Source organism: Gardnerella sp. DNF00571G (genome assembly GCF_049262695.1).
In the GTDB taxonomy this organism is placed as follows: Bacteria; Actinomycetota; Actinomycetes; order Actinomycetales; family Bifidobacteriaceae; genus Bifidobacterium; species Bifidobacterium piotii.
In genome coordinates this window covers 692,058-922,743 of record NZ_CP058396.1, presented here as the reverse complement: position 1 = coordinate 922,743, position 230,686 = coordinate 692,058, and the positions used below count along the sequence as shown (strand labels likewise).

Here is a 230,686-nt window from a genome sequence, read left to right as displayed (position 1 = left end):
TAACTCTTCTTCGCATAATGTTTTAGTTGAAGACGAAGATGGCGGAGTGAGTGAAGGCGCAGTATTTGTAGATGATGTACCAGTTCATAAGGCTCGCGGACGCGTTGGTTTAGTTTTACAAGACCCAGAATCTCAAGCGATTTTTCAACGTTTAGGAGATAACGTTGCGTTTGGTCCAGAAAACATGAATGTTCCGCGTAAAGAGATTTGGAATATTGTTGACGAAAGTCTTAAAGAAGTTGGATTAGATGGATTGCAACTTCATCGTTCTACAGCGCATCTAAGTGGTGGTCAAATGCAGCGACTGGCTCTTGCTGGCGCGCTGGCAATGAAGCCTAGTGTTCTTCTTTTAGACGAGCCTACAGCAAATCTTGATCCAGATGGCGTTGAGCAAATTGTTTCAGCAGTTGGAAAAGTGCTCGACGATACTCACGCAACAATGGTTCTTGTGGAACATCATGCTCAACCGTGGATTGATCTAATTGACCGAGTAATTGTTTTGGGTCTTGAAAATAGCGGTAATAGCGGTAATAGCAAGAATGGCGAAGATAGCGAAGATAGCAAAAACTTTGTTCACGATGACGATATTGCAAGAGACGAAAGTGCTAAAACAGTAATCGTAGCCGACGGAACTCCAGACGAGGTGTTTAATCGCAAGGATCTTGACTTTGAAAATCTTGGAATATGGCTCCCAGATAAGTATAAGGATTCAAAAAATCGCAATATAGGTAGGATTCATGTTGAAGGAGAGCCTGATTGCGATCCTTCTGTAGGAGATGGGAAAGTAGTTTTATCTACAAAAAACCTTGCGATTAGTCATACGGATACTCCAATAGCTAAAAACATTAATCTTGAATTTAATTCTGGCCAAATAACGGCTTTGGTTGGCGCAAATGGTGCTGGAAAATCAACTTTGTCTTTAACTTTGGCAGGACTAATTCCGTCAATAGAAGGCGAAGTTGTAGCAAGCGAGGATCTTTGTAAAGATTTAGACTCAAGTGATCCTATAAAGTGGAAGTCAACTGAACTCGCTAAAAGAATATCGTACGTTTTTCAAAATCCAGAACACCAATTTGCTTGCGGAACTGTTTTAGAAGAGGTTATGTTAGGCCCTATTAGAACAGGCATGAGCGAGGAGGATGCTCGAACAAAAGCTCAAGAATTGCTAGAGCGATTCCGATTAGGCAGATATGCCAACGCCAATCCGTACACGCTTTCTGGAGGAGAAAAGCGCAGGCTTACAGTTGCTGCATCTTTGGCTGCAGCTCCAAGGGTTTTGATTTTAGACGAGCCAACTTTTGGCCAAGATCGAAAAACGTGGATGCAAATTATAAAGCTGATTGCAAGTCTTAGGGCAGACGGCGTTAGCGTTATTGTTGTTACTCACGATAAAGAGCTAGTAGACGCTCTTGGCGCGCGTTTGGTTGAACTTTTGCCAGTTAACAATGCTAAGAATAGTGATTCTGAAGATTTATCAGATTTACAAGAATCGCAAGCAAAAGAAGCTTTAGAATCATCGCAAAGCTTGTCTTCTACAACTAATTCAACGAATATTTCTCGAATAAAAGTTAGCGCTGTAAATAAGCGTGATGAGAAAGAAAGAGTTGCAAGTTGCTCGCCATTTTTGGCTTCTCTAAATCCTGTTTACCGCATGCTTGGAGCTTTTATGCTTTCCATTCCTTTGCTGTTTACTCTTGATTGGCTTTCTTCGACTATTGCACTTGTTTTAGAGTTTATAATTTTATGGATTATTGGAATGAATCCTTGGCGCGTTGTTAAGCTTTCTTGGCCTGTTTGGGTTGGTGCGCCTGGATCTGCTCTAGCAGTGTGGTTGTATGGTAAATCTGGCGGTCAAACATTGTTTGATTGGGGAATTATTCACGTAAGCGAGCACTCAACAACTCTTGCGATTGCAACGTTTATTCGTATTTTAGCGATTGGTGTTCCTGCAATTGTTACTGTTATTGGTATTGATGCTACAGATTTAGCAGATGCTTTTAGTCAAGTTATGCATTTGCCAGATAAGTTTGTTTATGGCGGATTAGCAGGAATGAGGCTTTTTAGCGTTTTACAAGACGATTGGGCAGCTCTTACTGCTTCTAGAAGATCTCGCGGTCTTGGAGACGATAGTAAGATTCGCGCATTTATGCCTCAAGCTTTTGCGCTTCTTGTTCTTTCGATTCGTAGGTCTAGTACTTTGGCAACAGCAATGCAAGCGCGCGGTTTTGGTGGAGAAAATCCAAGATCTCATGCGCGCATAAGTTACGTAAATAAGCGCGATTATGTGTTTATGGTTGTGTGCTTAATTATTCCTGCAATTGCATTAATCGCAGCTGTTTACTACGGTACGTTTGCGCTTCTTGGCGGAAATTAATTTTTGTGTGTCGTTAATGCAAGACACATACTGAAAACGTTGGAATAAAGCCATTTTGGGATATTTTGTGGGCTTAATGGGATTCGAACCCACGACCTTCTGCTCCGGAGGCAGACGCTCTATCCACTGAGCTACAAGCCCGCAACTTGTGAAAGTATACACGTTGCTAGGGATTGAGATTGTTTTATATAAGATTAGACATGCGTTTTATGCGCTTACGGCGTTTTGCCTGGAATTGCGCCGATTTAAGTGTGGATATTTTTACGTGTTTTGTGTGATTTTTTGCTAATTTTATCTTTTTGTTTGCATTTGTACTTTTATAGTGTTAGCATCGAACACAACACAAACGCATATCGTAAATTTTACGGTGTTAGGTTTGTGATTGACCACATAGGCATTTAGCTTTGCAGCTAAAGTATTTAAGGAGGCGGCTATCATGCGTAACATGAATGCTCAAGCTCGCGATACTTTTGATGCTGCTCGTATGTGGTGGTGGCAGACTTCTCTTTGGCGTAGTTTACTCTAAAGTTTTAGAAGCTGCTTGTTTAGGCTTATAAAAGACCTCTAGGGTAAACCTAGGGGTCTTTTTTATATCCTAAAACGCAAAATCTATTTGGTTTTAATCCAAATTGAAAATAATCTAAACAATCTAAACAATCTAAAACCAATAACAATCTACAAACTAACAACAATCTAAACCAAAATTGTTTAAAAACAAACAACGTAAAAATTTACGTAAAGGAGAAAATCATGAATCAGGAGTCCACTAACGTAGAAGCTACTAACACAGAGCAAACATCTGCACAGTCCGAAATTAATCAAGCAGCTACTTTGCTAAAAGGCGTAAATGTTAAAAAGCACGCTTTAGATATTACGTCTTTAGTCTTGGTTGCTGTTCTTTTTGCAGCAGGATGCATTCTTGACTTTACAGTTGCAAAGTCGCTTTCGATTGGAAACATTCAGCCAGAGTTTGTTATTGCATCGTTCTGCTTGTCTATTTTGCTTGTTCGACCAAATGTTATTCAAGGTGCGATTATTGGCGCTTTGGCTGCTACTTTGATTCAATTTAACACTTCGATTCCTGGTCTTGAATACGCTTGCGATATTCCAGCAGCAATTATTATGACGTTAGCGCTTATGGGATATCTAAAAGCTTTCCCTAAGGATGCTGCTAGAAAGTTCAGCGTGTTCCCGTTTATATCTACGTTTGTTGCAACTGTTATTTCTGGAATGATTTTTGCAACAATCGCATCCTTATTTATTCTTCACTCTCCAAACACGATTCTTGTTATGCTTCCAATTATTTTGGGAACTGCTGTGTTTAATGCTGTTGTTGTGGAAGTTCTTTACACTCCAATTCGACTCGTTTTGCACAAGTAAGCACAAATAAATCGTCATTAAAAAGAGAAATAAATTAACTTGAATCAACGTAAACAAATATAAACAAACGTAAATGAATGTAAGTAAACGTAAATAAATATAAAAAGTCGATAATTAAAACTTGATTATCGCAACATAAAGGAGAAGATTATGAATCAGGGAATTAACGAACATGCAGGTAGCATGATCAATGCTGTAAGTGTTAAAAAGCACGCTTTAGATGTTACGTCTTTAGTGTTGGTTGCTGTTCTTTTTGCAGCAGGATGTATTCTTGACTTTACAGTTGCGAAAGCACTTTCAATTGGAAACATTAAACCAAACTTCTTAATTGCATCGTTCTGTCTTGCGATTTTGCTGGTTCGTCCAAATGTTATTCAGGGTGCGATTATTGGTGCTTTGGCTGCAACTTTAATGCAATTTAACGCATCTATTCCTGGTCTTAATTATGTTTGCGATATTCCAGCAGCAATTGTTATGACTTTGATGATTATGGCTTATGTTCACGTTTTCCCTAAGGATGCTGCTAGAAAGTTCAGTATTTTCCCACTTATAGCAACTTTTATAACTACAGTTGTTTCTGGTTTAATATTTGCATCTACTGCATCTTTCTTTGTTCTTCATTCTCCTAAGACGATTCTTGTTATGCTTCCAATAATTTTTGGAACTGCTGTGTTTAATGCTGTTGTTGTTGAAGTTCTTTACACTCCAATTCGACTCGTTTTGCACAAGTAGCACAGTTTGTGTTTGCAATATGTACTACGCAATATGTGTTAGGAATGTTTGGTAAATTATATAATCGTTAGATAATAATCAATAATTAGTAATCAATTTATTGGTTTTAAGAGTTAGGAATTATTGTGCCTTTGCTTGAGTTAAAAGATGTGTCTTTTAAGTATGTGAATCGGAATAAAGATGATTCTTTAGACTCTTCAAAGGCACAAGATTCCACTTTTGCACTAAAAGATGTGAGTCTTAGCATAGAGTCTGGCGAATTCGTTGGTATTATTGGCCCTTCTGGGTCTGGAAAAACAACTCTTGCTTCGCTTTTTTCTGGCGCGATTCCGCATCATTATTCTGGCGAACTCTTAGGAAGTGTTAAGATTGCTGGTCAAGACACTAAAAATCTTGCTTTAACTAACATTGCTTGCTTAATTGGATCTGTTATTCAAGACATTGATGCGCAAATGGTTGCTGCAAACGTAGAAGATGAGATTCTTTTTGGCCTAGAAAACTTTGGTGTTGCGCATAGCGAAATACCAAGTCGAATAGATGAAGCTTTGCAAATTGTTGGCATTAGTGACTTGCGTAACCGCGATTTAGACACTCTTTCTGGAGGTCAAAAGCAGAAAGTTGCGATTGCTGCTATTCTTGCGCTAAAGCCTAAAGTTATGGTGTTAGATGAGCCTACGTGCGCTTTAGACCCTGTTTCTTCTAAAATGATTTTTTCGATTCTTAAAGATTTGAATAAGAATTTTGGAATAACGGTTGTTGTAATTGAGCAAAAAGTGGCGCTTTTAAGCGAGTATTGCAAGCGCTTAGTTGTGCTTTCTAATGGCACTTTGTCGCTTGATTTGCCTGTTAGCCAAGCGTTGAAAAACATGGATTTGCTTTATTCTATTGGAATAAATTATCCGCGCACTACGCATTTGGTTAATGATTTACAGAGCAAGAATGTTTGCTCTAAAAGCGATTTGCCTGTGTCTGTAGAAGATACAGTAAACACTATTGTTAATACGATTAATACTGGAAAATCTTTGACTTCTAATAGTAATTCTCATGGTGATTCTCATGGTGAATTTGATAATAGCGAATGCGATTCAAACACATCGGCGGTTGCTTGCGATTTTTCCCACGAATCGCAAGTATCCGCGCAATATTCTGCACAATCTTCCGCGCAAAATCAATCAAAAAATACTTCTCCATGTCTTTCGCTTAAAAACGTTAGTTTTTCGTACCCAAGTGGCGTTAGTGCGCTAAAAAATGTGTCTTTTGAAGCTTATGCTGGAGAACTTGTAACTCTTGTTGGAAGAAATGGCGCTGGAAAAACAACCGTTACTAAGCTCATCAATGGTTTGCTTAAGGCGAGCGGCGGCAATATTTTTATTGATGGCAAAGACACTAGCAATATGAAGATTAGTCAGATTGCGCATTATGTTTCTACGCTTTTCCAAAATCCAGATCGTCAGCTTTGCAAAGATACTGTTTTAGAAGAAGTAGCGTTTAGTTGCATTCTTTTAGGTGAATCTGTTAAAGATGCTAATGATCATGCAATGCAAGTGATTGAAAAGCTAAATCTAGACCCTAAAGCAAGCCCGTTTATGCTTTCTAGAGGACAGCGTCAAATGGTGGCATTGGCTGCAACTGTTGTAACTAAACCTAAGATTCTTGTTTTAGACGAGCCAACGTGTGGCTTAGACTACATGGAATGCTTGCGTATTATGCAAGTTGTAGAAGACCTTAGAGACCACGGTTGCTGTGTGATAATGGTTTGCCACGATATGGAAGTGGTTCTTGACTTTGCAACGCGCTTAATCGTAGTAAACGATGGAAAAATTCTAGAAGACGGAAGCATAAGTCGCGTTTTTGAAAACAATGCGATTTGCAAAGAAGCTGCATTATGCGCTCCACTTTTGTGTGCTGTATCTCAAGGCTTAGTCGAAAATGGTTTTGACGATTGTAAAGGCTTGTATAAAAGGGATATGTTGGTTAATGCTCTTAAAAAGAGTTGCAATTTGTAAAGCAAGGTGTAATTATGCAAACTAAAATCTTAACGTATAACGAAGGCTCAACTTTGCTTCACAAAGCAAATCCTATTGCAAAACTCATATTAGCTATAAGCGTTGTTGTATCGGCTTTTATAGCTCAACAATTTAGCATTCTTGTATTTATTGCAGTTCTTATTCTTGCTGGCATGGCTATGGCTGGGATTCTTAAAGCGCTGTTTCCTCTTGTGCGCGCAATGCTTATTCTTGGCGTTGTAATGTTCTTTTTGCAAACAGTTATTGCTCAAGGTGGAAACTACATGTTCTTATGGTTTAGCACAAAGGGAATTTCTGTTGCATTGCGAGCATCTTTAAGACTTTTTTGCTTTGCATTGCCTCTTGTAAGCGTGCTTAGCATTACAAAACTAAACGATTTAGCTAACGCTGTTGTTCAATACTTACACATTCCATATTGCTATGCTTTTACAATCACTACAGCTGTGCGATTTGTTCCTATTTTTGCGTACGAGATGTCTCAAATTACAGAAGCTCAAATGGCAAGAGGAGTGGAGTTCGATACTAAGAATCCTTTTAAAAAGATTAAGCTTATGATGCCTTTGATTGTGCCTCTTTTAGTTTTGTCTGTTCGTAAAGCAGATAGTTGTGCGCTAGCTGCAGAAGAGCGCGGATTCTATTTGCGCACACGTAAGTCTTCTTTTAGAAAATATCCTTTTGGCTGGCGTGGATTTGTTCTTCTTATTATTTCTGCATTAATGATTGCTTTGCCAATTCTTGTGTCTATGTTTGCTCCACAAATAATCTAAAATAGTCTAAACTAATCTAGAATCATTTAACAAATCTAGAATTTAGGCGATTTTAATGACTAATATTAAGTTTTGGCTTAAAGGTGCAAGACTTTATACTCTTCCAATCGGAATCGTGCCAGTTGTTATGGCAATTTCGATTTTTGCAAGGTATTTATTTAGCGGTCAAATACTTGTAAAGACTTACAATGTTGAAAATTTTGCTTTGCAAGCGTTTTTGTGTTTGTGTGTTGCTGTTTTTATGCAAATTTCAGTAAACTATGCAAACGATTATTGTGATGGTTTGCGCGGATTAGATAATCAAAGGTTTAAGCGAGATGTAAGCGCAGAAAACAAAGCGTTGTGCGATGTGTCTTGGAGGCTTGCAGACGCTGGTATTAAGCCAAAATCAGTGTTGTATGCTGCTTGCATATCTGCTCTAATATCGTGCGTTTTTGGACTAGTTATTACGATTAGAAGCGGAATTTGGATGTTTATTCCTCTTGGATTAATTTGCGTTATAGCAGCTTGGTTTTATGCAGGAGGATCACACCCATACGGATATAGGGGTTGGGGAGAATTTAGTGCGTTTTTGTTCTTTGGGCCAGTAGCGTTTTTAGGAACATTGTGTGCTCTTTTTTATGCAAGTGGTTTTTCTAAAGACTCAATAACTGCATCAAGCATTGAGCAAATTGTTTTTTGCGTATTATTATCTTTTATTCCAGGCGGATTTTCTGCTTGCCTTATGATGATTAATAATTTAAGAGATATAGAAAGCGATACGCAACATAAAAAGATTACTGCAATGGCTTTGCTTGGCAAACGCAAGGGTAGTGTTGTATTTACTTGTGTTGCTGTTTTAGTGGCGATTTTACAATCATCTTATGTGTTGTTATATTTGTTTGATTCTCGATTTATAGGCGTATTTTTAAGTATTAATAATCCACATAAAACTGTTTTCGCATTAAGCAATATCTTATTTAATAAAGGTGTGTTTATTGTTTCTTGCATTCTGTTACTATTGGTTACTTGCATGTTTATTAAAAAAGCGTGCTCGCTAATATACGCAGTTATTAATGGGAATTATGCTAGTGCTTTTCCGTTGTGCGTACAGTTGGCAATGCTCGGTGCTTTGACTTTTGTATTGTCGTTATTTGCATGTGCTTTACCGCATTAAAAAGCGGTTTAGAGCGTATTTTTATACACGCATGCGAGTAAAATCATTGGCAACGCGCACAGTGTGCTTTTAGTGTTTGTGCATAAAACTTGCATGATGCTAGCCTAAAAAATAAACGCAAAGATGGCGAGTATGAGTATTAAGTGTGCGAATGTATGTGTTAGTTAATGCATAGCGCTGTTGCCTTGTGTTTTTGTAAGGAAATGAGGTTAGAATGTCGGCTGAAAACAGCGATGAAGAGATGGGGAAGGCGTCTGTTGTGCTTACGGATGATGAATTGCGTAATGCGTATGAATCGTCGAATGGCGTAGAAAGCAATAATAAAAATAGCGAGCAAAAAGAAAACGGCGTTAAAACTGTTGTTGTTGCAGAAGATGAAGCAGTAAACCGTATGGATCTTGTAGCAATGCTGGAAGATAACGGATATAAGGTTGTTGGTCAAGCTGCTAATGGGCAAGAGGCTATTGATCTTACTCGTGAAAATCGTCCAGACGTTGTTTGCATGGATGTTAAAATGCCTGGCGTGGATGGAATTCAAGCAGCTGCTACTATTTGCGATGAAAATATTGCGCCTGTTGTTATGCTAACAGCTTTTTCGCAAACAGATCTTGTTAAGCGCGCTACTGGCGCTGGAGCAATGGCGTATGTTACAAAGCCTTACGAAGAGTCAAAGCTTTTGCCAGCTCTAGAAGTTGCAATGGGTCGATTTAGCGAGATTAACGATTTGCTTGATAGTGTTGAGCGCACAGAAAACAAGCTTCAAGATGCTCAAGATCAGCTTCGCAAAGCAGAAGAAAAGCTTAAGAAAGCAGAAGATACTCTCGAAGAGCGTAAGCTTGTAGATAGAGCAAAAGGCTTGCTTATGGATAAAGCTGGCTTCTCGGAGCAGGGTGCTTTCCGTTGGATTCAAAAAACTTCTATGGATCAGCGTATTCCAAAGAAGCGTCTTGCGTTGGCTATTATTGCTAAGTATGGCGAAGAAAAGCCATCTGACGAAGCGTAGTAAAGTCAAAATAATTTTGGTAATCGCGGTTTCTTGCGCGAGCTATGCATAAATAATTTCAAAAGTTTATTTTACAAAAACGCAGGTGGGTGTTAAGTGAATACCAGCATCGTTGCAAACGAGGATTCTTTGAATAATGAGGATTATAAGGGAACGTTGTTGGTGGTAGATGGCCACTCACTTGCGTTTCGTGCTTTTTACGCAATATCGGCAGATAATTTTTCCACAAAATCTGGTTTTGCAACTAATGCAATATGGGGTTTTGCTACTATGCTTTCGCAAGTCATAGAAAAAGAGAAACCAGATAAGCTTGCGGTTGCTTTCGACGTTAAAGGTGGAACTTTTAGAAACAAGCTTTTGCCGCAATATAAGGGTACTCGTGAAGCTGCTCCAGAAGAACTTATAGCTCAGCTACCCGTTATTCAAAAAATGCTTAGTGCGTTAGGTGTTAAGTACATTACAAAGCAGGGCTACGAAGGCGACGATATTATTGCTACTTTGGCAACTATGGGCGCTAATGCTGGGTATAAGACTCTTGTGCTCTCTGGAGATCGCGATGCTTTTCAACTAATTAATAACACTATTAACGTGCTGTACCCAGGCAGGCATTTTAAGGATCTAAAGCAAATGGATCCTAATGCGATTGTTGAAAAATACAATGTTACGCCTAGTCAGTATTCAGATTTAGCAGCATTGCGTGGAGAAACGTCTGATAATATTCCAGGAGTTCCAGGAGTTGGAGATGGTTATGCTGCTAAGTGGATTAATCAATTTGGCAGCCTAGAAGGCATTATTGAAAACGCAAGTAAAATCACAGGTAAAAAAGGCGAGTCTTTACGAGAAAGCATTGATCAGATTCGATTAAACAAAAAAGTTAATACTCTTGTTAAAGATTTAGACCTTGGAGTTAGCGTTAGCGATCTTGATTTTGGCAATGTAAACGCTGCGTCCGTAGGAGAGTTGTTTGAAAATCTTGAATTTGGTACGCGTACTAGAAGAAAGATTCTAAAAGAATTTACTCGCGGAACCAAAGAGCTTTTAGATGAGAATATTAAAACAATGATTTCTGCTGGAAGTGCGCATGCAGAAAATGGCGGTTCTACGGAATCAAATGATTCAGATGATATAGAAGACGTTAAAACTCTGTTAGATAAAATAAACGTGCATAATATTAATTCCGAGTCTGATGTAGATAATTGGATTAGTATTGCAAAATCTTGTGTTGCGGATTCTTGCGACTTTTCCGACTCGTATATAAATAGCGCAAATCTTATAAGAAACGACTTAGAATGCTCAAAAACAATAAAAGAGAATAAAGAATTAGTAGTGTTTGCTGTAGAAGAAAAAAACAACACTAGCCAGTTTGGTATTTTTGCAAAAGCATTAATAATCCTAGCTGGTAACGATGCTGCAATTGTGTATGCGAATGTTCTTAAATCCAATAGCGCAATAGCTTATAAACTAAGAGATTTTATAAAAAAGCATGAGTCTTCAGTAGTTTTGCACGATTATAAAAAGCATATTGCTCTTTTAACGTCTCTAAAAATTGTAGAAGATAATTACTCTTTTAGCCCGCTAGTCGATACTCGCTTAGCATCTTACTTAATTGAGCCAGATTTTAAGAACGAAAATCTTTGCGATATGGCTGAGCATGTTTTGAATATTCATATAGACTCTTCGCGATTAAACGCTGAGCCAACGCAAGGCAAACTTGATTTTGATATTGATAGCAGCCAAGATTCTAAAGATCAAGATTCTAAAGATCAAGATTCGCAAAGTCAAGATAACAAAGAATTAGAAAAAAGCATGCTAGAAACAGCTCTGGTTATACGTTTGCTTTCTAAACAATATGCGAAAGAGTTAGATGAGCGCAAGCAAACTGGCTTAATGGTAGACGTTGAAATGCCTGTTTCTAGAGTTTTAAGGAAGATGGAAGATACGGGCGCTGCTGTAGATATGCTACGACTTACGTCTATGAGAGATAATTTTGCAAGTGAAGCTAATTTTGCTCAAAAAATGGCGCTAGACGTTGCAGCTAAGCCAATAAATTTGCAAAGTCCTAAGCAAATTCAGAAATTACTTTTTGAAGACATGGGTCTAAAGCCTACTCGTAGAACAAAAAGTGGCTCGTATACTACTAATGCCGAAGCTTTACAAGAGTTGTATTCAAAAATTGATCCAGATGAGAAGCCAAGTCAATTTTTAGGCGCTTTGCTTAAGTATCGTGAAACTAATAAATTAAAGCAAATCGTTCAAAGCCTTATTGATGCTGCAAGATATAAAGATGGTAGGATTCACACAACTTTTGAGCAAACGATTGCTGCTACTGGTCGATTAAGTTCTTCGGATCCAAACTTGCAAAACATTCCTAATAGAAATGCTGCAGGAAGAGAGATTAGAGCGGCATTTGTTCCAGGAAGTGGCTATGAGCAGCTTATGAGTTGTGATTATTCGCAAGTGGAACTTAGAATTATGGCTCATGCTTCTGCAGATAAAACGCTTATTGATGCTTTCCAGTCTGGAGTTGATTTTCATAAGTTTGTAGCGAGCTTAGTTTATAGGATTCCAGTAGAGCAAGTTAGCGCAGATCAGCGTAGTCATGTTAAAGCAATGAGCTACGGGTTAGCGTACGGACTCAGTACGTACGGTCTTGCAAAGCAACTAGGCATTAGTCCTGCGGCTGCCGAGATGCTTAAAGAAAAGTATTTCAATACTTTTGGTGCAGTACACGACTATTTGGAGTCTTTAGTAGATAAAGCTAGAAAGCTTGGATACACTCAAACAATGTTTGGTAGAAGAAGATATTTCCCAAAGTTAAATTCTACGAACAGGGCATCTAGAGAAGCTGCAGAACGAGCTGCTCTAAACGCTCCTATTCAAGGAAGCGCCGCAGACATTATGAAGCTTGCAATGATTAGAGTAGATGATGATTTGCGAAAAGCTAATGTTAAGAGTCGCGTGATTTTGCAAATCCACGATGAACTTGTTCTTGAGATTGCTCATGGTGAGTCGGATGTTGTAGAAAACATTGTTAAAAATGCTATGGAACATACTGTTGAGCTTTCTGTTCCGCTTAGTGTTTCTACTGGAGTTGGTGCTGATTGGCAGCTTGCTGCGCATTGATGTGTTTGCGAGAATTATTGTAAAGACCACTGTAGGCTTATTGTAAAGGATAGGAATAATGGCAACTTTAGGTGAGATTGTTAATGTTTTAGAAGACTTATATCCTTTAAGTTTTGCTGAGTCTTGGGATAATCCAGGATTAATCGTTGGGAATCCTTCGCATAAAGTTAATAAAATTATTTGCTTATCGGATCCAACTTTAGAAGCTGTTGAAGAATCGTGCAAAATGGGAGCGGATTTGATTGTTTCGCACCATCCTTTGTTTTTTAAGTCGGTTCACGAAGTTTCTGGTTTTTCTGTTCGCGGGAAAATAGTTCAAACGCTTATTGAAAATCGTTGTGGATTATGGGTTGGTCACACTAATGCGGACGCGTCTTTTAGGGGAGTAGCAGATGCTGCGTCTATTGCTTTTGGTCTTAAGGATTTGCATCCTCTTGTTCCTGCAAGCAATAATGATACTTCTCTTGGGCTTGGCAGAGTTGGAGTGCTTGAGCAAAAAATAACGCTTAAAGAGTTTGCTACGCGCGTTTTTAACGCTTTACCTGCTACTAAGCTAGGCGTTCAAGTGTGCGGAGATATTGATGCAATGGTTAGTAAAATAGCTGTTCTTCCAGGTTCGGGTGATTCCTTATTCGATGAAGTTCGCGCTTGTGGAGCAGACGTGTATGTAACAAGTGATTTAAGACATCATCCTGCAACGGACGCGTATGAGCAAGCTATTTATGAATCGCAACTAACGCACTCTAATATTATTAAGCCTATGCTTATAAACACTCCTCATAGCGCTATTGAATCTTTGTGGTTTAAGTATGCTGTTAAAGATATTCACGATTCTATATATAAGAATTTTGGTGAGTCATTAGACGTTTCTTGGATTGGTAGAGCTTTTGACCCTTGGAATTACGTGATTAACTAGCGTGATTAGCTACGAGATTAGCTACGAGATTAGTTAGTGCGATTAGCTACGCGATTAGTGTTTGCTAATACGAAACAAAAAAGTCTTGCTGATTTCTCAACAAGACTTTATTTTGTGTCCGGAGCGGGACTTGAACCCGCACGCCTGTACAAATAGGCACTAGCACCTCAAGCTAGCGCGTCTACCATTCCGCCACCCGGACGGGTGTTTTAGACAACAGATAGAACTATAACATTTTTTTCAACTCTTTGCTTCGGCGTGTTGCAAATTAATTGATTTTTGTAATAATTTCTTTAATTTCGCTAGCATTTTGCGCGTTAATTGGATGATTTGGGTCAAAATCCACTACTGTAACTGGAATATTTTGCACTTTTCCGCTTAAATCCACTATAGAATGTTGCGGATTTTGGCCATTTTTATGTTGTGGATAATCCAATCTTGTAAAAGATCCTCTAGATTCATGCCTTGCTAACGATGCTTGCAAAACTGCTTTTGCAAATGTAATCAAGTTTTTCAATTCCAAAATAGCTGTTAGTTCTTGATTAAAAACAAGATTTTTAGAATGCAAAATAAGCATATTGGCTTTTGGAATAATAAGCGTATCGATTTTTTGCAAAGCTTCTTTAATGCTCTTTTCGCTGCATCTTACTGCAATAGCTGTTTCCATAATCTCTTCTAGAGCATCTAAAAGCATGTATGGATTTTGCTCATCTTTTGAATCATTCTCGCTTTGCATAAGAGCGCGTATTTTTTGGATTCGCCTTTTAGCTAATTCGTCTATTTTTTGGATTTTGTTTTGCAAATTATTTTGATTTTGAGTCTCTTCTTGATTTTGCAAGTCTTTTGCAATAGATTTTCCTGCGATTTTTCCAAATAAGCAAGCGTCAAGAAGCGAGTTTCCGCCAAGGCGATTAGCGCCATGTACTCCCGAGCAAGCGCATTCTCCAGCAGCGTATAATCCCTTTATGCTTTGTTTTTTCCCTCTATCTAATTTATAGACTTGGCTGTTAAGAGTGATTGGTATTCCACCCATTGTGTAGTGTGCAGTAGGCTTAATAGGCACAAGATCTTTTGAAGGATCTAAGTGCGCATATTTTTCAATCGTCTCAACAACTTGCGGAATAGTCTCCAACATATGCTCTTTTTCTATATGAGTCATGTCTAGCCAAACGCAATCTTTTTTATCAACGTTGCTAGTTGTGTCTTCCACTCCTCGCGCTGCATCAACTTCTGCTATAATCGCCCTGCTTACAACGTCTCTTGGAGCTAAATCCGCGTGCGTATTGTCGTAGTTCTTCATAAATGCTTCGTTTTTGCAATTCCTAAGCACTCCGCCTTCTCCTCGCGCAGCTTCCGAAAGCAATATTCCAGTGTGCGCTAATCCAGTTGGGTGGAATTGTATAAACTCTATGTCTTCTAATTGCAATCCAGCATTTAGCGCTAAAGCCATTCCGTCTCCAGTTAAATCCCAAGAGTTGGAAGTTGTTGCAAATAGTCTTCCAGCGCCTCCAGTTGCAATAAGAACATTGTTTGCGCTTATTTTTTCTACGCTTCCCGTTTTTTCGTTTAGCGCTATAACTCCTTCTACGCTGTTTGTTTCGCTATTTATTGCAATGTCTGTAACGTAAATTTCTTCGCTAATTTCAATGTTTTCTTCTAAGCATTTTTGCCACAAGCTGTATAGAATTTGGTGGCCGATTCTATCTGCAGCGTACGCAGCTCGCCTAACTGGCTGTTTTCCAAAGTTTGCAGTATGGCCTCCAAAGAATCTTTGATTAATGTGACCGTCTTTTGTTCTAGAAAAAGCAACTCCAAAGTGCTCAAGTTCAATAACTGTGTCTCTAGCTTCTTTTGCCAGCATTTTTGCTGCGTCTTGATCGCTTAGCCAGTCGCCTCCGTGAACAGTGTCGTAATAGTGCCATTGCCAGCAATCTTTTTCTACGTTTCCTAATGATGCTGCAATTCCGCCTTCGGCAGAGCCTGTATGAGATCTTAACGCTTGAAGTTTGCAAATCACTAATATTTTAGGCTGTTTTCCGTGCGTTTTTAGCGTTTGGTACTCTTTAGACTTTACTAAGCCTAATGCGGCTGAAAGTCCTGCAGCTCCAGCTCCAATAATTAAAACGTTGTAAAACGAGTTATTTATTTTTATTTGCTCGCTTTTTTCTTGACTTTTTGCGTTTGATTCGCTTTGCTCAAAGTTTGATTGCATAACACTTATTTTCTCATATTTTTCGCATTTTATTTAAGACTTTAGGACTTTTTATTTAAGACTTTAAGACTTTTATTTAAGACTTAAGTCTTTTTTCGATTTATGCTAAAAACGCCATTTTGACTTTTGATTAATCCATCTAGCTCAAGAATCGCAAGCTCTCCTGATATTTGCGATATTGAAAAATCGCCATTTGTTTCTGATTTTGCAATAACTTCGTGAATATTGTCTATATTTGCACATACTTTGTTGTGCTTGCATTTGTGAATCGCTTTTAATATAAGCTTTTGTAAATCATTGCAAGTGTCTGGAATACTTTCGTTATTACTTAGTGAATGTGGCAAATAATGATGTGAATTAGGGTAGATGTCTTCTATATCTCTGTGTGAGCATATCATCATAGCTTTTCCGTCATGAATAAGCATGTTGCATCCAGCATTATTTGGCAAAGTTACATCTCCAGGAACTGCGTATAATTCTCGGTTTAGTTCCAATGCCCAATTTGCTGTGTTTAATGCTCCCGACCTTAATCTAGCTTGAGAAACTATGACTTTGCTTGCAAGTGCTGCAATAAGGCGGTTTCTTAACAAGAATCTGCGTGCTTCTGGAATAGTTTCTGGGCAAAGTTCGCTTATGCATGCGCCTCCGCTTGCAAGTATTGCGTTAAAAAGTTGAGCATTGCTGCTTGGTCCCATATTGTTTAGTCCTCCAGCAAAAACGACTATTGTTTTGCCTACAGGGCTTGCGTTTATTGCATGGCAATCCAATGCATCTAGTGTTCCCCAATGTGCTGCAGCGTCAATTCCGTAAGCTCCGCCAGAAACAATTGTGTGCCCTTTTTTAGCGCACGATTTTGCGAAAGTAAAGCTAAGCTCGTACCCGTAGTCATTGCATCCTCTAGATCCAACGATTGCAAGTGGTTGTTTGCATTGAATAAGAGCGTTTGGGTCTCCAATTCCCCATAAGCAAAGTGGGGGAGCAACTTTGCATTTTGTTGCTAAATCTTGTAATTGTTTAGGCCAATACTTGCTTTTTGGAGATATAATCCATTGCGATCCGCTTGAGCTAAACCATTTTTTGAGTTTGTTTGCATCCCAAAAAGGTAGTTTTTTCATTCGTAGGCACCATTTTTTAACAGATTTATGCAATACAGCAAAATTATTTACTTCGTTTTTATTGTTTGCACTTTTACCGCCCCAAATTTTAAGACCTTCCAAAAAGCATTTTTCTAAAACTTTGATTTGTGGGTGATTTTTTATAATGTTTGTAAGCACATTGTCTAAATCGTTTGTGCTTGAATCGGTATTGCATTCTTGCTGTTTATTTTCGCTCGAATCTTTTTGATGACTATTTGTTGGAAAATCAAGCTCTAATTGTTTATTGCTTATTTTGCTTGTGTTTTTAGTGATTGATTCGCAAATAGAATATAGTGCATCTACAATGCTTGTAGCATTAACAGTTCCTATAGTAAGCGTGTACATTATTGCGTCTGCTCCATCTACGCAAAACGTTAGTATTGCTCGCGCTAAAGTATCGTCATTTATTGCATAAATATCACTTGTTTGCGTGTTTGTTATATTTGCTGAATTGGCTATATTTACAGCATTTGCATTATTTGCATTATCTGTACTAATCATATTCTTGTCCTTAAGCTAATTGCTTGAGCCATATCGGTTAAATCTGGGCAAGTGCGACCACAAAGATCTGCCAAAGTCCAAGCAAGTCTAAGTGCTCTATCTGCGCCGCGTAAACTCAACTTGTGGTTTTCAAGAGACTTATTTATAAGCTCAATCGCTTTTTGAGATGTGTATTTTCTAAGCCACGTTCCAGAAGCTTGAGCGTTGCAACTCCAACCAAGTTTCTTAAAACGATCTTGTGCAACAAGTCTTGCGTTCTTTACATTTTCACGCATCATTGCGCTAGTCAAAATCTTTTCCGACATTTGACTTGCGCCGTTTTCTAACATGGCTTTTCTGGTTATGATTTTTTCTACTGGTGGAACATCCATTTGAATATCAATCCTGTCTAAAATTGGTCCAGAAAGTCTAGAAAAATAGCGTATGCGTTCCTTCTCTTTGCAAGTGCATCGCTCTCCGTTTCCGTACGCATATCCGCATGGGCACGGGTTTGCTGCTATAACGAGTTGGAATTTAGCAGGATATAGCGTTGTTCCTTTAGATCTAGAAACAGCAATATGCCCAGATTCCAATGGTTCTCTAAGTGTTTGCAAAACTCGTGGCGAAAATTCTGGAGCTTCGTCCATAAATAAAACTCCACAATGCGCGCGAGTTATGATTCCAGGCTTGGCTAAACCTGCGCCGCCTCCTATAAGAGATGCTGCAGAAGAAGTGTGATGAGGTGCTTCAAAAGGCGGAACGTCCGTTATTCCGTAGTAGGGAAGTGTTCCGCAAAGCGACCTAATAGATGCCACTTCTAGCTGCTCTCGCTCGTTAAGAGGGCACATTATGCTTGGCATTCTAGAAGCTAGCATTGTTTTTCCAGACCCAGGAGGGCCTATCATCATAACATGGTGTCCTCCAGCTGCCGCCACTTGCAAAGCCCACTTTGTGTGCTCTTGGCCTAATACTTCCGACATATCACCAATTTCGTTTAATGGTTTATCGTTATTTACAGGCTCAACGCTATCTGCCATATTTTTGCTCGGGAATTTAATTGCGTTGCTATTAGCATTGTGCAAATCGCCAGCTTTTTCTCTTTCTTCTACTCTAATGTGGTCGTACTTGTTAATCGCATTTAGTGCGCGTTCTCTGTTCTTTTCGGCAATCGGCCTAGCTTCGTCTTCTAATTTTCCATTTAGCTCGTCTACTAAATCCAAAATATGCTTAATCCCAATTGCTTCGATCCCATTTACTAGCTTTGCTTCTTCAAGATTTCCGTATGGAATAATCATTTTTGTAATATTTTTTTGCTTAGCGTATAGTGCGATTGGCAGCATTCCTTGAATTGGTAAAACGGATCCGTCTAAATTAAGCTCGCCTAAAATAATAGTGTTTTCTAGCTCATTAAGTGGAATAATTCCTCTGGCGCTTAGTATGCTTGCTGCGATTGCAAGGTCGTAAGATGCTCCACTTTTTGGCATAGAAGCAGGAGAAAGATTTACTGTTAGCCTTGTGTCTGGCCATTCGCATCGCAAAGACATATATGCCGATTTAACTCGTTCTCTTGCTTCGCTTAAAGAAGTATCGGGAAGTCCAATAATTGAGAATCCAGGCAGGCCGCTAGATATAAATGCTTGCAATTGTATTGTAAAGGCTTTTAACCCAAGTAGTCCTACAGATAATGCGTTTCCAATAATCATTAGAATGCTCCTAAAATGTGGTGTATTTGAATGTTTTTGTTTTTGGAAATAAGTATTGATACAACGTCGAATCGTATTCTTCTATGCTTAAACATTTTGTGATTTTTTAGCCAATTAAATGCAGCTTTATGCGTTTTTATGCGTTTTTCTTCTGTTACTGCTTCTAAAGGGGTACCAAATCTTGTGCTTCGTCGTGTTTTTACTTCAATAAATACGATTATTCCTTCTGTGTTCATCATTACAACATCAAGCTCTCCAAAACGACTATGCCAATTTCTATCTAGCAAAATCCAATTTTTAAGCATTAGTTTTAGTGACGTGTATTCTTCGCCAAGGCTGCCTATTGTTTTATTTGGTATTGAAAAGTCGCATAGTTGTTCTTCGACTTTTGCTACGCGGCTTAGCAGCTCTTCTTGTTGTATATTTTCTTGTTGTATATCTAATATCATGTCTTCTTCGTTTATCATGATGCAATTTCATCAAGCTCAAAATCTTTTTTCTAGCTTTTTAGAGCAATGTGGTTAAAGGCTATACTTCGGCGTGTTGCCTTTAATCTAGGGAAAAATCATACTGTTTAATAAAGGATTTTTTTATTTTCTAAAAAAGCTTGCATTATGCAAAAGTTTAATCTTTTTTAAGAATCGCCTTATGTATTGATGAAAACTATATAAATATATGCAATACTTGAATTATGCAAATTAGACCAGGTTCTATGTATCCGCTTGGAGCTACCTACGATGGCGCGGGCGTAAACTTCGCATTGTTTTCCGAAGTAGCAAAGCATGTTGAGTTGTGCTTGTTTGACGAGCAAGACAACGAAACGCGCATCGATATGACTGAGCAGAATTCTTACGTTTGGCATACTTACATATCTGGAATACAGCCAGGCCAAAGATACGGCTATAGAGTTCACGGTCCGTATGATCCAAATCATGGATTGTGGTGTAATCCAAACAAGCTGCTTTTAGACCCTTATGCAAAGGCAATAGAAGGAAATATTGACGGCGACGAGAGCCTGTTTTCTTATTGGTTTGCAAATCCTGATGATTTAGCAGCAATGAACACTTTGGATTCTGCAGATCACACTATGAAAGCTGCTGTTATAAACCCATATTTTGATTGGGGAAACGACCAGCACCCAATGATTCCGTATCACGATAGCGTGATTTACGAAGCTCATGTTAGAGGAATGACGAATCTAAATCGTAATGTTCCTCCCGAAATCCGCGGAACGTATGCTGGATTAGCTCATCCAAGCGTAATATCTTACTTAAAAAAGCTTGGAATTACTGCCATTGAGCTTATGCCTATTCATCAATTTGTAAACGATTCTTTCTTACAAAATAAAGGCTTGAGCAACTATTGGGGATATAACACTATTGGCTTCTTTGCTCCTCAAAACTCGTATTCAAGCTCTGGTCAGCGCGGCGAGCAAGTAAACGAGTTTAAGGCAATGGTTAAGGCATATCATGCTGCAGGAATGGAAGTTATTCTAGACGTTGTTTACAATCACACTGCAGAAGGAAACGATAGAGGTCCAACATTAAGCTTTAGGGGAATCGACAATCGTGCTTACTATCGCCTAGTAGACAACGATCAGCGTCATTATTTTGACACTACTGGCACAGGAAACTCGCTTCTTATGCGATCTCCTAAAGCCTTGCGACTAATCACAGATAGCTTGCGATATTGGGTAACCGAAATGCATGTTGATGGATTTAGATTCGACTTGGCTGCAACGCTAGCTCGTCAATTCCAAGAAGTAGATAAGCTTTCTGCATTCTTCGACATTATTGAGCAAGACCCTATTATCTCTAGCGTAAAACTTATTGCAGAGCCTTGGGATATTGGCGTTGGCGGATACCAAGTTGGCGGATTCCCTCCAAGCTGGTCTGAGTGGAATGGCCGATACCGCGATTGCGTGCGTGATTTTTGGCGCTCGCAGCCTTCGACTTTGCCAGAGTTTGCAAGCCGACTTATGGGAAGCTCCGATTTATATGAGCAAAATGGTCGTAAGCCTGTAGCTTCCGTAAACTTTATTACTGCTCACGATGGTTTTACTATGAACGATTTGGTGAGCTACAACGAAAAGCATAATGAAGCAAATAAGGAAGGCAATAACGACGGTGCTAACGACAATCGTTCGTGGAATTGCGGGGTAGAAGGCCCTACAAATATTCACGATGTTAACGAGCTTCGTTGGCGCCAAATGCGAAATCTTTTCTCAACTTTGCTAATGAGCCAGGGCATTCCTATGATTTGCGCTGGAGACGAGATTATGCGTACTCAAAATGGAAACAACAACGCATATTGCCAAGATAATGCTATTTCTTGGATTAATTGGGATTTTGATTCCACTCAAAAAGATATGTTTGACTTTGTTTCTAAGCTTATTCATTTAAGACTAGATCACCCTGTTTTGCATAGGCGTAGGTTCTTTATTGGTCGTATGCCTTCGGATGATGCTTCAGAGATTCCGCAAGTAGAGTGGTTTGATCACACAGGTTCCGTAATGGATATGGAAGCTTGGAGTAATACTCACGCGCTTTCGGTGATGATTTATTTGAACGGTTCAGATATTCCAGAAACCGATTGGTATGGAAGTAGAATGGTTGATAATGACTTTATTCTTATTTTCAACGCGCATTACGAGCCTATAACTTTCACTTTGCCAGATAAGCGTTATGGCGAAAAGTGGACTCTTGTTGTAGACACTCATAATCCAAAAGGTCCGCAATTGCATTACGAATCTGGTTTTAATATTGTTGCTCAATCAAGAAGCTTCCTTCTTCTTATGAGTGAAAAGCAAGAATAATATTAAGAATATAAAGAATAATATAAGCAAATTAATTAATTGTGACCTACGATTTTGCTGATTTTAGCTGGTTGTAGGTCACATTTTTAATATCTTGATTTAATACTTTGATTTAAGACATTATTTAATGCATTATTTAAGATTTGACTTAAGACCTTAAACGGTCGCTTTGCATAGCTGCGACTTGTCTTGAAAACACTATTATCCACCCTAAAAATAGTAAACAAGACAAAGCTTCTACATTTGTTAAAGTGTTATTGCCATGAACCCATTGGTTTCCAACCCAAGCAGTAAGAATAACAGCTAAATCCGAAGCAACGTAGAATGTTTTAGAAAGTCTAGGAGCAAGCCATGGAAGGCATATAAGCATTGTGCAAATAAGGCCAGTAACGCCTCTAGCACATAAATCGTGTATAACTGGGTGAGGAGTGTAGCGGAACGTTCCGATTCCAATAAATGCTATTCCTCCAAGAATTAGCAAAGCTGCCATAATAGTTGTTCGAGTTTTAAAATGCTTTGTAGCGTTAGTGCCCTTATTTTGCAAGATTTCGTGCTGTGTTGCAACAAACTCGGTTATAGCAAAGTAGCTTGTAATAATAATGCATATTCCAGCTAGAATCAGCGTTGCGTTAAACATGCTTGCTGCAAACGTTGTTCTGTCTCCTAGCTGAGAGAAGTTATTGTTATACCAATACGGGTCATCGGAAGTTAATCCAGCTGTTGCAGCTCCAGAAATCACAAATAGTGGAAGAAGTGAAGCAACGGTTTTTGCTTCTAAAAGTTCTGCTTGTACAAGAGTTGCATATCCAACAATTCCACTTAATGCGCAACAAAGAACAGGAAGATAAGTGTTTACGGCACTTCTTCCAATAATGCTGTTGATTATAGAGAGAAGAGCAAAAGACATAAGTAGCATTGTTGCGCCATAAATCGTAGAAAGAGCGATTATTTCAAAAGCGTGTTTTGCAATTTGTAACCAATTCTTTTTAAGTATTCCTTTGTGTGTTCTTAAATATCCGACTACAAAAGTGCACATGCTGCAAGCTGCTACAACTCCAGACGCCATTGTAAACAAGCGTTGTGTAACTTGCCATATTGCTGGCATTGTGTTTATGTATATAGACATTACAATCATGCCAAATAATGCGCACGCTAGAAAAGCGATTAATCCAGCTGCCTCCGCACGTTGAAAACGCCCCATGCTAACCTCTAAAATCCGTTTCCTATTTTTCAATGCTTGTTCTATTCTATCGCGCGTGTTGCAAATTTGCGTTTGTCTGCAATGTGCGCTATTGTATTTGATTGTGCTTGGAGCTGGTAATCAGCTAGAAAGCATCGGGGTGTAGCGCAGTTTGGTAGCGCGCCTGCTTTGGGAGCAGGATGTCGCAGGTTCGAATCCTGTCACCCCGACTTTTTTATATCTGCTTGTTTTTTGAACATCTACTATACAAAAAAGCACTCTATGTGTATTCTTGTATAGGTGAGTTTTTGGTGCATTATTTGTGTTAGATTCTTACACTGTGATTATAAATATTTGACTCGGGAGCCGTTTTGGCTGAGAGGAAGCGAAAGCTTCGACCGATTGAACGTGTGCTAAGTAATATTAGCAACGGATGTCGCTCTTTTCCCGTGCCCAAATCTTTCAATATTGAAGAAAGGCACTTATTATGACTAATGTTTCAATGGAACATTCTAATCGCTGGCGTATTCTTGATATCGTCATAGCTGCTATTATCGCTGTTGCATCTGGCGTATTATTCTGGGCTTGGGATATTGTGTGCGCAGCTCCTACTAATCTTTTTGCAAGCTTATTGCCTGGTGCTGAAGGCTTATCTAATGGTTTTTGGCTTTTTGCTGGACCTTTAGCTGCAATAATCGTGCGTAAGCCTGGTGCTGCATTGTTTGCCGAAACGCTTGCTGCTTTTGTGGAACTTATGTTAGGAAATCAATGGGGTGTTGGCGGATCGTTAATCGTCGGTATTATTCAAGGCGTTGGCGCTGAACTTGCATTCATTTTCTTTATGTACAAAACATGGAATCTGCTTTCCACTGCAATATCTGGATCGTTAGCAGGCGTAGCTTGCTTTATCTACAATTGGGTTAGTGGCGGTCAAGGCTGGAGCGCTCAATATATTGTTGCAAATCTCATTACTTCTATTATTTCTGGTCTTATTGTTGCAGGCGTTGTAGTGTGGTTTGTTCAAAAGGCATTAGCTGCAACGGGTGTGCTTGATCGTTTTGAGTCAGGGCGTCCTCAAGCATTAGTGTGAGTTATATCTAAGTACTAATTGCAACTTGTAAACTATCGTGTTTAATGCGCAAAATGCAAAAACACGGTAGTTTACTCGTATGATGCTTATATTTCGTATTTGTTTTACTTTATATTTTTTGAAATTGTGTTATGCAATTTTTATATTTTAGATTTTGCTATGCAATGAAAATTTTGCTATGCAATGAAAGTTTGTTTGTATGCAATTTGTGAATAAGACTGAATGGACTCCAGCGAGCGTAGTTGCTAAAGACTGGGGTTGGAGACACGCTACTCGCAAAGATTTTGTGTTGAGGAATGTAAATATTGATATTAAGCCTGGTGAACATGTTTTGCTTTTAGGTGCTTCTGGCGCTGGAAAAAGCACGTTTATGGCTGGTTTAGCAGGTGTTTTAGGTGATGAAACAGAAGGCATGGAAGAAGGTAGCCTTCTAATCGGTGGCGTTCATGCTAGAGATGCTCGCGGAAAAGTTGGACTTGTTATGCAAGATCCTGATTCTCAAATCATTCTTGAAAGAGTAGGCGACGACGTAGCTTTTGGAAGTGAGAATCTTGGAGTTAATAGCGAAGAGACTTGGAATCGCGTAAAGCTTTCGCTAAAAGCTGTTGGATTAGACAATATTACTCAAGGAAGTCAGGGTCTTAGACGCTCAACACAATCTTTATCGGGAGGCCAAAGGCAACGTCTTGCTTTAGCAGGAGTGCTTGCAATGCATCCTGGGTTACTGCTTTTAGATGAGCCTACAGCCAATCTAGATCCTGAAGGTGTTCAGCAAGTTCATGATGCTGTAGCGAATATTCTTAAAAAAACAGGTTCTACAATGATTGTAGTTGAACATCATATTGATGTGTGGCTGGATTTGATTGATAGAGTTATTGTTATTGGAAAAGATGAAAATAATAATGATTCAAATGTAGGATGCGTTATTGCAGACGGTAAGCCTGAGGATGTTTTTGAAAAGTATGGCGATATGCTTGCAAAAGGTGGTGCTTGGGTTCCAGGAAGAACAGTTAAATCTTTTGCTCCTAAACATTGCGATGGCGAGATCAAAGACGAAATAAAAGACGAAATCAAAGATACGGAAGAATCTGTTGCGCTCTATACAAATGATTGCTCTTTTGGAAGAACTCTGCCACTAGCGGAACATGTTAATGTAGCTTTTCGTTTTGGCGAAGTAACGGCTTTAATGGGACCTAATGGTGCTGGTAAAACCACATTAGCGTTAACGCTTGCAGGCTTATTAAAACCAATTGCTGGCAGTGTGTGCATGATGGAAAAGTATGTGCCGAAACGACGTAAAAATAATCTTTTTACTTGGAAAAGTCAAGAATTACTAGGGCGAGTTGGCATGGTGTTTCAGGAGCCAGAGCATCAATTTATAACATCGTCTGTAAGAGACGAAGTTGCTTTAGGCCCTAAAAAGCAAGGAAAAAGCGAAAAGGAATCTTACGATATTGCCGATAGCATGCTTGAACGTATGGATTTGAAGCGTTTTGCTCTTGCTAATCCTTATACATTATCTGGAGGAGAAAAACGTAGACTTTCTGTAGCTACGCTTTTAGCTGCTGCTCCACGCGTTGTTATTATGGATGAGCCTACTTTTGGACAAGATTTTAAAACTTGGACAGCAATGGTGAAACTTATTGCGCAAATACGCGATAGTGGCTCAGCGGTGATTGTTGTTACTCACGATGATGAGCTTGTAAAGTCTTTAGATGCCAGAGTAATAAGAGTTGAGTCACGAAAAAATCGCAGTGTCCGCTCATAACTATAGTGAAGGGAATGAGTAGAAGTGAATAAAACTAGTAGTGTAGAAGAATCGTCTAGAATCCAAGTTAAAGACTTTGAAAATTTATTGAAAGTTTCGCATATTGATGTAACTGCATCTTCTAAACGTTTAGAAAGTGAACGACTAGTTTCGCCTTCTTGGTTTATTCGTAGGCTCAATCCAATAAGCCGTTTTATTGGAGCGCTGCTACTTTGCTTGCCTATGTTTGTTACATTAGATATTGTTTCAGCTTCTATTGCATTCGGTTTAGATATACTGTTATTTGCAATTGCTGGAGTAACTCCTTGGTATGTTTTACGCCATACTTGGCCAGTTTGGATTGCTGCTTCGGGTAGTTTTATATCGGTTCTTTTATATGGTCAAAGTTCTGGAGATGATATATTTAAGTTTGGCTGGATGCATATAAGCCAAGGATCATTGTATTTGGCAATTTGTACGTTTGTTCGTGTTGCATCTGTAGCAGTTCCAGGCGTTATATTAGCCATTGGATTAGATCCAACTGATTTAGCAGACGGCTTAGTGCAGATTTTGCATTTTTCTCCACGATTTGTGTACGGAGCATTAGCTGGATTGAGAATGTTTAGTCTATTGCAAAATGATTGGCGCGCTTTTGGTTTAGCTCGAAGGTCTCGTGGTATATCGGATGGTAAAGCGTTGCAGCGTATGCTTTCGCAATCTTTTGGTTTGCTCGTGTTATCTATTCGCAGAGGCACTAAACTTGCTACAGCTATGGAAGCTAGGGCTTTTGGAAGTAGTATTAAACGTGTTCCAGCACGAAAATCGAAGTTAACAGCATACGATTGGATATTTTATGCAATTTGCATTGCTGTTCCTACTATTGCTTTATATGCTTCAATACAAACAGGATATTGGCATAATGCGTTTATTCGTATGTAAAGCATTGTGTAAATCATTTTGAAAATTACAATGCGTACATATTTATAGATAGTATTCATAATATGAGCGGAATAATGAATCCTTATAATCATGATGATGTTTGGCAAGCTCCATCATGCAATACTCCTTTGAATGCAACAGTGAATATTCCTGGAAGCAAATCATTGTCTAATCGATATTTGATTTTGGCAGCTCTTGGAAGTAAGCCAGTTGTTCTAAAGGGATTGCTGAGATCAAGAGATACGGAACTTATGATTAACGCGCTAAGCGTATTTGGAGTTAAATGCGATTTGCTAAGCTGCGATGGCACTACAGTTTGTGTTATTCCGCCCAAAAATGGCGTTTTTAGCGTAGATGATTGTGCGGTTGTTAATTGTGGTTTAGCTGGAACGGTTATGCGTTTTGTAACGGCTTTAGCGCTGTTTGCAAATAATTGTGTGAAATTTGATGGAGATGAGCAAGCGTATGCTCGTCCAATGAAGCCTGTTCTAGATGGATTGGAGCAGTTGGGCGCAAAAATCGTATATCACGGAAAAGTTGGATTCTTACCATTTAGTGTTATTCCGCCTAAAAATCTTGAATCGTATGGTGTAAATAGTGCGCAGAATTCTTGCAATAATCGCGTTATTCGCATTGACTCTTCGTCATCGTCTCAATTTATATCTGCGCTGCTGCTAATTGCATCTCGCGTTCCAGGAGGATTACAAATAGAGCATATTGGAAGCAAATTGCCTAGTATGCCTCATATTCAAATGACAATGGAAGATGTGCGCAAAGCTGGCGGAGTAGTAGATATGCCAGAAAGCGGAGTATGGCGTGTTAAAGAGCATGATTTGACTTTGCCGGATGAAGTTGTTGTAGAGCCAGATCTTTCTAACGCAGCGCCTTTTATTGGAGCAGCGTTGATTGCTGGCGGATGCGTTAAAATCCCTAATTGGCCGCTTAAAACTACTCAGCCTGGGGGATTGTTGCCTGGGATTCTTGAGCAAATGGGTGCAAAAATTGTTTTTGAGCATTCTAGTGCAGATTCTTCAACATTGTGCGTAACTGGAAGCGGCAAAATTCATGCCATTAAGTCGCTTGATTTGGCTGCTGCTGGCGAGGTTGCTCCAAGTATTGCTGCGATTCTTGCGTTTGCAGACGGTGTAAGCGAGTTGCACGGTATTGCGCATTTAAGAGGTCACGAAACGAATCGCTTGAGTGCAATAGTTACGGAACTAAATCGCGTTGGAATAGGCGCAGAAGAGCTAGAAGATGGAATTCGTATTATTCCTAGCAAAAATATGCATGGGGAAGTGATGGAGACTTATGCGGATCACAGAATGGCAACTTTTGCATCAATGTTAGGTCTTCGTATATCTAATATAAGCGTAAAAAATATTGCCACTACGCGCAAAACAATCCCTGATTTTCCTGGTATGTGGAATAAGATGCTCGAATAGTGAGCCTAAATAGTGAGCCTAAATAACAAATAATCCCGAGTTTTTTTTTAACCCGGGATTATTTATGTGTTACGTTTTTACGTTACGTTGTTTTACACTACGATTCAGCGCTCAAACTTGTTGCCGTAAGAATCGACTCCAGCTTCTGCGATTTGTGCAGACTTTCGAGCGATTGCCAACTCTTCGTTAGTTGGGATTACAGCAATAATCACAGAGCTATCTGGAGTGGAAATGATGCGTGGCTCCTTAGAACGAACCAAGTTCTTCTCTTTATCGAGCTTAACGCCGAATGGAGCAAGCTTTTCGCACACAAGAGCGCGAACAATCTCGTCGTTTTCGCCAACGCCAGCAGTGAATGTGATTACGTCTACGCCGCCCATTTGAGCTGTGTAGTTGCCAATGTAGCCAACAATGCGGTGAACGTACACGCCAAGAGCAAGCTTAGCATCTTCGTCGCCTTCTGCGATGAGCTTATGAATATCGCGCAAATCGCCGTGGCCAGTCATGCCCATCATGCCAGAACGCTTGTTAAAGAGCGTATCAAGCTCGTCTACGTTCATGTGAGCATTGCGAATAAGGTGGAACACTACAGCTGGGTCAATATCTCCAGTGCGGCCGCCCATCATCAAACCTTCGAGAGGTGTTAAGCCCATAGAAGTTTCAATTGGCTTGCCAGAAACCTGAGCAGAAGCAGAAGCACCGTTACCAATGTGCAAAACAATCTGCTTCAAACCTTCTGCAGGCTTTCCAACAACGCTTGGAACTACAGAGCCAATGTATTCGTGGGAAGTGCCGTGAGCGCCATAGCGACGAATGTGGTACTGGTTTGCAATATCTTTGTTCAATGCGTAAGTCGCAGCAACCTGTGGCAAATCGTGGAAGAACGAAGAGTCAAACACCATAATCTGTGGAACATCTGGCAAAAGTTCAGTCATGACTTCAGCGCCAACAGCTTCTGGTCCGTTGTGAAGTGGAGCCAAAACAGCCAAATCCTTCACCTTATTAATGGTCTTTTTGTTCACTAATGCAGGCTTAGGGAATGTTAAGCCACCCTGAACAACGCGGTGTCCAACAGCTACGATTCCAGACTTGGAAAGATTTGGACCATATTCCTCGAAGAAGCCGAGTACGCGCTTTAAGCCTTGCTCGTGATCGTGCACTGGCTCGTCAAACTCATGCTTTTCGCCATTGAATACGTGCTTGTAGTGTCCGTCAACTGGTTCGCCAATTTTTTCTACAATACCAGATGCAATGCCTTCGCCGCTTTCCAAATCGACGAGCTGGTACTTAATAGAACTAGAACCAGAATTGATAACAAGAACGGTTTTTGCCATGAGGGCATCCTCCATAAAGTGTTGATAAGGCTAGTAAATTGCCACGTTTAAGTGTACATGCAAGTTCCTACAATGAATGCCAATAAATGCTTTTGTATTTACTTATTATTATATTTGCAAATCATTGTAAGAACTTGCGATTATTAAATTATTTCTTGCGATTAATGCTTGCGATTATTAGAATTGCGCTTCCAAAGCCGTAAGAGCAATAGTGTTAATAATATCTTGAACCAATGCGCCTCTAGACAAGTCGTTAACAGGCTTGTTTAAGCCTTGCAGGATTGGTCCAACAGCCAAAGCGCCGCTGGAGCGCTGAACGGCCTTGTATCCAATGTTTCCAGCGCATAAGTCTGGGAACACAAACACATTTACGTGGCCTGCAACATCATTGCCTTTAGCTTTGGACGCAGCAACAGTTTCGGACCACGCAGCGTCAAACTGAATAGATCCAACAACCTTTAAGTCTGGGTCGCTTTCTTTTACAATCTTTGTTGCTTCTTCTACCAGATCAACGTCTGGGCCTTTTCCAGATCCAAGAGTGGAGTAAGATAGCATGCCAACTTTAGGATCTAAGCCAAAAGCTTTAGCGGTTTGTGCGGATTGAAGAGCAATATCTGCAAGCTGTTGCGCGTCTGGATTAAGGTTGATTGCGCAATCTGCAAATACTGCCACATGATCCTTAAAGCACATAATGAATGCGCCAGAAACAAGCTTAGATCCAGGCTTAGTTTTAATAACTTGAAGAGCAGGGCGAACGGTATTTGCCGTTGAGTTAACAGAGCCAGAAACAAGTCCGTCTGCTAATCCAAGTACCACTAGCATTGTGCCAAAATAGCTTGCGTCTTTAAGCTGTTCTCTAGCTTGATCTTCTGTCATGCCTTTCTTTGCGCGCAATTCGCAAAGCTTGCTAATCATTTTGCTAAGAATCTCTTCGTCGCTCATAGATTGGAAGCTTGCTTTGCTAAGAGACTTTAATCCAAGCTCTTGTGCTCTTGCAAGAATAGATTCGCGTTCTCCAACAATAACGAGGTTTACAATGTCTCGCTCTAGCAAATAATCAGCTGCTTTTAGAATGCGGTCTTCTTCGCCTTCTGGGAGCACTATTGTTTTCTTATTTGCTTTAGCTTTTCCAAGCAGGCTGTATTGGAAGGCGTATGGGGTAGTAGGAGCGGCAAATGGCTGTTGCAAAGCGCTAATGATTTCTTCGTTTTCAACGTAATCGCTGAATTTATTAAACTCTGATTCGCTTATAGAAGGCAAAGTCCAAAGTGGAGTGCCATTATTGCTTTGAGCATAGTCTTCTTTTAATTCTTTTGCTAAGTCTTCTTTGCAATCAGTTACAAAAATGCCAAATACTTTTGTGTATTCTTTGCTAACGCTTGCGGATTGTGCTTCGATTGTTTGCAAGATTTGCTTACTATCTCTGCCTTCTGCGCAAACGCTTAAGAACACTGGGGAAGCTAAGTCTGCTGCAACAGATGCATCAAATCTAAATAAGTCTGGGTCAAATACAGAAGTAGAATCGCTTGCTACAATAACGCATCCTTGAGCGTTTGTTGCGCTAATCAGCTCGTTGTAACTAGCTACAATGTCTCCTCTTAGTGTGTCTTTGTTTTTACGAACTGCGCATGGGCATGCTGCGATTACTTGTTCCAGCGTTGGTTTTGTGTTGCTTGCGGCTATCAATTCGCTTGTAAATGCGTCATCATGTTTTGCGGATGGCCTAAAAACAGTTGTTGAATAATGATTAGAAAGAGCTTTTGTAACTCCTAGTGCTACAACATTGCGACTTTGCGCGCAATCTGCGCTAATAATAGTTACGTTAACTAACGACACGACTTTTCTCCTTTGATGCGTCTGTGTTTATTCTATTTTGCTTTGCATTTTTATTTTGCTTTGCATTTTCGTTTTTACTATTCTCCGTATTTCAACGTTGAAAATTGCATATCGAACGAAGAATCCTTAGCTATTTTAAGGCTATTTGCAAAACAACAAGCGGAAATTTTGATTTTTTATGTGTTTTATTATTAATTTTTTTGTGCGACTAATTTTTTTAGGGAGCCAACCTTTCGATTGACTCCCTAAAAATCAGCTAAGCAATTTTAGCGTTGATAGCTTAAAACTACTCGTTATCGCCGGCGGTTGCGGCGGTTGCGGTAACAGCGCCTGGCTTGTCGGTCTTAACGCCTGGCCATACCCAATCGGTGTAGTCTGGGTGATCAAGACCCTTGTCGACTGCATACTGGAAGGCTTCGAGGCGGAAGTCCTCGAGCTTCTTGATTTCGTCGGCATACTTAGCGGCATCAACCATGCGCAACGCTTCAGCGGTAAGCTCGTAACGATCCATGTCGTTCACGCGAACCATATCGTATGGCGTGGTGGTGGAGCCCTGCTCCTTGTAGCCATGAACGTTGAAGTTGTCGTGGTTTGGACGATCGTAAATCAAGCCGCGAACGTCATGTGCATAGGAGTGGTAAGCGAAGAGGACTGGCTTATCGGCAGTGAAGAGATCAGTGAACTCTTCGTCAGTCAAAGCTTCGTTGTTTTCCTTAGCGGACTGCAACTTGAGCAAGTCAACAACGTTAACAACCTTGAACTTAACGCCAAGCTTGTTCAACTTGTCGGCAGCAGCCATCAATTCCTGCTGTGGAACATCGCCAACACCAGCAAGAACAACCTGAACTTCGTCATTGTTCTTAGCGTTGGAAGCCCACTTCCACTCAGCAGCACCCTTCTCGAGCTCTTCACGAGCTTCGTCGAGAGTCAACCAAGTAGCAGCTGGCTGCTTGCCAGCGAAGATGGCGTTAATCATGTTGGTGGACTTGTAAGCCTTTTCAGCAACAGCAAGCAACATGTTGGAATCTACTGGGAAGTAAATGCCGATTACGTGATCGTTGTTGAAGGTCTTGTTCAAGAGCACGGAGGTTACGCCTGGATCCTGGTGCGAGAAGCCGTTGTGATCCTGACGCCATACGTGAGAGGATACAAGCAAGTTCACAGAGGAGATTGGCTTACGCCATGGGATCTCGCGAACGGTAGCCTCAAGCCACTTTGCGTGCTGGTTCAACATGGAGTCGATAACGTGTACGAAGGACTCGTAAGAGCTCCAAATGCCGTGACGACCAGTGAGCAAGTAGCCCTCGAGGAAGCCTTCCATCTGGTGCTCGGAAAGCTGCTCGGTAACCTGGCCAGTAACAGCCATGTGCTCGTCGACTAAGCCAGAAAGGTAGCCTGCGTCCCACTGCTTGTTGGTTACTTCGTAAGCAGCCTGCAAACGGTTGGAAGCGGTCTCATCTGGGCCGAAGATACGGAAGGAATCTGGGTTGTTCTTGATGATGTCGCGAGTGTAAACACCAAGACGACGGGTAGCTTCGAGCTGACCCCAGCCGTGACCGAATTCCTTAACTTCCTTGACTTCGTAATCTTCAAGATTTGGAAGCTTAAGATCTTCGCGAATACGACCACCGTTGGCGTTTGGATTTTCGCCAATACGGAGTTCACCCTTTGGCATGAAGGAAAGAACGTCTTCCTTAACAGCACCCTTTTCGTCGAAGAGCTCTTCAGGCTTGTAGGACTTCATCCAGTTTTTCAAAACCTCGAAGTGAGCTTCGGTATCGCGAGCGGAAGCCAGTGGAACCTGGTGTGCACGCCAAGAACCTTCGGTCTTCTTGCCGTCGATGAACTTCGGGCAAGTCCAACCCTTTGGAGTGCGGAAGATAATCATTGGGTAGTAAGGGCGAGTTACGTCGTTAGTTTGAGCCTCGGCCTTAATATCGCAAATCTCATCGAAGATGGTTTCAAACATATCGGCAAAACGACGGTGAATGGAAAGATGATCCTCATCATCGAAGCCAGCAACGAACTCGTATGGCTCGTAGCCCATGCCGTGGAAGAACTCGTGAAGCTCTTCGTCGGAAATACGGGAAAGAATGGTTGGGTTAGCAATCTTGTAGCCGTTCAAATGCAAGATTGGAAGCACAATACCATCGGTACGTGGGTTCACGAGCTTGTTGGACTGCCAACCAGTAGCCAAAGGACCAGTTTCAGCTTCGCCATCGCCAACGATTGCTGGAACGAACAAGCTCGGGTTGTTCATAACAGCGCCGTAAGCGTGGGAGAGAGCGTAACCAAGCTCGCCACCTTCGTGGATTGAGCCTGGGGTCTCTGGAGCAAAGTGAGAAGGAATGCCGCCTGGGTAAGAGAACTGGCGGAAGAACTTCTGCAAACCAGCTTCGTCCTTGGTGATCTTTGGATAGTACTCAGTGTAGGTACCGTCAAGATAAGACTGAGCAGTACCAGCTGGGCCGCCGTGGCCTGGACCCATGATAATCACTGTGTTCTGCTGGTGATCAGCAATAAAGCGGTTGATGTGTCCAATAAGGAAGTTAAGGCCTGGAGTTGTACCCCAGTGGCCGACTAGACGATGCTTAACATCTTCGCGAGTGAATGGCTCCTTCATTAGAGGATTGCTGCGAAGATAAATCTGACCGATAGCGAGGTAATTAGCAACGCGCCAATACTTGTCTACGCCTTCGATGGCCGCCTCGGAAACTGGAGCGTTAAGCTTCTTCCAAGGGGTGCCAATAACAGGACTCGTCATGTGTACTCCTGTACTCAAGCACTTTTCAGTGCGATTTTAATCATTACCATTTGGTTATAGAGGCCAAAAAACAAATGTATTCGCCTCTTTTTCCATCTTTTTCAGTATAGTAACAGCTTTTGACTTTTGTGCGTTTGATTAGTTACTACGTGCGAATTTGTTGAAAAAATGTGTTAAAGTGTTAACAAAAATCACCTTAAAAGTATCAATTATGTTATGTTTGATGTTCACTTTCTTGTTATGTAAAGGTTGTTTATTTTTACAATTTTTATAATTTGTTAAGTTACGGCGTTTCGCACAACGCAACGTCTAAAAGCGCCATTAGTATAAATTGAATCACCTATAAATGTGTTTCTTATATATAAGGAGAATCATGGCAAACGGTCCGGTACTTGTAGTTGACTTCGGTGCCCAATATGCCCAGCTAATCGCTAGAAGAGTGAGGGAAGCAAACGTTTATTCGGAGCTTGTTCCACACTCCATGCCAGTAGAGGAGATGCTGGCAAAAGATCCAAAAGCCATAATTCTTTCTGGCGGCCCTGCCTCCGTTTATGAGCCAGGAGCGCCAAAAATTGACACAAAGATTTTTGAAGCGGGCGTTCCAGTGCTTGGAATTTGCTACGGATTCCAAGTTATGGCTCACGAGCTTGGTGGCGTTGTAGACAAAGCAGCATTGGGTGAGTACGGAAAAACGCATGCAACTATTGACGATGCAGAAGGATTACTCGCCAATTCTCCAGCAGATCAAAATACTTGGATGAGTCACGGAGTGGCAGTTAAGAGCGCGCCAGAAGGATTCGAGGTGCTTGCTCACACTCAAGGTGCTCCAGTTGCAGCTATGCAAGACAAAAGTCGCAAGCTTTACGGAGTGCAATGGCATCCAGAAGTCAAGCATACGCCTTTAGGTCAAAAGCTTATTTCCACATTTTTGCACGAGTGCGCAGGATTGGAAAATGATTGGAATCCTTCTAATATTATTGAAGATCAGGTTGCAAAGATTCGTGCAGAAGTTGGCAATGCGCAAGTTATTTGCGGACTTTCTGGAGGAGTCGATTCCGCTGTTGCTGCAGCTCTTGTGCATAAAGCAATCGGAGATCAGCTTACTTGCGTTTTTGTAGACCATGGTCTTCTTCGTAAAGGCGAAGTTGAGCAAGTTAAGCATGATTTTGTTGAGGCAACTGGAATCAAGCTTATTGCAGTAGATGCAGAAGATGACTTTTTAGATGCGCTTAAAGGCGTTAGTGAGCCAGAGCGCAAGCGCAAGATTATTGGCGAAAAGTTTATTCGCACATTTGAAAAAGCACAGCGTCAAGTTATTGAAGAAGCTGGAAAATCTGGAGCAGAAGTTAAGTTCCTTGTACAAGGCACGCTTTACCCAGATGTTGTTGAGTCTGGCGGCGGAGACGGTGCTGCAAACATTAAGTCGCATCACAATGTTGGCGGCTTACCAAAGGACTTAAAGTTTAAGCTTATTGAGCCTTTGCGCACTTTGTTTAAGGATGAAGTTCGCGCAATTGGTACGGAGCTTGGGCTTCCAGACGCTATTGTGTGGCGCCAGCCGTTCCCAGGGCCAGGATTGGGAATTCGCATTGTTGGCGAGATTACTCGCGAGCGTTTAGCTGTGCTTAGAGAAGCAGATGCAATTGCGCGCGAAGAGCTTTCGGCAGCTGGATTAGATCGCGATATTTGGCAATGCCCAGTTGTGCTTTTGGCAGATGTTCACTCTGTTGGAGTTCAAGGAGACGAGCGCACATACGGTTCTCCAATCGTGCTTCGACCAGTAAGTTCGGAAGACGCTATGACTGCTGATTGGTCGCGAGTTCCTTACGATGTATTGGCAAAGATTTCTACTCGAATCACAAACGAATGTCGCCAGATTAATCGCGTTGTGTTAGACGTTACATCTAAGCCGCCTGCAACAATCGAGTGGGAATAGTAACAAAAAACTAAAAAACCTTGTAAATTCAACAGTTACAGAAGATGAAAAACTGTAACTGTGATTAAAATGTGAACATTTGTAAAAAAGAATAAATTGAATAATAGTTCCAAGTGGTTTAAAAAATAGCTCTCGTAATAATGACGGGAGCTATTTCTTATAGTTTATTTTCAATTAAATCTTTGCAAAGAATTCTTACAGGAATGCTAATTCTATTTAATTCTTCTTGATTATGGTTTACTAGTAGAAAAGTTGAAGGGATTTTTTCGCCATGGAAATATTTACACCTTAAATAATAAGCGTATTTTAGAATAACCAATCTTATTATATCAATTTCATTTTCGGTTTTTTGGGCAATGTGTTGACTATAGAAAGATTCAACATCCGTATATTTACCAATAGTATTTAAATCTTTTGTTTTGCATTTCATTTTTTCTTTTAAAACCTCGGCAACTCTATAATCAGTAAATTCCTTAAAGAACTCTTCCAGTTTGTTTTGCTTTTTGATGTTTCCTTTTGGGAAATTATTGCATATCATTGCAGTTAAACGGCAAGCGCTCATATAAGGGGCATCCATATTAGGAATAAAAGAAGATATGTTTGGATAATCAATGTAATTCTCTTCTAAATCTAATCTTAGTTTTTTTAACATCTCAAAGTCATTAGACTCTTCGAATACTTCTCTGATTAATGTGTTAAAACATTTCCATGAAAAGTCAAATTGAAGGTCTTTTTTGCTGAAAGATAAAGTTAAGTTCATTAGAGCATTCATTGCAGTATCGGATGTTTTTTTATCACGAAAGAGTTTTTCGGAATTTATATAAATAAGGCGTTCATAATTAAATTCTTGTATTATTTCTGTTTTTTTGTAACCTTTTTGTTCAACCTTATCTATGTATATTTTTATAGATTCGACTTGAAATTTATCTTTTTCAAAATATGTGTAAAGTAAAGCTTTAATAATATTATAATAATAGGTACTGTTTACACTTTCTAATAAATTATCAATTTTAATTTGTTTAGATCTTGTACCAGTGATAATAATTTTATTCATATTAAAGGAAATATTATCTGTAAAATCTTTTCCATTTCTGCTGTAATAGATTATTTCTTTATTTTCTTCATTTTCGAATAGATTTTCACTTATGTTTATTTCGATTTTAAATAATCCCATGTTTACTTCCTCAATTGTTTAGATTTCTTAGGAAACGACAGTTTCCAATCTTCAAATTCTTCGTCCGTTATTTCATCGTTGTAATGTTTCTTCCTCATTTCATTCCATTCTATTAGAAAATTATTGAAGTCTACATCATTTGATAAGAGCCCTGTCATTTCTCCATCGTCTGCTAAGGGTCTAAACTTCATGTCTTTTGCATAATCAAAAATTATATGCATTATTTCAAAAATAGAATTAGGTTCATGATCGATCAATGCTGATATATCGCAATCAAGTACTTCAGATATTTTTTGTAACTGTTCTTTACTTGGGGATCTATTTCCAAGCTCGTAATTTCTTATAGCCGCATCTGTCAAACCAGACTTAATGGCAAGTTCTTTTTGAGTTAAGTTTCTCATAAGTCTTAACTTTTTTAATTTTTTTCCAGAAATCAAACTAATTCTTCCTTATTTCACAATAACCATAGCTATTTTATCACAAAATGAACAAAACCTCAACAAAACTGTTCTGTTATAAATGTATGCAAGTATCTGAATATATTAGAAAAAATATATATAGAAAAAATTTGACGAACAAATATGAACTGTTATTAATGCATACATACCGTTCGATATAGAACGGAAATTGTAAGACATATAAATTAATGCTCGCCTTTTTGAAGATGTAGAACCTTACAAACTATAAAAAGTGGACATGGACATTATGAAAGGTATTTTTATGAATGCAAAAGATGTACAAGAATTTCTTGGATTTTATGGAATGGAAAGCAACAAAGTTAGATACGCATAATTTATTATGCTCCGCAGAATTTACAAGCAGATATCTTGAAACGAATGAAAAAGTGTTTTCAGAGTTGATGGAAAATGAAGTCGTGGATGAATGGATTTTAGAACCGTCTGTTAAGAGCAAAAAGGTTAGAATTGATGTCATTGTTAGAGTTAGTAAGAAATTTTATAAGAGAAAAGTAAATATAGATTTTGTTGAAGAGAAGATATGGAAATACCATTTTAGGAATTTTGAAAAAGTCCGTTACCGCTACTTTGCTACCAATTTAGGTAGTGAGGTAGTGGGTAGCGTGATTTTATTATCTATTAAATTTTTTGTACAACTATTAGCTGTAATAAGGAGTACACATCACTTTGTTAGGGATAAAAATTATGAGTTATATTTGAATAACACAGAGTATGTGGATGGTGTGAATGATGATAGCTGGATATTGCTTGAAGAAGTGTTTTAGAATCTATTCATAATAAATAAAAATGAAGGAGGAATTATTGTGGAAGAGGAAAATAATATTTCATATTTCAGAGGAAAAAGCGAAACAAAAGTAGATATTGATTTTATAAAAAATGAATTGGCACAATTTTTACAACTGGATAATTTGAACTTTTTGTTAGGGGCAGGTTGCTCTAGTCACATCGAAAACGATAAGGAATTAGGAATACCAGGAATGGCTAATTTATATAAAGGTTTTTTTGAAGAAAATGAAGAATTTGAAATTGCTGGAAGTGATGTAGAATCAATTTTTGATGGAAATTTAGAAAAAATGCTGGAAACAATGGGGGCGATTTCTGTTGCTGAAAGAGTAAAAGAGATTGATGATGATATAGAAGGAAAGATTTGCACAGTGCAGAAATATATTAGAAGTAAGATTATTAGTGGATTGCACGGAAAGGAAGTTTTGAGTTTTTATCGTAACTTTTATATAAAAACCGTTACACAAGGAAGAAAGAATCCAATAAATATTTTTACAACTAATTATGATTTATATAATGAACAAGCTTTGGATTCTTTATCCTTCCCATATAACAATGGATTTGTTGGTACTTACAAAAGGTCATTTAATCCAGCGAGTTATAAGTATGCGTATGTGGAGGATATGAATTTATCCAAGAATATATGGGAAAGAGTACCTAATTTCTATAATTTATATAAAATACATGGTTCGATTTCTTGGGTTAAAAATGAAAATAATATAAATGAGATGGATTATGAGCATATAGGTGAAGATGATACGGTTATGATTTATCCAACTCCATTAAAGGACAGAACTACTTTAATGACTCCATATTCTGACTTGTTTAGGGCTATGGAAACTGCCCTACTTAAAAAGAATAGTGTTCTTATAACCTTGGGGTATAGTTTTGCAGACGATCATATTAATAGGTTGATTTTGAACTCTTTAGCCATTCCTACGTTTAAACTTGTTATCTTTGGACAGAGCGAAGCGATTTCTAGATTAACTGAAATGGATGATTCACGCATTATAGTTATTAATTCACAAGATAAGATTCATTATTTCAAAAATTTTGTGGAAAAGGCTATGCCAGATATTAAATCAGATGTCAAAGAGCAAATAGAGCTACCTGTTGTTGCTGAATTAATAAAAGCTTTTGAGGGTGTTAAGAATGAGTAGTCGTGAAATAGGGAAGATTACTTCAGTAGGCGTTCATGGAGTAATAGCTGATGTGAATTCTGATTTAGGGAACTATATAAATACAATTGATGGAATTCTTTTCGTTGGAGAAGTTGGATCATATGTATCAATTTATGAAATTGGAAGAACTGTTATAGCTGAAATAATTGGAGTAGATGAGAAGACTCAGCTAATTAATTCAAAAGAACTGGTAAAACCAAATAGTAAAAGACAGATTTACTTAAATTTGATTGGAGAAATTGTAGATGATAAATTTCATTTTGGAGTATCAAAAATGCCATTGATTTTCTCCGCTGTATACATGGTTTCACAAAAAGAATTAATCACTATGCTTGAAGTTGGAAAAGAAGAAATTAAGATCTCGGAAGATCTTGACAAAACACGAGCAGTTTTGCTTAAAATAGGCAAATCAGTAATATTCCCAGATTATGATGTTAAGATAAATATTGACAAGTTCTTCGGATTCCATTTTGCTGTATTTGGAAATACGGGAGCGGGAAAGTCGAATACTGTTGCTAGAATTCTACAAAATGTTTTTGTTAAAGATAATTATTCTGCTAAGGGTGCAAAATTTGTAATAATTGATTCTAATGGTGAGTATAATCAGGCTTTTTCAAAGTTAAATGAAATTAATCCACAAATTAAACACTCTCTTATGGTTGCAGATGGAGATAGTGAAATAAGGTTTGAAATACCTGTTTGGGCATTATCTGCAGATGATTGGGCAACACTATTACATGCTTCTGAGAAAACACAAATACCTGTATTAAAAAGAGCAATAGATATTGCAAGAGTCTTTCATAGTTCTGATTCAAGTAACAATGAATTGAGAAATCATATACTTGCATCCACTTTGCTGGGTATTATTCAGAGTTCAGATTCTTCACCTTCTAAGTCGGATAAACTAAAAGCTATAGTTACAAATTTTGGTACAAGTGAGATCAATATGGATTCACCTTTATCAAATTCTAAAACATTAAGACAATCTATGAATATAAGCTATGGATCAATGTCAGATGAAGAAGTTGTTATTTCATTTTTGAATGGGTATCTAAATCAAGAATTAATAGTGGAAAATATCTCACGTTCAATGGTTCCGTATAGCTTAGATGATTTCTGCCAAGCTGTGGAGTTTGCTACCCTTTATGAAGGGAGTATTAGTTCGCAAAGAATACAAGAATACACAGCGACATTAACGACTAGATTGCATACTATTCAAGAAGGAATACAAGGACGCATTCTTTCAAGAACAACGTATGATACTATTGATGATTATGTAAATATGTTGCTGGGAGAAAACCAAATAGTAGATCTTGATATTAGTGCATTAGATGATGCTTCTGCAGAGGTTGTAACAAAAGTTTTGGCTAAACTTCTACTAGATTATTTAAAGAGAATAGAAATAAAAGCTGAAACACCGATTAATTTTATAATTGAAGAGGCACATAGATTTATAAAAAACGAAGCAAATTATGGAGCTGTTGGATATAATATTTTTGAGAGAATTGCAAAAGAAGGTCGTAAGTTTGGGATGCTTTTGGGAATATCATCTCAAAGACCAAGTGAATTATCTAAAACAGTAGTATCACAGTGTAGTAATTTCATTGTTCATCGTGTACAAAATCCTGATGATTTGCAATATATATCCAGAATGGTTCCATATATAAATCAAAATATGATAGAAAGGCTTACATATCTTCAAACAGGAAATGCGTTGGTTTTTGGTAGTGCAATTAATTTGCCAACACTAACTAAATTTGCTCAAGCCAACCCTACGACAGATAGTGATAATGCAAAGATATCAGAAAAATGGTATATTGAATAATATCATTCTTCACAACAAAAATTTATAATATCTGTAATTAAAATCTGTTGAAAATCGGATACTATAGGAGTTTGGTAAATTGGATTCAATCTGATAGTGTTGGAACTGGAACTGGTATGGGTAAAATAATCCGAAAACAAGATAAAATGGAACGAATTTCCCAATATATAATAAACGAAAAGCCTTTATTTTGAATACTTTTGAATATAGTGAACAGTATAAAAAGAAGAATGGGAATAGATGAGTCTAATATAGTCCTAATATAGTCCTATATATAAGGAGTGAAGTAAGAACAAAGCAAAGCCGCAATTCTTGCAGAAAGGAACAACGATGATCCACGGCATAGAAGTATTTACGAGCTTCAATAAAAAAGCGCTTGTAAAGTTAAAGTTTGTGTTGGCAAGAGTTGCGGCTATAACATCTTGTGCTGCTACTATTTTGGCGGTAGCAGTAGTCGCAAGCAGCCCAGCGATTGCATATGCTGGCGCAAAATCATCTCAAAAAACTGCACAAAAAGGCGTAATCGTAACAGCATTCCAGCAAAATTGGAAAAGCATAGCCAAGGAATGCAAAAAAACGTACGGCCCAGAGGGCGTAAAATACGTGCAAGTTTCACCTCCGCAAGATCATATTAAGGGCGATCAATGGTGGACAAGTTATCAACCTGTAAGCTATAAGTTGAATTCAAAACTTGGCACAGAAGACGAGTTTAAAAAGATGATTACAACGTGCAAAGCTTCGGGTGTTGGAATTATTGCAGATGCAGTAATAAACCACACAACTGGTTTTGCAAACAAAGACACACTTGGTGTTGGTGGAAGCAAGTATGATGCTGCAAATCAGTCGTTCCAAGATGCTGGATATACAAAAGATGATTTTCACAAGTCAACAGAAGATATAAACACGTATAGAAAAGCAGAAATCGTTTGGACGCATCGACTTGTTGGACTGCTTGATTTAGACACTTCTAATCCTCATGTGCAAAAAACTTTGGGAGAGTACTTTGCGTATATGCTAAAGCTTGGAGTGGCTGGGTTTAGAGTTGATGCAGCAAAACACATGTCTCCGCAAGATGTAAAGGGCATAAAAGATGCGGCTGCAGAGGCTGCTGGAACAACGCCAGATAAGATTTGGTGGATGCAAGAAACAATAGGGTTCCCAGAGCAAGACCCTAGAATTCAGCCAGACCAATATTTACAAACTGGCGAAGTGAACGAATTTGAGTACTCTTATAGGCTTAGAAACTATTTTTATGGGTCTATTGAGAATCTTAAACATATTACAGATAAGTTGATTCCAAGCAAAAAAGCTGCGATTTTCGTTACAAATTGGGATACTGAGCGAGACAATGCGAGCAGAGTTTTAACGTATAAAGATGGCAAAAAATATGAGCTTGCAAACGCGTTTATGCTGGCATACCCGTATGGAACTCCAAATGTGTTTTCGGGTTATGAGTTTACAAAACGAGACGAGGGGGCGCCTGGAGCTACGCAAACTTCGATTCCTGATGTGAGTTGTGCGAAGGATTCTAAGTGGCAATGTACGCAAAGGCTAACTTCGATTCGCGGAATGATTGGATTCTACAACGCTGTTAGAGGCACTAAGGTTACTAATTGGCAAGATGACGACGATAATAACGTTGCATTTAGCCGAGGAAACAAGGGTTTTCTTGCGATTAACAACACGGAAAAGCCTCAAAAAGTGAGCTATAAGACTGACTTGCCAGATGGTGAATATTGCAATGTTTATGAGTCTAAAGATTGCACTAAAACTGTGAGCGTTAGTGGCGGAAAAGTAGAGACCACTGTTGATGCGGAATCTGCTGTTGCTCTTCATGTTAATGCTGTAAAAAGCCTTGGAAACGCTAGAGTTAGAAACGTTACAATATTTATTTGCGTGTGTGTTGCGTCAATTTGTACGTTTGTTGTTAGTAGAAGATTTGTTGAAAAATCGAAGAAGCTTGCTAAAGGCAATAGTGGTGATGCTAAAACAGATGAAACTAAAGGTAAGTGATTTATTGGATTAGTCTTTTGATTAGTCTTTGGATTAGTCTTTGGATTGGTCTGAAATAAATTGATAGCCTAAAACAGGTTGACTCTGTTAAAACGTTTATTTATAATGATTATTCTGGCTTTATGCCAGTATTTAATTGATAGTTTGATAAATCAAAAGGGGTCGATCGGTTTCGACGGTGATCTGTTCGCCGCGGGGAAGCGTGCCGAGAATGCGAAAGTCCACTCGTAAACGTCCTTTCGCAAAAGAATAAGTGCTAAATCTAATCGCACTGAGTTCGCTCTTGCTGCCTGAGCTTCGCGCCAGGATTAACCAGTGAGCAGCTGCTCCGTTTACCCACTCACGTCTTCGGGGTGGTGCTAAACGTCATTAGAAGACTTGCTTGAATTGCCGAGCTGCAGGGTAGTTCAAGGACTTTTACTGTAGATATGCTCGCCATGAATTGTCTGCAATAACATGGGGGCAGAAAAACTGCCGAATGGCCAGCAGACTACGCACGTAGAAGACCGAGGGTACGGTTTCCGGACCGGGGTTCAATTCCCCGCGACTCCACCAACGCAATAACGCCACTGCTCACACAGTGGCGTTTTTTGTTGTTGTTCTATTGTTTAACATATCATGAATTGCTGTAAAGTCGCGCAAAATGCGTTAACTAGCTTCGTTTTTTGCGGACTTTTTGCTGGCTGAAGATTTTATGCTGGATGCAGATTTTTTGCTGGTTTCGTCTTTGCTGCTGGTCTTGGATTTTTCACCAGTTTTGGATTTTTTGCTGGCTTCACTCTTTGCGCTAGTCGCAGGATTCCTGCTAGTTGTAGTGTTCGTGCTGTGCGTAGTGTTTCCGCTAGTCGTAGCCTTTGCGTTGTTTGCAGTGTTTCCACTGTTTGTAGTCGTGTTACTAGTTTTACTACTACTTTTACTAGTCGTGTTTTGAGTCGTGTTACTACTAGTGTTGTTTTTAGTCGTGTTTGTACTCGTGTTTTGGGTTGTGTTTTGTTGTTTTACTGCTTCTAGGTTATGTTGAAAGTTTTGGCGTTTAATCTCGTTTTGCTCGTATTCGCATAATTGTTTTCCTATGCTTCTAGCTATCATGCGTGCTCGAGTTTTAATATTATTATCCGACATGTTTTTGAACTCGTTTAGCGTTCTGATTTTACGCATGACCATGTTTTCAGCGTCTATGAGTTCTTTACAATGATTATTAACAGCGTGCGCTTGATTTTGTGCTTCTAGTTTTTCTTTTTCTGCTTGCTTGCATTTTTTAAGATGCGCGTCTCTTAGACGGCGTATAGCATTTTCAACGCTTCTACTTCTTGTGTTTGCGCGCCCTTCGGCAATTACAGGGTTTTTCGCGTAATAGTCGTGGATGATCTTGTGTGATAGTTCAGTATCGCATGCGTTGTTAGTGTTAACGCCTCTTCTAGCGTCAACCCATGGTAGTTCACTGCGTGCTCTGGCTGCTAAGTCTTGTGTAGTGTAATCTTTTAATGCGTCGCAAACAGCGTATACTACGCGTAGTTGGGAGCAGTTAAACGACTTGTATAGTTCAATTGGGCTGAAGATAATATTGTTTTCGCTTACTTCGTCTTGTGTTAGGTAGCATATGTTAAATAGTTCTAGGCATACTGGCCCGTTTTTCCATGCTTGGAATGAGTTAGGGAATAATTGTAGGCTTGTTGTAGATAAGTATTGTGCTTGACAGTAGTATGTGAGTAGTTCTAGTCTTTCGTGGCTCATTTTTCCGTAATTATGTAGTATTGCGTATGCTACGCGTTTGATTGTAGACATTTGAGTATTCCTTTCATCGTTGAAAAGACATGACTATTGGTGGGGTAATGGTTTTTAGTTTGCGAAAACGTTACCATACGAGTCGCGTATGGTACAAACTGGCGGCGTGTCGCGTCGTTCGCGCGCTTAGACCGCGCTAACGATTCCCGAGTTAATTAACTACGCTTTTTGTACTGCGACACGCGCGAAAATCCTTTCCTTAAAAAAACCTGGGAAAATTCTTCAAAAACCTTGAAATGCGTATTTTTACGGTTTAAGTGTTGTTTATCCACAAATTTTACGGCAATGTGGCCTTTATTGTGGATTAGTTTGTGTATAGCATCATTTTTTTCGGTTTAGCATGTGTTGCTGGGGCTTGACTTTTTCAAACGGGGGGGGGGTATGTTAATAGCAACATCACACGGTGGATAACCGTTGGTGGAAATGCGTGAACGCGTGTTTGATTATTTTTCCCCGCCGCTTGTGGATTGGCTGCATGCGAGTGGGGGAGAAGAAGAAAGGAAATAAAATGATGAATAAGAAGGCTATCGCCGCTTTCGCTGCTGGCGCAACTTTGCTTGCTGGCTTTGCAATGGCAACCCCAGCTTTTGCTGCTGAGACTCCAAACAATGACGCAAACAAGGTCTTGACTAAGAAAGAAGCTAAGAAGGTTGCTGCGGAAAAGCAGCAGGCTTATCTCAAGCTTGTTCAGAATCCAGTTGCTGAAGCTGGTAAGGATGCAGAAGCACCAGCTACCTCTGATATCGCTGCAGATGCTTTGAAGAAATGCTACACCGAGGATGCAAAGACTCATAAGTTTACTGCTGTTGAATCAGAAATTAATAAGCTTACTGTGACTGTTGCTGGAAAAGTGAATGCGTATATTAACGGTCACAACGCTTATCTTGCTGCTGATGCTGCTCACAAGAAGTATGTAGCTGACGTTGCTGATGCTCTTAAGGCTTGGACTGATGCAGAAGCTGCTGTTAAGACCGCTGCGGCTGATCCTGTAGAGGAGTCTGACGAACAGCAGAAGGATAATGCTATTGCTCGTGTTCGTACCGCTGCAGCTGATCTTCAGACTAAGATTGAGAAGAAGCAGAAGACTTATGCTGAGTATCTCAAGAAGAAGTCTGCTTACAATGCAGCTAAGGAAAAGGTTTCTGCCTGCAAGGAAGCTGTTAAGGCTGCTGAGGATGCTTTGAATGACTTTATGATGAGCGGTGAAACTGATTCTAAGCGTGAAGACCATCTTAATGATGTTCTTGATCGCGCTAAGGCCAAGCTTACTGCTGCTGAAACCAAGCAGACTAAGGCTGAGGGAGAGTATAAGGAAGCTAAGCAGAAGGCTACGGATGCAAAGTCTCTTTGGAAGGATGCTGTAAAAGAGTATCACGCTGCTTACGATCATGCTGTGTCTCTTGATGTAGATCCAACCAAGCTTCCAGTTGTTTCTACTGCTGCAGATCCATTGGATAATGACTTCCTTGATCTTCCAAGCACCTCCAATGGTGTTGCTCCAGCTGGTAAGAATGGTGCTCAGGCTGGTGCTAACGGCGCTGCCGCTGGTAAGGCTGGCGCTGCTAATGGCTCTGCCGCTGCTGGCGCTAAGACTGAGGTTGAGAACAAGAATGGCAAGGACAAGCGCGGTAACGCCCACGCTACTACTGGTGTTGGCGTAACTTTGACCGCTTTGGCTGCCACTATGCTTGCTGGCATGGGTGCTGCTGTTCGCAAGGCTCGTCACTAAGCATTGCGCGCGCCCTTATGCTAAGTGTGTGAGTGCGCGCTTATGCTCTTTTAGAGTTTGCACTTAACGACTGGTGTGGTGTTTTGTAGGGAAATGTCTCACTGGCTTTGCTCTTGATTCTTGCACTTTTGTTTTAATTCTGGTTTGCTATTATTTTCTTTTCTTCCCAGAGTTAGGGCGTTGGTTGCGGGGTTTTGAGTGTTGAGTGTGTTGCTTTCGGTTTTGTTTGCTACTAGGGGCATTCAAAACCGAAAGCTTTTTTGTTTTTCACTTTTTGTTTTTTACTTTTGGTCTATAACCCTCACTTTTTGTCTAAACTGTTTTTTGGTCTATAGCTAACCACTGTTTTTTGTAGCGTTTTTGTTATTTTGTATTATTATTTGTTGATTTTTCTTGAACAAGAGTATAGTGTTACTAAATTTGTAAAATAAGCTATTGGATTTGTGTAGTTTGTAGTGAATTATTTAAGTTTGATAGTGATTTGCGAGTAGTTATGCATTTGCAGAAGCTTGCATTATGATTTGCGATTTTACAAGAGCTTTAAGGGAGAGTTGGTTGCTGTGAAGTCAATATTTAGTAAGAATAATATTTTTATTCGTATGAGATCTATTAGTCCAGCACTGCGATGGGCTTTAGTCGGCTTCTGTTTTTCTATGCTCGGCAATCAAGCGTATGAAGGCTCGGTTTTGCCTTCTATTATTATTGTGGGCTTGCCGGCTTGGGTGATTGGTTTTCGTAAGACTTTTATGACGGTTGCCGATTTTCTTTCGCCATGCTCTGGTTGGATTGTTGATAAGCTTGGCGGTTTTCGCGCTCTTGCTATGACTGAAGGCGTAGAAGGCGTGCTTAGTTTACTACCGCTTCTTATGCTTGGCTCTCCTGCGTGGAAGTGGTCGCTGGTGGCTCTTTCTTGCGCATTGCTGATTACTGGTCAAGTGATTGATATTGCTAGCGAAGTTTTCGAGGTTGATGCTGCAGGCGGAGATGACAGCATGATTGTAAACTACAGCGGCATTGTGAGCATTTTGGCGAGTATTACAGGAACGTTGCTTGGCTCTCCGCTTGGATCTTGGATTGCAAGCTGGTCGATTCCTGCGGTTTTGATTTTCTCGTCCGTCACTTCTTTTGCGGCTTGTGGTACGCGATTTATTATGAAACAAGACATTGCGCAAGCATCTTGCGATGTAGAGGGAGAGTTGCAAGAAGTAGAGGAAGTGCAGCAAGATGTAGAGAATGAATCGCAAGAATCGCAAGTATCGCAAGAAAATGACGTTGCCAACAAATCCACAGCTAAGCAATCTGCGAATCCGTTACTAAAGGGTAAAATCATGCTTCTTGCTGGATCTCTTTTGGTTGCTTTTATTCCTGCATGCTCTGTTTCTTATATTCTTCTAGGTCTTGGTAAGCAATATGGCTCTCAATCTTTAACAATATTGTATATTTTTACTGGTGTAGGAAGCGTGCTTGCATCCGTTTTGTATGCGCACTCGTCTCAAAAACTCGGTTTAAGAAAAGTTGCAATTTTAGGCATTATTGTGAGCTTAGCTGCTTATTGCTTTATGTTTATTAATCTTTTGCCAATAATGTGCTTTGCGTTCTTACTTGAAGCGATTGGCGGAATGCTACTAGTAGAGCCGATTATTGTTGCGCGTCAGATTCTGTTTAAGGGAAGTACTCTCGCTAAGTTTTCTGGTTGGGCGCGCCTTGCGTTTGCGATTGGTGCTACTGCTGGTTCTTGGATTGGATTTGCATTCTCGTCTACGTTCCAATGGCAGCTTTTGCCTATACTTGCGCTGATTTTCACAGCAGGATTGCTTGTTGTTTTGCCTCAATTACCAAATACTAGTTATGCAGATTAGGCGATTAATGACGATTAATGACGATTAATAAGGATTAATAAGGATTAATAAGGATTAATAAGGATTAATAAGGATTAATAAGGATTAATAAGGATTAATAAGGATTAATAAGGATTAATAAGGACTAATAAGGATTAATAAGGACTAATAAGGATTAATAAGGACTAATAAGGACTATTTTTAAGCAAAAGGCATTGTTAAATCGCTAAAACCTAACGATTTGCATATATATGCATGCATGTGTATAATATGTAAAAATAGAAAATCTTGCGAGTATGAATACAAATAAAAGAGTATAAAATATTCTGCACAAACTAAATTACAGGAGACTCTCATGCACAAGATTATTCAAAAGTGGAATAGCATTGACCTTATTCTGCGTATTGTTATTGGTCTTTTTCTAGGCGCTGCACTTGGTCTTTTTGTGCCATCTCACGTTTACGTGCTAGATCTTATGGGAAAGCTGTTTGTAAGCGCACTTAAATCTGTTGCTCCGATTTTGGTATTCTGCCTGGTGATTGGCGCGCTTGCAAAAGCAAAAAGTGTTGGAAACATGAAGCTTGTAATCGTGTTGTATGCACTTTCTACGTTTATTGCAAGCCTTATAGCTGTATGCGCAGCTATGATTTTCCCTGTTGACTTCACTTTTGCGCATGTTGAAGCAGCATCTTCTCCATCTCCTCAAGGAATCGGCGAAGTTCTTAATTCTCTTGTGCTAAATATTGTTGTAAACCCTGTAGATGCTCTTGCAAAGGGAAACTTTATTGGTATTTTATTCTGGGCAATCGCATTTGGCGTAGCACTTCGCTTGGCTGAGCCTTCCACTAAAGCATTCTTTGACAACGTTTCGTCTGCTATTGGAAAAATTGTTCACTGGATTATTAACGCAGCACCTTTTGGCATTATGGGTCTTGTTTATACAACAGTGGCAAGCAATGGTCTTCGTATTTTTAGTGAATACGGTTCCGTTATTGCCTTGTTAGTATGCACTATGGCTGTTGTTGCTTTGATTGTAAATCCTATTTTTGTTTTTGTGCTTACTGGCAAGAATCCGTATCCTCTTGTATTGAGAACATTGCGCGATTCGGGAGTTACAGCGTTCTTTATGCGTTCTTCTGCTGCAAATATTCCTGTAAACATGAATTTGTGCGAAAAACTCGGTTTTAATAAAGACAATTACTCGGTTTCTATACCACTTGGATCAACCATTAATATGAGTGGTGCTGCTATAACGATTTCGATTATGGCTTTGTGCGCTGCTCACACGCTTGGGATTTACGTTGATATTCCAACAGCTGTGATTTTGTCTGCGCTTTCTGCAGTTAGCGCTGCAGGTGCATCTGGTGTAGCTGGTGGTTCGCTTTTGCTTATACCTCTTGCTTGCTCGTCGTTTGGTATTTCAAACGATATTGCTATGCAAGTAGTTGCTATTGGCCTTATTATTGGCGTTATTCAAGATTCGTGCGAAACTGCGCTTAACTCTTCCACAGATGTTCTCTTTACGGCAGTTGGCGAATATCGCATGTGGCAGCGTGCAGGTCTTAAGTTTAAGATGGGCAAGGATCACGAGCCAGTGCAACTTAAAAAGTAGCTGTTGTAGCGGTTGCATCTGTTGTAGCTTTTGTTAAGTATTATTACTAGTGCGCGTTCTTCCGTTTTTACGTTTTAGATCGCGCACTTTTGCTATGTTTTGCGAGGCGTTATTGTAAATGAATCTAGCAGATGTTCAAATAAAAGAGTACGAAAAATATAATAGCAAAGATATTTTAAGATTATATGATTCTGTTGGTTGGTCTTCGTATACAGATGATTTAGTTGCTTTAGAAAATGGCTTTAACAATTCGCTCAAGGTTTTAGCTGCGTATAAAAATGATGAGCTAGTTGGAATTGCTAGAGCTGTTGGCGATGGATACACGGTTGTTCTTATTCAAGATATTCTTGTTTTGCCAGAGTATCAACGCCAGGGGATAGGCTCTGCTTTGTTAAATGCGATTGTGGATTTTTACCCTAATGTTCGTCAAATTCAATTAACCACGGATTGTACTGAAAAAACTATTGCTTTTTATAAGTCTGCTGGTTTTATTGAGTTAGCAGAAATTGAGTGCTGCGGTTTTATAAAAGACAGAGCATGATAGCGTATTAGGCTTTAGGAAAGTGGTAGGTTGTGTTTGCAGGAATGCTGCGGTTTATCCACGCGTTTGCTGCGATTATGCTTCCGTTGCCGATTGTGGTTTCTCCGCCTAAGATTGTTGCGTTTGCGTAAATTACAACATTATTTCCAATATTTGGATGCCGCTTTCCGCCTTTTACAGGATTTCCATTCTCGTCTAGAGCAAAACTTTTTGCACCCAGCGTTACGCCTTGGTAAAGCTTAACATGCTCGCCGATTACAGTTGTTTCGCCAATTACAATGCCAGTTCCGTGATCAATGCAAAAATATGCGCCAATTTTTGCTCCTGGATGAATGTCGATTCCAGTTTTTCTGTGTGCATATTCGCTCATAAGTCTAGGAATTAGCGGTATGTTAAGTTCGTAGAGTGCGTGAGCTGTGCGGTGAATAAGCATTGCATAAAAACCAGGGTATGCGAGCGTTACTTCTACTTTGCTTGTGCAAGCAGGATCGCCTTCATACATGGCTTGAATATCTGTTAAAAGTAACTTTTTAATTGTAGGAAGAGTATTTATAAATTGATTGCAAGTTTCTCGAATTTTAATTGTGTTGCTTGTGTAGCATTGAAGTTCGTGAAATATAATGCGTTCTATAGTGTCTAATGCGTTTGAAGTAACGGTATTCAAACTAGCGTTATTGTTCAAACTAGCGTTGAGTTGCGTAGTCTCGTTGCTTTCATTGCGCACATGCAACTCAGGCAAAAGTAGAGCCTGAGTCGCATGTATGAGTGCAATAATATTGCGGTAATTAGGTATGAATGTAGCTTGCCTTATGTCTGAATCGTTAATTGAGTTTAGTTGATTTATAAGGTCAAGGCTATCACTCATACATTTCTCCCGTTATTTTGCTATTTTCTTTATTTTCTATTTTCTTTATTCTACAGTTTTGATCATTATCTAATAATGTTATTTATTATCCATATATTATTTAATCAAAACTTGCGTATTTACAGTAGTGCTCCTAAATGTAGTCAGTCTTCAAATAATGCGGTAGACAAGTATCGATCTCCTGAATCTGGCAGTATTGCAACGATGGTTTTACCCCTGTTTTCTTCTCTTTTTGCTTCTTGGATTGCTGCCCAGATTGCAGCTCCAGAAGAAATACCAACGAGAACGCCTTCTTTTTTGCTTATAAGCTTGCCGCTTTCGATTGCGTCTTCATTTGTTACGTGAACAATGCGATTATAAATGTTTTGGTTAAGCACATCTGGCACGAATCCTGCGCCGATTCCTTGAATCTTGTGCGCTCCTGGCTTGCCGCCTGCGAGCACAGGGGAGTCGGCTGGTTCTACTGCGATTACTTCAAGCTGCGGATTTTGCTCCTTTAAATATGTGCCAGTACCCGTGATTGTGCCGCCTGTTCCAACGCCAGCAATGAGCATATCCACGTTTCCATCAGTGTCTTGCCAAATTTCTGGACCTGTTGTTTTGTAGTGCGCGTGCACATTTGCTTGATTGGTAAACTGCCCCGGAGTCCACGCGTTTGGCGTGTTTTCAACGATTTCCTTTGCTTTGGCGATTGCGCCTTTCATTCCATCTTTAGCTGGTGTGAGCACGAGCTCGGCGCCGTATGCTTTCATAAGTTTTCGGCGTTCAATAGACATGCTTTCTGGCATTACAATAATGCTTTTGTATCCTTTTGTCTGCGCAATCATTGAAAGACCAATGCCAGTATTTCCAGAGGTTGGCTCAACAATTACTGAGCCTGGTTTAATTGTTCCTGCAGCTTCTGCTTCTTCAATCATCTGCTTTGCAATTCGGTCTTTTACGGAGCCTGCTGGGTTAAAGTATTCGAGTTTTACAAGAATTTTTGCTGCTAGATTGTACTCTTTTTCAATGTGTGTAAGCTCCATAAGTGGAGTGTTTCCTACGAGTTCTTGCACGGACTTGTAAATATTAGACATAATATTTCCCCTTACTTGTTTGTTTTGTTTAATTTGATTTGTTTCTGTTTTGTTTTTAATTTTTAAAAATAATTTTTATTAATAAAGTGACTATTGTTTTATTAGTTGTTTCTAAAGATGCCATTATTCGTTTTAACATTAACACGTATTAAATTGTTATTTTTTAACGTTATATTCGATTTTTGGCATAAAAAAAGAAACAGCGCGCTGTTTCTTGAATCGTAATTTGCTGTGTTTTAACGTAGATGCTTTTAACACAGGCTAGATGTTATGCATACTTAGTGCTTGCAAACATCATTTCGATTAAGAAATGCGCAACAGCATACGCTACAACAACAATTTGTCATCATATTTGTATGATACATGTGCACTCCTTTGCTTCTCGAAATGGTGATAAGTGAAGACTATAGCGAATGGATTTGTGTTTGTCAAATTTAATTCGTGTCTGCTGATATTAATATTTATTAACAAATGCTAATTTTAAGAAACTACGCGATTTGTGCATTTGCTTTCTTTGCTGCTTCATTTGATAGTCGGTAGTTTTATTGTTCGTAATACTCGTTCACAAATTCTTCAACAGATAGGAACGTATTTTCATAACCCAACTTTTCACAGAGCTTAACAACATCTGGCTTATCTAGTTGTGCGCTAGAAAGTATGTTATTTTGCATAAATGCGTCTCGCGTAGTGCCGTCAAAAAGAACCTTGCCATTGGAAAGCACAACAACTCGATTAAATACTCTAGCCACAAAATTCATATCGTGAAGAACAGCTATAACAGTTTTTCCTTGCAAAACAAGGTGTTTAATAATTGATTCAATACGATTTTTGCCGCAATCGTCTTGAGCAATCGTAGGCTCATCTAAAATAACAACTTGCGTATCCATTGCTAGAATCGATGCAATAGAAACCATTTTCCTTTCACAAAGACTTAAATCGTAAGGATTTAAGTCGCTTTTATCTAAAAGTCCTACAAGTTTTAGACTTTCTTTTGCTTGGATCAATGCTTGACTCTTATCAATTCCAATTTTTAAAAGTCCAAACATTACTTCGCGTATAACAGTTGATTCAAAAATCTGGTCATCTGGATTTTGGAATACAAATCCAATATCTTTAGCAAGAGAGGGAACAGTACATTCTGCAATATCTTTACCATTTAATAAAACGCTTCCAGATTTCGGCGTAAGAAGTCCTCTAAGAATCTTAAGTAAAGTTGTTTTTCCAGTGCCATTTTGACCAACAATAGCGCATGCTCCAGGAGCAAAAGACAAATTTAGATTATTGAATATTTGTGATGTTGGAGTATGAGAAAAAGACACATTTTGTATTTCAATAGTAGGAGTCATTGTAATCGATTCCCTTCGTGTGAGCGCAAAATTCGTGACGTTTGCTCAAGAGTTATTGGATACAAGCCATTATTGTTTTTTAACGAAAGTTTTTTGCAAATTTGAGTATAAACAGGAGGATTTACGCCATATTCTTCCAAGTCTTCGCGAGAAAAGATTTTTTGCGGAGTATCAAAATCAATGAGTTTTCCTTCGCTTAAAAGCATTACGCGGTCGCTATATTGCGCGATTTTTTCCATTTTGTGCTCAACCATAATAATAGTTTGACCCTGATTTTTTAAGGATTCTACTGCTTTAAAAACCTCTTCAGAACCTTTAGGATCAAGCTGCGAAGTTGGCTCGTCTAAAATTATTACTTCTGGTTGCATAACTAAAATAGCGGCAATAGACATGCGTTGCATTTGACCGCCAGATAAATCGTATGGAGAGCAATCTTTAAGATGCGCAATGTTGAGCATCTCCATGATTTTATCTACGCGATTTTGCATCTCGTTTTGCTCAATGCCAAGATTTTCAAGCCCAAACGCAATCTCCTCATACACAGTAAGCTTCGAGCCAGTAATTTGATTAAAAGGATTTTGAAAAACTAAGCCAACTTTTTTACAAAGACTGTCTATTGGCGTAGTTTTTGCGTTAAGACCGTCTACTTCGACTTTTCCGCCGTACGCTCCGTGGTAAAGATTTGGAACAAGACCTAAAATGGCTTGAGATAATGTTGATTTTCCAGCTCCATTAGCACCTATTATTCCAATAAATTCGCCTTTATGAATATCGCAAGAAATGTCATTAAGTGCAAGAGTTTTACTATACGGGTAGCGATATTTTAAGTGCTCTATATGAATAGCTGCCATGCTACATATCCTAAATTATTAAGTAACGCATAAATAATAGATGCGATTATTACGATTAAACAAGCGCATAAAAATAGCGTATTGTATTTACTTGGCTTAAATGGTTTTATGAATGTTTTTTGATTATTGCACGAAAATCCGCGAACTTCTAAAGCTATAGTTCTTTCTTTAGAACTCATAAACGAAGACATTATGATCGGGGATATTAAAGGCAAAAAAGCTTTGAAACGCGTTATTAGGGAACCTTTTGTTTGTAATCCTCTGCTTCTTTGTGCGTCAACAATAGTCGAAGTTTGCTGTGTTATTTGAGGAATGATTTGAAATAGCGAGACAAAAACATAGCCCATTTTAGGTGGTAAGCCAGCTTGTATCATCTCTTGCATCATATTAGAAGGTTTAGTTGTAAGAGTTAAAACACAAAATGCAAACGAAATGTTTAATATATTTAGCACAATCTTCATTGCTACTTCAAAACCTTCTTTGCGAGCAATCAAAGGTCCTAGTTTGAATAAAATCGTGTAGTTTCCCGATCTAAAGAAAGTTTGAACTATAAAAATAGTTACAATAATAAAACCGGTAACTTGTATTACGATTTTTATTTTTGCTAGGACCCTTGATGTTGCAAGTAATATTAGGCTCAAAATAATAAAGATAGCAAAAGAAGTATAGCCTCCAAGCAAACTCGGTGTGCTTGTAGCACATATTACGTATGCAAGCTTGGTTTTTGCAGATAATCCGTTTAGAAACGAATTCTTATCTTCAAATAGGCTGATGCTTTTCATGCTATCTCGTCTTATTGTGCTTATAAAAACTTGTAGAACTTAACGTTTATGCGATTTATTTGCTTGCGATAAACGTTTATTTATCAAGATCTTCGTCATCGGATTGATAAATAGCTATTAAACTCTTAGGAAGAACTTTATAAATTCCAGCTGCAAGGAACAAAACAACAATCTTGTCTGGTATATCTACAACAAGCTCATCTACGAATGATGCAAAGAAGCCTTTGGATCCCATTGCTGCAAAAACAGCGTCGCCCCAAACGTTTCCAGTGGTTCCGCCCCAATAAATCATGTTTAGAGGTGTAGAGATGATTATTGCGATTGCTGCAACAATAAGACTTGTTATAAAAATGTGTAGGCCTTTGTCCATATATTTTAATCGTGCAGCGATTCCAACGCTTACGCCAATTGCTGCAGCTGTAATGCTATAGACTGTAGAAATCGGATCAATTGTTAAGCCGTAAACAATATTAGTTAAAAATCCAGCAATTCCGCCTACAACTGGTCCTGCTAAGCAAGCTGAAATGCAAGTGCCTAGTGTGCCAAGCCAAAGTGGTAGTTTTAGCATGCTTGCAAATAGTTTTGCAACATAATTTATGCCGATTGCGGCTGGTATCAGTACGAGTGAAGCGGTAGTTAATTTAACGCTCCAAATAGTTTTTAGTTTCTTTACCATTTTTGAACTTCCTATCAGTTAAGGAATAAATTCAAGTTCATTATACGCTTTGAGAAATGTTATTAAAGTAGTTGAAAATTAATGTGTTATAAATTGTTATATTGTTTATTTTGTGTTATTTTGTTCTTTGTTATTTGTTTTGTATTAAGTCTTTATTGAAAATAATAACAGCTATATCACTTTTATATCAAAATCAAAGTTGTTATTATTTCGTTATTTGACTATTTCACTATTCCAAATTTTGCTATCACAAATTTAACTATTCCAAATAATGATTATTTATGATAAAAAAATATAAGAGCCTTTTATGACTTTTATAAAGATGTTGTTATAAAAATATTGGCGATTATAAGAGGGAGATGACGATGAATGTAAAACATAGTAGCGTGTTTACAAATCCCGAAGTTTTAGAAAGACTTAATAAATTAGAAAAATCTCCCCAAATGCAAGGGAAACTAAATGAGTTAAAAGAAGGCATAAAAAATAACGCTTTTGACCCAATGCGTTTAATCCCATTAATACCAGTAGTGCTGATTATTGGTGCTGTTGGCAATTATCTTCCTTCGTTTGACTACTCTACTTATAAATATCCTTTACTCATAATAGTTGCCTTTGTTGTTTGCTTTGCTGGCAAGTTTTTTGTAACAAATAAGGTTGATGTAAGCTCGCTATATGCGAATAATGTTTTAACGCCGATTCTAAATGCGATTCTGCCTGGAACGGTATTAGAAAATTCTGAAGGAATTGACAACAGTATTTTTAATAATCTTCTGCCAATATCGAGTAGGTATTATTCAAATAAACACATAATTTTTGGCGATGAATCTAAAACTGAATTTTCAAACATGCAAGCAATACACTTTTCTAGAACTGAAAGTGGAAAAACTGTTAAAAAAACGGATTTTATTGGGCAAGTCTTATTAATAAACGCAAAAACCAATATAAATGGTCACATTAGAATCGTTCCCGTTACTGGAAAGAACTTTATGGGGCAAAAACTAAGTGGATACTATGGCAAAAAAACAAAAGAGGAGAGTGAAGTTCAAACAGAATCCATTGAGTTTAATAACTCGTATTCAATCTTTTCTACAGACGATTTTTATACAAAGCTTGTATTAGATCCAAGTTTTATAGAAGCATTGAATAATTTGCAAAAAAGAATGAGAGTTTGCATATATCTAGATAGCGAGCATATTATTGCATCTTTTGATTCTGGTCGGTATATATTAGGAAATCCTGGAAAATCTGGAATAGAAAACCTATCTTTAACAAGAGAATATGCAAGATTTAGAGATGTTTTGGCTGAATATTACGAAATAATCAGCGTAATTAGAGAAAAATTGCAAAATTAGAAGCTATAAAATTAAAAAAGTAGAAATTACAATACTTGTGAATTGCAAAATTAGAGATAATTAAGACTAGAAAAGGCTAAAAATAAAGGAGACATTATGGATTATGAAACTATTTTAATAGTTATTGCAGCAGTGCTTGTAGTGGCTATTGGCTGGTTTATTGGTAAGTTAAATAGACTAAGAAAATATAGAGTGATTATAGAAGAGTCGCAAAAAAACGTTGACATTGCGCTCGCTAAAAGGTACGACACTATTTGCCAAATGCTTAAAGTTGCGCAATCGTTTGCAAAGTACGAAAAAACAACATTAGTTGATTTAGTGAGTTTAAGAGAGGGATTAAACTCTGCTGATTCTAGCGAAGCAATAAAAAATCAGAATCATGCAATAGGGAAGATTTTTGCTTTGGCAGAAGCTTACCCAGAATTAAAGTCTTCAGAACAATTTTTGAACTTGCAAGAAGAAGTAAATGACGAAAACGAGCAGCTGGCTGCAGCAAAAAGAATAGTAAATAGTAACATTAGTACTCTTAATCAAAATATTGTTACTTTCCCAGTTTCGCTTATTGCAAAATTAAGCGGAATAAAGCAGATGGATTTTCTTGATGAAGATGATCTAAGCAATAAGAAGAATATCGATAGCATACTGGGCTAGACACTATATTGAGCTAGATAGCATTTTTAGATAGATAGTATATACATATATGAAGTAGCCAATCGCCCGCGAATTTGCAGCGATTGGCTATTTTTTATAATCTTTGCGTACTAATGCGTGTATTTGTATATAGGATTGAGTGCTTGTAGGATGGAGCTGATTGTATGAAGGAGCTGATTATATGGCAGAATATGATTTACCGATTTTAGAGTATGATTCCGATAAAAGCGCAGTTTTAATGCCAAATCACGATGATATTGCTGTTCAGCTTCCATCTAAAGCGGTTTTTGCTTTCTTAGGAGATGAAATTGATCAGTATGCTTTAAGTAGGAAAGCTACGATTGTAGCAAATTTTGAATCTGCAACTAAAGTATATCCAATATATGTTTTGGAAGATAAAGTAGAGAAAAAAGTAAGAGAAAATACAAACAGCGAAGTAGAAGAAGAAACGCAAAAAATCTGCTTAGTGCAGGCTCCAGTTGGTGCTCCTGCCGCTGTTCAGATCTTAGACTGGCTGATTTCTTACGGTGTTAGCGAAGTTGTTAGTGCTGGTTCTTGCGGATCGCTAGTTGATTATGCGGAAAACGTTTTTCTGGTTCCGTATAAAGCTTTAAGGGATGAGGGGACTTCTTATCATTATTTGCCTCCAAGTCGTTATGTTGATGTTTCAGAGCGCTCGAGACGTGCTATTTTACAAACTTTGCAAGCGCACAATTTGCCTTATCATGAAGTTAAAACGTGGACTACTGATGGGTTTTTCCGTGAGACTAAGACGAAAGTTGCTAGTCGTAAGCAGGAGGGATGCGCGGTTGTTGAGATGGAGTGTTCTGCTTTAGCGGCTTGTGCACAAATGCGTGGGATTGTTTGGGGTGAGATTCTTTACACTGCAGATACTTTGCACGATGTTGAAAATTACGATGAGCGCAATTGGGGTGGAGACTCTAAAGCGTATGCTCTTGAGCTTTGTATTGAAGCAGCGTTGCGCATTTGACACGTTTACACTGATATTACATACGGAATCAGCATTTTAATTTGATTTTTTTTTTTAACTCTATGCTTATTATTTCTAGCAAGCATTACGTATAAATGCGTTTAAGTATTACGTTAATGGTTAATAATCGTGATAAGTATGATAGTGTAGCTTTCAATGCTTTGTAGCGAGTGAATAAGCAAATCGCTTATGAAAATGCTGCTTACGAAAATGATATTATAGAAGAGATAGTAGAAATAGTAGAAATAGAAGAGATATATAAAGGAAGTGAGAGGTAGCGAGAATGAGTAAAACTGACAATGCGGCAAATCAGCAATCATCGGCAAATAAGAAATCATCCGCACTGCATCCCGACGTAAAAAATTACGTAAAACTATTTTTCAAAGAAAACAAACTTGTAGCTTTTCTTTCGATGATAGTTTTTATTGCCTTGTCTATGATTTACACTGCTATTTCTTGGATTTTGCAAATTATTTTCGACTATATGTCTGGCAAAGGAGACTTCTCTCTAACTACTATTTTGCTGCTTGTCGCTTCCTTTATGCTGGTAATCTCACTGATTTTTGCGTTGAAGCGCAGCGCGTATCCTCGCTTTCTTGAAAAAGCAATGAATCAGTATAAAGAGTCTGTTATTAAGAAGCTTTTAAAAAAGAGTTATAGTGATTTTTCGCTTGCAAATTCCGGCACGTATCTTTCTGTACTTACTAATGATTGCGAGCGTATTCAAGAAAAGTATTTGAAGAAGATTTTTGATTTTGTTCAAGACGTTCTTATGCTTGTAAGCTCGCTAGCTCTTATGATTTACTACAGTCCGCTGCTCACTGTTATTGCTCTTGTTATTTCTGTGCTTCCAATGGCGTGCTCGATTCTTACAGCTAACGGAATTGCCACTCGAGAGGAGCAGGTTTCTAAATCGAATGAGTCTTATACAGCTTTGACGAAGGATGTTTTGAACGGCGTTTCGGTTATTAAGAGTTTTAAGGCGGAGCAGGAGGTTATTGATCGCTACAAAAATCAGTCGATGGAGCTTGAGCATACTAAGAATCTTCGCGAGAAAACAATGACTACTGTTTCTGCTCTTGGCACAATTTCCAGCCTTGGAACTCAGCTTGGAGTGATGCTTGTTGGCGCTTGGATGGTTAACGCTCATGTTGGTGTTATTACTGCTGGAATGGTTTTAGCTTTTACTAATTTGATGAATGGCGTACTTCAGCCTATTTCTAGTCTTCCACAAATGCTTGGCGAGATGAAGGGCGCTAAGAAGCTTATTAGCAAGATGGCTGATTATATGAGTAACGCTAAGGAAGATTCTGGCGAGATTATTGACGATTCTATTAAAAACGTTGTTTTGCGAGATGTTTCGTACGCTTATGATGCGGATCATAAAGTTTTGAAAAACGTAAATCTAACTTTGCAAGCTGGAAAATCTTACGCAATAGTAGGGCCTTCTGGCGCTGGTAAAAGTAGTTTGATTAATCTGCTTATGGGCTATTACAAGGATTATAAGGGTAGCGTGAAGCTGAATAATCACGAACTTAGCAATGTGAGCAAGAGTTCGCTTTACGATAAGACGACTCTTATGCAGCAGTCTGTGTTTATGTTTGATGCTTCGATTTTAGATAATATTACGCTGTTTAAGCCGTTCCCGAACGCAGAGGTAGATCGCGTGATTCACTTGGCTGGTTTGGATGATTTGATTGCTGCTAAAGGCAAGGATTATCAGTGCGGCGAGAATGGTAGTCATCTTTCTGGAGGAGAAAAGCAGCGTATTGCTATTGCGCGAAGCTTGCTTAAAAAGTCCGAGATTCTGCTGGTTGATGAGGCAACGAGTGCGCTAGATAACGAGACGAGCGCGAACGTAACGCAGTCTATTTTGGATTTGCAAGGAATTCTTCGACTTGTTATAACTCACCGCTTGGATGCTAATTCGCTTAAACAATATGATGAGATTCTTGTGATGAAAAGTGGCGAGCTTATTGAGCGCGGAAGCTTTGAGGGCCTTATGAATCAGAAAGCTTATTTCTACTCGCTTTATACTGTGTCTATGTGAGGATGTTGTCTGGCTTGTTGAAATGTGCTGAGCAATTTTAAGCTCGGTAAAAATATTAACGCAGTACGCTTTCTGCAATAGTAGCCAATCGCCCGCGAATTTGCATTGATTGGCTACTTTGCGGGTGGCTGTATGTTAGGTTCGCCTACTTGGCGCGGTGAAGAAAATTGCCGCAAATGGCAAAAATCTTCACCAGCGTTTATTAGATGTGTATTGTTGGTGACTTTCAGTTAAATGCTAAATAAACTGCGATATTACAATGCCTGCAGCCATAAGTGGAATGTTAAAAATAAGGAATGTTGGAACACAAGTATCCCAAATGTGGCTGTGTTGACCATCTGCATTTAAGCCAGAAGTAGGACCAAGCGTTGTATCGGAAGCAGGGGAGCCTGCGTCGCCAAGAGCTGCAGCGGAAGACATAAGAAGAATTGTTGCAGGAGTGCTAAAACCAATGCTTTGGCAAAGCGGCACGAACAAAACTGCAAGAATAGGAACCGTGCCAAACGATGTGCCGATGCCCATAGTAACAAGCAAGCCAATAATCGTAATAACGAATGCAGCGATTAGCTTGTTTTGACCCATACAAGCAACGCCAAGGTGTACAAGCTCATTAACTCCGCCTGTAGCTTGAATCACGTTAGCGTAGCCGCCAGCAATGAGCATAATAAATGCAATAAGACCCATAAGCTTAACGCCGCCCATAAGCTGCTTGTCGATGTCTTTCCACTTTATTGCGCCAAAAATAATCATGGTTGCAAGACCTGCAAGAGAAGAAAGTGAAAGATCCTTACTAATAACTTGCACTACTACAACAACAATAATCGCAAGAATGGTTACGTAGTGTGCTTTAGTAAGCGGGCCAACAACAGCGTCCGCAGCGCGAGTATCTGCTTCGGTTGTTTTATATTCGCGAGGCTTGCGGTATAGAACAAAAACTGCAAATAGTAAGGCTGCAAGCATTGCGGCACCCAAATACCAGTTCACTGCGCTAACGTCTGAAACGCTAACTTTCATGCCGTTTTTAGAGAGATTAGTTGCTATAACTGTTTGGAAAATTAAACCAAAGCCAAATGGAATAGCAATGTACGGCACTTCTAGTCCGAACGCAGTACAGCATGCGGCAGCGCGGCGATCTAGCTTAAGCTTGTTCATAATGGAAAGAATTGGCGGAATAAGAATAGGAATGTAAGCAATGTGAACAGGCACAATATTTTGAGACATGCACGCAATAATTGTTAGAACTGCAAGAAGAATAAATTTGTTTGTGCCAATAAGTTTGCTGATTTTTTTAGAAATGATTTGAGCTAGACCAGTTGCTGTAATGGCTTCTGCAAATGTTCCAAGAAGAATGTATGCGAGCGCAGTTTGCGCGTTTGTGGAAAAACCATCGCAAAGCAGCGCCATAATAGTGTGGCTTCCATCTCCAAAAAGAGGGAGATGGCCAGCAATGCCACCTGCAACGCATGCAACAATCATTGCGAGTAAAACATTGAGTTTTGCAAGACTTAACGCGCATAACACTACAACCGATACAATTACTGGGTTGCATAGAATGTTTAAAATTTGCATACTGTTTCACCTCTTTTTAAAGTTATCTTCATTTTGATGTTTGTAATAATATGTTTTTTAATTTTGATAATTTTAAATTTTAATAATTAAAGACAATATCATAAAGACGTACGTAGTATTTTTATTGGCAGAATAAAAATATTAAGTATGCTTGAAATTTACATGATTAAATCAAAAATGTGAGATTTTGTTATATATAGCGTGTTTTTAGAGCTAAAATATAGACAAATGAACAAAATGTTCAAAAATAAGTTAGTATTTGTTCACCTTGAAGAGTACCATGAAGGTGTTCGCAAAGAATTAACAAAATAATTAATTCCTTGTTTTACACAATTTTGTTGCAATAACGCAATATAAGTGGCTGCAAAATCGAGTTTAAGCAGCATCAAATTGAAGATTGAGTCGAAAATCAACAAAATAAAAAATAAAAAATCAATAAAAATTAAAACAAAATTAAAAATTGAAAAATATTAGTTAAATACAAAGGAGGAATGCATAGCAATTTCGATAGCAACATTAAAAATGTATACCATTTAAAAATGTATGACATCGCTACTTTGCAGCAAACAAATTATGCAAGAGGAACAAACGCTTATAGAAGCGAAAGAATTAGGATTAAAAAGATTTACAAGAACTCCATTCTGGGATGTGTCATTAAAAGTTGAGCCTCATCAAATCGTTGCAATCTCGGGAGAACATGGCTCTGGAAAGTCTGCTCTACTACTAGCATTGTCTGGCTATATGAAGTTTACGAATGGAACGTTAAAAATCGCAAACTTGAATCTTCCAGCAGACACAAAAGAATCACGTCAATACGTTGGACTGGGATTGTTCAATGGAATCAACGAATTCTATAACACTCAAACAATAGAAGAAGCGCTTATGAGCGAGCTAAAACTCGCGAGTGCATCGCCGCTTTTCCGCGAACAATACAAAAATGATGTTAAAAATCGCGAAGCACTACATCAATACGCTTACAACGTTCTAGCATATTGGAAAGTGTTATCTCCTAGAGAAACTGCTATTGGTGATTTAACACCATGCGAGCGCATGAGATTAGGAATTGCACTTGCGTTATTAAAAAAGCCGTGGATTCTTTTTGTAGATGGCGTAGAGACTGAGCTTACAAGTGAGCAAAGTGAATGCTTGCTTGCAGACATTCGCGCATACGTTAGCAAACACTTTTGCGCGTGCTGCGTGGGAGTTTTGCAAAGCGAGTTAGAAAAGCAAGCGGATCAAGTTTTAAGACTAAGTCGCGCAAGTTACAGCGAAGATTATGAGCTTAACAAAAATGGAGATGGTAAGAATGCGCGTTAATACTATTGTTCTTGCGTTTCGTGAATTAAATAATGCTATAAAAGGAAAAGCTCGAAAGCTTGTTATTGGAACAGTAGCCTTAATACCACTTTTATATGGGTCGCTGTATTTATGGGCGTTTACAAATCCTTATAAGACTTTGGATACTGTGCCTGTGGCTGTTGTTGTGGAAGATAGTGGTGCGATTATAAATGGCAAAATGCGCAATATTGGCCACGAAATCAAGAATCGCTTGAAGAGTCAAAAAGATGGAAGTGAAGGATTCCAGTGGAACTTTGTAGATAGCGCTAAAGCAAACAAAGGTCTTAAAAATGGCGATTATTTTATGGTAGCAACTATTCCATCGTCTTTTAGCAAGTGCATTGCTTCTGCTGAATATGATAGTCCAACTAAAGCAAAGCTACACGTAAAATACGATCAAGCTAGTAACATGCTTGCTTCTCAAATAGGAAAAACAGCGTTTCACACTTTAAGGAGCGAAATTAGTGAGGCGATTGTTCAAGAATATTGGGAGAATATGTTTAAAAAAGTAAACTCTGCTTCTGATTCTTTTAATGATGCTGTGAGCGGTTCTGGCGATTTAAGCGCGGGAATACAATCGCTTAATGGTGGTGTAGATAAGCTTGCTGATGGATCAAGCAAGCTTACTCAATCTTTGCAAAAACTACAAAACGGATTGGGAGAGCTTCAAAAAGGAGCGCAATCGCTTAAAAATGCAAATGCGCAAAGCAAAGATGGAGCGCAAACATTAGCGCAAAAAACTAATGATTTGGCAAATGGCGCAAATCAGCTAAATAGTGGAGCGCAAACGTTATATAACGCTACAGACGAACTATATAATGGTGCGCAAAAGCTTTCGGATTCTAGTGCTCAACTTGAAGAGCATGTTAAAGCAGGAAACGAGGCTACAAAAAATCAGCTTGCTCAATTGCTTGTTGAAGCGCAAAATCCGCTTGTAACTAAAGAGATTGTGTTAGAAAAATTGCAAGGTCTTGCAGGAGGATTAAGCGAAAATTCTAAGCTTTTAGAGACGAATCTTTCGGCATTGAGTCAAGGTGCTGGAGCGCTTTCTTCTGGAAGTTTAAAGATAAAAGCTGGAGTTGACGCCGTTTCTAAAGGAATATCGAGCGTTCGAGGTGGCTCGTCGCAGCTTTCTGCTGGAGCAAATAAGCTGGCGGAAGGTCTTAGCGTTATTAGCAACGGCAGTGAAAAGCTCAATAATGGTATTAATTCTGCTGCACTTGGGTCTGCAAAAATAGTTGATGGATCAAGTCAATTGAATTCTGGAGTTCAAAAGCTTTCTGAAAACACTCCAAAGCTTGCTGAAGGAGCTAAAAAGTTGCATGAAGGCCTTAAAAGCGCACAAAGCTCTAGCAAAATCAACAATATTAAGCAAAAAAGTAAGATGATGAGTGCTCCAGTTGCGCTTAAAGAGCATAATTATTCGCATGTTGAAAACTACGGAACTGGCTTTGCGCCTTACTTTATTTCGATAGGCCTTTGGGTTGGCGCGCTTATGGCAACTTTTGTTTTAAGGGTTATGGATAGGCGAGCAATACTTAATGGCATGAATCCGCTTAAAAGTGCGCTTATTAGCTTGACTCCGTTTGTGATTATGGGCGTAGTGCAGGCGATTATTCTTATGGGCGTTGTTCACGGAGCGTTGAAGTTGCAAATCGACAATGTTGCTGCATTCTACGCATTGGGGATTATAGCGTCAATAGTCTTTATGGCCATAATGCAAATGATTATGGCAGTGTTTAAGATTCCAGGAAGAATAGTTGCGATTGTTCTGCTTATGCTGCAAATCACTAGCTCTGCAGGAACTTTCCCAGTGCAAATGACGCCATCGTTCTTTAGGGCGGTTCACCCATACTTGCCTATGACGTACTCCATTCTTGGGCTTCGTCAAGCAATGGCTGGAAGAAACAGCGGAGCAATAGCCTCCAGCATTGGAATTCTTGTAATCTTTGGCATTATTGCAATTGCAATAACAAGCATTGTTGCGCGCATGAAGCGCACAGTTACTATGTTTGATTTGCATCCTGTAATTACATTGGAGGCATAAGAATACGACGAGGAGTATGGAGTAATTACTGTGATTGCTGAAGTTGCTGAAGTTACCATAATATAAAAATTGCAACCGAGTGCTGCTCAAATTTGTACCCAAGTTAAGTATGACTACTTATGATATTGTTCATACTAGCGTAGTTGTTCAGCTAGGTGTACGAGCAGTGCTCGGTTGTGCATAACTATACGACTATATGTGAACCGTATATGACGTAACTGGTATGGCTAACACAACTATGCGCAATTATATTAAGCTACCTAAGGTCTTATATGAGTTACAGAGGGAAAGGACGTGTCAATGACTGCACGATTTACCGACGAATTAAAAAATGAGAATATCGAAACATGGGATGCTGCTATTCATCATCGTTTTGTTAACGAGTTAGTTGATGGCACTATTCCTGATGCTGTATTAGCTGGATATTTAATTCAAGACTACCGATTTTTAGATAGTTTCTTGGCTCTGCTTGGTGCTGCAGTTACGACAGCAGACACACTTGATTCTCGTCTCGTGTTTTCGAAATATATTGGTGAGGTAGCGGGAGATGAGAATACGTATTTTATGGATGCGTTTAACGAATTTAATACTCCTGAATCTTTCCGCAATAAAATTCCAGACACTGAAGCAACTCGCGAATTTAAAAAGATGTTTTTAGACGCGGCTCACAGTGGACATTATGCTGCCGTGCTAGCCGTGTTAAACGTTACGGAATGGATATATCTTACGTGGGCATCAGACGCTGAAGGTAAGCGTCCTGAACGAAAGGTTCATTACCAGTGGATCGACCTGCATGATTATGAAGGATTCCACAAGTTTGTAGGGTTCTTGCGTGATGAGTTGGATCGTATTGGTCCTAAGGATGCTGATATTGCTCGAGAATATTTTGCGCGTGCAGTAAAGCTGGAGCGCATGTTCTTCGATAATTCGTATGAGACTCCTGCTGAAATCTAACGAACAGCATTCTAACGAATGGACGGAAATCTAACGGATGGAAATCTAACGAAGTAAGCAAGCTGTGAGAATAAAAATATACCCTACAAGATTTGTAGGGTATATTTTTGAGAAGATGAGAAATTTTCGTTAATAATTGAAAATCTCACTGTTAACTATATATTAGAAAGTAGATGCGTAGACTTCGGCGATAGCATCTTCGCTCATATTCATGTATGAGTTCTTTAAAAGTCGTTGCTGCTCTTTAACAACGCTTGAAGCCCAGTCGCGAATCATGTCTTTGGTCATTCCATACTCGTGAAGCTTGTGCTTAGGGAGAATCGTGTTAAGAACTTCGTCAAGCTTGTTTAATACGTCTGCTTTTTGGCATTCAAGAATATTTGCCATAAAGTCAAAAAGTTTAGAAAGCTCAGTATTTTCAGCGCTAGTACTGTTTTCAGAGTTGTGCTTAGAGTAGTAGCGCAAAACGCTGGTAAGAAGAGCAGCATTTGTCTCGCCGTGAGCCACATGGAAAGTGCCGCCAAGCGGATAAGCCATAGCGTGCACGCAACCACAGCCAGCGTTACCAAAAGCAATTCCAGCGTAAAGGCTTGCAGAAACCAAGTCGCTTACAACTTGGCTTTTTGCGCTGCTACCTTCTTTAACAACTCGCATGTAGCTTTGCAAAATAAGCCCGCAAGCCTTGTAACTAAACATTTTTGTAAGCTCTGTTGCAATAGGGGAGAGCGCAGACTCAATAGAATGAGTAAGAGCGTCAATAGAGCTGGTTGCAAAAACGTAATCAGGCAGGCTCTTTAACAATTCTGGAATAAGAACCGCGTCTGTAGCGTAGCAAGCATCGTTTGCCAAGCCCTTTTTAGTGTTGCGTTTTGTAAGAGAGAACACGGCAACGTTGGTAACTTCGGATCCAGTGCCGCAAGTAGTTGGAACAAGAATAAGATCCGCGCCTTTTTGTGCAGGAATCTTGCCGTCAATCAAGTCTTCGAGTGGGCTTGTTTGCTTCAAAGCACAAACTTTAGAAATATCCAAAACAGTGCCGCCGCCAATGCCAATCACGCGCTTTGGAGTAGTGTGAATATCTCGAACAATCGCATCAACCATTTCGTTGCTTGGCTCGCCCTTGCCGTAGTTTTCTTGGAAAATCACATTGCAATCAAGGTTTAAGCTGCCAAAATAAGGCTCCCAAATGTATTGGTTTGTAATAATCAAATCGTCTTTGCCAAGCTTAAATTCTTGCGCAAAATCGCGCGTATTTTCAAATTTGTGAATAGTTGGCTTAATAGATAGCTGCTTCATCCTAGACTCCTTTGTTTTAATTTGTACGTCTTACGCTAATATGCGCGTTTTGGTTCGCAATTTGTGCGCGGATGATTAAAAAACCAAGCAACCGCTCCATTATAGAACAAATTGCTTGGTTTAATAAACGCGATTTAAGCTAATTAGCAGAAACTTAATTAGCAGAGATTAATCAGAAACTAATCGGCGTAGATTAATCAGAAGCTAATCATCCCTTCAACAAAGCCGTGTAAGCTGCCATTGTAATGTAATTGTATGGCTGGTTGAAGTGAGGCATAAAGAAGATATCGCACAAAGCAAGCTCTTTGATCGTAACCTTCTTCTGAATAGCCAGCGAGAACAGGTGGATTGCGGCAGACATATCGTAGTTAGAAGCCAACTGGCAGCCAACAATCACCTTAGAATCCTTCTTGTAAACAATGCGAATCTTAACTTTTGGATTCTCAACTTCCATAAACGCAGGCTTTTGAGTATCCTCAAAATCAACGTAATCAACGTCCATGCCCTCTTTTTGAGCAGCCGTTAAGCTTAAACCAGTGCAAACAAGCTTGTAGTCGTAAATCATCATTGCGCTAGAGCCTTGCACGCCCTCAGTTTCTACAGGAGTTCCGCAAACGTTGTGGCCTGCAATCAAGCCGCTTCTAACGGCATTAGTAGCGAGTGCAATGTAGTTTACGCTGCTTCGAGCGTTGTCGTAGATTGTAGCGCAATCGCCAATAGCGTACACGTCTGGGTCGGAAGTTTGCTGCTTCTTGTCAACTAGGAAAGCGCCATTTTCGTATTGCTTCAAATGATCTTTTCCAAGAGCAACATTTGGGTGGAATCCAATGGCACAAATCACCATGTCGGCATCGTAAGTGCCTTTGCTGGTTTTAACAGCCTTAACTTCAGTATCTCCAACAATCTCTTCAACAGCTTGACCAAGCTCAAAGTGAATGCCCTTATCTTCCATAATTCTCTTCAAATTATCGGAAAACTCTGGGTCAAAGTAGCCGTTAAGAATATGGTCTTCCATATCTATAAGAGTCACGTTTTTGTTCAAACGCTTAAAAGCTTCCGCAAGTTCCACACCAATGTAGCCGCCGCCAAGAACCACAACGTTATTAAAATCGCGCTCTTGAAGTTTAGCAATAACAGTTTGCGCGTTTTGGAAAAGCTTTACCATTTGCACGTTTTCCAAGTCAATGCCCTTAATGCGTGGCTTGTTTGGAAGGCTGCCAGTAGCTAGAACGAGTTTATCGTAAGAATCGTGAATAACCGATCCGTCTTTAAGCTCGACTGTTACTTCTTTCTTTGCGTAATCAATGTCGAGAACTTTGCTTTCAAGATTTACTTTAGCGCCTTTTTTAACGAAATCTTCTGGCTTCTGGTAGAACAGACCATCGCTGCTTTGAATCTGTTTGCCAATCCACAAAGCCATACCGCAGCCAAGGAAGGAAATGTTGCTATTCTGATCGTAGATTGTAAGATCGTTTCCTGGGTAGCTCAAAATGGTGTTAGCGCAGGCAGTGCCAGCATGATTTGCGCCAATTTGAATAATCTTGGTCATCGGTAATCTCTTTTCGTCATTGATTTTTGATTTATATTTATATGGTTTATTTATATTGTTTTATATGCGCGCTGTTAACAACATTGTTCGTTAAGCACGCGCCAGTAGACAATCATATTACACTACGACGAGTCTTGCTAATCGTGAGTCTAGGTGTGTTGTTTTGCGATTATTGTATAAGTTGTAATTACCATTTAAACTTTGCTATAAAAGTGAAATAAGTAATAGAATCATGAATGTTCTATACAAGTACATTCGTGTATATAGTTTTCGCAATGTATTTTGATAAAGTTTGATAAAGTTTGATAAAGCTTGATAAGTGAGAGTTGTATGAGGGGGTATTGTAATGCGTATTTTGATTACTGGTTTTACGCCGTTTGATAATGAGTCTATAAATCCTTCGTGGGAGATTGCGCAATCAGTGCATGCGCCTGAGGGTGTGGAACTTGTTCGTTTGCAGATTCCTACGGAATTTAACAAGGGTGCGCAAAAAGTTATTGAGAAAATAGAGGAAGTTCATCCTAATGCTGTGCTTTCGCTAGGGCAATTTGGCGGTTCTGCTTGTTTTAACGTTGAGTATGTTGGCATTAACTGTAGAGCTGCGCGCATACCAGATAATAGTGGATATAAGCCTTGGTATGAGTCTGTTGTGCAGGATGGTGATGTGGCTTATAAAGCGACTTTGCCAGTTGTGAACATAGTTGACGCTTTAAATAAAGCGAAATTGCCTGCGGCTGTGTCTTTTTCTGCGGGCGCGTACGTATGCAATGACGTGCTTTACAGTGTTTGTAATTATTGTCAGACTAAAAAATTGCCAATTAAGAGCGGTTTCATTCACGTTCCGTATTTGCCTGAGCAGGTTCTCAATAAGCCGAGCACGAGTTCTATGAGTTTAGCTGATATGCTTCGAGGCATTGAAGTTGCATTGCGAGTGATTGCAGATGATTGCGAGTGATTGTTAATAAATAGTATGGGTATTTATTTTCTATACTCGCTCAAGCACGCGCTCAATAGCGTTATTTTGCGAAAGAAGATAAACGCAATACTGGTTCATGCTTATGCCTTCGGATTGAGATTGCTCAGCCAACTGTCTGTGTAATTCCTTGGGAATACGCAGTTTGAATTGCCCAGAATAATCATTTAGCTCATGGTAAGACGGCTCTTTTATGTTCACTTTGTTTTCAAGTGCAGCCTCCAGCCAAGCTTTTTTAGCATCCTGCGCATTTGCTGCTGCTGCCTGCTCGGATTCCCCAGAACTCATGCATCCTGGTAAATCAGGGTAGTAAGACACAAATCCGACTTCATCTGGATCTTTTACAATCTCAAGTTTGTATGGCAGTGACATGTAGTAGCTAAGCGTTTTATTTGTAAGTGTTTTTACCATATTTGATTTTCCTCTTTTATTTCTTCGTCTTCTGCTTCTACTACAGATCTATAGCGCGCTGAGCACGAGCCTACTTACCAGGATCTTGCTGGCCTTCGTTAGACCTGTTTGGATTTGGCTGAGAAACAGTCGGCTTTTCGGTAATAGGCTTCTTTTGATCAGCTTCTTGCTTTGCTAAATCTTTACGCATATCGGTCGTAGTTTTGCTAGCATTGTCAATGTCTTCGCAAATCTTCATAACCCATTTTCTTAAATCGGTTGCATACGTTGGCATAAGCTCATTAACCCACATTACAGACGTGTAGCTTCTGCCAGCAGTCCCAGTCAAAATGCTAATATCTTCGCCTTTACGTTGACTATTGCTTATAAGTACGTCGAATTTTCGCTCTTCAATAAGCTTTTGGAATTCATCTATATTAGCTTTGTCTACTTCTTCGCCTTGCGCTACTTGCTGAGCGTATGCCTTAGGCGCAGAATCGCTAATGCCCATATCGGACATAAGCCAGAAAAGAACAGGATTTATTGAAGCGTACTTAAACTTTTTGTGACTTTTAGCGAAGTTTGCAAGATATTCATCAAGCTTATTTTCTTGCGATTTAACTGCGTCAAGTCTTTTAGCAAAAACCTTCTTTTTTGAAGGAAGGACTTTAGAAAAAGCGTTGCAAATGCTAGAAGCCATCTCGTTTCTAGCATCTTTTGAGAACCAAAGATAAGGGTTATCGCCATTTAGTACTCCGACTGTAGAGGCTGCGTTTACAATCTCGCTGCTTTTAGACGTATGCTTTGCAACCCAACTATCGTATCCAGCGCCATTTGACACAACAACTTGCGCAGAATACAGCTTTTGCAAATCTTTACTAGACGGCTTAAATGTAGACATATCGGTATCTGGATTGCTGATTATAGATTGCACTTCAACATCATTTCCGCCGATTTCTCTAGCTAAACTTGCCCAAGATTCAAGAGTGGAAACAACCTTAATTTGCTTAACTTCCTTTTTGGGTTGCGTTGGAGCTTTAGAAGATTGCGAGCTTGCACCGCACCCAGCTATGCCAATCAACATTGATGGAACAATTATGCACGCTAAAACAGCTTTGCATATCTTCTTTGCGCGACTTAAATGAAAAATATTTTCGCACATCTTTGCGCCCCTTCCGTCAGTGTTATTCACATTAGCACTTGTTAAAGCTCGTTCTAGTTTTCTGCAAGGCTTGTCTGTTGCAAGGCTTATTCTTCAAAGGCTCGCAGTAGCTTGCTTATGCAATATAAATACCATTCTATTATAATATTCAGTTATTAGCAGTTGTGTCGCGATGCTTTGTGTCGCGCACTTCGATACCTCACGGTAGCCTATCCATACGAATATCCTACGCGTACGAATTGTGTTAGATGATTTGTAAGTTGAACATAAGAATTAACATACGAGTTGGGGAGTGAATCATGGTTGTTGTGTTAGATGGAAAAGCGCTAGCTGCAAGTATTAAAAGCGACTTAAAAAATAGAGTAGAAAAGCTTAAAGAAAAAGGCATTAATCCAGGGCTTGGAACGCTTTTAGTTGGAAGTGATCCTGGCTCGCTGAAGTATGTTGCTGGAAAACACAAGGATTGCGAAGAAGTGGGGATTCGCTCAATTCGCTGCGATTTGCCAGAAGACGCTAGCGAAGACGAAATTCTTAAAGCCGTAAATCAGCTTAATAATGACCCTTCTTGCACAGGTTTTATTGTGCAATTGCCTTTGCCAAAGGGAGTTGATTCCCAAAAGATTATTGAGGCAGTAGACCCTGCAAAAGATTGCGACGGAATGCATCCATACAATTTGGGCGAGCTGGTTATGCATATTTCTGGAGATATTGTTACGCCTTTGCCATGCACGCCGCGAGGAATTTTGGCGCTTTTAGACGCTTATAACATTGATCTTGAAGGCAAAAATGTGTGCGTGCTTGGACGAGGAATCACGGTTGGTCGAACAATCGGGCTGCTTCTTACTCGCAGGGGAGTAGATGCAACTGTAACATTGTGCCACACGCGCACGCGCGATTTGCATGATATTATGATGCGATCCGACGTTATTATTGCGGCAATGGGCAGCGCTGGATTTGTAAAGCCTTGCGATGTTAAGCCTGGAGCCGTGTTGGTTGATGTTGGTGTATCGCGCGTTTTTGATGAAGAAGTGGGAAGGTATCGCGTAAAAGGCGATGTTGATGTTGCTTGTAGAGAAGTCGCGGGAGCGTATTCGCCAAATCCTGGTGGAGTGGGACCAATGACTCGCGCAATGCTATTGGCTAATGTTGTTGATATGGCTGAGCGAGCAGCGAGTGGCAAGTAAGTGGCAAGTAGTAAATATCAAATACTGCGACACGCCCGAAGTAAAACGGCGATTTTGGCTATGCCTATATATAACATTGACAGAGTGCGTGCATGTGCGCGTGCATAAATCATAATTTAATATCGAGTAATATCCACCCCAAGAAGAAACCACTAATAAGTAATGGCAGAGAATAATAACGAAGTCGCCAAGGTTGCGATTAATGATATTGGCACCGAAGAAGACTTCATCAAGGCAGTCGATTCAACCATCAAGAATTTTGACGATGGTGATTTAGTTGAAGGTACAGTCGTAAAGATTGATCACGACGAAGTATTGTTGGACATCGGCTACAAAACTGAAGGTGTAATCCCTTCCCGTGAACTTTCCATCAAGAAAGACGTTGATCCAGATGATGTTGTTGAAGTTGGCGACACCATCGAAGCCCTTGTTGTAACTAAGGAAGACAAGGAAGGACGTCTTATTCTCTCCAAGAAGCGTGCACAGTATGAGCGCGCTTGGGGTGACATTGAGAAGATCAAGGATGCAGACGGCATTGTTGAAGGTACCGTTATTGAGGCTGTTAAGGGCGGCTTGATTGTAGACATCGGTTTGCGCGGCTTCTTGCCAGCTTCCCTCGTTGAAATGCGTCGCGTTCGCGATCTTTCCCCATACATTGGCCAGAAGATTAAGGCTAAGATTCTTGAGCTCGATAAGAACCGCAACAATGTTGTGCTTTCTCGTCGTCAGTTCCTCGAGGAAACCCAGTCCGAAGTTCGCGAGACCTTCCTCTCGCAGCTTAAGAAGGGTCAGATTCGCGAAGGCGTTGTGTCTTCTATCGTAAACTTCGGCGCGTTTGTTGACCTCGGCGGTGTTGACGGTCTCATTCACGTTTCCGAGCTTTCCTGGAAGCACATCGATCACCCATCTGAGGTTGTTAAGGTTGGCGATAAGGTTACCGTTGAGGTTCTCGACGTTGATCTCGACCGCGAACGCATCTCCCTCTCCCTTAAGGCAACTCAGGAAGATCCATGGCAGCGCTTCGCTCGCACCCATGTTCCTGGACAGGTTGTTAAGGGCAAGGTCACCAAGATTGTTCAGTTTGGTGTGTTCATCTCCGTTGAAGACGGCATCGAAGGCTTGGTTCACATTTCCGAGCTTGCTAACCGTCATGTAGAGAACCCAGAAACTGTTGTTAAGGGTGGCGAAGAAGTATTCGTTAAGGTTATTGACGTAGATCTCGATCGTCGCAGGATCTCGCTCTCCTTGAAGCAGGCTAACGAGGCTGTTGATCCAAATTCTGAAGATTTCGATCCAGCTCTCTACGGCATGCCAGCTGAGTATGACGAAGAAGGAAACTACAAGTACCCAGAAGGCTTCGATCCAAACACTAACGAGTGGATTGCTGGTTACGAGCAGCAGCGCGAAGAGTGGGAAGCACAGTATGCAGCAGCTCACGAATTGTGGGAGCAGCACAAGGTGTTCGCCGCTAAGGAACTCGCAGCTGCAGCAGAATCCGCAGCCGCTGATGGTCAGAGTGAAGAAGCTGAAGAAAAGAAGCCAGCTAAGGAAGAGAAGAAGGAAGAAGTTGCTTCCAATTATTCTTCTGAGGCAGCTAACGAAGGTGCTTTAGCTGATTCCGATCAGCTCGCAGCTTTGCGCGAACAGCTTTTGAGCGAAAAGAAGTAGTTTCTACTTTCTACTAGACGCTTATTAACAATTGCCCTGGTGAGTAATCATCGGGGCAATTTTGTAATTAAATATAGGTACAATTAATTCTCTTTTAAGAATCATGATTATATGATGCTTTTAAACATTAATCATAATTATTAAAAGGATTGGTGAAGATTATGAGCACGTTTGACAACAATCAGCAAAATGCTCAGTTTCCTTCGTACGATGGGAATATTGAGGAGAACACTAAAGCAACTTTAGTAAGCTCGCGCAATAAAATTGTTGCAGGTTTGCTAGCGATTTTCTTAGGCACATTAGGTATTCACAATTTTTATCTTGGTTTTAAAGGGAAAGCGATTGCACAGCTGCTTATTTCTGTTCTTTCTTTTGGTTTCCTGTTGATTATTACGGGAATATGGGCATTGGTTGAGGGTATTTTGATTCTTTGCTCAAAGCCTGGAAGTAAGTGGCATCAAGATGCTGATGGTGCTGAGTTAAAAGACTAAAAATAAATATTTAGTATTAAGATTTATAAGTAATTTTACAAATAAAAGATGCGTTTTAGAATTCAATTTCCAAAACGCATCTTTTAAAAAATAATAAATTATAGTGATTGAGTAAATATAAGCGGAAGTATTTAGAAGAATAATTTTATGAAGAACATTGAAATTAAAAAATTAGATTATTTAGAAGCCAAAGATAATATGAATATAATTTTAGATTTATATCTAAAAGCATTCCCTAAAGAACTAGATCGTATAGATAATGTTCGTGAACGCATATTAGATAGTTTGAAAGATAACAATAGTGCGCTTTTACTTGTTGCTACAATGAATAATCGTATTATCGGTGTTTTATATGGCATAGAATTATTACAAGATAATTGGTATGCGAATCAAATTAAACCATTTTTATCCGAAAATTATGATTGGTTTAATCAAAGCTTAGAGTTAAATGAGTTGTTTGTAGATCCTGAGTTTCAACATTTAGGCGTGGGTAGCGCTCTTATGAAGAAAGTCGAAAATCTTAAATTGTATAAAACAATAATTTTATCTACAGAAAAAGATAATAATGTTGTTGCTTTAGATTTTTATAATAAGCTTGGATACAGTTTATTAACCGATAATTGGAAATCTTATTACGGGTCTATTTACTGCGTGCTATATAAGAAGTTTTAGTTGGGTCAATTAAAACTTACGCTATTGTGAGAAATGTATCGTTTATAATCAAAATATGACAATGATGCGGATTGCTGTAACGGGCGGAATCGCGGCTGGAAAATCTACTGTAGTAAATCATTTGCGTTCGCTTGGCGCGTTTGTTATAGATTACGACGTTTTAGCGCGTAAAGTGGTGGAGCCAGGAAGCGTAGTCTTGCGGAAAATCGTAAGCATTTTTGGGGAAGATGCTGTTAAGAATGATGGCTCTTTAAATCGCGAGTTTATTGCAAAGCATGTTTTTGGTAACTCCGACGAGAGTTGTGAAAATCGTAAGAAGATTGAGTCTCTTATTCATCCTGCTATTTATGATTTAGCGAAGACTTTAGAAAGCGAATATAGAAACGAATATAAAAGCGAATATAAAAACGAGTGTGATAGGAAAATTTCTAAAGAAGATTGCAATGTGTTAGGCAGTATGAGCTCGATTATTGTGCACGATATTCCGCTGCTTGCGCAAGTAATTGACAGCATTCCATTTAGTTTTGACTATATTATTACAGTTGAAGCGCCTAAAGATGTTCGCATTGCGCGAATGATAAGTGAGCGCAAAATGAGCCAGAATCAGGCGCAGCAGCGCATAAATAATCAAGTTGAAGAGATTGAGCGCAAAAAAATCGCGGATTTTGTAGTTGATTCCACAAAGCCTATGGAAGTTATGCTTAAAAGCGTTGATTCAAAAATTAAAACGTGGATGAGTGAGGAGCATTAGATACCGCGCGGAAGAGTCGCAAGCAACCGCGCGATTGTTGGGTTTTAGTAAAATAAATAAAATGCTCTTGGAGAAAAATAATGTCGAATAAAATTCAGCGCACAAACAAGCCTTTTGTAGTAAAAGCGCCATACAAGCCTTCGGGCGACCAGCCGCAAGCAATCGAAGAGTTAGCAAATCGCATTGAAAACGGCGAAAACGACGTTGTTTTAATGGGCGCAACTGGCACTGGTAAAACTGCTACAACCGCTTGGCTGATTGAGCGTTTGCAGCGGCCTACACTTATTATTGAGCCGAATAAAACTTTGGCAGCTCAGCTTTGCGCGGAGTTTCGCGAGCTTATGCCAGATAATGCTGTGAGCTATTTTGTGTCTTACTACGATTACTATCAGCCGGAAGCGTACATTCCGCAAACAGACACGTATATTGAAAAAGACTCGAATATTAACGACGATGTTGAGCGTCTTCGTCACGCAGCTACAGCGAATTTGCTTACGCGCAGGGATTGCGTTGTTGTAGCTACTGTTTCTTGCATTTATGGACTTGGTACCCCAGAGGAGTATGCCGAGCGAATGCTTATGTTAAGCGTTGGCCAGCAGCTTGAGCGAGACGATTTATTACGTCAATTTGTTAGCATGCAATACAAGCGCAATGACATTGCGTTTACGCGCGGAACTTTTAGAGTGCGCGGAGATACGGTTGAGATTATTCCAGTTTACGAAGAATTAGCTGTGCGAATTGAGTTCTTTGGCGACGAAATCGACAGAATTACAATGTTGCATCCGCTTACTGGGGAAGTGATTCGCCAAGAGAGTAGCGTTCATATTTTCCCAGCGTCTCATTATATTGCAGGCCCTGAGCGCATGGAACGCGCGTTAGAGGCGATTGAAAAAGAGCGTGACGAACGCGTTGCGCAGCTTAAAAAGCAGAACAAATTGCTGGAAGCTCAGCGTTTGGAAATGCGAACTACGTACGATTTAGAGATGCTTCGACAAGTTGGAGTGTGCCCAGGAGTGGAGAATTATTCGAGGCATTTTGACGGGCGCGCGGCTGGCACGCCTCCGCATACGCTTCTTGACTTTTTCCCAGATGACTTTTTGCTTGTTTTAGATGAGTCGCATGTAACCGTGCCGCAAATCGGAGCTATGTACGAGGGAGATGCTTCGCGTAAAAGAACGCTTGTAGAGCATGGCTTTAGGCTGCCTTCGGCAATGGATAATCGCCCGTTAAAGTGGAACGAATTTTTGGAGCATGTTGGTCAAACCGTGTATCTTTCGGCAACACCTGGCGACTACGAGTTGGGGCTTTCGGATGGCGTAGTTGAGCAGATTATTCGCCCAACTGGTTTGCTTGACCCTAAGATTGAGGTTCGACCTGTGGAAGGGCAGGTTGATGATTTGCTTGCGGAAATCAAGGCGCGTGTTGCAAAAGATGAGCGCGTGCTTGTTACTACGCTTACTAAGAAAATTGCGGAAGACTTAACCGATTACTTTTTGGAGCTTGGTATTAAAGTTGAGTATTTGCATTCGGACGTTGATACTTTGCGCAGAGTGGAGCTTTTGCGCGAGCTTCGCGAAGGTAAGATTGACGTGATTGTTGGCATTAATTTGCTTCGTGAGGGCTTGGATTTGCCGGAAGTTTCGCTTGTTGCGATTTTGGATGCAGATAAGGAAGGTTTCTTAAGATCTTACCGCTCGCTTATTCAGACGATTGGCCGCGCTGCTCGTAATGTTTCGGGAACTGTGCTTATGTATGCGGATGTTGTTACGGATGCTATGAGCAAGGCGATTAGCGAGACAGAGCGCCGCCGCGAAAAGCAAATCGCGTATAACAAGGCTAATGGAATTGACCCTAAGCCTTTGCGAAAGAAGATTAGTGATGTTAACGACATGCTTGCTAAAGAGGATGTTGATACTCAAACTTTGCTAGCAGGCGGTTACAGGAATGCTAATAAGGCTGGGAACTCGCATTATGGCGTGCCAAAAGAGCCAAATCTTGGGCAGCAAAGCAAAGAAAAGCGTATGGCGAATATATCCGCCTTGCCGCAAAGCGATATTATGTCTTTGATTAAGAATTTGAGCGAGCAGATGCATGTTGCTGCAGAACAGTTGCAGTTTGAGCTTGCAGCGCGATTGCGCGACGAGATACGCGATCTTAAAAAAGAGTTGCGGCAAATGGATGAGGCTAACAAGTGAGGGTAATGAGTGAGCTGGTAAGTGAGCTGGTAAGTGGGCTGGTAAGTGAGCATTGCTAATAAATGAGCTAATGTATTCGTCAAATATTGAGTATTCTAGTTAGATGTGGTGAGTGTGGGATTTGAATATGTTAATAAAAGATTATTTATTGTCTCTGATTCACGCGATGTCTTTGCATTGATAGAGAATCAGCCATGGAATATTCTAAATTTTGTTAATGTGAAAAAATAAATTTATTTTATTTTTTTAAAAAATACTTGACAAAAGGATTTAGAGAGAGCATGCTCAGACAGACAGACAGACAGACAGACAGACAGACAGACAGACAGACAGACAGCGTGATTTTGTCTTTTTCGTAACATAATTTTTTACAATTTTCACCACTCTATACATTATTTATTTTGAATTCGCACATATGAGTGGTTCTGCGCATATTTCTATACATTTTTGTCCTATAAACCTATATTTGCGCTATATAAATTTTTGAATTTAATAAAAAATTATTATTACTATAATCATTAATTTGGTTGGGAATAAAATGAATAATAAAATAATAAAAAAAGTTATTAGTTTAGCAGTTGCTTTTGTAGCTGCGATTGGACTTTTTGCAGGAGAAGTGACAGCTCAGGCTGCTGATACAGGAACTGCAAACGTAAAGAAATATCCGCTTTTGCTAGATATGGATATTGCCGAAGATCCTGGGTTTGAGCACACTCATCCAGGTGGGACTGGCTACAACAACCCAAAAATCAAGACCATGTGGACAAATCTCCCAATAACTGTTGAGGATGAAAACGGAAATAAAATTGAAGCCAAAAAAGAGCTACAATCTGGCTGGGAGCGTTTTGTTGGCGATTTTGCGGTAGGACAAAAACTAACAATAATGATTGATACTGATAAAATTCCCGTGGGTTATCATCTTTCTCATGATACGGATCGCACATATATTCCAGCAAAAGGATACTCTAAATTCACCGTTAAGTATAAACTCGACGATGGTAAGCCTATACCTCTGCGAATTTCATTTGGAAAATTGAACGTGAAATTCAATCTTCAGGGCGGAAATATTGACGGCAAAACAGATGCAATCGTCAATACTGTAAAAACAGATAATACGGTTGATTTTCCAGCTGACCCAGCAAAAGAGAATCTAGTGTTTGGCGGATGGTACACCGAGCTTCCTAATATTAAAGCTTATCAACAGCGTGGCATTGTAGGCAAACGTTACTATTGGACCAATAAGTCACTATTTTCGGACACCAGCTGTGACTTGCCGCAGTGGAATGATAAGACCTTAGATCCTTTGGGTGACTATCAATTTTTACTTCGTGCACAGTGGAATGCGAGATATACATTTAATGCTAATGGTGGCACCTTTAGTGATGGTACAGCCAAGAAAAGTGAAGCAGTACAGCAAGGCAAGAATATTAATATATTGTCTGCGCCTACACGCAATGATTATCAGTTCTTAAACTGGGTGGATGGTACTGGTAAAACTTACAAGCCTGGTGATACGTATGCTTTGAATGCTAATACCGTGTTTACTGCTAATTGGAAGCAAATTAGCAATACGGTTACATTCATGAGCGGCGATAAGACTCAAACGGTAAAGGTGGAAACTGGTAAGGCTATTGATACGGATGCCTTGACTGGCCAGTCTATGCCTAAGAATCCAACGAAGGATGGTTATACCTTCAAAGAGTGGAATACAAGCTCGGATGGTAAAGGTAAAGCATTCACTGGCACAACGACTGTTGATAGTGATTTGACTGTGTATGCCATCTTTACGAAGAATACAGGCAGCGATGATGGTGGCAATAATGACGACAACAATGACAGCGGAAGTGTTGAACCAGATTCAAGCGATAATCCTGAATTGAATGTTGGAGGCGGCAGCGTAAATAACAATAGAACGTTAGACGGTGCTGCGAATGGTTCAGCAAATGGTGCCGCAAACGGAGCAGCCGCCAATGGCTCGGCAAACGGTCTCGCAAACAGAAGCGGTTCTGCTAAGTCGCGGACTGCTGGCACGCGCTCTTCTGGAGTGCTGCCAAATAGTGGTGTGGATTCCGCTGGCATAACTTTTGCGTCATTTGGTGCGCTAGTGCTTGGCTTGTTTGTGGCTTCTGGCGCTGCGCTAAATCGCAAGCGTGCTAAGTATTTGCGCTAGTTTGCGCTATTGTGTAAGTCATCAATAAATTAAGGCGAGTACTTTGGTAACACGATGTGCTCGCCTTATCGTTTTGTGTTCCTTATTGTTTGTGCGTATTGTCGTTTGTCTTGTTCGTGCGGTTTTTTTGAGTGTGATTTTTGCGCTTTTTGTCAGTTATAACTTATAAATTATCGATTTTGCTTTTAAGTTTCACTTGTATGCGATAATCGTTGTGTGAGTGCTGTTGATTGTAAGTCGATTGTAAGTTAATCGCGTATAAATAAGTTAGCGTGACTAATCGCAAGCTAATCGTGATTAATCAGTGAGCGCATGTAGTCATGTTTAATCGTATTAAATAAATAAGTGCGAGTTTTGCCTATAGGTCACAATTTGCTGGTACACTATTACTCGGAAAGTGGGTATTTTCCCATTTAAAAATAAACAAAGGAAACAGGCAGGCATTATGAGAAAAGCCAAAATTGTTGATACTATTGGACCAGCTACCGAATCGTTAGAGGGCATTACCAAGCTTGTTGAAGCTGGCATGGATGTTGCTCGCTTAAACCGTTCGCATGGCACTCCTGAAGATCATTTGCGCGTTTACAACAATGTGCGCGAAGCTTCAAAGACCACTGGTCGTAATGTTGCTGCTCTTGTTGATTTGCAGGGTCCAAAGATTCGTTGCGGTTGGTTCAAGAAGAACGCTGACGGCGAAGACAAGGTTTATTTGGAAGAGGGCCAAGAGTTCGTTATTACCACAGACGATATTGAGGGTGATGAGCATCGCACTTCCACAACCTTCAAGGGTTTGCCAGGAGATTGCCACGTAGGCGATCCAATTTTGATTGATGATGGCAAGGTTCGTCTTGAGGTTACCAAGGTAGAAGGCAACGACGTACACACTAAGGTTGTTGTTGCTGGCCCAGTTTCTAGCCACAAGGGCATTAACCTTCCAGGTGTTGCCGTTTCTCTTCCAGCATTGACTGAAAAGGATGAGTCTGATCTTCGTTGGGCTATTCGCACTGGTGCAGACATTATTGCTATGTCGTTCGTGCGTTTTGCTACCGATATTGATCGTGCTCACGAAATCATGGACGAAGAAGGCCGCCGCATTCCAATCGTTGCAAAGATTGAGAAGCCGCAGGCTGTTGCAAACTTGGAAGAGATTGTTAAGACCTTCGACGGCATTATGGTTGCTCGTGGAGATATGGCAGTGGAGATGCCACTTGAGCAGGTTCCACTCGTTACCAAGCGCTGCATTGAGCTTTCTCGCCAATACGCAAAGCCAGTAATCGTTGCTACCGAAGTTCTTGGATCTATGGTTAACTCTCCAGTTCCAACTCGTGCAGAGGCTTCTGATTGCGCTAACGCTGTTCTTGACGGCGCCGATGCAACTATGACCTCTAACGAGACCGCAGTCGGCAAGTATCCAGCAGTTACCGTTCAGACCATGTCTCGTATTTCTCAATACGCTACTGATAACGGTTACGATCGCATTCCAGTTGTTGAATTTGATATGTCGAGCACGGGTGCAGTTTCTTCTGCAGCTGTTGACTTGGCAGACAAGCTCAACGCTAAGGCGATTGTTGCTTACACGCAAACTGGTCGTACTGTTCATCGCATTTCTCGCGAGCGCCCAGCTGCTCCAATCTATGGCTTGACCAACAATGAGCACACTTATCACTGGTTGGCTTTGAGCTGGGGCACTGAAGGCTTCTTGATTAGCGAGGACTACCACGATATGAACCGTCATGATCTTATGATCTTCACCGACAAGGTTCTTCGTGAAGCTGGCAAGGTTGAAGACGGCGACAAGATTGTTGTTTTGAGCACTGCTCAGGGTGAGCGCCAGGCTGGTCGTACTGACTCTATTTACGTTCACACCGTTGGTGCTTGCGATTAATTGCTAGTTAATTGCTAGCTGATTGCTAGTTAATTGTCAGCTAATCGTTAGTTTTCTAAACGCGCATCCTTTTGGGTGCGCGTTTTTTATAATCGTGTTATAGGCCAAAATCGCGTGTGGGTGTGGGGGAGAAGATAACAAAAACGCCGCTTAGAATGTAAGCGGCGTTGTGCACGTGCCCCCGGTGAGACTCGAACTCACACTGCACAGATTTTGAGGCTGTTTCCTCTACCAATTGGGATACAGGGGCATCTTAAATTATCCGCGTTTTAACGCGACTTGATGACTATATCACATTTTGCAGAGTAATCAAATATACCGCGTGTTGCGTGTAAGAAAGCTAGTTGCGTGTGTGCGGAAGAATCGCAAGCAACCGCTCGCTAAAAACCCAAAGTAAAATCAAAATAAATAAATATAAATAAATATAAATCAAAACGGAATCAAATATCACAAATAAGAATCAAAACAGAATACAAACCCCACAAAACAGAAATATTAATTTGCAAATTATTTAAGATTGGGTGTGTTGATGTAAGAATTTTGGTATAATTACAACTTGCGCCTCTGTAGCTCAATGGATAGAGCAACGGCCTTCTAATCCGTTGGTTGCGCGTTCGAATCGCGTCGGGGGCACTTTGCTTTGCTCTTATGTTTGTGTTGAAAAATCTTTCGGCACGTATTATGCAAAATAAGGAGCGCGTGTGAAAAATCATAATGTAGCCGCAGCAATAATTCTGGCAGCAGGTGATGGGACGCGCATGCGTTCAACAACGCCGAAAGTATTGCACAAGTTTGCTGGAAAAACGTTCTTAAATCGCGTAATGGACGCAATGGCAGGTGTAAATCCTAAGGAGCTTGCTGTAGTGGTTCACGCTCAAGCGCAACGAGTGTCGGAAGCTGCACAAAGCTACAACAACGCTGTGCGGATTGTAAATCAAGACGATAAGCCTGGAACTGGCAGGGCTGTGCAGTGCGCAATGCAAGATCTTAACGAAGCTTCAAAACAAGAATGCGGTAGTGCGCTTAAAGGTTCTGTGGTAATTGCGGCAAGTGATATGCCACTTTTGGATACGCAAACATTGCAATCGTTAATCGATTTTCACAATAATCAGGGAAACGCGGCAACTGTTTTAACCGCTGTTTTAGACGATGCCACTGGCTACGGGCGAATTGTGCGCGGCGAAAATGGCGATGTTCTGCGCATTGTTGAGCACAAAGACGCTAATGCAGAAGAGCTTGCGATTAAGGAAGTGAACACATCTGTGTACGTGTTCGATGCGGAAGTGCTTACAGATGCAATATCTAACCTTAATTCCAAGAACGCTCAAGGCGAGTTCTACTTAACAGATGCGCTGGAGCACGCTCGCACAATGGGGCGAGTTGGAGCAATGGCGGCAGCAGACTCGTTGAGCGTGGAAGGCGTAAATACGCGCGTTCAGTTAGCTGCACTTGCAAAAGCATACAACAAGCGCGTTTGCGAAAAGTGGATGCTTGAAGGCGTGACTATTTTAGATCCAGATACTACATGGATTGAAGACGATGTTGTTTTGCAAGAAGATGTTACGGTTCTTCCAGGCTGCTTCTTGCAAGGGCAAACGATTGTTAAAAGCGGCGCTGTTGTAGGGCCGTACACTACGCTTATTGATGCGCAAGTAGATGAAGACGCGGTTGTGGAGCGCTCGCGTGTGCAAGAATCGCATATTTGCCGCGCTGCAAATATTGGTCCGTGGACGTATTTGCGACCAGGAAATGTGCTTGGCGAGGAGAGCAAAGCGGGCGCGTTTGTGGAAATGAAGAAAGCGCATATTGGAAACGGCACTAAGGTTCCGCACTTGAGCTATATGGGCGACGCTGATTTGGGAGAGCACACGAACATCGGCGGTGGCACGATTACAGCAAACTACGACGGCGTGCATAAGAATCACACGACTATTGGCTCTAACGCGCATGTTGGTGCAGGAAACCTGTTTGTAGCTCCAGTTACTGTTGGAGATGGAGTTACAACGGGTGCAGGCTCTGTTGTGCGTCACGATGTTCCAGCGGATTCCATGGTGTATTCAGAAAATACTCAGCACGTTGTAGAAGGTTGGAAGCCAGCTTGGGAGCGATAGTTCGCTAGTTTGCTAGTTTGATAGTTCGATAGTTAAGGAGAAACAATGGCAGCTTTAGAAAGCTCTGTTAACGCGATTAGGATTGCTGCGGCTGCAGCCGATAGGTTAAAAGCCACTAATTGCCAAGCTTTTGACGTTAGCAATCTGCTTGGAATTACAGACGCAATGCTGGTTGTTTCTGCATCTAACGAGCGTCAAGTCTTAGCTGTTAGTGAAGAAATCGAAAAAGACTTGTATTTAAAAGACAATAAGCGTAAAGCTTTATCTAGAGAAGGCTTAGAACTAGCACAGTGGATTTTGCTTGATTTTGGCGACTTTGTGGTTCATATTATGCACGAGGAAGCGCGCGAGTTTTATCGCCTTGAGCGCTTGTGGAATGATTGCCCTGCAATTGATTTGCAACTTCCAGAGCATGATGATGATGTGCGTGACGATGACGATGATGCACAAAATGGCGATTAAGAGTCTGAAAGGTAGCGCAAGATAATGGTGGATTTTGTTGAAAGCGCAACGCAAATTGCGCATAATGCAAATAAAAACAGCGCTCACGAAGGTATTGCGCGTTCTGTAATGCTTGTTCGCCATGGCCAGACGTCTTATAATGCACAATTTAGACTTCAAGGCATGATTGATATTGCTTTAGATGAGTCTGGAATAGACCAGGTGACTCGCTCTGGCAAGGCTTTGCGAGTGCTATTTGGAGCTTCCGACTTAGAAGATCCAAAGAACCCAAATAGCGCTGAACACGTGCGCATTACTCCAGAAGAAGCCGATGCAAGTTTTGTTGCCATTGTTTCGCCGCTTATTCGCGCACAGCAGACGGCTCACGCTTTTGCAGATAAGATTGGCCTTAATGTGCACGTTGAAAATGGCGTGCGCGAGCGCTTTTTTGGCGAGTGGGAAGGCCTTAATCGCCAGCAAATTAGCGAAAGATGGCCTGAAGATTTTAATGCTTGGGTAAAAGGCGAAGGTGGAGAGATTAATCACGGTGCAGAAACTAAGCAAGAAGTTGGCGAGCGCGCTGCGAAAGCTGTAGAAGATTGGGCGCGCAAAACTGGCTCAGACCGCGATTTACTAGTGTTTTCGCACGGATCTTGCCTTTCTCAAACTGTTCATAAGCTTCTTGGATTAGACAAGGTAGATCCTTCTTATAAGACGATTGGCGGAATGGGAAACGGCCGTTGGGCGCGTTTAATTCCAAGCCTTAATGCGGATGGCTCGATTCATTGGCGTTTGGATGCTTACGATCAAGGTCCTGCAGCAGACCCTACAAGCCAGCGTCTTATTCGCATTTGGGGTGCAGCTTAAGCGGCATAATTTCTCTTTTTTTGCCGCTTATATTCCTAAAACTACCGTTTAGCGGTTTTGTAAAGACAGATTATTTACAGTGCCGTATAGTCAAAATTACAAAACAGAAAGCTGGCAAAAGCTAAGAAAAGTTAGCAAAAGCTAGTAAACGATAACGGTAGTATACGGAAGGGAGGCTTGATGAAAGTAACGATTGCTATTGTGCCGCCAGAAGAAGAGCAGTGCGCTCAATTGTCAGTTCACAATATTGACGATAACCTTAAACGCATTATAGCCAATTTGCAAAGCATTGATTCTAAAGATGTAGAATCAAGCAATGCTGAAAATAATACTGAGATTGACGAAAATAATACTGCGAATGCGGCAAATAGCAATAATAATTCATTCATATATGGTTATATTAATGATTCGATTATTGTTATGCACGAGCCAGATGTGATTATGATTTGCGTAGAAAATTCGCGCGTAATCATCCGCAGTGATAAAGGCGAGTGCGTGTCTTACAAGCGTCTAATGGATTTTGATAATCCGCAATTCGCGTCGTTTGTGCGCATATCTAAATCCGCAATCGTGAACTTAAATCGCATTGTTCGAGTTGATCCAGGATTCGGCGGAAGTATGAGCGTAAAAATGGACGACGGAAGCGTTGAGTGGATTAGTCGCAGATGCTTATCTGGGTTCAAAAAGCGCTTAGGGATGTAGTTTTAAGCGTAGTCAAATATAAAACTATCAAAAATTTTAATACTAATTTTTAATACTTAAAAAGGAAACGATTATTATGGAAAAGCAAGTTACAACTTTAGGTAAAACAATTGTAAAAAATATTGCTAAAGGCATTAGCATAGGATGCATTATTTTTACAGTAATGTCTTTTATTTCAAGCCTGTTAGCGCATAGCGCGGTTGGAAACAGAATTGCATCTTATGCTGTAGCCGCGTTTGTTATAGGCATAGGATATGGAGTGTTCGCTATTTTTTGGTCGAATGAACGCATGTCAAATCTTGCAAAGTTCGTTTTTGCGCTAGTTCCGCCAATTGCTATTCAATTTATTGTGTCTGTGATTGTTGGATGGATTTCATTTAAAGATGATCCAGCTGTGATTTGCGGATGGATTGCGTTCACTGTTATTTTACCGATTCCTATTGCTGCAATAATTTATTACTTCGAGAAGAAGAAAGCGAAAGAAATGAACGCTAGATTGCGCGAATTGCGTAAAGAAAGCAAGTAAATTAGTGACAATTAAATAATTTGAGTAAAAATTTAAGTAAATAAAATAATCAAATAAAAATTGAGTGGTGTTCATCTTCGCCTTTGAAGAAGAACGCCACTCGCTATTCTAAAACGCGTCATAGAATGGTCATAATTTATTCGGCGTTTTGCTAGATTTTTGCTAAAAATTAGTATTTTGACTAATCTTTAGCAATCGTCTTTCCAGCATTAGCTCCAGAAGTCAAATCCTGAATCTCATTAATCTCCATAACAGGAACAGCAGCAGGCTTCTTTGTGCCTTTTTCTTCTGCAACGCGCACTTGCTCATTGTAAATCGCGTCATCTGTGTGAAGTGTAACTGTTCCGCGGAAGCGATAGCCCTTCTTTTCTGCCAAATTTGCAACTGCAACAACAAGCTGGCTGCCGTCTTGCAAGTTCTTAAAATGCTGACCTGCAGTGCGCTCGTGGTATGCAAGATGATTATCGTCTAGAACAAACATCGACATCTTTGGGCCAAGATCAAGCTCGCCATCTTTGCTAATCGTTGCAATCCAAGCCAAATTGTTTTCAATAAAAGTCTTCATATCTTCGCTAAGAGTTGCCATGTTGAGTCCTTTCTTCAACTGATTAGGTTAATCATGTAATTATGCAATTATGATTCAAAATAATGCAATAATAATCCAATCACTTTTAAGGTTACGCGCAATCATGCATATAAAGGCTTAAAATTCGGCAAGTTTTTGCAAAAATGCCTAAACTTGTGACATAAATCACTAATTGCACAAACTGCGCGAATCGACTTGCATGGGCGCTTTGACTGAGCTCACGTCTTTGCTTGGTGTTGTGCGAGGTTTGAGTATTTCTCTCCTCGCAGGCGCGCCAACCTGCCTTCGAGCTTAGAGCGTAGCGCGAGAAGGCAATTTGGAGCGCTGAGCCGCTCAAACGTAAAGTCCAGTGGACTTTACGTGCGGCGAAGGCGTGAGCGCGCTGTAACGCGCGAGCGATGCGCCTCATTCGCTGCGAAAAATCTCGAATCTCTACCTCGCTTGCGCTCAGGCAGGTCGTCGCGCATAAAACTTAATCGTAAATATTAAGGCAATAGCGTGCTATCAAGTGCTGATTTCGCAATAAAGTAGTAAATTTTCCGAAGGAACGCCAATGGGTTGTACTTTTCTTGTTTTTGTGGCTATTCTATAAAGTTTATAAGGCAATTTAGCTAACTTAAAGAAAAATTTAATGCTATAGACTTGTTGTTTGCAATAATGAGGGGAGTGACATGAGTGAAATAAATAGCGCTGTTCAACCAAGGCAGAATAATCGAATTACCGTAAACATTGCGCGAATCATGTTGCTCTTATGCGCCGCAATTTGGGGCGGAAGCTACGTATCGTCTAAATACGCTCTAGAGGTATTCACTCCGCAATGGCTTATGGGGGTTCGCATGCTTGGAGCGTGCATAATAATGGGCGTGGTTTTCTTTAAGACGATTCGCAAAAATTTTACTAAAAAGCTAATAATTCCTTCGCTTTTAACGGGCGTTACATACTACGCGTCTTTAGTTACGCAAACAGAAGGATTAAGGTGGATTGACCCAGGCAGAAGCGCTTTTCTTACAGCTGCATATTGCGTTATAGCGCCATTTTCCGCGTGGATGATTATTAAAAAGAAGCCAACGCTTTTAGGAATTATTGCTGCTTTAACATGCGTTGTGGGCGTTGGATTCGTTGCGCTAAAGCCAGGCTTGCTTGTTCTTACGCTTTCTCACGGAGATGTTTTAACTCTTATTTGCGCGGCTGTTTTTGCGTTTAACTTAACATACTTAGCGTATTACTCTAGGCAGTACAATCCCGTTGCTTTAACATTCGGCCAGTTTAGTGTTTCTGGAGTTCTATTTTTGTGCGGAGCTGCAATAAGCGAGCCTTTGCCTAACTTTAATGCCGAAGATAATTGGATTACATTTACAAACATGTTCTATCTTATAGTGATAGTAACTGTTGTTGCTCAAGTTATTCAAAACTACACGCTGATTTATCTTTCTACAGCTAACGCTTCTGTGATTATGTGCACAGAATGCTTGTTTACATTGCTATTTTCTAGCATTCTTTATAATGAGCGAGTAACAAGCATGGCTTTTGTTGGATTTGCGTTGATTTTTGCTGCGATTTTGCTTGCAAGTTTGGCAGAGCATATTGAGCTAATGCGCGCAAGAAAAAAGCAGAGCGCTTATAAATCTAAAGCAAAAGTGGCATCTGCGCCAGCATCTACAATCTAAGTAGTAGTCAATTTGAATACTAATTAGCGAATATTTTTGGTGGTTACTAATTGGTGCATATTGCTTAGCGAATAGTGGTAGATAACGATTTTTAAGGTGTGCTTGTGAAGAACTTCTTTAAGGGAATATCATTTACGCAAGTTCTAGCTGGCTCTCTTGCAGCTGTGACGGCGTTTTTGCTTTCGTCAAAAATTGGTATTGCTGGGTCTGTTATTGGCGTTGCAATAGGTTCGATTGTCTCTGCTGTGGCATCGCAACTTTATCAAAATGTTATTCACGCGTCTTCTAAAAAGATACAGTCTTCTTCTGCGCTAAAGTCAGGTTCAAGCCGCTATGAAGAAGATGACACTAAAGTGGTAAATAATGCGCGTTTTATTGCATTAGAGGATGATATGCCTAAAGAATACGAAGTTTACAATAATATGATTGATTCGAGCAAAGAAAAACAAGCTAGAAGAGTTGTTGCAATGGCTTCTAATACAAATGTTGCTGGCGATTCTTCACGCGATGTTGATTCTTTAAGTTCGCAAAACGCAAAATCGGGGGAATCGCAAGCACTTAATGCCGAAAGCACGAGTGTTATGGAATTATCTTCCTTAAGAAAACTAAAAGAAGAAGATAATGCGCTTTCGGAAGGAGACGAAGACTCGATTCTTACTCTTAACGACGCTAAACGCGCATTAGGCGGCAGAAGTGATTACGCAAAGAGTGAAGCGAAGTATAAGAAGCTTACGATTGTTATTGCTATTTTGAGCGCGCTCGCGGCTGTTCTTCTTACTGCTGGCATTGTGCTTCTGTTTACTCAAGGAAAGGGCACAGATAATTTAGTGCCTTCTGGCCAAAATACCGAGCAGGATAATGGCCAGAATCCAAATAATCAAATGCGGCAAAATAGCCAAAATAATGGCGTTCAAAATCAAGATAAGAACTCGCAAGACGCGCAAAAAGACTCTCAAGATGCGCAAGACAGTAAAGACAGCAAAGAAGGCGAAGACGGCAAAGAAGGAAAAGAAGGAAAAGATTCTTCAAGCAAGAATCCTAGCGAAAAGCAAGATAAAAAGACTCACGAAGGGTCTTCCTCCTCTTCTTCTTTAGATTCAAATGAGTCTAATGCAGGTTCTGGCGAGCAAAGCTCTGGAGATTCTGGTGTTTCTGGAGCGGATTCTGGTGCGCGCGGGTCTAAAGGCGATTCTTCGGTTTCTGGCGACTCTTCGTCTTCATCGTCGCTTTCATCTAACGGCTCGAGTGGTGGATCTGCTGCACAACAAGGCGAATCTGGCTTGCAGCAATCAGGCGGCGGCGAATAGTAGACGAATAGTCGGCGAATAGAAATAGCTGCCAAAAACGCTGTATACGACACGCCGAGTTTGGTTGGCAGCAAAATCTGTTGTATTCTATCAAAGGTTCGTTTGAGCTATACAACTAAAACGGGGCTATGGCGCAGCTGGTAGCGCATCTCCATGGCATGGAGGGGGTCGGGGGTTCGAATCCCCCTAGCTCCACAATTTGAAACGTCACTTCTAATCGGAGTGGCGTTTTTGTTATATTTCGATACGTATCTTATATACTTGTAAGTCCTAGTGCATGTAACGTATTTTGCACAAGCATTCTAAACTTAAAACTTAACTTAGAACTTATAGGAGATAATTCAGCATGTTAAAGCGCGCGTGGAAAGTGGCATGCAAAATAGCCAATAATGAGCGTACATCTGGGTTGATTATGCTCGGATTTGCTTTAGCTGGATTAATGCTTGCAAATTTGCCATTTGCGTCGCCTATTTTTGAAGCTGTTTCTCACACGCAAATCGGAATTCCATACACAAATATTCACATGTCGATTAGCCACTGGGTTCAAGACGGCGTGCTAACTATTTTCTTCCTTACAGTTGGCTTAGACTTAAAACACGAGCTTATTGCAGGATCTCTTAGAGACCCGCGCGCTGCAGCAATGCCAATGATTTGCGCTGTTGGCGGCATGGTTGTTCCGCCGATTCTTTTTGTTGGAACTGTTACAATATTCTCGGAGTTGCACGCTGGTCAAGAGATTATGCGACTTACTTCTGGAGCGCTTCCATCCTTAGAAATGGTTCGCGACGGTTGGGCTATTCCTACGGCAACAGATATAGCATTCTCGCTGGCTGTTCTTGCGCTTTTTGCTAAAACGCTTCCTAAAGCATTGCGCGCATTTTTAATGACTCTGGCTACAGTCGACGACCTTCTTGGAATTGCGTTAATCGCAGTGTTCTTCTCTTCGCTTAACGCATGGTATTGGTTTGTGGGCGTTGTTTTATGCGGATTAGTATGGACTATGCTTGTGCGATTAAAGCGCGTTCCTTGGCCTGTTGTGGCGCTTGTTGGCTTACTTGCGTGGGTTATGATGTATCAAGCTGGCGTTCACCCAACTCTTGCAGGCGTAATGGTTGGTTTGCTAACTCCTGCGCATCTTGTTCACGGCGAAAAGTCGCTTAGAGCCGAAAGGTATCGCCAGAAAATTCAGCCTTTGTCTTCTTTGTTTGCGCTTCCAGTTTTTGCACTTTTTGCAACTGGAGTTCATTTTGAAACATTGACTTGGCAGCTGTTCTTGTCTCCAATACTAATTGCGATTACGATTGCGCTAGTTGTTGGAAAGCCACTTGGAATTATGATTACTGCTTGGTTTGCTAAGAAAGTTATTGGCTTGTGCGTTCCAGACGATTTGCGTGTTCGCGACCTTTTGCCTACAGCATGCGCGTGCGGAATTGGTTTTACTGTGTCTTTGTTAATCGCTTCTCTTGCGTACAGCGATGCGGATCTTTCGGGCGAAGCGCGATTCGGCGTACTAGTGGCGTCTATTATTGCGGCTGCTGTTTCTGGATTCTTGCTTGCAAAGCAATCGAATCATATGGAAGAAGAATTAGACGATATTGAAGAGTGACTTAGAGTGATTAAGAGTGATTTAGTCTGTTTTTAATTGCGATTAGAAGGTTTTAGAGGTGACTTATGGTTTCTAATAATAATTTAGGTAATTTAGATAATTCTGGTAAATCTGATAATCCAGATAATTCTTGCGACTTGCGCGCGCAAAGCGAACAGAATTCACCTTGGAAAGACACGTATTACAGCGGTGCGGTAATGATGCGCGGACCAATGATTCCTAAGGAAAGCACAACAGAAACGCTGCTGCAACACGATTTGCCTAATAGCGATTCGCATAATAATCATGCGTGGCAAGGACTTGACCCTTGGCGAGTTCTTAGAATACAAGCCGAATTTATTGATGGCTTCGACGCTTTAGCAAAACTTGGATTAGCTGTTAGCGTGTTTGGTTCTGCTCGAATAAAGCCAGATGAGCCAGAATACAATAGCGCTCGCATAATGGGCAAAGAGCTTGTAAAACGCGGTTTTGCGGTGATTACGGGCGGAGGGCCTGGAATTATGGAAGCGGCAAATCGCGGAGCAGCAGAAGCTGGTGGAACAAGCGTGGGGCTAGGAATCGAATTGCCTCACGAGCAGGGCTTAAACAAATGGGTGAATCTTGGAATGCAATTCCGTTACTTTTTTGTTCGCAAAACAATGTTCCTAAAGTATTCTTCGGGAATTATTGTGTGCCCAGGCGGTTTTGGCACAATGGACGAGCTTTTTGAGTCGCTTACGCTTGTTCAAACGCATAAGGTTTCTAAAATTCCTGTTGTTCTTTTTGGCAGCGAATATTGGAAAGGCCTTATGAATTGGATTGAAACTACAGTTAAAGAAAGAGGACTTATATCGTCTTTTGACCCTAGTTTGCTTGCGATTACAGACGATCCTCTAGAAGCTGTGCGAATCGCAACTGGAGACAAGTTTATTAACTAGTTTTGGCTAGTTTTGGCTAGTTTTTGCTAATTTTCCTTCATTTTGCGCTCATTTATAAGCGTTGTAAGTTGCCAAATTTCTTCTCCAACGTCGATTCCGCGTGGGCATTGCCTGGAGCATGCTCGCACGGATTGGCACGCGCTTATGCCGTCGCTAGAATCCGCCAAGTCTAATCTTCGATTAGTGGCGTTATCTCTGGAATCATTAATAAATCGCGCAGCATTTATAAGCGCTGCAGGTCCAATAAACGCTTCTCCGCCTGCATAAACTGGGCAAATTCCTTCGCACACGCCGCACATTATGCAATTGCTTAAAAGCTCAAACTTTGCAAGCTGCTCTGGGTGTTGCAAAAACTCAATAATCGCAAGCTTTCCGCTGCTGTTTCTTGTTTGAACATTTTGCGCTTGCAAATATGGCTCAAGTCTTTTAAGTTGTGCAATCATTGGAGAAAGGTCGCAAATAAGGTCTCTTTGAACAGCAAAGCCAGAAAGTGGCGCAACCTCAATAATGCCAAAGCTTCCATTTTGGATTAGTGAAGATATTTCTTTAGATTGTGACTGCAGATTGTGATTTTCATCGGCTGTTGGTGTTGGTATTGCGGTTGCTTGCGACTTTACGCTACCAGTTTTTCTAAAACCGCTTGATCTAACGCCTTGATTTTGCGGGTTTTGCGTATTTTGCCTAGCGTTTTGAGCGATTGTAGCTGTGCAAAGCAAAGTAGGCATGCCGTTTACGTTTGCAGCATCCGATCCGCAAACGCCGTGACCGCAAGAGTATCTAAATGCCAAAGTTGGGTCTAGTGTGCGCTTAATTTTAAGCAAGCAGTCTAAAATCGTGTCGTTTTTGCGCGCACGAATCGTATAATCTTGAATCCAATGATTTCCGCTTAATGGTTTAGCTTGCAGGTCGCCAGAATTTTGAGCCTGGAATGGGCTACTTTTGCGCTTTTTTGCAAAAGGACTTTCTCTGTGCCTTCTAACTAAGCCAGGGGAGTTAGTGGAGGAGATTTGTGTTGAGTTAGTGGTTGAGCCAGTGCTTGAGTCGCCAGCAACCGCGGAGTCGCAAGAACCGTCATTTGGAGTAAAACGAGATACGCGAAAAGTCACAAAAGCTTCATCGCTTGTAGTGCAATCTTGATTAATGGAATGCGCAAAGTTGCGTCTAAAATCGTCAACCATTTGCGCATACCTCCAATTCGTATAATTCTAGTTTGCCATAATACTTGCACAGAAATACTTGCACAGAAATACTTGAGCGAAAATGCAGAAGTAGAAATACTTGCACAAAATCACAGAAGTAGCAAAAATGTTGGCTGCGCCTAACGTTAGGCTTAAATTATGACAGATGCTTTGTTTTTGCTGGATACAAATAAAGACGACGCGCCCGTTCTTGCAAATGGGATTGAAGAGGGCTGGACTCTTAGCTTGCCTCAACACGTTAAAAGGCACGCAATAAGCGCAATGCGACTTTCGGATGGCGATTCGCTAGACCTTTCGGACGGCAAAGGAGTGCGAATTCACGCAACGATTACAGACAGCGAAAACGGCTTAGTTAAAGTAGATTCGTTTATAAAAGAGCCAGCGCCAACAACCAGATTAGCGTTGATTCAGGCGCTTGCAAAAACGGGTCACGACGAGCAAGCAATAGATATGGCTACGCAAATCGGAGTAGACGAAGTAATTCCTTGGTGCGCAAATAGGTCAATCTCAAAATGGAAGCCAGGGCGCACGGATAAGCGATGGAATCAGGTGCTTGAGGCTGCAACGGAGCAATCGCGAAGAGCGTGGATGCCGCAGCTTTTAGAGCCAGTTACAAGTAAGCAGATTCTAGCAATTTGTAGGCGTGCATGCGTTTATGGAAGTCTTGTAGTTGTTTTGCATCAAGATGCAACGGATTCTTTTAGTCAAATCGAAAACTACGTAAACGACTTAACAGAAAAATGCTTAAAAGACGGCAAAACGCGCACTGTTTACGTAATTGTAGGGCCAGAAGGTGGAATTAGCGAAGAAGAAGTGCAAAGTTTTATAGACGCTGGAGCTAAAAGTTGCGTTTTGGGAAGCAATATTTTACGAGCGTCTACAGCAGGGCCAGTGTGTTTATCGTTGCTTTCCAGAGCGCTTGGCAGGTACGAATAGTAAGCAATTTTTGCGAGTAATCTTTGAAAGCAATCTTTGCAAGCTTTGTGCGTGTTTTGTGTAAAATGGTAAATGATATTTTGCAATAAGAATTGCAATAAAAATTGTAATAAGAATTGCGATAAGAATTATTGAAAAGTGGGCAAAATAATGGATAAAGCATGCAATACATACATAACTGACAAAGATTGCATTTTTTGCAAGATAATTGATGGGCAAATCCCAAGCAGCAAAGTGTATGAAGACGATGCAGTAGTGGCTTTTAACGATATTAATCCGCAAGCCAAGGTGCATGTTTTGATTGTTCCGCGCAATCACTACAAGAATGTTGTTGAGCTTGCGCAAAATGATTGTGATGTTTTGGCTCATATTGCATGCGTTGCGCAAAAAATTGCAAACGACTTTTATAATGGCGATTATCGCCTTGTTTTCAACACTGGTTTGGGAGCTGGTCAAACCGTGTTCCATGTTCACGCTCATGTTTTAACAGGCGAAAAACTTGAAGAAGGTAGTTTATAAATCGTGGCAAATAGTACAACGCGTATTGTTCAAATTCCAAGCGAATTAAGCCCAGTTGCTGTTTTGGGAGCAGCAGATTCAAACTTAAGAGAGTTGGAGAAGGCTTTTCCAAGCGTAGATATTTCCGTTCATGCGGATTGTGTGAAAATCGTATCTAGAAGCGCAAGAAGTGAAGAAGACGCTTGCAAAGCCGAACACGCGTTGCGCAAAATAGTTGATTGCGCTTACGAAGCTCCTGTTGATTCGTATGCTGTAAAACGCATGTTAGAAAGAGATGTGCTTAAAGGCGCTGAACATAATGTGCGAGTCGATAGAATTGGGCATAATGGCGGAGTTTTAGGCGGAGCGTTTAGCGGATTAAAGTCTTTTGATTCTGGCGCTGGTTTTGGTGCTAGTTCTGGCTCAATCGAAAGCGATTTTGCGCGAAATTCTGCCGATTTAATGCCATCTAGTGAAGATGCTAAAAGGCGCGCAATGAGCCGAAAAGCGCGAATGGCTAAAGGTGTTATAACGTTTGCAGGCGGAAATCCTGTTCGCGCAAAAACAGCGGGCCAAACGGCTTATGTGCAAGCAATGGAATCAAATACTGTAACGTTTGGAATTGGGCCTGCTGGTACTGGAAAAACGTATTTGGCGGTTGCTAAGGCGGTTAGAGCTTTAGAAGATGGTCGCGTGCGAAGAATAGTGTTGACGCGCCCTGCTGTAGAAGCTGGAGAAAATCTTGGATTCTTGCCTGGAACGCTAAACGACAAAGTAGACCCATATTTAAGGCCGCTTTACGATGCGCTTTCCGACATGTTGGGCGCGCCGCAACTTAAGAGGTATATGGACGAAAACGTTGTGGAAGTGGCTCCGCTTGCATACATGAGAGGTCGCACGCTTAATGACGCTTTTGTTATTTTAGACGAAGCGCAAAATGCTACTGTTCAGCAGCTTAAGATGTTTTTGACGCGTCTTGGATTTAACACAACAATGGTGATTACGGGAGATAGAACGCAAGTCGATTTAGCGGTTCCAAAATCTGGTTTAGCTTCGATTGAGAACGTGCTAAAAGACGTTAAAAGTATTGCGTTTGTTCACTTAAATGCGCAAGATGTTGTTAGGGCCGAGCTTGTTGGGCGAATCGTAGAAGCGTACGAAGCGTGGGAAAAGCGCGAGGCTGATTTTAGGCGCGAGAAGAATGGTTCAAAGCGCGAGGCTGGGGATGCGCGTGGAAAGTCGCAAGAAACCGCGCAATCGCAAGCAACCAACGAATCGCAAAATCTTGAATCGCAAAATCTTGAGAGGAATAGCAAGTAATCATGAGTGTTGAAGTGATGAACGAAACCGTTTGGCAAATCGACCCAAAAATATTCTCCGACCTTGGAATGTGGGTTTTGCAACAAATGCGAGTAAGCGTTCAATCCGATTTGTCGATTACTTTTGTGGACCCCGAGCCAATTGCTAGTCTTCACGAAAAGTGGATGAACTTAGAAGGCCCTACAGACGTTATGAGCTTTCCAATGGACGAGCTGACTCCTGGAAGTGACGACAAAGTGAGTGAAGGAATGCTTGGAGACCTTGTGATTTGCCCGTGGGTGGCGGCTCAACAGGCAGCAGCGGCAGGGCATAGCACAATGGAAGAGATGCTATTGCTTACGATTCACGGAATGTTGCATTTGCTTGGCTACGACCACACTACGCCTCAAGAAGAAAAGCAAATGTTTGGCTTGCAAAGGCAGCTTTTGCTAACGTTCTTTGCGGCTAGATCTGGTGAGCTTTACGACGCCACTTTGCCAGCAGGTGCCGTAAATGAGCTGGAAGAATACGAGAAAAATCATGCTAAATAACATTACAATTCCGCCGATTCCCGATTTGCCTGCGCATATATGGGCTTGCTTGGGTGTGATTGCAATAGTCGCAGTTTTGCTTGTGTGGCTTTCGCTTGCAATGGCGGCGGCGGAAGGGGCTGTGCCAAGAGTTACAAGGTCTAGTCTTAATAATCTTATGATTGAAGAGCAAACGAACGATAACGAAAGTCAAGTCGTTCGCTTGAGGAAGCTTGCTAGAATTCGCAGAGCAAAGAGGCTTATAGCAGATAGGTACGCAACGAGCGGAGCGTGCGCGTTTGTGCGAATCGTGTGTAATGTGCTGGATGGCGTGGCTTTTGCTGCAATCGCGGCAGCTCTTGGTGCGTCTTTTTGGCTAACGCTATTAATCGGACTAATAGTGGCAATGATTGTTGCAATTGTTTCTATTCTTGTGCGTCCAAGGTCTGTGGGTGCGGCTCAGCCAGTGTTTAAGCTAATGCGCTTGTCTAGAATAGTTTCGATTGCTGTTTTTATGAATCCGTTTGCAAAAATCGCAAGCCGCGGAGATTCGCAAAGTCAAAGCCAAAATCATAAGAAAAATGCTGCTCTTTCCGACGATGAAGAGTTGGAGAATATTCAATTAGACCAAGCTAAAGCGAGTATTGACAGGCTTGTAGAGGCAAACGATTTTGACCCAGAAGTTTCGGAGATGATGCGCAATGTGCTTACACTTTCCGACACGTTAACGCGCGAAATCATGGTTCCGCGAACCGATATGATTTGCGTTAAAAACGACGAAACACTGGAAAATTTCCTAAAATTATGCTCAAGATCTGGATTTTCTCGCGTGCCTATAATTGGCGAGTCGGTTGACGATTTGGAAGGAATCGCGTATTTGAAGGATGCTGTGCGCGCAACTGTGTTTAATCCTGCGGCATCTGAGCGCGCGGTTTCTACGATTGGCCGAAGCCCAATGCTTGTTCCAGAATCCAAGCCAGTGGATGATTTGTTCCACGAAATGCAACGAATCCGCCAGCACGTTGCCGTTGTTGTAGACGAATATGGCGGAATTGCAGGGCTTGTGACGATTGAAGACGCGATTGAGCAAATTGTTGGAGAGCTAGAAGACGAGCACGACCGCACTCAGCACGCGGATCCGCAAGAGGTGAGTAAGGGTGTGTGGAAAATGCCTGCGCGCACGCCGATTGCCGATTTGGAAGATATTTTTGAAGTGCATATAGACGAAGACGATGTGGACACTGTGTTTGGGTTGCTTACCAAGTTGCTTGGAAACGTGCCGATTGTTGGGTCGAGTGCTGTGACTCGCGGCCTTAAGTTGACAGCGGTTGATTCTGCTGGGCGGCGCAAGAAAGTCTCCACGATTCTCGTTGAGCGAGATATTCAGGGTCTTAAAGATATTCAGGGTCTTAAAGAAGAAGACGATAGCGCTGGAAAGAACGGCGGAAAGAGTGCTGGAAAGAGTGACAGCAGGGCTGATGCCAAGAATAATGCCAAGAATGGCGATAAAGATAGTGAATCATCGCAAGTTGATGGCGATAAATAGTGTTGAATTATGAATGATATGAAAGATGTTGATGATATGAATGACGATATGTACGATATGGACGATGACTATATGGACGATATGAATGACGAAATGTTTGCTAATTTAGATCCTTCTCTAAAAGCGAGCGTAGAAGTGCCTGATTTTAACGGCTATAAATCGGGATTTGTTGCTGTAGTAGGCAGACCAAACGTTGGAAAATCAACGCTTATGAACGCGCTAATCGGAACGCAAATCGCAATCGCGTCTTCTCGTCCAGAAACAACGCGCAAGGCGATTCGCGGAATCTTAACAACTCCAAACGCGCAAATGGTGTTAGTTGATACGCCAGGAATTCATAGGCCGCGCACTTTGCTAGGCCAGCGTTTGAACGATATTGTAGACGAGTCGCTTGCAGATGTTGATGCTATTGCTTTCTTGCTTCCAGCAGATCAAGAGATTGGGCCTGGAGATCGCAGAATTCTAAGCCGACTTCGCTCCGACTTTGCCAAAAAAGATGCGGCTGGAAACTGGGCGTGGAAGGTTCCGCTTATTGGAATCGTAACAAAAATTGATACGCTAAGCCGAGATGAGTTGGTGTCTCATTTGATCGAGATTCAACAGTTTGCTGATTTTACGGATATTGTGCCAGTTAGCGCTTTGGAACGCGACAATGTTGACGAAGTTAAGAAGGTTTTGATTGACAATCTTCCAGAAGGTCCGAAGATGTATCCAGACGATCAGCTTAGCGAGGAGAGTCCTTCTAGCATGATTGCAGAGCTGATTCGCGGGGCTTTTCTTGAGGAGCTTGACGACGAGTTGCCACATTCGCTGGCGGTTGTTGTAGATAGCATTGTGCGCCCAGGAGATGGGGACTATGCGCAATATAGCGATAATAAAGTGCATGTGATTGTGTCGGTGTATGTTGAGCGCGATTCGCAAAAGCCGATTATTATTGGGCGTGGTGCGGAGCATCTTGTGCGCGTTAAGAAGCGTTTGCGCACTGCGGTGAATCGTATTACAGGCGCTAAAGCTGTGCTCGATTTGCATGTGAAGGTTGCAAAGGGGTGGCAGAGCGACCCTAAGAAGCTTGAGCGCTTGGGGTTCTAGCGAATCGACTTGCCTTTTCGCGCGCTACGCTTTGAGCGCTCGGGCAATTCGTAGCGCAATCGCACTACATTAAGTGTCGTTTTTTCCGCATTTTGTTGCTGATTTTCGTGTGTAGAGCTACAAAAAGCGGAAGCGTGTGCAGATACAAAAACCGCGGAAGACGAGTCAGTATAAGACTAGCCTTCCGCGGTTTTGGTCGATTCGCGCATAAATCGCAAGTAGGTTTGCTGGCGATTAATGCCACGCTTTAGTCAGCGCTACTTCTTGCGAATCGTGTACATTTGCGTGTTGAGCAATGCAGAATACTTCTTAATAACGCGAGGGCGAATAATCTTCATAGAAGCCGTCATTAAGCCGTTTTCTTGAGTAAACTCTTCTGGCAAAATAATGAACTTTCGCACAGATTCCGCGCGCGATACGCCTTCGTTTGCAAGATCCACAAACTTTTGAACTTCCGCACGCACAACCGCGTTATTTGCTGCGTCTTCCATGCTCATAGTCTCGTCCAAGCCCTTGGTCTTAAGCCAATTGCGCAAAATCTCCTCGTCTAAAGTAACAAGAGCAGATATAAATGGCCTCTTATCTCCAAGAACAAGCGCTTGAGACACAAGATCGCAACGCTTAATCACTTCTTCAATAGGGCCAGGAGCCACATTCTTGCCGCCAGCAGTAATGATTAAGTCCTTCTTGCGACCAGTAATGTAAATCATGCCATCGTCGTCAATTCTGCCCAAATCGCCAGTAGCATACCATCCGTCTTCTGTAAACGAAGTTTCGGTTGCCTCTTCGTTCTTGTGATACTTCTTAAACACACAAGTGCCCTTAATTTGCACTTCGCCATCTTTAGCAATTCGCAAAGTGAAAGCTGGGAAAGCAATGCCAACGGAGCCTTCGCGGAATGGAACGCCAATAGGTGTGAACGCACATGGGGCAGTGGTTTCCGTAAGGCCATAGCCCTCGTAAACTGGCACGCCTGCGCCGCGGAAGAACGAAAGCAGTTCTGGATCCAGCGGCGCACCGCCAGCAACAATCCAGCGTGCGCGCCCACCAAGCGCTTGGCGAATCGGGCGGTAAACCAGTGGATCGTAAGCAGCGCGGCGAGCTTTTGTTAGCGCCTTAGCGTCTCCAGAATCCTGTACTTCCTTCATATATTGCTGAGCTGTAACAACAGCACCCTGGAAAGCAAGACCCTTAGCGCCGTGACCTGCCTTTTGCGAAGCTGCGTTATACACTTTTTCGAGCACACGAGGAACAACAATCATAACGGTTGGTTTTGCAACTTGAAGATCGGATATAAGCGTTGTAATGCCTTGTGCAATGTAGATTCTAAGCGTGCTAGCAACAACAATATAGTTGATTGCGCGCGCAAACGAATGTGCTTGAGGCAAGAACAAAAGCACAGATCCATCAGGCTCGCTAAGCAAGTCTGGCAAATAAATCGGCAAGTTTAATGCCGTTGTGCAATAATGCTCATGCGTCATTTCCACGCCTTTTGGCGCAGCTGTAGAGCCAGAAGTGTACACGATTGAGCACAAGTCGGTTTTTTTAACCGAGTCAATGCGCTCGTCTAGCTCTTCGTCGCTAACAGCGTATCCAAAAGCCTGAAGTTCCGCCAATCCGCCAGTTTCTATGCAAATAATTCGCTCAAGGCTTGGGCACTCTTCGATTGCGCCGTCCGCCTTTTCCTTCATATCTGTTGTTCCAACAATCAAAAAGCGCGAATCGGAGTTGTTTACAATGTTGCGAATTTGCTCGGCAGAATCAGTGTCGTAGATCGTAGCAAGCACGCCTCCGCATGCCATAACTGCAGCGTCAGCAATATCCCACTCGTACGAGGTTTTGCACATTAACGCAACAGCATCGCCCTTGCGCAAACCGTAGTGCATTAAGCCTTTTGCGGCATCTCGCACTTCTTTAAGGAACTGATTTGCTGTTTTTGTAACCCATTCATCGTTTTCTTTGTATGTGTAAAGCGGATCGTCTCCCATTCGAGCGGCCCTATCTGCATATAAGTCGTAGATGCTTGTGCCTTCATCTAGCGGAGCGCTTCCCTCGGTTTTTGTAGTCAACAAGCAAGTTTGTGGGTCTAGGAAAGTGGTGGTTGGCATTTCTGCGCCCCACTCTTCTACGCGAGGCAGACGCGATTTTTGCGCAAGTAGCGTGTTTGCTGCTTCTTGTTTTTCTTCGACTTGTGAGTAGTCTTGGCTTCCCGAGCGATCGTCGCTAACTGGATGCGCGAAGTTGCTGCCGATTTGCAAGGCCTTGCGAGCAAGGTTGAAAGCTTGCTGCTGGAGTGTGTTTAGCACGGACACGTCTGCTCCTTAATTGCGCTAATCTTGAGTCATAAATTTGTGTTGCAACATGTAATTTGTGCTGCAACATGGGTCACAAAATCAGCTTGTTTTTAATCGCACAATTTAATGCGCGCTTACTTCTTTTATATATGATAATAGCTTGTATAGCTCAAGTCACTTTTTGTGTTGTGCTTGTATTAGGATTTTGCGAAATTTGCATTAGGATTTTTGTAAATTAGCGCATGTCTAAGTGTTTTTGTAGACTAGACAAGTTGCTTTGGCGAGGGAATAACACTGCGATTGTTGTGTAAGTTCCGTTATCGACTGGGCTGATGCCAATATGGTTTTCGGCGCGTCGGTGCGCCTGAAGCTGGATTAATCAATCTATCCAGATAATTAAGGAGACCGATATGGCTACAAAGATTACACTTGAAGGCAATGTGCGCAATGAATTCGGTAAGGGCGTTGCTCGCCGTTTGCGTGTTGCCAATTTGATTCCAGCAAGCATTTACGCTGGCGGTGCTGAACCTGTACACGTTACTCTTCCAATGAGGGAGACCACTCTTTCGCTTCGTCACGCAAACGCCTTGTTTACCATTAAGTTTGGCAAGGAATCGCGAATCGCAGTTGTTAAGGATGTTCAGCGCAACCCTGTTAAGCGCATTGTTGAGCACATTGACTTCTACGAAGTTAAGGCTGGCGAGAAGATTGACGTTGAGGTGCCAGTGTTTGTTGAAGGCACTCCAAAGGGTGCTGCTGTTGCATTCGTAGACGTTCAGGAGCTTAAGGTTCGTGCAGATGTTGCCAACTTGCCAGAGCGCTTGGTTGTTAATGTTGACGGTTTAACCGATGGCACCAAGGTGTTTGCTAAAGACGTTAAGCTTCCTGAGGGCGTTGTTCTCGACATGGATGGCGAAGAGTCTGTTGTTAGCGTTACTGTTCCAGAAGATGCTGCTACAGAAGAGCCAGCTGCCGCTCCTGCTGCTGATGCTGCTGCGGAAGCTCCTGCTGCCGAGTAAGGTTTTGCTTAGGAATTTTTCTTAAAAGTTTCTAAGCTTTTCTAAGCTTTATAAGCCGCGCAAGTCAAGATTTTATTGACTTGCGCGGTTTTTGTATCTATCAACAACAAAACCCGTCAAATCGCTCGCGCGTTACAGCGCGCTATTCCTCGCGGCTATTAGTAGCCGCTCGGCTGATTTGGCATGTAAAGTTCACTGGACTTTACATTTGAGCCAAATCACGCTTTGAAGGAGCTTGAAATGCATTATGCAATTTCAAGCTCAGTCAAAGCGCCCATGCAAGTCGATTCGAGCAAAAATCCTTGAAACAAAAAGATTTATGGGGGGGGGGGGAGTATCTGTGCCATCTGATAAAATAAAAAGGTTAAGAATATGAGTTTGGGAGTTTCGATGTCTAAAGAAAAAGGCGTTGCTAGCAAGGGTAATTCGACCAGCAAGCAAGTTAAGCATAAAAGCGCTAAAAATAAAGGCGTTAGTAGTTTAAAGAATGTTTCTTCGCAAAGTGCGAATAATGCTTCTGGTCATCGCCTTGGTGTTGCTGCCGTAGCTTTAGCGTCTACGCTGTCTATGGTGTTGCCTGGCGCAACTGCTTTAGCTAAGACTTCTTTTAACGCTGATTCTTTTGACTCGTCTTATGTAAATAGTGTTGCTAAGACTTCTGGCAAAGGTGCTGGGAATGGGGCCGGCAAAGGCTCTGGTAATGGCAAGGGTGATGGCGATGGAAACGACTTATATAAGAATGGATTGTTTAACACGGGCGCTACTTCTGAGCTTGCTAAGCGCCAGATGGTTAGTTCTGTTAAAGAATTAGTTAAGCATGCTGATTCTAATGTTAGACAGGAAGGCGTTGATAATCAGGAAGCGGCTGCTGGCGATTCTTCTGTAAGCGTTAAGGATTCTGGCGAGCGCTCTGATGCTGGTTCTGAGGCTGGTGATGGCGCTAGCTATGAGGCTAGTAATGGCGATAATAATAGCGGTATAAATGGCACTGTTGATGAAAGCAATAACAACAGCAATGATGTTAGCGCTGAATCAAGCAACAAGCGAATCAAGACTACAACTGAGGTTCAAGCTGCGACTAAAGGTGCGCAAAATAATCAAAAGGTAGCAAAGCCAGATAGTAAAGCGGCTAAGAAAGAGCAATCAGCAGAAGCAAAGCCAGCTGAGACTCCTGCAGTAAAGACAGAGCCAGCAAAGTCAAATTCTGCAAAAACAGATCCTGCAAAAACAGAAGTTGTAAATCCAGCGACTGAATCGAAGTCAGAACCTGCCAATTCTGAGCCTGCAACAAAGGCGGATTCGGAAACAAAGACGAATTCTTCTGCCAAGAATGAGCCAGATCAAAAGTCAGCGCAGCCTGCGAACGCATTAAACGCGCAGCCTGAAAATGCGCAAAACGCACAACCTGCAGCTGAACAGCCTGAAAGTGCACAGAAGGCAAGCGCCGAAGGTACAAATCCTACAAGCACTGAAAGTGCGCAGCCTGCCGCAAAGGCGAAGAATGATTCCACTACGACAAAAGTGCGTAATCGTAGGTCTGTTGAGAATAACGGTGGTGATAATAGCGGGAGTAGTGTAGCTCCTGCAAGTAATGCACCTGCACCGTCTGGTACCACAGCAAATAATGCGCCTACATCTCCTGCAGCGACCCCAAGTACAGATACAACTGCACAAGGCAATACACAAGGGCAAGGTTCACAAGGCTCTGCGCAAGGCTCTGCTCAAGGTTCGCAAACCAATGCACAAGGTTCGCAAAGCAGTGCAGAAGGTGCAACTACAGGCGCCACAGGCGAAGATAAAAACGCTACGCCTTCAGCTCCTAGCTCAACGTCTTCACCTACTTCTACACCGACCACTGGCACACCGACCACTGGCACAACTAACACAGCAACTGATCCAAATAGCCAGGTGATTAAGCCGAATACGGACAATACAACGGCTGACAGCACAGATAAAGCCAACGAACAGGTACAAACCGACAAAAAGCCAAAAGCTACGTACAATTTGAAAGTTCGCTACACGATTGGTGGCGCTGCGAATAAGCAGCTTGTGCAGCCGTATGAGCTTACGATTGACAAAGACGGCTTCGATAATCTTGGCAAAGATGGCAAGTACGAATACATTGAGCTTCCAAAGTCTGCTGGATACCGCCCATCTGTATATCACTCCGGTGATTACCAGTACTACGTTAAAAAAGGTGAGGGAGATAACAGCAAGTTTGTTATTGACGACGGTACGGATGCGGATGCTGTTCGCTACTTGCGTATAGACAAAAAGCTGATTACTGATTACGCTGTAAAGGAAAGGCCGGCTGTTGGGGGCAACAACGGCGCTCAAGCTCCGCAAACCTCATCATCTCAAGCAACTACAAATCCGCAACCTTCGTCCTCTACGGATCCAAAAGCAGAAGACGGCATTCAGTACTATGGCGAGTTGAACATCAACTACGCTCCTAAAACAGCTAAGTACTATGTGCGTCATTTGGTGCAGGATCTTAAGGATAAGGATAAGTTCTACGATGCTCCAAATTTGGGTATAGGTAAAGTAATTACTGTAAAGCATAAGGATGGCACTTCTGAGAATATTCACGTTACAGAGATTACAGGCACGGTTGGCTCGGATGTAACAGCTGTTTCAACGTATATTCCAGGCTACGAGCCTGAGCACAATCTTATTAGCTCGCCGCTTTCGGATTCTGAAGATGAAAGCGACAAGCTTGTTTTGAACCTTCGCTACTACCGTAAGGCCTATGAAGTTACTTACGATTCTGCTGGCGGCACGGATGTTACTGCTCAAAAAGTGTATTACCAGCAACCTGTACCAAAAGTTACGGAACCAACTAGGCGCGGTTACACTTTTAAAGGATGGTCTTTAGTAGATCCTAGCAAAAAGATTGATCCGCTTTATGCTGATGATACTACTATCGCTTCTCTTGATGACTTCAAGATGCCGGATCACAATGTGCAATTCCGCGCTAATTGGGATGCGAAAAAGACTACCAGCTACCGTGTGAATGTGTGGGTGCAAAAGGCGGATTTGGTTGACAAAGAGCATCCGGATTCGCTTGCAAACTACGACTTTGTTGGTCTTGTTGAGCGCAAGAATGTGCAAACAGACAGTAAAGTTGCACTTGATAAGATGAATGATGCTGGCGTTGTTGATGATACTAGTAGGCTTAATGGCTCAAGTGAAGATGATTATGTAGCGGACCCAGAGCTTGGCTTAACTAGAAAAGAGCTGCAGGGTACAGAAGCGAATAAATACAAAGACGGCTTAATTGCAAAGTTCAACTGGATGAACGATACGGATACGGCTGTAACAGACTTAGATGGTTATGATACTGAGCATCCTGGTGCTGCTACAAACAAAGGTAAGGACTTATTCACGCGCTACTTCCACGTGAATAAGGATCTCACTAAAAAGCTTAACAGTGAGGAACATGATTTTGTGCCGGGTCGCCCAGATTTAGGCAAACGTATTAAATCGAAGCTTTGCGCGGACGACTTAAACAACACTCTTAACTTAGTTTACGATCGCAATACTTATGAGCTTATTTTTGCTAAGCCTGCTGTACTTAAATCTTCAGAAGATGCTGAGCGTTTAAACAATGCTGCTATAAAAAGAAAAGACAAAGACGGCAAAACAACTATTTATTGCTATGCTGGCGGCGGCAATTGCTCAGAGAAGTATGATGAAGTAAACGAAGATGAGGATAACAATACAATTAACCACAAAGGTTACCGCGTAAATGTTCGTTATGGTCAGAGTCTTACTGATATTTGGCCTAATGTAAATGAATTAGATTTTAATGATGATACAGGCTCTCTTGGGTGGCGTATTGGATATGCAGGGGGAATAGAGTTTCGTGATACTCCTCCATTTCGTTTTACTAAAAAAGAATTTGCTGACCCTAAATTCCGTGTAGTGGGTAATAATCACAAGCTTAAAATTAGTGATAATCCTGATAGTGATCCAAATAATACATACGAGTTAAAAGATAATCAGCGTCTGATTACAGCTGATACCAGTAATACTCAGGTTATGCCTATTCAGGTAATCATTGAAAAGCAAAGTATTGCCTCTGCTAAAAAACATAAAAAGGGTGATACGATAAGCGATGACGATTATGTGCTTTCAACGGATTCGTATAGCAAAGATGATACTAGTAACAAGGAATACCCTCATAAGTCTTCATTCATAGCTGGTTTTAACTCTGTTGACAAAGAGCTTCATATAGATAAATATGATAGTGATGATTTTGATAATACGCTATTATCAGATTTATATTCACATTCTATTGAATATAAAAAAAATGGTGAAAAAGACTGGGATGATCTAGATGATGATGTAAAAGAAGCTTTTAAGAAAGAGTACAATGTAGGCTTCCGTAATCACTTAGCTGGTGGAGACGAAGACTCAACAGAATATACTGAAAACGGCTACCTTGTATTTAAATACAAGCGCCAGTCGTACGATGTGCAGTTTTATAATGCGGACGGCAATGCTATAAGTGCTGGTACTGGTAGTAGCGATGTTGCTAAAGAAAAACTGCCGTTCGAGTATAGCTTGTCTAAGCGCGGCAATGCTAAATTGACGGGCAAAGACGCAGACTTGTACTACGACAATGGCAACGTTAAGTCTTACGATGCTTCTGTAACTAAAGACGATGCTAACGATACGTCTAAGCAGTTAGATGGCAAGTACACTTTCACGCTTAACGGCAAAACTTACTCCATCATTCGCCCTGATTACTTGCCAAAAGACTACGTGTTTAAAGGCTGGGCTGTTGATCAGGCCGGCACTCGGTTTATAAATGGCGAAGACAAAGATATTACAGTGCCAGTCAACGGCATTAAGCTTTACGCTGCGTGGGGTAAGCCAGAAGGTATTAAGCACACTGTAACGCTTAACTACAATATGCCTGAAATTGACGGAAACGGCAAAGAAATAAAGGACTCTAGCGTAGTTACGAAACAGCAGTTCGATCACTACTATGTTATTAAGGAAAATAAAGATATAAAGGTTCCAACTCGCAAAGGCTACGACTTCTACGGCTGGGAGATTAAAAAGAACGGCACGACTTTGCCGTACGCTTTTGGCAACAAAGTAGTAGAAGACATAACGCTTAATGCAGTGTGGGTTAAGGATACTCGTTACAACGGTACTTTTAAGCACATATTCTTAAAGCCTGGGTACACGTTTGCTGACTATAAGAGAGAGGGTCTTTCAGACGCACAAAAAGCCGCGATGGTAGACCACATTTCTACTCAAACGGTTTCCGGCTTGCGTGAGCATTTGCGCTACAATGCGGAAGCAGTCTACAGTGACGAAACGCACTTCCCAGATAAGCATTTCACGAGCTTTGAAGCTTCGAGTACTGAATCTGAGAATACTGGCGAGTTTATTTACCAAACGTACAATACGCGCAAGTATAAGGTAAAGTATATTGATCAAAACGGCAAGGATCTTCTTCCTGAAAGCGAAGTCAGCTCTGTAAATCGAAAGTACGACGTAGCGTTCTACAAGCCGATCGAAGGCTTTATGCCGGAAACTACGCAGCAGAATATTGAATACGTTATTGGCGAGGATGGCAAGCAGATTGGCGAAAAAACAATCACCTTCAAATATAAAGACGTTCGCGTGCTTAAGCGCAATGACGATAAGCAAGCTCGCCCAACCAACTACACGCGCTACGTGTTTAAAGTGGCCAAAGACCAAAGCTCTATGGGTAGCGTTGTTGACTGGCAAGGAAGTAATGTAGCTGAAAATTCTGCTCTTGTGTACGATGCGATTAAGGGCACGAAGGCATACCAGATGCCGCTTCCAACAGTAAAAGCGAAGCCTGGATATGAGTTTGATGTCTGGACTTCTAAGATTTATATAGATGATGGACATGGTGGGCAAACACATACTGATGGTTTCGACCGTCTGCCAATTCTTTCTGAGTCTCAACCTAATCCGAAGGTTATTTACACTGTTAAATTCAAGCTAAAAGCTCCTGTTGCAATCGATACTAAGGTTTTGAAACCAACAGATGCTTTGAGTCTGGATGATAATTCAGCTAAAGAGCTTATAAAGAATGCTGATAAGTATCCAAGTAACGCTAAGTTCAGCTTCGCGCCTGGCGAAAAGTTTGACAGCACTCCAGGTTTGCACAAGATTAAAGTGCAAGTACATCTTGATGGCAACACTGCTGCAGCTGAAGTGCTGTACCGCGTGCTGCCAGATTTGGTGTACGCAAGCGATTGGGAGAAGTTCAGCAAAAGCGACTACGGCAGCAAGCATAAAGACGACTACGTGCCTATTAAGTTTACTGGTAAGAATAAAGAAGGCAAGCTTATTGGCCACGATAGCGATAATGCTGATACTTCTACTGGCGAAGAAACTACGCTTACTGCGTACGTTTATAAGGGTAAGGATGTTAGAATCCGCGTGCCGCAAGCCTTCGGCAAGGATTACAGCTATAATAACTACCACTACGTGTTCAAGGGTTGGGCGACGAAAGTTGTCGAACCGACTCCTAGTACGCCTTCTTCTGGCACTACGAAGCCAGATGCGACTAAGCCAGAGGAGAAGAAGCCAGAGCAGACGTTTGATATAAATTCAAGCGACCGCTACAAGAACGTAAATTTGCAAGACGGCGTAACTTACCACGCTATTTACAAGCGAATTGACTACTTCTCGAGTTCGTCCGACAACGGAACAGTTCCAGAAGATTCTGTAATTGCAATATTCAAGCCTGCTCCAAAACGAAAGTGGAAGGACGGCTCAGACGGCCCTAAGGTGTTCTACGTAAAGAAGGGCGCTAATCTTGCTGATACTACAGTAAAAGTAAAAGTAAAAGTAGAAGGCAGTGATAATAAATTTATTGAAAAAGAAGAAAAGGTGTTAGATTTCCTTAAAAGCAAGCTCATCAACCCTACTGACAGCTGGTCTCGAAGCAGCATGATTAATGGCAAAGAAGAAGTAACGCCTATACCAAATGTTTCGGATTGGAAAGTTGATAAGCCATTCCAAGAGTTCGTTGCAGATCAAAAGGATTGGACGCAGCCGGAAGTGCAGTCTGATTACTTGGTTGCTGTGCAAGGTAAGAAACTTCCAAAGTTAGACGAGTATTTGACAAATCTTGACGATTTGAAGAAAGAAGCAGAAACTAAGGGCGATGTAAAGGATGTAACAATCGAATACGATTTGCCAGATGGTAAGGATCCAAAAGAATTTGAAGATGAAATGCTTAAGAAGCCTTCTTTGTATACTGTGCCTCTAAGGATTACAGTAAATTACAAGGATGGTGCGAAGCCTGAGCCGTATAAGCGCGTTGCTCGCCTTAAGGTTATTTATCAGTTGATGTACCCAAGCAGCTTGCCGAAGGAAGATAGTAAACATCCTGAAGCACAAACTGGTGCCAATGCTGAACGTAATAAAGTTCTTAACTCAAAAGATTACGTTCGAGTCAGTTTTGAGAATGCTAAGAAAGATAATAAGTCACCAAATGGCAAGGGTGAATTTGCTCAAGGTTCGCGTGACTTGTACTACGCGTATAAGGAATCTGTTTCTGGTGTTCGCGCACCGCAGGTTATTGGCAAGGATTATGACGCTGATGGATACCATTACGAGTTCCAAGGCTGGGAGATGCGGACAACAGATACTACATCTGCAGCAAATTCGACCAACACGTCAAATATTGCGAATGGTACAAATACTGCTACATCAGTAGCCCCTGTTATGACGCTGTTTGCCGCTACGGCTCCAACACCTACTACAGTACCGAAGAGCACAACGCCAAGGCTATATTCTAGTGCTGAAATTGCTGGTCGGACGTTTAAAGAAGACACTACTTTTGTAGCGCACTACAAGCTTGTTAAAAACGTCATCGACGCAAAGAGTAAGGATAAAATCCCGGATGATTACGTTCCGTATGTGTTTACTCCTGGTTTTGGAAGAATATGGGATGATGGTTCGTATAATCCAAAGGTTGTTTATTTCAATCCAAAGAGCAAGACTTATACTACTGATATTAATAAAAAAGCCGATAGTGTAAAAGGTCGACTTGTAGGATTTGATGGATGGTCTACTTACGATGCAAATGGCAACATTATTGAAGACGTCGATAGTGAACTGAATAAAAATGGCGTTAAGAAGACACTTTTGTTTGTAGCAAAACAAGCTCATATTAAAGATGTTAATGTGTCGGATATTGTTTTAGGCGTTGGAGATACAATTCCTTCTTCGGAAAAGCTTGTTCACAGTGACGATAGTACAGATAAGCCACAGATTGTTGGAACTAGTGGCAACGGTGGGGGTTATTACGGCGATAGAGGCGTACTTTATAATCCTGGTATTACTACTGTGACTGTAAGAGTTATGCAGCCAACAGGTAGGAAAGATAAAAAGGGCAAAGTAATAACTGAACCAAAGGATATTCCAATTCATATTAGTGTTTTGCCTAATGTGATTGCAGAGCGAGATTTGCCTGCAACTGATACTAAAGAATTTAAGTATATTGCGCAAAACTACACGAAGGTAACGTATGTAGTTGGAAATGGTGGAGCAGTGAAGTCTCCTGTGTTCACATACTGGGTGCGTAAAGGTGCTAAAAACGTGCATGTGCCAGTTCCAGACGTGCTTGCAAATGATGGCTACGTGTTTAAGAATTGGTCAAATGTTACTAAGAATTATTCTTTGGATTTGACTAATAAAGGTGCTGCAACGAGTGAGCAAAAGGAGTTCTTAGCCAAGCGTGCAGATCTTGCTGGTCTAAGCTTTATTGCAAAGCAGATTAGGGCGTCTAAGAATTCTTCGTTTGCTGCGTTGAAGAATCTTCTTGATCTTGGTGGAAAAGAAAATGGCATAACGTTCAATCTTGACGAAACCATTATTACAGCAAACTTCGAGGAGATGAAGCCTATGAGGTTTGAGTTTAGAAGTTCTGCGGTTGCGGGTATTCCTGCAACGTTTACGCTTGCAAACTTAACTGAGAATTCGAGTGGGAATACGACTGTTAAAGTAGATAATACTAACTTTACAATAAACAATTTCATTCCGGATGGCAGTGGCTCTAATGGTCTTCTTTCTTCTTGCACAGGCACTACTTGCAAGATTTCTGGCACGCCTAAGATTGTGGATGGCAAGCCTAAAGTTGAGCTAACGTTTACAACTGTTGACCAGTATGGGCGTCGTGCTGAGATTGTTGTGTATATTGATGTAGTGGATTCAGCAAAGCCTGTTCCAGTGCCAACGCCAACGCCTGAGCCTGATTATTCAACGGTTCCTTCTGATTATGTTGTTCCAGCGCCAGAGCCAGCGCCTGCGCCAGCTCCTGCTCCTGCTGAGCCTTTGCCGGACAAGCAAAAGGCGGGCGTTAAGGGAGATTTGCTGCCTCAAACTGGTGTTGATGCTTCGCAATCTGCGTTAATCGCAAGCTTGTTAGCGTCTGTTGGTTTAGCTGGATTTGCTGCTAAGCATCGCAGACGTAAGAACGAAGATAACGAAAGTTGATTTGTTGAGTCGAGGGTGGTGACTAAAATAACGAAGGTTCCGGTTCACGCTTAGCTATTGGGGCTTTGCGACCCGGGTCGCCCGAATTCCATAGGAGACATTATGAAGCAGGGTATTCATCCCGACTATCACGCAGTGCAGGTTACCTGCTCTTGCGGAGACACTTTTGTAACTCGTTCCACCGCTGATGGCGATCACATGACGGTTGACGTGTGCTCAAAGTGCCACCCATTCTATACCGGCAAGCAGAAGATTCTCGATACCGGCGGCCGCGTGGCTCGCTTCGAGAAGCGCTACGGTAAGAAGACTAAGTAGCTTTTTAATCGCCAGCCCTGCTTTCGTGTAATCAGCGGAATCGGGGCTGGCGTTTTATGTGCTAAACATGTGCGTATCTTACAATATTTAATTTAATATTTTCGATTCAAAATCCGCGTTATGCGCGACTACAAAGGAACAAAATGGCCGAGTCAATAGATGAGCAATTCCCAGCAGCGGTTACAGCTCTAAACGAATACCGCGATATTGAAAATCGCATGGGGGAGCCAGAAGTAGCGTCTAATCCAGATGCAATTCGCAAGCTCGGTCGTAGGCATGCAGAACTCGGGTCAATCGTAAGCGCGTACTTAAATTACAAGCAGCTTTGCGAAGACTACGAAGTAGCTAGCGAGATGGCAATCGAAGACGAAGACTTAGCAAAAGAAGCAAAACATTTAGAAGAACAAATTCCAGCAGCAAAAGAAAAGCTTCGCACAGCGCTGATTCCTAGAGACCCAGACGATGCGCGAGACATGATTATGGAAATCAAAGCTGGTACGGGCGGCGAAGAAGCGGCTCTGTTTGCTGGCGATTTATTGCGTATGTACATGCGTTACGCGGAAAAGCGCGGTTGGACTACCGTAATACAAAGCGAAAACGCGACGGAGCTTGGCGGCGTAAAAGACGTGCAGCTTGCGATTCGCGCAAAAGGCACGCCTGCTCCAGAAGACGGCGTGTGGGCAAGTATGAAGTACGAGGGCGGAGTGCATCGCGTGCAGCGAATCCCAGTTACTGAATCGCAAGGTCGTATTCAAACTTCGGCAGCTGGTGTAATTGTGTTCCCAGAAGCAGACGAAGATGACGACGAAATCGAAATTGATCCAAAAGACCTTAAAATCGATATTTTCATGAGCTCTGGCCCTGGCGGACAGTCCGTTAACACTACTTATTCCGCGGTTCGCATGACGCATATTCCAACGGGAATTGTTGTTAGCATGCAAGATGAAAAGTCGCAGATTCAAAATCGTGCGGCAGCTCTTCGCGTTCTAAAGTCGCGTTTGCTTGCCATGAAGCACGAGCAGGAGGCAGCGGAGGCGGCAGATATGCGCCACTCGCAGGTGCGCTCGTTGGACCGTTCTGAGCGAATCCGCACATACAACTTCCCAGAAAATCGTATTGTGGACCATCGCACAAACTATAAGGCATACAATCTTGACCAGGTACTTAATGGCGATTTGCAAGCGGTTATAGACAGCGATATTCAGGCGGATGAAGCCGATCGCTTAGCTAAAGCCAAGTAAGTAGTAATATATTTAAACTCGTTGCTTGTGTTGGCTTGTAGAAATTAGATTGTAGAAATTGGCTTGTAGGAATTAGCATCTAGGAATTGCTTGTATTATGCGCGAACTCTTGCAAAATGCTATTGCGTGTCTTTGTAAAGCAGGCGTAGATTCTCCACAATATGACGCTCGTGTACTTTTAGCACACGCTTGTGGCATAAGCTTAGCAGACTTAAACAAAGCGCTAATACTTGGCGATTTTAAAGATTTTTCGCCCGATTACGCTAGCAAATATAGCGTTTTTATATCTAGGCGTGCTTCGCGCGAGCCATTGCAGCACATTATTGGATGCGCAACTTTTCGCTACATAGACCTAATAGTTGGGCAAGGCGTTTTTGTGCCGCGGCCCGAGACAGAAGTGGTAGTTCAAGAGGGAATAGATTGGATTCGCGCAAATAATCTAAAAAATCCTATTGTTTTAGACTTGTGCGCAGGGTCGGGAGCGATTGGATTATCGGTAGTAAGCGAAGTTGCAAACGCGCAAGTGTGGGCTGTTGAAAAATCGCCAGAAGCTTTTGAATATTTGCAAAAAAACTACAACAAAATCGCAGAAAAATATGATATTTTAAACAGATATCACGCAATATTAGGCGATGCTACAAACGCTAATCTTACAGAAGCAGCTGCGATTAAAAATCGAGTAGACTTAGTAATTACGAATCCTCCATACGTGCCAGAAAGCAAGCCACTAGAGCAGATTGAAGCTCGCGACTACGACCCAAAAATGGCGTTATATGGTGGATCTAAAGACGGACTACTAATACCGCAAAAAATTATGAAAGCGAGTTTTGCGTATTTGCGTAGGGGTGGAATAATGGTTATGGAACACGATATTACGCAAGGAAAAGCGCTTGCAGATTATGCAAAAAACGTAGGATTTAGCAGCGTAAAAGTCAAAAACGACTTAACAAACAGAGCAAGATTTGTAGTATGCAAAAAATTGTAGTATGCAAAAAAGAGGCTAAAAATGAGTAAAATTTGCACGATTAACGAAGAATCATTGCAACTTGCGGCGCAAATAATCAACGCGGGCGGAGTAATTGTAGTGCCAACAGACACAGTTTACGGAGTAGCATGCGATCCATTTAACGAGGATGCAGTAGCGAAAATCTATCAACTAAAGCGCAGGCCGCGCACAAAAGCCTTGCAAATACTTATGAGCAGTGTAAGTGACTTAGAAAAACTTGGGCTTTACTTGCCAAGCCCACTAGACGTGCTTGCGGAAAAATTCCTTCCAGGCGGATACTCGCCAATCGCGCGCGCAAAAAAAGATTCGGTAGCTACAAGGCTTGCTACGCTTTGTAAAGCAGATGAGACTGATGAGAAAACTCAAGCAACTCAAGGCGTGCGCGTGCCAGATTGCCCAGAATTAATGCAAATTTTAAGAGTTACTGGCCCATTGGCTGCATCTAGCGCAAATCGCAGTGGAAACGAGAGCGCAGACAGCGTAGAAGAAGCGTTCGAGGCTTTTGGAGACGAAATTCCGCTGTACTTAAACGCTGGGCCAACGCGCTCGCATGTAGCAAGCACAGTAGTTGGCGCGGATTCAGCAGACGCGGACGGAATTGTGATTTTGCGCGAAGGCGTTATAAGTGAAGAACAGATAAGAGCAGAAAGTCGCAAGAAATGAGGGTATACCTGTTTATAGCAGCAATCGCAGGCGGCGCAACGTGGCTAATAATGCCGCTTGTGCGTCATCTTGCGATTCGCATAGGAGCCGTAGGAAAAGTGCGCGCTCGCGACGTGCACACAATACCTACGCCCCGTATGGGTGGAGTTGGAATGCTATTCGGCTTTGCTGTGTCGATGGCATTTGCAAGCTCCATGCCTTTTATTTCTGGGCTTTTTGCAGGAACACACCAGCCGTGGGTAGTTTTGGCTGGAGCGGTACTAATATGCCTTTTGGGTGTTTGCGACGATATTTGGGACTTAGATTGGATGCTAAAACTTGCAGGTCAATTGCTAATAGCTGTTTTTGTAGCGTGGGGAGGATTACAAATCGTAGCGTTGCCGCTCGGCTCTCTAGTTACAGCGTCTCCAAGTCTTTCAATCGCAATAACCGCAATACTAATCGTGGCTTCAATTAATGCAGTCAACTTTGTAGATGGACTAGATGGGCTGGCTTCTGGAATTGTAGCCATTGGCGGAATCGCATTCGCAACATACTCTTATATTCTTGCGCGCACATCTCCAAGCTACGCTTCAATGGCAACTCTTATAGACGTTGCAATGGTTGGAATGTGCTTAGGGTTTATTTTGCACAATTGGCATCCAGCGAAGCTTTTTATGGGCGATTCTGGCTCCATGCTAATCGGGTATTTAATAACTTGCGCGTCTATTATAATGACAGGTCACTTAGACCCATCTTCCGTGCACACAAGCATCTATTTGCCAGTGTTTATGCCGATTTTGCTGCCGATTTTAGTGCTGTTTTTGCCAGTGTTAGACATGTGTTTAGCAATATGCAGAAGGCTTGCAAAAGGGCAGTCGCCAATGCATCCAGACCGCATGCATTTGCATCACAGAATGTTGCGCATTGGGCATTCGGTGCAAGGCGCGGTGCTTATTTTGTGGGGATGGGCGGCGCTTATATCTTTTGGGTCAATAATGATTCTGTTCTTTAAAGCCGTTTACGTGCTTGTTGGCATGATTATTGCAACAGCGTTGCTTACAATTCTTACAATGATGCCATATTTGCGCAGGCGGCTGCCGGAATTACGAAATTCGTAAAAAGTGGAGTAGTGTTTGAATTGATGCTAATCGCAGTACCCATCGCATTGGTCGCAGATAATCGTAGATAATCGTGTTTAATCACGCTATAGTGTATTCAGCGAAAATGGCCACTAAATATTGTGTATGAAACGCGGCTTTTGCAAACGTCATAGCAAAAACGTATAGTGACTCTATGGTTACAACTGATATGAACATGCAATCTGCGTATACTCCTGTTCCTCCAATTTTCGAAAAGCTCGGCCTCGCGTACGACGATGTGCTTCTGCTTCCAAATGAAACCGATGTAATTCCATCCGAAGTAGATACAACTACTCATCTAACTCGCGAAATCACCATGAAAGTGCCTGCAATTTCTGCAGCAATGGACACTGTGACCGAGTCGGATATGGCTATTGCAATGGCTAGAAATGGCGGAATTGGCGTACTTCACCGCAATCTTTCTATTGATGATCAGGCTGCGCAAGTAGATATTGTTAAGCGCAGCGAGTCGGGTATGATTACCGATCCACTCACTGTTCACCCAGATGCAACGCTCGCCGATTTAGATAAATTGTGCGGGCGCTTCCATATTTCGGGCTTGCCAGTAGTGGATGGCGAAAATCGTTTAGTTGGCATTATTACCAATCGCGATATGCGTTTTATTGCTTCCGAGGATTACGATCGCTTGAAAGTCAAAGACGTGATGACTCGCGAAAATCTTGTAACTGGTCCATCTAATATTTCTAAAGAAGACGCGCATCGCTTGCTTGCGGAAAACAAAGTTGAAAAGTTGCCGCTGGTTGATGCCGAAGGCAAGCTTACAGGTTTGATTACTGTTAAGGACTTTGTTAAGACTGAGCAGTACCCAGATGCCACTAAAGACGACCAGGGTCGACTTCGTGTGGCTGCTGGAATTGGTTTCCTTGGGGATGCTTGGCAGCGTGCGTGCGCGCTTATGGAAGCTGGTGTAGACGTTCTTGTTGTTGATACAGCAAACGGCGAAGCTCGCTTGGCACTAGACATGATTCGCCGAATTAAGGCAGATAAGGCTTTTGACGGCGTGCAAATTATTGGCGGAAATATTGCTACTCGCCAAGGTGCGCAGGCGATGATTGACGCTGGTGTTGACGCTGTAAAGGTTGGCGTTGGACCAGGCTCTATTTGCACTACGCGCGTGGTTGCAGGTGTTGGCGTGCCTCAGCTTACCGCTGTTTATGACGCTGCTCAAGCTTGCAAGGCTGCTGGAATTCCATGCATTGCTGATGGTGGTATTCACTATTCTGGAGATATTGCTAAGGCTTTGGTTGCAGGCGCAAATACAGTTATGCTCGGCGGCACTTTGGCTGGATGTGAGGAAGCTCCAGGCGAGAAGGTTTTGCTTCACGGCAAGCAATACAAGCTTTATCGCGGAATGGGCTCGCTTGGCGCAATGGCTCCTCGCGGTAAGAAGTCTTATTCTAAGGATCGTTACTTCCAGGCAGATGTTACTAGCTCCGATAAGGTGGTTCCAGAAGGCGTGGAAGGCGAAGTTCCATACCGCGGCCCACTTAACGCTGTGCTTTACCAGTTGCTTGGCGGCTTGCATCAATCAATGTTCTACGTTGGCGCTCACAATATTGAGGAGCTTCAGGAGCGCGGTCGCTTTATTCGCATTACGGATGCAGGCCTTAGGGAATCGCATCCTCACGATATTGTGATGACTGCAGAAGCGCCAAACTACAGCGGTTTCCACAACTAAGTCGCAAGTTGTGTGCGAGTTGCGCGTATATGTCGCGTATATGTCGCGTATAAATCGCAAGTATTTTTGCACTAAACGGCGAAAAGTTAGCTAAGTCTTATTTGCTACTTTCTAACTTTTCGTCGTTTTTGTTTGTTTAAACATTATGATTGCTGTTGTATGTATATTGTATTACAATAGCAATTTAATAAAAATAAAAATCATTAGAAAGTGTGTATAAAATTGTCTGCGATATTGGTTAGCGATAGCGCCAAAAGTAAATATGCTGAAAATACGTCTCAAGCAACTGTGAGTTTTCGCACAGATTCTAGAGTTAAAGAGGAAGCAAAAAAATTATTTTCTTCAATGGGAATGGATTTGTCGACTGCGATTAATGTATTTTTAAGACAGTCAATTGTTGATCAGGCTATGCCTTTTTTGATTACTCGTGAAAGCCGTGAGAGTGTTGAAGCTCGTCGTCAATCTGAAGCACATGAGGGAAAATCATTTAATAACACAGATGAACTTATGCAGGATTTATTAGATGCTTAAATCAGTATTTCGTACAACTCAATTCAAAAAAGAGTTCAAAGCTTTATTGAAAAAGCATGTAGATCCAATAAAATTCAAGCATGCAATCGATGCCCTAATGAAACAAGATAAGCAACTGTTGTCTACTCGATATAAAGATCATTCTCTTACTGGTAATTGGAAAGGGTATAGGGAAATTCATATTGAGGGGGATTGGCTTCTGATTTATAAGATTGAGAAAGAAGAATTGCAGCTTGTACTCACTAGAACTGGCTCTCATGATGATTTGTTTAATTAATTTTAGGGTCTAGTAGTCGGTGGGAAGATGTAGGCTGATGGGTTCAAAAAAATATTAGGAAAGGAACGAAAATGGCAGAAGCTAAGGAAGATCTTACGTTTACGCCGGAAGAATCGCGCTTAATTTGGATTGATTGCGAGATGACTGGTCTCGATATTTTCCACGACGAATTATGCGAAGTGTCTGTAGTTCCAACTGACTTTAATTTGAAAGTTCTAGACGATGGCATTGATTTAGTGATTAAGCCAAGCGATGCTGCTGTGGCTAATATGAACGATTTTGTGCGCAATATGCACACGTCTTCCGGTCTTGTTGACGAGTGGAATAAAAACGGTTTGCCGCTAGAAGAAGCACAAAAGCAGGTTGTTGAGTACGTAAAGCGATTTTTGCCAGAGCACGGGAAAGCGCATCTTGCTGGAAACTCCGTTGGCTCAGACAAAAAATTCCTCGACCGCTACATGCCAGATTTAATGGCAAATTTGCATTACCGCGTAATCGACGTAAGCACATTGAAGGAGATTTCGCGCAGACTTTACCCAGACGTTTACCGCAATAAGCCAGCGAAACACGGCGGTCACCGTGCGCTCGCGGATATTATTGAGTCGATTGACGAGTTGCGCTACTACCGAGACATGATGTTCGTTCCAGCTCCAGGACCAAGCGAATCCAAGGCAAAAGCGGGCGCGCAACACATTGAAAGCACGAGCTTGCTTCGTGACTATGAGCGCCGCGGTGAAGCATTAGAAGACGTAAATTCCGCAGAAAAGCGCGATTATTAAACAAAGCGTGACTATTAAACGCATTAAACGTAATAGCGCAAATAGCGCAAATAAAAGGTGCTGCCAATGAAGCAATCGGAAGCGTTAGAAATAATCAATGCAGGCGCAAGTGTGTTTTTAACGGGCGCTCCTGGGTCGGGAAAAACGTATGTTCTAAATCGTGCTGTGCGCTCAATGCGCGAGAACGGTTTAAGCGTTGCAGTAACGGCTTCAACGGGCATTGCAGCAACGCATTTGAACGGCCAAACCATTCACTCGTGGAGTGGAACAGGCGTTGCAAACGCGCTTACCGATTCGCTTCTTAAAACCATTAGAGCTAGGCGCGCAAAGCGCATAAAAGCCACAGACGTGCTTGTGTTGGACGAAGTTTCCATGATTCACGCTTGGCTTTTCGACATGGTTGACGAAGTGTGCCGCAAGGTGCGCAAAAATGATTTGCCTTTTGGTGGACTGCAAGTGGTGGTTTCTGGCGACTTCTTCCAGCTGCCTCCAGTTAGCATGTCTACGCGAAATCGCGATGTATTCGAGCCTAGCCCGGAGTTTATTACATCGCGCGAAAAGTATGCTGCTGCTGGCAAAAATCCCGAAGGCTATATTACGGAATCGTTTGCGTGGGATTCTCTAAAACCTGTTGTGTGCTATTTAACAGAACAACACAGGCAAGATGATGGTAAGCTTCTTAGCGTTTTAACGGATATTCGAAGTGGCATAGTGAGCGATGAAGATAAGCAAGTTCTTGCTAGTCGACTTGGCGAATATCCTCAAGATAGCGAAGTTTCGGTTCATCTTTTTCCAACAAACGCGCAAGCGGACGGCTTAAATAATGTGCAACTTGCTGCGATTGATGCTGAGCCTCACGAATTTGTAGCAACGCAAGCTGGACCTAAAAATCTTGTAGAGCGCTTAAAAAAGAACATGCTTGCGCCTGAACGTCTTGTATTAAAGGCTGGTGCGGCTGTAATGGCTTTGCGAAATGACCAAGATAAGCAATATGTGAACGGTTCTGTTGGACGCGTATTGCGATTTGCACCTGAATCCAAGGGTGGATGGCCGATTGTTGAGTTTGAAAACGGCAATATTGTTACTCTTAAGCCTGCTGCGTGGGAGATGACGGATGGTGAAACTGTTCTTGCTAGCGTAAATCAAGTGCCACTTAGATGCGCGTGGGGAATTACGATTCATAAGTCGCAAGGAATGACGCTTGACAGTGCTGTTATGGATTTGCGCCGTACTTTTGCGCCTGGAATGGGCTATGTTGCGCTTTCGCGCGTGGAAAATTTGAGTGGACTTTATTTAGAGGGCATTAATGACCGCGCGTTTAGCGTTTGCGCGGATGCTGTGATTCTTGATAGCTCTTTGCGCGAAGCTTCTGAGAAAGCAAGTAAGCTTCTTGCTAACAGTGGTGCTAATTCTTTCGTAAAAAACACGTTAGAAAACGAATTCGTTAATCAGCAGGAACTTGATATTTTTGCAAGTACTAGCAACGATGAGTTTGGATTCAATGACGAGTTTTAGCATTTTGCGCAACGACATGCCTTTTAGCTTAGAGCGTTTTGTGGCTAATCTGCGCGAACGACATAATCTATATTCCGCTTTTTGTACGTGTTTTGGGTCAAATTTGGTACAAAGTGCGGAGGCTGTTTCCCGAGTTTGTAGTCCAACACTCTATTTAGAGCTACAAAGTCGGTAAAGTGTTTTTATTTTTGTTGATGCGCGTAAACAAGTGTTTATGTCCTCGTGCGCAAATAGATTGGAACGCATGGGTTCTAATGTACTTCGTATGTCTAAGCTGTTTCTTCGTACGCTGCGCGAAGATCCAGCAGACGCGGACGTTAATTCCGCAAAACTTATGCAGCGCGCAGGCTACATTCGTAAATCTGCTCCAGGCGTGTGGACGTGGTTGCCGCTTGGTCTAAAGGTACTCAATAAAGTTCAAGCGATTATTCGCGAAGAAATCAACGGTATTGGCGCTCAAGAAGTTCACTTCCCAGCGCTTCTTCCACGCGAGCCATACGAGGCTACAAACCGTTGGGAAGAGTACGGCGACAACATATTCCGCCTTAAAGATCGCCATGAGGCTGACTATCTTCTTGCTCCAACGCACGAAGAAGTCTTTACTCTTCTTGTAAAAGATATGTATTCTTCGTACAAGGATTTGCCACTAACTTTGTACCAGATTCAAACTAAGTATCGCGACGAGTTCCGTCCGCGCGCTGGCCTTATTCGCGGCCGCGAGTTTATTATGCAAGACGCTTACTCGTTCTCGATTGACGAAGATGGTTTGAAGTCTGCTTATGTTGAAGAGCGCGCTGCTTACGCTCGAATTTTTGACCGCTTGGGCATTAAATACGTGATTGTTCACGCTGTTTCTGGCCCTATGGGCGGATCGGATTCCGAGGAATTCTTGGCTCCAATGGCAATTGGTGAAGATACTTTTGCTCTCGCTCCTTCTGGAAAAGCTTGGAACGTTGAGGCTTTGACCACACCAGAAATGCAAGATGTTGACTTCTCGGCAACTCCTGCAGCAGAAGCTCTTGATACTCCAGATGCTAAGACGATTGAAGCTTTGGTTAAAGTTTCTAACGATTTGCATCCACGCAAAGACGGCCGCGAATGGCAAGCAAGCGATACTTTGAAGAACTTGATTATTGCTGTTAAGCACCCTGCAGATGCAGTCGGCGGCGAGCACGAGGAGCCATGGCGCGAAATCGTAGCTATTGGTGTTCCAGGAGATCGTCAGGTAGATATGAAGCGTCTTGAAGCTCAATTTGCTCCTGCAGAAATCGAAGAAGCAACCGAGGATGACTTAAAGTCTCATCCTGAGTTTGTTAAGGGCTATATTGGCGCTGGCGTGTTAGGTCCTCAAGCTCGCAAAGATGGTAGCAAAATTGCTTGCCCTGTTCGCTACTTGATGGATGCTCACGTTGCAAAGGGAAGCGCCTGGATTACAGGAGCAGACGAAGACGGCAAGCATGTTTACAACGCTGTTTACGGCCGCGATTTTGAGGCTGATGGCGTTGTTGAGGCAGCGCTTGTGCGCGATGGAGATATGAGCCCAGACGGTTCTGGTCCGCTTAGCTTTGAGCGTGGCGTGGAGATTGGTCAGGTGTTCCAGCTTGGCTTAAAGTATTCTAAGGCTTTGGGCTTAAGCGTTCTTAATGAAAACGGTAAAGCTGTGCCAGTTTGGATGGGCTGCTACGGTATTGGCGTTAGCCGCGTTATTGCGTGCCTTGCAGAAACGCATCACGATGATGCTGGTCTTGCATGGCCTATGGCGATTGCTCCAGCTCAAGTTCACGTTGTTGCTACTGGCAAAGATCAAGTTGCTTTCGATGCTGCTGAGAAAGTTGTTGAAGAGCTTAGCAAGCAGGGAATCGAAGTAATCTTCGACGATCGTCCAAAGGTTTCTCCAGGCGTAAAGTTTAAGGATGCGGAGCTTGTTGGCGTGCCGCTGATTGCTGTTGCTGGCCGAGATACTGTGAACAATGGCACGATTGAAATCCGCAATCGCAATGGCTCAAATGTTGAAGCAGTTCCAGTTGATGAGGCTGCTAGCCGCATTGTAGAGCGCGTTCGCGAGCAATTGTAATCGCAATAATTTGTAACAACTAATCAGCGATTAAACAATTGAACGATTAAAACAATATTGCCGTTGATATAATGCTTTGCACATTTGCTATTTGCATATTTTGCATGTGTGTGCATTATTTTCAGCGGCAATATTGCTATGAATAGTAACAACAATTTTAATGAACACTATGCTTGAGTCTAATGTTTAATATCATTAGACTTTTCTAAAAGTCATTGGCGCCTCCTTCAATATCTTTGTATTCTTCTTCATCTAAGTGGCCTCCAAAATCATTTATCTCTTCATTTTCTTGAGAATCTTCTTGAGAATTATCTTGAATAGAAGAATTTGATTTAGAAGACATTGGATTTTTCATTGCAAAGTTTTGATTTTGACTATCTCCATTTTCGCTATAGTCTTTGTTTTTAGACTCTACGTTTGCAATGCTTCTGTTTCTAGCATACGAAGTCTTAGTAAATTCACTGATTCCGCGATTTAGGTCGTGTCCGATTGATGTTGCTTCTAGAACCACTCGCGATCGGTCTTCTCCATCTTTGTGCCAAGATTCCGTATTTAAATTTCCGCAAACTACGATTGCATCTCCCTTATGCACGCTTTTTAACACGTTTGATGCTAGCGACTTGTACGCTTTTACAGTCATCCATGTTGTTGGACGCTCCTTCCATGCTTTTTCTTCGTTATGATAGTAAGAAGAAGTGCTTCCGATTCTTAGCGAGCATGCGGGCGCGTTTTCGTTGCGACTAAAGTTTACAGGGTCGCTTCCAACGTATCCGCTGATTGTTAATGTTGCTTGTTGCTGTGCCATATTTTTCAACCTTTCAAGAGTTTGGACTGCGACTAATTTAAGTCTCGAAGTTCATCGCGCAAAACCGTGTTGATTATCGTGGCTTTTGGCAAATTCGCCGCAGTAGAATCAACTATGAATTATGGAAAATAGTTGCGCAATATATTTTTATAAATGTGGTTAAAGCCTATGTTTTATTCACATTGATTAAAAAGTCTTGACAAAATATGCAAAAGCGAGTATCGGATTAAAAGTCTAAAAAATATATGTAGATTGGTATACTTAAAGGAGCGGTTTTTGTTTTGTTTAGCATAGAGTGAGCCTAGATTTTACTTACTTCTACTTACTGTAATGCTGAACATAAAATTGCTAAGAGATAGTTATGTTCGTATACGAGAGAGGACTACACTTATGTGGAATAAGTTGCATGTGTTTTCTGTAAAGAAATGCCTGGCTGTTGCAACATCGGCTGTTGCTTGTGCAGCAATGATTGGATCTACTGCAGTATCTGCTAGTACATTGGTTGATTTGCCTAATAACAGCGTTGCAAATGTTAATACAAATTGGCAGATTAAAGACAATAAAGTCGCAAGCTACATTTTAGGCGAAATACGTAATTTGCGCTTAAAGTATTATCAAGATGGCGTTACACTTATGAACGGCATGCCTCTTGCGGATTATGTTACTTCTAAGGGTCTTACAAAAGAGCAATATATTGATGGTATTCGCTACGATCGCGCAAACGAAGAAGATGCGTATCGTCGCGCAGAAGAGACTGCTAAGCATGGCAAGATTGATCATTTGGGTCCAGATGGCGTAAGCCTTCCAGACTACACTGGTCGTAAGGCTTGGGGTGAAAACCTTGCTTGGGGCGAAGATCCAGAAGAATCTATGCATGATTGGGCAAACGAAGAGGAATCCCAATTGCGCCAAGCTAATGGCATGATAAATGGTGATAACGCTCACTTATATCAAATTTTGAACCCAGAAAACATTTCCTTCGGCTATGGCGAGGCTGCTGGCGGTCCTCACGGAAAAGTATCTGCTTTAACTTTGTCAACTTATGCTGGAGATACCGACTATCAAAATGGCAAGCTAAATAGCAATAACGCTACTAACCTTGATTTTGCGTGGATTATTCGAGACAACGACATTGCTGTTGGCGCAAATGCCTATAGCGATAAGCCTCTTGAGTATCGTTGGCTTTCTTACAATTTGAGTACTCAGCAGTGGGCAACTATTGCTGATTGGAGTACTGGAAACTGGGCTTCTTGGGTTACAAGGCCAGGCGACTATTGGTTGCATTGCGAAGTACGCGATCCTTCTACCAAGAAAGTTATTTTAGAGAAGACAATTGCTTTCCACTACACGGTTCCAAGTCAGACTGTTATTGCTGGAACGTACGCTGCATGGCAGGGTAATAGTGTTCTTCTTGGCGCAACTACTAATAATCCTAATGGTTCTACCAAGATTAAGATCTACGATTACAATGCTAAGCAGTGGGTTGAGGGATTTGATGGTCCTTGGGCTTTGTGGAGCCCACGTCCAGGTATCTATTGGACTCATTTTGAGGCATATGATCAGAACGGCAACTTGTCGGATGTTAAGACATACGCCTTTGGTGTGTGAGTTTGATTAGCTTGTCTGATTATTTGGTCTGATTAGCAAGTCACATAAACATAAAAAGAATCAATATAAAAAGCCTGCTTACGTATTAAACGTTTGCAGGCTTTTTGTTTATATTATTTGTTTATATTATTTGCGACTTACAAAATGTTGCGATTTACCAAATGTGTACGCGCTCGCTTGGGTCGAGCCACATCTCGTCGCCTTCTTTAACGTCGAATGCGTTGTAGAACAAGTCAACGTTGCGAGCAATGCCGTTAGTGCGGCATTCTGCAGGGGAGTGTGGGTCGATTTGAAGATATTGCTCCGCAATCTCGTTACGAGACTTTGAACGCCACACAAGCGCGTAGCTTAAGAAGAATCGTTGCAAAGCAGTGAAGCCATCTACCTTAGGAGCGTTAAGCAAAGTTTCGCGAATCGCATCGTCACTTCCGTCAATCTCTTGCCCATTGCTCTTTTGCAAAGCAAAAGCGTACGCTTTAAGCGCAATAGTTACGCCGCTTAGATCGCCAATATTTTCGCCGATTGTTAAAGCGCCATTTACGTGAGGCATTGCATTGCGCTCTTCTTTGCTCTTTAAGTGAGAATACTTAACAATAAGCTGCGTTGGAGTAAAAGCATTGTATTGCTCAATAAGCGCTTTAGTGCGCTCAGTGAAGTTGGTTTTGTCTTCTTCAGTCCACCAATTGTTAAGTACGCCGTCGCCATCGTATTCGCAACCTTGATCGTCAAAACCGTGGCCGATTTCGTGGCCAATTACTGCACCAATAGCACCGTAATTTGCTGCGTCAGGAGCACTTGGGCTAAAGAATGGAGGTTGCAAAATCGCAGCTGGGAACACGATTACGTTAAGCAGCGGATCGTAGTAAGCGTTTACGGTTTGCGGAGTCATCTGCCACTCTTCGCGATCCACAGGTTCTCCAGCTTTTGCAGTATACCTACCAAACACAAATCGAGAAACTTCGCGCATATTCTCAATTAAGCCAGCGTCTTCCTTAATATTTAGCGCAGAGTAGTCAATCCAATGGTTTGTATAACCAATATTTGGCTCAAACTTGCTAAGCTTTTCCAAAGCCTTTGCCTTAGTCTCCTCGCCAAGCCAGCTGCTGTTAGAAATCGATACGCGGTATGCGTTAATAAGATTGCTAACTAAGCCTTCCATATACTTTTTAGAAGACTCAGGGAAGTGCAAACGCACATATTCGCGGCCAACTTCTTCGCCGCAAGCATCGTCAACAACTCCGATTGCGCGCTTCCAGCGGTCGCGAGGCTTTGTGGCACCAGAAAGCACTTTGCCGTAGAAGTCGAATCTAGCTCCAGCAAAGTCCTCGCTTAACATGCTTGCCCAGCACAAAATCACATGAACGCGTGCCCAAAGCTTTAGATCTTCTAAGTCGGCTTCTTGCCAAATCTTATTCAATCCTTCTATAAAGCTTGGCTCGTGAACTACTACTTTGCTAAAAGCTTTGCGAAAATCTATTGGCTGATTCTTTGCTTCTTCCGAGTTATCGTAAGATTTTTGAGCAGCATCTAAGAAGGCGTCAAGATTTAACGCTTCAAGCGTTTTTGCCAAATCTTCATAATCGTAAGGATTATAAGTTTTTTGAGAATCGCGTGTTGCTACATTATCCCAATGGTTGCTTGCGATTTGTGTCTCAACCTTCAAGAAACGTTCCGATTGCTCGCTTGTAGTAGTGGCATCTCCGTAACCAGCTAATCGCAGCAACTTTGCTACCATTTTTACGTATTCAGCGCGAATCGGAGCGTAATTATCTTCGCGATAGTATGCTTCGTCTGGCAAGCCCAATCCAGCCTGCTCAATGTGCATAATATTCGTCTTAGGGTCTTTAGGGTCTCCGCATACGCCAAAAGCAAACATTGCATTTGGGCCGCCGTATGGAGTAAGAGAAGCAATAGTGCGAACTAAGTCTTCTTTGCTGCTAGCTGCATCAACAGCGTCTAAATCGCTCTTAATTGGCGTAATTCCAGCTTTTTCAATAGATGCAGTATCTAAATAGTTACGGTATAAGATTCGCGACTTTTTGGCTGGGCAATCTTCGCTTTCTAAAATATCTCGAATTTGCGTCTCTGCATCTTCTGCAAGCTTGTAGAAAGCACCAAACATTGGTTTGTCTTCTGGAAGAGTGTAAGTGTCAATCCAAGGGCCGTTTACGTAACGGAATAAATCGTCTTGTGGTCGAATAACCGAAGAGAAGGAAGCTGGGTCAAAATTTACAGCAGAAATTTCCTTCTGCGATTCTTTATTATTATTTTCATTGTTATTATGCATGTGCCTAGATTACAAGTATTAAGCGACATCATTGGCTAGTATTTTCGCCATATTTTGTGCTATTTTCGTGCCTGCGCGTTAGTCTTAAATCATGATTGAACTTAAAACTCCATCCGAGATTGAAGCTATGAAGCCTGCAGGTCGCTTCGTGGGTAGTATTCTTAAAGATTTACAAGCAATGACAAAAGTTGGAACAAATCTTCTTGAGATTGATGACTTTGTTCGCCAACGCATTATGAGCCGTAAAGGTGCGTCTTCTTGCTATGTTGATTACGCTCCTGATTTTGGAACTGGTCCTTTTGCGCACTACATTTGCACTTCTGTAAACGATGCTGTTCTTCATGGCGTTCCTTTTGATTACAACCTTAAAGACGGCGATTTGCTAACGCTTGACTTAGCGATTAACGTTGACGGATGGGTTGGAGATTCTGCTGTTAGCTTTGTTGTTGGAAAGCATGCAGATCCAGAAGATTTGCGCTTGATTAAGTGCACTGAGGAAGCACTCGAGGCTGGCATTAACATGGCTCAGCCTGGCAACCGTCTTGGGGATATTTCTGCAGCTGTTGGATGCGTTGCTCACGAGTATGGTTACAGCGTAAATCTTGAGTTTGGCGGCCACGGAGTTGGTCATATTATGCATGGCGATCCGCACGTTCCTAACGATGGCACAGCTCACCACGGCTACAAGCTTCGCCCAGGCTTGGTTATTGCTATTGAGCCGTGGTTCTTAAAGACTACTGACGAGATTTATCAAGATCCAAAAGACGGTTGGACTCTTCGATCTGCAGATGGTTCGCGCGGTGCTCATAGCGAGCATACGATTGCAATTACAGAGAATGGTCCAGAGATTTTGACTGTTCGCTAAACTTTTAATAGTAAATGTGTAAATAATTGCGTAAAGCTTTAACGTAAAAGTTAAATAGTAATTGCGTAAAACGAACATAATAAAACATAAAGAGGTACTTTAAGTAAATGGCGGAATTTGATTTTGCTCAAGCGTTAAATGATGTTGAAGCAAAGTATTCTTCGATTTCTAAAGCAATAGATATTGATTCGCTTAAGTCTACGATTGCAGATTTAGAAAAGCAAGCTGCACAGCCTGGACTTTGGGATGACTCTGAGCACGCTCAGCAAGTTACGAGTAAGCTTTCGGCAGCTCAGTCTCAATTAAAGCGTTTGCAAGCTGTAGATCAGCGCATTGAAGATGCTAAAACTTTGATTGAGCTTGGGCAAGAAGAAGGCGATGCCGATTCTATGAGCGAGGCTCAAGAGGAGCTTGGTTCTATTGCTCACGAGCTTGACGATATGGAAGTGCAAACTCTTCTTGACGGAGAATACGACGCGCGAGCAGCTGTAGTTACTATTAGATCTGGCGCTGGTGGCGTAGATGCGGCTGATTTTGCGCAAATGCTTCTTAGAATGTACTTGCGCTGGGCAGAGCGAAATGGCTACAAAACTAAGATGATGGACACGTCTTATGCGGAAGAAGCTGGTATTAAATCTGCGACTTTCCAGGTGGATGCTCCATACGCGTATGGTCGTCTTTCCGTAGAAGGCGGAACTCACAGAATGGTTCGTATATCTCCATTCGATAATCAAGGCAGGCGTCAAACTGGCTTTAGTGCCGTGGAAGTAATCCCACTTGTTGAAGCTACGGATCATATTGACATTCCAGATTCAGACATTCGCGTAGATACTTTCCAAGCGTCTGGTCCTGGCGGACAAGGCGTAAACACTACGTATTCTGCTGTTCGTATTACCCATTTGCCTACTGGTTTGGTTGTTTCTATGCAAGATGAGCGCAGCCAGATTCAGAACCGTGCCGCTGCAATGGCAGTTTTGCAATCGCGTTTGCTTGTGTTAAAGCATGCAGAAGAAGCTGCTAAAAAGAAGGAGCTTGCTGGAGATATTAAGGCAAGTTGGGGAGATCAGATGCGCTCCTACGTTCTTCACCCGTACCAGATGGTAAAGGATTTGCGCACAGGCTACGAAACTTCGCAAACTCAAGCTGTTTTTGACGGAGATATTGACGGTTTCATTGAAGCTGGCATTCGATGGAGGCACGAGCAGCGAGTTGCTGCAAAGCGCGGATAATTGCGTTTAGGTTGTTTTGACTTAGCGTAAAGTGCCTAAAATCAAAAACAATCTATAAGATAGTAAAAAGTAAAGAATATCGTTCAATAGTTCGTAAAGGAAAATGCAGATATGTCTCTGATTTCGCTGGAACATGTGTCGAAGATTTATCCTAAGGGCACGCGCCCCGCTTTGGACGATATTTCTTTAGACGTTAATCGCGGAGATTTTGTGTTTCTTGTGGGCGCTTCTGGGTCTGGTAAGACAACGCTTTTGAGTTTGCTTTTGCGAGAAGAAGAAGCCACAAAAGGCGAGATTCACGTTGCTGGCAATGACTTGAGGCGACTGGTAAATCGCCAGGTTCCGCAGTATAGAAGGTCGCTCGGCTTTATTTTTCAGGATTATAAGCTGCTTAATAATAAAACTGTGTATCAAAATGTGGCTTTTGCACTAGAGGTTATTGGCACGAGCCGCTCTACGATTAAGTCGCTTGTTCCGCGAGTTTTGGAAACAGTTGGTTTAACTGGCAAGGAGAATAATTATCCGCACGAGCTTTCGGGTGGTGAAGCTCAGCGAGTTGCCATTGCGCGCGCGTACGTTAATCATCCGCAAATTCTTCTTGCAGACGAGCCTACTGGAAACTTGGATCCTACAACTTCGCTTGGAATTATGGAAGTTTTGGACGCCATTAATCGCACTGGTACTACGATTGTTATGGCTACGCACAATGAGGAAATTGTTAACTCTATGCGAAAGCGCGTTGTGGAGCTTCATTCTGGTCATATTGTGCGAGATGAGCGCGAGGGTTCTTACGATTCTGCGCTTTACTTCCCAGACGCAGATGTTGAGCAAAAGTCGAAAGCTCAACAAGCTGTAGAAGGAGACTCCATTAGTGCGGCTGTTGCTGATTCTAAGGGCGATTCTAAGAGCGGTTCAAATGGCGAATCAAATGCCGAATCAAATGCAGAATCTAGCTCAAATGCTAATAGTCAATCGCCTATAAATGCAAATGGTTTTGACGAGTCGCAAGAAAATTATCGTTTTATGTCTAAACGCGCAAAGCGTGCAGTTCAAGCAAAAAAGGCAATGGATGCTGTTGCTCAAACTTTGCAAAATGGGTCCGAAAATAATGAGGGTATTGCTCGTCTTGCGCAATCTGTTCATTCTGGCAGAACGGGTAGATATGGCGAGGTTTTTCAGCCTTTAGAAACAACTATGACTTGGGGGCGTGGGCTTTCGATTCCGCCTGCTCCTCCTGCAAAAAAATCAGAAGATAAGGGTGACGCCAGTAGCGTTGACGAGTCGAATGAAACAAGCTCTAATAGCAAAGCTAGCGATAGTGAAGTTAATAAAACAGAAGCGAATAAAACAGAAGTGAATAATAGCGAAAATCTTAAGAACGAAGGAGACGAGTAATGCGATTGCGATTCATATTCTCCGAAACGTGGATTAGCTTACGCAGAAACGTTTCTATGATTATTTCGGTAATGCTCGTTACGTTTATATCGTTCTTGTTTATAGGCGCATCTGTTCTTATGCAAGCGCAAATCACAAAAGCTAAGGGCGATTGGTACGACAAAGTAGAAGTGGTTGCGTGGCTTTGCCCAGATGGCACGAGTCAGGCAGCATCTTGCGCTTCTGGAAAAGCTCCAACAAAGAGCGAAATCGTAAAGTTAGAAAACATTATTAACCAAGAACTTGGCTCAGACGTTTCAAACATAACTTACGTTAGCAGAAGTGAGTTTTACAAGAACACTTTTCTTAAGCAATATCCTAATGGCTTATATCAAGGCCGCACTTTAACAGCTGCAGATATGCAAGATTCCTTGCGACTAAAGCTTACAAATCCAACAAAATATCAAGTTGTTTCCGAGGTTCTTTCGGGGCGCGAAGGCGTAGAAGAAGTTGTGGATCAAAGGCAGATTTTTGACCCAGTATTTAGTGTTTTGAATCACGCAACAGCTGTGACTATTGTGCTTGCTGCAGTTATGGTTGTTGTTGCGATTATGCTTACAGGCACTACGATTCGCATGTCTGCGGCTTCTAGAAAGCAAGAGACGGAGATTATGCGACTTGTTGGTGCTTCTAATTGGACTATTCGCATGCCGTTTATTTTAGAGGGAGCGTTTGCTTCTCTTATAGGCTCTTTGCTATCGGGTTGCGCGCTAAGTGTTGTTGTTAAAGTGTTTATTACGGATTGGCTTGCGCAAAACGTTCGTTGGATGCCGTTTGTTAATCAAGCAACTGTTTGGATGACTGTTCCAGCGTTGGTTATTGGAGCTGTATTGCTTTCAATAATCGCCTCTGCGTTTGCTTTGAGACGATATTTGCAAGCGTAAATTGTCTTAAATAAATCGTTATAAGTAAATCGTCTTGAATAAATCGCCTAAATATAAGTGATATAAAACTTAAGATTGGTTTGAAACGCTTACGATTAATAAGATTTTCAATGTATAATTCGCTTTAGTGCTTGTAAAGGTTGAAAGGAAAGCAAGTTGGGCAGAAAGTTTGAAAGCAAAAGATGCTATTTTTACTATTCTAAGCGCGCTGTTTCTAGCGTAATTGTGCTAGGCGTTCTTATGCTTTCTGCATTTACTATTCTACTTGCGTATACTCCTTTGCGTGCGAATGCTGTAACAATGCAAGATTACAACAGAAAAGTGCAAAGTAATGCGGCTCTTAAAAAGCAATTGGCTGGAGTTAGTAAGCAGCTTGCAGATAAGATTTTAGAGCTTAATGATCTTAACGAGCATCAAATTCCAAACCAGATTCGAGCAGCTCAACAGGCTCAAGATCAAGCGCAACAAGCAATGAGTCTTGTTGAATCAACAAATCAACGTTTACAATCTGCTCAAAAAGATAAGCGTGATTTGGAAGAAAAGATTAAAAAAACTGGCGAAGATTTTGACGACGCAAAGGCTGCTGTGGCCCAGCTTGCGCGGAAAAGTTTCCACGGTTCAAACGCTTCTAACGTAATGGCTATGGTAACCAATTCAACAACTACCGAGCAATTTGTTGGAAAACTTCAATCGGAAGCTGCTGTTGTTCGTAGTGAGGCGAATGCTGCTAACGATGCTGCTGTTACTTTGAATAACTCAATGAATAGGCGTCAGCGTTTGGCTGCTATAGAAGATGAGATTCAAAAATTAAAGCAAAAAGCTCAAGACCAGGCACAAAGCGCGCAAGCTGCAGCAAAAGCTGCTGTAGATAAGCAGCGTTCTTTGCAAAATTTGCGAGACCAGGGAAGTGCTCTTAGAAAGCAGCTGGAAAGCCAAAAAAGCAGTCTTACATCTCGCGCGGCTCGTGAGGCTGCAGAAATCGTTGCGTTAAAGTCTCAAATCGACGCTCAAGCTAGAGCTTTGGCTGCGTCTGCTGCAGCTCGCATGAATCCAAATGCTAATCGCCAACAAATGCGCGGTGGCGGTTGGAGTGCGCCTTATTTGCCTGCGTTGCCTCTTTCTAATGGTGCTGCAAGTGGAATGAATTACTCAGTTCCTGGCAATTGCCCTGCTGGTTCTGGTAATTGCTACGGTCATAATACTGGTAATACTGCTGGAGGTTCTGCATACCCTGCTCGCCAATGCACGCTTTGGGCGTATTTGCGTAGGTCGCAGCTTGGTTTGCCTGTTGGGTCGTTTATGGGAAACGGCGCAGACTGGGCAAATTCTGGGCGCCGACTCGGTTATCTTGTAAATCGCACTCCACACGTTGGTGCCGTTATGGTGTTTTCTAGAGGTGCTGCTGGATCCGACCCTACGTATGGTCACGTTGCTGTTGTTGAGCGCGTAAATTCCGATGGCTCCGTGCTTATATCCGAAGGTGGCGTTGGGTTTGCAACTTTCCCGTCTTATAGGACTATCAGCAATGCTGGCAGCTATGAGTATGTTCACTATTAATTTTTAATTTTTATGATTTGATTTAGGTATGACTCGATTTAGGTTGGTGTAGTTTGGATAAGAAACCTGGTTCAGATGGTACTTTAACTGTTGCAAGAAATAAAAAAGCTAGCCACGACTATGCGATTGAAGATTGCTACGAAGCAGGTATTGCGCTTACTGGAACCGAAGTTAAGTCTTTGCGAGAAGGCCGAGCTTCTTTAGCTGAAGCGTTTGTAAATATTGATAGGCGTGGTGAGATTTGGCTAGAAGGCGCGAATATTCCAGAGTATCTAAATGGAACGTGGAATAATCATGCGCCAAAACGCAAGCGTAAGCTGCTTCTTCATGCTGTTCAAATAGCTAAGCTTTCTAGGCAAATTGAAGCTAAAGGTTATACGATTGTGCCTTTGAGGATTTATTTTAAGGGCAGCTACGCTAAAGTTGAGATTGCTTTGGCGCGAGGCAAAAAAGAGTACGATAAGCGTCAGGCATTGCGCGAAGAACAAGATAAGCGCGAGGCGTTGCGCGCTATGCGATACAAGAATATGCAATCTAGGTGATTCATGTAGTGGGTCTATAAGCGACACGCCGTATATTATTCATTTTTGCGAATAATATACGGCTTTTTGATTTTGTAATTCGTTATTTTTCGCTGATTTTTAGCATATGCATGTATGGCAATTTATGAATATTCAGTTTTTGTATTTTAATAATCGCAATTTAGTAGCGATATCGTGTATAGTTATGCATATCACTGTAAATTATAAGTTATTTATTCTTTAAGACTGAAGGATTGAACAGGAGAAGAAAATGCTTAAGTCAAATAAGATTTTTATGTTCGCTAAGCCAGTTGCTGCAATTGCAACTCTTGCATTGATTGGATGCACATGCGCTTGCGGCCCAGCTGATTCTAAAGCAGCAGACCCAGATGTGGCACGCAGCTACGATGTAAGCAAAGTTCAAAAAGACGAAGAGATTGCAAAGCTTGTTCCAGAAAGCGTTGCAAAAACTGGCGAACTAACTGTTGGCGTAAATGTTAGCTATGCTCCTGCAGAATTCTTTGCTGCCGATGGCAAAACCCCAGTCGGTTACGAAATTGATTTTTCTAAAGCGCTAGCAAAGTTGATGGGCTTAAAGGCCAAGATTATGCATGCTCAGTTTGATTCCATTATTCCAGCAATCGGAAGCAAGTATAACGTTGGAATCTCTGGCTTTACAGTCAACGCTGAACGTATGAAGTCCGTTGATTTTGTAACGTACGCAAACGCTGGTTTATCTTTTGAAGTTCGTAAAGGCAATCCAACTAAGGTGGATCCAAAGAATCTTTGCGGCAAAAAAGTTACATTAGAAACTGGCACTGTTGGCGAGCCGATTATGGAAGAAGCCAAAAAGCAATGCAAGGCGAATAACAATAAGCCGCTAGAAATCTTAAGCTTTAAGGATCAAACAGATGCCACTACAGCTTTGCTTTCTGGCCGTGCAGACGTTATGTATGCAGATACTCCTGTTGCTGGATACGCTGCAATAAAGAATAGCGGAAAGCTAGAGATTCTAGAAAGCAGCAACGATGCGGAGCCAATGGGCGCAGCCGTTAAGAAGGGTGATGCTAAGATGCTAAAGCTTATTAAGGCCGCAATCGATAAGCTTATGAAGAATGGCGTTTACAAAGACATTCTAAAGAAGTGGGGTGTTGAAAACGTTGCCATTAAGGAAGCGCAAGTAAACCCAGAAGTATGATCTTAAAGTTGGCGTGCGTTTACAGTTACTGCATAAGTAAAATCGCACGCCAATTTTTGTATTTAATATATAGTGATTGCTAGTTAGTGATTGCTAGTTAGTAATTTGCATATGTTGCAACCAAAAGCCTTTATGGAGAAAGTATGTTTAACAGTTTAACTAAAAAGCCTTTACAAAATTCGCAAGGGAACGAGCGTATTTTGCCAGTCAAAAATCCTGGACCAATCGTAGCTGGCGTAATCGTAGCTATACTCGCATGTTCGCTGCTTTATTCTATAGTCACAAATCCGCGATTTGAGTGGGATGTTGTTGGAATTTATCTTATAAGCAACAACGTTCTTGCTGGTATTGGTTGGACGCTAATACTCACATTCTTGTCTATGATTATTGCAATCGTTCTTGCTATAGGATTGGCTATGATGCGTAAGAGTGTTAATCCTGTTTTGCGTGGTGTTAGTTGGTTCTTTATTTGGTTTTTCCGTGGTACGCCTGTTTATACGCAGCTTGTTTTTTGGGGTATGTTTGCGGTTCTTGTTCCTAAGTTGAGTTTGGGGGTTCCGTTTACGTCTGTTGAGTTTTTCTCGATTGATTCTAATGTTGTTATGACTTCTTTGAATGCTGCTGTTATTGGTTTGTCTCTTAATGAGGCTGCGTATTTGTCGGAGATTGTTCGTGCTGGCTTGGAGGCTGTGGATGCTGGTCAGGTTGAGGCTGCTCAGGCTTTGGGGATGGGTAGGTCTTTGACTATGCGTAGGGTTGTTTTGCCTCAGGCTATGCGTATTATTGTTCCGCCTTTGGGTAATGAGACTATTGGTATGCTTAAGACTACGTCTTTGGTTTTGGCTGTTCCTTTTACTTTGGAGCTTCAGTTTGCTACTAATGCTGTTGCTAATCGTATTTATAAGCCGATTCCGCTTCTTATTGTTGCTAGTGTTTGGTATTTGGTGATTACGTCTGTTTTGATGGTTTTGCAGGTTATGTTGGAAAAGCATTTTGGCAAAGGATTCGAAGCAAAAGACATTGTAAAAAATACGCAAATCAACTCGAATGCTGCAAAGCGTGGAGACAAGGCCATTAAAGCTGCTAGCGATGCTGTAAATGGTCGCAATAATGCAACAATGCTTGGATTTAACGCATAGTTGTATTGATCGCATAATGCAAGCATAAATAAGTGCATTATAAATGGTAAAATTCCATTAGTTTTTATTAGATTTGAGGAAAAATGACAAGTAATACAACAGCTGCAGAGCAGGGCGTACAAGATGCGCAAGGCGTGCAAGACGTACAAAATCAGAATAATAATAATGATATTCCAGCAGTAGTTATAAGCGATTTGCATAAGAGCTTTGGCAATTTGCAAGTTCTTAAGGGAATTGATATGACTGTTAAGCCAGGAAGTGTAACAGTTATACTCGGTCCTTCGGGAAGTGGAAAGTCAACTTTGCTGCGATTAGTGAACCAGCTTGAAACAATCACATCTGGAAAAATTACGATTTATGGCGAGCGCATTGGCGTAAAAACTGTTGTTCGTAAGGGTAAAGAGGTTTTGCAAGCGTTAAACGATAAAGAGATTGCAGCGCAGCGCGCAAAGCTTGGAATGGTGTTTCAGCGTTTTAATTTGTTCCCGCATATGACGGCTATTGAAAACGTTATGGAAGCTCCAGTTCACGTTTTGCATATGGATAAAATTGCAGCGCACGATTTAGCGGTTAAAGAGCTTGAGCGCGTTGGAATGGCGGACCGCGTAGATCATTATCCTTCGCAACTTTCTGGCGGCCAGCAGCAGCGCGTTGCTATTGCTCGCGCGCTTGCTATGAAGCCAGAAATCATGCTTTTTGATGAGCCTACGTCTGCGCTAGACCCAGAGCTTGTTGGAGAAGTGCTTAATGTTATGCGCGACTTGGCAAACGATGGAATGACAATGATTGTTGTAACTCACGAGATTGGTTTTGCTCGAGAAGTTGCAGATCAGGTTGTGTTTATGGATGGCGGAAAAGTTGTTGAATGTGGAACGTCTGGGATTATTGATAATCCTCAAACTGAAAGGTTCAAGGATTTTCTGCACAACGTTTTGTAAGCTTAACATATAAATGTAAATACGTAAAAATTAAAGTATTTTGTGTAAAATTATGAATAATTTATGGCTGTGGTGTTTGCTGCAGCCTTTTTATTTTGATTAGTATTATTATTCAAACAATTTTACGCAAAGAATATTTTGCGTAGTGTTTGGCGTGTTTGTGTAATAACAAACATAGTGTAAAGTTGTTCATTGTTTGAATATTCCATCCAATTTATTCGGAGATTAGTATGAGTGATGCATGTTCTTCATGCGAATCAAACTCGCATAGTAAGAACGGCGTTCGTGTATCTCGTTGGCTAAGATTTGTTGCTGCGTTTACGTCGCTATCTTTACTAGGATTTTCTAGTGCTTGTGGAACAAGCGATGCGGTTGGGCCAGATCCTCTTTTAGCTCGCAGCTACGACGTTAATCGTATTAAAAAAGATAAAAGTATTGCTGCAATGTTGCCAAAAAAGCTTGTTGAAAGTGGCGAGCTTGTAATGGGTACTAATGTTGGGTATGCGCCAGCAGGATTTTATGCTAGAGATGGAAAAACGGTTGTAGGCTACGAAATTGACTTAAACAAAGCGTTAGCAAAATTAATGGGGTTAAAGCTTCGCATTGTTCACGCGCCTTTTGACGCGATTTTGCCATCTGTTGGAAGCAAATTTGATATTGGTGTTTCGGGATTTACGGTTAGCAAAGAGCGAGAAAAGTCGGTTGATTTTGTAACGTACGCGGATGCTGGCTTGCTTTTTGTTGTTAGAAAAGGCAATCCAACAAATGTGAATCTTAACGACTTATGCGGTAAAAAAGTGTCTGTTCAAGTTGGAACAACAAGCGAAACTCAAATGTATGACGCAAGAGATGTCTGTAAAGTAAGTCGCAAAGTGCCATTAGACGTTCTTGCGTTTAGGGAACAAACGGATGCTACGACTGCAGTGGTTGCAGGCCGCGCAGACGTTATGTATGCAGATACTCCTGTTTCTAGTTTTGCGATTGAGCAAACGGACGGCCAGTTGGAGCCATTGGGTAAAAGCCGCGATAAAGCTCTTATGGGTATTATTGCTCAAAAAGGAGATACTCAGCTTGTAGAAGCAATAAAAGCGGGTATTGAAAAGCTGATACAAACTGGCGCGTATCAAGAAATAATGAAGTCGTGGGGTGTTGAAGACGTTATGATTAAGCACCCAGAAGTAAATCCAAAAGTGTGATTGCTTTTTAGTTGATTAGACTAGGATAAGAACATGAGTGCTAAAATTAAGAACAACAACGAGCGTATTTTGCCAGTCAAAAAACCTGGACATATTATATCTGGCATTATTGTTGCGATTCTAGCGTGTGCTCTTGTGTATTCAATTGCTACAAATCCTAGATTTGAGTGGGCAATCGTTTGGAAGTACATTTTTAACGAGAATGTTCTTGCTGGTATTGGTTGGACTTTGTTGTTGACTTTGCTTTCTATGGTTATTGCGATTGTTTTGGCTGTTTGTTTGGCTATGATGCGTAAGAGTGTTAATCCTGTTCTTCGAGCCGTGAGTTGGTTCTTTATTTGGTTTTTCCGTGGTACGCCTGTTTATACGCAGCTTGTTTTTTGGGGTATGTTTGCGGTTCTTGTTCCTAAGCTGAGTTTGGGTGTTCCGTTTACGTCTGTTGAGTTTTTCTCGATTGATTCTAATGTTGTTATGACTTCTTTGAATGCTGCTGTTATTGGTTTGTCTCTTAATGAGGCTGCGTATTTGTCGGAGATTGTTCGTGCTGGCTTGGAGGCTGTGGATGCTGGTCAGGTTGAGGCTGCTCAGGCTTTGGGTATGGGTAGGTCTTTGACTATGCGTAGGGTTGTTTTGCCTCAGGCTATGCGTATTATTGTTCCGCCTTTGGGTAATGAGACTATTGGTATGCTTAAGACTACGTCTTTGGTTTTGGCTGTTCCTTTTACTTTGGAGCTTCAGTTTGCTACTAATGCTGTTGCTAATCGTATTTATAAGCCGATTCCGCTTCTTATTGTTGCTAGTGTTTGGTATTTGGTGATTACGTCTGTTTTGATGGTTTTGCAGGTTATGTTAGAAAAGCATTTTGGCAAAGGATTTGAAGCAAAAGCAGATAGCATTCATAGCAACAGATAGCAGTAATTGAAAAACATAATTGCAAAACATAATTGCAAAACATAATTGCAAAACGAGTAGAAACACACACGTTTTATAACGTACAATAGAAAATTATGTGTGGAATTGTTGGATACGCAGGTTTTGGCACAGTTTGCGCAAAGCCTTTAGAAGTTTGCTTAAACGGATTAGAACGCTTAGAGTACAGAGGCTATGATTCGTCTGGTGTGGCTCTTGCTGCTCCAGGAATGGATTCTATATGCGTGCGCAAAAAAGCTGGTCGCTTAGCTGTTTTAAGAAAAGATATAGCCGAAAATCCAATGCCAGAAGCGAGCGTTGCAATAGGCCACACGCGTTGGGCTACAAATGGTGCTCCATGTGACTTAAACGCGCATCCGCACGTTAGTGCAGACGGAAAAATCGCACTTATTCACAACGGTATTATTGAAAACGCTATTAGCCTTAAAGAACAAATGCAAAAAGAAGGCATAGAGTTTTCGTCTCAAACAGATACGGAAGTTGCAGCAAAAGCGCTTGGAAAAATCGCGAATCAAATAATTGAAGAAACTGGTAAGCCAGATCTTTTTGAAGCAATAAGACGAGTTGCAAAAATTCTTAAAGGAGCTTTTACTCTACTTGCAGTGGATGTTAGACAGCCTAATATTGTTGCTGCTGTTCGCCACGATTCGCCGCTTGTAGTAGGTGTTTCAAATAACGAGTATTTTCTAGGCTCCGACGTTGCTGCTTTTGTTCAATACACAGATAAGGTTCTTGAAGTTGGTCAAGATCAAGCTGTTTTAATCGGAGATATAGAAGGAAACAAAAAAGCACAGCTTTTACTTACAGATTTTGATGGCAATAAGATTGAAAACCCTAGTTACTTTACAGTAGACTGGGATGCTTCTGCAGTAGAAAAAGGCGGATGGGATTCCTTTATGGATAAGGAAATCCACGAAGATCCGCATGCCGTAGCTGATACTTTACGAGGACGATTCGACGCAAAAGGGAATATTATTCTTGACGAAGTTAGGATTAGTCAAGATATTTTGCGATCAATCGACAAGATAATAGTTGTAGCTTGTGGAACAGCAAGCTACGCTGGATTAGTTGCAAAATATGCGATTGAACATTGGGTGCGCGTGCCAGTAGAAGTGGAGTTGGCTCACGAATTTAGGTACAGAGACCCAATTTTAACGCATAGAACGCTTGTTGTTGCAATATCTCAATCTGGCGAAACAATGGACACGTTAATGGCGTTAAGGCACGCGCGCGAGCAGGGCAGCCGCGTGCTTGCAATATGCAACACTCAAGGCTCGAGTATTCCTCGAGAATCGGATGCTGTACTTTACACGCATGCGGGCCCAGAAATCGCAGTTGCTTCTACAAAAGCATTTGTTGCGCAAATCGTAGCAGCATACATGCTTGGTCTTTATTTGGCTCAAGTCAAAGGAACAATGTATAGAGATGAGATTCAGCAAATCGTGTCTCAGCTTAAAGAAATGCCATCTAAAATCCAAAACGTTTTAGACACTCAAACGGACTCGATAATGCAAGCTGCAAAGCGAACAATGGATGCAAAATCGTTCTTGTTCCTTGGCAGGCACGTTGGCTACCCAGTAGCGCTAGAAGGCGCATTAAAGCTAAAAGAGATTGCGTACACGTTTACAGAAGGTTTTGCTGCAGGGGAGCTAAAGCACGGCCCGATTGCTCTTGTAGATAAGGGAGAGCCAGTTGTTGTTATAGTGCCATCTTCTAGGGGAAGAGACGTTTTACACGCTAAAGTGATATCGGGAATCGAAGAAGTTAAGGCTCGCGGAGCGTTTACTATTGCGGTTGCAGAAGACGGCGATCCAGACGCTGAGCGTTACGCAGATATTGTGTTTTGGCGCCCTAAGTGCCCAACATTGCTAAGCCCTCTTGTAGATGTTGTAGCATTGCAACTTTTTGCTATGAATATGGCAAAGCTTAAAGGCTACGACGTTGATAAGCCTAGGAATCTTGCAAAATCCGTAACTGTGGAATAGCAATACAATGAGTGTTATGAGTGCAAGAAGACCGCACAAAAATCGCAAGCAGGATTTTGGTTGTTTTGTTATGCGTAATGTAAAACGTAATATAAAACGTAATATAAACTGCGATTTGACTCGTTATATAAAGCGTGTAATTTCTGCGATTATATGCGTTTTTGTTGTTGTTTTTTGTGCGTCATGCGGATCTGTTGATTCTAGAACAAAAATCACAGTGTGGTCTTGGGAGCCAAGCATGAAGCGGATTGCTGCAGATTTTGAGAAGCAAAATCCAGATATTCGCGTTAGTGTTAAAGACACAAGTGGGTATAGCAATCTTAATAGTGCTATTCAAGACGGCTACGGTATGCCAGATGTTGCGCAACTTGAGTACTATGCTTTGCCACAATACGCTGTTAGTGGCCAGCTTCTAGACATTACAGATAGAGTTCAAGGAACTCAAACATTTTACACGCAAGGATCATGGTCTTCTGTGCAATTAGGAGGCCGAATATACGGTTTGCCAATGGATTCAGGGCCTTTAGCGTGGTTTTATAATCAAGATGTGTTTAGCCAAGCAGGCGTGGATGCTACGCAAATTCACACTTGGAAAGACTACATTCACGCAGCAAGAAAGCTAAAAAATATTGGTGTTTATATTGCTGCGGATTCTGGAGATGCTAGCTTTTACAATGCTATGATTTGGCTTTCGGGCGGGCATCCGTTTATAACTTCGCACGACGGAAAAACCGTTACTGTTCGCTTAAGCAAAGACAAGGGAACAGAAGACTTTACAAAATTTTGGCAATTAATGATTGACGAAGACTTAGTGGACACAAGGCTTACAACGTGGACTCCAGCTTGGAAGAGCGCTGTTGGTTCTGGAAATGTTGCTTCCGTTTTTGCTGGAGCATGGATGACTTCGCTTTTAATGCACGATATTCCAGGCGGAGCAGGGTTGTGGCGTGTTGCAAGAGTTCCAACAATGGATGGCAAAAATCATAATGCGCAAATGGGCGGATCTGCGCTAAGTGTATTGCAATCTAGCAGGAAGCCAGAAGCTGCAATGCGTTTTGTTGATTTTGTTTGCCACAATCAACAAGGCATCAAAGAACGCGTTAGTTCGGGAGCATTCCCAGCAGACGTTGTAACTCTTAGAGATAGCGCATTTTTGAATAAGACTACTGTTTTGGATTCTAGAGGAATTAAAGTGCCATACTTTGGCGGGCAGCGCTTTAATAGAGTTTTTGCGGATGCGGCGCAACATGTGTATACGGGGTACAAGTATTTGCCATTTGAAGTATATTCGCGTAGTGATTTTCGCTCCACAGTTGGTTTGGCTTATGATTGGAATCGAAAGTCAAAAGCGCGATTAAATACTAAAGCTATGATTGATGCTGGAATTAAGCAAGATGACGGAAAAGATTTTGTTCTTCCAGACGACCCTGGCCCTAAAATTCGTCTTAAAGACGGAATCGCGCTTTGGAAAAAAGACTTAAAAGAATACGGGTATAATCAAGGTTTTGTTGTGCGCTAAGATGTTGTGCGCTATAAGTGCGAGCTAAGAGTGTTCGCTGAGACTTATGCGCTTTAGGTTTGTGCCCCAAAGGAAAAGTCGCTAGCAGCCGATTGTTCGTCTATAAATCTCGTACATTCCTTTAAAAATCAAATTTGGATCGTAGTAATCAATCGAATCAACGTCTTTTTCAAAAAGTCGCCCCAAGCCTCCTGTAGCAACAACCTTAAAAGGCTCATTTATCTCTATTTTGAATTGCTCAATTGTGCGCTCAATGCCTCCGAGGAAGCTGTAGTAGAGGCCAGCTTGCATAGCAGGACGAGTTGATTTTGCAAGAACGGATTTAGGGCGAGAAATCTCAACTTCTGGAAGCTGAGCAGTATTATCCCATAGAGCTGCCGCAGCCGAGCTGATTCCCGTGCAAATAAGTCCGCAAGTAATTGCTCCGCTTTTATCAACGTAGTTATAAGTGGTAGCTGTGCCAAAATCAATTACCAATGCTGGGCCGCCGTATTCGTAAAACGCTCCAACACAATCCGCTAAGCAGTCTGCGCCCAAAGAGCGAGGCTCGTCAATCCTAATATTTACGCCAGTTTTTACTCCAGGACCTACAATCATAGGGTCGATTTGCAAAAACTTAACAATGCTTGCGCGGAACGAGTGCATAACTTTTGGAACAACCGAAGCAACAATAACATCTTCCACATCGTTTACGCTAAAACCGCTTAAATTAAGGAATTGCGTAATCATAATGCCGTATTCGTCGGAAGTGTGATTTGCTTTTGTAGTCATTCTATATGTGCCAACAATCTTGCCGTTATCTAAGAATCCAAGCACAATATTCGTGTTGCCAATGTCTACTGCTAAAAGCATATTCGCCTCCAGTGTGTTTGTTGCGGTTGCCAAACTTAAGTATGCGCATCTTTAGAGCAATACTACATTAATGCTAAGTCGTTGCGTGCAATTTGATTATTTGCTGTTGCTTTAGAAAATCACCATTAAAGTGTGGCGGTGTAGAAGAGTAGGTGATAAAGTCGAAAACAATGGCAGCGAGGCTAGAAAGGAAATGTAAATGATAAATCGTCATGCAATATTGCATAAGCCACTTTCTCAATACGCGTATTCTACGGCAGAGTATTGCTTAACAATTCGCTTGCGCGCGGCAAAGAATAATCTTAGTTTATGCGTTTTGCACTACGGAAATCGCGTTGATTTAACTCCGTTAGATCAGTTCCGCACACTGAAAATGGAAAAGATTGCAAGCGACGATTACTTTGACTACTACGAATCCAATATAAGCGGCGATTTAGATAGAGTTTGTTATTACTTTGAGATGCAAGATGCGGATGAGCGCTTGTATTTGTACGCCGATACTATTGCGACTGATTTTCCAGAAGATCGTACAGAAGTCTACCAGTTCCCATTTATTCGCCGCGAAGAGATTAGCGACGTTCCGCGTTGGCTTAAAGAGGCTGTTGTTTACAACATTTTCCCAGATAGTTTTGCAGATTCTAAACGTGGCATAAGTTGCATTGCAAAAGATTATTTTGATGAGAAAACTGGCCAAACTTTACACACTCGTTTGGGTGGAACAATTAGAGGCATAATCGAAAATCTTGATTATATTGAGGATTTGGGCTTTAATTGCTTGTATTTAAATCCTATTTTTAAGGCTGCAGAGTACCATCGTTACGATCTTCTTGACTATTACCATGTTTGCCCTAATTTAGGAACCGACGACGATTTTAGGGAGCTTGTTAGCGAGGTTCATAATCGCGGCATGCACATAATTATTGACGGCGTTTTTAATCATTCTAGTTGGTATTTCTTTGCGTTTGACGATGTTGTTAAAAATGGTGAAAATTCGCAATACAAGGATTGGTTCTATGGATTAAAGTTCCCTGTTAAGCGCCCCGAAGATGGCGAGCGTCCAAACTATACGTGTTTTGCGTATGAGCGTAAAATGCCAAAGCTTAATACCTCTAATCCAAAAGTTCGCGACTATTTTATGGACGTTTGCCGCTATTGGCTTGAAGATTTTGATGTTGACGGTTGGCGTTTGGATGTTGCTAATGAGGTTGATAAAGACTTTTGGCGTGCCTTCCGCACTGTTGCTAAAAAGACTAAAAAAGATAGTGTGCTAATTGCGGAGATTTGGGAGAATTCTGAGCGTTGGCTCCAAGGAGACATGTTTGACTCCACTATGAACTACGAGTTCCGCAAAGTTTGCCGCGATTTCTTTGCTTTTGGTAAGATTAATGCGCGCGAGTTTAATAGTCGATTTGTTGATATGCTTTTAAGATACCCATTCCCGATTGTTCAGGGTCAATTGAATTTGCTTGATAGTCATGACGTTAGTCGCTTTAGGAGCTTGTGTGCGCAAAATTCCGCGGATTCTGGCGATTCTTGCGAGCAAGATAAGCGATTCCGTTTGGCTGAACTTTGCCTTCTTACATCTGTTGGAACTCCAAGCGTATTCTACGGCGACGAGCTTGGCGTAGTTGGTTTTGAAGAGTGTGATTATCGCGCCGCTATGCCTTGGGCAAATCCTGTAAAGGATAATCGTGACTTATTCCGCGAACTTATAAAATTGCGTAGAAACAACGATTGCTTTATTCATGGCAATTTTAGAGTTCTTGACTATGATGAGCGCGGAAAATTTGTGTTTGCGCGCTCAACTGACTCTAAGCGCGTTGTTGTGGCTTTAAATGCGTTCAATGAATCTAATGATTCGTTCAGTGTTTTACCTGATTGTGAGCCGATTATTAGCTACAATTATGATGCTCAAAATCACTCTCTTGGAGCTTTTGGATACGCGATTTTTGAGGTAAAATAGCGATTTATTAGCGATTTTGCTGGCGATTTTTGCTGGCGATTTTTGCTGGCGATTTAATCAATAAAAGTGGCACTTAATCAAGTGATTTAAGTGCCACTTTTATTTACAAGCTTAAGATATTTACAAGCTTAAGAAAAGCTGATGGATTCTAGTGTCTTCGTCAAGCTCTGGATGGAAAGCTGTTCCGATTTGATTTCCCTGGCGAGCAGCTACAACGTTGCCATCTACTGTTGCAAGAGTCTCGGCATTCGACCCAACTTGCGCAATATAAGGCGCGCGAATAAACGTCATTGGAACTTTGCCAAGATTTCCAAACTCAGATTCGTAGTGGAAGCTTCCAAGTTGGCGGCCATAAGCGTTGCGCTTAACAGTAACGTCTAGCGTGCCAAATCCGCTAACTTCGTTACCTTCCACGTTTTTTGCAAGCAAAATCAATCCTGCACAAGTTCCAAGAACAGGCATTCCGCTTGCAATTCTCTCGCGCAAAGGCTCAAGCATATTTTGCTCGCGAATAAGCTTAGTTTGCACAGTGCTTTCGCCGCCAGGCAAAACAAGGCGGTCAAAAGATTGCTCCAAATCTCGCGCTTGACGAAGCTCAATAACGCGCGCGCCAAGCTTTTCTAGCATTAAACGATGCTCAAGAAAAGCTCCTTGAACAGCTAGAACGGCTACAGTGTGCGCGCAGTTATTTGTATTGATAGGTGAGTTTGCCAAAATAATTCGCCTCAATCACTCGTCTCAATTACTCGCCGCGATTAGCCATTAAAAGCTTGATTTCTTGCTCGTTAATGCCAACCATAGCTTCGCCCAAATTCTCGGAAAGCTTAGCAATCATCTTGGCATCTTTGTAATTAGTAACAGCCTTAACGATTGCAGCAGCGCGCTTTGCTGGGTCTCCAGACTTAAAGATGCCAGAGCCAACAAACACGCCTTCTGCACCAAGCTGCATCATTAAAGCAGCGTCTGCAGGTGTAGCAACGCCGCCAGCTGCAAAGTTTACAACAGGAAGCTTGCCGTTTTGCGCAACGTACTTTACAAGATCGAAAGGCACGCGCAAAGTCTTAGCTTCCTCAAAAAGCTCATCTTCGCGCATGCTTGTAAGCTTGCGTATTGCGGAATTCATCATGCGCATGTGGCGCACAGCTTGAATAACGTCTCCAGTTCCAGGCTCGCCCTTTGTGCGAATCATGGAAGCACCTTCGTTAATCCTGCGCAAAGCTTCTCCCAAATCTTTTGCACCGCAAACAAATGGAACTGCAAAATCGCGCTTGTTAATGTGGTAAACGTCGTCTGCTGGGCTAAGCACTTCGCTTTCGTCAATGTAGTCAATCTCAATAGCTTCAAGCACTTGCGCTTCTACAAAGTGACCAATACGGCATTTTGCCATAACAGGAATAGACACAGCCTCTTGGATTCCGTGAATCATAGCTGGGTCGCTCATTCTAGAAACGCCACCAGCTGCGCGAATATCGGCAGGAATACGCTCCAACGCCATTACAGCGCAAGCTCCAGAATCTTCAGCAATTCGTGCCTGCTCTGGAGTAGTAACGTCCATAATCACGCCGCCCTTAAGCATTTGTGCAAGCTGGCGATTTAGAGCAGTGCGGTCTTGGCTGCCGTTATTTTGCGGATCTGAGGATTCGTTTACTGTTACTGTAGTATTCAAGTTTTCTGCCATTATTCCTCGCTTTTATTGGCTTTTTATTGGCGCATTTTGCATGCATGCTGTGTGTAACATCTTTATGCGTCTGTTATACATTTTTTGCAAATATGCAAGCTATCGTATTGTTTTTTGCGCACGTTTGCAAGTTTACGTCTGATGGCATTTAACCACATTCATAGGATATGTGATTAGAATAACGTCAAATTTTTATAGAATAGTGTTAAATTTTTTACACAATGATGTCAAATTTTTGTAAAAACGTATAAATATCAATTACATATTAATGATTTATAGCCAAGTTTTTAGACTCGCCCTAGTTTTGATTGACTTGCTAGCAAGCTACGATTGTATACGCCGTTGACTTTGTGTTGCAAGTGTTGCAATTAGACAAAGCGACGAGCTTAAACAATTAAATAACAACATAAACAACAATTAAATAAATGTATCTAATTCAATCCAGAAAGGTTTGTTGAATGGATAACAAAGAACCCAAAGATGGCGCATACTCTAAAGATGCGACCAATAAATTCTATGGGCAAGAAAACGCGCAAGAGCGCCAAGAATCGCAAGCTGGCTTTAGTACAGATGCTTCGCTTAACGCTGCGTCTAAAAGTGCGTATAAAACCAATAAGCGCGGTTTAGGAAAATTCTGGCTTGTTTCTGTAGCAATCGTAGTAATCGCAGTAGTTAGCGCTATTATTGCAACGCTTACAGGTCCACAAAAAAATCCTGCAAGTCAAACATCTTCTGCGCAAGTTTCAAATAAAACTGTGTCAATCGGATTAAAACTTGCTCCTACAAATCTCGATATTCGCAATCAATCTGGCTCATCATTGGAGCAATTGTTAATTGGAAACGTGTATGAAGGTCTTGTAGCTAGAAATACTAAAAATCAGGTTGTTCCATCCCTTGCAAAAAGTTGGAAAATAAGCAAAGATGGCTTAAAATACACTTTCCATATTCGTAAAGGCGTTGTTTTTTCTAATGGGAATAAGCTTACTGCAAAAGACGCTGAGTGGTCTTTTAACGAGCTTGTTGCAAAGAAGTATCGCGGATCAAACATGGTTGGAAAAGTTGAATCCGCTAAAGCTAAAGATGATTACACGTTTGAAATTAAGCTTAAAGAGCCAAATGCAAAGCTTTTGTGGGCGTTGTGCTCTAGAGCTGGCTTAGTTTTCGATAAGCTTGCGAATTATGACGCTAAAACTCAAGCAGTTGGATCTGGTCCGTATTTGGTAGAAAAGTTTGTGCCAAACGACCGCGTTGTGTTAAAAGCAAATCCGCGCTACAAGGGCGTTAATAAGGCAAAAACTCAAAAAGTTGTTGTTCGCTATTTTGTAGACGATGTTGCTGCTGTAAATGCGCTTTCTTCGGGATCTGTTCAAGCTTTGGCGCCTATTTCTGGTCAGCTTGCCAAGCCTTTTAAGGCGGATTCAAAACGCTATGTTGTTAAAGCTGGAAACACTACCGATAAATTTGTGCTTGCTATGAACATGAATGGTGAGCGAACTAAAGATAAGCGCGTGCGCCAAGCGATTAGATATGCTATTGATCATAAGCAAATTATTGCTTCGCGCGGAGGTACGGATGCTTTGCTTGGCGGCCCAATTCCTTCTTTGGACCCAGGATATGAGGATTTAACTAAGATTTACGCGCACAATGTTAAGCGCGCTAAGTCGTTAATGAAGGAAGCTGGTTTTAGCGAGTCGAATCCTTTGCATCTTTCGCTTACTTACCCGAATATTTATGGAACGCAACTTGGTGAGCAATTGATGTCTCAATTAAAGCAAATTGGCATTGATCTAAAAGTAAACGTTGTTGAATTTACTACTTGGCTTCACGACGTTTATACAAATAAAAACTACGATTTGTCTATGGTAGATCACAATGAAAGCCACGATTTTGGCCAGTGGGCAGATCCTAAGTATTACTACGGTTACAACAATAAGCAGGTTCAGGATTTGTATGCTAAGGCAATGCTTTGCGCGAATATTAAGGAGTCTAATAAGCTTCTTGCTAAAGCTGCGCGAATCGTTAGCCAGGATGCTCCTGCAGATTGGTTGCTTAATTACAAAGTTGTTACAGCTAAGGTAAAGAACCTTGAAGGCATGCCTTTTGACATTAATCAAGTTCTTTTGCCGCTATACAACTTGCGACTTAAGTGATTTGGTCTAAATTCTCCCGATTTTGTTGCTCAAAACCGCAAAATCAACAACAAAAAACGGAGTTAATGCGGAAGTTCTCGGGAGCGCAAGATTAAGTAAGGGGTTTGTATGAAGCGCATGATTCTTCGACGCATCGCGTTGTTCTTTGTAGCGCTGCTATTTATTTCTGCAATCGTATTTCTTGCTCTTAGAGTTTTACCTGGAGACGTTGCTCAAGTTATGGCTGGCTTAAACGCTCCAGATGGAAAAGTTGAGCAATTAAGACGCGATTTAGGATTAAACAAGCCCCTTTTTGTTCAATATTTTGAGTGGATTTTTGGCGTTTTTAGAGGCGATTTTGGTGTTTCAATGCTCACGGGTCGTTCCGTTGCATCCACTATTGCTATGCGTGCTAGCATAACTTTTCCGCTAATTTTTCTTGGACTTTTAATTGCGCTCGCAATCGGTATTCCTCTTGGATGCTTGCAAGTTTTGTATTCTGGCAAGTCTTTGCAAGGCTTTTTAAGATTTTGCGCTATTGCAGGCGGCTCTGTTCCTGCTCTTTGGGGCGGAATGATTTTAATCATGATTTTTGGCAGGGGCATTGGCTTATTTGAGATTTTTCCTACTCAAGGTTTTCCAACAGACGGTTGGCGTGATTTTTCTAGCGCATTTTTGTCGTTGATTCTTCCATCGCTAACAGTTGGCATTATTGTTGGATCTGGCTTTATGCGTTACGCTGCGGCATCATTAGAGCAGATTTCTAATAGCGACATTGCTTTGCAAGCTATGGCTTGTGGAATGACTAAAAAGCAAATGATTTGGCGAGTTGGCTTGCGATTAGCGTTGCCGCAGCTTGTGTCTGTAATTGGCTTGACTTTTGCGCACATGATTATGGGCGTAATGGTTATTGAAAATCTGTTTTCGCTTCCTGGAATGGGTATGGGTCTTGTGCGCGATGTTGGTTTGCGAGATCTTATATCTGTTCAAGGCAATCTTTTTATGCTTTCTGCATTGTTCTTGCTTGTTGGGTTTGCGATTGACGTGTTGCATCGTTTGCTGGATTCAAGGCTTAGCCAAGATTCGAGTAGTGAATGATTCGAGCTGTGATTCAAGTGGGGAGTGATTCAAGCAATGATTAAGTTTTTAAGACGCATTTGGCGCGGAATTATTGGAAAATTCGTGTGTATTGTTTTGTGCTTGTGGATTTTTGTAGCTGCGCTTTCTTTTGTGTGGACGCCTTATTCTCTTCTAGAAACAAACGGGTACCAGGTATGGCAAAAGCCTTCTCTAAAGCATTGGCTTGGCACAGATGGAACGGGTGCAGATATGCTTAGCTGGCTTATGGCTGGTTCTAGAGTAGAGATTTTGCTTGTTATTTCAACAATTGCGATTGCAAGCGTTGTTGGGTTTGTTGTTTTAAGCTTTACGATTTGCCGTGTTCAAAAAATTCGTTCCCTAAGCATTATGGCAGTAGACGCTTTAATTTCCATTCCAACTGTTTTGATTGCGCTTATGCTTGCTGTACCTCTTGGAGCATCCGTTCTTGTAATCATGCTTGCATGCGGATTTGGCTACGGCTTAAATCTTGCTCGTATTTTGCGACCAAATGCTGTTCTTGTTCTTAAATCCAATTATGTTGATTGCGCGATTTCTAATGGCGCTAGCAGAAGTTACGTTCTTTTAAAGCATGTTCTTCCTAATATTTTGCCAATTGCTTCCGTTCAGCTTTCGCTTTCTGCAGGAACTGTTATTTTAGCGGAAAGCGGATTGACTTATCTAGGTGTTGGTGTTCCTTCGGGAGTGCCAAGCTGGGGTCGTGTGCTTTCTACTTCGGTTACTTTGATTCACGTTTATCCGCTTGCAGCTCTATGGCCTGGTCTTGTTGTTACATTAACAGTTTTGGCTCTTAATCTTTTTGGTGACGTTTTAAGAAGTGCTACAAATCCAGCAAATAGGGAGTCTAAGAATGAGTCTTGATATAAAAGGATTATCGCTTAGCATTGGATCTTCGCGCATTTTAAGTGATGTTTCGCTTAATGTTAAAGATGGCGAGCGCGTTGGGCTAGTTGGATCTTCTGGTTCTGGCAAATCAATGCTTTTAAGAGCTGCGATTGGCCTAGTTCCGTCTAATTGCAAAATCACTGGCTCTTGCCGCGTTGGCAATGCCCAAACTGTTGGCGCTAACGATTCTGCGCTTGCGCGTATTCGTGGCAAGTATGTTGGAGTTGTTTTTCAGCAAGCGGATCGTGCGCTTAACCCTGTTATGAGTGTTAGCGAGCAAATCTCGTTACCTCTTAGGCTTCATTACAATTTAGAAGAAGACGATATTCAAAATCGCGTTAAAGTCATGCTTGAAAAAGTTGGTTTAGGCACAAATATTTTGAATAAGCGCACTTTTGAGCTTTCGGGTGGGCAAATGCAGCGAGTTGGAATCGCTACAGCGCTTATAACTTGCCCTAAGTTGATTCTTGCAGACGAGCCGACTACTGCTCTTGATTCTGTTACACAAAAAGATGTTGTGAATATGCTCACTTCTTTAGTTGATAATATGGGCGCTTCAATGCTTTTTGTTACTCACGATTTTTCGGTTCTTTCTAGCGCTGCTACTCGTTGCTATGTTTTGGATTCTGGGCGATTAGTCGATAGTGCGCGTGTTGGTGAATTGCTAGAAAATCCTAAGGTTCACTCTACTAAGCAACTTGTTTTTGCAGCGCGCGCTTTAAGTCTTAGTAAAAATGATTTAAGTCTTAGTAATAAAAATGATCTAAGTCTTGATGATAAGAATGATTTAAGTCTTAGTAATAAAAATGATTCTTCCAAAGATGATTGCATTTTTAACGCTAAAAACGTTCATGTTGTTTTAGGAAGTGCAAAGACTCGTGTTGAAGCATTAAAAGGTGTTGACTTTAATCTTAAAGTTGGCGAATCTTTAGCACTAATTGGCGGATCTGGAAGTGGTAAAACAACTTTGATTCGTTCTTTGCTTGGATTGCAAGAAATACGCCAGGGGAGTATAGAATATTGCGGAAAGCTAGTCGAAACCGTTGAAAATGCTAGAAAATCAAGTTTGAAAGATTCTGCTTACGTAAATATGAGAAGACAATGTTCGCTTGTGTTTCAGCATCCTTTTGCAGCTTTAGACCCACGTTGGACAGTTAGAAAAAGCGTTGCTGAGCCGCTTGAAATATGGCGTAAAAACATGAGTTCTGATTCAAATACTGTTGATTCACATGCTGTTGATTCACATGTTGTTGATTCACATGTTATTGATTCTAAAGTGGATGATGTTTTGAATTTAGTTGGATTAGATCCTAGTGTTTTTGGCAAAAGATACCCTTGCCAGCTTTCTGGCGGACAAGCTCAATGCGTTGCGATTGCACGCGCGCTAATCAATAATCCTAGAGTTTTGGTTGCAGATGAGCCAATGAGCGCAATCGATGTTGCTGAGCGCACAAGAATCTTAGATGCTTTTAATGTGATTCGCGCAAATCGCCCTAATATGGCGTGCGTATTTGTTAGCCACGATCTTGGTATGATTCAGCATTTAGCGTCTAGTGTTGTTGTTCTAAAAGATGGCGTTGTTGTTGAATCTGGGCGTGTAAGTCAAATTTTGACTAATCCAAAACATAGTTATACGCGCGAACTTATTGATGCTGCTACTTTGTAAGTCTGTATTGGTAAGTCTTGCAAGTTTGTAAGCAAATAAGTGTTGCAAGTTTAATAAAAAATATTTTTAGATTCGCGTTTATGTGTGTTTGGCAAGAATAGCGTCTAATATTGTTAGTAATCGTTATTTGCGCATGAATATAAGTTAGGATGGAATAAAATGAGCGAAAATCAAAATAATCAGCCGACTCCTCGTCCAGAAAGCTTTGAGCTTGATCACACTAAAGTTAAGGCTCCATACGTTCGCTATATTGACACTCAAAAAGGCCCGAATGGAGATGTTATTTCTAACTACGATATTCGCTTAACTCAGCCTAACCAAGAGGCTATTCCTACGGGCGCTTTGCATACGATTGAGCACACGATTGCTGTTCTTTTGCGCCAGCGCATTGAAGGCTACATTGATTGCTCTCCATTTGGTTGCCGCACAGGATTCCACCTTTTAACTTGGGGCACTCATAGCACGGAAGATGTTGCGCTCGCGTTGAAGGAATCGCTTGAATTTATTGCGTATAAAGCTACTTGGGAAGATGTTCCAGCTACAACTATTGAGTCTTGCGGAAACTACCGCGATCATAGCTTATTTGGAGCGCGTCAATGGTGCAAAGATATTTTAGATAAAGGCATTAGCTCCGATCCTTTTGAGCGTAAGATTGTGTGACTTGTTGCGTTTAATTGTGTAATACTGTAAAATCGCCATATTCTAAGCATAGGGGGGTGTATGTGTGAAATAAGATTGAGGAAAGCAACTCTTAGCGATCTAAAAGATATTGAAAATATTTATGAGAGAGCAAGAGTATTTATGGCAAATAATGGCAATCCTCATCAATGGGGAGATCGTTTTCCTCTAACATCTAGTGTTATAGAAGATATTCGTTTGAACCGTTTTAATCTTCTTGTAGACACGGACCCAGACTTTGGAGAAGAGCGCATTTTGGCACAATTTGCACTGTGCGAAGGGACTGATGAAGTCTACGCAAAGATTGACGGAGCGTGGCTAGATGACGTTTTGCCATACGTTACAATCCATAGACTTGCATCTTCGGGAGTTAAACCAAAAATGGCAAGCGAATGCTTAAGATGGGCTAAGCGCAATTACTCTAATGTTAGAATCGACACTCATCCCGACAACTTGATTATGCAAAAAGTTATTTTGCGAGAAGGCTTTAGCAAGTGTGGTCTTGTTGTAATTCCAGATCGCGCGCATAGCGCAACTAGAATCGCGTATCAATGGTTGCGCTCGCATAATCATGTAATACGGTATTAGAAGTATTAGCAGTATTGAAATGTAAGTCAAAAATACTTGCATATATAGTAGATATAAAAGTAAACGTAAAAGTAAAACTAAAAGTAAAGGCGCAAGATATGTGTAAAAATTCGAGTATACAAGCGATTTTGCAAGAAAACTATGCTCGCGCCTTAAGCACATACCCGGGGCAGGTAATCGTTGATTTAAAAGCGCTAAGAGATAATATGCGAACTCTTGTTGAGCGCGTTTCTAAAGATTTGAAGCCTGGGCAAAAGTCGCCAGCAGTTATGGGAGTTGTTAAAGCAGACGCTTATGGTCACGGGCTTATTCCTAGTGCGCTCGCAGCTCTTGCTGGAGGAGCAACTTGGCTTGGCACAGCTCAACCTTACGAGGCTTTACGGCTTCGTAAATGTGGAATTGACTCAAGCAGATGCCGTATTCTTACGTGGCTTACTAGCGCTCCAACGTCTCTTTTTGCTGATTTAATAAACGCAGATATTGATATTTCTGTTGGCTCGCTGGATTCAATTGACGCTGTTGCGCTCGCTGCTAAATCGGTTGGAGCTACCGCTCGCGTACACGTTAAGGTAGATACAGGATTTGGTAGAAACGGTTTTACGCCTGCTGGCTTTAGTGATGCTTTAGAAAAGCTTAGTGAATATTCTAGCCAGGGAATAATCGAAGTTATTGGGCAATGGAGTCACTTGGCTGTTGCTGATTGCCCAGACGTTCCAGAGTTTGTTGCATCTACAGATAGGCAAATTGAGCAATTCCACGATTTTACTCGAAGAATGCGCGAAGCTGGGTTGGAGCCTAAAATCCGACATTTGGCTAATACGGCTGCAACTCTTAACAGGCCAGAGATACGATTTGAGCTTGTTCGCCCAGGAATTGGATTGTATGGATACGAGCCAGATCCTGTTATGGGAGCGCCTCAAGCTTACGACTTGCATCCAGCTATGACTTTACAAGCGCAACTGGGAACAGTTAAATCTGTAGAAGCAGGGCATGGAATTTCGTACGGGCGCACGTATTTAACGCCAGACAATACAAGCACAGCAATCGTTCCACTCGGCTATGCGGATGGCATTTTGCGCGCGTCTAGCGGATTCGATATGCAAGGCTCTCGTCATGTTAATAAGCCTGGAGGCCCTGTGCGCGTGGAAACCAAGAGCGGCGCTAGGATTTTGCATGTTTCGGGGCGAGTTTGCATGGATCAGTTTATTGTTGACTTAAAAGGCAGTGCTAAAGATCTTGGAGTTAAAGAAGGAGATACGGTCAGGCTTTTTGGGCCAGGAAGAGGTCTTGAATATGCGGAGCCAACGGCAGACGATTGGGCGGCGGCTGCAGGAACAATAAGCTACGAGATTATGACGGGTATTGGCCCTAGAGTTCCTAGATTGTATAAGAATGCTTACGAAGTTTTGCCTGAAAAAGACATAAAAATGTTGGATGAAAAAAGCTTGATTTAGCAATCTTGCGATTTTGCGATTAGCTGATTTTCTATTGGCTAATTTGCGATTTGCTACTTGCGATTAGTGGAGGAGGTTTTTAATGTGTAACGATGTGATTGCTTCCGATAACGAAGTTGTTGGCGAATACAGCTTGCACGATACTGAGCGCTGGGCTAGCGAGCCTCACCACACGCGCGCTCGCACTCCGTTTGAACGAGACAGAGCTAGAATAATCCACTCTTCAGCGCTTAGAAGACTCGGCGCTAAAAGTCAAGTGCTTGTAGCTGGCTCCGACGATTTCGCTCGCACGCGTTTAACGCACACGTTGGAAGTTGCGCAAATTGGTCGCCAGATTGCTGCGATGCTTGGCGCGGATCCAGATGTTGTAGATTGCGCTTGCTTAGCTCATGACTTAGGTCATCCGCCTTTTGGTCACAATGGCGAGCGCGCGCTTGCTCAAATCGCAAGCAATATTGGTGGCTTTGAAGGAAATGCTCAAACTCTTAGACTTTTAACGCGTTTAGAGCCTAAAGTTTTTAGAGAAAATGGCGCTAGTGCAGGCGTAAATCTTACGCGCGCAAGCTTGGATGCTGCTGTTAAATATCCTTGGGGTTTTGATGAAGCAAAAGCGCACGATAAAGGCGAGCGCGACTTAAAATTCTGCGTTTACCCAGACGATAGGGAAGTTTTTGATTGGCTAAAAAGTGGCTCTCCGCGCGAATCGAAGCCTATAGAATGCCAAATTATGGATCTTTCCGACGATATTGCGTACAGTGTTCACGATATTGAAGACGCGATTGTGACTGGAGCTTTTAACACGGAGCTTGTTTGGGATTCAAGCGTTGCAGATCAAGTTGTTCAAGAAGCTCATAATTGGTACGGCAGCCAGTGGGATGCAGATAGTCTTTTGGCAGCTTTTAAGCGTTTGCGCGCTCTTAACATGTTCCCTAATTCTTTTGACGGCTCTAGAAGGTCTCTCGCTCACTTAAAGAATATTACTAGTGCTTTAATCGGCAGGTTTGCAAGCTCTGTTGAGAAAGCAACTCGAGAAAAATACGGCAACGGCGCTTTAATTCGCTACCGCGCAAACGTTGTGATTCCGCCAGAAACATCTTACGAGATAATCGTTCTTAAAAGCTTGGCTGTGCATTTTATAATCCAACCTAGAGAGCGCGAGTTTTATAAGCGCGAGCAAAAGATTCTAACTGATTTGGTTGAAGTTTTTATGAGCAAGTCTCCGCGAGCGCACGATGCTATGGAATCTGTGTTTATAAGCGATTGGAATGCTTGCTCTAGCGAAGACGAACGTTTAAGAGTTGCGATTGATCAAGTTGCAAGTCTTACAGATGGATCGGCTACAGCTCTTCATGCCGCTTTGTGCTAAATCAACGCTTTTACGCTTTTACGCTTTTATGAATAGAGTGTCTGTAGCCTTCGGCTTGCGATAAGCTAGAGACTATGGCTGGAATGATTGTAAAAGAAGACGTTGAGCGTGTGCGCGCTGCTGCAGATTTGTACGATATTGTGTCTGCAACTGTTACGCTTAAGCCTTCTGGAACGGGTACTTTTGTGGGGCTTTGCCCGTTTCACGATGAAAAAACGCCTAGTTTTAGCGTTCGTCCAAGCTTAGGCGTCTGGCATTGCTTTGGTTGCGGCGCTGGCGGAGATGTTTTTAAGTATATTGAGCAAAAAGAAAACATTGATTTTCGTGAGGCAGTAGAGCTGCTAGCAGACCGCTACCACATTGAAGTTCATTATGATAAATCGCAAGATGCTAAAGATAATTCGCATGCTGGCTCCAAGCGCGCTCGTCTTATAGAAGCAAACGAGGAAGCTCAACGTTTCTTTGCGTCTCAAATCAACTCTAAAGAAGCGGCTCCAGCGCGTAGCTTGCTTGCAGGGCGCAATTTTACTCAAGCGCAATGCGAGCGTTTTGGTTGCGGATACGCGCCTAACGGATGGGATAATCTTGTTCGCTATTTGTCTAATAAGGGTTTTACTCGTCAAGAATTATTGGATGCAGGATTGGCGCGCCAAGGTCAGCGCGGAATTTACGATTACTTCCGCGGCCGATTAACGTGGCCTATTCGAGATTCTACTGGCCGTACCTTGGGTTTTGGCGCTAGAAAGCTTTACGACGACGATTCTATTAGCGCAAAGTACATTAACACTCCAGACACTGTGTTGTATCGAAAAACGCAAGTTCTTTACGGAATTGACATTGCTAAGTCGAATATTGTTAAAAAGCGCCAAGTTGTGATTGTGGAAGGCTATACGGATGTTATGGCTTGCCATTTAGCTGGTGTAGATACTGCTGTTGCAACTTGCGGAACGGCTTTTGGCGCGGAGCACGCGAAGATTATTCGCCGTCTTATTGCAGACGATTCTTTGGGAGCGATTCAGCTTGTTGGCCCTGTAAAAGTAGAAGGTCAAAAAGTTAGTTCGCGTATTGTTTTTACTTTTGATGGAGATGCAGCTGGTCAAAAAGCTGCTCTGCATGCTTTTGGCTTAGATTCAGCGTTTTTAACACAGACTTTTGTTGCTGTTGCAGATAATAACTTAGACCCTTGCGATTTGCGTATTCAGCGCGGCGACGATGCTGTTCGTTCTTTGATTGCGCGCGCTAATCCTCTTTACGATTTTGTAATCGACACTGTTATTCGTAAGTTTGACACGTCTTTTACTACAGGGCAGATGGGTGCTGTTAAGGCGGTTGCTCCTCTTGTTGCGCAAATTCGAGACAGGTCTTTGCTGGACTTGTACACTAGAAAAGCTGTTAGAAATATTGGTGTTGATTTAGACGTTATGCGTAGGGAAGTGGAGTCCGCTAGAAGGCGATTGCACGTTGTAGACGATGACGCTTATTCTAAAGGCTATTCTTCTAGCGTTTATGCGGATTCTCGCGCATTTGATCAGCGTTCTCAAAGCATGAATGAGGCTGCTGTAAAAACAGCCATGCTTAGAAGTGCGTACAAGAATCAAAGCTATTACAAGGTTGATGATTCTGTGTTTATGTGCGAGCAGCAGTTTATGGCTGTTCTTATGCAATCTCCTCTAGCATTTAGCGGCCAACTTTTTGCGCATCTTACTTTGAATAATTTTATTACGCCAGTTTTTAGAACTCTTTTCCAGGCTTTTGTGGCTTCTGGTGGATTGCCTAATACAAGCGTTAGTAAAGGTCTTTGGTTGCACACTATTACTAAGGCTGCAGGCCCTATGTTAGAAGGCGTTATTAACGAGCTTTCCGTAATGCCTCTTCCATTGTCTTCTAATAAAGGCTTGAGTGGGGCTTCTTCTATTAACTCGCTAGCTGCTTACGATTATAGTGGCGAAGGCACTAAAGGCGGGCCATCCAGTCTTTTGCGTGTTCCTAGCGAAGAAGAACAAAAGTATGCAAACGAGCTGCTTATTAAGCTTTTAGACGTTGGCTTTATGCGAAAAATCGGAGCTATTAAGCTTAGAATGAGTAAGTTAGAAGATGGGAGTGAAAAGCTTAATCTTTTAGGTCAGATTACTAGATTAGAATCTGCTCGAAAAGATCTTCAATCGCAAATTTTATAAGATTTATCAATTACTTGTTTTGTCTTTATATACCGAGATACGTGATTTATGTATAAATGTGTAGTTGTGTAAGAAAGAAGTGTAGAAACAATGTTTTTATTACCTGAACAGCAGTTGAATCGCTGTACAAGAGTTATGCAACAACGCTTATATCCGTATATAAATACTGTTTTATCGCATTGTAAAATTCGAGCATATAAGATTGCTGGAGAACCTATTTCTTCTGGCGAATTCTTTTCTAAGCTAAAAAGAAACGATATTGCGTTTCGCTCATTTAATGCTCCAGGCGTTTGGGGAACAACTTGGGGTACAACGTGGTTTGAAGTTACAGGGGCGATTGATTTTTCAAAGGTAAAAGGGCGCAAAGTTGAGCTAAATGTTGATTTAGGTTGGATTAGCAATCTTTTTCCTGGTTTTCAGGCAGAAGGATTAGTGTATAACGTTGACGGAAGAGTTATAAAAGCTGTAAACCCTTGTAATCATTGGGTTCCGTTGATTGATGAGCATAATAATCGTTCTATTAGTATTGATGAAAATGGTAATTTTACTTTATATTTGGAAGCTGCAGACAATCCATTTGTTGAAGGACATACTCCATTTTCTCCTACTGATTTAGGAGAGCGTGCTACTGGAAAAACCGAATGTCAATATATGTTGAAGTATATTGACGTTACTGTTTTTAATCGCAATATTTTTGATTATTACATGGATCTTGAGACTGTAAGTTCTTTGATGCGCGAGTTAAATGATGATAATCCGCGTTATTGGAAACTAGCTAAAGCTTTACAGAACTCCTTAAACGCGTATGATGAGCATGATTTTTCTACTGTTCAAAATGCTCGTAAAGAGTTGCATGATGTATTAAGTCAACCTGCTGCATCAAGCTCTATAAAGCATACGGCTGTTGGTCATGCTCATATTGATTCTGCTTGGCAATGGCCTGTGCGCGAGACGCATAGAAAGGTTGCGCGAACTGTATCTAATGTTTTAGCTCTTATGGATGAGGACCCTGATTTCACTTATGCTATGAGTTCTGCTCAACAATACGAGTGGCTAGAAAATGAGCATCCTGATTTGTTTGAGCGTATGAAAAATAGGATTAAGGAAGGACGTTTTATACCCGTTGGAGGTATGTGGGTTGAGTCTGATGTAATGATGCCATGTGGTGAATCTTTAATTCGCCAAATGACTTTTGGTAAGCGCTATTTTAAGGAGCATCTTGGTGTGGATCCGCATGGCATTTGGCTTCCAGACAGTTTTGGCTATACTGGAGCATTGCCTCAAATCGCTCGCCGCGCTGGATTTGATTGGTTTTTAACTCAAAAGCTTTCTTGGAATGATACCACTAAATTCCCGCATCATTCTTTCCTTTGGGAGGGAATAGACGGTTCTAGGATTTTGGCTCATTTCCCTCCATCTAATACTTATGCTTCATCTGTGAGCATGCATGAGCTAGTTTATTCTCAACGCAATTTTTTGGATAAAGATTTATCTGATCATGCAATATTGCTATACGGTTTTGGCGACGGAGGTGGCGGGCCTACTCGCGAAATGACTGCTCGTATTAGGCGCGATCGTAATTTGGAGGGTGCTCCTAGAGTTGATTTCGGCACTCCTGATGAGTTGTTTGAAAAAATACGAAAAGATATTGTTGACGATTCAAATGGCAATATGCCAGTGTTTAAGGGTGAGCTTTATTTAGAGTTGCATAGAAAAACTCTTACTTCTCAGCAAGATATGAAGCGCTATTGCCGAATAGAGGAATCATTGTTGCGCGTTGCTGAATATCTTGTTGTTTTAGCAAGAGTTTATGCGCCAGAATACCGTTTTAATAATGATGAGCTTACTAGAATTTGGAAGACATTATTATTGAACCAGTTCCACGATATTCTTCCAGGCTCTGCTATTGCATGGGTTCATAGACAAGCTAGAGAAGAATATGCTAGAGATATTTCTTGTTTGCGTAAAATCATTTCAAATATTGCCAATGCGATTGTAAAAGCTAGCAGTACAGCTAGCACTAACAGCGCGATTAATATGCGTAAAAATGTAAAGTTATTGACTTATACGGGTAAAAATGATGTTGCTTGGAATTTATATCAATGCAATGAAAGCAGTAAAAATAATAAAACAACTGTAAAACACAAAAATGATGGTGGAATAATTCTTGATAATAGTGTTTTAAGTGTGACTATTGAACGCGATGGCACAGTGTCTTCTGTTAAAGATATTAAATTTAATCGCGAGCTAATTCCATCTGGTTATCGCATGGCGCAATACGAGATACTAAAAGATGAGCCGTATCAATGGGATGCGTGGGATGTTGATCGAGATGCGTTTATGAGGAATCGTAAGATTGATGATTCTTCAATTGTTTGTGTTAAAGAACTTTTATCGGGCGGTGTGTCTGTTGAAATCTTGGCATGTAAAAAAGATATAAAGATTAAAACAAATATAGTTTTAGAGCCGTGTGTTAAACGACTTGATTTCCATGCGCAAGTTGATTGGAAAGCTAAAGAGCAATTTTTGAAAGTAGATATGCCAACATCTATATGTTCAAATAATGCGCAATATGAGTGTCAATATGGTTTAGTTGAACGTCCAATAGTAAAAAATACTCGTAGTGACGATGCAAAATTCGAGTCATGCACGCATAGGTTTGTTCGCATAGAAGATTCCTCTTATGCTGTTGCTGTTGCGAATTCGTCTACTTATGGCGCTGATGCTTCTCCTATTGGCGATTATTCTTCATCTTATGGAACTATGCTCAGATTATCTTTGCTTTCTGCGCCTCTTTACCCAGATCCAAATACGGATCAAGGTAAGCACGAGTTTACTTGGTCATTTATTGCTGATGCAAATATGGACTCAGTTTTAAGTGCGGCTAATCTTTTGAATTCGCCAATCATTGATAAGCTTCCAGATGTAGATCCGCTGTTTACGATTCATAGAAACTCAGGTCTAATTGCATTAGATTGGGTTAAGCTAGCTGACGATTGTTCTGGAGACATAATCTTGCGTATTTACGAGCCATGTGGTGGCTGCGCAAGTGGGCAAATAAAACTCAACAAAATCTTGCGTGCGGCCTCAATCGAAGAAGTAGATCTTATGGAAATGCCATTGTTGCACGGTATGCCTATAGCTTTGCACAAGAATAATGATGAGTTAAATATAGAATTACGTCCTTTTCAGCTATGCTCATTGCGTATTCACATTGCATCTGAAACTACAGTTTCTATTAATTGATAGGATGTTGAGAGTTTATGAAAAATAAAGAAATTGATTCTAAAAAGAAAATAATAATAGATACAGATTGTGGTTCGGATGATGCTATGGCAATTGCCATGGCTTTAAATGATCCTAGATATGAGATATTAATGTTTTGCACTGTATCAGGAAACGTGTGCATGGAACAAGCGACTATTAATACGCTTACTACTATCGAGCATGCTGGTTCGTATGAGCCACCTGTATATAAAGGAAGCAGAAGCATGCTCTTACGCGATTTGGCTTATGCTCATGAAACTCATGGTAGAGATGGAATGGGTGATATTGGTCTAGTGCCTCATCGTTTGAAAGAAAGTAATGGTAATGCTGTTTTGAAAATGATTGAAACTTTAAGAAACAGTGAAGATGGTGAAATAGACATTATTGCATTAGGGCCATTAACTAACATTGCTCTAGCTATTAAGGTTGATTATGAAGCGATGAAAAAAGTTGGTCGCATAGTCGTTATGGGATCTGCTGGTTTAGGCCGTGGAAATGTTTCTCCTGTAGCAGAATTCAATATTTGGCAAGATGCAGAAGCTGCAAAGATATTAGTTGATTCTGGTCTTAAAAATATTATGTTTGTTGGATGGGACGCATGCTTGGGAGAATGTATGCTGAATCCACAAGAAATTGCTAATATTCGCAAAAGTGGAGAACTTGGTAAGTTTGTCATTGATTGTAATAGGGAATTAATGGAAATGAATATTAGCCGTTTTGGGGATGCTTATCTAGATATGGCTGATCCATCTGCCGTTGCCGCTGCGTTATATCCTGAATGTATAAGCGAGTGCACAAAATATTATTGCCAAGTTGATGCAACTCCTGGACCAAGTTATGGCTCAGTTCTTGTTGATGCTAATTTCTTCTCTGGTAAAACTCCGAATGTTGAAATATGTAGTAGGCTTAATCCCGAAAAATATAAAAATTACATTTATCGTACTTTGCATGTTGTAGATTAGCAAAATTTGTTTTTACTAACATGCTTTCTATATTGAAATAATATTTAAATACGACCGAGTTTGTTTATGGCTATTCACAAACTTTCTCGGTCGTATTTATATTTAATGCGTATAAATTAATGCGTATATTTTCAGTATAAATATACTTTAGTTGCCGAAGTCAATGTCTCCAAGCTTTTCAATAAGCTTCATGTTTTCGCTATAATCCACTGGGCAAGCTATAACGTCAACACCGCTTTCTTGAGCCAAAGCCTCTTTAAGCATGTTGTATAAGTCTTCTGGCTTTTGTACAACGTGGCCTCTTGCGCCAAAGCTTTCCGCCAATTTTGGAACATTTGGATTAGTAAAATCAACGTATTCGTGTTCTCCAGCGTGCAAGTCCATCTTCCACTTAATTAAACCGTACGCGTTATCTTCCCAAACCAAAACCACCATTCTAGAGCCAACGCGAACAGCGGTTTCAATCTCTTGAACGTTCATCATAAAGCTGCCGTCGCCCATAACAGCAAGAACAGGCTTTGTGTTGATTTTTCCACTATTATCTTTAATGAACGATGCTCCAACAGCTCCAGGCAAAGTCCAAGCCATTGTAGAAAGGCTGTTGTCTATAATGCAAGTGTTTGGATACATTGTTGGGTAAAGTCTTGCCATCCACATTTTTAGTGCGCCAGTATCTACAAGAACCTTAGTTCCTTCTGCAACAGCACGACGAGTATCGTAAACAACGCGCTGAGGCTTCATAGGAATGCTGTTATCGTTTTCAAACGAACGCAACTCGTCTGTAATCATTTGACGAATCTTTGGGTGAGTTACGTCAAAAGTAACGTTTCTATCTTTAAGCACACTTGTAAGCGCTTTAAGCGTTTGAGCAATATCTGCCATAATGTTTAGTGCAGTAGGGTAGTGAGCGTCTGTGTCTTCAACAAATGTGTTTATGTGAATAATCGTCTTGTCAATATTTGGATTAATCTTCTTAGGGTCAAATTGCTGAATTGAGAATCCTACAGCAATAATCAAATCTGCTGTGTCGAAAGCAAAATTCTCATAATCTCTATGCATAAATCCAACTACGCCAAGAGCGTTCGGATGATTATCTGGGAACACGCCTTTGCCTTCAAACGTTGTTGCAACTGGAACATTAAGCTGTTCTGCAAAATCTAGAAGCTGTTCTTGAGCGTGGCTTCTTGCAACGCCGTTTCCTGCAAGAATAATCGGCCTTTTTGCTTGGCTAATTATTTTAGCAGCTTCGTAAATTGTGTCTGGAGCTGGAAGAATATGTAACGGCTTTGGAAGCGGAAGTGGCTTAGCATCTTCTGGCACGCTCATTTCGCTAATATCTTCTGGAATAACAAGGCATGTTGCTCCAGGTCGCTTTCTTTGAGCGATTGAGAAAGCTTTGCGAACCATTTCTGGAGCTGTGCTTGGAGCAAGCATCATAGAAGACCATTGAGTGATTGGTTGGAATAGTGCTACTAAATCAATGATTTGGTGAGATTCCTTGTAAAGTCTAGATACGTTTCCTTGAGCGCATATTGCAACAAGCGGAGTTGTGCTTGCATTCGCTTGAGCTACAGGAAGCGTAAGATTTAGTGCTCCAGGCCCTAGCGTTGCCAAGCATACGCCTGGCTTTCCAGTAATATGCGCATAAGTTGCGGCCATAAAGCCTGCGCCTTGCTCGTGGCGAGTAAGCACAAAGCGTATGTTTCCATTTCGCTCAATTGCCTCTAAAAGCGGAATATTTTCTTCGCCCGGGATTCCAAAAACAACCTCAACGCCTTCGTTTACAAGGCATTCTACGATTAAGTCTGCTGTGTTTCTTTTATGGCTTGCTGTTTTTTGAGCTTGCGATTCTTGATTTGTCATAATTGCGTTTCTCGCTTTGTGCTTAATATGCTTGTTAGCCTTACGACTTCTTTTCCATTTATACTATAAGACTCTAAGACATGTGCATCTTGCGCGTGTCACAAAAATGGGCGGATTTTTACATATTTGCTTTGTGGCAAAACTAAAGCGCTTTTAGCACCCTATGCCTTGCTATTTCAACGATTTTGTCGGGAATTTTTTCCTCTTTGGATTGGGTTTCTTATACAATTTTATAAGTTGTGTATTTTTGTTACGGAGGAACGATGAGGCGTTGGCTTCTGAATCTGGTCAAATGTGAGACCATCCTTATTGTGGCCGCCGTTTTAGCTGTTATTTCTTGTTTTTTCGTTCCGCCTGATGCGCAATATTTTAGTTATATTCACGTAAACACTATTTCTCAACTTGTTTGCTTAATGATGGTTGTTTGCGGATTCCAACGAATAGGCGTTTTTAGAAGCATTGGCGCGAATCTTCTTAGAAGAGTTAGGACTGAGCGCGGATTAGTTCTTGTTCTTATGTCTCTAACGTTTTTCTCGGCAATGCTTATTACTAACGATGTTGCTCTTGTGACTTTTGTTCCTTTTGCGATTTCTGTTTTGATGATGGCGAATGCCGAAAAGCACGCAATTCTTATTGTGACTTTAATGACGATTGGTGCAAACGTTGGAAGCATGCTAACTCCTATTGGCAACGCGCATAATTTGTATCTTAAAGCGCTTACTGGAATGTCTACTGGCGACTTTCTTTCCATTATGGCTCCGTACACGCTTACTGCTGCGATTCTTATGATTGCGTTTGCGTTTGTGTTCTTTAGTTCTAGAAAAGTCGATCAGTTTGAAGGATTGCACGGAGACGATATTGAGCAAGGCGTTTTGGCTCCGCATTCTAAATCGCCTAAGCCAGACGAGATTCGCGTTATGGGCTACGGTGTTGGCTTTACTCAATGGCGAGTTGTTGTTTACAGTCTTTTATTTATTTTGTGCTTGTGTGGAGTAGCTGGCTGGATTCCAGACTGGATTATGGTTTTGGCAGTTGTTATTGCCTTTATTATTTGCGATTCGCATGTGTTCCGCGCTTTGGATTGGGCTTTGCCTCTTACGTTTATAATGTTCTTCATTTTTATTGGAAACATGCGCAGAGTTCCTGGATTTACCGAGATTGCGCAAATGTGGGTTGGCTCTCACCCTATGGAAGTTTCGGTTGTTTCTAGTCAAATGATTAGTAACGTTCCAACAACTATTTTGCTTTCTGGATTCTGCGACCAATGGAAGATGCTTATTATTGGCACTAATCTTGGCGGCATGGGAACGCTTATTGCGTCTATGGCGTCTTTGATTTCGTACAAGAGCATTACGCATAAGTACCCTCATAATAAGGGTCGCTATTTGCTTATGTACACAATTGTGAATCTTCTTTTCTTGGCTGTTTTGATTGGCTTAGCTTGGATTATTGAATAGTTTCTGGCGTGTCTTTTTAAGAATTATTGTGATTATTTTCACATATTTTTAAGTTATTGACGAATTAAAGACTATTAATTTTTAGATTATATACGATTTTGTTATATTATTTTCTGTTAAATCACGATTATGCATAATAATTTTCATTTTATTCAAGATATGCCTAAAAATCACCATAAATTGGATATAACGTTATAACAAATTTATGTCTTGGCTTATCCATTAATATGACTTTTGAATTAAATAAATTCGTGCATTCCGGTTTGACTTAGTTAATTACACTATCTCTCTTGTAATTTGCGTTTTCATGCCAAAATGCGTCTAAAAATATTAACATACAAAATAAGGAGAGAACTGTGAACGGTATTCTTTCTATACTGCTCGATGTTTTCCGGCAACCAGCTGTAATAGTTGCAATGATTTCTTTGATTGGACTTGCAGTTCAAGGCAAAAGTATTTCCAACATTGTACAAGGTTCAATTCGTACAATGGTTGGATTTTTGGTTTTGGCTGCAGGCTCTGGCGTTGTAACTCAAGCGCTTGATCCATTTGGAAGCATGTTCCAATATGCTTTCCACGTTCAAGGTGTAGTTCCAAACAATGAGGCAATTATTGGAACCGTTCTTTTAAAGTACGGCTCAGAATCTGCTCTCATCTTCTTCTTTGGAATGATTGTAAACATTATTCTTTCTCTAACATCTCGTTTCAAATTCATTTATCTAACTGGTCATGTTGCTTTCTACATGGCTAGTATGATTGCAGTAATCTTCAATGTTGCAGGTTTTAATACTTTAACTCTTATTGTTATTGGTTCTCTTGCACAAGGCTTATTGATTACGATTTCTCCAGCGTTGGTGCAATCGTTTATGCGTAAAGCTTCCGCCAAAGATGACGTAGCTCTTGGTCACCCTGCTAGCAGTGGTGTTCTTATTGGAACTTTAGTTGCAAAGCTTACGCGCTCTAAAAAGCATCCGTCTAAGTCTACTGAAGATATTAAGTTCCCATCTGCTCTTGGATTCTTAAAAGATACAACTGTTTTGATTGCGCTTTCAATGGCAATTATTTACGTTGTAGTTGCTCTTTTTGCAGGTCCAGAATTTATTGAGACTAAGCTTTCTGGCGGCCAGAACTTTATTGTGTTCGTTATTCTTAAAGCAGCAATGTTCTCTGCAGGTGTATTTGTTATTCTTGCAGGCGTTCAAGTTGTTTTAGATGAGATTGTTCCAGCATTTAAGGGAATATCCGAAAAATTGGTTAAAAACGCTAAGCCAGCATTGGATGCTCCTATGACATTCGGTTTTGCTCCAAACGCCGTTCTTATTGGATTCCTTGCAAGCTTTGCAGGTGGAATTGTTGGAATGGTTATTATGGCCTTGGCTGGCACAACGGTTGTTATTCCAGGAATTGTTGCGCACTTTATGGCAGGTGGCGTTACTGGCGTGTTTAGCAATGGTCAAGCGGGTAGAAGAGGATGCGTTATAGGCGGTTTTGTTAATGGCCTTGTTATTACATTCTTGCCTTTGCTTCTTTTGCCTGTTTTGGGAAATCTTGGCTCTGCAAACTCAACCTATTCCGACGCTGACTATGGTGTAGCAGGAGTAATATTTGGCTACTCAAACGTTGCTGGAGGAAAGATTCTGCTTATTGTTGCAATAGCCATTCTATACGTTCTTTTCTATGCGTCGTCAATAATATTGACTCGTTTAGAAAACAAAAAAGCTAAATCGCTAGCAACAAACAATTCTGCTTCTAGCGCGTCGAATTACATATTGGACTAATAAACTGATACTATTAGTCCTATATGTATTCAAAAGCGTTTTTGTAAGAATTGTCGTAGAATCATAAGGTTTAAGAATCGTAGGATTTTAGGCAATTCTTACAATTGTTTTTCTAATCATTCTGTTTGGAGAGTGAATTGTGACTGAAGGTGTACCTAAATATGTAGCAGTGCGCGATAATCTTAGAAAGCGCATTGATTTAATGAAGCCGCAGGAGCAGCTCCCTCCAGAATTAGAATTATGCAAACAATACAACGTTAGTCGAATAACACTTAGGCATGCAGTAGATAGTTTGATACTAGAAGGCTTGCTTGTTAGAATCCAAGGAAAAGGAACTTTTAGAGCAAAGAATATTGTTCATAGCTCTAATCGAGAAGTTATATCAGATAAAATTCAAGGATTCTATCAAAATTATTCCGAAAACAATACAAACGTGCGAATCAAGGTTATTCAAAACAGCATTGTTAAAGACGAGTCGGCTGCGAATAAGCTTGGGCTAGATGAATCAGAAGATTTGATTTGCATAAAAAAATTAAAATACGTTGATAACGTTTTATCAAGTTATGTTGTTGTTTATCTTTCAGCATCTAGATTCCCTAAGGTTTTGAGTATAGATTTTTCTAAGCAATCAATAGTGAATTTCTTGGAAAGTGATTATGCTGTAAAGCTTTACGAAAATGATTTATCAATTCGCGTTGAACAGTTATGCGACGATATGTCTGAATTCTTACATGTTGAGCCAAAAACTCCAGCGCTTACTGTTGAGTCGATTGTTAAAGATTCTTTTGGCTCTATAATCGCCTTTGGCGTTGGTATACATACGCCTAATTATGGAGATATTCAGTTTAAGATGCACGTTAGCTCGTGAGTTTTGCGCTGTTTTGTGTGTGCTATTTTCTTTGTTTAGAATACAAAAATCCCCGTTGCCAAATGAAATCAAATGGTAGCGGGGATTTTTCAAACTCTAATCAATTCGCAATTATGCGATTATTAAAGAGCGTTTATTGCTACAGCAAGACCAGACTTGCGGTTTGCAGCCTGATTCTTGTGAATCACGCCACGGCCTGCAGCCTTATCGAGCTTCTGAGAAGCTACTGCAAAAGCAGCTTGTGCAGCAGCCTTGTCACCAGCGGAAATGGCTTCGCGAGTAGCGCGGATAGCAGTCTTCAAAGCAGACTTTACTGCCACGTTACGCTTGTGTGCCTTTTCATTGGTGAGCACGCGCTTTTTCTGCGACTTAATGTTTGCCACTATTACTCCAAACGACGTTTACTATACTAAGGACATACAGTGTGCAAGCATAGCATGGTTTATGGATAAGTGTTTCTAGGCCAGTCAAGTGTTTCTAGGGTAGTCAAGTTGCTAACATTAGTTAGTTGCAATACTTTTCGCATATTTGATTGCTCGTATAGTCTTAAAAGGAGATATTTGCTTTGATTACACCGCATAACCAGCCAGGATTTACGGATCAATCGCTGATACGCAACTTCTGCATTATTGCGCATATAGATCACGGCAAGTCTACTGTAGCAGATCGCATTTTGCAGCTTTCGGGAATTGTGCCAGAACGCGAGATGCGAGACCGATTTTTGGACCGCATGGATATTGAGCAAGAGCGCGGAATCACTATTAAATCGCAAGCTGTTCGAGTTCCGTGGACTTTTGACGGCAAAGAGTACTCGCTTGGAATGATTGATACTCCAGGTCACGTTGATTTTACTTACGAAGTTTCGCGTGCACTTGCAGCATGCGAAGGTGCGGTTTTGCTTGTGGATGCAACGCAAGGTATTGAAGCGCAGACGCTTTCTAACCTTTATATGGCAATCGAACACGATTTAACGATTATTCCTGTATTAAACAAAATCGATTTGCCTAGTGCGGAGCCAGACAAGCATGCAGAAGAAATAGCTGGCTTAATTGGATGCAAGCCTAGCGATGTTTTGCGTGTTTCTGGAAAAACTGGCGAAGGTGTAAAAGATCTTCTCGACCAAATCGTACTGGAAGTGCCAGCTCCTAGTGGAAATCCTAATGGTGCTGCTCGTGCGCTTATTTTTGACTCCGTCTACGATTCGTATCGCGGAATCGTCACCTATATTCGTATGGTTGATGGCGAGCTTAAATCGCGTGAAAAGCTTCACATGATGGGCATTGGCATGACGCACGATCCTATTGAAATCGGCGTTATTAGCCCAGATATGACTCCAACAAAGGCGCTTGGAGCGGGAGAAGTCGGCTACGTAATTACGGGTGCAAAAGACGTTAGCCAATCTAAAGTTGGCGACACAATTACTAGCGCTGCGCACCCTGCGTCTAAGCCGTTGGAGGGATATAGAGACCCTAAGCCTATGGTTTACGCAGGTCTTTTCCCAATCGATAACGCGCAATTCCCAGAGCTAAGAGATGCGCTCGATAAGCTAAAACTTAACGATGCTGCTCTTATTTATGAGCCAGAAACGTCGGTTGCATTGGGCTTTGGTTTCCGGTGCGGATTCTTAGGTCTTTTGCACATGGAGATTGTTTCCGAGCGCTTAAGTCGCGAGTTTGGCTTGGATCTTATTTCAACTGCTCCAAACGTAACTTACGACGTTACTAGCGAAGACGGCACAGAGCATCATGTGACTAATCCTAGTGAGTTCCCAGAAGGCAAAATCAAGCGCATTATTGAGCCAATGGTTGCTGCCGATATTATTGCGCCCAAAGATTTTATTGGTGCGATTATGGACTTGTGCCAAGATCATCGCGGAGAAATGGGCACAATGGAATACATTAGTGCCGACCGCGTGGAAATGCACTACAGGATTCCTCTTGCGGAAATCGTTTTTGACTTCTTCGATCAGCTTAAAAGCCGCACAAAGGGCTACGCTTCGCTAGATTACCACGAAGATGGCGAGCAAGCTGCAGATCTTGTTAAGGTAGATATTCTTATTCAGGGAGATAAGGTTGATGCCTTTAGCGCGATTGTTCACCGAGATAAGGCTTATTCTTACGGCGTTATGATGACGAAGAAGCTTCGCGGACTTATTCCTCGCCAGCAGTTTGAGATTCCAATTCAAGCTGCGATTGGCTCGCGTATTATTGCTCGCGAAACTATTAGTGCGCTTAGAAAAGACGTGCTCGCTAAGTGCTACGGCGGCGATATTACGCGTAAGCGCAAGCTTCTTGAAAAGCAGAAGGCTGGTAAGAAGCGCATGAAGATGCTTGGACACGTTGAGGTTCCGCAAGAAGCCTTTGTTGCGGCTTTGGCTACGGATGATGGAGCAAACGATAGAGACACTAAAGATAAGATTCGCGCTGCGCAAAAATCCGAAGGCTGAGGCTTATATTGAATTTTGAATCGAACAAGTCTAGTGAAGATTCGCGTTCAATCATGCCTTTTGAAGTGTACGTGCATGTGCCGTTTTGCTTGCGACGCTGCGGTTACTGCGATTTTAACACGTATACAGCTCGCGATTTGGGGGAGGGCGCAAGTCGAAGCGGATACGCGGATGTTGCAATTCGCGAGATGCGTCTTGTAAAAAAGTGGCAGGAATTCCACGGGATTTTCGAGCCTAAAGCGCAATCTGTTTTCTTTGGTGGCGGCACTCCGACTGTTCTTAAAGCGCAAGATTTAGTGCGAATTTTGCGTGAAATCAGCGAATTGTGGGGCATTATGCCTGGTGCGGAAGTCACAACGGAAGCAAACCCAGATACTGCAGACGAGTCTTATATTGAAACGCTTGCAAAAGGCGGATTTACGCGAATATCTTTTGGAATGCAATCTGCTGTGCCACACGTGCTAAAAACGCTTGACCGCACGCATACTCCAGAAAACGTAGAGCGCGGAGTTAAAGCGGCGGATGCTTGCGGATTGCGATCTAGTGTTGATTTGATTTATGGCGCTCCAGGGGAGAGCATAGACGATTGGCGAAAGTCCGTAGAAATGGCTTTGAGCCTGGGCGTTAATCACGTTTCCGCGTATGCGCTAACAGTAGAGCCGCGCACAAAAATGGGTCGCCAGATTGCTGCTGGCACAATTCAAGCGCCAGATGACGATGATGAAGCAGCAAAATACGAGTTGGCAGATAGTCTTTTTAGTTCTGCTGGCTTAAAGTGGTACGAGATTTCTAATTGGGCGCGCACTGGTTTTGAGTCTCGTCACAATCTTGGATATTGGAAGAATATTGATTGGGCAGGAATTGGCCCTGGAGCGCACTCGCACTACAATTCTGCTAGCGGCATTAGCAAGCAAAGTATGGATGATTGCGCTGTTTTGGCGGATTCAAGCAAGTTTTACAATCTTAGATCTTGGGATATTTTGCATCCAAAACGCTGGGCGCAGGCGATTAATGCAGGAAACGTGCCTTGGCAAAACTACGAGTGTATAAACAGTGAGGACGCGTTAATAGAAGAGGTAATGCTTGGATTGCGCATTAGGGAAGGGCTTAGCGTTGATGAATTGTGCGCAAAGATGCGTAAAGCCAATTGCGGATTTGATGATTCGTATTTGCAAAAAGTGATAATCGAAGTGTGTAAAGAAGATTTGGCAGTGTTGCACGAGAATCGTATTATTGCAACTCGCAAAGGTAGGCTGCTCAACGATTTATTAATCGAAAAAATTGTTGATGCGTGCCAAAATGGCGTAGTTATGCGTTAAAATGATTCGTATTGTGTGAAAATTCAACGCAGAAAGGAATCAATCATGGCAAACCGCAAGGAGCGTAGAGCAAAAGCCAGGCAGAATCGTAGGGGAATCCCGTCTCAATACGATCAAACAAATGGCCGCGGTCGTGGCGGAATGATTGACGAATACAATCTGCAAGAACATTCAAGAAGACTCCAAGAAAATGGAGTTGATGGATGGAAGCCATCTTCTAGCGTTACGCAAAGCCAGAACAAGATGGAACGCAATATTAAGCGCGCGCAGGCTGGAGACGATACGTGGAATGCTGTTCGCAAGGTTATTGGTGTGTGCTCTTGGGCTGTTCTTTTGCTTTCTGCGTTTGCTTTCTTAGTGCTTATGTGGCTGCCAAGCCAGCCAATGGTGCTTGTTATAACTGTTGCAGTGTTGTTTGCTTTGGGCGTATTTGGTCTGTTCTTTAGCTTTAGCAACTCTAAGCAAAATCCGCGCCTAGACGAACACGGCACAGCGCTTTAAGTGTATTTATGTCGATTTAGGCGCGTTTATTAAATAAATAAAACTGTTTTTAATAAATAAGGCGGGCACTTTGGTAACGCAATGTGCTCGCCTTGTTCTTTATACGCATTTATCTATGCAAATCCTACAAAAGTATCATGCAAATCCTAGTTAAATCATACAAAATAAATTTTTTTGACTCTAAAGTCTCAAGTTGTAAAACTTGCTAATCGATTAATAAATTTTCTTTCATTAACATTTAGTCACATAAATTATTTCAAATGATTATAACAACATGTCATATATTTTTCATTGAAAATCAGTAATTTTCATAAAATTTTCTAAGATTTTTGAAGATAATAAACAGATTATTCACAGTGTTTTATAAGGGTAAATAATATAGGCTACGTGATTGTACTTGCTGTGTGGCTATACGATTTTGTGGCTTATACGATTTTGTATTATTCGTGCGGCTTGTACTTAGTACTGATATTAATGATTGAATAACTACGATTTAACTACAAGTGTTCGATGAGGATGGTAGTCAATGACATTTATTTCTCGCGCAATACGCTACGTTTTGAGAAAAAGAGTAAAAACAGCAATCGTGTTTGTAATACTAGCTTTGATTTCAACGCTTTTGCTAGCATCTTCTGCAGTTGCGATTGCTGCAGAAAAAGAAGGCAAAAAGGTAGAAGAACAAGCAGAATCTAGTTTTGTTTTAGCAAATAATCCGCAAGTAAATCCTGGAACTCCTAGGGGAGCGGGAACCGTTAAACCAAGTGATGTTAAAAAAATCGCGTCACTAAAAAACGTTGATTCGTATGTTTTGCGTCAAAATGTTACAGCCGATTTAGTTGATGCAAAAGCAGCGAGAATCAAAGGTGTTCAAGACTACGATGCGCGCAGAGAAAAGCAATTTGGCAATGCTGTAAATCTAGAAGGAACAAACTCTTCTAAGGGCTTAAATGCGTTCAAAACAAAATCAATTCACATGGTTAAAGGAAGGGCTTTGCGCGAATCAGATGAGCATGCTTCCTTAATCCACGAAGATTTAGCAAAACTAAATGGCTTAAAATTAGGGGATTCGTTAACACTTAAAGCAAACCCGTTTGACGCCGATAACCTTAACCATTCTACGGAGCAAGTAAAAACACGCATAGTTGGAATTTACGGCGGAGCTAACAATCGCCCAGTTGCAACGCGTGCAGAATTAACTGCAAATACTGTGTATACAGATTTAAAAACAACCAGAGAGCTTTACAAATATAAGCCTGGAAAAGAGATATACCAGGACGCAAGTTTTAAGGTTAAAAAAGGAGTGGACGCAGATTCTGTGATTGAAGAAGCGTCTAAGCTGCCGATTGATTTGCAAAACTATCAGATTACTCGAGATGACCAGTTTGTACAAGGCATGATTGGCGCAGCAAAAGGCGTAAAATCCATGATGAACATAACGGTTATTGCAGTAAGCGCGTTTGCTGTTGTAGCTCTTGGATTGGTTCTTATTCTTTGGATTAATGAGCGTAGAAAAGAAATTGGAGTTTTAACTTCCATTGGCGTTGGAAAAGTTTCACTTGTGTTGCAGCAGCTTTTTGAGCTTGTGCTACTTGCGATTCCAGCTATTGCAATAGGCTATGGTTTTGCTAGCGCAATATCTCCATGGTTTAGCGACTGCGCATTAGGATCGGTAAAAAATTCCGCCGCGCAGCAGCTTAGCTCAATGGGTCAAGCTGGAGGAAACTTGGAATCAAGCATGGCCACTAGAACTTTAGATAAGATTGCTGTTCAAGTTAGCTTAGATTGCTTAATTCAATCGTCATTAATGGTTCTAATGATTATTATTGTTGCGGTTGCGTTGTCTTATCTTCCTATTTTGCGAAAGTCTCCTAGAGATTTGCTTGGCATGCAAAAGTAGTTGGCATGCAAAAGTAGTTGACGTGCAAAAGTAGGTGGTAAAATGACTCAAATTATAAAAAGATCTTGGCTAGCTATAGTTAGAAAACCAAGGCGTAGCGCTATTTTAGCGTTGATTATTACGGTTGTTCTTAGCGCGCTTATTTGCCAAGCGAGTGTTATTTCTTGCGTAAAAAATCTAGAGAATCAAATAACTTCCAGCATTGGCTTAGGTTTTAGCGTTTACGCAAAAACGCAAGGGCAGACTTTGCCAGAGTCTGAATCTTCCAGCGATTCTACTGGTGATTCTACTGGTGACTCCGCTAAGCAATCGCAGCAAGATATTCCTCAAGATTTGCAAAAAAACGAAGGAATTCCCGAAAGTCTTATTGCAAAATTTAAAAGGATTAGTGGAGTAAAAACCATTGCAGAAGAAAAAGATGTTTTAGCAAATCCTGTTAACGCTAAAATTGTAGCGCCAGTAAATGGTCCGCGTTTAGACAATGATGAAATGTTCTCGCTTGTTTCAATAACGGGAACAACTAAATCACAGTTAGCGCAGGGATTCCAAGAAGGATTATATAAGCTTGATGAAGGCAGCCATATTGATTCTTCGGCACCTGGCGACTCTAAGCGCGCGAAATCTGCAATAATTCACAAGAGCTTTGCTCAACAAAATAATCTTAAACTCGGGTCTGTTTTAACTCTAAAACAAGGCAGCAAAAGCATTAATCTTAAGGTTGTTGGCATTTTTTCTGGCAAGATGCAAACAAAAGGTGCGCTTCCTTCCGATTCTTCCGAAAATCGCGTAATAACTGATTTAGAATCCGCTTTTTACTTGTTTGGAAGTAAAAATCGCAGTTCTATAAAGTGTGTTATGCAAAATCCAAATAATCTAGAAAAAGCTTTAAAAGAAGCCAATAAAATCGCTAAAAACTATGGCAACGGCATGCTTTCTGTAGAAAATAATGCGCAAAGATTTGCCTCTGTTCTTCAATCTGTAAAAACAGTTAGGCAATTAGTGTTTATGATTCTATTTTGCCTTGCGATTGTTGCAGTAATAATTCTTGGCTTAGTTCTTGTATTTTGGGTACGAGGAAGGATTCACGAAGTTGGCGTTTTAATGGCAATTGGTGTAGAAAAACGTGTTATAGCTTTGCAAATGATTATAGAAGTTTTTATAATATCCGCATTTTGCTCAGTGCTGTCTACTGCGATTAGTGCTGCAATATCGTCTAGTGTTGGATCAATGCTATTAGCAAATGTTGCAAATGGTGCAATTACGTACTCATCAAATCAGCCTTTGCTAACTAGCCAAACAGCGTTTGCTATTCTTATAGGATTTGCTATAGCGTTTGTATCTCTATGTATTGCTCTTGCGCCAATAATGTTTAAAAAGCCGCGTTCTATACTCAGCTCAATTAGTTAGAGGAGATTAAAGTGGCGTATTTTGTATGCATATAGCGCTTGCGATTAGTTTGCGGAAATGTGTACAGGCCAAAATAATCATAAAAATAATAGATAAATTTATAACACAGATTCATAAAAATATAGATTCATAAAACACAGATTAATAGAATATTGGAGTTTATTATGACAACTTTATTAAAACTAAACAACGTTGATTACTCTTATGGAGCAACTAATATTGCGGTTCTTAAAAATGTTAATGCAGATTTTGAAGCTGGAAAAATCTATAGCATAACGGGGCCATCTGGAGCTGGAAAATCCACCATGCTATCTCTTCTAGCTGGTTTAGACTCGCCAACAAGCGGAACAGTATTGTTTAACGGGCAAGATATTTCAAAGAATGGTGGTTATGCTAATCATCGTAAGAACAATGTTTCTTTAGTTTTCCAGAGTTTTAATCTAATCGACTATTTGACTCCTGTAGAAAACTTGCGTCTTGTTAGCCCAAAGGCGGATTCTACGATTCTTAAAGAGCTGGGTCTTAGCGAAGACGAGTCCACTAGAAATATAACAAAGCTTTCGGGAGGCCAGCAGCAGCGCGTAGCTATTGCGCGAGCGCTTGTATCTTCTGCGCCTGTTATTCTTGCCGACGAGCCAACAGGTAGCTTGGATCCAAACACCACTAAAGAAGTTATAGCAATCTTAAAAGATGCCGCTCATAAACGCGGAAAATGCGTGATTGTTGTAACGCATTCTAGCGATGTTGCGGATGCTGCAGACGTAAAATATGTTCTTAAAAATAAGCAGCTAATAAAGAAGTAATAAAGAAGCTAATAAAACACCAATAAATCACTAATAAAACACCAATTATTAGCCATTTTTCCGTGCTTATGCGTAAAGTAAAACTTGCGTATAAACTTTGCGCATAAGCTGCGTATTTACGCATATACGGGAGGTTGTTGTGGCAGATATTTTAGATTCAAAACCTGTTGTGGCAGTTGTTATGGGCTCTTCTAGCGATTGGGAAACAATGCGTCACGCATGCGAAATCTTAGAAAAATTTAGAGTGCCGTATATAAAGCAAGTTATTTCTGCACATCGCACTCCAGAACTTATGGCAGATTTTGCGCATAGTGCTAGAAAAAACGGTTTTCGCGTGATTATTGCTGGCGCTGGTGGAGCTGCACACTTACCAGGCATGATTGCTGCTCAAACAACGCTTCCAGTTGTTGGTGTTCCTGTAAAATCCCATGCTCTTTCGGGCTGGGATTCTTTGCTTTCTATAGTGCAAATGCCTGGCGGAATTCCAGTTGCAACAACCGCCGTTGGCAATTCTGGCGCTACAAACGCGGGCTTGCTTGCTGTAAGCATGCTTAGCACAACAGATAGTCGCCTAGAAGAAGAACTTGAAGAATACCGCAAAGAATTAAAAAAGAAGGTTGAGGAATCTAATGCCGAGCTTATGTGAAGCCACTAATGGTGCTGTAAAGTGCTTAATGCCAGGGGCAACTATTGGAATTATAGGCGGCGGTCAGCTTGGTCGCATGATGGCGATTGCTGCTAGAAGAATGGGCTTTAAAATCGGCGTTTTAGATCCAGCGCATAATTGCCCAGTGTTCCAAGTTGCGGATTTTCAAGTCGAAGCTGAATATGATGATTTAGAAGCCTTAAAAAAGCTTGCTAAAAGTTGCGATGTGCTTACGTACGAATTTGAAAACGTAAACGCAGATGCTTTAGATGGTGTGCGCGATTTAGTTGCAGTTCCTCAAGGAACCGACTTATTGCGAGTTACGCAAGACCGTGTTTTTGAAAAAAGCTTTATTAACAATCATGGTATTGAAACTGCTAAATGGCGTGAAGTCAACAATTTAGACGATTTAGATAAAGCAATCGAAGAAATCGGGCTGCCTGCAATTCTTAAAACGCGCAGAGGCGGTTACGATGGCCACGGTCAAGACGTTTTGCGCACTCAAGAAGACGTTGATAATGTTTGTAAGCGCGTAGAAAATGGCCAAGAGATGCCGCCTTCTATTCTCGAAGGTTTTGTTGACTTTGCTTTTGAAGCATCAATTCTTGTTTCGGGAAATGGCAACGAATTTGTGACTTATCCGCTTGTAAAAAACGTGCATCACAATAGCATTTTGCACATGACTTTGGCTCCTGCAAATGTTGATGCTAAGGTTCAAGAAGCTGCGCATAGTTTAGCGCTTAGATTGGCTCAAGGATTTAAGCTTGCTGGAACGCTTGGAATTGAGCTGTTTATTACTAAAGATAATCGCGTAGTAGTAAATGAGCTTGCACCGCGCCCGCATAATTCGGGGCATTATACGATTGAAGCTTGCGATATGGATCAGTTTGAAGCTCATGTTCGCGGTATTGTTGGATGGCCACTAAAAGAGCCTAAGCTGCTTTCTGCGGCTGTTATGGTTAATGTTTTAGGTCAGCATGTTGCACCTACTCGCGCGCTTATTGCGGAGCATCCAGAATGGCATGTTCACGACTACGGCAAGGCACAGGTTCGTAAGAATCGCAAAATGGGTCATATTACTGTTCTTTGCAATAATCCTGTTGAGGAAGCTAATGTGTTAGACTCTACAGGTTGTTGGGATGACGAGCTTGATTAAAAGATTTTGCGGCGAAAGGTTGAATAATGGTTGGTGAGCCAATACGCAGAAACACTAAGCAAAAGGAAACAGTTCTTGAGCATTTAAAAGCTTCGCGTAATTTTGTTTCTGCTCAAAATTTGCATCGCGCGCTTGTGGAAGATGGCGAAATCATTGGGCTTGCAACCGTTTATCGCCAGCTTAATACGCTTGCACAAAGCGGAGATGTTGATACTGTGCGTTTTAATGGTCAGCAGCTTTTTAGGATTTGCGACGAGAACACGCATCATCATCATCTTGTGTGCGAAAAGTGTGGGAAAACTGTAGACATAGAGCCTCCAGATGATGAAGGTTGGATTCATAAGATTGCTGAATCTCATGGATACACGGTTATAGACCACACTTTGGAAGTGTTTGGGCTTTGTAAAGATTGCAATAGTGAGAAACTAGAGCACTGATTTAGAGCGCATAAAACACAGCGCATAAAACAAAAGAACGAGGAACAAATCCAACTTTGGGAATGTTCCTCGTTCTTGTAAGTCTACGCTTAAAGGTTCAACCTACTCAGTAACAGCCTTCTTAAGCAAAGAACCAGCGGAGATTCTAACACCGTAAGATGCAGGAATCTTAATGGTTTCGCCAGTACGTGGGTTGCGGCCAGTGCGCTCTGCGCGCTTTACGCGCTCAGCGGAGAACAGACCAGTGAGCTTCAATCCTTCGCCAGACTGCAAAGCCTCAACGAACACATCCTGGAATGCGTTGACAGCGGCCTCGGCCTGTGCCTTGGTAAGGTTGGACTTCTGAGCGATCTTCGAAACGAGATCAGACTTGTTGTATGCCATACAAGCATCCTTTGTGTTAGGGGCCTTCTCTTCCAAAGACCACTTTCACTCATAGATATTAGTACATTTTCCCTACAAATGCGCGGTTTTTCAGCGTTTTATTAAGATTTTTTTACGATTTTTTACTTTTTTTAGTGAATAAAGTGCATAAAAACCGCAAAAATGCCTTATATAGGCTTATTTATGCGGTTTTTAACTAAATATATTCTTTTTTAACTAGTTAAATTTACACTAATTTGTTATTAAATTAATCCCTTATTGCTAAGACTTTTCATTGCAAAAGCGCCTATTGGTATTCGTAACCAATAGAACATAAGGCGGTAAAGAAGAGTTGCAGATAATGCGATTGTTGGAGGAACGCCAACCGAAGTGAATGCAAAAGTCAAAGATGCTTCAACAGCTCCCAATCCGCCAGGTGTTGGAACAGCAGATCCTGCAGTGTTTGCTACTAAGAACAGCAGGACTGTTTCCCAAGGGTTTGCGTAGTATCCAAAAGCCAAAAGAGCAATCCAATATCCTAGTCCTGTTGCAAAAACAAGAATCAAACCGCCCAAAGTGCCGTTAAAAAGCTGTTTTGGTTTAGTTACAAGTTCTTTTATCTGTTTGCCATAGTCCGAAAGAATTGGAAGATATTTTTTGCGTATAAATTTGCGAATAGGAGTAATCGCCATAAACGCGCATAGGATTATAGTAACAATTCCTATTACGGTGATAAGCATATGTGTAGGAATCATTCCAGAAAGAAGGTTTTTACCAGTAAAAATTCCAACGCTAAATATAACAAGAGCGGTTACTAGCGATTGCAAAAGCCATACTGCGCTTGTAATCGCTGTTGCTTGAGATGTTGAACTACCATTTTTCTTTATAAGTTGCATGTTTACAAACGCAGGACCTACTCCAGCTGGCATAGACACGGCAGTAAAGCCAGAAGCTGCTTGCGATGTAAATAAAACACCAGCATTTGGCTTTGAATCATCCATAAAAGATCCGAGCGTAATAGAAGACCCAACCCAAGCAAGCATGCTGCATGCAAAGCAAGCAAAGACCATCACGCTATCTGCTTTTTTGAGCGCAAAAATAAATTCTTGCGGATGCCATTGAGTAACAATAGCCGAAATCGCAGCAATAATAAGGATTAAGCTAACAAAGAATCGAATATTAAAACGTGCCAAGCGTACAGTGTCGTAGTCTTCTTCGTTGTTAAGCGCGCAAACTTTTTTACTAATCTCATTTTTAAGATCTTCAAAAAGTTTTTTATTGCAAGAAGAAAGTGACCTTACAGATGCTGGAACAGCTGCTTTTTGAATAAATGGGAGTATTTGCGCAACCTTATTTGTGCCCCAAACGCTTATTGCTGATTCAACAGCAGTTTTTGCATCAATGCAAGATGCGATTATTGTTAAAAGTTGAACTTTATCTAAAGCAATATTAGTTGAATCACTGGCAACATCGCCATTTTGCCAACCTGCAATTAGGGGAGTTCCATCTTCTAGTCGCGCAAGCGATTCGGGTCCTATTCTTCTGTGTGTAATGCCTCTAGAGTTAGCAATATCAAGATATTGCATAAGTCTTTGAGCGTCTTTAGATGTAAGTGTGTTTAGATTGCAAGGAACAAGAACATTACTAGTATGAAATACCATTATTGATGATTTTTCTAGGTCTGTTACCCCATACACGTTTGCTGTTGCAAGATGCAAGTTTCTAAGAGCAAGTAGCATAGAAAGATGGTGATGTATTGAGTGTCTTGCAGAACGGTCTCGTCTAACTGGAATATCAATTAGCTTAACCCATTGCCATAGCTGATTTAGATACCCAGGCAAGTGCACTTGGTTGTCTAATACAGATATAACGTATCTTGTTCCGTGAATATCAATCGCATCGTATAGCCTTGAATTTTCAATCAAATCGTCGTCAAGACTAGACTTAAGAACTCCACTATGGTCGGTTGTTAGTGTTCTTCTATTAAGCTGAACAAGATGCGTAATGCCAATGTTTTCTAGTGCTTCAACAATATCTTTGCCCCATGCTCCCTTGCTTTGCGTTCCCTTAATAAACCGAATTAGTGTTCCAAAAGAACGTCCAATGCACCAAGATGTTAATGCGCCTGTTAGCGAATGCCAAGAAGTTACGATTAATATTGGAGACGCAATTAGCAGCGCTTGCCAAGAGAGTTTTACGATTTTGTTATCTCTTCTAGGTCCGCTAACAGTTAGAAAAGCAACCAAAACCGCGTACATGTCTGGCAATAATTCTGTGCCATGACTATTGGAAATCGAATTAAACGATGCGAATATCGAAGGATTGTTTAGCGTTGTAAGAATGTAGGAAATGTACCATACAAGCGGATACGTTAAAAGCAAAGTTATTGTTGATATTGCTGTATTAATCCATTTTTTCGAATCGATCATTGATACGATTACGCCAGCAACAATTGCGATTGTAAGCGCTTGCTGAAAAAGAGAAGATGGAAGTCCTTTTACAATCCACTCAATAATCTTCCCAGCATTTTTTGCGTCGTGTTCTACTCCTGCTGTTGTTCCCGAAAAACACGTTGCAAATAACACTACTGCTGTAGCTACGCCAGCAGATGCAATTGAGTAGATTAAATCTGCCCAATTGCGAACTAGCTTAGGCTCAACGTCGTTAATAACTAAATCATCTTTTACTTGCGATTGCATAGTACACCGTTTATTTATTAATAGTTATTAATGTTTAATAAGTTATTGAACAAAATAGTTATTGAATAAAATCCACCAAACGTGATGCAATTCCAGTATAAGATTCTGGAGTAAGATTTTTTAGCCTATTTGCAGTCTGAGCATCGAAGTTTCTAGAAGATATAAAATCTTCAACATCTTGTCTAGAAATACTATGACCGCGCATAAGCTCTTTAACTTGCTCGTACGGCTTTTCCATTCCTTCTACGCCAGCAATTTCTTGAGCGCGCATAGCAGTTTGGATTGGCTCTCCAAGAACTTCCCAATTGTTGTTAAGCTCTTCGCTCATCATTTGCGTGTTTGGATGAATTGACTTTAAGCCGCCAAGAAGATTGTTCAAAGCAAGAAGAGCGTAGCCGAATGCGGATCCAACGTTTCTTTGAGTAGTGGAATCTGTTAAATCGCGCTGCCAGCGGCTTTCGGTAAGCGTTGCACAAAGAGTGTCGAAAAGTGCGCAAGAAATCTCTAGATTTGCTTCCGCGTTTTCAAATCGAATAGGGTTAACTTTGTGAGGCATTGTGGAAGACCCAGTAGCACCTTTAACAGGAACTTGCACAAAAACGCCGCGAGAAATGTACATCCACACGTCTACAGCAAGATTGTGAAGAATATGATTAATGTGACTTACAGTGCTATAAAGTTCCGCTTGCCAATCGTGGCTTTCGATTTGTGTTGTAAGAGGATTAAAGCAAAGACCCATTCTGTTTTCTACAAATTCTTTAGAAACGTTAAGCCAATCAACATTAGGGAAAGCAGCAAGATGAGCGCCAAAAGTTCCAGTAGCACCATTTATCTTTCCAAGATACTCTTGGCAGTTAAGGTGTTTTATCTGGCGATTTAGCCTATAAACAAACACAGCAAGTTCTTTACCTAAAGTTGTAGGAGTTGCAGGCTGGCCGTGAGTGAGCGATAGCATTGGCATATCTCTATACTCTTGCGCTTTTTGAGTCAAGTAATCAACAATAGCTTGCAAATTTGGCCTATACACGTTTTCAACAGCGTTTTTTACGCAACGAGCTATAGAAAGATTGTTTATATCTTCGCTTGTGCAAGCAAAATGAACCAATGTTTTAAGATTGCTAAGCTGGGTTTTATGCCCTAATACTTGCTCTGCTTTGTCTAACTCGTCATCAATATAGTATTCAACAGCTTTAACGTCGTGATGCGTAACAGCTTCGTGAGCAGCATGGCGTTTTATGCCTTCTTCTCCAAAGTTTTCTGGGATTGCGCGCAAATAATCGCATTCCTCATCTGTTAAAGGCTTTACGCCATCTACAATCGTCTTAAAATCGTTTCCCTTATAACCGTTTGCTAGAAGAATCATCCATTCAACTTCTACACGCATGCGCTCGCGGTTTAATGCTGGTTCGCTTAAATATTCTACAAGGCTTGCGGTTTGGTTGTGGTATCTTCCATCTAGAGGAGTCAAAGCAATAGCAGGGCAAATATCAGTAAGCTTCATACTCTAAAGGTTACAGCATGGCAAAAACTACTAAGTTTTGAGCGTTGCTATTTTACTTTGCATTAGTGTTGCATAACACCTTGCCACAATGTTGTTTCTTCTAATTTTCCGCTTAATATCTTATTAAAATGTGATTCTTGAGTTCTAATTTCTTTAGACGCAAGTTGGTGAGCGTCTGTATATGCTGCTTGATGATAGTTCAAATCGTGTGTGAGTGTTCCTTCTTCTGGTACATTTTTTACTAATATTCCGTCTTTTTCAAAAATATTTTTTGTGTTGCGATTTGTGTTGCCAATCTTATTACGATTTTGTTTAGAGACATTTTCCTCATCTTCTTCTTTTCTTTTAATTCGATTAGCGCTTTTACTTGCAACTGCTTTACTTGCAACTGCGTGAATCGTAACCCAATTATTTCTGCTCGGATTACTTGCTCCGTCTAATGTTGGAACTAGCTCGTCTTCCATTTCTATGCTTGTAACCCAAGTTTTGCTTGGGATTGCGTGGTTTGCTATTGGAGACCCAGCAGTTACAACATGTTTTATGTTGTATTGTTTTGAATAGTCGCTAGCAATTCCTGCAGCAACTATTCCTCCTTGAGAATGTCCAACAAGAACAACATTGTCGTTCGCTTTAATTCCGCTCTTTTTCATAGCTTCTACAACCATTCTTGTGCTGTCTGCGTTCATTCTTACGCTTCTAGAACTGCTCATAACCTCTGCATTTTGAGGCCATCCAAAAGGAGACTTTGGTTTACCGTCGGTTCCAGGTATTGTAACAAGCCAAGACGTGCTACCGTCTTTTTGTCTAAAACGTTGAATTGCGATTGTTGCAGCATCTGGATTTGTTTTTGGAGGATGCACCGAAAGATTTCCGCTAGCAAGGCTGTTAAGATTTTCAAGCGCTTGATCAATATTGTTTACCTTATAGAGAAATATTTTAGATTGTGTGTTTTTAGGCAAAACTAATTTTGTTACTTTAAGATTGTTCCCTTGGTTTGCATCGTTGATTTTTGCGCTAAACAAGCTTAATGCGCTTGCAAAAGTGGAAACTGGCGCTTTTGAATGTTTTACATCGTTCTTTTCTTGAATGCTAGAAAAAAGACGAATAGGGATTCCTGTTACGGGGTTTATTAGAAAATGTTTAGAAAAGCCTCTAATAAATCCTTGCTGAATAGGAGCTGTTGCGTGGCTCCACTTAGAAAAGTTTTTCATGCCACTTTTTTGAGTCATGTCTAAAATCGCGCTGAATCCTACGCTTGCAAAGAATGGTACTGCAGCAATAGGGAAGATGGTAGTTCCAATAGACACAAGGTTATCTAAGGTTTCTCTATTTTTGTATTCTGCTTGAGAATATAAGTTATTTGCTCTGACTATTAGAGTTGCTAATTCACTAAGATTGTTAGACATTGATTCGCATTGGCTTGACTTTATTCTGCATTCGTTAGAATCAGGCAAGTTTTGCAAAGCATGTTGATTAATGTTTTCGCTAAAACAGTTGTTTTGGTTTTGTACAAGAGCTGCTTTTTGGCTTTCGATTTGCATTGCGGTTTGCATCCAACAAGCGCTTAGTGAGTGAAAATTGTTTGATAGTTCACTAAGTCTTGCAGCTTTTGTTCTATACGCGTTAGAATCAGCAACGCTAAGAGGTTCTCCGCCAGTTATTGTAGATTTTACTCTCCAAGGCATTATTTACCCCCAAAATTTAGCATCGATCTAAAAGTAGAATTAGCGTTAATAAAATCACCGTCAACAAAACTAGTGTTAACGTAGCTGATTTGGCATGCTTCTCTAGCAGTTTTAGCCATCTGTTCGTTAAAGGCGTTTGCGGCTCTTCCGTGCCAGTCTTTAAGCGTGTTTGAGTGTGCTTCGCTAAGCACGCTGTTAGAGCATTGTTCTGTTCTTTCTAACAGCCATTGGTAGTCGTTAAATATGTGCATACAAACATTACACACAATGTTTTTCAAATAGTCACGAAAATTCTTGCAATGTGGTTAAAGGCTATAAGCCTTGAAATATAAGGCTTTTGCGTTCTAAGTAGTTTTTTTAACGAATTTTACGATTTTTTTTTAACGAATTTTATCGCAAATTTTAGCGCGACCTACCAAGGCTTATTACTTAAGTCTTCTTTTTTAGAAGACTTAGTTTTTTCATTCTTGTTTGATTCGTCTTTAGTGAAATCATCGCTATTTTGATTTGATTGATTTTGCGAATTTTGGCTAGAATCGCTTTGATTATTTTGCTTTAGCAAGTCTTGAATTTTACTTTTTTGCGAATCGCTTAAGCTGGATTCGTTGGATTTTTCTTGCGCTTTATTAATCATGTTTTTGCGATTATTTTGGCTTGTTTGCGCATTAGAATCCGTATCTTTTTTATCTTGGTTAAGTTGCTTTTGCAAGCTTTTAGTAAGCTCTTTAGATATTATTGCGTTATGATTAATGCTTTTTAATAAGTGCGGCATTAAAATCGTGTAAGGCGATTTTGCTTCGTTAAATTGGTCATCAACCTGTTTTTGAGATACAACCAACGTTTCTTTATCTGCATCAACTTTTTTCGATGCATTTATGTTGTTTATAAGACTTTTTGTAGCAGCGTTATACGTTGATTCTGCTTTAAGATTAGTTGCAATTAAATAGATTGAAACCATGCATAAAAATATAACAATAGAAGATATTGCAATAATAGAAAATCTTAGGAATGACTTAGGTGTGATTTTGATAATCATATAAGCTTCCTCGATTTTGTAATCCAGCATGCCAATTCCCAAAGAATTAATACACTTGCAAGAATAGCAAACGGCCAAACGATTGGCTCAGGCCTAAGTCTTGGCTTAACAGTGTTGTTTTGTCTCCATTGTTTAGAAAGAATTTGCTTTGCTTCTACGCCAATAGAATGGTCTTTACTGGAATCAATATATTTTCCACTAAGCTCGTCTGCAATATTCTTAAGATTTTTTGAATCCATTTTAGAAATTCCAGGCTTTTTTGTAGAAGGGTCAATAACCCATTTTTCAGACTGTTTTATAGAAGAATCAGTTACGTTAATATCGTCTAAATCATCCAACTTAGTGCTTTTATTTGGTATTTTTCCGCCATTTTTAGAGCCAACACCAATTACGTAAGCATGATTTATGTAGCCGCGCAAAGATGAGAATGTTCTGCGCTTTCTGCTAGTGGTTTCTTCGCCATCGCTAATTAAATACAAAACAGTAACATCTTGAGGATGAGCGTTGTGAATCGCTTGAGCGGCAAGAAGAGTCTTATCTAGAGGAGCGTCTAAGCTCGTTCCGTTTGAAACTCCAACAGGCTCTGTGTTAATAGTATTAACCCAATTTTCAATGGCATTTGCGTCTGGAGTTAGTGGAACGTCAACGCTAGAAGACGCTCCAAATCTTATTGCGCTAAAGCTTGCGTTTGCGTAATTATTCGTAACTTGCTTTATTATTTGCTTTGCGCTGTTAAACCTAGTAGTGAGATTGTTGTTTAAGTCTTTAGAATCATTAACGTTCATAGAACCAGTAACATCTAAAACAAATATTACGTTTGTAGCGTTAAGAGAGCGTTGAAAAGTGCTTTTCATAATGCATGGGCATAATGCGCAAATCGCAAGCAAAACGCATATTAAAACTCTGCGAACACGCATATAAACAGTTTCATCTGTGCTATAAGAGTTGCGTTTTAGCGGGAAAATCTCAAATAGTGCTAAAACGGCAAGAATTGCAATTAAGATTAACGAAATCCAACTAAAATATATTCTCATCGTTTTATCCTTCTTGCAAAAATAAGCCAAAGAGACGCAAAAATAACCGCTAAAATTGTTGCAATACTAGGGTCATCGCTTAAAGCTGATTGAGATGAATCATTTGGAATACTCGTATGTTGCTGCTCGATTTTACGAACCAAAGCCATTACAGAATCAGCGTTATGTTGCGTTAAGAAAATACCTCCGTTTTGAGTAATTAGATCACGCATTTGCCTAGTGGTTGCCTCGTTTTCGCTTTGAGCAGACCCAGAATACAATCCATCAACTTGAATATTCGCTTGTTTTGTTAAATCCAAAGCTGCTTTAAGCGAATAAGACGGCTTTCCAGAAACAACATTGTCTGTTGCTAAAACAATAGAAGCACTGCGATTAAGGCGATTATGAGGCTTTTTAGAATTGTTAGAAGAGCCGTACACAACTCCTGGAATCATTGCAGCACAACTAACAAGACCATCTCCGATTAAAGATGTTGCTTCTTTTCGATTTTGAGTTCCATCAAGCCATGTAGAAATTTGCTGATATTGCTTTTGTTGCATATTGTCGATTTTGTCTTGCGTTTGAACTCCATCCAAGAGTTTAGAAGCGTATTGCAATTGCTTTTTAACAAGCGAATAATCGTCTGTTAGTGGAAAAACAGTTCTAGATGTTGAGTTAAAAATACTCAAGCCAATGCGCTCGCCTTGAAAATGCTCAACAAATTTTAAGTAAGCGTTAATAACTTCTAAATCGTAGGGAAGAGTGGATCCAGAAACGTCTAAGCAAAGCACAATATCTCTAGAACTCGATTGCTCGTTTGCGTCTAAAACTCTAGAAGGCCTTGCACTAAGAATTAGCGTGCATAAAAGAGCAAGAGAAAGCATTAAGGCGCATGTTCTTCGCAAAATATTCCATAATCGCCATCTTCTTGAGCATATACTTCCTTTAAGGTCTTCGTCTAAAGAAAAAGACGTTAAAAAGCTTGTTTCTAAATCTTTTGAAGATTCGATTTTATAGTTTTTAGAATTACGTTTTTTAATCTCACTTATTGCAAACGCCAATATTGCAACGATTACGCTTATTAAAACGCCAAAAACAAAGATTAGCGGCCATTTTAATCGCATTGAAAATAGTGTTGAAGCAAATATTTTGCTCATTTCTAAATTAGGTATTGCCAAATTATGCATTGCAAAATTATGTATTGCAAAAGTGCATGTGCTTAAAGTGGAGAATGTCATCTTTTATTCTCCTTTGGCTTGTTCTCCTTTGTTTTCCAACTTTCAAGAAGAACAAGAACCCACCTTGCGCCTTGATCAACATCCGTATTTTTAGCTTGATTATTATATTTAGTATCTGCAAATTCAGTAGGGTATAGTGCTGCAATAGTTTGGCGCAATAAGTCTGCTCCATGCGTGTTCTTCCAAGAGTTTCTAAGCGAACTTATGTCTGAAAGAGTATGTGATTTAATGTTTTCGCCACTGATTATCGAAACATATTGTCTTGCAATTTGAGCTAATTTTGCAAAAGCTTGATCTTTTTTAATCTTTTTTTGATTATAGTCGCTAACAACTTGCTCGATTTTTTTACGCCATTCTTGCTTATTTGCATTTAGAGTATGCGCAGCATTCTTTATATCTTTTTTAGTATTAACTTTAGGATTGATTTTGCATATAGCAAAGTAGAGCGTTGCGCTTGCTAAAAGTGCCACTATTATGCTTAAGCCAATAAAAGCAAGTAGCATTGTTTCGTCGTTTAGAACCTTTTGAACATTAAGAATACTCACTGATTACACCAACCCAAACTACTCTAAGAGTAAATCTTGATTCTTCTTAACATTAAAAACGCTATTTTGCAAAGTTGCGTTGCAAATAAATTTAGCTAAAGAATGGAATATTTGGCTGCTGGAAGATCCTCGTATAAGGCAAGCCTTATAAGCGTTTAAGCAATCGTGCAAAGCGTTGTTTACAAATGCTCTATGTGCTTTTACCTCTTTAGCGCATGAATTATCTATTAAAAACGCTGGTATTTTGCGCATAGTTGTTCCATCAACTATTGGAATATTTTTAGACGCGCTAAATGGGTTTACAGGATTTATTGTTACAACTATTAAAGAATGTAAACTTGCGATTTTTTGCAAATCGTTAAAATGTTTTTGCAAAATAGCGTATTCGTCCGTAATTATTACGATCAAACTATGTTTTTGTGTAATCGAATTAGCAAAATCAATAATTGCATTTGTATTTCTAGTCTTTTTACGTGCGTTGCATAGTGAAATATCTAAGCTACGTTCAAAATCGGGAAGATTCCTGCAAGATGGGATTCTTAAAATATCATCTCCATCAAATAAAGCGCAATTAAGCGAATCGTTGCGTTTTAAGCTTAAAGACGCAAAAAAGCATGCTGTGTTAGAAGCAATCTCATACAAGTGCTCATTGCTTTTAGATGCGCAAGAAGCATTCATATTTACGCTAGAATCCACAAGAATCCAAGTTTTAGAAGAAGATTCGCGCTGCCTGGAAGAAACCATCGGCTCGCCAACTCTTGCGCTGGCTTTCCAATTAATCATTCTGGCTTCGTCTCCAGGCTGCCACGCGTGAACGTCTACTAAGTCGCCATTGCCAAATTTTTGACTAGAAGGATGTTCTCCTTCGAAAATGCTTAAAGATTTTTTTGCAAGTGGCAAATTTAGGCGATTGTCTAATACTTCGATTTTTCTTCTAACTTTTTTAGACGAATCGGAGCATAGCAAACTTCTTTTAGCATTATTAGCAAAAAAAGTTGGATGAGAATAAGCGTTAAGCAGTTTTGCAAAAATCATGGTGCAGGAACCGTCTTCACTATTGCATCAATAACTTGATCGCTAGTAATTGAATCCGCTAAAGCTTCAAAAGTTAAAAGAATTCTGTGTCTAAGAACTTCGTGAGCAAACTTTTTAACATCTTCTGGAATAACGTAATCTCTTCCAGAAAGCAAAGCTTGAGCTTGACCAATGCGAATCAAAGCAATAGAAGCTCTAGGGCTTGCTCCCATTCTAACTAGCGAAGAAATAGTTTTAAGAGGATGACTTCCTTGGCCTCTAGAAGTTGCAACAATATCTACAGCATACTTCATAACAGCTTCCGAAACATGCACTCGCTTAGCAGCTGCGCGCAAAAAAGTAACGTCTTGCAAACTTATTTTTTGACTATTAAGCGTTTGAGGATTAAAAACGTCGCTTCCTCTGTTTGTTAGAAGCTCCAACATGCTTACTTCTTCGCTAGGTGAAGGATAAGTCATAACTGCCTTAAGCATAAAACGATCCATTTGAGCTTCTGGAAGATTAAAAGTGCCTTCTTCTTCAATAGGATTTTGCGTAGCAATAACCATAAAAGGTTGAGGTAGATTAATGCGTTCTCCGCCGATTGTTGTTGCGCCTTCGGCCATTGCTTCTAGCATAGCGGATTGTGTTTTTGCGTTAGAACGATTGATTTCGTCTAGAAGAATCACGTTTGCGTGAATAGGGCCGATTTGTGTTGTAAATCTTTGAGAAGCAAAGTCAAAAACTTGTGTTCCAACTAAGTCTGCTGGCATTAAATCAGGAGTGCATTGAATTCGCTTAAAACTTCCAGACATGGCTGTTGCAAGAGTCTGCGCAGCAGTTGTTTTTGCAAGTCCTGGAACTGATTCAATAAGAATGTGGCCCCCAGCAATAAGTGTCAAAATAAGTGATTCTCTAAGTGAATCTTGGCCTACAAGTGTTTGCGTGAATCTGGAGCGAAGAATGGCAGCTATTTGCTGTGCTTTTTTAATGCTTTCGTTAGACACGCCTACAGATATTGGCTGATTTACTTCGTCTATTGTGCTAGAAGCAACGCCATTGGAAACGGGCGTGCGAGGTTGAGGTGGAAGAGTGAAAACACCAGTATTCGCGCTATTATTTTGACTATTTGGTTGTGGAGGGAATAATGCCATGCGTTTTATTTTAACCGATATGCGCTACCTTAGATTCTTTTAGTTTCTATTTTTGGCAAGTCTTTACTCGTTTTTTCTATAAACTCCAGTCAATTGGTGTTGTGCCTAGAGATATTAATGCTTGATTTGCTTTAGAAAATGGCTTTGACCCAAAAAATCCTCTTGAAGCAGAAAGTGGGCTTGGATGAGGGGATTGAATAATTATTGCATTTGTAAGAAGTGGTCCTAGGCTTTGAGCGTTTCTGCCCCAAAGAATTGCCACAAGTGGTAGTGGTTTGCCATTAGCATCTTTACGATTATTTAATGCTGTTATTGCAGCATCTGTGATTTGTTCCCAGCCTTTTCCTTGATGACTATTAGCTTTTCCAGCTTCTACGCTAAGACATCTGTTCAAAAGCATTACGCCTTGCTTAGTCCAAGGTGTTAAATCGCCATTTTTAGGCATTGGAACGTTTAAGTCGCTAACTAATTCTTTGTAAATATTAGTCAAACTTTTAGGCAACGGTTTAACGCGAGCATCTACACAAAAACTAAGACCAACGGGGTGGCCTGGAGTAGGGTATGGGTCTTGGCCAACAATAAGAACTTTTATTTGATTAAAGGGGATTGTAAAAGCTCTAAGAATATTATGACTTTCTGGCAAAAATCGCCTTCCGCACGCCATTTCTTCGCGCAAGAAGTCTCCCATTTTGTGAATTTGCGGCTCAACTGGCTCAAGAGCATTTGCCCAATCTGGATCTATTAGCTCGTGCAAAGATTTTCGCTGCTTAATATTCATGTTTATCAACTCTAAAACAAGGCTTATAAAACAAGTGTGCAAACAAGTGTTGCAAATGCTAAAACAGATATTAGCGTAAACAAAAATTTTACGCTTTGTGCGCGCCATTCGCTAATATGGATTCATATTGTTTAGATAGTTTTAGAAGGGATGCAATTATGGCGCATAAGCAGAACGTGTCGTTTACACCAGATGCTTTTGATAATCCACCAGAAGGTCCTGTTGGTGTTCATCGCGGAAATCGCGCTTGGTATGCTGTATTGCTCCCGTATGTAGTAGTCATAGCTATGGCTGTTATTTTAGGCGTTTTTGCGTGGGCTATTATGTCTGGAGAAATCAACAATATTCGTTTGCCTTGGAGTGCAAATCAGTCAACAACTGCTAAGTCTTCTAACGTTAAGAGCGGTAAGATTGATGAGCGCAAGAGCAAGTCGGATGATGCTGATGACGATTCAGATGAAGATAGAGATCCAGTAAAAACCGATAAGTCAAACAAAACAGATAAAAACAGTAATAGCTCTAAGGATTCTAAAGACAATAATGCAAGCGACTCAAATGCTTCTGAACAACCTATTAACAAGACTGTTCCAGTAAGAGTTGTTAACGCAACAAAGATTCAGGGTCATGCGGCTCAAGAAGCAGCAAAGCTTAAGCAAGCAGGCTATTCAAGTGTAGAAGCTGCAAATCCTTCTGGAAATGTTCCTGCTGATTCTGTTGTTTGGTATAAGGGAGACGAGAATCGATCTGCTGCTGAAGATATTGCTAAGACGCTTGGAATTAGCAATGTTGAACCTGCAAATCAAATAGCAACTACTATTGTTGTTGTTTTGTGCAAGTAGAATTACGATTTTCTTATTTCGTAATAATTTTAACTAATAAATAATTGCTTAAGTAGCTAAGTAGAAAGTCGCAATAAATGGCTTTTTACTTGGCTATTTTTGCTTTTAGACTATAGATTTTTTCTATAGATTTTTGATTATAGTTGGCACTCGGGCACGTAGAGTGCTAATCTTCATTTAGCACTCAGTTTAACGGTTTAGTCAACAGCTGACGGTTGATTAGCTAAAAGAAGCATGAGTGAGTGTCCATAGTTAAGTTATGTGGAGGAATAATGGCAAAGATTATTGCCTATGAAGAGGATGCCCGCCAGGGTATGCTTGCTGGTCTTGATAAGCTTGCAAATACAGTAAAGGTCACTCTTGGACCAAAGGGTCGTAACGTAGTTCTAGATAAGTCTTACGGCGCTCCAACAATCACCAATGATGGCGTTTCAATCGCTAAAGAGATTGATCTTGAAGATCCATACGAGCGCATTGGTGCTGAGTTAGTTAAGGAAGTTGCTAAGAAGACTGATGACGTTGCAGGCGACGGCACTACAACCGCTACCGTTTTGGCTCAGTCTTTGGTGCATGAAGGCTTAAAGAATGTTGTTGCAGGAAGCAATCCAATTGCTCTTCGCCGCGGCATTGAAAAAGCTTCCGAAGCAATTGTTAAGGAATTGCTCGCATCTGCTAAAGACGTTGAAACAAAGGATCAAATCGCTGCTACTGCTACGATTTCTGCTGCCGACCCAGAAGTTGGCGAAAAGATTGCAGAAGCTCTAGATAAGGTTGGTCAGGACGGTGTTGTTACTGTTGAAGACAACAACAAGTTTGGTCTTGATTTGGACTTTACAGAAGGCATGCGCTTCGATAAGGGTTACATTTCTCCTTACTTTGTAACTAACGCAGAAGATCAGACTGCTGTTTTGGAAGACCCATACATCTTGCTCACTTCTGGCAAGGTTTCTAGCCAGCAAGACATTGTTCATGTTGCAGAACTTGTTATGAAGTCTGGTAAGCCATTGCTTATTATTGCGGAAGACGTTGATGGCGAAGCTTTGCCAACTCTTGTTCTTAACAAGATTCGTGGCACTTTCAACACTGTAGCTGTTAAGGCTCCAGGCTTTGGCGATCGTCGCAAGGCAATGTTGCAAGATATGGCAATTTTGACTGGCGCTCAGGTTGTTTCTGACGACCTTGGCTTAAAGCTCGATTCTATTGATGCATCTGTGTTTGGTCACGCATCTAAGGTGATTGTTTCTAAGGATGAAACAACTATCGTTTCTGGTGCTGGTTCTAAGGAAGATGTTGAGGCTCGTGTTGCTCAAATTCGCGGCGAAATTGAGAACACTGATTCCGATTACGATCGCGAAAAGCTTCAGGAGCGTCTTGCAAAGCTTGCTGGCGGCGTTGCTGTTATTAAGGTTGGTGCTGCTACAGAAGTAGAAGCCAAGGAGCGCAAGCATCGCATTGAAGACGCAGTGCGTAATGCTAAGGCTGCAATTGAAGAGGGCTTGCTCCCAGGTGGTGGCGTTGCTCTTGTTCAAGCTGCTGCAAAGGTTGAGAAGTCTCAAGAAATCGCAAATCTTAAGGGCGAAGAAGCTACGGGCGCTGCAATCGTGTTCCGCGCTGTAGAAGCTCCAATTAAGCAGATTGCTCAAAATAGCGGTGTTTCTGGAGACGTTGTTCTTAACAAGGTTCGCGAACTTCCAGAAGGCCAAGGCTTTAACGCTGCAACCAACGCTTACGAAGATTTGATGGCTGCTGGCGTTACCGACCCAGTTAAGGTAACTCGTTCTGCTCTACAGAATGCTGCTTCTATTGCTGGTTTGTTCTTAACAACCGAAGCTGTTGTTGCTAACAAGCCAGAAAAGCCAGCTGCAGCTCCAGCTGGCGGCGCAGAAATGGGCTACTAAATTAAATTAAGTTAACTCTTTGATTGAGTCTGTTTAGTTATTAAGCATGAGCGGTAAAGTTTTGGCTTTGCCGCTCATGTTTTTTGTGGTTTGTTTTTGTTTTTGTGACTTTTGTTTAGTTCATTGCAAACAAGGAAGTTGCTTGTGTTTCTGTATCCATGTAAATGTTAGAAACATTTTGCATTGCTAATTGAATTGCCTCTAGAGATTGCTCCATTTGTTGGTGTGCTGCACGCCATTGCCCAGCGGTTGCTGCAAACTGAGTTGCAGCAGGGCCAGTCCACACGCTTTGTAATTGCTGTAGATTTGCGTACATTCCATTTGTTGCGTCTCTAATCGCATTAATCGAAGATCCGACTGCTGCAGCAGATTGCTGAATTTGCTCTGAGTCTACTCTAAATTGTGCCATTTTTACTCCTTAATGTTTGTAAATGTATGTGTTTTTCTATGTTTTTTTTTTATTTCCGTGTTCTCTAATGCTTGTATAGAATGTGCTTGTACAGAATGATGCGTCTAAAACTTAATTTTGCTCTTGTTTCTTGTAATCTAAAAACACGGTATTATGAATATATGCCATTAAGCGATTATGACAAAGATTTTTTTACTAATGTGGTTAAAGGCTTATGCACACTTATAATGCTTGCGTTTTTGAGCCAAATTGTTCTATTTTCAAGCACTGCTTTTGCTGAAGATGAATCAAAAAATGGTGATTTAGCAAATAAAAGTTCTAATAATTATGGCATTGTTGCTACTGATTCAATCACAGATACGGAAAATCTTCTAGGGGATTCCGTTGCAAAAGTTTCCGATATGATTGCTAGCACAAAAAAGCAAACTGGAGTGTCTGTACGTCTTCTTTATTTAGCGAATTTTAGTGGTAGTAAAGACCCATCAAAGTGGGCTAGTGATTTATTAACAAGCACGAATCCACCTGCAAACACAGTTCTTCTAGCAGTTGCTACTCATGATGGAAAGCTTGTTGTTGCAGTTTCCCCTAATTCCGACGAATGGCTTAAAAGAAAAACAACAGTTGACTTATTGTCGGATGCAGCTTATAGACCATTAGTTAACGAGCAGGGTGCTGACTGGGCTAAGTCTGCGATTTTGCTTATGAAGCAGATTTCTAGAGCTAAAAAGACGTCGGTTACGCCTTCAACAAGTATTATTGCAACTATTGTTATGATTGTTGTGATCGCTGCATTGTTTGTAATTGTTGCGATTGTGCTTTATAGAAGAAATTATGTGCTAAAGCAAGTTAAACTGGGCTTTAGAAAAGCTAAGCGTAGGCACGCATCTAATAAATAAAATTATTTTTTCCAGGAAACACTCAGGAAACATTCAGCTTTATAAGTGATGCTAAACAGTATGGGTAAGAATGTAGAAGCATCTATTGTTGTGGTCGATGATGAACCTTCAATTCGTGAACTTTTGGTTGCATCGTTGCATTTTGCTGGATTTGACGTAGAAACCGCTGCTTCGGGATCGGAAGCAATCGAGGTTATAGAGCGCGTTCATCCAGATCTTATTGTTATGGACGTTATGTTGCCAGATATAGACGGTTTTACCGTTACAAGGCGAATCCGCCAAAATGGTGTAGTAGTGCCAGTTCTGTTTCTTACAGCTAGAGATGATACTCAAGATAAGATTATGGGCTTAACAGTTGGCGGAGACGACTACGTTACAAAGCCTTTTAGCCTAGAAGAAGTAGTTGCTAGAATACGAGCGATTTTGCGCAGAACTCAAGAGCCAGAAGAAGACACTCCTGTTGTGCGCGTTGCAGATTTAGAGATTAATGAGGACTCGCACGATGTTTCTAGAGCTGGAGTTCCAATCGAGCTAAGTCCTACGGAATACAAGCTTTTGCATTACTTAATGGATAACGAAGGCAGAGTGTTGTCTAAAAGCCAGATTCTTAATCACGTTTGGCAATACGATTGGGGTGGAGACGCAGCAATCGTTGAATCCTATATTTCTTATCTTAGAAAGAAAATCGACGGTATTGAGATTAAGCATGACGACGGCTCTATAGAGAAAGTTGTTCCACTTATTGAAACTAAGCGCGGAATTGGTTACATGATTCGCGTACCAAAGGCAGGTCAAGCCTGATTATGAATAGTGGCAAGTCTGCGGAAGTCGCTATTTATAATCCCGAAGTCGCTAATGCAAATGCGGATTATAAAAGCAAAAACAATAATCCTAATAAAAAGCATAAAGCATCAAAATGGATACGCAAACATCTAGATGCAATACCGTTGAGTACTCGATTAGTAGCATGTACTCTTGTAGTTTTAACTATTGCAGCATTTTGCATATCTTTGTCGATTAGGCAGCTAGTTGGAAGCTATTTGCTAGATAAAACCGATGCTCAGTTGGCAGATCAGGCTCAGCTTATTTACGACAATATTGATTTGCTTAGAAAAAAGGATTCAAAAGAGCCAACTGTAGGTCCAAACGATTATTTCTTGCAAATTCGCGATACTAATAACAAAATTATTACAACGCCTTTGGTTCCTCCGCTTAAAGGAGACGTTGTTTCTATGCCAACGCTGCCAGAAGATGGCGAAATTAACAGCGTTGTTATAAAAAGAAAGCCGTTTACATCTCCAGCTGTAGTTCATGGCGACCTTAAAAGCGTTGATGAAGCAACTGCAAAGGTTGCTCAGTCGCCGTGGCGCGTGTTAGTTCTTACGTGGGGTAATCGCAGTGGTTACAACTCCGAAATGCACGTTAGGGGTTACGTCTATATAGCGCTTTCTCTAAGCGATCAAATGGATACTCTAAACACTCTTACGCGCTATTGCTTAATGGTTAGTATAACTGTTATTTTGCTTGGTGCAGTTTTGTCTGCTTTGATTATTCAATCAACTCTTGTTCCGCTAAAAAGAATAGAAAAAACAGCTTCTAAAATTGCTTCTGGAGATTTAAGCAGACGAGTTCCTTCTGCTCCAGAAAACACGGAAGTTGGGTCTTTGGCAGCAAGCTTAAATTCAATGCTTTCTAGAATTGAGCAAGGCTTTAACGATCAAGAAGCAATGACAGAAAAAATGAAACGTTTTGTTTCAGATGCAAGTCACGAGCTTAGAACGCCTTTAGCTGCGATTCACGGTTATGCAGAATTGTATTACATGTGGAGAGGTGTTGCTGGTCAGCAAGATAAGGCAGATGATTCCATTGCTCACATTAAGGCTTCTAGCGAAAGAATGACAGAGCTTGTTGAAGATTTGCTTTCGCTAGCGCGATTTGATGAGGGGCGAGGAATAAATGTTTCTCAAACTGTTAATGTGACTCCAATTCTTAAAGATGCTGCTAATGACCTGCGCGCGCTTGATCAAGTTAGAGTTGTTCAGCAAGGAACATTGTATTTAGCAGATGACTTAAAGTTAATGGATTGCTCTAAGCCTACAAATTGCAATCTTGATAGAAAGTTTATTTTTACTCCAGGCTCGCTTCCTAACGTTACTATAAAGGGCGATGGAGCAAGGTTGCGTCAAGTTCTTACTAATATTGTTGGCAACATTCATCGTTATACTCCAAGTGATTCTCCTGTAGAAATTGGAATGGGAATTTTTAAAGCTTCGATTACTCCAGAAGCTTTGCAAAAAATGAGCTCTGTTTCTAAGTCTCTTAAGGATTTTTTGGAAGCAGCAGAAGTTAGCCAATCAACAGGTGCTGGCAGCTCTTACGTTGTTATAAGGGTTGTTGATCACGGTCCTGGAGTTCCAGAAGAATCGTTGCCTCATATTTTTGAGCGTTTCTATATTGCTGATCCTTCTAGAGCCAGGGAAAAGGGCGGTACGGGCTTAGGCATGTCTATTGCGCAATCTGTTGTTAAAGCTCATCGCGGTTTGATTTGCGCAACAACGTCTTGTGCGTATAGAACTAGTGAAGATGATTTTGCTACAGATATTTCTGCAGATATAACAATGAATGGAGATGAATCTTTGGATTCTAAGCCTCACGGTTTAACTCTTACAGTTGTATTACCAAATGTTATTATTGACGATAGTAGTGATAGTAACGATAGTGCAAACAAAGAAAATAATGTAGATAAATCAAATAAAATGCTTACAAGTGACTCTATTAGTGGTGTTGAAAATAACAAGACTGTTTAGACTGTTAGACTGTTTAGGTTGTAGGTTATTTAGATTATTTAGGTTGTTCTAGATTCATGCGCTACAATTAGAAAAGTGTGAATCTGTAGAGTTATGTGGATGTAGTAGAATTGATGATTCGCATAAAGTTTAGTGAATTTGAGTGAGGTGTGTTATGCCCAACGGGCGCGTTCGTTGGTATGATTCCCAAAAGGGATATGGCTTTATAGTGGATGAAGACGGCAAAGATGTATTTTTGCCTTCTTCTGCATTGCCATCGTCAATAAAAGAATTGCGTAAAGGTACGCGTGTGGAATTTTCTGTTGTAGAAGGACGCAAAGGCCCGCAAGCAATGGGACTTACACTCGTAGCTTCTGCTCCTTCGCTTGTAAAGGCTACAAGGCCAAAAGCAGAAGATATGGCTGCAATCGTAGAAGACCTTATTAAGCTTTTAGACTCTGCTGGCAACGGCTTGCGTAGACGCCATTATCCATCTAGTGCAGAATCTAAAAAGCTCGCGCACTTGTTGCGTGCTGTAGCAGATAATTTTGACGTACAAGATTAATAGTTAACAGGATTTTTTATGGAAGATGAAGTAATAAATCCGCAGGAGCTTGCTTATGAAGTTGCTGTGGAAACTTCGGAGCGCAAAAACGCTGTAGGCGATTTTGTAGGCAAAATGGATCTTGGTAGCAATGTTACTGATTTCCGTTTTGCTTGCACTATGCTTGGCTATGAAGGCTGGCAATGGTCGGTAACGCTGTATCATGATGAAGATGCTGGTCGTTGGACTGTTAATGAATCTAGTCTTGCTCCAACTGAAGATTCATTACTTCCTCCTCCTTGGGTTCCTTGGAAAGATAGACTTAGGCCTACGGATCTTTCGGTTATGGATTCAATAGGCACTGCAGAAGATGACTCCAGGCTTGAAGATGGAGTTAAGCTTGATGGTGCTCAAGAAAATGATGCATCTGAAGACGGTTCGCAATGCGCTAAAGATAGTGAAAACAGTAATAACGACGCAGATAGCGAGAATAGCGAAAATATCGCGGATAGTTCAGATAGTTCGGATAGCAAAAGCGCATATAAGGCAGATAACGCGAGTGCAGAAGATGATGAAAATCTTGAGAATGGGGAGTCAAAAGAAGATTTTGAAGATGCTGTTGAAACTTTCCGCTTAACTCGAAAAAGAGTTATGACTGCTCAGGCTATAGCTCAAACTGCAAAAAGATGGTATGCGGGTCAACATGGGCCAAAGTCACTTTCTACTAAGATTGCAGATGGAAAAGCTTGCTCGTCATGTGGATTTATGATTCCTCTTGCGGGAAGTCTTGGAAACATGTTTGGAGTTTGCGCAAATATGTGGAGCCCAGACGATGGGCGAGTAGTTGCGCTTGATCATGGATGCGGAGAACATTCCGAAATAGCGCCTCCTGAGCCATCGCAGCTTTGGGTTCAATCAGAGCCTGCTTACGACGACTATCACATTGAGATTGTTCCTCAAACACCTAGAGAAGAACGTGCAGATGTTGAGCTTATAGAAGAAGCGATTGAAGATAGCAAAGAAAATCGCAAGTCAAGGCGTAAGCGCGTTTTGGATGAAAATAATCAAGATAGTAAAGAGCACGATGACGATGGTTTGCGCAATGAGGATGAAGATATTGCAAACAATAATAGTGGTTTGCAATATGAAGATAGTGAAGAATCCAAGATCAGTGCGCAAATCGTAGATAGTACAGAATTTGAAGATAATTTTGACTCAAATAATAATCCGCGCTCAAATGATTAGTCTCACGGATTCTATAGAGGCATTGCTCTAGAGTCATGGCAACTCGTTACCATGGAACAAGGATAAAAACGGAAGGCAATTATGTTTGAACGGTTCACTGACCGCGCTCGGCGTGTTATTGTGCTAGCGCAAGAAGAAGCGCGCGCTCTTCAGCATAACTACATTGGTACTGAGCATATTCTTTTAGGCCTTATTAGAGAAGGTGAAGGAATAGCAGCAAAAGCTTTGAGTGCAAAAGGCGTAGATTTAGACGGTACTCGCAAACAAGTAAAAGAGATGATTGGAACGGGTACTGTTTCGCCTAATGGCCACATACCTTTTACTCCGCATGCTAAGCAAGTGCTTGAGCTTAGTTTGCGTGAAGCTTTGCAACTTGGTCATAGTTATATTGGTACTGAGCATATTCTTTTAGGCCTTATTAGAGAAGGCGAAGGCGTTGGAACGCAAGTGCTTATTAAAATGGAGGTTGATTTAGGCGATCTTCGTAGCACGGCAATGGATTTGATTCGTGGCAATTCTGGCATTCCAGCAGACGGTCAAGGCGCAGAACTTGCAAATGCTGGGGGAGTTCAAGATAAACGCAATCAGTCTGGTTCTGCTCTTTTAGATCAGTTTGGAAGAAATCTTACTAACGAAGCTCAACAAGGCAAGCTTGACCCTGTTATTGGACGCTCTAAAGAAATTGAGCGCGTTATGGTTGTGCTTTCTCGCAGAACTAAGAATAATCCTGTTCTTATTGGCGAGCCAGGCGTTGGTAAAACAGCTGTTGTAGAAGGACTTGCGCAAAAGATTGTTGTTGGAGATGTTCCAGAAACGCTAAAAGGTAAGCAAGTCTATTCTCTTGATCTTGGCTCAATGGTTGCAGGTTCTCGTTACCGTGGTGATTTCGAAGAGCGATTAAAGAAGGTTCTTAAAGAGATTAAGACTCGCGGAGATATTGTTCTATTTATTGACGAGATTCACACTATTGTTGGCGCAGGTTCTGCTGATGGCGCTTTAGGCGCTTCAGATATGCTTAAGCCTATGCTTGCGCGTGGTGAGCTACAAACAATTGGTGCTACAACTACAGACGAGTATAGAAAGTATATTGAAAAGGATGCGGCTTTGGAACGAAGATTCCAGCCTATTCAGGTTCAAGAGCCTTCTATTGCGGAGACAATCGAGATTCTAAAGGGTTTGCGTGAGCGCTACGAGAATCATCATCACGTAACTATTACGGATGGTGCTTTGCAATCTGCAGCCGAAATGTCTGCTCGCTATATTCAAGATAGGAATTTGCCAGATAAGGCGATTGATTTGATTGATGAAGCTGGAGCTAGATTGCGCATTAAGCGATTAACGGAGCCTCCAGAGATTAAGGAACTTGATTCTAAGATTTCTAAACTTTCAGACAAGAAAGACGAAGCTATTAAGAGCCAAGATTTTGAAAAGGCTGCCGACTTGCGAGATGAACAAGAAAAGCTTGAGGAAGATCGCAAGGCTAAGGAGCAAGCTTGGCGCGAAGGCGAGTCGAAAGTGAATATGGTTGTAGATGAAGATGTTATTGCGTCTGTTGTTTCTAATACAACCGGTATTCCTGTTGTTAAGCTCACTCAAGCCGAGTCTAAAAAGCTACTTGGCATGGAGGCGGAGCTTCATAAGCGCATTATTGGTCAAGATGAGGCTGTTTGTGCACTTTCTCGCTCTATTCGTCGTGCTCGAGTAGGACTGAAAGATCCAAAGCGTCCATCTGGTTCGTTTATTTTTGCTGGCCCTACTGGTGTTGGTAAAACGGAGCTTGCTAAAGCGTTGGCTCAGTTCTTGTTTGACGATGAAGATGCGCTTATTCGCATAGATATGTCGGAGTTTGCAGAAAAGTATGCTGCTTCTCGTCTATTTGGTGCTCCTCCAGGGTACGTTGGATACGAGGAGGGTGGCGAGCTTACAGAGAAGGTTCGTAGGAAGCCATTCTCGGTGGTGCTTTTTGACGAGATTGAAAAAGCTCATCCAGATATTTTCAACACGCTTTTGCAAGTTCTGGACGATGGTCATTTAACTGATGGCCAAGGTAGAAAAGTTGATTTTAAGAATACGATTATTATTTTGACTACAAATCTTGGTACTCGAGATATTGCTAAGTCTGCGAATACTGGTTTTAGTCTTGCAAATAATGAAGAATCGTCTTATCAACGTATGAAAGATCAAGTTAATTCGGAGCTTAAGCGCCAATTCCGCCCTGAGTTCCTTAACCGCTTAGACGATACGATTGTGTTCCGTCAGCTTACTGAGCCAGAGGTTCGTCAAATTGTTGATCTAGACATTAAGCTTTTAAATGATCGATTGTTTGAACGCCATATGACTTTGGAGCTTACGGATAATGCTAAGAATCTTCTTGCTCAAAAGGGCTTTGACCCTCTTCTTGGTGCAAGACCATTGCGCAGGGTTATTCAACGAGATATTGAAGACGCTATTAGCGAGAAGATTTTGCTTGGCGATTTAACAGACGGAGAATGCGTTGAGGTGGATGCCGAAGGCGAAGGGTTGCTTGGAGAATTTATTTTCCGCGGTAAGAAGTTTGATTCCGCATGCAGCGACTCTAAGTCGGCAGAATCCACTGATTCCAATGATTCTTCTGAATCAAGCGAATCAACTAAATCAACCGAATCTGATTCCGCTTCTAAAGTCGAATCGGAGTCTTAGTTGCACAATTAAGATTTCGATTAAAATCTCTTAATAAACTTAATCTCCGTTAATATGCAAGCTTAGCACGCAAATTAACGGAGATTTTTTTGATTTGCGTCTTTCTTAAGTGTTTTTAGCATTTCTAAAATTTGCTTAGGATTAGTTTCTGGCAAATAGGAGCTTGTAACAGCTAGCGATATTTGCGCAAGCTTTGCAGAATCCAAGTAGCATATATACACAGGACTATTGGTTGGTTGGAACTTTTTCTTAAAGAAGTACAACGACTTAAATCCGTATGCTGGTTCCAAAATGTCGGACATCATCTCTAGAGCATGAACAATAATCTCGTTAGATTCATGGTGATTTACGTCATTTTGTGCATGTTCTACGCCATCATTATCATTATTTTCTATATCGTCATTGTTGTTAACAGTGTTCGCTTCACTTTGCAAAGAAGTTGAAGTACTAGAATCGTTTGAGTCGCAAATATCTGTTATTCCAGCAAGAGGAGCAGCAGAAAGACTCATAAATTCCACAGCAGATTCTGGATTCTCAAGTCCTTCATCTCTTAAGCGTTCCGCCATTCTTGCAATAAGAAGCTCCATAATTCCATTAGGACTATCCGTACGGTGCCTCATAAAATCAAGAGTCCACCCTATTACGCGATTGTTGCTATAAGTAGGCATCCAGCTTGTAACACCAAGAACCTTGCCATTATTGTCAATTGCATACAAAATTTTCACTCGAGGATCGTGCAATTCTTCTAATCCGCCAAGAGTAAACTTCATTTCTGGAAGAGATTTAAGCTCTGCCCACTCTTCCGAAATCTCAATAATCTGTTGTTGAATTTTCCACGGAGCATCGTTGTATGTGCTAAGAACATCTGTTATTCCATCGCGTTTTGCTTTGTTTATAGCGGTACGAATATCTTGCCACTTTTTTCCACGAGTTTGCCACTCTTTAGGGTAAACAAGCATATCGCTTCCAACTTTAATAGACATAAAACCAAGAGATTCTAGGTTTTTGCGGTCTTCCTCATGCACAGCATAGAAAGCTGGAGACCAAGAGTTTTGCTCGCAAAGTTGAATAAACGCTTTCAAATCATTCTTATATTCTGATTTATCTCCAAAAGGCCCTGTTAATGTTAAAGCAATTCCGTACTTAAGCCTATATGCTATTGCGGAGCGTTCTGTGTTAGAGAACCAATAGTGATTGTCTGGCCAAGTAGTCATAAAGCTCATTGTGTCTCCGCCAAAATGAACTAATTGACTTGCTTTTTTACGATCTTCTTCGTTAATAGTAACTTTGTTCTTAAACCACATAAGGCAAACAACAAAAAGAACAATCCAAAGAAGAACTCCAACGCATTGAGTAATAGCAGAAGCAAGTGGAGTTAATGGCATAAGCATTGCGTTAGATCTTGTTCCAAATCCCATAGGCATCCAACGTCCTGGAAGGTCACGGAGTAAATGATGCAAGTCTGCTGCAGGCTTAAACTCATTTGGAGCAATTAATCCAAAGCAAACATATCCTATTCCAGTAGAAAATAGTGCAAGAACAATTGCGACTAAGCCAATTCTGCGTTCAAACTTATCGCTATGATTTGGAAAATGCTTTATGTTTATAAACAATAGTATTGCGATTAATAGTGGAGGCAGAGCAGTGAGCATAAACGCTATAGAAGTTGCATTATTCTTGTGGAAAATCATAGCTTGCTTAGCTGCGATTAATGGCAAAATCGCAAAATACATAGTTGCATAAATTGCAGTAAGTCCATTAATTGTTATAGCGGCATAAGCTGCAAGCCTTCTTCCGCGTAAAAGTCCCCAAGATATAATCATTAAAGTAACAATAGGCAAAAGAATACGAATCCAAAGACCGCCAATTGTTGCGTGTTGCAATCCAGAATGAAGCAAACAGCTGCTGGAACTATAGTTCGATATGCATCTTGCAAGCCAAGGTTTTGTGCCCATTTGTGGAGACATGAACAAGCCAAGAGTTGTTAGTATTCCAGCGTGAGATCTTGAAGACAATGCAAGAACAGGGCCTAACGCCATAATAAGTTGCGCTATTGAAAAAAGACGCCTAATTTCGTAGTCTGTTCCATGCCACCAGCTTGCGCTTTTAGCAGTATTAGTTTTGTTGTTCTTGTTCATTGCATTGCCAATAATATGGCCACAAATCGCTGCAAAAATCGTGCAATAATCCCCAGGATTTCCACTATAAAGAAGCATTGCAGATGTTATTGAATAGCCCAAAACAAGCATTCGTCTACGCCACAAGATTGATTCGCATGTTGCTGCAGACATAAACGCGCCAACAAAAAGCGTAAAAGGCGAAAGCCTAATTGGTATTCTAGTAATCCAATGCATATTGCGAATAATCGCAGAAAGATTGCCAATTAGTGTTAGCCCTAGCAAAGTTCCAATAAGCGTGCTAGATACAGAAACAAAAAGCAAACGCATTTTTCCAATTCTTGTTTCTGCTAATCCGATTAAAACCAAAGAAAGAATAGCGTTAACAGCTAAAGACGGAAAACTGTTTACAAAGAAAAGCGAGTGGAACAGTTTAAGCAAAAGTTGAGGAACGTTTCTATGGCCAAAAAGGAATGGGGAGCCAATTTTTGGCTTATGGTACGAGAAAAATTGTGCAAGGGTAGCGTTTGTACCGTAAGTGTAAATGTGCATTACAGTACGGAAAATCCAATGTACAAGGTTTATAAGCAAAAATACAAGCGTGATTTTTACTGCAAGAACTCGTTGAGACAGCCAGATTCTAACATCATTGCTTAGTATAGATAAATGATGTTTTGCTGTTGACTTGTGATTTTTTGATAAAAAGTTTGGCATGTTTATCGCCTCACCTTCTGATTAACAACCACTTGAATATTACTATAAGAGCTTAAATCTGGATCATGCTTTGCTATTTCAGCGTCTTTACAAAGATGATCAATAGCAACCTTTAATCCGCTTTGAACCGTATGCCAATCGTGGCCTGAGCCTTTAGAAATCATTGTTATAACACTTATTCCAGCTTTATGTGCTGCAATAGCAATAGTGGATTGATTTATTTGTGATTTTGGATCCCATGCTCCTGCTATTGAATAATAATTTTGATTTAATGGAGCGTTTTTTCTCATTATGTTTGCTGGAATATGCTTTTCGTATTCCTTGCGATTTCCGTTAAAATAGCGGTTTATTGTTTCGTTTTTATTCTTGTAAGTTGGCTCTAATTCTCCGCCAGCAGAATACATGTTTCCAAACAACTTTGGGTACGCTGGAACTATTTGAGTTGCACAAGTTCCACCTTGAGAAAATCCTCCCATAAGCCAAAGTGCTGGATTTGTGCTTGCAGGAAGATTTTTGCGAATCCAGCTAACAACATCTTTAGTCAGGTACGTTTGAGCGTTTCCATAAACTTTTGTGTTTGCGCAAAGTGAATTGTGTGTTGAAGTGCCATTCTGGTCTGGGGAAACAACAATCGGAGCTAAACCATTGTGTTTTTTAGCGTAAGCGTCTAAAGTATTCACTATTTCGCTTGCAGCAAATAGTCTATTAGGGCTTCCTGGCTGGCCAGAAAGAAGAACCATTACAGGAAGTTTTGGAGCAAATTTTGTTAGCGCAGCTGGAGGAAGATACACGTTTGCGATTCTAGCTCGGAAGTTTGATTGCGTTGCTGGAATTCTAACAGAGCGGCTAATGCCTTTAGACGGCATTTTAGGCAGTTTTTTCTGATCTGCTAGTAAGTTCCAATCTTTAATTTCCATAACTGCATTGTGTTTATTATGCTCTTCTAGCTTTGGGTAATTTCCTAATCCAAAAACAGATCCAATAGTCGTGTATTCTCCGTAAATCATGTTTACGCGAATCATTGTTGCTAAAACAAATAAGATAATTGAAAAAATGGCGAAAGCTCTTCTGTATCCCTTAGAAATTATTGCAGCGCTTAGAGCAAAGCCTACGGCAGCAAATCCTCCTGCAATCGAAAAAATCACAAGCCAGCCAAGACTTACGCCAAACACAAGAAAAACGTCGGATATTAGCCAAGTTATGAATCCAAAAATAATGGCGAATAAAAATGCTGAGCCTAGTTGAGTTAATAGTTTTGGAAAATACTTTGACTTTTTAGGTTTTGTAATTAAAAGAACAGCTAAGCATAATGCAGATATTGCGAATATGCTTATAGGTAGAGTGCCGTGCATTAAGTTAATTGTGGCAATAAATTGCTTCATTCTTACTGTTCCTTAAAACCTCGCTAGATTGAAGATAACAAACACAACCTTTGCAAATATAGTATATAATCCTTAAAATTTTCTATATTTTGTCATCTATTATAATGATAAATGCTATAGAACACCTTACAATACGTCAAAAGTATGAATATGCATAGTTTTATACGGTTGTTTGGTATGACGATAGTGATACTTAAGATGTATGTGTAGACTAATACGTACACGATATGCGTTAAGAACGTAATAAATGTAATATGCATTGAATATTGGGCATTAAACATGGGCATGAATCAGAAGGGTGCAAAATTGCCATTAAGCAATTCTCTTACAATTTTTAAGCAATTTGATCGTTTTAAGATTAGGTTTGCTCGTTGGGCGTATTGCGCTCTGTTTGTTGCTTTCTGTGCAATAATGGTTATGATTGTGCAGCTTTCTGTACAGCGTTCTGGTCGAGTAGAAATGACTTCATCACTTTCGGCAAGCGCTTGGAACATAATCTCAAAAATGTGGCTTAAGCTTAATTTTGTTTTTGTGCTTAATCTTCTTATTCTTGCGTTGATTTATGGTATTTTGCTAATAATCATAAACCGTTTTTGGATTACGTCTGCTATTTTGATTAGCGCATCTATAATTGTTTCTGTTATTGAATATATGAAAGTGAATGTTCGATACGAAACGATTCTTCCAGCTGACTTAAACTTTTTAAAAAGTAATACTGGAAATATCGCATCTTTTCTTCCAGACAACGCAAATGCCGTTATTTTTAGCTCTATTGTTGCTGTTCTAATAACTTGGGTTATTGCGCTTTTGTTGCATGTTTTAGATGTTAATCATGGAAAAATCGTTATTATTGCAAATTTAAGAACTTCGATTTTGGTTCGTGTTGTAACTTTAATCGCATTATTAGCGACTTTTGGATGGTATATTTGCACAGTTGGAACTGTTGATTCTAGCGCAAACAATTTTGCTAAGTTTATGGGAGACACGCCATCAATGTGGGACTCCGTTTACGACGCTCAAAGAAACGGCGCATTAGTGGCATTTTTAAGGCAAGTAAACCCAAAGGTTATGGATAAGCCTTCGGATTACAGTGAGCGAACTATGAGCGCTTTGCTAGAAAAATACAATAATGAAGCAAAGAAAATAAACGCTTCTAGAAAGTCAAAAATCTCCGATAATACTGTTGTTTATGTGCTTTCGGAATCATTCTCTAATCCAATAAGAGTTCCTGGATTGCAACTAAATAAGAATCCAATGCCGTTTATAAGCTCTTTGAAAGAGAAAACAGATAGCGGTTTAATGCTTTCTTCTGGCTACGGCGGAGGAACTGCAAATCTTGAATATATGTCTCTTACGGGATTGAGCATGGTGAACTTTAACTCATCTCTTACAAGCCCGTATCAGCAGCTTGTTCCAAATTCTTCTTGGACTCCTACGATTAACAGGTATTGGGGTAGTGAAGCAAATTCCATAGCATTCCACCCGTATGAGCCTAGCATGTACTTGCGCTCAACAAACTATAAGAAGTTTGGTTTTAGTAAGTTCTACTCGCTAGAATCTCCTAATGTTATTGCTCACAAAAATATGCTTGATAAATCGCCTTATGTTTGCGACGAGTCTGCGTATAAAAGTGCGTTTGAAAAAATCGCATCTAGTAAAAATAATCAATTTGTGCAAATAGTCACAATGCAAAATCATATGCCATTTAGGAATTGGTATAAGAACAATGATTTTAAGGCTAGTTCAAAGCCTAGCTCGCCAAAGCTTGGAAGCTCGGAAATATCTTCGATTGAAACATACGCTAAGGGAGTGAGTTACACAGATAAAGCAACTCAAGAGTTCTTAAATGACTTGGATTCTATAGATAAGCCAGTGACTGTTGTATTCTATGGAGATCATCTTCCTGGAATATATAGTACTGCCAGCGATGATGAGAATAATTCTCTTGATTTGCATCTAACTGATTACTTTATTTGGTCAAATAAAAAAGCTAGAGAAAATAATAAAGCTCCAAACAAAATTAGTGACTATTATTCTTCTCCAAACTTCTTTATATCGCAAGTGGCGTCTCACACAAATTCTAAAGTTTCGCCATATCTTGCATTCCTTACAAAATTGCACGAAAAGATTAGTGCAATGGAGCCTCCTGTAGTAAATAAGATTCAGGGGTGGGATAGAATTCCGCAAGGCCAGCCAATTTACTTGAATCCAAGCGGAAAGCCAATGATTGCTAGTAGTATGAACAAAGAAACTAAACAATTATTGCATGATTACCGTTTGATTCAATATGATATTACGGCTGGAAAGCATTATCTTAAAAACACAAACTTTCTTGGTTTTTAATTTTTCAATGCTTTAAGTGCTTTAGTTGCAATGTCGTGCCTATAAAACATGTTAGAAAGATTAAGATTGTCTAATATGCTATAGGCTTTTGATTGAGCATCTTTAACATCTTTGCCATTTACTTGCAAAAGTGCCACTCTTCCAGAAGACGTTACAAGATTATTGTTTTCGTCTAATTTAACACCAGAATAGTAAACATTTTGATCTGCGCTATTAAGAGCGATTTGTGGCAGAGGTGTTCCTGTAACAAGCTTTCCTGGGTATCCTTTGCTTGCTAACACAACGCCAAGAGTTACGCCATTTTTAATCCAAGTAAATGTTGGTTCTTTGCCATGCAAAATGTTAAAAATAGCTTCGCCAAAGTCGCTAGTAAGTCTTGGAAGAACAACCTCTGTTTCTGGGTCTCCAAAGCGAGCGTTAAATTCTATGACTTTTGCGCCTTGCTCTGTGTTAATCAATCCAGCGTACAAAACTCCTGTAAAAGGCATGCCTTCGCTTGCAAGAGCTTGCAAAGTTGGGCGTACGATTTTATCAATCGCTTGTTTTACAACTTCATCGCTGATTTGCGGAACAGGGCTATAAGCTCCCATGCCGCCTGTGTTTGGACCAGTATCGCCATCATGAGCGCGCTTGTGATCTTGAGAAATTGGCATAACCCAAAAATCTGTTCCGTTAGCAAAACTCATTAATGAGAATTCTTCGCCTTCTAAAAACTCTTCTATAACTACTTTTGCTCCAGCTTTGCCAAAACGATGGTCTACAAAAATATCGTCTAAAGCTGCGAGCGCCTCATCAACGCTAGTGGCAACTGTTACGCCTTTCCCAGCAGCCAAGCCGTCTGCTTTAATAACAATAGGAGCGCCTTGATTTTTAACGTACTCAATCGCTGGTTCTAGCTCGCTAAATGTTTGGTAGGCGGCTGTTGGAATATTATGCCTTTGCATAAGTTGCTTTGCAAAATCCTTAGATCCTTCAATTTGAGCAGCCGCTTTGTTTGGGCCAAATGCTGGGATTCCATTAGCTTCAAAATCGTCAACAATGCCATTCATAAGAGGCACTTCGGGGCCAATAAAAGCAAAGTCGTAGTTGTTGCTCTTAACAAATTCGATTAAAGCGTTGTGATCCGATTCGCTAATGTTTTCAGTTTTGATTCCGCTTTTAATCATGCCTGGGTTTCCAGGAGCAACTGTGACTTCGCTAACGCTTTTACTTGCTAAAAATGCAACTGCGATTGCGTGTTCTCGTGCGCCTGAGCCTACAACTAAAACTTTCATCTTTAATCCTTTATTACTTTAAGATTTTGTGAATTATAACAACTCAACTGCAACGTTTTCGCGTTTAATCATTTTGCCAATAACATACGCTTGTTCATTATTGTTTTTAAGGATTTGCATAGCTTCATCTGCTTTATTTGCATCAATTGCTAATACCATTCCGATTCCCATGTTAAAAACGTTGAACATTTCTGAGTGGTCTACTTTACCCGACTTTTCAATAAGGTTGAAAATTGCAGGAACTTGCCACTTTTTTGTGTCGATTTGTGCTGCAAGATTATTTGCAAACATTCTTGGAATGTTTTCTATAAATCCGCCGCCTGTAATATGAGCTACGCCTTTAATAAGATGATTAGCAAAAAGCGGTTTTAATGCTTTAACGTAGATTTTTGTAGGCTCTAAAAGAACTTCGCCAATAGATTTGCCACACAATTCTTCTGGTTTACTATTTACGTTGTAATTAGCTACATCAAAAAGTGCTTTTCTAACAAGTGAGAATCCGTTTGAGTGTACTCCCGAAGATGCAAGTCCTATAAGAGTGTCTCCAGGCGTGATTTTAGAGCCATCAACAATGTTTTCTCTTTCTGCAACTCCTACAGCAAACCCTGCAAGATCGTACTCGCTTTGATCGTACATTCCTGGCATTTCTGCAGTCTCTCCGCCAATTAATGCTGCTTCTGATTGCACGCATCCGTCTGCAACGCCAGAAACAACTTGCTCAAGTATTTCTGGATTGTTTCTTCCGCAAGCAATGTAATCAAGGAAGAACAGAGGCTGTGCTCCTTGAGCTGCAATATCGTTTACACACATAGCAACGCAATCAATGCCAATCGTATTATGCTTTTGCATCATTTGCGCAATCATAAGCTTTGTGCCAACTCCGTCTGTTCCAGAAATTAGCACTGGGTCTTTGTATCCAAGGCTTGCTAAATCAAACAGGCCGCCAAAACCGCCAATTCCGCCCATAACGCCTGGTCTTTTTGTGCGATTTACGTGGGATTTTATTCTTCGCACAACCTCGTAGCCAGCTTCTACGCTAACGCCAGCTTGTTCATATGCGTTTGGCATTTAAGAATCCTTTCGTGTTTGTTTTAAGTGTTTTAAGTGTTTAGTCGAAGTTTAGTCGTAGTTTAATCGCAGTTTTTAGTCGCAAAATTGTATTTACTATTCTTTTTAATATTCTCTAAAACTTCCTTGTCTTCTTTAGAAAGCGAAGCTAAGAATTCATCTCGGTAGTCGTCTAAAGCGGTAGGGTAGTCGCCATTAAAATACGCTACGCATAATCCTCCGTACGGAGCAGGCTTATTTAACCCAATAGATTCAACAAGACCGTCTAAAGATAAAAACGCTAAAGAGTCAGCGCCAATATATTCGCGAATTTGCTCAACAGAATGTTTAGCTGCAATAAGCTCTTTAGTTGTTTGAATATCGATTCCGTAGAAGCACGGGTATTTAAGAGGAGGCGAAGAGATTCGCATATGAACCTCTTTAGCGCCAGCTTCTCTAAGAAGACGAACAATCCTCTTAGACGTTGTTCCGCGAACGATTGAATCGTCAATAACAATTACGCGCTTTCCTTTAACAACACCTCTAACAGCCGAAAGCTTCATGCGAACGCCTTGTTCTCTAAGCTCTTGCGTTGGCTGAATAAAAGTGCGCGCAACGTATTGATTTTTAATCAAACCCATCTCGTTAGGGATTCCGCTTGTTTCGGCGTATCCAGCAGCTGCAGAAAGCGAAGAATTAGGAACTCCAATCACCATATCTGCGTCTACAGGAGACTCTTTAGCTAAGCGTGCTCCCATGCGCTTTCGCGCAGAATGAACATTAATGCCGTAAATATTAGAATCTGGGCGAGCAAAATAGATAAACTCCATTGAGCAAACAGCGTGCTGAATATTTTTTGCATAACGCTCAATCTTGTATCCATCATTATTAATAACGATTATTTCGCCAGGCTCAATGTCTCTAATAAACTCCGCGCTAACAATATCTAAAGCGCAAGTTTCCGATGCAAGAACGTAAGCACCATTACTCATTCTTCCTAGACTAAGAGGCCTAAAACCATTAGGATCCGTTGCTCCAACAAGCGCGTCTTCTGTAAGAAGTAAGTATGCAAAACCGCCATGAACAGTTAACAGCGCTTCTTTAAGCTTATCCATAAACGAAGTTTTATTCGACCTTCTAATAAGGTGCATCAAAACTTCTGTGTCGGAGTTAGAGTGGAAAATCGCTCCGCAATCTTCTAGCTTATTTCTAAGAGTTGTGCAATTAGTAAGATTGCCATTATGTCCTAAAGCAACATCTCCATCGTGGAAAGAAAACAGAAAAGGTTGAATGTTCTCAACGCTTCCAGATCCAGCAGTCGCGTAACGAACGTGGCCAATCGCGCTGTTTCCAGTAAGATGCTTCATAATGTCTTCGTTTGCAAAAACTTGAGTTAAAAGACCTAAGTTTCTGTATCCTTTAAGATGGCCATTATCGTTTGCAACTATTCCAGCACCTTCTTGGCCTCTATGTTGCAATGCGTGCAAGCCAAAGTAGGTAAGCCTTGCGGCATCGGAATGACCCCACACTCCAAAAACGCCACATTCTTCGTGAACTCCTTCAAGTTCAGCAGACATTCGCACCCCCTATTGTTTTAAAGTTGTAAGTCGTAAGTTGTAAATCGTAAGTTGTAAGTCGTAAATCACAAATTGTGAATCCCCAATCATGACGTAAAGTATTCAACGCCAGAGCTAAAAATGTTTTGTGTTCTAAAATCTGGAATATTTACGTACAAACCGTTGCCGCTGCGCTCGCAATGACCCATTTTTCCAAACACTCTTCCATCTGGGCTAGTGATTCCTTCTACAGCCATAAGCGAACCGTTTGGATTTACTTTAAGATTCATGCTTGGAACGCCATTGCTATCAACGTATTGCGTTGCAATTTGGCCGTTTTGTATAAGAGTATCCATAACTTCTGGCAATGCTACGAATCGACCTTCTCCATGAGATATTGCAACACTATGAACATCGCCAACTTTGCAATTTGAAAGCCATGGAGAAAGATTAGAAGCAACGCGAGTTCTAACAATCTTGCTTTGATGCCTTCCAATAGTGTTAAACGTTAAAGTCGGGCATTCTGCATCCATTGGAACAATATCTCCGAATGGAACAAGACCGAGCTTAATAAGAGCTTGGAAGCCGTTGCAAATACCAAGCATTAAGCCATCGCGATTGTTTAGCAAATCTCGAACAGAGTCGCTAACTGCAGGGTTTCTAAAGAATGCAGCTATAAACTTTGCAGAACCGTCTGGCTCGTCGCCTCCAGAGAAGCCGCCAGGAATCATAACAATTTGGCTTTTATTAATCTCTTTAACAAGCTCTTTTGCGGATTCTACAACATCATCAGCGCTTAAATTATTGATTATAAGCGTTTTGCATTCTGCTCCAGCTTTTTCAAACGCTGCTTGAGTGTCGTATTCGCAATTGTTTCCAGGGAAAACTGGAATGATTACGCGCGGCTTGCTCAATGGAGTTCTTCTGCTAGATTTCATATGATTTCTAACAGGCTTGCGATTAGTGGAATTTATTTCGCGAACTGCGCTTCCTTTACCTCTATATGGGAAAATGCCCTCTAGAGGACTTTCCCAATCTTCCTGTAAATCATCTAAACTAATAATTTCGTTGCAAGCATAAAGCTTAAATTCATTGCACGTTTGTCCAATAACTTCAACGTTTACAAGATTTTCGCTAACCTTGTTTGCAAAATCATCAACGTTAAAATCTTCATCCACTTCTACAAAGAAAGTTCCATATCTAGACTTAAACAAGTCGTCTGTTTTAACAGAGTCGTTAAGTTTTAATCCAATATGGTTGCCCAAAGTCATCTTAAACAGGCTTTCTGCACTAGCTCCAAAACCTGGAGTGCTAATTGCTAGCGCGCGCTTGCTTGAAGTAAGATTTTCAACAATCCTAATCGCCTCTAAGAAGCTTTGAGCGTTAGGCGTGATTCCGTCTTCTTTATACGTAGGTAGTATTCTTAGGATTTTACTATTGGTTTTTTTGAATTCTGGAGAAACAACATTTCGCGCGTCTCCTGTAGAAACAGCAAACGATATAAGAGTTGGAGGAACGTCAAGATTTTCAAAGCTTCCGCTCATAGAGTCTTTGCCGCCGATCGCGCCAACGCCAAAATCAATTTGCGCGCTTAAAGCGCCAAGAACTGCTGCAGTAGGTTTTCCCCATCTTTCTGGAACATTTTGCGGTTTGCCAAAATATTCTTGAAGGCTTAAATAAGCGTTTTCGATTGTAAAACCGCTTGCTACAAGTTTTGCTAAAGATTCTACAACCGATATGTACGCTCCCGTAAATTGGTTCTTTTCCATAATGTATGGGTTAAATCCCCAAGACATTGCAGAAGCGGTGTTTGTTTCGCCAAATACTGGGAATTTTGCGACCATTGCTTGTGCTGGAGTGAGCTGGCGGCGGCCGCCAAATGGCATAAGAACGGTTGCGGCTCCAATAGTGGAGTCAAACATTTCGCTAAGGCCTTTGTTTGAGCAAACGTTTATGTTAGAAACAAGATTTTTAATGCGCTCAGCTAAAGACTTGCCAGAGTAAACTCCACTTTCGTCTTGCCACTTTGTAGCATATTTTTTGCCATTTTCAACGTAAATATCTTGCGTTTTTGGAGCGCCATTAGAAGCTAGGAATTCGCGGCTTAGATCAACAATTGTTTTTCCTCGCCAAGTCATTTTCATTCGAGCTTCTTTTGTAACTGTAGCTACAATTTGCGCTTCCAAATTTTCTTGACGCGCGTAGCTCAAAAATTCGTCTGCATCGCTTGCAGAAACATCAACTGCCATTCGCTCTTGAGATTCAGAAATCGCAAGCTCCGTGCCATCAAGGCCTTCGTATTTTTTAGACACCTTGTCTAAGTTAATAATCAAGCCATCTGCGATTTCTCCAGTTGCAACGCTTACGCCACCAGCGCCAAAATCGTTGCAACGCTTAATAAGACGGCATGCGTCTTTGCGTCTAAAAAGTCTTTGCAACTTGCGTTCAATAGGTGCATTTCCTTTTTGAACTTCTGCTCCGCACTCTTCAATGCTGTCTGCATCTTGCGCTTTAGAAGCACCTGTTGCTCCGCCAATTCCGTCTCTTCCGGTTCTGCCGCCTAGAAGAATAATCACATCTCCTGCTTCAGGTGTTTCTCTTCTAACGTGGTCTGCTGGGGTAGCTGCTACAACCGCGCCAACTTCCATTCGTTTTGCAACATATCCTGGGTGGTAAATCTCGTGTACTTCGCCTGTTGCTAATCCAATTTGATTTCCGTAAGACGAGTAGCCTGCAGCTGCCGACGTTACAATTTTTCGTTGAGATAGTTTTCCTTCTAAAGTTTCGCTAATAGGAGTTCTAGGGTCGGCTGCTCCAGTTACGCGCATTGCTTGATATACGTAGGAGCGTCCCGAAAGAGGATCTCGAATGCAACCGCCAATGCAAGTTGCAGCGCCGCCAAAGGGTTCGATTTCTGTAGGATGATTATGCGTTTCGTTTTTGAACAAAAACAGCCAGTCTTCATCGTGCCCATTAACGTCAACTTTTACTTTTACTGTGCACGCGTTGATTTCTTCGGATTCGTCTAAGTTTTTAAGCTTTCCTGTATGCTTCAAATATTTTGCGCCAATAGTGGCCATGTCCATCAGGCAAATCGGCTTATTTGTGCGCTTAAGCTCTTCGCGTAGTTTAAGATAACGATTAAATGCATCTTTTACTTGCTCGTCATCTATTTGAACGTTTTCAAAATGCGTTCCAAAAGTAGTATGGCGGCAATGGTCGGACCAATACGTGTCTATTACTTTTATTTCTGTAATAGTTGGATTGCGATTTTCGCTTCTAAAATAGTCTTGGCAGAATTTAGCATCAGCCAAGTCCATTGCTAGCGCGCGATCTTCAATGAATTTTTGCAATCCGTTGGAATCTAAATCGTTAAAACCATCTAATACTTCTACGTTTGCTGGAACAATTGCCTCACTTTTAAGCGTATCGACACTATCTAGCGATGCTTCGCGAGCTTCTACTGGATTAATAACGTAGTGTTTAATTGAGTCAATGTCTTCTTTAGACAAATTGCCATTAAAAGCAAGAATTTGAGCAGTTCTAACTTTAGGGCATTCTCCCTGACTAATCATTTGTACGCATTCGCTTGCGGATTGCGCGCGCTGATCAAATTGGCCAGGAAGGAATTCTATAGCAACAACATGCTCATTTGTGCTAATAGGCAAGTAGTCGTAAGTGTTGTCTACTGTAGGCTCGCTAAGAACTGTTTTAACAGCAGTGTTAAAAAGATCTTTAGATATTCCTTCTACATCATACCTGTTGATTATGCGCGTGGATTTTAGAGAATCAATACCAAGAATTTCTTTAAGCTCGTGATTAAGATGTTGGGCTTTTATATCGAAACCAGATCGTTTTTCAACATAAACGCGAAATACCACGGTGAACCTGCCTTGCAATTGTAGTTTTGGCTATTTGTGTTTGGCTATTTTTGTTTGCTTGTTTGTTTATTTATTTGTTTAAGAACGCGCGTGGCTCGCACCTAAAAGATGCGAGCCACATTAAAATTATTGTTCAGCGCAATCGTTTGGATTGACTTCGTCGAAGTTTACTCCTTCGCTTTGCGCAAGAGATTTAAGCCTCGAGAATATTTCTTCGTAGGCTGGAATTATGTCTCCTAAATCGCGTCTGAACAAGTCTTTATCTAAATGACTTACTTCAGAGCCATTCGTATTGCGCTTATCCCAAAGTCGGCATGTATCTGGCGTTATCTCGTCTGCAAGAAGAATGTTTCCTTGTGCGTCTACGCCTTCTTCAATCTTAAAGTCAACGAGTTGAACGTCGATTTTGTTGAAAATATCCAAAAGTGCATTGTTTACAGCGTGAGCTTTCTTTGTAATTTCTGCCATTTCGCTTTCGCTAGCAAGACCTAAAGCTACAACGCCTTCTGGGTTAATAAAAGGATCGCCAAGATCGTCTGACTTTACGCAAAACTCCAAAAGAGGCTTTTTTAGTGCAGTTCCTTCTTTAACGGCATATCGTTTTGCAAAAGAACCAGCAGCTGTGTTTCGCATTATTATTTCTAGCGGAAACATCTTCATGCGCTTTACAAGCTGTTCGGTATCTGAAATTCTGCCAAGAAAATGGCTTTTAACTCCACGAGCTTTAAGAAGATTGAACAGTAGAGAAGTGATTTGATTATTTAAGCTTCCTTTTCCAGCAATTTGAGCCTTTTTAAGACCATTGCCAGCTGTAGCTTGATTCATGTATTGAACCCACAGAACGTTATCGTTACTCGTGGCATACAATTTCTTTGCTTTACCTTCATACAACTTGTCAAGTTTTTCCATTGACGTGCCTCTCCGTTGTATCCATGGCTGAGTGTTGCAAACCATCATTATTTGAAGGTTTATTCAACCGCCAGCAAGATTAGACTAACAATTGTTACCTACATTTTGTTTGTATTATTTTTTGATTTTTTGTCTAATAAAAGTAGTAAAAACCTTGACTTTTCAGCGTTCTACGATGGCAGTTCTACTGTGTGTATTTTGCTTGCAATGCGTGTCGCACAAGATTTTGCATCATTTACGCTGTTCGATACTGTCAAAATAACACCCATTCGTCTTGAGCCGTGGACTTCTGGCTTTCCAAAAATTCGTATATCGCATCTTGTGCAATCTTCTTCGTCTAATGCTTGTGCAAGATTTGTAAATCCTACAGCTCCGTTTCCTTGCACAACAAGTGCGTGACTTAATGCAACTTCGTTATCTTTTAAGCAAAGAGCAGTGTGCTTTTGTGTGATTGGAACACCTAATATTGCTAAAACATGCAAAGCAAACTCGCTGTAGTATTGCGAAATCATTGTTACCATGCCAGTGTCGTGTGGTCTAGGGGATAGTTCGCTAAAAAGTAAATCTCCATTCTTAAGAACAAAAAGTTCTACGCCGTAAATGCCCCAGCCTGTTTCTCCGTTTTCTTTTGCTATTTTGCTTAAACCTTCTACTGCTTGTTTTGCAATATTTTGAGCTGATTTTCTAACATTTTCTGGTATGTTTGCTGGTTGCCATGATTGCCTGTAGTCGCCGTTTTCTTGGCATTGTGCAATAGGTTCGCATGTTGTTATTCCAGCGCTTGAGCACACTGTTAAAACCGTTAATTCGTAGTCTAAAGGAGCAAGTGCTTCTACGATTACGCGAGATATATCTTCATTATTTTCATTATCTTCACTCTGCAAGCTTTGCGTTTTATGCTTAGATCTTCTTCCATTTTGTGCTTCTATCCAAGCATCTTCAAGATTTTTAGGATCTTTTACAATAGATTGACCATGACCAGAAGAACTCATAATTGGTTTCACTACGCATGGATATCCTACGATTTTTGCTCCTTCTTCTAATTCTTTGTAGCTTGAAGCAAAACAATATGGTGTAGTAGGCAGACCAATTTTTTCGTGGGCGATTTTTCGCAAAGCTTCGCGATCCATTGCAATCGAAGTGATACTAGAGCTTGGAACAACTTGAATTTTTTTGTTTTTAACAACGTCTTTTAATACTTCGGTCGATATTGCTTCAACTTCTGGGATTATTATGTTCGGGTTTATTTTGTTTATTAGTTCTTGCAATTTTTTAGAATCGCTCATATCTAAAACGCGATTTTCTTGCGCAACTTGCATTGCTGGAGCATTTGCATAGCTATCTGCAGAACATACTTTAATACCAAGTCTTATAAGCTCTATAGCGATTTCTTTTCCAAGCTCTCCAGATCCTAAAAGAAGTGCTGTAGTTGTGTGTGATGTTGAATTTAGAATGCCAAAAGTGCGATTGTTTTCAACGCTTTTCCAATGTTCTGCTTGCTCATTGAGCATGCTGGTTGCATTTGATTTTTGCAAAAAACTCATAGTCTTATTGTGTCATTAAGTAACGTCGTATTTTGTGCGACGCGCCGAAAATCGCAAGGGTAGCGCAAATTAGAAAAATCGTGTATAGTATTCCTCTGTTGTGCGATTCCCGAAGGGTTTCGCGCTGTAATGGTGGCTATAGCTCAGTCGGTAGAGCATCTGATTGTGGTTCAGAAGGTCGCGCGTTCAAGCCGCGTTAGCCACCCCACTTAATCGGCTGCTTCCCAGCCGATTTTTTTTTACTCTGTATGGCTTTCTGTTTTGTCTTGTTTTTGTGTTCAAACATGTTTATTTTGTTAGCACGCTTTGGAGTAGAATAAGTAAAGCTATTAATTTGATAATATTGATTGGATAATTTTAAGTAATTCGGTTGGTGTTTGTACTTAATGTGAATGATTGCTGGCGATTAGCTTGCTAGTTGTTAGCGGTTTTTGTACGCGCATTTTATGGAGGAGCGATTTATATGCCAAACAATGGTGGTAAGCAGTCTAAAGCGCAGACTAATGAGCCATTTTGGGAGTCTGCTCTGCTTTTTGTTCCGCGTGTTATTGGCAAAGCAGTTCGCTCGCTTTTTGGAGTTGGGCAATACGATGAGGCATACCGTAGAGATGGATTGTGCTTTGTAATGCTTATTCTTGCTGTTCTTTTTTGCGCATCTGAATGGTTTAGAGTTAGCGGATTCTTAGGTGTTGCGTTGCATTCTTTATCTTCCGCGATTTTTGGCATTATGAGCGTTGTTTTGCCAGTGTGGCTTAGTGCGGTTGCTATTAGGCTTATGCGAAATAGTGGTGCTAAATCTGGAAATCCTCGTGTTATAGGTGGTTTTGTTCTTCTTTTATGGTCAATTTGCTCAATTTTAGACATTTTGATTGCAAGCAAAAATCAAGAATTTAATATAGATGATTTGCAAAAATCTGGCGGATTATTAGGATTCTTCTTAGGTTCTCCTTTGGCCTGGGGATTATCTAGGATTTTTGCTCTTACAATTTTTGTTATTATTGCCATTTTTGCTATTTTAATGATTCTTAAATTACATGTTGAAGATGTGACTCAATTTGTTTCATCTATTTTCTCTAAAAAGTCAAAGAATAATCAAGACTTAGAGAATACAGATGATGAAAATTCGAGTAATAGCAGCGATAATCTTGAGTTTGCAGAAGGTGTTCCAACTCACGACTCTTCAGATGGCGAAAAGTCGCGTAAAGATTTGCACAATTCAATAATCTCTAAAATTTTTAATTCTATGTTCGGCTCTAAAAAGAAGGATAGTAATAGCGAACTTTTAGATGCGTATGCTGGAGATGATGCTTTTCTTAGCGCTTCTTCTAAGCCAAGTCAAGATGGTTACTCTATTGAAGACTACGGCTCTAAATCGGATCCGCAAGAAGATCAGAATCAAAGTAATCATCCGCGTGTTGTTGCTTCTAATGGTGTTTCTAATGGCACTTATGGCGCTAATTCTTTGCCGTCTTCTGGTCAAATGTATATTGACGAATTTCCAAAAGCGCCAATTAGTGGCGAATCGCAATATAGCAATGATCCATGGAGTAAAATGCCTGGTCAGCAGTTGGATCAATATAGGTCATCGCAAGAAAATGATGAAGATAGTGTGAGCAACGCCAATAATTCAAACGATTCTAGCGATTCTTCAAGTGAGTACAGCGAAGAGCCGTACAGATTGCCAGATTTGAATATTCTTGTTCACGGAAAACCGCACGCAACTAGAACTCCTGCAAATGATCGCGTAATTCGTGCGCTAACTTCTACGTTTGAACAGTTTGAAGTAGATGCAAAGGTTATTGGCTTTTTAAGAGGGCCTTCTGTTACTCAATACGAAGTTGAGCTGGGGCCTGGTGTAAAAGTTGAAAAAGTCACAAATCTTCAAAAAAATATTGCGTACGCTGTAGCAAGCACAGATGTGCGTATTTTGTCTCCAATTCCAGGCAAGTCTGCGATTGGTATAGAGATTCCAAACGTAGATCGAGAGATTGTAAACCTTGGAGATGTTTTAAGGTCAGATAAAGCTCGCCAGGATTCAAATCCTATGCTCACTGGTGTTGGTAAAGACGTTGAGGGTCATTTTGTAACTGCTGCTCTAGATAAAATGCCGCATTTGCTTGTTGCTGGTGCTACTGGCTCTGGAAAGTCAAGCTTTATAAACTCTATGCTAACTTCGATTATTATGCGTTCTACTCCAGAGCAGGTTCGCATGATTTTGGTAGATCCAAAGCGAGTAGAGCTTTCTGCATATGCTGGGATTCCGCATTTGTTAACTCCGATTATTACAGACCCTAAGAAGGCTGCTCAAGCTCTTGAATGGGTTGTTAAAGAGATGGACTCGCGCTATGACGACTTGCAATTCTTTGGTTTCCGTCATGTTAAAGACTTTAACAAGGCTGTGCGCGAAGGCAAGGTTCATGCTCCAAAAGGCTCCGAGAGAAAAGTTGCGCCATACCCGTATTTGCTTGTTGTTGTAGACGAGATGGCTGATTTGATGATGGTTGCAAAAAACGATGTTGAAAGTTCTATTCAGCGAATCACGCAGCTTGCTCGTGCTGCAGGTGTGCATCTGGTTCTTGCAACTCAACGCCCTTCTGTTGATGTTGTAACTGGCTTGATTAAGGCAAATATTCCGTCTCGACTGGCTTTTGCTACGTCTTCTGCTACGGATTCTAGGGTTATTTTAGACACTGTTGGTGCGGAAACTTTGATTGGTCAAGGAGATGCTTTGTTCCTTCCAATGGGTGCCGCTAAGCCTCAGCGAGTTCAGGGATCTTGGGTTAGCGAATCAGAGATTCGTAAAGCTGTAGAATATGTTAGAACTCAGCGAAAACCAAAATACAGGGAAGACATTGAGCAAATGGCTGCAAAAGCAGATGAACAGGCTCAAGCGCAAGCTAAAACAACAGATATTGGCGACGATATGGATGAGCTTCTTCAAGCTGCTGAGCTTGTTGTTGGTGCACAATTTGGATCTACGTCTATGCTTCAACGAAAGCTTCGTGTTGGATTCTCTAAGGCAGGTAGACTTATGGATTTGCTTGAGTCGCGTGGCGTTGTTGGTCCTTCGGAAGGCTCTAAAGCGCGTGAGGTTCTTGTTCAGCCGCAAGATTTGCCTAAAGTCTTAGCTTTTATTAAAGGTGAGTCTGATTCTTTGAATTAAGAATAATTAAGTATTGTAAAAGCATTGCTAAAGCATTGTTTTTAATTAAGTTTTGCGTTTGCTATACCATGTTTGTGTAGCGGTTATGGAGGTATTAACGATGTTGCAAAATGGTAAGTCTAAGTTGCTAGAAGGTTGGAATTGTGCTCCAAACATTGTGACTTACATAAGAATAGCTCTTTCTGTTGTATTCATCGTTTTGTATCTTATCTCTGGACCTTGGGGCTATGCTTCTACTTCGGTTCGCTGGGCTGCATTTGCAATGTTTATAATCGCAGCTTCAACAGATAAATTAGACGGTTGGATGGCTAGAAAATATAATCAAGTTACAGAGCTTGGAAAACTCTTAGATCCTATTGCCGATAAGCTTTTAATACTTTCTGCTCTTATTATTGCTTCTGCTTTTGGCGAGCTTTATTGGTGGATTACTCTACTGTTTATTCTTAGAGAAATAGGCATTACTGTTTTGCGTTTTTACGTTATAGATAAAGGCGGAAAAGTTATTGCAGCATCTTGGGCTGGAAAATATAAGACGCTTTCTCAATCTGTTGGAATTTCAATGTTGCTTGCGCCTATTGTTCCAATATTTTGCGCTTACAATGTTTCTGTTTGGGTTGTGTGCTATTACTCGCTTTGCTACGGATTTATAGGCATTGCTCTTGGTTTTGCGCTTTATTCTGGATTCCTTTACGTGCGCGGTGCGTTTAAGCGATAGTAAAATGTGTGACGATTTGGTAAGCGATTTTACAAGCGATTCCACAGACTTTTTTGCAAGCAAAATTCTCGATTTTTGTGTGAATAATTCTTTGCATATTTCTTGTGCAGAATCTTTAACAGGAGGACTTCTTGCGGATTCGTTTGTAAATATTCCTGGAGCCTCAAAGGTTTTTCTTGGATCGGCTGTTACTTACGATATTCGCGAAAAATCTAAGATTCTTGGCGTGGATTGCGATTTGCTTAAAACTTGCGGTGCTGTAGAGCCTAGCGTTGCAAAGCAAATGGCGTTTGGTTGCGCAAGATTGTATAGCGGCGCAAAGTGGCAATATGATTGCACGGATTCTAGTAAAGATGTTGATAGCGCAGATTTTCCTGTTATTGGATTGTCTACTACTGGCGTTGCAGGGCCTGGTCCCGATGGCTTAAAACCGCAAGGATTGGCTTACGTTGGAATTTTTATTCCAAATGCTGCTTCAAAGCGCTGTTCTTCGCTTGATTTTGATTTAGTTTCGCTAAAAATTAACAATATTAAAGATCGTGTTTTTGAGTGTGAATGTGGCAAAATAAGCAATCTTTCTTTAAGTAGATGTTCTACTTATTCAGTTGACCACGGTTTTACGCTTTGCGCTCAACTAAATATTTCTGGAGATAGAAAAGACGTTCGTATTGGTGTTGTTAGCGCGCTAATTAAGATTTTCTATGCTCTTATTTTTGAAGATTGGATTTTTTATGCGCGAACGTGAATTTTGGGAGCTTCTTGAAGAAGTTTTCGGTAGAGAATTTGGTAGGAGTATTGCTAAAGACCAAGAGTTGCAAAAGCTTGATGGTATGAGTGCGCGCGAGGCGATTGATGCTGGCGTGGAGCCTAGAATTGTTTGGAATGTTTTATGTGATCACATGAATATTCCAGATAGCAAGCGTTGGGGTAAAGACCATAATGCTCCGCCACTTCCAGCAAAATAAGGGTTATTTTATTTTTTATTTTGATTGCGTGTATGTGTTTTTGTTGGAATTTCAAGCCAACACGCATATCGAACAAATGTTCGTTTATGGTGTATAATATTTAATTGTTGGTCTTCTTGCAGCGTGTAAGTGCCTATTGGTTATTGGAAAATAGCCTTTAACCACATTGCTCTAAAACGCTTGCACGGGCATCATGTATTGAGTATGGTCATCAATACATCGGCATGCGAAAGGAGTAATAATATGGCACAACAAACAAAAAAGGGTGCTGTGGATCGTCTTATTGATGCCGACAAGGCAGATCCACGTAGAAAAGCAGCGCTAGAGATGGCTCTTGCAAATGTTGAAAAACAATATGGCAAGGGTTCTGCAATGCGATTAGGAGATAAGCCACTGCAAGACGTTGAGGTTATTCCTACTGGTTCTTTAGCTCTAGACATGGCTTTGGGAATTGGTGGCGTTCCTCGTGGGCGTATTGTAGAGGTTTATGGTCCTGAATCTTCTGGTAAAACAACGTTAGCTTTGCACATTGTTGCTAATGCTCAAAAGAATGGCGGAGTTGCAGCGTTTATTGATGCTGAGCATGCGTTGGATCCAGTTTATGCGCGTAAATTAGGTGTAGATACAGATTCTCTTATTGTTTCTCAGCCAGATAATGGTGAGCAAGCTTTAGAGATTGCGGATATGCTTATTCGATCTGGCGCTTTAGATGTTATAGTTGTTGATTCTGTAGCAGCGCTTGTTCCAAAAGCCGAAATTGACGGAGACATGGGAGATAGCCATGTTGGTTTGCAAGCTCGCTTAATGAGTCAGGCTTTAAGAAAGATGACAGGAGCTTTGTCTCAAGCTGGAACAACCGCAATCTTTATTAATCAGCTTCGAGAAAAAATCGGTGTGTTCTTTGGTAGTCCAGAAACAACTACAGGTGGTAAAGCTCTTAAATTCTATTCGTCTGTTCGAATGGATATTAGGCGTGTTTCTACTATTAAAAACGGGGAAGAAGCTGTTGGAAATCGAACTAAAGTAAAGATTGTTAAGAATAAAATGGCTCCTCCTTTCAAAACAGCTGAATTTGATGTTCTTTATGGAGAAGGAATATCTACTGAAGGCTCTGTAATTGATATGGCTGTACAGTGTGACGTTATTAAAAAGTCTGGTTCTTGGTTTACGTATGAGGGCGAACAGCTTGGTCAAGGTAGAGAAAACGTGCGTCAATTCCTTAAAGATAATCCTGCTATTACGGAAGAAATTAGCGATAAAGTAAAAGTTGCTTTTGGGCTAATGAAGCCAGAAGATCAATTTGTTGAAGTAGAAGATGAAGACGATAGCGAAAAAGCAAAGTCGAATTCTAATGCAGCAAATAAGTCAGATGCTTCTAGTAAAGATTCCAAGAATGAAGACTAATAGATTAGAAGACTAATAGATGATTAGTGTTGAGAGTTTTCTTCGCAATCA

At 41.0% G+C, this 230,686-nt stretch carries 173 protein-coding genes, 7 tRNA genes, 1 other RNA gene and 1 pseudogene (2 of these 182 only partly in view); 125 read left to right on the top strand and 57 right to left on the bottom strand.

All coding sequences use genetic code 11. The features are described 5' to 3' along the window. Positions 1–2,374, top strand: partial view of an ATP-binding cassette domain-containing protein gene (locus HXT30_RS03840; protein WP_422111336.1) — the 3' portion only. Its footprint begins 290 nt before the window's first position; 2,374 of the gene's 2,664 nt are visible here — the last part of the coding sequence; its start codon lies beyond the left edge, outside the window; its stop codon occupies positions 2,372–2,374. Positions 2,375–2,442: 68 nt separating this feature from the next. Here HXT30_RS03840 and HXT30_RS03835 read toward each other — a convergent pair. Further along, positions 2,443–2,515: transfer RNA gene (locus tag HXT30_RS03835), tRNA-Arg, on the bottom strand. 609 nt (positions 2,516–3,124) lie between these two features. On the opposite strand from HXT30_RS03835, the gene HXT30_RS03830 reads away from it, so the two are divergent. The 8 genes from HXT30_RS03830 to HXT30_RS03795 all read left to right on the top strand — a co-directional run bounded on the left by HXT30_RS03830 (position 3,125) and on the right by HXT30_RS03795 (position 13,478). Continuing rightward, complete coding sequence (locus HXT30_RS03830) at positions 3,125–3,754, top strand: tryptophan transporter (RefSeq protein WP_101889647.1); 630 nt, start codon at positions 3,125–3,127, stop codon at positions 3,752–3,754. Positions 3,755–3,904: 150 nt separating this feature from the next. Further along, positions 3,905–4,486, top strand: a complete 582-nt coding sequence (locus HXT30_RS03825; RefSeq protein WP_004130262.1) for a tryptophan transporter — start codon at positions 3,905–3,907, stop codon at positions 4,484–4,486. A gap of 125 nt (positions 4,487–4,611) precedes the next feature. Next, positions 4,612–6,492 carry an ABC transporter ATP-binding protein gene (locus HXT30_RS03820; protein WP_422111335.1) on the top strand — a complete coding sequence of 627 codons (1,881 nt, stop codon included), beginning with the start codon at positions 4,612–4,614 and terminating at the stop codon, positions 6,490–6,492. Between the two features lie 14 nt (positions 6,493–6,506). Next, positions 6,507–7,280 carry an energy-coupling factor transporter transmembrane component T family protein gene (locus HXT30_RS03815; protein WP_422111334.1) on the top strand — a complete coding sequence of 258 codons (774 nt, stop codon included), beginning with the start codon at positions 6,507–6,509 and terminating at the stop codon, positions 7,278–7,280. A gap of 55 nt (positions 7,281–7,335) precedes the next feature. Then, the gene (menA, locus tag HXT30_RS03810) at positions 7,336–8,436 is read left to right on the top strand and encodes a 1,4-dihydroxy-2-naphthoate octaprenyltransferase (protein ID WP_422111333.1); all 1,101 of its coding nucleotides are present in this window, start codon (positions 7,336–7,338) and stop codon (positions 8,434–8,436) included. Between the two features lie 214 nt (positions 8,437–8,650). Further along, on the top strand, positions 8,651–9,439 hold the full coding sequence (locus HXT30_RS03805; RefSeq protein WP_016799039.1) for an ANTAR domain-containing response regulator: 789 nt from the start codon (positions 8,651–8,653) through the stop codon (positions 9,437–9,439). A gap of 96 nt (positions 9,440–9,535) precedes the next feature. Next, complete coding sequence (gene polA, locus HXT30_RS03800) at positions 9,536–12,562, top strand: DNA polymerase I (RefSeq protein ID WP_422111332.1); 3,027 nt, start codon at positions 9,536–9,538, stop codon at positions 12,560–12,562. Between the two features lie 58 nt (positions 12,563–12,620). Beyond that, complete coding sequence (locus HXT30_RS03795) at positions 12,621–13,478, top strand: Nif3-like dinuclear metal center hexameric protein (RefSeq protein WP_422111331.1); 858 nt, start codon at positions 12,621–12,623, stop codon at positions 13,476–13,478. A gap of 115 nt (positions 13,479–13,593) precedes the next feature. On the opposite strand, the gene HXT30_RS03790 is transcribed toward HXT30_RS03795, so the two are convergent. The 6 genes and pseudogenes from HXT30_RS03790 to HXT30_RS03765 all read right to left on the bottom strand — a co-directional run bounded on the left by HXT30_RS03790 (position 13,594) and on the right by HXT30_RS03765 (position 19,476). Continuing rightward, positions 13,594–13,680 (bottom strand) — tRNA-Leu (locus tag HXT30_RS03790). Between the two features lie 66 nt (positions 13,681–13,746). Continuing rightward, the gene (locus HXT30_RS03785) at positions 13,747–15,690 is read right to left on the bottom strand and encodes an FAD-binding protein (protein ID WP_422111330.1); all 1,944 of its coding nucleotides are present in this window, start codon (positions 15,688–15,690) and stop codon (positions 13,747–13,749) included. Positions 15,691–15,773: 83 nt separating this feature from the next. Beyond that, positions 15,774–17,327: a DNA-processing protein DprA gene (locus HXT30_RS03780; RefSeq protein WP_415684895.1), complete on the bottom strand. Its 1,554-nt coding sequence runs from the start codon at positions 17,325–17,327 to the stop codon at positions 15,774–15,776. After that, complete coding sequence (locus tag HXT30_RS03775) at positions 17,324–17,602, bottom strand: hypothetical protein (protein WP_422111836.1); 279 nt, start codon at positions 17,600–17,602, stop codon at positions 17,324–17,326. Before HXT30_RS03775 ends, HXT30_RS03780 begins: the two co-directional genes overlap by 4 nt. A gap of 69 nt (positions 17,603–17,671) precedes the next feature. Then, positions 17,672–19,009, bottom strand: a pseudogene (locus HXT30_RS03770) (YifB family Mg chelatase-like AAA ATPase); the annotation flags it as partial. After that, complete coding sequence (locus HXT30_RS03765) at positions 19,009–19,476, bottom strand: YraN family protein (protein ID WP_415701817.1); 468 nt, start codon at positions 19,474–19,476, stop codon at positions 19,009–19,011. The gene HXT30_RS03765 and the pseudogene HXT30_RS03770, both read right to left, overlap by 1 nt. Positions 19,477–19,700: 224 nt before the next feature. Here HXT30_RS03765 and glgX point away from each other — a divergent pair, with 224 nt between their 5' ends. Further along, positions 19,701–21,824, top strand: a complete 2,124-nt coding sequence (gene glgX / locus HXT30_RS03760) for a glycogen debranching protein GlgX (protein WP_016635676.1) — start codon at positions 19,701–19,703, stop codon at positions 21,822–21,824. A 148-nt stretch (positions 21,825–21,972) separates the two neighbouring features. Here the strand turns inward: glgX and HXT30_RS03755 are convergent, their stop codons facing one another. Beyond that, a complete protein-coding gene (locus HXT30_RS03755; RefSeq protein ID WP_016831854.1) occupies positions 21,973–23,025 on the bottom strand; it encodes a hypothetical protein in 1,053 nt (350 codons plus the stop codon). A 135-nt stretch (positions 23,026–23,160) separates the two neighbouring features. On the opposite strand from HXT30_RS03755, the gene HXT30_RS03750 reads away from it, so the two are divergent. The 5 genes from HXT30_RS03750 (at position 23,161) to aroA (ending at position 28,222) form a co-directional block, all read left to right on the top strand. Beyond that, a tRNA-Pro gene (locus tag HXT30_RS03750) sits at positions 23,161–23,234 on the top strand. 257 nt (positions 23,235–23,491) lie between these two features. Continuing rightward, the gene (locus HXT30_RS03745) at positions 23,492–24,094 is read left to right on the top strand and encodes an ECF transporter S component (RefSeq protein ID WP_016635674.1); all 603 of its coding nucleotides are present in this window, start codon (positions 23,492–23,494) and stop codon (positions 24,092–24,094) included. A 199-nt stretch (positions 24,095–24,293) separates the two neighbouring features. Then, entirely contained in the window at positions 24,294–25,862 is a 1,569-nt protein-coding gene (locus HXT30_RS03740; protein ID WP_422111329.1) for an ABC transporter ATP-binding protein, read from the top strand. Between the two features lie 24 nt (positions 25,863–25,886). Then, positions 25,887–26,780: an energy-coupling factor transporter transmembrane component T family protein gene (locus tag HXT30_RS03735; protein ID WP_422111328.1), complete on the top strand. Its 894-nt coding sequence runs from the start codon at positions 25,887–25,889 to the stop codon at positions 26,778–26,780. A 74-nt stretch (positions 26,781–26,854) separates the two neighbouring features. Further along, positions 26,855–28,222 carry a 3-phosphoshikimate 1-carboxyvinyltransferase gene (gene aroA / locus HXT30_RS03730; protein WP_422111835.1) on the top strand — a complete coding sequence of 456 codons (1,368 nt, stop codon included), beginning with the start codon at positions 26,855–26,857 and terminating at the stop codon, positions 28,220–28,222. Positions 28,223–28,326: 104 nt separating this feature from the next. Here aroA and HXT30_RS03725 read toward each other — a convergent pair whose 3' ends face one another. From HXT30_RS03725 to HXT30_RS03715, 3 genes are all read right to left on the bottom strand, one after another. Beyond that, positions 28,327–29,556, bottom strand: coding sequence for an acetate/propionate family kinase (locus HXT30_RS03725; protein ID WP_004130229.1), 1,230 nt, complete (start codon positions 29,554–29,556; stop codon positions 28,327–28,329). Positions 29,557–29,733: 177 nt separating this feature from the next. Next, positions 29,734–31,392: a phosphate acetyltransferase gene (pta, locus tag HXT30_RS03720; protein WP_422111327.1), complete on the bottom strand. Its 1,659-nt coding sequence runs from the start codon at positions 31,390–31,392 to the stop codon at positions 29,734–29,736. Positions 31,393–31,678: 286 nt separating this feature from the next. Beyond that, positions 31,679–34,156 (bottom strand): phosphoketolase, encoded by a 2,478-nt coding sequence (locus tag HXT30_RS03715; protein ID WP_116438546.1) that lies wholly within the window; start codon positions 34,154–34,156, stop codon positions 31,679–31,681. Between the two features lie 373 nt (positions 34,157–34,529). Here HXT30_RS03715 and guaA point away from each other — a divergent pair, with 373 nt between their 5' ends. After that, positions 34,530–36,092 (top strand): glutamine-hydrolyzing GMP synthase, encoded by a 1,563-nt coding sequence (guaA, locus tag HXT30_RS03710; protein ID WP_422111326.1) that lies wholly within the window; start codon positions 34,530–34,532, stop codon positions 36,090–36,092. Between the two features lie 157 nt (positions 36,093–36,249). Here guaA and HXT30_RS03705 read toward each other — a convergent pair whose 3' ends face one another. Next, entirely contained in the window at positions 36,250–37,266 is a 1,017-nt protein-coding gene (locus HXT30_RS03705; protein WP_415701827.1) for a hypothetical protein, read from the bottom strand. A 2-nt stretch (positions 37,267–37,268) separates the two neighbouring features. After that, positions 37,269–37,703, bottom strand: a complete 435-nt coding sequence (locus HXT30_RS03700; RefSeq protein ID WP_415701828.1) for a helix-turn-helix domain-containing protein — start codon at positions 37,701–37,703, stop codon at positions 37,269–37,271. Between the two features lie 287 nt (positions 37,704–37,990). Between HXT30_RS03700 and HXT30_RS03695 the strand changes: the two genes are divergently transcribed. The 5 genes from HXT30_RS03695 to ssrA all read left to right on the top strand — a co-directional run bounded on the left by HXT30_RS03695 (position 37,991) and on the right by ssrA (position 44,099). Beyond that, positions 37,991–38,506: a hypothetical protein gene (locus tag HXT30_RS03695; RefSeq protein WP_422111325.1), complete on the top strand. Its 516-nt coding sequence runs from the start codon at positions 37,991–37,993 to the stop codon at positions 38,504–38,506. A gap of 39 nt (positions 38,507–38,545) precedes the next feature. Then, a complete protein-coding gene (locus tag HXT30_RS03690) occupies positions 38,546–39,685 on the top strand; it encodes an SIR2 family protein (protein ID WP_415701830.1) in 1,140 nt (379 codons plus the stop codon). Further along, the gene (locus HXT30_RS03685; protein ID WP_415701831.1) at positions 39,678–41,531 is read left to right on the top strand and encodes an ATP-binding protein; all 1,854 of its coding nucleotides are present in this window, start codon (positions 39,678–39,680) and stop codon (positions 41,529–41,531) included. The genes HXT30_RS03690 and HXT30_RS03685 overlap by 8 nt, the downstream gene beginning before the upstream one ends. A 330-nt stretch (positions 41,532–41,861) precedes the next feature. After that, complete coding sequence (locus HXT30_RS03680) at positions 41,862–43,544, top strand: alpha-amylase (protein WP_422111324.1); 1,683 nt, start codon at positions 41,862–41,864, stop codon at positions 43,542–43,544. 158 nt (positions 43,545–43,702) lie between these two features. Beyond that, positions 43,703–44,099: a transfer-messenger RNA gene (gene ssrA, locus HXT30_RS03675) on the top strand. Positions 44,100–44,192: 93 nt separating this feature from the next. Here the strand turns inward: ssrA and HXT30_RS03670 are convergent. Next, positions 44,193–45,329 carry a Panacea domain-containing protein gene (locus HXT30_RS03670; protein WP_422111323.1) on the bottom strand — a complete coding sequence of 379 codons (1,137 nt, stop codon included), beginning with the start codon at positions 45,327–45,329 and terminating at the stop codon, positions 44,193–44,195. Positions 45,330–45,837: 508 nt separating this feature from the next. Here HXT30_RS03670 and HXT30_RS03665 point away from each other — a divergent pair. The 4 genes from HXT30_RS03665 to HXT30_RS03650 all read left to right on the top strand — a co-directional run bounded on the left by HXT30_RS03665 (position 45,838) and on the right by HXT30_RS03650 (position 51,049). Then, on the top strand, positions 45,838–47,058 hold the full coding sequence (locus HXT30_RS03665; RefSeq protein WP_422111322.1) for a hypothetical protein: 1,221 nt from the start codon (positions 45,838–45,840) through the stop codon (positions 47,056–47,058). Positions 47,059–47,618: 560 nt separating this feature from the next. Continuing rightward, positions 47,619–48,917, top strand: coding sequence for an MFS transporter (locus HXT30_RS03660; RefSeq protein ID WP_422111834.1), 1,299 nt, complete (start codon positions 47,619–47,621; stop codon positions 48,915–48,917). A 334-nt stretch (positions 48,918–49,251) separates the two neighbouring features. Then, positions 49,252–50,508 carry a serine/threonine transporter SstT gene (sstT, locus tag HXT30_RS03655; RefSeq protein ID WP_415701837.1) on the top strand — a complete coding sequence of 419 codons (1,257 nt, stop codon included), beginning with the start codon at positions 49,252–49,254 and terminating at the stop codon, positions 50,506–50,508. Positions 50,509–50,626: 118 nt separating this feature from the next. After that, positions 50,627–51,049, top strand: a complete 423-nt coding sequence (locus HXT30_RS03650) for a GNAT family N-acetyltransferase (RefSeq protein WP_422111321.1) — start codon at positions 50,627–50,629, stop codon at positions 51,047–51,049. Between the two features lie 7 nt (positions 51,050–51,056). Here HXT30_RS03650 and epsC read toward each other — a convergent pair whose 3' ends face one another. The 6 genes from epsC to HXT30_RS03620 all read right to left on the bottom strand — a co-directional run bounded on the left by epsC (position 51,057) and on the right by HXT30_RS03620 (position 56,645). Beyond that, positions 51,057–51,914: a serine O-acetyltransferase EpsC gene (epsC, locus tag HXT30_RS03645; protein WP_422111320.1), complete on the bottom strand. Its 858-nt coding sequence runs from the start codon at positions 51,912–51,914 to the stop codon at positions 51,057–51,059. 143 nt (positions 51,915–52,057) lie between these two features. Next, positions 52,058–52,990, bottom strand: coding sequence for a cysteine synthase A (gene cysK, locus HXT30_RS03640; protein WP_422111319.1), 933 nt, complete (start codon positions 52,988–52,990; stop codon positions 52,058–52,060). 542 nt (positions 52,991–53,532) lie between these two features. After that, the gene (locus HXT30_RS03635) at positions 53,533–54,336 is read right to left on the bottom strand and encodes an energy-coupling factor ABC transporter ATP-binding protein (RefSeq protein ID WP_422111318.1); all 804 of its coding nucleotides are present in this window, start codon (positions 54,334–54,336) and stop codon (positions 53,533–53,535) included. Next, positions 54,333–55,187 carry an energy-coupling factor ABC transporter ATP-binding protein gene (locus HXT30_RS03630; protein WP_422111317.1) on the bottom strand — a complete coding sequence of 285 codons (855 nt, stop codon included), beginning with the start codon at positions 55,185–55,187 and terminating at the stop codon, positions 54,333–54,335. Before HXT30_RS03630 ends, HXT30_RS03635 begins: the two co-directional genes overlap by 4 nt. Next, on the bottom strand, positions 55,169–55,969 hold the full coding sequence (locus tag HXT30_RS03625; RefSeq protein ID WP_020758037.1) for an energy-coupling factor transporter transmembrane component T family protein: 801 nt from the start codon (positions 55,967–55,969) through the stop codon (positions 55,169–55,171). Before HXT30_RS03625 ends, HXT30_RS03630 begins: the two co-directional genes overlap by 19 nt. Positions 55,970–56,045: 76 nt before the next feature. After that, positions 56,046–56,645, bottom strand: a complete 600-nt coding sequence (locus HXT30_RS03620; RefSeq protein WP_422111316.1) for an ECF transporter S component — start codon at positions 56,643–56,645, stop codon at positions 56,046–56,048. A gap of 365 nt (positions 56,646–57,010) precedes the next feature. On the opposite strand from HXT30_RS03620, the gene HXT30_RS03615 reads away from it, so the two are divergent. The 4 genes from HXT30_RS03615 to HXT30_RS03600 all read left to right on the top strand — a co-directional run bounded on the left by HXT30_RS03615 (position 57,011) and on the right by HXT30_RS03600 (position 61,689). Further along, positions 57,011–57,997, top strand: coding sequence for a DUF3137 domain-containing protein (locus HXT30_RS03615; protein ID WP_422111315.1), 987 nt, complete (start codon positions 57,011–57,013; stop codon positions 57,995–57,997). 96 nt (positions 57,998–58,093) lie between these two features. Next, on the top strand, positions 58,094–58,648 hold the full coding sequence (locus tag HXT30_RS03610; protein WP_422111314.1) for a LemA family protein: 555 nt from the start codon (positions 58,094–58,096) through the stop codon (positions 58,646–58,648). A gap of 181 nt (positions 58,649–58,829) precedes the next feature. Next, entirely contained in the window at positions 58,830–59,639 is an 810-nt protein-coding gene (locus HXT30_RS03605) for a nucleoside phosphorylase (protein ID WP_422111313.1), read from the top strand. A 283-nt stretch (positions 59,640–59,922) separates the two neighbouring features. Further along, positions 59,923–61,689: an ABC transporter ATP-binding protein gene (locus HXT30_RS03600; protein ID WP_422111312.1), complete on the top strand. Its 1,767-nt coding sequence runs from the start codon at positions 59,923–59,925 to the stop codon at positions 61,687–61,689. 237 nt (positions 61,690–61,926) lie between these two features. Here the strand turns inward: HXT30_RS03600 and HXT30_RS03595 are convergent, their stop codons facing one another. Beyond that, complete coding sequence (locus tag HXT30_RS03595) at positions 61,927–63,258, bottom strand: Na+/H+ antiporter family protein (RefSeq protein WP_422111311.1); 1,332 nt, start codon at positions 63,256–63,258, stop codon at positions 61,927–61,929. A gap of 573 nt (positions 63,259–63,831) precedes the next feature. On the opposite strand from HXT30_RS03595, the gene HXT30_RS03590 reads away from it, so the two are divergent. The 3 genes from HXT30_RS03590 (at position 63,832) to HXT30_RS03580 (ending at position 67,597) form a co-directional block, all read left to right on the top strand. After that, positions 63,832–64,575, top strand: coding sequence for an ATP-binding cassette domain-containing protein (locus HXT30_RS03590; protein ID WP_422111310.1), 744 nt, complete (start codon positions 63,832–63,834; stop codon positions 64,573–64,575). Beyond that, a complete protein-coding gene (locus tag HXT30_RS03585) occupies positions 64,565–66,643 on the top strand; it encodes a YhgE/Pip family protein (RefSeq protein WP_422111309.1) in 2,079 nt (692 codons plus the stop codon). The genes HXT30_RS03590 and HXT30_RS03585 overlap by 11 nt, the downstream gene beginning before the upstream one ends. Before the next feature lie 300 nt (positions 66,644–66,943). Further along, entirely contained in the window at positions 66,944–67,597 is a 654-nt protein-coding gene (locus tag HXT30_RS03580; RefSeq protein ID WP_422111308.1) for a TenA family protein, read from the top strand. Between the two features lie 162 nt (positions 67,598–67,759). Here the strand turns inward: HXT30_RS03580 and HXT30_RS03575 are convergent, their stop codons facing one another. Together HXT30_RS03575 and nox are read right to left on the bottom strand one after the other, a co-directional pair. Beyond that, entirely contained in the window at positions 67,760–68,893 is a 1,134-nt protein-coding gene (locus HXT30_RS03575) for a 4-hydroxybutyrate dehydrogenase (protein ID WP_415701849.1), read from the bottom strand. A gap of 208 nt (positions 68,894–69,101) precedes the next feature. Further along, positions 69,102–70,442 (bottom strand): H2O-forming NADH oxidase, encoded by a 1,341-nt coding sequence (gene nox, locus HXT30_RS03570; protein WP_422111307.1) that lies wholly within the window; start codon positions 70,440–70,442, stop codon positions 69,102–69,104. 346 nt (positions 70,443–70,788) lie between these two features. On the opposite strand from nox, the gene HXT30_RS03565 reads away from it, so the two are divergent. Beyond that, entirely contained in the window at positions 70,789–71,397 is a 609-nt protein-coding gene (locus tag HXT30_RS03565; RefSeq protein ID WP_422111306.1) for a pyroglutamyl-peptidase I, read from the top strand. 30 nt (positions 71,398–71,427) lie between these two features. Here the strand turns inward: HXT30_RS03565 and HXT30_RS03560 are convergent, their stop codons facing one another. Then, complete coding sequence (locus HXT30_RS03560; RefSeq protein WP_415701854.1) at positions 71,428–71,826, bottom strand: toxin-antitoxin system HicB family antitoxin; 399 nt, start codon at positions 71,824–71,826, stop codon at positions 71,428–71,430. Between the two features lie 70 nt (positions 71,827–71,896). After that, the gene (locus tag HXT30_RS03555) at positions 71,897–72,967 is read right to left on the bottom strand and encodes a metal ABC transporter solute-binding protein, Zn/Mn family (protein WP_422111305.1); all 1,071 of its coding nucleotides are present in this window, start codon (positions 72,965–72,967) and stop codon (positions 71,897–71,899) included. Positions 72,968–73,266: 299 nt separating this feature from the next. Between HXT30_RS03555 and HXT30_RS03550 the strand changes: the two genes are divergently transcribed. The 8 genes from HXT30_RS03550 to pyk all read left to right on the top strand — a co-directional run bounded on the left by HXT30_RS03550 (position 73,267) and on the right by pyk (position 83,983). Continuing rightward, complete coding sequence (locus HXT30_RS03550) at positions 73,267–74,151, top strand: bifunctional methylenetetrahydrofolate dehydrogenase/methenyltetrahydrofolate cyclohydrolase (protein WP_016799410.1); 885 nt, start codon at positions 73,267–73,269, stop codon at positions 74,149–74,151. A gap of 162 nt (positions 74,152–74,313) precedes the next feature. Further along, on the top strand, positions 74,314–75,819 hold the full coding sequence (gene rpsA, locus HXT30_RS03545; RefSeq protein WP_004130522.1) for a 30S ribosomal protein S1: 1,506 nt from the start codon (positions 74,314–74,316) through the stop codon (positions 75,817–75,819). A gap of 161 nt (positions 75,820–75,980) precedes the next feature. Continuing rightward, complete coding sequence (locus HXT30_RS03540) at positions 75,981–76,310, top strand: TM2 domain-containing protein (RefSeq protein WP_415694274.1); 330 nt, start codon at positions 75,981–75,983, stop codon at positions 76,308–76,310. Between the two features lie 147 nt (positions 76,311–76,457). Beyond that, positions 76,458–76,982 carry a GNAT family N-acetyltransferase gene (locus HXT30_RS03535; protein WP_422111304.1) on the top strand — a complete coding sequence of 175 codons (525 nt, stop codon included), beginning with the start codon at positions 76,458–76,460 and terminating at the stop codon, positions 76,980–76,982. A gap of 55 nt (positions 76,983–77,037) precedes the next feature. Beyond that, positions 77,038–77,733 carry a dephospho-CoA kinase gene (coaE, locus tag HXT30_RS03530; RefSeq protein ID WP_422111303.1) on the top strand — a complete coding sequence of 232 codons (696 nt, stop codon included), beginning with the start codon at positions 77,038–77,040 and terminating at the stop codon, positions 77,731–77,733. A gap of 80 nt (positions 77,734–77,813) precedes the next feature. Then, the gene (gene uvrB, locus HXT30_RS03525) at positions 77,814–79,928 is read left to right on the top strand and encodes an excinuclease ABC subunit UvrB (protein ID WP_422111302.1); all 2,115 of its coding nucleotides are present in this window, start codon (positions 77,814–77,816) and stop codon (positions 79,926–79,928) included. Positions 79,929–80,466: 538 nt separating this feature from the next. Continuing rightward, a complete protein-coding gene (locus HXT30_RS03520) occupies positions 80,467–82,098 on the top strand; it encodes an InlB B-repeat-containing protein (RefSeq protein ID WP_422111301.1) in 1,632 nt (543 codons plus the stop codon). Positions 82,099–82,543: 445 nt separating this feature from the next. Continuing rightward, the gene (gene pyk / locus HXT30_RS03515) at positions 82,544–83,983 is read left to right on the top strand and encodes a pyruvate kinase (protein WP_422111300.1); all 1,440 of its coding nucleotides are present in this window, start codon (positions 82,544–82,546) and stop codon (positions 83,981–83,983) included. A gap of 176 nt (positions 83,984–84,159) precedes the next feature. On the opposite strand, the gene HXT30_RS03510 is transcribed toward pyk, so the two are convergent. Next, positions 84,160–84,233: transfer RNA gene (locus HXT30_RS03510), tRNA-Leu, on the bottom strand. Positions 84,234–84,543: 310 nt separating this feature from the next. On the opposite strand from HXT30_RS03510, the gene HXT30_RS03505 reads away from it, so the two are divergent. From HXT30_RS03505 to HXT30_RS03480, 6 genes are all read left to right on the top strand, one after another. After that, a tRNA-Arg gene (locus HXT30_RS03505) sits at positions 84,544–84,616 on the top strand. A gap of 125 nt (positions 84,617–84,741) precedes the next feature. Then, positions 84,742–86,094, top strand: a complete 1,353-nt coding sequence (gene glmU, locus HXT30_RS03500) for a bifunctional UDP-N-acetylglucosamine diphosphorylase/glucosamine-1-phosphate N-acetyltransferase GlmU (RefSeq protein WP_422111833.1) — start codon at positions 84,742–84,744, stop codon at positions 86,092–86,094. A 45-nt stretch (positions 86,095–86,139) separates the two neighbouring features. Next, positions 86,140–86,556 (top strand): ribosome silencing factor, encoded by a 417-nt coding sequence (gene rsfS / locus HXT30_RS03495; protein WP_422111299.1) that lies wholly within the window; start codon positions 86,140–86,142, stop codon positions 86,554–86,556. A 24-nt stretch (positions 86,557–86,580) separates the two neighbouring features. Then, positions 86,581–87,402: a histidine phosphatase family protein gene (locus HXT30_RS03490; RefSeq protein WP_422111298.1), complete on the top strand. Its 822-nt coding sequence runs from the start codon at positions 86,581–86,583 to the stop codon at positions 87,400–87,402. Positions 87,403–87,582: 180 nt separating this feature from the next. Beyond that, a complete protein-coding gene (locus tag HXT30_RS03485; RefSeq protein ID WP_422111297.1) occupies positions 87,583–88,104 on the top strand; it encodes a LytTR family DNA-binding domain-containing protein in 522 nt (173 codons plus the stop codon). A gap of 76 nt (positions 88,105–88,180) precedes the next feature. After that, positions 88,181–88,630, top strand: a complete 450-nt coding sequence (locus tag HXT30_RS03480; RefSeq protein WP_016797540.1) for a DUF3021 family protein — start codon at positions 88,181–88,183, stop codon at positions 88,628–88,630. Between the two features lie 181 nt (positions 88,631–88,811). Here the strand turns inward: HXT30_RS03480 and HXT30_RS03475 are convergent, their stop codons facing one another. Beyond that, entirely contained in the window at positions 88,812–89,216 is a 405-nt protein-coding gene (locus HXT30_RS03475) for a pyridoxamine 5'-phosphate oxidase family protein (RefSeq protein WP_004132948.1), read from the bottom strand. 671 nt (positions 89,217–89,887) lie between these two features. Here HXT30_RS03475 and HXT30_RS03470 point away from each other — a divergent pair. The 5 genes from HXT30_RS03470 to HXT30_RS03450 all read left to right on the top strand — a co-directional run bounded on the left by HXT30_RS03470 (position 89,888) and on the right by HXT30_RS03450 (position 94,713). Then, the gene (locus HXT30_RS03470) at positions 89,888–90,883 is read left to right on the top strand and encodes a DMT family transporter (protein ID WP_422111296.1); all 996 of its coding nucleotides are present in this window, start codon (positions 89,888–89,890) and stop codon (positions 90,881–90,883) included. Between the two features lie 104 nt (positions 90,884–90,987). Further along, the gene (locus HXT30_RS03465; RefSeq protein ID WP_422111295.1) at positions 90,988–92,190 is read left to right on the top strand and encodes a hypothetical protein; all 1,203 of its coding nucleotides are present in this window, start codon (positions 90,988–90,990) and stop codon (positions 92,188–92,190) included. 122 nt (positions 92,191–92,312) lie between these two features. Beyond that, positions 92,313–92,385 (top strand) — tRNA-Ala (locus HXT30_RS03460). A 151-nt stretch (positions 92,386–92,536) separates the two neighbouring features. Then, a complete protein-coding gene (locus HXT30_RS03455; RefSeq protein WP_422111294.1) occupies positions 92,537–93,796 on the top strand; it encodes a Na+/H+ antiporter NhaA in 1,260 nt (419 codons plus the stop codon). Positions 93,797–93,861: 65 nt separating this feature from the next. Then, positions 93,862–94,713, top strand: coding sequence for a TIGR00730 family Rossman fold protein (locus tag HXT30_RS03450; RefSeq protein ID WP_422111293.1), 852 nt, complete (start codon positions 93,862–93,864; stop codon positions 94,711–94,713). A gap of 26 nt (positions 94,714–94,739) precedes the next feature. Here the strand turns inward: HXT30_RS03450 and HXT30_RS03445 are convergent, their stop codons facing one another. Next, the gene (locus HXT30_RS03445) at positions 94,740–95,891 is read right to left on the bottom strand and encodes a succinate dehydrogenase/fumarate reductase iron-sulfur subunit (RefSeq protein ID WP_422111292.1); all 1,152 of its coding nucleotides are present in this window, start codon (positions 95,889–95,891) and stop codon (positions 94,740–94,742) included. Positions 95,892–96,050: 159 nt separating this feature from the next. On the opposite strand from HXT30_RS03445, the gene HXT30_RS03440 reads away from it, so the two are divergent. The 6 genes from HXT30_RS03440 (at position 96,051) to era (ending at position 101,810) form a co-directional block, all read left to right on the top strand. Beyond that, complete coding sequence (locus HXT30_RS03440; protein ID WP_016635850.1) at positions 96,051–96,848, top strand: 16S rRNA (uracil(1498)-N(3))-methyltransferase; 798 nt, start codon at positions 96,051–96,053, stop codon at positions 96,846–96,848. A 150-nt stretch (positions 96,849–96,998) separates the two neighbouring features. Then, positions 96,999–97,367 (top strand): histidine triad nucleotide-binding protein, encoded by a 369-nt coding sequence (locus HXT30_RS03435; protein ID WP_016635849.1) that lies wholly within the window; start codon positions 96,999–97,001, stop codon positions 97,365–97,367. Between the two features lie 3 nt (positions 97,368–97,370). Next, positions 97,371–98,666 (top strand): PhoH family protein, encoded by a 1,296-nt coding sequence (locus tag HXT30_RS03430; protein ID WP_422111291.1) that lies wholly within the window; start codon positions 97,371–97,373, stop codon positions 98,664–98,666. 2 nt (positions 98,667–98,668) lie between these two features. Next, positions 98,669–99,196, top strand: a complete 528-nt coding sequence (gene ybeY / locus HXT30_RS03425) for an rRNA maturation RNase YbeY (protein ID WP_004130585.1) — start codon at positions 98,669–98,671, stop codon at positions 99,194–99,196. Continuing rightward, positions 99,186–100,721, top strand: coding sequence for a hemolysin family protein (locus HXT30_RS03420; RefSeq protein ID WP_422111290.1), 1,536 nt, complete (start codon positions 99,186–99,188; stop codon positions 100,719–100,721). The genes ybeY and HXT30_RS03420 overlap by 11 nt, the downstream gene beginning before the upstream one ends. A gap of 9 nt (positions 100,722–100,730) precedes the next feature. Next, a complete protein-coding gene (era, locus tag HXT30_RS03415; protein WP_422111289.1) occupies positions 100,731–101,810 on the top strand; it encodes a GTPase Era in 1,080 nt (359 codons plus the stop codon). A gap of 257 nt (positions 101,811–102,067) precedes the next feature. Here era and HXT30_RS03410 read toward each other — a convergent pair whose 3' ends face one another. After that, positions 102,068–104,122: an AMP-dependent synthetase/ligase gene (locus tag HXT30_RS03410; RefSeq protein WP_422111288.1), complete on the bottom strand. Its 2,055-nt coding sequence runs from the start codon at positions 104,120–104,122 to the stop codon at positions 102,068–102,070. A gap of 392 nt (positions 104,123–104,514) precedes the next feature. Between HXT30_RS03410 and HXT30_RS03405 the strand changes: the two genes are divergently transcribed. The 13 genes from HXT30_RS03405 (at position 104,515) to HXT30_RS03345 (ending at position 125,842) form a co-directional block, all read left to right on the top strand. Continuing rightward, positions 104,515–105,123, top strand: a complete 609-nt coding sequence (locus tag HXT30_RS03405; RefSeq protein ID WP_422111287.1) for a 50S ribosomal protein L25/general stress protein Ctc — start codon at positions 104,515–104,517, stop codon at positions 105,121–105,123. Positions 105,124–105,513: 390 nt separating this feature from the next. After that, the gene (locus HXT30_RS03400; protein WP_422111286.1) at positions 105,514–114,621 is read left to right on the top strand and encodes an InlB B-repeat-containing protein; all 9,108 of its coding nucleotides are present in this window, start codon (positions 105,514–105,516) and stop codon (positions 114,619–114,621) included. Positions 114,622–114,723: 102 nt separating this feature from the next. Next, the gene (gene rpmE / locus HXT30_RS03395; RefSeq protein ID WP_004113085.1) at positions 114,724–114,936 is read left to right on the top strand and encodes a 50S ribosomal protein L31; all 213 of its coding nucleotides are present in this window, start codon (positions 114,724–114,726) and stop codon (positions 114,934–114,936) included. A gap of 143 nt (positions 114,937–115,079) precedes the next feature. Beyond that, positions 115,080–116,177: a peptide chain release factor 1 gene (gene prfA / locus HXT30_RS03390; RefSeq protein WP_422111285.1), complete on the top strand. Its 1,098-nt coding sequence runs from the start codon at positions 115,080–115,082 to the stop codon at positions 116,175–116,177. A gap of 97 nt (positions 116,178–116,274) precedes the next feature. After that, positions 116,275–117,162, top strand: coding sequence for a peptide chain release factor N(5)-glutamine methyltransferase (gene prmC / locus HXT30_RS03385; RefSeq protein WP_422111284.1), 888 nt, complete (start codon positions 116,275–116,277; stop codon positions 117,160–117,162). A gap of 21 nt (positions 117,163–117,183) precedes the next feature. Then, positions 117,184–117,846 (top strand): L-threonylcarbamoyladenylate synthase, encoded by a 663-nt coding sequence (locus HXT30_RS03380; protein ID WP_422111283.1) that lies wholly within the window; start codon positions 117,184–117,186, stop codon positions 117,844–117,846. Further along, positions 117,843–118,946 (top strand): MraY family glycosyltransferase, encoded by a 1,104-nt coding sequence (locus HXT30_RS03375; RefSeq protein WP_422111282.1) that lies wholly within the window; start codon positions 117,843–117,845, stop codon positions 118,944–118,946. The genes HXT30_RS03380 and HXT30_RS03375 overlap by 4 nt, the downstream gene beginning before the upstream one ends. Before the next feature lie 175 nt (positions 118,947–119,121). Further along, positions 119,122–120,666, top strand: a complete 1,545-nt coding sequence (gene guaB / locus HXT30_RS03370) for an IMP dehydrogenase (RefSeq protein WP_004130610.1) — start codon at positions 119,122–119,124, stop codon at positions 120,664–120,666. Between the two features lie 222 nt (positions 120,667–120,888). Continuing rightward, positions 120,889–121,197, top strand: coding sequence for a type II toxin-antitoxin system RelB/DinJ family antitoxin (locus HXT30_RS03365; protein ID WP_422111281.1), 309 nt, complete (start codon positions 120,889–120,891; stop codon positions 121,195–121,197). Further along, positions 121,190–121,474: a type II toxin-antitoxin system YafQ family toxin gene (locus HXT30_RS03360; RefSeq protein WP_004136925.1), complete on the top strand. Its 285-nt coding sequence runs from the start codon at positions 121,190–121,192 to the stop codon at positions 121,472–121,474. Before HXT30_RS03365 ends, HXT30_RS03360 begins: the two co-directional genes overlap by 8 nt. Before the next feature lie 71 nt (positions 121,475–121,545). After that, positions 121,546–122,253 carry an oligoribonuclease gene (gene orn / locus HXT30_RS03355; RefSeq protein ID WP_422111280.1) on the top strand — a complete coding sequence of 236 codons (708 nt, stop codon included), beginning with the start codon at positions 121,546–121,548 and terminating at the stop codon, positions 122,251–122,253. Between the two features lie 66 nt (positions 122,254–122,319). After that, positions 122,320–123,768 (top strand): PIF1 family DEAD/DEAH box helicase, encoded by a 1,449-nt coding sequence (locus tag HXT30_RS03350; protein ID WP_422111279.1) that lies wholly within the window; start codon positions 122,320–122,322, stop codon positions 123,766–123,768. A gap of 244 nt (positions 123,769–124,012) precedes the next feature. After that, on the top strand, positions 124,013–125,842 hold the full coding sequence (locus tag HXT30_RS03345; RefSeq protein ID WP_422111278.1) for a proline--tRNA ligase: 1,830 nt from the start codon (positions 124,013–124,015) through the stop codon (positions 125,840–125,842). A gap of 205 nt (positions 125,843–126,047) precedes the next feature. On the opposite strand, the gene HXT30_RS03340 is transcribed toward HXT30_RS03345, so the two are convergent. After that, positions 126,048–126,647 (bottom strand): single-stranded DNA-binding protein, encoded by a 600-nt coding sequence (locus tag HXT30_RS03340; RefSeq protein ID WP_422111277.1) that lies wholly within the window; start codon positions 126,645–126,647, stop codon positions 126,048–126,050. Positions 126,648–127,037: 390 nt separating this feature from the next. Between HXT30_RS03340 and HXT30_RS03335 the strand changes: the two genes are divergently transcribed. Further along, positions 127,038–128,255: a CAP domain-containing protein gene (locus tag HXT30_RS03335; protein WP_422111276.1), complete on the top strand. Its 1,218-nt coding sequence runs from the start codon at positions 127,038–127,040 to the stop codon at positions 128,253–128,255. Positions 128,256–128,409: 154 nt separating this feature from the next. On the opposite strand, the gene HXT30_RS03330 is transcribed toward HXT30_RS03335, so the two are convergent. Beyond that, entirely contained in the window at positions 128,410–130,542 is a 2,133-nt protein-coding gene (locus tag HXT30_RS03330) for a M13 family metallopeptidase (protein ID WP_422111275.1), read from the bottom strand. A gap of 91 nt (positions 130,543–130,633) precedes the next feature. Here HXT30_RS03330 and map point away from each other — a divergent pair, with 91 nt between their 5' ends. From map to HXT30_RS03265, 13 genes are all read left to right on the top strand, one after another. Beyond that, positions 130,634–131,407: a type I methionyl aminopeptidase gene (gene map / locus HXT30_RS03325; protein ID WP_016785904.1), complete on the top strand. Its 774-nt coding sequence runs from the start codon at positions 130,634–130,636 to the stop codon at positions 131,405–131,407. 107 nt (positions 131,408–131,514) lie between these two features. After that, positions 131,515–132,636 (top strand): peptide chain release factor 2, encoded by a 1,122-nt coding sequence (gene prfB, locus HXT30_RS03320; RefSeq protein ID WP_422111274.1) that lies wholly within the window; start codon positions 131,515–131,517, stop codon positions 132,634–132,636. Positions 132,637–132,747: 111 nt separating this feature from the next. Continuing rightward, positions 132,748–134,031, top strand: a complete 1,284-nt coding sequence (gene ftsE, locus HXT30_RS03315) for a cell division ATP-binding protein FtsE (protein ID WP_422111273.1) — start codon at positions 132,748–132,750, stop codon at positions 134,029–134,031. Then, positions 134,031–134,954, top strand: a complete 924-nt coding sequence (gene ftsX, locus HXT30_RS03310; RefSeq protein WP_004130639.1) for a permease-like cell division protein FtsX — start codon at positions 134,031–134,033, stop codon at positions 134,952–134,954. Before ftsE ends, ftsX begins: the two co-directional genes overlap by 1 nt. Positions 134,955–135,194: 240 nt before the next feature. Then, positions 135,195–136,511, top strand: coding sequence for a CHAP domain-containing protein (locus tag HXT30_RS03305; RefSeq protein ID WP_422111832.1), 1,317 nt, complete (start codon positions 135,195–135,197; stop codon positions 136,509–136,511). Between the two features lie 53 nt (positions 136,512–136,564). After that, positions 136,565–137,053 carry an SsrA-binding protein SmpB gene (gene smpB / locus HXT30_RS03300; RefSeq protein WP_415688223.1) on the top strand — a complete coding sequence of 163 codons (489 nt, stop codon included), beginning with the start codon at positions 136,565–136,567 and terminating at the stop codon, positions 137,051–137,053. A gap of 250 nt (positions 137,054–137,303) precedes the next feature. After that, on the top strand, positions 137,304–138,230 hold the full coding sequence (locus tag HXT30_RS03295; protein WP_422111272.1) for an ABC transporter substrate-binding protein: 927 nt from the start codon (positions 137,304–137,306) through the stop codon (positions 138,228–138,230). Between the two features lie 143 nt (positions 138,231–138,373). Next, positions 138,374–139,369: an amino acid ABC transporter permease gene (locus HXT30_RS03290; RefSeq protein WP_422111271.1), complete on the top strand. Its 996-nt coding sequence runs from the start codon at positions 138,374–138,376 to the stop codon at positions 139,367–139,369. A gap of 83 nt (positions 139,370–139,452) precedes the next feature. Then, the gene (locus HXT30_RS03285; RefSeq protein ID WP_422111270.1) at positions 139,453–140,307 is read left to right on the top strand and encodes an amino acid ABC transporter ATP-binding protein; all 855 of its coding nucleotides are present in this window, start codon (positions 139,453–139,455) and stop codon (positions 140,305–140,307) included. 230 nt (positions 140,308–140,537) lie between these two features. Continuing rightward, a complete protein-coding gene (locus tag HXT30_RS03280; RefSeq protein WP_422111269.1) occupies positions 140,538–141,503 on the top strand; it encodes an ABC transporter substrate-binding protein in 966 nt (321 codons plus the stop codon). A 33-nt stretch (positions 141,504–141,536) separates the two neighbouring features. After that, positions 141,537–142,415, top strand: coding sequence for an amino acid ABC transporter permease (locus tag HXT30_RS03275; RefSeq protein ID WP_422111268.1), 879 nt, complete (start codon positions 141,537–141,539; stop codon positions 142,413–142,415). A 95-nt stretch (positions 142,416–142,510) separates the two neighbouring features. Next, positions 142,511–144,418, top strand: a complete 1,908-nt coding sequence (gene glmS / locus HXT30_RS03270) for a glutamine--fructose-6-phosphate transaminase (isomerizing) (protein WP_422111267.1) — start codon at positions 142,511–142,513, stop codon at positions 144,416–144,418. A gap of 16 nt (positions 144,419–144,434) precedes the next feature. After that, positions 144,435–145,937, top strand: a complete 1,503-nt coding sequence (locus HXT30_RS03265; protein WP_422111831.1) for an ABC transporter substrate-binding protein — start codon at positions 144,435–144,437, stop codon at positions 145,935–145,937. Between the two features lie 81 nt (positions 145,938–146,018). On the opposite strand, the gene HXT30_RS03260 is transcribed toward HXT30_RS03265, so the two are convergent. Then, positions 146,019–146,789, bottom strand: coding sequence for a type III pantothenate kinase (locus tag HXT30_RS03260; RefSeq protein WP_060786023.1), 771 nt, complete (start codon positions 146,787–146,789; stop codon positions 146,019–146,021). A 199-nt stretch (positions 146,790–146,988) separates the two neighbouring features. Between HXT30_RS03260 and HXT30_RS03255 the strand changes: the two genes are divergently transcribed. Continuing rightward, positions 146,989–148,752, top strand: a complete 1,764-nt coding sequence (locus HXT30_RS03255) for a glycoside hydrolase family 13 protein (RefSeq protein ID WP_422111266.1) — start codon at positions 146,989–146,991, stop codon at positions 148,750–148,752. A gap of 120 nt (positions 148,753–148,872) precedes the next feature. Here the strand turns inward: HXT30_RS03255 and pdxT are convergent, their stop codons facing one another. Both pdxT and pdxS read right to left on the bottom strand, forming a co-directional pair. Beyond that, complete coding sequence (gene pdxT, locus HXT30_RS03250; protein WP_422111265.1) at positions 148,873–149,466, bottom strand: pyridoxal 5'-phosphate synthase glutaminase subunit PdxT; 594 nt, start codon at positions 149,464–149,466, stop codon at positions 148,873–148,875. A gap of 28 nt (positions 149,467–149,494) precedes the next feature. Continuing rightward, entirely contained in the window at positions 149,495–150,328 is an 834-nt protein-coding gene (pdxS, locus tag HXT30_RS03245; protein WP_042711222.1) for a pyridoxal 5'-phosphate synthase lyase subunit PdxS, read from the bottom strand. 560 nt (positions 150,329–150,888) lie between these two features. On the opposite strand from pdxS, the gene HXT30_RS03240 reads away from it, so the two are divergent. From HXT30_RS03240 to HXT30_RS03190, 11 genes are all read left to right on the top strand, one after another. Then, a complete protein-coding gene (locus tag HXT30_RS03240; protein WP_422111264.1) occupies positions 150,889–152,580 on the top strand; it encodes an ABC transporter substrate-binding protein in 1,692 nt (563 codons plus the stop codon). 108 nt (positions 152,581–152,688) lie between these two features. Beyond that, positions 152,689–153,657, top strand: coding sequence for an ABC transporter permease (locus HXT30_RS03235; RefSeq protein ID WP_422111263.1), 969 nt, complete (start codon positions 152,689–152,691; stop codon positions 153,655–153,657). A gap of 36 nt (positions 153,658–153,693) precedes the next feature. Further along, positions 153,694–154,539 (top strand): ABC transporter permease, encoded by an 846-nt coding sequence (locus HXT30_RS03230; protein WP_422111262.1) that lies wholly within the window; start codon positions 153,694–153,696, stop codon positions 154,537–154,539. After that, a complete protein-coding gene (locus HXT30_RS03225) occupies positions 154,529–156,229 on the top strand; it encodes an ABC transporter ATP-binding protein (RefSeq protein ID WP_422111261.1) in 1,701 nt (566 codons plus the stop codon). The genes HXT30_RS03230 and HXT30_RS03225 overlap by 11 nt, the downstream gene beginning before the upstream one ends. Positions 156,230–156,388: 159 nt before the next feature. After that, a complete protein-coding gene (locus HXT30_RS03220) occupies positions 156,389–156,889 on the top strand; it encodes an S-ribosylhomocysteine lyase (RefSeq protein WP_016808551.1) in 501 nt (166 codons plus the stop codon). A gap of 60 nt (positions 156,890–156,949) precedes the next feature. Continuing rightward, positions 156,950–157,495 (top strand): hypothetical protein, encoded by a 546-nt coding sequence (locus tag HXT30_RS03215; RefSeq protein WP_016808549.1) that lies wholly within the window; start codon positions 156,950–156,952, stop codon positions 157,493–157,495. Between the two features lie 98 nt (positions 157,496–157,593). Beyond that, positions 157,594–158,949 (top strand): alanine racemase, encoded by a 1,356-nt coding sequence (alr, locus tag HXT30_RS03210; RefSeq protein ID WP_422111260.1) that lies wholly within the window; start codon positions 157,594–157,596, stop codon positions 158,947–158,949. Positions 158,950–159,031: 82 nt separating this feature from the next. After that, entirely contained in the window at positions 159,032–160,315 is a 1,284-nt protein-coding gene (locus tag HXT30_RS03205) for a deoxyguanosinetriphosphate triphosphohydrolase (RefSeq protein ID WP_422111259.1), read from the top strand. A gap of 74 nt (positions 160,316–160,389) precedes the next feature. After that, positions 160,390–162,492 carry a DNA primase gene (gene dnaG / locus HXT30_RS03200; protein WP_422111258.1) on the top strand — a complete coding sequence of 701 codons (2,103 nt, stop codon included), beginning with the start codon at positions 160,390–160,392 and terminating at the stop codon, positions 162,490–162,492. A 90-nt stretch (positions 162,493–162,582) separates the two neighbouring features. Beyond that, entirely contained in the window at positions 162,583–165,738 is a 3,156-nt protein-coding gene (locus HXT30_RS03195) for an alpha-mannosidase (protein WP_422111257.1), read from the top strand. Between the two features lie 17 nt (positions 165,739–165,755). Beyond that, entirely contained in the window at positions 165,756–166,721 is a 966-nt protein-coding gene (locus HXT30_RS03190) for a nucleoside hydrolase (protein ID WP_016796709.1), read from the top strand. Between the two features lie 147 nt (positions 166,722–166,868). Here HXT30_RS03190 and HXT30_RS03185 read toward each other — a convergent pair whose 3' ends face one another. After that, positions 166,869–168,584, bottom strand: coding sequence for an acetolactate synthase large subunit (locus tag HXT30_RS03185; RefSeq protein WP_422111256.1), 1,716 nt, complete (start codon positions 168,582–168,584; stop codon positions 166,869–166,871). A gap of 263 nt (positions 168,585–168,847) precedes the next feature. Between HXT30_RS03185 and HXT30_RS03180 the strand changes: the two genes are divergently transcribed. The 3 genes from HXT30_RS03180 to HXT30_RS03170 all read left to right on the top strand — a co-directional run bounded on the left by HXT30_RS03180 (position 168,848) and on the right by HXT30_RS03170 (position 172,687). Next, positions 168,848–170,041: an SLC13 family permease gene (locus HXT30_RS03180; protein WP_032817949.1), complete on the top strand. Its 1,194-nt coding sequence runs from the start codon at positions 168,848–168,850 to the stop codon at positions 170,039–170,041. A 356-nt stretch (positions 170,042–170,397) separates the two neighbouring features. Next, positions 170,398–171,819, top strand: coding sequence for a PTS ascorbate transporter subunit IIC (locus HXT30_RS03175; RefSeq protein WP_422111813.1), 1,422 nt, complete (start codon positions 170,398–170,400; stop codon positions 171,817–171,819). Positions 171,820–171,958: 139 nt separating this feature from the next. Further along, entirely contained in the window at positions 171,959–172,687 is a 729-nt protein-coding gene (locus tag HXT30_RS03170) for a GntR family transcriptional regulator (RefSeq protein WP_422111812.1), read from the top strand. 122 nt (positions 172,688–172,809) lie between these two features. Here HXT30_RS03170 and rpsT read toward each other — a convergent pair whose 3' ends face one another. Then, a complete protein-coding gene (gene rpsT / locus HXT30_RS03165) occupies positions 172,810–173,070 on the bottom strand; it encodes a 30S ribosomal protein S20 (RefSeq protein ID WP_004130697.1) in 261 nt (86 codons plus the stop codon). Between the two features lie 182 nt (positions 173,071–173,252). Here rpsT and lepA point away from each other — a divergent pair, with 182 nt between their 5' ends. The 9 genes from lepA (at position 173,253) to HXT30_RS03120 (ending at position 183,299) form a co-directional block, all read left to right on the top strand. Next, positions 173,253–175,133: a translation elongation factor 4 gene (gene lepA / locus HXT30_RS03160; RefSeq protein ID WP_422111811.1), complete on the top strand. Its 1,881-nt coding sequence runs from the start codon at positions 173,253–173,255 to the stop codon at positions 175,131–175,133. 53 nt (positions 175,134–175,186) lie between these two features. Further along, on the top strand, positions 175,187–176,452 hold the full coding sequence (gene hemW, locus HXT30_RS03155; protein ID WP_422111830.1) for a radical SAM family heme chaperone HemW: 1,266 nt from the start codon (positions 175,187–175,189) through the stop codon (positions 176,450–176,452). A 45-nt stretch (positions 176,453–176,497) separates the two neighbouring features. Next, complete coding sequence (locus tag HXT30_RS03150) at positions 176,498–176,953, top strand: tripartite tricarboxylate transporter TctB family protein (protein ID WP_422111810.1); 456 nt, start codon at positions 176,498–176,500, stop codon at positions 176,951–176,953. A gap of 526 nt (positions 176,954–177,479) precedes the next feature. Next, positions 177,480–178,850: an ABC transporter permease gene (locus HXT30_RS03145; protein ID WP_422111809.1), complete on the top strand. Its 1,371-nt coding sequence runs from the start codon at positions 177,480–177,482 to the stop codon at positions 178,848–178,850. A gap of 42 nt (positions 178,851–178,892) precedes the next feature. Next, the gene (locus tag HXT30_RS03140) at positions 178,893–180,257 is read left to right on the top strand and encodes an ABC transporter permease (RefSeq protein WP_422111808.1); all 1,365 of its coding nucleotides are present in this window, start codon (positions 178,893–178,895) and stop codon (positions 180,255–180,257) included. A gap of 164 nt (positions 180,258–180,421) precedes the next feature. Beyond that, complete coding sequence (locus HXT30_RS03135; RefSeq protein WP_422111807.1) at positions 180,422–181,060, top strand: ABC transporter ATP-binding protein; 639 nt, start codon at positions 180,422–180,424, stop codon at positions 181,058–181,060. Between the two features lie 181 nt (positions 181,061–181,241). Beyond that, entirely contained in the window at positions 181,242–181,706 is a 465-nt protein-coding gene (purE, locus tag HXT30_RS03130) for a 5-(carboxyamino)imidazole ribonucleotide mutase (RefSeq protein WP_415704275.1), read from the top strand. Then, positions 181,690–182,862 (top strand): 5-(carboxyamino)imidazole ribonucleotide synthase, encoded by a 1,173-nt coding sequence (gene purK / locus HXT30_RS03125; protein WP_422111806.1) that lies wholly within the window; start codon positions 181,690–181,692, stop codon positions 182,860–182,862. Before purE ends, purK begins: the two co-directional genes overlap by 17 nt. Before the next feature lie 26 nt (positions 182,863–182,888). Continuing rightward, positions 182,889–183,299, top strand: a complete 411-nt coding sequence (locus HXT30_RS03120) for a Fur family transcriptional regulator (RefSeq protein WP_016840232.1) — start codon at positions 182,889–182,891, stop codon at positions 183,297–183,299. Between the two features lie 102 nt (positions 183,300–183,401). Here HXT30_RS03120 and HXT30_RS03115 read toward each other — a convergent pair whose 3' ends face one another. From HXT30_RS03115 to HXT30_RS03060, 12 genes are all read right to left on the bottom strand, one after another. Beyond that, entirely contained in the window at positions 183,402–183,683 is a 282-nt protein-coding gene (locus HXT30_RS03115; RefSeq protein WP_004112617.1) for an HU family DNA-binding protein, read from the bottom strand. Between the two features lie 242 nt (positions 183,684–183,925). Then, positions 183,926–186,361, bottom strand: coding sequence for a lysylphosphatidylglycerol synthase transmembrane domain-containing protein (locus HXT30_RS03110; RefSeq protein WP_422111805.1), 2,436 nt, complete (start codon positions 186,359–186,361; stop codon positions 183,926–183,928). 58 nt (positions 186,362–186,419) lie between these two features. Further along, positions 186,420–187,862: an adenylosuccinate lyase gene (purB, locus tag HXT30_RS03105; protein ID WP_422111804.1), complete on the bottom strand. Its 1,443-nt coding sequence runs from the start codon at positions 187,860–187,862 to the stop codon at positions 186,420–186,422. A 62-nt stretch (positions 187,863–187,924) separates the two neighbouring features. Next, a complete protein-coding gene (locus HXT30_RS03100) occupies positions 187,925–189,547 on the bottom strand; it encodes an esterase/lipase family protein (RefSeq protein WP_422111803.1) in 1,623 nt (540 codons plus the stop codon). Beyond that, entirely contained in the window at positions 189,547–189,798 is a 252-nt protein-coding gene (locus HXT30_RS03095; RefSeq protein ID WP_016801473.1) for a hypothetical protein, read from the bottom strand. The genes HXT30_RS03100 and HXT30_RS03095 overlap by 1 nt, the downstream gene beginning before the upstream one ends. 161 nt (positions 189,799–189,959) lie before the next feature. Then, positions 189,960–190,613 carry a DUF6466 family protein gene (locus HXT30_RS03090; RefSeq protein WP_422111802.1) on the bottom strand — a complete coding sequence of 218 codons (654 nt, stop codon included), beginning with the start codon at positions 190,611–190,613 and terminating at the stop codon, positions 189,960–189,962. Next, on the bottom strand, positions 190,580–191,617 hold the full coding sequence (locus tag HXT30_RS03085; protein ID WP_415701363.1) for a vWA domain-containing protein: 1,038 nt from the start codon (positions 191,615–191,617) through the stop codon (positions 190,580–190,582). The genes HXT30_RS03090 and HXT30_RS03085 overlap by 34 nt, the downstream gene beginning before the upstream one ends. Beyond that, positions 191,614–192,753, bottom strand: a complete 1,140-nt coding sequence (locus HXT30_RS03080) for a vWA domain-containing protein (RefSeq protein WP_422111829.1) — start codon at positions 192,751–192,753, stop codon at positions 191,614–191,616. The genes HXT30_RS03085 and HXT30_RS03080 overlap by 4 nt, the downstream gene beginning before the upstream one ends. Before the next feature lie 77 nt (positions 192,754–192,830). Beyond that, on the bottom strand, positions 192,831–193,379 hold the full coding sequence (locus tag HXT30_RS03075) for a hypothetical protein (RefSeq protein WP_016635800.1): 549 nt from the start codon (positions 193,377–193,379) through the stop codon (positions 192,831–192,833). A gap of 18 nt (positions 193,380–193,397) precedes the next feature. After that, complete coding sequence (locus tag HXT30_RS03070; protein WP_422111801.1) at positions 193,398–194,414, bottom strand: DUF58 domain-containing protein; 1,017 nt, start codon at positions 194,412–194,414, stop codon at positions 193,398–193,400. After that, a complete protein-coding gene (locus HXT30_RS03065) occupies positions 194,411–195,547 on the bottom strand; it encodes an AAA family ATPase (protein ID WP_016791921.1) in 1,137 nt (378 codons plus the stop codon). The genes HXT30_RS03070 and HXT30_RS03065 overlap by 4 nt, the downstream gene beginning before the upstream one ends. Before the next feature lie 76 nt (positions 195,548–195,623). Further along, positions 195,624–196,325 (bottom strand): uracil-DNA glycosylase, encoded by a 702-nt coding sequence (locus HXT30_RS03060; protein ID WP_422111800.1) that lies wholly within the window; start codon positions 196,323–196,325, stop codon positions 195,624–195,626. A 158-nt stretch (positions 196,326–196,483) separates the two neighbouring features. Here HXT30_RS03060 and HXT30_RS03055 point away from each other — a divergent pair, with 158 nt between their 5' ends. Both HXT30_RS03055 and groL read left to right on the top strand, forming a co-directional pair. Beyond that, a complete protein-coding gene (locus tag HXT30_RS03055) occupies positions 196,484–197,164 on the top strand; it encodes a LytR C-terminal domain-containing protein (protein ID WP_415701367.1) in 681 nt (226 codons plus the stop codon). Positions 197,165–197,436: 272 nt separating this feature from the next. Continuing rightward, complete coding sequence (gene groL, locus HXT30_RS03050) at positions 197,437–199,062, top strand: chaperonin GroEL (RefSeq protein WP_016791925.1); 1,626 nt, start codon at positions 197,437–197,439, stop codon at positions 199,060–199,062. A 115-nt stretch (positions 199,063–199,177) separates the two neighbouring features. On the opposite strand, the gene HXT30_RS03045 is transcribed toward groL, so the two are convergent. Continuing rightward, positions 199,178–199,471, bottom strand: a complete 294-nt coding sequence (locus tag HXT30_RS03045; protein WP_422111799.1) for a WXG100 family type VII secretion target — start codon at positions 199,469–199,471, stop codon at positions 199,178–199,180. A gap of 161 nt (positions 199,472–199,632) precedes the next feature. Here HXT30_RS03045 and HXT30_RS03040 point away from each other — a divergent pair, with 161 nt between their 5' ends. The 6 genes from HXT30_RS03040 to HXT30_RS03015 all read left to right on the top strand — a co-directional run bounded on the left by HXT30_RS03040 (position 199,633) and on the right by HXT30_RS03015 (position 207,621). After that, positions 199,633–200,367, top strand: coding sequence for a TPM domain-containing protein (locus HXT30_RS03040; RefSeq protein ID WP_032815892.1), 735 nt, complete (start codon positions 199,633–199,635; stop codon positions 200,365–200,367). A 60-nt stretch (positions 200,368–200,427) separates the two neighbouring features. Then, a complete protein-coding gene (locus HXT30_RS03035; protein WP_032812835.1) occupies positions 200,428–201,168 on the top strand; it encodes a response regulator transcription factor in 741 nt (246 codons plus the stop codon). 2 nt (positions 201,169–201,170) lie between these two features. Next, on the top strand, positions 201,171–203,174 hold the full coding sequence (locus tag HXT30_RS03030; protein ID WP_415701368.1) for a sensor histidine kinase: 2,004 nt from the start codon (positions 201,171–201,173) through the stop codon (positions 203,172–203,174). A gap of 154 nt (positions 203,175–203,328) precedes the next feature. Next, positions 203,329–203,718 carry a cold-shock protein gene (locus tag HXT30_RS03025; RefSeq protein ID WP_016635790.1) on the top strand — a complete coding sequence of 130 codons (390 nt, stop codon included), beginning with the start codon at positions 203,329–203,331 and terminating at the stop codon, positions 203,716–203,718. Positions 203,719–203,736: 18 nt separating this feature from the next. Next, positions 203,737–204,942 (top strand): DUF3027 domain-containing protein, encoded by a 1,206-nt coding sequence (locus HXT30_RS03020; protein WP_422111798.1) that lies wholly within the window; start codon positions 203,737–203,739, stop codon positions 204,940–204,942. Between the two features lie 81 nt (positions 204,943–205,023). Next, a complete protein-coding gene (locus HXT30_RS03015) occupies positions 205,024–207,621 on the top strand; it encodes an ATP-dependent Clp protease ATP-binding subunit (RefSeq protein WP_422111797.1) in 2,598 nt (865 codons plus the stop codon). Positions 207,622–207,695: 74 nt separating this feature from the next. Here HXT30_RS03015 and HXT30_RS03010 read toward each other — a convergent pair whose 3' ends face one another. Together HXT30_RS03010 and HXT30_RS03005 are read right to left on the bottom strand one after the other, a co-directional pair. Further along, positions 207,696–210,452 (bottom strand): bifunctional lysylphosphatidylglycerol flippase/synthetase MprF, encoded by a 2,757-nt coding sequence (locus tag HXT30_RS03010; RefSeq protein ID WP_422111796.1) that lies wholly within the window; start codon positions 210,450–210,452, stop codon positions 207,696–207,698. Between the two features lie 2 nt (positions 210,453–210,454). Continuing rightward, a complete protein-coding gene (locus HXT30_RS03005; RefSeq protein WP_422111795.1) occupies positions 210,455–211,834 on the bottom strand; it encodes an alpha/beta hydrolase-fold protein in 1,380 nt (459 codons plus the stop codon). A 285-nt stretch (positions 211,835–212,119) separates the two neighbouring features. Here HXT30_RS03005 and HXT30_RS03000 point away from each other — a divergent pair, with 285 nt between their 5' ends. Beyond that, positions 212,120–214,177, top strand: coding sequence for an LTA synthase family protein (locus HXT30_RS03000; RefSeq protein ID WP_422111828.1), 2,058 nt, complete (start codon positions 212,120–212,122; stop codon positions 214,175–214,177). On the opposite strand, the gene purD is transcribed toward HXT30_RS03000, so the two are convergent. The 6 genes from purD to purT form a co-directional block, all read right to left on the bottom strand. After that, positions 214,174–215,451: a phosphoribosylamine--glycine ligase gene (gene purD / locus HXT30_RS02995; RefSeq protein ID WP_422111794.1), complete on the bottom strand. Its 1,278-nt coding sequence runs from the start codon at positions 215,449–215,451 to the stop codon at positions 214,174–214,176. The genes HXT30_RS03000 and purD overlap by 4 nt on opposite strands. Before the next feature lie 33 nt (positions 215,452–215,484). Continuing rightward, entirely contained in the window at positions 215,485–216,519 is a 1,035-nt protein-coding gene (gene purM / locus HXT30_RS02990; protein WP_016801451.1) for a phosphoribosylformylglycinamidine cyclo-ligase, read from the bottom strand. A gap of 62 nt (positions 216,520–216,581) precedes the next feature. Continuing rightward, positions 216,582–218,075, bottom strand: coding sequence for an amidophosphoribosyltransferase (gene purF, locus HXT30_RS02985; protein ID WP_016635272.1), 1,494 nt, complete (start codon positions 218,073–218,075; stop codon positions 216,582–216,584). An 86-nt stretch (positions 218,076–218,161) separates the two neighbouring features. After that, the gene (locus tag HXT30_RS02980; RefSeq protein WP_421779049.1) at positions 218,162–221,935 is read right to left on the bottom strand and encodes a phosphoribosylformylglycinamidine synthase; all 3,774 of its coding nucleotides are present in this window, start codon (positions 221,933–221,935) and stop codon (positions 218,162–218,164) included. Between the two features lie 126 nt (positions 221,936–222,061). Beyond that, positions 222,062–222,844, bottom strand: coding sequence for a phosphoribosylaminoimidazolesuccinocarboxamide synthase (gene purC / locus HXT30_RS02975; RefSeq protein ID WP_421779051.1), 783 nt, complete (start codon positions 222,842–222,844; stop codon positions 222,062–222,064). A gap of 170 nt (positions 222,845–223,014) precedes the next feature. Then, the gene (gene purT, locus HXT30_RS02970) at positions 223,015–224,388 is read right to left on the bottom strand and encodes a formate-dependent phosphoribosylglycinamide formyltransferase (protein ID WP_422111793.1); all 1,374 of its coding nucleotides are present in this window, start codon (positions 224,386–224,388) and stop codon (positions 223,015–223,017) included. Between the two features lie 132 nt (positions 224,389–224,520). On the opposite strand from purT, the gene HXT30_RS02965 reads away from it, so the two are divergent. From HXT30_RS02965 to HXT30_RS02935, 7 genes are all read left to right on the top strand, one after another. Further along, positions 224,521–224,596 (top strand) — tRNA-His (locus HXT30_RS02965). Between the two features lie 255 nt (positions 224,597–224,851). Next, entirely contained in the window at positions 224,852–227,551 is a 2,700-nt protein-coding gene (locus tag HXT30_RS02960; RefSeq protein WP_421779055.1) for a DNA translocase FtsK, read from the top strand. 100 nt (positions 227,552–227,651) lie between these two features. Further along, positions 227,652–228,266 carry a CDP-diacylglycerol--glycerol-3-phosphate 3-phosphatidyltransferase gene (pgsA, locus tag HXT30_RS02955; protein WP_032815680.1) on the top strand — a complete coding sequence of 205 codons (615 nt, stop codon included), beginning with the start codon at positions 227,652–227,654 and terminating at the stop codon, positions 228,264–228,266. Positions 228,267–228,270: 4 nt separating this feature from the next. Further along, a complete protein-coding gene (locus HXT30_RS02950; RefSeq protein WP_421779057.1) occupies positions 228,271–229,011 on the top strand; it encodes a CinA family protein in 741 nt (246 codons plus the stop codon). After that, positions 228,998–229,231: a DUF3046 domain-containing protein gene (locus HXT30_RS02945; protein ID WP_020973608.1), complete on the top strand. Its 234-nt coding sequence runs from the start codon at positions 228,998–229,000 to the stop codon at positions 229,229–229,231. Before HXT30_RS02950 ends, HXT30_RS02945 begins: the two co-directional genes overlap by 14 nt. Positions 229,232–229,474: 243 nt before the next feature. Further along, a complete protein-coding gene (gene recA, locus HXT30_RS02940) occupies positions 229,475–230,635 on the top strand; it encodes a recombinase RecA (RefSeq protein ID WP_421779060.1) in 1,161 nt (386 codons plus the stop codon). A 19-nt stretch (positions 230,636–230,654) separates the two neighbouring features. Next, positions 230,655–230,686, top strand: partial view of a regulatory protein RecX gene (locus HXT30_RS02935; protein WP_421779062.1) — the 5' end (the start) only. It continues 679 nt past the right edge of the window; 32 of the gene's 711 nt are visible here — the first part of the coding sequence; its start codon is at positions 230,655–230,657; the stop codon falls past the right edge of the window.

What these genes read in the sequence shown, in the direction of transcription:
- HXT30_RS03095 (WP_016801473.1), bottom strand. Translation starts at nt 189,798, where the DNA reads ATGCACATATTTAACGACTACCAATGGCTGTTAGAAAGAACAGAACAA.
- HXT30_RS03060 (WP_422111800.1), bottom strand. Translation starts at nt 196,325, where the DNA reads ATGAATATTAAGCAGCGAAAATCTTTGCACGAGCTAATAGATCCAGAT.
- HXT30_RS03150 (WP_422111810.1), top strand. Translation starts at nt 176,498, where the DNA reads ATGGCAAACCGCAAGGAGCGTAGAGCAAAAGCCAGGCAGAATCGTAGG.
- HXT30_RS03330 (WP_422111275.1), bottom strand. Translation starts at nt 130,542, where the DNA reads ATGCATAATAACAATGAAAATAATAATAAAGAATCGCAGAAGGAAATT.
- recA (WP_421779060.1), top strand. Translation starts at nt 229,475, where the DNA reads ATGGCACAACAAACAAAAAAGGGTGCTGTGGATCGTCTTATTGATGCC.
- alr (WP_422111260.1), top strand. Translation starts at nt 157,594, where the DNA reads ATGTGTAAAAATTCGAGTATACAAGCGATTTTGCAAGAAAACTATGCT.
- cysK (WP_422111319.1), bottom strand. Translation starts at nt 52,990, where the DNA reads ATGTCTAATATTTACAAGTCCGTGCAAGAACTCGTAGGAAACACTCCA.
- HXT30_RS03830 (WP_101889647.1), top strand. Translation starts at nt 3,125, where the DNA reads ATGAATCAGGAGTCCACTAACGTAGAAGCTACTAACACAGAGCAAACA.
- glgX (WP_016635676.1), top strand. Translation starts at nt 19,701, where the DNA reads ATGCAAATTAGACCAGGTTCTATGTATCCGCTTGGAGCTACCTACGAT.
- HXT30_RS03580 (WP_422111308.1), top strand. Translation starts at nt 66,944, where the DNA reads ATGACTGCACGATTTACCGACGAATTAAAAAATGAGAATATCGAAACA.
- purT (WP_422111793.1), bottom strand. Translation starts at nt 224,388, where the DNA reads ATGAGTTTTTTGCAAAAATCAAATGCAACCAGCATGCTCAATGAGCAA.
- HXT30_RS03825 (WP_004130262.1), top strand. Translation starts at nt 3,905, where the DNA reads ATGAATCAGGGAATTAACGAACATGCAGGTAGCATGATCAATGCTGTA.
- HXT30_RS03605 (WP_422111313.1), top strand. Translation starts at nt 58,830, where the DNA reads ATGGCAGAATATGATTTACCGATTTTAGAGTATGATTCCGATAAAAGC.
- purB (WP_422111804.1), bottom strand. Translation starts at nt 187,862, where the DNA reads ATGAAGCTTACTGATATTTGCCCTGCTATTGCTTTGACTCCTCTAGAT.
- guaA (WP_422111326.1), top strand. Translation starts at nt 34,530, where the DNA reads ATGGCAAACGGTCCGGTACTTGTAGTTGACTTCGGTGCCCAATATGCC.
- rpsA (WP_004130522.1), top strand. Translation starts at nt 74,314, where the DNA reads ATGGCAGAGAATAATAACGAAGTCGCCAAGGTTGCGATTAATGATATT.
- HXT30_RS03610 (WP_422111314.1), top strand. Translation starts at nt 58,094, where the DNA reads ATGGATTATGAAACTATTTTAATAGTTATTGCAGCAGTGCTTGTAGTG.
- HXT30_RS03625 (WP_020758037.1), bottom strand. Translation starts at nt 55,969, where the DNA reads ATGAAAAGCATCAGCCTATTTGAAGATAAGAATTCGTTTCTAAACGGA.
- HXT30_RS03785 (WP_422111330.1), bottom strand. Translation starts at nt 15,690, where the DNA reads ATGCAATCAAACTTTGAGCAAAGCGAATCAAACGCAAAAAGTCAAGAA.
- era (WP_422111289.1), top strand. Translation starts at nt 100,731, where the DNA reads ATGAATGATATGAAAGATGTTGATGATATGAATGACGATATGTACGAT.
- HXT30_RS03445 (WP_422111292.1), bottom strand. Translation starts at nt 95,891, where the DNA reads ATGGTTGACGATTTTAGACGCAACTTTGCGCATTCCATTAATCAAGAT.
- HXT30_RS03755 (WP_016831854.1), bottom strand. Translation starts at nt 23,025, where the DNA reads ATGGGGCGTTTTCAACGTGCGGAGGCAGCTGGATTAATCGCTTTTCTA.
- HXT30_RS03380 (WP_422111283.1), top strand. Translation starts at nt 117,184, where the DNA reads ATGAGTAAAATTTGCACGATTAACGAAGAATCATTGCAACTTGCGGCG.
- nox (WP_422111307.1), bottom strand. Translation starts at nt 70,442, where the DNA reads ATGACCAAGATTATTCAAATTGGCGCAAATCATGCTGGCACTGCCTGC.
- HXT30_RS03215 (WP_016808549.1), top strand. Translation starts at nt 156,950, where the DNA reads ATGTGTGAAATAAGATTGAGGAAAGCAACTCTTAGCGATCTAAAAGAT.
- HXT30_RS03035 (WP_032812835.1), top strand. Translation starts at nt 200,428, where the DNA reads ATGGGTAAGAATGTAGAAGCATCTATTGTTGTGGTCGATGATGAACCT.
- HXT30_RS03560 (WP_415701854.1), bottom strand. Translation starts at nt 71,826, where the DNA reads ATGGTAAAAACACTTACAAATAAAACGCTTAGCTACTACATGTCACTG.
- HXT30_RS03695 (WP_422111325.1), top strand. Translation starts at nt 37,991, where the DNA reads ATGCAAAAGATGTACAAGAATTTCTTGGATTTTATGGAATGGAAAGCA.
- HXT30_RS03550 (WP_016799410.1), top strand. Translation starts at nt 73,267, where the DNA reads ATGGTTGTTGTGTTAGATGGAAAAGCGCTAGCTGCAAGTATTAAAAGC.
- purF (WP_016635272.1), bottom strand. Translation starts at nt 218,075, where the DNA reads ATGTCTGCTGAACTTGAAGGAGTTCACGAAGAATGTGGCGTTTTTGGA.
- HXT30_RS03255 (WP_422111266.1), top strand. Translation starts at nt 146,989, where the DNA reads ATGATAAATCGTCATGCAATATTGCATAAGCCACTTTCTCAATACGCG.
- HXT30_RS03275 (WP_422111268.1), top strand. Translation starts at nt 141,537, where the DNA reads ATGAGTGCTAAAATTAAGAACAACAACGAGCGTATTTTGCCAGTCAAA.
- HXT30_RS03070 (WP_422111801.1), bottom strand. Translation starts at nt 194,414, where the DNA reads ATGATTTTTGCAAAACTGCTTAACGCTTATTCTCATCCAACTTTTTTT.
- HXT30_RS03650 (WP_422111321.1), top strand. Translation starts at nt 50,627, where the DNA reads ATGAATCTAGCAGATGTTCAAATAAAAGAGTACGAAAAATATAATAGC.
- prfA (WP_422111285.1), top strand. Translation starts at nt 115,080, where the DNA reads ATGGCCGAGTCAATAGATGAGCAATTCCCAGCAGCGGTTACAGCTCTA.
- HXT30_RS03520 (WP_422111301.1), top strand. Translation starts at nt 80,467, where the DNA reads ATGAATAATAAAATAATAAAAAAAGTTATTAGTTTAGCAGTTGCTTTT.
- HXT30_RS03725 (WP_004130229.1), bottom strand. Translation starts at nt 29,556, where the DNA reads ATGGCAAAAACCGTTCTTGTTATCAATTCTGGTTCTAGTTCTATTAAG.
- HXT30_RS03235 (WP_422111263.1), top strand. Translation starts at nt 152,689, where the DNA reads ATGAAGCGCATGATTCTTCGACGCATCGCGTTGTTCTTTGTAGCGCTG.
- HXT30_RS03220 (WP_016808551.1), top strand. Translation starts at nt 156,389, where the DNA reads ATGAGCGAAAATCAAAATAATCAGCCGACTCCTCGTCCAGAAAGCTTT.
- HXT30_RS03195 (WP_422111257.1), top strand. Translation starts at nt 162,583, where the DNA reads ATGTTTTTATTACCTGAACAGCAGTTGAATCGCTGTACAAGAGTTATG.
- HXT30_RS03080 (WP_422111829.1), bottom strand. Translation starts at nt 192,753, where the DNA reads ATGAGCAAAATATTTGCTTCAACACTATTTTCAATGCGATTAAAATGG.
- HXT30_RS03435 (WP_016635849.1), top strand. Translation starts at nt 96,999, where the DNA reads ATGGATAAAGCATGCAATACATACATAACTGACAAAGATTGCATTTTT.
- HXT30_RS02960 (WP_421779055.1), top strand. Translation starts at nt 224,852, where the DNA reads ATGCCAAACAATGGTGGTAAGCAGTCTAAAGCGCAGACTAATGAGCCA.
- HXT30_RS02945 (WP_020973608.1), top strand. Translation starts at nt 228,998, where the DNA reads ATGCGCGAACGTGAATTTTGGGAGCTTCTTGAAGAAGTTTTCGGTAGA.
- dnaG (WP_422111258.1), top strand. Translation starts at nt 160,390, where the DNA reads ATGGCTGGAATGATTGTAAAAGAAGACGTTGAGCGTGTGCGCGCTGCT.
- HXT30_RS03190 (WP_016796709.1), top strand. Translation starts at nt 165,756, where the DNA reads ATGAAAAATAAAGAAATTGATTCTAAAAAGAAAATAATAATAGATACA.
- HXT30_RS03030 (WP_415701368.1), top strand. Translation starts at nt 201,171, where the DNA reads ATGAATAGTGGCAAGTCTGCGGAAGTCGCTATTTATAATCCCGAAGTC.
- purM (WP_016801451.1), bottom strand. Translation starts at nt 216,519, where the DNA reads ATGCCAAACGCATATGAACAAGCTGGCGTTAGCGTAGAAGCTGGCTAC.
- HXT30_RS03405 (WP_422111287.1), top strand. Translation starts at nt 104,515, where the DNA reads ATGGCTACAAAGATTACACTTGAAGGCAATGTGCGCAATGAATTCGGT.
- groL (WP_016791925.1), top strand. Translation starts at nt 197,437, where the DNA reads ATGGCAAAGATTATTGCCTATGAAGAGGATGCCCGCCAGGGTATGCTT.
- HXT30_RS03115 (WP_004112617.1), bottom strand. Translation starts at nt 183,683, where the DNA reads ATGGCATACAACAAGTCTGATCTCGTTTCGAAGATCGCTCAGAAGTCC.
- HXT30_RS03740 (WP_422111329.1), top strand. Translation starts at nt 24,294, where the DNA reads ATGCAATTTGTGAATAAGACTGAATGGACTCCAGCGAGCGTAGTTGCT.
- HXT30_RS03585 (WP_422111309.1), top strand. Translation starts at nt 64,565, where the DNA reads ATGCGCGTTAATACTATTGTTCTTGCGTTTCGTGAATTAAATAATGCT.
- HXT30_RS03120 (WP_016840232.1), top strand. Translation starts at nt 182,889, where the DNA reads ATGGTTGGTGAGCCAATACGCAGAAACACTAAGCAAAAGGAAACAGTT.
- HXT30_RS03065 (WP_016791921.1), bottom strand. Translation starts at nt 195,547, where the DNA reads ATGGCATTATTCCCTCCACAACCAAATAGTCAAAATAATAGCGCGAAT.
- HXT30_RS03775 (WP_422111836.1), bottom strand. Translation starts at nt 17,602, where the DNA reads ATGCGTGAAAATGTAAAGAACGCAAGACTTGTTGCACAAGATCGTTTT.
- pyk (WP_422111300.1), top strand. Translation starts at nt 82,544, where the DNA reads ATGAGAAAAGCCAAAATTGTTGATACTATTGGACCAGCTACCGAATCG.
- HXT30_RS03590 (WP_422111310.1), top strand. Translation starts at nt 63,832, where the DNA reads ATGCAAGAGGAACAAACGCTTATAGAAGCGAAAGAATTAGGATTAAAA.
- HXT30_RS02950 (WP_421779057.1), top strand. Translation starts at nt 228,271, where the DNA reads ATGTGTGACGATTTGGTAAGCGATTTTACAAGCGATTCCACAGACTTT.
- purC (WP_421779051.1), bottom strand. Translation starts at nt 222,844, where the DNA reads ATGGAAAAACTTGACAAGTTGTATGAAGGTAAAGCAAAGAAATTGTAT.
- aroA (WP_422111835.1), top strand. Translation starts at nt 26,855, where the DNA reads ATGAATCCTTATAATCATGATGATGTTTGGCAAGCTCCATCATGCAAT.
- map (WP_016785904.1), top strand. Translation starts at nt 130,634, where the DNA reads ATGATTGAACTTAAAACTCCATCCGAGATTGAAGCTATGAAGCCTGCA.
- HXT30_RS03290 (WP_422111271.1), top strand. Translation starts at nt 138,374, where the DNA reads ATGTTTAACAGTTTAACTAAAAAGCCTTTACAAAATTCGCAAGGGAAC.
- HXT30_RS03295 (WP_422111272.1), top strand. Translation starts at nt 137,304, where the DNA reads ATGCTTAAGTCAAATAAGATTTTTATGTTCGCTAAGCCAGTTGCTGCA.
- HXT30_RS03705 (WP_415701827.1), bottom strand. Translation starts at nt 37,266, where the DNA reads ATGGGATTATTTAAAATCGAAATAAACATAAGTGAAAATCTATTCGAA.
- HXT30_RS03020 (WP_422111798.1), top strand. Translation starts at nt 203,737, where the DNA reads ATGGAAGATGAAGTAATAAATCCGCAGGAGCTTGCTTATGAAGTTGCT.
- HXT30_RS03100 (WP_422111803.1), bottom strand. Translation starts at nt 189,547, where the DNA reads ATGCCTTGGAGAGTAAAATCTACAATAACTGGCGGAGAACCTCTTAGC.
- HXT30_RS03420 (WP_422111290.1), top strand. Translation starts at nt 99,186, where the DNA reads ATGCTAAATAACATTACAATTCCGCCGATTCCCGATTTGCCTGCGCAT.
- HXT30_RS03575 (WP_415701849.1), bottom strand. Translation starts at nt 68,893, where the DNA reads ATGAAGCAGCTATCTATTAAGCCAACTATTCACAAATTTGAAAATACG.
- HXT30_RS03280 (WP_422111269.1), top strand. Translation starts at nt 140,538, where the DNA reads ATGAGTGATGCATGTTCTTCATGCGAATCAAACTCGCATAGTAAGAAC.
- HXT30_RS03680 (WP_422111324.1), top strand. Translation starts at nt 41,862, where the DNA reads ATGATCCACGGCATAGAAGTATTTACGAGCTTCAATAAAAAAGCGCTT.
- HXT30_RS03620 (WP_422111316.1), bottom strand. Translation starts at nt 56,645, where the DNA reads ATGGTAAAGAAACTAAAAACTATTTGGAGCGTTAAATTAACTACCGCT.
- HXT30_RS03010 (WP_422111796.1), bottom strand. Translation starts at nt 210,452, where the DNA reads ATGCCAAACTTTTTATCAAAAAATCACAAGTCAACAGCAAAACATCAT.
- HXT30_RS03670 (WP_422111323.1), bottom strand. Translation starts at nt 45,329, where the DNA reads ATGTCTACAATCAAACGCGTAGCATACGCAATACTACATAATTACGGA.
- HXT30_RS03805 (WP_016799039.1), top strand. Translation starts at nt 8,651, where the DNA reads ATGTCGGCTGAAAACAGCGATGAAGAGATGGGGAAGGCGTCTGTTGTG.
- HXT30_RS03145 (WP_422111809.1), top strand. Translation starts at nt 177,480, where the DNA reads ATGACATTTATTTCTCGCGCAATACGCTACGTTTTGAGAAAAAGAGTA.
- HXT30_RS03260 (WP_060786023.1), bottom strand. Translation starts at nt 146,789, where the DNA reads ATGCTTTTAGCAGTAGACATTGGCAACACGAATATTGTGCTTGGATTC.
- HXT30_RS03795 (WP_422111331.1), top strand. Translation starts at nt 12,621, where the DNA reads ATGGCAACTTTAGGTGAGATTGTTAATGTTTTAGAAGACTTATATCCT.
- HXT30_RS03085 (WP_415701363.1), bottom strand. Translation starts at nt 191,617, where the DNA reads ATGAGAATATATTTTAGTTGGATTTCGTTAATCTTAATTGCAATTCTT.
- HXT30_RS03090 (WP_422111802.1), bottom strand. Translation starts at nt 190,613, where the DNA reads ATGCTGGATTACAAAATCGAGGAAGCTTATATGATTATCAAAATCACA.
- epsC (WP_422111320.1), bottom strand. Translation starts at nt 51,914, where the DNA reads ATGAGTGATAGCCTTGACCTTATAAATCAACTAAACTCAATTAACGAT.
- HXT30_RS03765 (WP_415701817.1), bottom strand. Translation starts at nt 19,476, where the DNA reads ATGATAAACGAAGAAGACATGATATTAGATATACAACAAGAAAATATA.
- HXT30_RS03350 (WP_422111279.1), top strand. Translation starts at nt 122,320, where the DNA reads ATGAAGCAATCGGAAGCGTTAGAAATAATCAATGCAGGCGCAAGTGTG.
- sstT (WP_415701837.1), top strand. Translation starts at nt 49,252, where the DNA reads ATGCACAAGATTATTCAAAAGTGGAATAGCATTGACCTTATTCTGCGT.
- HXT30_RS03485 (WP_422111297.1), top strand. Translation starts at nt 87,583, where the DNA reads ATGAAAGTAACGATTGCTATTGTGCCGCCAGAAGAAGAGCAGTGCGCT.
- HXT30_RS03455 (WP_422111294.1), top strand. Translation starts at nt 92,537, where the DNA reads ATGTTAAAGCGCGCGTGGAAAGTGGCATGCAAAATAGCCAATAATGAG.
- pdxS (WP_042711222.1), bottom strand. Translation starts at nt 150,328, where the DNA reads ATGCTTAAGGGCGGCGTGATTATGGACGTTACTACTCCAGAGCAGGCA.
- ybeY (WP_004130585.1), top strand. Translation starts at nt 98,669, where the DNA reads ATGAGTGTTGAAGTGATGAACGAAACCGTTTGGCAAATCGACCCAAAA.
- HXT30_RS03780 (WP_415684895.1), bottom strand. Translation starts at nt 17,327, where the DNA reads ATGATTAGTACAGATAATGCAAATAATGCAAATGCTGTAAATATAGCC.
- HXT30_RS03480 (WP_016797540.1), top strand. Translation starts at nt 88,181, where the DNA reads ATGGAAAAGCAAGTTACAACTTTAGGTAAAACAATTGTAAAAAATATT.
- HXT30_RS03230 (WP_422111262.1), top strand. Translation starts at nt 153,694, where the DNA reads ATGATTAAGTTTTTAAGACGCATTTGGCGCGGAATTATTGGAAAATTC.
- pgsA (WP_032815680.1), top strand. Translation starts at nt 227,652, where the DNA reads ATGTTGCAAAATGGTAAGTCTAAGTTGCTAGAAGGTTGGAATTGTGCT.
- guaB (WP_004130610.1), top strand. Translation starts at nt 119,122, where the DNA reads ATGGTTACAACTGATATGAACATGCAATCTGCGTATACTCCTGTTCCT.
- menA (WP_422111333.1), top strand. Translation starts at nt 7,336, where the DNA reads ATGACTAATATTAAGTTTTGGCTTAAAGGTGCAAGACTTTATACTCTT.
- HXT30_RS03745 (WP_016635674.1), top strand. Translation starts at nt 23,492, where the DNA reads ATGACTAATGTTTCAATGGAACATTCTAATCGCTGGCGTATTCTTGAT.
- glmU (WP_422111833.1), top strand. Translation starts at nt 84,742, where the DNA reads ATGCGTTCAACAACGCCGAAAGTATTGCACAAGTTTGCTGGAAAAACG.
- HXT30_RS03205 (WP_422111259.1), top strand. Translation starts at nt 159,032, where the DNA reads ATGTGTAACGATGTGATTGCTTCCGATAACGAAGTTGTTGGCGAATAC.
- HXT30_RS03110 (WP_422111805.1), bottom strand. Translation starts at nt 186,361, where the DNA reads ATGCAATCGCAAGTAAAAGATGATTTAGTTATTAACGACGTTGAGCCT.
- prmC (WP_422111284.1), top strand. Translation starts at nt 116,275, where the DNA reads ATGCGCGAACTCTTGCAAAATGCTATTGCGTGTCTTTGTAAAGCAGGC.
- HXT30_RS03265 (WP_422111831.1), top strand. Translation starts at nt 144,435, where the DNA reads ATGAGTGCAAGAAGACCGCACAAAAATCGCAAGCAGGATTTTGGTTGT.
- HXT30_RS03555 (WP_422111305.1), bottom strand. Translation starts at nt 72,967, where the DNA reads ATGTGCGAAAATATTTTTCATTTAAGTCGCGCAAAGAAGATATGCAAA.
- HXT30_RS03360 (WP_004136925.1), top strand. Translation starts at nt 121,190, where the DNA reads ATGCTTAAATCAGTATTTCGTACAACTCAATTCAAAAAAGAGTTCAAA.
- HXT30_RS03490 (WP_422111298.1), top strand. Translation starts at nt 86,581, where the DNA reads ATGGTGGATTTTGTTGAAAGCGCAACGCAAATTGCGCATAATGCAAAT.
- HXT30_RS03375 (WP_422111282.1), top strand. Translation starts at nt 117,843, where the DNA reads ATGAGGGTATACCTGTTTATAGCAGCAATCGCAGGCGGCGCAACGTGG.
- HXT30_RS03565 (WP_422111306.1), top strand. Translation starts at nt 70,789, where the DNA reads ATGCGTATTTTGATTACTGGTTTTACGCCGTTTGATAATGAGTCTATA.
- HXT30_RS03595 (WP_422111311.1), bottom strand. Translation starts at nt 63,258, where the DNA reads ATGCAAATTTTAAACATTCTATGCAACCCAGTAATTGTATCGGTTGTA.
- HXT30_RS03450 (WP_422111293.1), top strand. Translation starts at nt 93,862, where the DNA reads ATGGTTTCTAATAATAATTTAGGTAATTTAGATAATTCTGGTAAATCT.
- HXT30_RS03015 (WP_422111797.1), top strand. Translation starts at nt 205,024, where the DNA reads ATGTTTGAACGGTTCACTGACCGCGCTCGGCGTGTTATTGTGCTAGCG.
- purK (WP_422111806.1), top strand. Translation starts at nt 181,690, where the DNA reads ATGCCGAGCTTATGTGAAGCCACTAATGGTGCTGTAAAGTGCTTAATG.
- HXT30_RS03535 (WP_422111304.1), top strand. Translation starts at nt 76,458, where the DNA reads ATGAAGAACATTGAAATTAAAAAATTAGATTATTTAGAAGCCAAAGAT.
- HXT30_RS03240 (WP_422111264.1), top strand. Translation starts at nt 150,889, where the DNA reads ATGGATAACAAAGAACCCAAAGATGGCGCATACTCTAAAGATGCGACC.
- HXT30_RS03285 (WP_422111270.1), top strand. Translation starts at nt 139,453, where the DNA reads ATGACAAGTAATACAACAGCTGCAGAGCAGGGCGTACAAGATGCGCAA.
- HXT30_RS03040 (WP_032815892.1), top strand. Translation starts at nt 199,633, where the DNA reads ATGCCATTAAGCGATTATGACAAAGATTTTTTTACTAATGTGGTTAAA.
- HXT30_RS03815 (WP_422111334.1), top strand. Translation starts at nt 6,507, where the DNA reads ATGCAAACTAAAATCTTAACGTATAACGAAGGCTCAACTTTGCTTCAC.
- HXT30_RS03185 (WP_422111256.1), bottom strand. Translation starts at nt 168,584, where the DNA reads ATGACAAATCAAGAATCGCAAGCTCAAAAAACAGCAAGCCATAAAAGA.
- HXT30_RS03600 (WP_422111312.1), top strand. Translation starts at nt 59,923, where the DNA reads ATGAGTAAAACTGACAATGCGGCAAATCAGCAATCATCGGCAAATAAG.
- HXT30_RS03685 (WP_415701831.1), top strand. Translation starts at nt 39,678, where the DNA reads ATGAGTAGTCGTGAAATAGGGAAGATTACTTCAGTAGGCGTTCATGGA.
- HXT30_RS03000 (WP_422111828.1), top strand. Translation starts at nt 212,120, where the DNA reads ATGAATCAGAAGGGTGCAAAATTGCCATTAAGCAATTCTCTTACAATT.
- HXT30_RS03635 (WP_422111318.1), bottom strand. Translation starts at nt 54,336, where the DNA reads ATGACTCCTACTATTGAAATACAAAATGTGTCTTTTTCTCATACTCCA.
- HXT30_RS03025 (WP_016635790.1), top strand. Translation starts at nt 203,329, where the DNA reads ATGCCCAACGGGCGCGTTCGTTGGTATGATTCCCAAAAGGGATATGGC.
- HXT30_RS03335 (WP_422111276.1), top strand. Translation starts at nt 127,038, where the DNA reads ATGTGGAATAAGTTGCATGTGTTTTCTGTAAAGAAATGCCTGGCTGTT.
- HXT30_RS03345 (WP_422111278.1), top strand. Translation starts at nt 124,013, where the DNA reads ATGGGTTCTAATGTACTTCGTATGTCTAAGCTGTTTCTTCGTACGCTG.
- HXT30_RS03340 (WP_422111277.1), bottom strand. Translation starts at nt 126,647, where the DNA reads ATGGCACAGCAACAAGCAACATTAACAATCAGCGGATACGTTGGAAGC.
- ftsE (WP_422111273.1), top strand. Translation starts at nt 132,748, where the DNA reads ATGTCTCTGATTTCGCTGGAACATGTGTCGAAGATTTATCCTAAGGGC.
- HXT30_RS03180 (WP_032817949.1), top strand. Translation starts at nt 168,848, where the DNA reads ATGAGGCGTTGGCTTCTGAATCTGGTCAAATGTGAGACCATCCTTATT.
- HXT30_RS03045 (WP_422111799.1), bottom strand. Translation starts at nt 199,471, where the DNA reads ATGGCACAATTTAGAGTAGACTCAGAGCAAATTCAGCAATCTGCTGCA.
- prfB (WP_422111274.1), top strand. Translation starts at nt 131,515, where the DNA reads ATGGCGGAATTTGATTTTGCTCAAGCGTTAAATGATGTTGAAGCAAAG.
- purE (WP_415704275.1), top strand. Translation starts at nt 181,242, where the DNA reads ATGGGCTCTTCTAGCGATTGGGAAACAATGCGTCACGCATGCGAAATC.
- HXT30_RS03665 (WP_422111322.1), top strand. Translation starts at nt 45,838, where the DNA reads ATGATGAATAAGAAGGCTATCGCCGCTTTCGCTGCTGGCGCAACTTTG.
- HXT30_RS03005 (WP_422111795.1), bottom strand. Translation starts at nt 211,834, where the DNA reads ATGAAGCAATTTATTGCCACAATTAACTTAATGCACGGCACTCTACCT.
- HXT30_RS03615 (WP_422111315.1), top strand. Translation starts at nt 57,011, where the DNA reads ATGAATGTAAAACATAGTAGCGTGTTTACAAATCCCGAAGTTTTAGAA.
- HXT30_RS03140 (WP_422111808.1), top strand. Translation starts at nt 178,893, where the DNA reads ATGACTCAAATTATAAAAAGATCTTGGCTAGCTATAGTTAGAAAACCA.
- HXT30_RS03055 (WP_415701367.1), top strand. Translation starts at nt 196,484, where the DNA reads ATGGCGCATAAGCAGAACGTGTCGTTTACACCAGATGCTTTTGATAAT.
- orn (WP_422111280.1), top strand. Translation starts at nt 121,546, where the DNA reads ATGGCAGAAGCTAAGGAAGATCTTACGTTTACGCCGGAAGAATCGCGC.
- hemW (WP_422111830.1), top strand. Translation starts at nt 175,187, where the DNA reads ATGCCTTTTGAAGTGTACGTGCATGTGCCGTTTTGCTTGCGACGCTGC.
- HXT30_RS03630 (WP_422111317.1), bottom strand. Translation starts at nt 55,187, where the DNA reads ATGGCAGCTATTCATATAGAGCACTTAAAATATCGCTACCCGTATAGT.
- HXT30_RS03540 (WP_415694274.1), top strand. Translation starts at nt 75,981, where the DNA reads ATGAGCACGTTTGACAACAATCAGCAAAATGCTCAGTTTCCTTCGTAC.
- purD (WP_422111794.1), bottom strand. Translation starts at nt 215,451, where the DNA reads ATGAAAGTTTTAGTTGTAGGCTCAGGCGCACGAGAACACGCAATCGCA.
- uvrB (WP_422111302.1), top strand. Translation starts at nt 77,814, where the DNA reads ATGTCGAATAAAATTCAGCGCACAAACAAGCCTTTTGTAGTAAAAGCG.
- HXT30_RS03470 (WP_422111296.1), top strand. Translation starts at nt 89,888, where the DNA reads ATGAGTGAAATAAATAGCGCTGTTCAACCAAGGCAGAATAATCGAATT.
- coaE (WP_422111303.1), top strand. Translation starts at nt 77,038, where the DNA reads ATGACAATGATGCGGATTGCTGTAACGGGCGGAATCGCGGCTGGAAAA.
- glmS (WP_422111267.1), top strand. Translation starts at nt 142,511, where the DNA reads ATGTGTGGAATTGTTGGATACGCAGGTTTTGGCACAGTTTGCGCAAAG.
- HXT30_RS03400 (WP_422111286.1), top strand. Translation starts at nt 105,514, where the DNA reads ATGTCTAAAGAAAAAGGCGTTGCTAGCAAGGGTAATTCGACCAGCAAG.
- ftsX (WP_004130639.1), top strand. Translation starts at nt 134,031, where the DNA reads ATGCGATTGCGATTCATATTCTCCGAAACGTGGATTAGCTTACGCAGA.
- rpmE (WP_004113085.1), top strand. Translation starts at nt 114,724, where the DNA reads ATGAAGCAGGGTATTCATCCCGACTATCACGCAGTGCAGGTTACCTGC.
- HXT30_RS03305 (WP_422111832.1), top strand. Translation starts at nt 135,195, where the DNA reads ATGCTTTCTGCATTTACTATTCTACTTGCGTATACTCCTTTGCGTGCG.
- HXT30_RS03225 (WP_422111261.1), top strand. Translation starts at nt 154,529, where the DNA reads ATGAGTCTTGATATAAAAGGATTATCGCTTAGCATTGGATCTTCGCGC.
- HXT30_RS03715 (WP_116438546.1), bottom strand. Translation starts at nt 34,156, where the DNA reads ATGACGAGTCCTGTTATTGGCACCCCTTGGAAGAAGCTTAACGCTCCA.
- HXT30_RS03135 (WP_422111807.1), top strand. Translation starts at nt 180,422, where the DNA reads ATGACAACTTTATTAAAACTAAACAACGTTGATTACTCTTATGGAGCA.
- HXT30_RS03475 (WP_004132948.1), bottom strand. Translation starts at nt 89,216, where the DNA reads ATGGCAACTCTTAGCGAAGATATGAAGACTTTTATTGAAAACAATTTG.
- HXT30_RS03440 (WP_016635850.1), top strand. Translation starts at nt 96,051, where the DNA reads ATGACAGATGCTTTGTTTTTGCTGGATACAAATAAAGACGACGCGCCC.
- rsfS (WP_422111299.1), top strand. Translation starts at nt 86,140, where the DNA reads ATGGCAGCTTTAGAAAGCTCTGTTAACGCGATTAGGATTGCTGCGGCT.